Annotated in this window: 196 protein-coding genes and 7 pseudogenes (1 of these 203 running past the window's edge); 98 read left to right on the top strand and 105 right to left on the bottom strand. The window is 70.0% G+C overall.

Going from position 1 to position 229,999, the window contains the following annotated elements; translation table 11 throughout:
• The 6 genes from OG956_RS36255 to OG956_RS36230 form a co-directional block, all read right to left on the bottom strand.
• Positions 1-898, bottom strand: the 5' portion of a protein-coding gene (locus tag OG956_RS36255; RefSeq protein WP_330342269.1) for a PQQ-dependent sugar dehydrogenase. It extends 1,133 nt beyond the left edge of the window; only the first 898 of its 2,031 coding nucleotides appear in the window; the start codon lies at positions 896-898; the stop codon falls past the left edge of the window.
• 11 nt (positions 899-909) lie between these two features.
• Positions 910-3,159, bottom strand: a complete 2,250-nt coding sequence (locus OG956_RS36250) for an alpha-galactosidase (protein WP_330342268.1) — start codon at positions 3,157-3,159, stop codon at positions 910-912.
• Positions 3,156-6,422: a glycosyl hydrolase family 28 protein gene (locus OG956_RS36245; protein WP_330342267.1), complete on the bottom strand. Its 3,267-nt coding sequence runs from the start codon at positions 6,420-6,422 to the stop codon at positions 3,156-3,158. The genes OG956_RS36250 and OG956_RS36245 overlap by 4 nt, the downstream gene beginning before the upstream one ends.
• Positions 6,423-6,433: 11 nt before the next feature.
• Entirely contained in the window at positions 6,434-7,216 is a 783-nt protein-coding gene (locus OG956_RS36240; RefSeq protein ID WP_330342266.1) for a heparin lyase I family protein, read from the bottom strand.
• Positions 7,217-7,220: 4 nt separating this feature from the next.
• Complete coding sequence (locus OG956_RS36235; protein WP_330342265.1) at positions 7,221-8,411, bottom strand: glycoside hydrolase family 88/105 protein; 1,191 nt, start codon at positions 8,409-8,411, stop codon at positions 7,221-7,223.
• 192 nt (positions 8,412-8,603) lie between these two features.
• On the bottom strand, positions 8,604-8,813 hold the full coding sequence (locus OG956_RS36230) for a hypothetical protein (RefSeq protein WP_330342264.1): 210 nt from the start codon (positions 8,811-8,813) through the stop codon (positions 8,604-8,606).
• Between the two features lie 809 nt (positions 8,814-9,622).
• On the opposite strand from OG956_RS36230, the gene OG956_RS36225 reads away from it, so the two are divergent.
• The 11 genes and pseudogenes from OG956_RS36225 to OG956_RS36170 all read left to right on the top strand — a co-directional run bounded on the left by OG956_RS36225 (position 9,623) and on the right by OG956_RS36170 (position 20,152).
• The gene (locus tag OG956_RS36225) at positions 9,623-10,198 is read left to right on the top strand and encodes a GNAT family N-acetyltransferase (RefSeq protein ID WP_330342263.1); all 576 of its coding nucleotides are present in this window, start codon (positions 9,623-9,625) and stop codon (positions 10,196-10,198) included.
• 755 nt (positions 10,199-10,953) lie between these two features.
• Positions 10,954-11,517 carry a hypothetical protein gene (locus tag OG956_RS36215; protein ID WP_330342262.1) on the top strand — a complete coding sequence of 188 codons (564 nt, stop codon included), beginning with the start codon at positions 10,954-10,956 and terminating at the stop codon, positions 11,515-11,517.
• Positions 11,514-14,417, top strand: coding sequence for a M48 family metalloprotease (locus OG956_RS36210; protein ID WP_330342261.1), 2,904 nt, complete (start codon positions 11,514-11,516; stop codon positions 14,415-14,417). Before OG956_RS36215 ends, OG956_RS36210 begins: the two co-directional genes overlap by 4 nt.
• A gap of 512 nt (positions 14,418-14,929) precedes the next feature.
• A complete protein-coding gene (locus tag OG956_RS36205; protein ID WP_330342260.1) occupies positions 14,930-15,379 on the top strand; it encodes a tetratricopeptide repeat protein in 450 nt (149 codons plus the stop codon).
• Positions 15,376-16,548 carry a DUF2235 domain-containing protein gene (locus OG956_RS36200; RefSeq protein ID WP_330342259.1) on the top strand — a complete coding sequence of 391 codons (1,173 nt, stop codon included), beginning with the start codon at positions 15,376-15,378 and terminating at the stop codon, positions 16,546-16,548. The genes OG956_RS36205 and OG956_RS36200 overlap by 4 nt, the downstream gene beginning before the upstream one ends.
• 113 nt (positions 16,549-16,661) lie before the next feature.
• Positions 16,662-16,867: pseudogene (locus OG956_RS36195) on the top strand (transposase); the annotation flags it as partial.
• A 254-nt stretch (positions 16,868-17,121) separates the two neighbouring features.
• Positions 17,122-17,847, top strand: a complete 726-nt coding sequence (locus OG956_RS36190; RefSeq protein WP_330342258.1) for a dienelactone hydrolase family protein — start codon at positions 17,122-17,124, stop codon at positions 17,845-17,847.
• Positions 17,848-18,110: 263 nt separating this feature from the next.
• Positions 18,111-19,130: a sigma-70 family RNA polymerase sigma factor gene (locus tag OG956_RS36185; protein WP_330342257.1), complete on the top strand. Its 1,020-nt coding sequence runs from the start codon at positions 18,111-18,113 to the stop codon at positions 19,128-19,130.
• Between the two features lie 54 nt (positions 19,131-19,184).
• The gene (locus tag OG956_RS36180) at positions 19,185-19,751 is read left to right on the top strand and encodes a dihydrofolate reductase family protein (RefSeq protein ID WP_330342256.1); all 567 of its coding nucleotides are present in this window, start codon (positions 19,185-19,187) and stop codon (positions 19,749-19,751) included.
• Entirely contained in the window at positions 19,748-19,888 is a 141-nt protein-coding gene (locus OG956_RS36175; RefSeq protein ID WP_330342255.1) for a hypothetical protein, read from the top strand. Before OG956_RS36180 ends, OG956_RS36175 begins: the two co-directional genes overlap by 4 nt.
• 90 nt (positions 19,889-19,978) lie before the next feature.
• A complete protein-coding gene (locus OG956_RS36170; RefSeq protein ID WP_330342254.1) occupies positions 19,979-20,152 on the top strand; it encodes a hypothetical protein in 174 nt (57 codons plus the stop codon).
• A gap of 83 nt (positions 20,153-20,235) precedes the next feature.
• Here the strand turns inward: OG956_RS36170 and OG956_RS36165 are convergent, their stop codons facing one another.
• From OG956_RS36165 to OG956_RS36155, 3 genes are all read right to left on the bottom strand, one after another.
• Complete coding sequence (locus OG956_RS36165) at positions 20,236-20,508, bottom strand: hypothetical protein (protein ID WP_330342253.1); 273 nt, start codon at positions 20,506-20,508, stop codon at positions 20,236-20,238.
• Between the two features lie 193 nt (positions 20,509-20,701).
• Complete coding sequence (locus OG956_RS36160; RefSeq protein WP_330342252.1) at positions 20,702-21,214, bottom strand: DUF3291 domain-containing protein; 513 nt, start codon at positions 21,212-21,214, stop codon at positions 20,702-20,704.
• 32 nt (positions 21,215-21,246) lie between these two features.
• Positions 21,247-21,927, bottom strand: coding sequence for a helix-turn-helix transcriptional regulator (locus tag OG956_RS36155; protein WP_330342251.1), 681 nt, complete (start codon positions 21,925-21,927; stop codon positions 21,247-21,249).
• A gap of 224 nt (positions 21,928-22,151) precedes the next feature.
• Here OG956_RS36155 and OG956_RS36150 point away from each other — a divergent pair, with 224 nt between their 5' ends.
• The 7 genes and pseudogenes from OG956_RS36150 to OG956_RS36120 all read left to right on the top strand — a co-directional run bounded on the left by OG956_RS36150 (position 22,152) and on the right by OG956_RS36120 (position 31,997).
• Positions 22,152-22,598, top strand: coding sequence for a TrkA C-terminal domain-containing protein (locus tag OG956_RS36150; RefSeq protein ID WP_330342250.1), 447 nt, complete (start codon positions 22,152-22,154; stop codon positions 22,596-22,598).
• 84 nt (positions 22,599-22,682) lie between these two features.
• Positions 22,683-23,140 (top strand): annotated as a pseudogene (locus tag OG956_RS36145) (CBS domain-containing protein).
• A 1,507-nt stretch (positions 23,141-24,647) separates the two neighbouring features.
• The gene (locus tag OG956_RS36140) at positions 24,648-25,922 is read left to right on the top strand and encodes a glycoside hydrolase family 6 protein (protein ID WP_330342249.1); all 1,275 of its coding nucleotides are present in this window, start codon (positions 24,648-24,650) and stop codon (positions 25,920-25,922) included.
• Positions 25,923-26,725: 803 nt separating this feature from the next.
• Positions 26,726-27,418 (top strand): DUF7019 family protein, encoded by a 693-nt coding sequence (locus OG956_RS36135; RefSeq protein WP_330342248.1) that lies wholly within the window; start codon positions 26,726-26,728, stop codon positions 27,416-27,418.
• Between the two features lie 59 nt (positions 27,419-27,477).
• Positions 27,478-29,370 carry a HEAT repeat domain-containing protein gene (locus tag OG956_RS36130; protein WP_330342247.1) on the top strand — a complete coding sequence of 631 codons (1,893 nt, stop codon included), beginning with the start codon at positions 27,478-27,480 and terminating at the stop codon, positions 29,368-29,370.
• Positions 29,371-29,869: 499 nt separating this feature from the next.
• Complete coding sequence (locus tag OG956_RS36125; RefSeq protein ID WP_330342246.1) at positions 29,870-30,157, top strand: hypothetical protein; 288 nt, start codon at positions 29,870-29,872, stop codon at positions 30,155-30,157.
• A 1,165-nt stretch (positions 30,158-31,322) separates the two neighbouring features.
• Positions 31,323-31,997 (top strand): ester cyclase, encoded by a 675-nt coding sequence (locus tag OG956_RS36120; RefSeq protein ID WP_330342245.1) that lies wholly within the window; start codon positions 31,323-31,325, stop codon positions 31,995-31,997.
• 87 nt (positions 31,998-32,084) lie between these two features.
• Here the strand turns inward: OG956_RS36120 and OG956_RS36115 are convergent, their stop codons facing one another.
• From OG956_RS36115 to OG956_RS36095, 5 genes are all read right to left on the bottom strand, one after another.
• Entirely contained in the window at positions 32,085-32,663 is a 579-nt protein-coding gene (locus OG956_RS36115; protein WP_330342244.1) for an ATP-binding protein, read from the bottom strand.
• A 263-nt stretch (positions 32,664-32,926) separates the two neighbouring features.
• Entirely contained in the window at positions 32,927-33,829 is a 903-nt protein-coding gene (locus OG956_RS36110) for a bile acid:sodium symporter family protein (RefSeq protein ID WP_443065642.1), read from the bottom strand.
• 64 nt (positions 33,830-33,893) lie between these two features.
• Positions 33,894-35,228, bottom strand: coding sequence for a Dyp-type peroxidase (locus tag OG956_RS36105; RefSeq protein WP_330342242.1), 1,335 nt, complete (start codon positions 35,226-35,228; stop codon positions 33,894-33,896).
• A gap of 19 nt (positions 35,229-35,247) precedes the next feature.
• The gene (locus tag OG956_RS36100) at positions 35,248-36,261 is read right to left on the bottom strand and encodes a hypothetical protein (protein ID WP_330342241.1); all 1,014 of its coding nucleotides are present in this window, start codon (positions 36,259-36,261) and stop codon (positions 35,248-35,250) included.
• Between the two features lie 12 nt (positions 36,262-36,273).
• Positions 36,274-36,807 (bottom strand): hypothetical protein, encoded by a 534-nt coding sequence (locus tag OG956_RS36095; RefSeq protein ID WP_330342240.1) that lies wholly within the window; start codon positions 36,805-36,807, stop codon positions 36,274-36,276.
• Positions 36,808-37,140: 333 nt separating this feature from the next.
• Here OG956_RS36095 and OG956_RS36090 point away from each other — a divergent pair, with 333 nt between their 5' ends.
• Together OG956_RS36090 and OG956_RS36085 are read left to right on the top strand one after the other, a co-directional pair.
• Positions 37,141-38,094, top strand: a complete 954-nt coding sequence (locus OG956_RS36090; RefSeq protein WP_330342239.1) for a helix-turn-helix transcriptional regulator — start codon at positions 37,141-37,143, stop codon at positions 38,092-38,094.
• Positions 38,095-38,473: 379 nt separating this feature from the next.
• Complete coding sequence (locus tag OG956_RS36085) at positions 38,474-39,664, top strand: PP2C family protein-serine/threonine phosphatase (RefSeq protein WP_330342238.1); 1,191 nt, start codon at positions 38,474-38,476, stop codon at positions 39,662-39,664.
• 266 nt (positions 39,665-39,930) lie between these two features.
• Here OG956_RS36085 and OG956_RS36080 read toward each other — a convergent pair whose 3' ends face one another.
• The 3 genes from OG956_RS36080 to OG956_RS40325 all read right to left on the bottom strand — a co-directional run bounded on the left by OG956_RS36080 (position 39,931) and on the right by OG956_RS40325 (position 42,064).
• Complete coding sequence (locus tag OG956_RS36080) at positions 39,931-40,455, bottom strand: hypothetical protein (protein WP_330342237.1); 525 nt, start codon at positions 40,453-40,455, stop codon at positions 39,931-39,933.
• Positions 40,456-40,712: 257 nt separating this feature from the next.
• Complete coding sequence (locus OG956_RS36075) at positions 40,713-41,093, bottom strand: hypothetical protein (RefSeq protein ID WP_330342236.1); 381 nt, start codon at positions 41,091-41,093, stop codon at positions 40,713-40,715.
• Positions 41,094-41,146: 53 nt separating this feature from the next.
• Positions 41,147-42,064 (bottom strand): LysR substrate-binding domain-containing protein, encoded by a 918-nt coding sequence (locus OG956_RS40325; RefSeq protein WP_443065641.1) that lies wholly within the window; start codon positions 42,062-42,064, stop codon positions 41,147-41,149.
• A gap of 270 nt (positions 42,065-42,334) precedes the next feature.
• Here OG956_RS40325 and OG956_RS36070 point away from each other — a divergent pair, with 270 nt between their 5' ends.
• Positions 42,335-42,997, top strand: coding sequence for a response regulator transcription factor (locus OG956_RS36070; protein ID WP_330342235.1), 663 nt, complete (start codon positions 42,335-42,337; stop codon positions 42,995-42,997).
• Entirely contained in the window at positions 42,994-44,379 is a 1,386-nt protein-coding gene (locus tag OG956_RS36065; RefSeq protein WP_330342234.1) for a sensor histidine kinase, read from the top strand. The genes OG956_RS36070 and OG956_RS36065 overlap by 4 nt, the downstream gene beginning before the upstream one ends.
• A 102-nt stretch (positions 44,380-44,481) precedes the next feature.
• Here OG956_RS36065 and OG956_RS36060 read toward each other — a convergent pair whose 3' ends face one another.
• Complete coding sequence (locus tag OG956_RS36060; protein WP_330342233.1) at positions 44,482-45,687, bottom strand: COG4705 family protein; 1,206 nt, start codon at positions 45,685-45,687, stop codon at positions 44,482-44,484.
• 516 nt (positions 45,688-46,203) lie between these two features.
• On the opposite strand from OG956_RS36060, the gene OG956_RS36055 reads away from it, so the two are divergent.
• The gene (locus tag OG956_RS36055) at positions 46,204-46,629 is read left to right on the top strand and encodes a hypothetical protein (protein WP_330342232.1); all 426 of its coding nucleotides are present in this window, start codon (positions 46,204-46,206) and stop codon (positions 46,627-46,629) included.
• 375 nt (positions 46,630-47,004) lie between these two features.
• Here the strand turns inward: OG956_RS36055 and OG956_RS36050 are convergent, their stop codons facing one another.
• The 5 genes from OG956_RS36050 to OG956_RS36030 form a co-directional block, all read right to left on the bottom strand.
• Positions 47,005-47,682 carry an HdeD family acid-resistance protein gene (locus tag OG956_RS36050; RefSeq protein WP_330342231.1) on the bottom strand — a complete coding sequence of 226 codons (678 nt, stop codon included), beginning with the start codon at positions 47,680-47,682 and terminating at the stop codon, positions 47,005-47,007.
• 30 nt (positions 47,683-47,712) lie between these two features.
• Positions 47,713-48,777, bottom strand: a complete 1,065-nt coding sequence (locus tag OG956_RS36045) for an NAD(P)-dependent alcohol dehydrogenase (RefSeq protein WP_330342230.1) — start codon at positions 48,775-48,777, stop codon at positions 47,713-47,715.
• Between the two features lie 23 nt (positions 48,778-48,800).
• Complete coding sequence (locus OG956_RS36040; RefSeq protein ID WP_330342229.1) at positions 48,801-50,069, bottom strand: cytochrome P450; 1,269 nt, start codon at positions 50,067-50,069, stop codon at positions 48,801-48,803.
• A gap of 68 nt (positions 50,070-50,137) precedes the next feature.
• Entirely contained in the window at positions 50,138-51,541 is a 1,404-nt protein-coding gene (locus tag OG956_RS36035; RefSeq protein ID WP_330342228.1) for an NAD(P)/FAD-dependent oxidoreductase, read from the bottom strand.
• Positions 51,538-51,756, bottom strand: coding sequence for a ferredoxin (locus tag OG956_RS36030; RefSeq protein ID WP_330342227.1), 219 nt, complete (start codon positions 51,754-51,756; stop codon positions 51,538-51,540). The genes OG956_RS36035 and OG956_RS36030 overlap by 4 nt, the downstream gene beginning before the upstream one ends.
• 613 nt (positions 51,757-52,369) lie before the next feature.
• On the opposite strand from OG956_RS36030, the gene OG956_RS36025 reads away from it, so the two are divergent.
• The 3 genes from OG956_RS36025 to OG956_RS36015 all read left to right on the top strand — a co-directional run bounded on the left by OG956_RS36025 (position 52,370) and on the right by OG956_RS36015 (position 53,780).
• The gene (locus OG956_RS36025) at positions 52,370-52,765 is read left to right on the top strand and encodes a hypothetical protein (RefSeq protein WP_330342226.1); all 396 of its coding nucleotides are present in this window, start codon (positions 52,370-52,372) and stop codon (positions 52,763-52,765) included.
• A gap of 214 nt (positions 52,766-52,979) precedes the next feature.
• Positions 52,980-53,399 (top strand): SsgA family sporulation/cell division regulator, encoded by a 420-nt coding sequence (locus tag OG956_RS36020; RefSeq protein ID WP_330342225.1) that lies wholly within the window; start codon positions 52,980-52,982, stop codon positions 53,397-53,399.
• A 51-nt stretch (positions 53,400-53,450) separates the two neighbouring features.
• Positions 53,451-53,780, top strand: a complete 330-nt coding sequence (locus OG956_RS36015) for an NIPSNAP family protein (protein WP_330342224.1) — start codon at positions 53,451-53,453, stop codon at positions 53,778-53,780.
• Between the two features lie 104 nt (positions 53,781-53,884).
• On the opposite strand, the gene OG956_RS36010 is transcribed toward OG956_RS36015, so the two are convergent.
• The 3 genes from OG956_RS36010 to OG956_RS36000 all read right to left on the bottom strand — a co-directional run bounded on the left by OG956_RS36010 (position 53,885) and on the right by OG956_RS36000 (position 57,568).
• Positions 53,885-54,994 (bottom strand): PP2C family protein-serine/threonine phosphatase, encoded by a 1,110-nt coding sequence (locus OG956_RS36010; RefSeq protein ID WP_330342223.1) that lies wholly within the window; start codon positions 54,992-54,994, stop codon positions 53,885-53,887.
• A gap of 182 nt (positions 54,995-55,176) precedes the next feature.
• Positions 55,177-55,836: a TetR/AcrR family transcriptional regulator gene (locus OG956_RS36005; RefSeq protein ID WP_330342222.1), complete on the bottom strand. Its 660-nt coding sequence runs from the start codon at positions 55,834-55,836 to the stop codon at positions 55,177-55,179.
• Positions 55,837-56,830: 994 nt separating this feature from the next.
• Positions 56,831-57,568, bottom strand: a complete 738-nt coding sequence (locus OG956_RS36000) for a flavodoxin family protein (RefSeq protein ID WP_330342221.1) — start codon at positions 57,566-57,568, stop codon at positions 56,831-56,833.
• 1,240 nt (positions 57,569-58,808) lie between these two features.
• On the opposite strand from OG956_RS36000, the gene OG956_RS35990 reads away from it, so the two are divergent.
• The 5 genes from OG956_RS35990 (at position 58,809) to rbsD (ending at position 64,644) form a co-directional block, all read left to right on the top strand.
• Entirely contained in the window at positions 58,809-59,825 is a 1,017-nt protein-coding gene (locus OG956_RS35990) for a LacI family DNA-binding transcriptional regulator (RefSeq protein ID WP_330342219.1), read from the top strand.
• Positions 59,822-61,342, top strand: a complete 1,521-nt coding sequence (locus OG956_RS35985; protein ID WP_330342218.1) for a sugar ABC transporter ATP-binding protein — start codon at positions 59,822-59,824, stop codon at positions 61,340-61,342. The genes OG956_RS35990 and OG956_RS35985 overlap by 4 nt, the downstream gene beginning before the upstream one ends.
• Complete coding sequence (locus tag OG956_RS35980) at positions 61,332-63,278, top strand: ABC transporter permease/substrate-binding protein (RefSeq protein WP_330342217.1); 1,947 nt, start codon at positions 61,332-61,334, stop codon at positions 63,276-63,278. The genes OG956_RS35985 and OG956_RS35980 overlap by 11 nt, the downstream gene beginning before the upstream one ends.
• A gap of 77 nt (positions 63,279-63,355) precedes the next feature.
• Positions 63,356-64,258 carry a ribokinase gene (gene rbsK / locus OG956_RS35975; RefSeq protein WP_330342216.1) on the top strand — a complete coding sequence of 301 codons (903 nt, stop codon included), beginning with the start codon at positions 63,356-63,358 and terminating at the stop codon, positions 64,256-64,258.
• Complete coding sequence (gene rbsD / locus OG956_RS35970) at positions 64,255-64,644, top strand: D-ribose pyranase (protein WP_330342215.1); 390 nt, start codon at positions 64,255-64,257, stop codon at positions 64,642-64,644. Before rbsK ends, rbsD begins: the two co-directional genes overlap by 4 nt.
• Before the next feature lie 314 nt (positions 64,645-64,958).
• Here rbsD and OG956_RS35965 read toward each other — a convergent pair whose 3' ends face one another.
• Positions 64,959-66,380 (bottom strand): hypothetical protein, encoded by a 1,422-nt coding sequence (locus OG956_RS35965; protein ID WP_330342214.1) that lies wholly within the window; start codon positions 66,378-66,380, stop codon positions 64,959-64,961.
• A 327-nt stretch (positions 66,381-66,707) separates the two neighbouring features.
• Between OG956_RS35965 and OG956_RS35960 the strand changes: the two genes are divergently transcribed.
• The gene (locus tag OG956_RS35960; protein ID WP_330342213.1) at positions 66,708-67,136 is read left to right on the top strand and encodes a hypothetical protein; all 429 of its coding nucleotides are present in this window, start codon (positions 66,708-66,710) and stop codon (positions 67,134-67,136) included.
• Positions 67,137-67,894: 758 nt separating this feature from the next.
• A complete protein-coding gene (locus tag OG956_RS35955) occupies positions 67,895-68,272 on the top strand; it encodes an allene oxide cyclase barrel-like domain-containing protein (RefSeq protein WP_330342212.1) in 378 nt (125 codons plus the stop codon).
• Positions 68,273-68,616: 344 nt separating this feature from the next.
• Here the strand turns inward: OG956_RS35955 and OG956_RS35950 are convergent, their stop codons facing one another.
• The gene (locus tag OG956_RS35950) at positions 68,617-68,823 is read right to left on the bottom strand and encodes a DUF3224 domain-containing protein (RefSeq protein ID WP_443065640.1); all 207 of its coding nucleotides are present in this window, start codon (positions 68,821-68,823) and stop codon (positions 68,617-68,619) included.
• Positions 68,824-69,136: 313 nt separating this feature from the next.
• On the opposite strand from OG956_RS35950, the gene OG956_RS35945 reads away from it, so the two are divergent.
• Entirely contained in the window at positions 69,137-69,895 is a 759-nt protein-coding gene (locus OG956_RS35945) for an N-acyl homoserine lactonase family protein (protein ID WP_330342211.1), read from the top strand.
• A gap of 59 nt (positions 69,896-69,954) precedes the next feature.
• Here OG956_RS35945 and OG956_RS35940 read toward each other — a convergent pair whose 3' ends face one another.
• The 7 genes from OG956_RS35940 to OG956_RS35910 form a co-directional block, all read right to left on the bottom strand.
• Positions 69,955-70,458 carry a hypothetical protein gene (locus OG956_RS35940; protein ID WP_330342210.1) on the bottom strand — a complete coding sequence of 168 codons (504 nt, stop codon included), beginning with the start codon at positions 70,456-70,458 and terminating at the stop codon, positions 69,955-69,957.
• Positions 70,459-72,273, bottom strand: coding sequence for a sialidase family protein (locus tag OG956_RS35935; RefSeq protein WP_330342209.1), 1,815 nt, complete (start codon positions 72,271-72,273; stop codon positions 70,459-70,461).
• Positions 72,274-72,769: 496 nt separating this feature from the next.
• Positions 72,770-73,741 carry an antibiotic biosynthesis monooxygenase gene (locus tag OG956_RS35930; RefSeq protein WP_330342208.1) on the bottom strand — a complete coding sequence of 324 codons (972 nt, stop codon included), beginning with the start codon at positions 73,739-73,741 and terminating at the stop codon, positions 72,770-72,772.
• Positions 73,742-73,747: 6 nt separating this feature from the next.
• A complete protein-coding gene (locus tag OG956_RS35925; protein ID WP_330342207.1) occupies positions 73,748-76,465 on the bottom strand; it encodes a molybdopterin-dependent oxidoreductase in 2,718 nt (905 codons plus the stop codon).
• Entirely contained in the window at positions 76,462-77,289 is an 828-nt protein-coding gene (locus OG956_RS35920; protein WP_330342206.1) for an FAD binding domain-containing protein, read from the bottom strand. The genes OG956_RS35925 and OG956_RS35920 overlap by 4 nt, the downstream gene beginning before the upstream one ends.
• A 344-nt stretch (positions 77,290-77,633) precedes the next feature.
• Entirely contained in the window at positions 77,634-79,022 is a 1,389-nt protein-coding gene (locus OG956_RS35915; RefSeq protein WP_330342205.1) for an APC family permease, read from the bottom strand.
• Entirely contained in the window at positions 79,019-79,954 is a 936-nt protein-coding gene (locus OG956_RS35910; RefSeq protein ID WP_330342204.1) for a carbon-nitrogen hydrolase family protein, read from the bottom strand. Before OG956_RS35910 ends, OG956_RS35915 begins: the two co-directional genes overlap by 4 nt.
• 121 nt (positions 79,955-80,075) lie before the next feature.
• Here OG956_RS35910 and OG956_RS35905 point away from each other — a divergent pair, with 121 nt between their 5' ends.
• On the top strand, positions 80,076-80,687 hold the full coding sequence (locus OG956_RS35905) for a TetR/AcrR family transcriptional regulator (protein ID WP_330342203.1): 612 nt from the start codon (positions 80,076-80,078) through the stop codon (positions 80,685-80,687).
• 496 nt (positions 80,688-81,183) lie between these two features.
• Here OG956_RS35905 and OG956_RS35900 read toward each other — a convergent pair whose 3' ends face one another.
• From OG956_RS35900 to OG956_RS35890, 3 genes are all read right to left on the bottom strand, one after another.
• On the bottom strand, positions 81,184-82,098 hold the full coding sequence (locus OG956_RS35900; protein ID WP_330342202.1) for an NADP-dependent oxidoreductase: 915 nt from the start codon (positions 82,096-82,098) through the stop codon (positions 81,184-81,186).
• Positions 82,099-82,409: 311 nt separating this feature from the next.
• Positions 82,410-84,290: a Na+/H+ antiporter NhaA gene (gene nhaA / locus OG956_RS35895; protein WP_330342201.1), complete on the bottom strand. Its 1,881-nt coding sequence runs from the start codon at positions 84,288-84,290 to the stop codon at positions 82,410-82,412.
• Between the two features lie 417 nt (positions 84,291-84,707).
• The gene (locus OG956_RS35890; RefSeq protein ID WP_330342200.1) at positions 84,708-86,468 is read right to left on the bottom strand and encodes an MOSC and FAD-binding oxidoreductase domain-containing protein; all 1,761 of its coding nucleotides are present in this window, start codon (positions 86,466-86,468) and stop codon (positions 84,708-84,710) included.
• Positions 86,469-86,730: 262 nt separating this feature from the next.
• Between OG956_RS35890 and OG956_RS35885 the strand changes: the two genes are divergently transcribed.
• The 4 genes and pseudogenes from OG956_RS35885 to OG956_RS35870 all read left to right on the top strand — a co-directional run bounded on the left by OG956_RS35885 (position 86,731) and on the right by OG956_RS35870 (position 89,988).
• Positions 86,731-87,075 (top strand): hypothetical protein, encoded by a 345-nt coding sequence (locus OG956_RS35885; protein ID WP_330342199.1) that lies wholly within the window; start codon positions 86,731-86,733, stop codon positions 87,073-87,075.
• A 49-nt stretch (positions 87,076-87,124) separates the two neighbouring features.
• Complete coding sequence (locus tag OG956_RS35880) at positions 87,125-87,757, top strand: TMEM175 family protein (RefSeq protein WP_330342198.1); 633 nt, start codon at positions 87,125-87,127, stop codon at positions 87,755-87,757.
• Between the two features lie 185 nt (positions 87,758-87,942).
• A pseudogene (locus OG956_RS35875) lies at positions 87,943-88,814 on the top strand (alpha/beta fold hydrolase).
• Between the two features lie 313 nt (positions 88,815-89,127).
• Positions 89,128-89,988, top strand: a complete 861-nt coding sequence (locus OG956_RS35870) for a DUF427 domain-containing protein (RefSeq protein WP_330342197.1) — start codon at positions 89,128-89,130, stop codon at positions 89,986-89,988.
• 248 nt (positions 89,989-90,236) lie between these two features.
• Here OG956_RS35870 and OG956_RS35865 read toward each other — a convergent pair whose 3' ends face one another.
• Positions 90,237-91,385 (bottom strand): PP2C family protein-serine/threonine phosphatase, encoded by a 1,149-nt coding sequence (locus tag OG956_RS35865; protein ID WP_330342196.1) that lies wholly within the window; start codon positions 91,383-91,385, stop codon positions 90,237-90,239.
• Between the two features lie 392 nt (positions 91,386-91,777).
• On the opposite strand from OG956_RS35865, the gene OG956_RS35860 reads away from it, so the two are divergent.
• A complete protein-coding gene (locus tag OG956_RS35860; RefSeq protein ID WP_330342195.1) occupies positions 91,778-92,377 on the top strand; it encodes a TetR/AcrR family transcriptional regulator in 600 nt (199 codons plus the stop codon).
• A gap of 239 nt (positions 92,378-92,616) precedes the next feature.
• Here OG956_RS35860 and OG956_RS35855 read toward each other — a convergent pair whose 3' ends face one another.
• From OG956_RS35855 to OG956_RS35845, 3 genes are all read right to left on the bottom strand, one after another.
• A complete protein-coding gene (locus OG956_RS35855; protein ID WP_330342194.1) occupies positions 92,617-93,252 on the bottom strand; it encodes a TetR/AcrR family transcriptional regulator in 636 nt (211 codons plus the stop codon).
• Positions 93,253-93,327: 75 nt separating this feature from the next.
• Positions 93,328-94,278 (bottom strand): SDR family NAD(P)-dependent oxidoreductase, encoded by a 951-nt coding sequence (locus OG956_RS35850; protein ID WP_330342193.1) that lies wholly within the window; start codon positions 94,276-94,278, stop codon positions 93,328-93,330.
• Positions 94,279-94,363: 85 nt separating this feature from the next.
• The gene (locus OG956_RS35845) at positions 94,364-95,107 is read right to left on the bottom strand and encodes an SDR family oxidoreductase (RefSeq protein WP_330342192.1); all 744 of its coding nucleotides are present in this window, start codon (positions 95,105-95,107) and stop codon (positions 94,364-94,366) included.
• 373 nt (positions 95,108-95,480) lie between these two features.
• Here OG956_RS35845 and OG956_RS35840 point away from each other — a divergent pair, with 373 nt between their 5' ends.
• Positions 95,481-96,221: an SDR family oxidoreductase gene (locus OG956_RS35840; RefSeq protein WP_330342191.1), complete on the top strand. Its 741-nt coding sequence runs from the start codon at positions 95,481-95,483 to the stop codon at positions 96,219-96,221.
• A gap of 28 nt (positions 96,222-96,249) precedes the next feature.
• Here OG956_RS35840 and sigJ read toward each other — a convergent pair whose 3' ends face one another.
• Positions 96,250-97,164 (bottom strand): RNA polymerase sigma factor SigJ, encoded by a 915-nt coding sequence (sigJ, locus tag OG956_RS35835; RefSeq protein ID WP_330342190.1) that lies wholly within the window; start codon positions 97,162-97,164, stop codon positions 96,250-96,252.
• A gap of 265 nt (positions 97,165-97,429) precedes the next feature.
• Positions 97,430-97,771: an ANTAR domain-containing protein gene (locus OG956_RS35830; RefSeq protein ID WP_330342189.1), complete on the bottom strand. Its 342-nt coding sequence runs from the start codon at positions 97,769-97,771 to the stop codon at positions 97,430-97,432.
• A 132-nt stretch (positions 97,772-97,903) separates the two neighbouring features.
• Between OG956_RS35830 and OG956_RS35825 the strand changes: the two genes are divergently transcribed.
• The gene (locus OG956_RS35825; protein ID WP_330342188.1) at positions 97,904-98,857 is read left to right on the top strand and encodes a helix-turn-helix transcriptional regulator; all 954 of its coding nucleotides are present in this window, start codon (positions 97,904-97,906) and stop codon (positions 98,855-98,857) included.
• A 225-nt stretch (positions 98,858-99,082) separates the two neighbouring features.
• On the opposite strand, the gene OG956_RS35820 is transcribed toward OG956_RS35825, so the two are convergent.
• From OG956_RS35820 to OG956_RS35805, 4 genes are all read right to left on the bottom strand, one after another.
• A complete protein-coding gene (locus OG956_RS35820; RefSeq protein ID WP_330342187.1) occupies positions 99,083-99,487 on the bottom strand; it encodes a hypothetical protein in 405 nt (134 codons plus the stop codon).
• Positions 99,488-99,543: 56 nt separating this feature from the next.
• The gene (locus OG956_RS35815) at positions 99,544-100,182 is read right to left on the bottom strand and encodes a hypothetical protein (protein ID WP_330342186.1); all 639 of its coding nucleotides are present in this window, start codon (positions 100,180-100,182) and stop codon (positions 99,544-99,546) included.
• A gap of 42 nt (positions 100,183-100,224) precedes the next feature.
• Complete coding sequence (locus OG956_RS35810; protein ID WP_330342185.1) at positions 100,225-100,953, bottom strand: YqjF family protein; 729 nt, start codon at positions 100,951-100,953, stop codon at positions 100,225-100,227.
• A 258-nt stretch (positions 100,954-101,211) separates the two neighbouring features.
• On the bottom strand, positions 101,212-102,165 hold the full coding sequence (locus tag OG956_RS35805) for a hypothetical protein (protein WP_330342184.1): 954 nt from the start codon (positions 102,163-102,165) through the stop codon (positions 101,212-101,214).
• A gap of 96 nt (positions 102,166-102,261) precedes the next feature.
• Here OG956_RS35805 and OG956_RS40320 point away from each other — a divergent pair.
• Positions 102,262-102,559 (top strand): annotated as a pseudogene (locus OG956_RS40320) (hypothetical protein); the annotation flags it as partial.
• Positions 102,560-102,569: 10 nt separating this feature from the next.
• Here the strand turns inward: OG956_RS40320 and OG956_RS35800 are convergent.
• Positions 102,570-104,153 (bottom strand): MFS transporter, encoded by a 1,584-nt coding sequence (locus OG956_RS35800; protein WP_330342183.1) that lies wholly within the window; start codon positions 104,151-104,153, stop codon positions 102,570-102,572.
• A 12-nt stretch (positions 104,154-104,165) separates the two neighbouring features.
• Positions 104,166-104,864, bottom strand: coding sequence for an SDR family oxidoreductase (locus tag OG956_RS35795; protein ID WP_330342182.1), 699 nt, complete (start codon positions 104,862-104,864; stop codon positions 104,166-104,168).
• A 104-nt stretch (positions 104,865-104,968) separates the two neighbouring features.
• Here OG956_RS35795 and OG956_RS35790 point away from each other — a divergent pair, with 104 nt between their 5' ends.
• Positions 104,969-105,460 carry a winged helix-turn-helix transcriptional regulator gene (locus OG956_RS35790; RefSeq protein WP_330342181.1) on the top strand — a complete coding sequence of 164 codons (492 nt, stop codon included), beginning with the start codon at positions 104,969-104,971 and terminating at the stop codon, positions 105,458-105,460.
• Between the two features lie 114 nt (positions 105,461-105,574).
• On the top strand, positions 105,575-106,129 hold the full coding sequence (locus OG956_RS35785; RefSeq protein ID WP_330342180.1) for a PaaI family thioesterase: 555 nt from the start codon (positions 105,575-105,577) through the stop codon (positions 106,127-106,129).
• A 94-nt stretch (positions 106,130-106,223) separates the two neighbouring features.
• Here the strand turns inward: OG956_RS35785 and OG956_RS35780 are convergent, their stop codons facing one another.
• Both OG956_RS35780 and OG956_RS35775 read right to left on the bottom strand, forming a co-directional pair.
• Entirely contained in the window at positions 106,224-108,335 is a 2,112-nt protein-coding gene (locus OG956_RS35780) for a SpoIIE family protein phosphatase (RefSeq protein ID WP_330342179.1), read from the bottom strand.
• A 253-nt stretch (positions 108,336-108,588) separates the two neighbouring features.
• Entirely contained in the window at positions 108,589-108,759 is a 171-nt protein-coding gene (locus tag OG956_RS35775; protein ID WP_330342178.1) for a hypothetical protein, read from the bottom strand.
• Between the two features lie 170 nt (positions 108,760-108,929).
• On the opposite strand from OG956_RS35775, the gene OG956_RS35770 reads away from it, so the two are divergent.
• Positions 108,930-109,985 carry a zinc-dependent alcohol dehydrogenase family protein gene (locus OG956_RS35770; RefSeq protein ID WP_330342177.1) on the top strand — a complete coding sequence of 352 codons (1,056 nt, stop codon included), beginning with the start codon at positions 108,930-108,932 and terminating at the stop codon, positions 109,983-109,985.
• A 976-nt stretch (positions 109,986-110,961) separates the two neighbouring features.
• Here OG956_RS35770 and OG956_RS35765 read toward each other — a convergent pair.
• The 3 genes from OG956_RS35765 to OG956_RS35755 form a co-directional block, all read right to left on the bottom strand.
• On the bottom strand, positions 110,962-111,570 hold the full coding sequence (locus tag OG956_RS35765) for a DJ-1/PfpI family protein (RefSeq protein ID WP_330342176.1): 609 nt from the start codon (positions 111,568-111,570) through the stop codon (positions 110,962-110,964).
• A 112-nt stretch (positions 111,571-111,682) separates the two neighbouring features.
• The gene (locus OG956_RS35760; RefSeq protein ID WP_330342175.1) at positions 111,683-111,883 is read right to left on the bottom strand and encodes a tautomerase family protein; all 201 of its coding nucleotides are present in this window, start codon (positions 111,881-111,883) and stop codon (positions 111,683-111,685) included.
• The gene (locus OG956_RS35755) at positions 111,880-112,086 is read right to left on the bottom strand and encodes a tautomerase family protein (RefSeq protein WP_330342174.1); all 207 of its coding nucleotides are present in this window, start codon (positions 112,084-112,086) and stop codon (positions 111,880-111,882) included. The genes OG956_RS35760 and OG956_RS35755 overlap by 4 nt, the downstream gene beginning before the upstream one ends.
• Before the next feature lie 250 nt (positions 112,087-112,336).
• Here OG956_RS35755 and OG956_RS35750 point away from each other — a divergent pair, with 250 nt between their 5' ends.
• The 5 genes from OG956_RS35750 to OG956_RS35730 all read left to right on the top strand — a co-directional run bounded on the left by OG956_RS35750 (position 112,337) and on the right by OG956_RS35730 (position 117,956).
• Positions 112,337-112,804, top strand: coding sequence for a winged helix-turn-helix transcriptional regulator (locus OG956_RS35750; protein ID WP_330342173.1), 468 nt, complete (start codon positions 112,337-112,339; stop codon positions 112,802-112,804).
• A 98-nt stretch (positions 112,805-112,902) separates the two neighbouring features.
• Positions 112,903-113,688: an alpha/beta hydrolase gene (locus OG956_RS35745; RefSeq protein ID WP_330342172.1), complete on the top strand. Its 786-nt coding sequence runs from the start codon at positions 112,903-112,905 to the stop codon at positions 113,686-113,688.
• The gene (locus OG956_RS35740; protein WP_330342171.1) at positions 113,648-113,797 is read left to right on the top strand and encodes a hypothetical protein; all 150 of its coding nucleotides are present in this window, start codon (positions 113,648-113,650) and stop codon (positions 113,795-113,797) included. Before OG956_RS35745 ends, OG956_RS35740 begins: the two co-directional genes overlap by 41 nt.
• A gap of 1,009 nt (positions 113,798-114,806) precedes the next feature.
• Entirely contained in the window at positions 114,807-115,679 is an 873-nt protein-coding gene (locus OG956_RS35735; protein WP_330342170.1) for a DMT family transporter, read from the top strand.
• An 834-nt stretch (positions 115,680-116,513) separates the two neighbouring features.
• A complete protein-coding gene (locus OG956_RS35730) occupies positions 116,514-117,956 on the top strand; it encodes a serine/threonine-protein kinase (RefSeq protein WP_330342169.1) in 1,443 nt (480 codons plus the stop codon).
• Between the two features lie 341 nt (positions 117,957-118,297).
• Here OG956_RS35730 and OG956_RS35725 read toward each other — a convergent pair whose 3' ends face one another.
• Positions 118,298-119,044, bottom strand: coding sequence for a YoaK family protein (locus tag OG956_RS35725; RefSeq protein WP_330342168.1), 747 nt, complete (start codon positions 119,042-119,044; stop codon positions 118,298-118,300).
• A gap of 245 nt (positions 119,045-119,289) precedes the next feature.
• Complete coding sequence (locus OG956_RS35720) at positions 119,290-120,525, bottom strand: MFS transporter (protein WP_330342167.1); 1,236 nt, start codon at positions 120,523-120,525, stop codon at positions 119,290-119,292.
• A gap of 217 nt (positions 120,526-120,742) precedes the next feature.
• On the opposite strand from OG956_RS35720, the gene OG956_RS35715 reads away from it, so the two are divergent.
• Both OG956_RS35715 and OG956_RS35710 read left to right on the top strand, forming a co-directional pair.
• On the top strand, positions 120,743-121,603 hold the full coding sequence (locus OG956_RS35715; RefSeq protein ID WP_330342166.1) for an NAD-dependent epimerase/dehydratase family protein: 861 nt from the start codon (positions 120,743-120,745) through the stop codon (positions 121,601-121,603).
• Between the two features lie 289 nt (positions 121,604-121,892).
• A complete protein-coding gene (locus OG956_RS35710) occupies positions 121,893-122,777 on the top strand; it encodes a LysR family transcriptional regulator (protein WP_330342165.1) in 885 nt (294 codons plus the stop codon).
• Between the two features lie 288 nt (positions 122,778-123,065).
• Here the strand turns inward: OG956_RS35710 and OG956_RS35705 are convergent, their stop codons facing one another.
• The 3 genes from OG956_RS35705 to OG956_RS35695 form a co-directional block, all read right to left on the bottom strand.
• Complete coding sequence (locus OG956_RS35705) at positions 123,066-123,962, bottom strand: carbohydrate ABC transporter permease (protein ID WP_330342164.1); 897 nt, start codon at positions 123,960-123,962, stop codon at positions 123,066-123,068.
• The gene (locus tag OG956_RS35700; RefSeq protein ID WP_330342163.1) at positions 123,962-124,852 is read right to left on the bottom strand and encodes a carbohydrate ABC transporter permease; all 891 of its coding nucleotides are present in this window, start codon (positions 124,850-124,852) and stop codon (positions 123,962-123,964) included. The genes OG956_RS35705 and OG956_RS35700 overlap by 1 nt, the downstream gene beginning before the upstream one ends.
• A 140-nt stretch (positions 124,853-124,992) precedes the next feature.
• A complete protein-coding gene (locus tag OG956_RS35695; RefSeq protein ID WP_330342162.1) occupies positions 124,993-126,291 on the bottom strand; it encodes an extracellular solute-binding protein in 1,299 nt (432 codons plus the stop codon).
• Between the two features lie 671 nt (positions 126,292-126,962).
• On the opposite strand from OG956_RS35695, the gene OG956_RS35690 reads away from it, so the two are divergent.
• Positions 126,963-128,393, top strand: coding sequence for a non-reducing end alpha-L-arabinofuranosidase family hydrolase (locus tag OG956_RS35690; protein WP_330342161.1), 1,431 nt, complete (start codon positions 126,963-126,965; stop codon positions 128,391-128,393).
• A gap of 166 nt (positions 128,394-128,559) precedes the next feature.
• Positions 128,560-129,579 (top strand): annotated as a pseudogene (locus OG956_RS35685) (cation:dicarboxylate symporter family transporter); the annotation flags it as partial.
• A 271-nt stretch (positions 129,580-129,850) separates the two neighbouring features.
• Here the strand turns inward: OG956_RS35685 and OG956_RS35680 are convergent.
• Together OG956_RS35680 and OG956_RS35675 are read right to left on the bottom strand one after the other, a co-directional pair.
• A complete protein-coding gene (locus OG956_RS35680; RefSeq protein ID WP_330342160.1) occupies positions 129,851-130,198 on the bottom strand; it encodes a nuclear transport factor 2 family protein in 348 nt (115 codons plus the stop codon).
• A gap of 46 nt (positions 130,199-130,244) precedes the next feature.
• Positions 130,245-131,036, bottom strand: coding sequence for an SDR family oxidoreductase (locus OG956_RS35675; protein WP_330342159.1), 792 nt, complete (start codon positions 131,034-131,036; stop codon positions 130,245-130,247).
• A 79-nt stretch (positions 131,037-131,115) separates the two neighbouring features.
• On the opposite strand from OG956_RS35675, the gene OG956_RS35670 reads away from it, so the two are divergent.
• Positions 131,116-131,919 (top strand): MerR family transcriptional regulator, encoded by an 804-nt coding sequence (locus tag OG956_RS35670; protein WP_330342158.1) that lies wholly within the window; start codon positions 131,116-131,118, stop codon positions 131,917-131,919.
• 275 nt (positions 131,920-132,194) lie between these two features.
• Complete coding sequence (locus OG956_RS35665) at positions 132,195-132,767, top strand: CbrC family protein (RefSeq protein ID WP_330342157.1); 573 nt, start codon at positions 132,195-132,197, stop codon at positions 132,765-132,767.
• Between the two features lie 258 nt (positions 132,768-133,025).
• Here the strand turns inward: OG956_RS35665 and OG956_RS35660 are convergent, their stop codons facing one another.
• Positions 133,026-133,502, bottom strand: a complete 477-nt coding sequence (locus tag OG956_RS35660) for a phosphatase PAP2 family protein (RefSeq protein WP_443065639.1) — start codon at positions 133,500-133,502, stop codon at positions 133,026-133,028.
• A 418-nt stretch (positions 133,503-133,920) separates the two neighbouring features.
• The gene (locus OG956_RS35655; RefSeq protein WP_330342155.1) at positions 133,921-134,724 is read right to left on the bottom strand and encodes a relaxase domain-containing protein; all 804 of its coding nucleotides are present in this window, start codon (positions 134,722-134,724) and stop codon (positions 133,921-133,923) included.
• Positions 134,725-135,271: 547 nt separating this feature from the next.
• Between OG956_RS35655 and OG956_RS35650 the strand changes: the two genes are divergently transcribed.
• The 5 genes from OG956_RS35650 to OG956_RS35630 all read left to right on the top strand — a co-directional run bounded on the left by OG956_RS35650 (position 135,272) and on the right by OG956_RS35630 (position 143,285).
• Complete coding sequence (locus OG956_RS35650; protein ID WP_330342154.1) at positions 135,272-136,453, top strand: ROK family transcriptional regulator; 1,182 nt, start codon at positions 135,272-135,274, stop codon at positions 136,451-136,453.
• A gap of 414 nt (positions 136,454-136,867) precedes the next feature.
• Positions 136,868-138,742 (top strand): alpha-galactosidase D, encoded by a 1,875-nt coding sequence (locus tag OG956_RS35645; protein WP_330342153.1) that lies wholly within the window; start codon positions 136,868-136,870, stop codon positions 138,740-138,742.
• 230 nt (positions 138,743-138,972) lie between these two features.
• On the top strand, positions 138,973-141,399 hold the full coding sequence (locus OG956_RS35640) for a glycosyl hydrolase family 95 catalytic domain-containing protein (RefSeq protein ID WP_330342152.1): 2,427 nt from the start codon (positions 138,973-138,975) through the stop codon (positions 141,397-141,399).
• Positions 141,400-141,435: 36 nt separating this feature from the next.
• Entirely contained in the window at positions 141,436-142,719 is a 1,284-nt protein-coding gene (locus OG956_RS35635; protein WP_330342151.1) for an SGNH/GDSL hydrolase family protein, read from the top strand.
• Positions 142,720-142,985: 266 nt separating this feature from the next.
• Positions 142,986-143,285 carry a hypothetical protein gene (locus OG956_RS35630; protein WP_330342150.1) on the top strand — a complete coding sequence of 100 codons (300 nt, stop codon included), beginning with the start codon at positions 142,986-142,988 and terminating at the stop codon, positions 143,283-143,285.
• A 188-nt stretch (positions 143,286-143,473) separates the two neighbouring features.
• Here the strand turns inward: OG956_RS35630 and OG956_RS35625 are convergent, their stop codons facing one another.
• Both OG956_RS35625 and OG956_RS35620 read right to left on the bottom strand, forming a co-directional pair.
• Positions 143,474-145,465, bottom strand: coding sequence for a SpoIIE family protein phosphatase (locus OG956_RS35625; protein ID WP_330342149.1), 1,992 nt, complete (start codon positions 145,463-145,465; stop codon positions 143,474-143,476).
• A 398-nt stretch (positions 145,466-145,863) separates the two neighbouring features.
• Entirely contained in the window at positions 145,864-146,433 is a 570-nt protein-coding gene (locus OG956_RS35620; protein WP_330342148.1) for a TetR/AcrR family transcriptional regulator, read from the bottom strand.
• A 254-nt stretch (positions 146,434-146,687) separates the two neighbouring features.
• Between OG956_RS35620 and OG956_RS35615 the strand changes: the two genes are divergently transcribed.
• Together OG956_RS35615 and OG956_RS35610 are read left to right on the top strand one after the other, a co-directional pair.
• A complete protein-coding gene (locus tag OG956_RS35615) occupies positions 146,688-148,097 on the top strand; it encodes a carboxypeptidase regulatory-like domain-containing protein (protein WP_330342147.1) in 1,410 nt (469 codons plus the stop codon).
• Between the two features lie 288 nt (positions 148,098-148,385).
• Positions 148,386-148,901, top strand: coding sequence for a hypothetical protein (locus OG956_RS35610; protein ID WP_330342146.1), 516 nt, complete (start codon positions 148,386-148,388; stop codon positions 148,899-148,901).
• Between the two features lie 100 nt (positions 148,902-149,001).
• Here the strand turns inward: OG956_RS35610 and OG956_RS35605 are convergent.
• The 3 genes and pseudogenes from OG956_RS35605 to OG956_RS35595 all read right to left on the bottom strand — a co-directional run.
• Positions 149,002-149,436, bottom strand: a pseudogene (locus OG956_RS35605) (LysR family transcriptional regulator); the annotation flags it as partial.
• Between the two features lie 210 nt (positions 149,437-149,646).
• Entirely contained in the window at positions 149,647-149,874 is a 228-nt protein-coding gene (locus OG956_RS35600; RefSeq protein ID WP_330342145.1) for a DUF5133 domain-containing protein, read from the bottom strand.
• Between the two features lie 348 nt (positions 149,875-150,222).
• Positions 150,223-151,581, bottom strand: a complete 1,359-nt coding sequence (locus OG956_RS35595; RefSeq protein ID WP_330342144.1) for a beta-1,3-glucanase family protein — start codon at positions 151,579-151,581, stop codon at positions 150,223-150,225.
• Between the two features lie 371 nt (positions 151,582-151,952).
• On the opposite strand from OG956_RS35595, the gene OG956_RS35590 reads away from it, so the two are divergent.
• The 4 genes from OG956_RS35590 (at position 151,953) to OG956_RS35575 (ending at position 155,910) form a co-directional block, all read left to right on the top strand.
• On the top strand, positions 151,953-152,396 hold the full coding sequence (locus OG956_RS35590) for a septal ring lytic transglycosylase RlpA family protein (RefSeq protein WP_330342143.1): 444 nt from the start codon (positions 151,953-151,955) through the stop codon (positions 152,394-152,396).
• A 269-nt stretch (positions 152,397-152,665) separates the two neighbouring features.
• A complete protein-coding gene (locus OG956_RS35585; protein WP_330343038.1) occupies positions 152,666-153,769 on the top strand; it encodes a glycoside hydrolase family 19 protein in 1,104 nt (367 codons plus the stop codon).
• A 430-nt stretch (positions 153,770-154,199) separates the two neighbouring features.
• Positions 154,200-155,156, top strand: a complete 957-nt coding sequence (locus OG956_RS35580; protein ID WP_330343037.1) for a Vgb family protein — start codon at positions 154,200-154,202, stop codon at positions 155,154-155,156.
• Between the two features lie 190 nt (positions 155,157-155,346).
• Positions 155,347-155,910, top strand: a complete 564-nt coding sequence (locus OG956_RS35575) for a cysteine hydrolase family protein (protein WP_330342142.1) — start codon at positions 155,347-155,349, stop codon at positions 155,908-155,910.
• A gap of 79 nt (positions 155,911-155,989) precedes the next feature.
• Here the strand turns inward: OG956_RS35575 and OG956_RS35570 are convergent, their stop codons facing one another.
• Entirely contained in the window at positions 155,990-156,373 is a 384-nt protein-coding gene (locus OG956_RS35570; RefSeq protein WP_330342141.1) for a nuclear transport factor 2 family protein, read from the bottom strand.
• A 238-nt stretch (positions 156,374-156,611) separates the two neighbouring features.
• Between OG956_RS35570 and OG956_RS35565 the strand changes: the two genes are divergently transcribed.
• A complete protein-coding gene (locus OG956_RS35565) occupies positions 156,612-157,550 on the top strand; it encodes a YcxB family protein (protein ID WP_330342140.1) in 939 nt (312 codons plus the stop codon).
• A 514-nt stretch (positions 157,551-158,064) separates the two neighbouring features.
• Here the strand turns inward: OG956_RS35565 and OG956_RS35560 are convergent.
• The 4 genes from OG956_RS35560 to OG956_RS35545 form a co-directional block, all read right to left on the bottom strand.
• On the bottom strand, positions 158,065-158,484 hold the full coding sequence (locus tag OG956_RS35560) for a DUF2625 family protein (protein ID WP_330342139.1): 420 nt from the start codon (positions 158,482-158,484) through the stop codon (positions 158,065-158,067).
• Between the two features lie 222 nt (positions 158,485-158,706).
• A complete protein-coding gene (locus OG956_RS35555; protein ID WP_330342138.1) occupies positions 158,707-159,585 on the bottom strand; it encodes a potassium channel family protein in 879 nt (292 codons plus the stop codon).
• Between the two features lie 232 nt (positions 159,586-159,817).
• Positions 159,818-160,735, bottom strand: coding sequence for a DUF1918 domain-containing protein (locus OG956_RS35550; RefSeq protein WP_330342137.1), 918 nt, complete (start codon positions 160,733-160,735; stop codon positions 159,818-159,820).
• Between the two features lie 186 nt (positions 160,736-160,921).
• Entirely contained in the window at positions 160,922-161,221 is a 300-nt protein-coding gene (locus tag OG956_RS35545; RefSeq protein WP_330342136.1) for an SHOCT domain-containing protein, read from the bottom strand.
• Between the two features lie 315 nt (positions 161,222-161,536).
• On the opposite strand from OG956_RS35545, the gene OG956_RS35540 reads away from it, so the two are divergent.
• Positions 161,537-163,276 (top strand): sensor histidine kinase, encoded by a 1,740-nt coding sequence (locus OG956_RS35540; RefSeq protein WP_330342135.1) that lies wholly within the window; start codon positions 161,537-161,539, stop codon positions 163,274-163,276.
• 211 nt (positions 163,277-163,487) lie between these two features.
• Here OG956_RS35540 and OG956_RS35535 read toward each other — a convergent pair whose 3' ends face one another.
• Positions 163,488-164,702 (bottom strand): PP2C family protein-serine/threonine phosphatase, encoded by a 1,215-nt coding sequence (locus OG956_RS35535; protein WP_330342134.1) that lies wholly within the window; start codon positions 164,700-164,702, stop codon positions 163,488-163,490.
• Positions 164,703-164,952: 250 nt separating this feature from the next.
• Between OG956_RS35535 and OG956_RS35530 the strand changes: the two genes are divergently transcribed.
• A complete protein-coding gene (locus tag OG956_RS35530) occupies positions 164,953-165,360 on the top strand; it encodes an STAS domain-containing protein (RefSeq protein ID WP_330342133.1) in 408 nt (135 codons plus the stop codon).
• Between the two features lie 75 nt (positions 165,361-165,435).
• On the opposite strand, the gene OG956_RS35525 is transcribed toward OG956_RS35530, so the two are convergent.
• Positions 165,436-166,770 (bottom strand): PP2C family protein-serine/threonine phosphatase, encoded by a 1,335-nt coding sequence (locus OG956_RS35525; RefSeq protein WP_330342132.1) that lies wholly within the window; start codon positions 166,768-166,770, stop codon positions 165,436-165,438.
• 188 nt (positions 166,771-166,958) lie between these two features.
• On the opposite strand from OG956_RS35525, the gene OG956_RS35520 reads away from it, so the two are divergent.
• Complete coding sequence (locus tag OG956_RS35520) at positions 166,959-167,234, top strand: DUF5808 domain-containing protein (protein ID WP_330342131.1); 276 nt, start codon at positions 166,959-166,961, stop codon at positions 167,232-167,234.
• A 70-nt stretch (positions 167,235-167,304) separates the two neighbouring features.
• Here OG956_RS35520 and OG956_RS35515 read toward each other — a convergent pair whose 3' ends face one another.
• The 3 genes from OG956_RS35515 to OG956_RS35505 are packed head-to-tail and all read right to left on the bottom strand — an operon-like array spanning position 167,305 to position 170,140.
• The gene (locus OG956_RS35515) at positions 167,305-168,180 is read right to left on the bottom strand and encodes a universal stress protein (protein ID WP_330342130.1); all 876 of its coding nucleotides are present in this window, start codon (positions 168,178-168,180) and stop codon (positions 167,305-167,307) included.
• Positions 168,181-168,185: 5 nt separating this feature from the next.
• Entirely contained in the window at positions 168,186-169,208 is a 1,023-nt protein-coding gene (locus tag OG956_RS35510) for a zinc-dependent alcohol dehydrogenase (protein ID WP_330342129.1), read from the bottom strand.
• Positions 169,209-169,234: 26 nt separating this feature from the next.
• Positions 169,235-170,140, bottom strand: a complete 906-nt coding sequence (locus OG956_RS35505) for a universal stress protein (RefSeq protein WP_330342128.1) — start codon at positions 170,138-170,140, stop codon at positions 169,235-169,237.
• 884 nt (positions 170,141-171,024) lie between these two features.
• Between OG956_RS35505 and OG956_RS35500 the strand changes: the two genes are divergently transcribed.
• Positions 171,025-171,480 carry a Crp/Fnr family transcriptional regulator gene (locus OG956_RS35500; RefSeq protein WP_330342127.1) on the top strand — a complete coding sequence of 152 codons (456 nt, stop codon included), beginning with the start codon at positions 171,025-171,027 and terminating at the stop codon, positions 171,478-171,480.
• Positions 171,481-171,510: 30 nt separating this feature from the next.
• The gene (locus OG956_RS35495; RefSeq protein WP_330342126.1) at positions 171,511-172,251 is read left to right on the top strand and encodes a CBS domain-containing protein; all 741 of its coding nucleotides are present in this window, start codon (positions 171,511-171,513) and stop codon (positions 172,249-172,251) included.
• A gap of 142 nt (positions 172,252-172,393) precedes the next feature.
• Here the strand turns inward: OG956_RS35495 and OG956_RS35490 are convergent, their stop codons facing one another.
• The gene (locus OG956_RS35490) at positions 172,394-173,086 is read right to left on the bottom strand and encodes a response regulator transcription factor (RefSeq protein WP_330342125.1); all 693 of its coding nucleotides are present in this window, start codon (positions 173,084-173,086) and stop codon (positions 172,394-172,396) included.
• An 818-nt stretch (positions 173,087-173,904) separates the two neighbouring features.
• Here OG956_RS35490 and OG956_RS35485 point away from each other — a divergent pair.
• Positions 173,905-174,369 (top strand): pyridoxamine 5'-phosphate oxidase family protein, encoded by a 465-nt coding sequence (locus tag OG956_RS35485; RefSeq protein WP_330342124.1) that lies wholly within the window; start codon positions 173,905-173,907, stop codon positions 174,367-174,369.
• 497 nt (positions 174,370-174,866) lie between these two features.
• Here OG956_RS35485 and OG956_RS35480 read toward each other — a convergent pair whose 3' ends face one another.
• Together OG956_RS35480 and OG956_RS35475 are read right to left on the bottom strand one after the other, a co-directional pair.
• On the bottom strand, positions 174,867-175,127 hold the full coding sequence (locus OG956_RS35480) for a hypothetical protein (RefSeq protein WP_330342123.1): 261 nt from the start codon (positions 175,125-175,127) through the stop codon (positions 174,867-174,869).
• 500 nt (positions 175,128-175,627) lie between these two features.
• Positions 175,628-176,059: a MarR family winged helix-turn-helix transcriptional regulator gene (locus OG956_RS35475; RefSeq protein ID WP_330342122.1), complete on the bottom strand. Its 432-nt coding sequence runs from the start codon at positions 176,057-176,059 to the stop codon at positions 175,628-175,630.
• Positions 176,060-176,261: 202 nt separating this feature from the next.
• On the opposite strand from OG956_RS35475, the gene OG956_RS35470 reads away from it, so the two are divergent.
• A complete protein-coding gene (locus OG956_RS35470) occupies positions 176,262-177,662 on the top strand; it encodes a DHA2 family efflux MFS transporter permease subunit (protein WP_443065702.1) in 1,401 nt (466 codons plus the stop codon).
• A gap of 147 nt (positions 177,663-177,809) precedes the next feature.
• Here OG956_RS35470 and OG956_RS35465 read toward each other — a convergent pair whose 3' ends face one another.
• Complete coding sequence (locus tag OG956_RS35465) at positions 177,810-178,871, bottom strand: LacI family DNA-binding transcriptional regulator (RefSeq protein WP_443065638.1); 1,062 nt, start codon at positions 178,869-178,871, stop codon at positions 177,810-177,812.
• A 275-nt stretch (positions 178,872-179,146) separates the two neighbouring features.
• Here OG956_RS35465 and OG956_RS35460 point away from each other — a divergent pair, with 275 nt between their 5' ends.
• The 4 genes from OG956_RS35460 to OG956_RS35445 are packed head-to-tail and all read left to right on the top strand — an operon-like array spanning position 179,147 to position 183,983.
• Complete coding sequence (locus OG956_RS35460; protein ID WP_330342120.1) at positions 179,147-180,442, top strand: ABC transporter substrate-binding protein; 1,296 nt, start codon at positions 179,147-179,149, stop codon at positions 180,440-180,442.
• An 11-nt stretch (positions 180,443-180,453) separates the two neighbouring features.
• On the top strand, positions 180,454-181,488 hold the full coding sequence (locus OG956_RS35455; RefSeq protein ID WP_330342119.1) for a carbohydrate ABC transporter permease: 1,035 nt from the start codon (positions 180,454-180,456) through the stop codon (positions 181,486-181,488).
• Positions 181,485-182,318: a carbohydrate ABC transporter permease gene (locus OG956_RS35450; protein WP_330342118.1), complete on the top strand. Its 834-nt coding sequence runs from the start codon at positions 181,485-181,487 to the stop codon at positions 182,316-182,318. The genes OG956_RS35455 and OG956_RS35450 overlap by 4 nt, the downstream gene beginning before the upstream one ends.
• A 27-nt stretch (positions 182,319-182,345) precedes the next feature.
• Positions 182,346-183,983 carry a glycoside hydrolase family 13 protein gene (locus OG956_RS35445; RefSeq protein WP_330342117.1) on the top strand — a complete coding sequence of 546 codons (1,638 nt, stop codon included), beginning with the start codon at positions 182,346-182,348 and terminating at the stop codon, positions 183,981-183,983.
• Between the two features lie 324 nt (positions 183,984-184,307).
• Here OG956_RS35445 and OG956_RS35440 read toward each other — a convergent pair whose 3' ends face one another.
• From OG956_RS35440 to OG956_RS35430, 3 genes are all read right to left on the bottom strand, one after another.
• Entirely contained in the window at positions 184,308-185,342 is a 1,035-nt protein-coding gene (locus tag OG956_RS35440) for a DNA topoisomerase IB (protein WP_330342116.1), read from the bottom strand.
• Between the two features lie 377 nt (positions 185,343-185,719).
• Positions 185,720-185,854 (bottom strand): hypothetical protein, encoded by a 135-nt coding sequence (locus tag OG956_RS35435; RefSeq protein ID WP_330342115.1) that lies wholly within the window; start codon positions 185,852-185,854, stop codon positions 185,720-185,722.
• A gap of 59 nt (positions 185,855-185,913) precedes the next feature.
• A complete protein-coding gene (locus OG956_RS35430; RefSeq protein ID WP_330342114.1) occupies positions 185,914-186,579 on the bottom strand; it encodes a hemerythrin domain-containing protein in 666 nt (221 codons plus the stop codon).
• A 327-nt stretch (positions 186,580-186,906) separates the two neighbouring features.
• On the opposite strand from OG956_RS35430, the gene OG956_RS35425 reads away from it, so the two are divergent.
• Together OG956_RS35425 and OG956_RS35420 are read left to right on the top strand one after the other, a co-directional pair.
• Positions 186,907-187,296, top strand: a complete 390-nt coding sequence (locus OG956_RS35425) for a hypothetical protein (protein WP_330343035.1) — start codon at positions 186,907-186,909, stop codon at positions 187,294-187,296.
• On the top strand, positions 187,293-188,315 hold the full coding sequence (locus tag OG956_RS35420; protein ID WP_330342113.1) for a YihY/virulence factor BrkB family protein: 1,023 nt from the start codon (positions 187,293-187,295) through the stop codon (positions 188,313-188,315). Before OG956_RS35425 ends, OG956_RS35420 begins: the two co-directional genes overlap by 4 nt.
• Positions 188,316-188,419: 104 nt before the next feature.
• Here the strand turns inward: OG956_RS35420 and OG956_RS35415 are convergent, their stop codons facing one another.
• Positions 188,420-188,722: a hypothetical protein gene (locus OG956_RS35415; RefSeq protein WP_330342112.1), complete on the bottom strand. Its 303-nt coding sequence runs from the start codon at positions 188,720-188,722 to the stop codon at positions 188,420-188,422.
• A gap of 161 nt (positions 188,723-188,883) precedes the next feature.
• Here OG956_RS35415 and OG956_RS35410 point away from each other — a divergent pair, with 161 nt between their 5' ends.
• Positions 188,884-189,723 (top strand): MBL fold metallo-hydrolase, encoded by an 840-nt coding sequence (locus OG956_RS35410; RefSeq protein ID WP_330342111.1) that lies wholly within the window; start codon positions 188,884-188,886, stop codon positions 189,721-189,723.
• 745 nt (positions 189,724-190,468) lie between these two features.
• Here OG956_RS35410 and OG956_RS35405 read toward each other — a convergent pair.
• Positions 190,469-192,070 carry a purine-cytosine permease family protein gene (locus OG956_RS35405; RefSeq protein WP_330342110.1) on the bottom strand — a complete coding sequence of 534 codons (1,602 nt, stop codon included), beginning with the start codon at positions 192,068-192,070 and terminating at the stop codon, positions 190,469-190,471.
• A 561-nt stretch (positions 192,071-192,631) separates the two neighbouring features.
• A complete protein-coding gene (locus OG956_RS35400; protein WP_330342109.1) occupies positions 192,632-193,327 on the bottom strand; it encodes a TetR/AcrR family transcriptional regulator in 696 nt (231 codons plus the stop codon).
• Between the two features lie 96 nt (positions 193,328-193,423).
• On the opposite strand from OG956_RS35400, the gene OG956_RS35395 reads away from it, so the two are divergent.
• A complete protein-coding gene (locus tag OG956_RS35395; RefSeq protein ID WP_330342108.1) occupies positions 193,424-194,581 on the top strand; it encodes an FAD-dependent oxidoreductase in 1,158 nt (385 codons plus the stop codon).
• 64 nt (positions 194,582-194,645) lie between these two features.
• Here the strand turns inward: OG956_RS35395 and OG956_RS35390 are convergent, their stop codons facing one another.
• Complete coding sequence (locus OG956_RS35390; protein ID WP_330342107.1) at positions 194,646-195,710, bottom strand: aldo/keto reductase; 1,065 nt, start codon at positions 195,708-195,710, stop codon at positions 194,646-194,648.
• Between the two features lie 129 nt (positions 195,711-195,839).
• On the opposite strand from OG956_RS35390, the gene OG956_RS35385 reads away from it, so the two are divergent.
• Positions 195,840-196,673: a helix-turn-helix transcriptional regulator gene (locus OG956_RS35385; RefSeq protein ID WP_330342106.1), complete on the top strand. Its 834-nt coding sequence runs from the start codon at positions 195,840-195,842 to the stop codon at positions 196,671-196,673.
• 14 nt (positions 196,674-196,687) lie between these two features.
• Here the strand turns inward: OG956_RS35385 and OG956_RS35380 are convergent, their stop codons facing one another.
• The gene (locus tag OG956_RS35380) at positions 196,688-196,912 is read right to left on the bottom strand and encodes a hypothetical protein (RefSeq protein ID WP_330342105.1); all 225 of its coding nucleotides are present in this window, start codon (positions 196,910-196,912) and stop codon (positions 196,688-196,690) included.
• Between the two features lie 137 nt (positions 196,913-197,049).
• On the bottom strand, positions 197,050-198,504 hold the full coding sequence (locus tag OG956_RS35375; RefSeq protein ID WP_330342104.1) for an MFS transporter: 1,455 nt from the start codon (positions 198,502-198,504) through the stop codon (positions 197,050-197,052).
• Between the two features lie 248 nt (positions 198,505-198,752).
• Between OG956_RS35375 and OG956_RS35370 the strand changes: the two genes are divergently transcribed.
• Positions 198,753-199,652: a helix-turn-helix transcriptional regulator gene (locus OG956_RS35370; protein ID WP_330342103.1), complete on the top strand. Its 900-nt coding sequence runs from the start codon at positions 198,753-198,755 to the stop codon at positions 199,650-199,652.
• A gap of 311 nt (positions 199,653-199,963) precedes the next feature.
• Here the strand turns inward: OG956_RS35370 and OG956_RS35365 are convergent, their stop codons facing one another.
• Entirely contained in the window at positions 199,964-200,515 is a 552-nt protein-coding gene (locus tag OG956_RS35365; protein ID WP_330343034.1) for a GNAT family N-acetyltransferase, read from the bottom strand.
• Positions 200,516-200,564: 49 nt separating this feature from the next.
• Here OG956_RS35365 and OG956_RS35360 point away from each other — a divergent pair, with 49 nt between their 5' ends.
• The 3 genes from OG956_RS35360 (at position 200,565) to OG956_RS35350 (ending at position 204,621) form a co-directional block, all read left to right on the top strand.
• Positions 200,565-201,224, top strand: coding sequence for a TetR/AcrR family transcriptional regulator (locus OG956_RS35360; protein ID WP_330342102.1), 660 nt, complete (start codon positions 200,565-200,567; stop codon positions 201,222-201,224).
• Positions 201,225-201,622: 398 nt separating this feature from the next.
• Positions 201,623-203,239, top strand: a complete 1,617-nt coding sequence (locus tag OG956_RS35355) for an SDR family oxidoreductase (protein ID WP_330342101.1) — start codon at positions 201,623-201,625, stop codon at positions 203,237-203,239.
• Positions 203,240-203,244: 5 nt separating this feature from the next.
• Positions 203,245-204,621, top strand: coding sequence for a cryptochrome/photolyase family protein (locus OG956_RS35350; RefSeq protein WP_330342100.1), 1,377 nt, complete (start codon positions 203,245-203,247; stop codon positions 204,619-204,621).
• Positions 204,622-204,669: 48 nt separating this feature from the next.
• Here the strand turns inward: OG956_RS35350 and OG956_RS35345 are convergent, their stop codons facing one another.
• The gene (locus tag OG956_RS35345) at positions 204,670-205,701 is read right to left on the bottom strand and encodes a MerR family transcriptional regulator (RefSeq protein WP_330342099.1); all 1,032 of its coding nucleotides are present in this window, start codon (positions 205,699-205,701) and stop codon (positions 204,670-204,672) included.
• Between the two features lie 182 nt (positions 205,702-205,883).
• Between OG956_RS35345 and OG956_RS35340 the strand changes: the two genes are divergently transcribed.
• Positions 205,884-206,501, top strand: a complete 618-nt coding sequence (locus tag OG956_RS35340; protein WP_443065637.1) for an RNA polymerase sigma factor — start codon at positions 205,884-205,886, stop codon at positions 206,499-206,501.
• Positions 206,502-206,909: 408 nt separating this feature from the next.
• Here the strand turns inward: OG956_RS35340 and OG956_RS35335 are convergent, their stop codons facing one another.
• The 4 genes and pseudogenes from OG956_RS35335 to OG956_RS35320 all read right to left on the bottom strand — a co-directional run bounded on the left by OG956_RS35335 (position 206,910) and on the right by OG956_RS35320 (position 210,610).
• Positions 206,910-207,065, bottom strand: a complete 156-nt coding sequence (locus OG956_RS35335) for a DUF6131 family protein (protein ID WP_330342097.1) — start codon at positions 207,063-207,065, stop codon at positions 206,910-206,912.
• Between the two features lie 100 nt (positions 207,066-207,165).
• Positions 207,166-209,088 carry a lamin tail domain-containing protein gene (locus tag OG956_RS35330; protein WP_330342096.1) on the bottom strand — a complete coding sequence of 641 codons (1,923 nt, stop codon included), beginning with the start codon at positions 209,086-209,088 and terminating at the stop codon, positions 207,166-207,168.
• A gap of 197 nt (positions 209,089-209,285) precedes the next feature.
• Positions 209,286-209,557, bottom strand: a pseudogene (locus tag OG956_RS35325) (VOC family protein).
• Between the two features lie 78 nt (positions 209,558-209,635).
• On the bottom strand, positions 209,636-210,610 hold the full coding sequence (locus tag OG956_RS35320) for a GlxA family transcriptional regulator (RefSeq protein ID WP_330342095.1): 975 nt from the start codon (positions 210,608-210,610) through the stop codon (positions 209,636-209,638).
• Positions 210,611-210,747: 137 nt separating this feature from the next.
• On the opposite strand from OG956_RS35320, the gene OG956_RS35315 reads away from it, so the two are divergent.
• Entirely contained in the window at positions 210,748-211,386 is a 639-nt protein-coding gene (locus OG956_RS35315) for an HD domain-containing protein (protein ID WP_330342094.1), read from the top strand.
• A gap of 31 nt (positions 211,387-211,417) precedes the next feature.
• On the opposite strand, the gene OG956_RS35310 is transcribed toward OG956_RS35315, so the two are convergent.
• Positions 211,418-212,245 carry an alpha/beta fold hydrolase gene (locus OG956_RS35310; RefSeq protein WP_330342093.1) on the bottom strand — a complete coding sequence of 276 codons (828 nt, stop codon included), beginning with the start codon at positions 212,243-212,245 and terminating at the stop codon, positions 211,418-211,420.
• 294 nt (positions 212,246-212,539) lie between these two features.
• Here OG956_RS35310 and OG956_RS35305 point away from each other — a divergent pair, with 294 nt between their 5' ends.
• Positions 212,540-213,058 (top strand): NUDIX hydrolase, encoded by a 519-nt coding sequence (locus OG956_RS35305; protein WP_330342092.1) that lies wholly within the window; start codon positions 212,540-212,542, stop codon positions 213,056-213,058.
• A 9-nt stretch (positions 213,059-213,067) separates the two neighbouring features.
• Here the strand turns inward: OG956_RS35305 and OG956_RS35300 are convergent, their stop codons facing one another.
• Positions 213,068-213,688 (bottom strand): TetR/AcrR family transcriptional regulator, encoded by a 621-nt coding sequence (locus tag OG956_RS35300; protein WP_330342091.1) that lies wholly within the window; start codon positions 213,686-213,688, stop codon positions 213,068-213,070.
• A 129-nt stretch (positions 213,689-213,817) separates the two neighbouring features.
• On the opposite strand from OG956_RS35300, the gene OG956_RS35295 reads away from it, so the two are divergent.
• On the top strand, positions 213,818-214,387 hold the full coding sequence (locus OG956_RS35295; protein WP_330342090.1) for a dihydrofolate reductase family protein: 570 nt from the start codon (positions 213,818-213,820) through the stop codon (positions 214,385-214,387).
• Positions 214,388-214,450: 63 nt separating this feature from the next.
• Here OG956_RS35295 and OG956_RS35290 read toward each other — a convergent pair whose 3' ends face one another.
• Positions 214,451-215,608: an RNA polymerase sigma factor gene (locus tag OG956_RS35290; RefSeq protein WP_330342089.1), complete on the bottom strand. Its 1,158-nt coding sequence runs from the start codon at positions 215,606-215,608 to the stop codon at positions 214,451-214,453.
• Positions 215,601-216,023: a YciI family protein gene (locus OG956_RS35285; protein ID WP_330342088.1), complete on the bottom strand. Its 423-nt coding sequence runs from the start codon at positions 216,021-216,023 to the stop codon at positions 215,601-215,603. Before OG956_RS35285 ends, OG956_RS35290 begins: the two co-directional genes overlap by 8 nt.
• A gap of 328 nt (positions 216,024-216,351) precedes the next feature.
• Here OG956_RS35285 and OG956_RS35280 point away from each other — a divergent pair, with 328 nt between their 5' ends.
• The 3 genes from OG956_RS35280 (at position 216,352) to OG956_RS35270 (ending at position 221,938) form a co-directional block, all read left to right on the top strand.
• On the top strand, positions 216,352-217,263 hold the full coding sequence (locus OG956_RS35280; RefSeq protein WP_330342087.1) for a LysR family transcriptional regulator: 912 nt from the start codon (positions 216,352-216,354) through the stop codon (positions 217,261-217,263).
• Between the two features lie 118 nt (positions 217,264-217,381).
• Positions 217,382-220,450 (top strand): DUF3604 domain-containing protein, encoded by a 3,069-nt coding sequence (locus OG956_RS35275; protein ID WP_330342086.1) that lies wholly within the window; start codon positions 217,382-217,384, stop codon positions 220,448-220,450.
• Between the two features lie 84 nt (positions 220,451-220,534).
• Positions 220,535-221,938, top strand: coding sequence for an MFS transporter (locus tag OG956_RS35270; RefSeq protein ID WP_330342085.1), 1,404 nt, complete (start codon positions 220,535-220,537; stop codon positions 221,936-221,938).
• Between the two features lie 172 nt (positions 221,939-222,110).
• Here the strand turns inward: OG956_RS35270 and OG956_RS35265 are convergent, their stop codons facing one another.
• Positions 222,111-222,377: an IclR family transcriptional regulator domain-containing protein gene (locus OG956_RS35265; RefSeq protein WP_330342084.1), complete on the bottom strand. Its 267-nt coding sequence runs from the start codon at positions 222,375-222,377 to the stop codon at positions 222,111-222,113.
• Here OG956_RS35265 and OG956_RS35260 point away from each other — a divergent pair.
• A complete protein-coding gene (locus OG956_RS35260) occupies positions 222,358-222,801 on the top strand; it encodes an NAD(P)-dependent oxidoreductase (protein ID WP_443065636.1) in 444 nt (147 codons plus the stop codon). The two genes, OG956_RS35265 and OG956_RS35260, sit on opposite strands and share 20 nt — an antisense overlap.
• A 236-nt stretch (positions 222,802-223,037) precedes the next feature.
• Positions 223,038-223,880 (top strand): hypothetical protein, encoded by an 843-nt coding sequence (locus tag OG956_RS35255; RefSeq protein ID WP_330342083.1) that lies wholly within the window; start codon positions 223,038-223,040, stop codon positions 223,878-223,880.
• Positions 223,881-223,910: 30 nt separating this feature from the next.
• Here the strand turns inward: OG956_RS35255 and OG956_RS35250 are convergent, their stop codons facing one another.
• Positions 223,911-225,749 carry a glycoside hydrolase family 15 protein gene (locus tag OG956_RS35250; RefSeq protein ID WP_330342082.1) on the bottom strand — a complete coding sequence of 613 codons (1,839 nt, stop codon included), beginning with the start codon at positions 225,747-225,749 and terminating at the stop codon, positions 223,911-223,913.
• A gap of 155 nt (positions 225,750-225,904) precedes the next feature.
• Positions 225,905-229,519 carry an ATP-binding protein gene (locus OG956_RS35245; protein WP_330342081.1) on the bottom strand — a complete coding sequence of 1,205 codons (3,615 nt, stop codon included), beginning with the start codon at positions 229,517-229,519 and terminating at the stop codon, positions 225,905-225,907.
• Between the last annotated feature and the right edge of the window lie 480 nt (positions 229,520-229,999).

The following is a 229,999-nucleotide window of genomic DNA, read 5'->3' as shown; positions in this document are numbered from 1 at the left end:
CGTAGACAGTGGTGTCGCTGCGCACGTCGTAGGCGACCACCGCCTTGTCGTCACTCGAGGCGCCCCACTTCAGGTCGGCGCTGTTGGCGGTGACGTTGCTCGCGGACAGCGTGCCCGGCTTGCTCGGCGGGGTGGTGTCGGAGCTGGGCTTGGTGGTGCAGTCGACGACCGGGCTGGCGGGTGAGGTGTTGCCGGCCGCGTCGCGGGCGATCACCGTGAGGTTGTAGTCGGTGTTCGGTGTGAGCCCGGTCAGCGCCTTGGAGGTCGAACTCCCTGGCGCCTCGCTGATCTTGTTGCCGTGCTCGTAGATGTCGTACGCGCTCACGCCCACGTTGTCCGTGGACGCGCCCCAGGCCAGGGTGAGTCCGTTCTCACCGATGTCCGAGCAGCTGGGCTGTCCGGGACGGGTCGGGGCCTGGGTGTCGGCGGCCGCGTCGAGGCTGACGCGGTCGAGGTTGGGACCGCCGTTGGCCGTGGTGGCGGTGGCCCGGATCTTGTCGGTGCCCGCGGTCAGCGGGACGTTCACGGTCTTGGTGGCCCAGGTGTTCCAGTCGGCGGTGGCCGGGAAGGACACGCCGGAGGCGACGACCGTGCCGTTCACGGAGATGTCCATCGGCCGGTCGGTGGAGGTCCCGTTGGCGTACCGCAGGGTGAGGGCGGAGGTGCCGACGGAGGCCGCGCTCACCGTGAACTCCACGGAGGAGCCCTTGACGTTGGTGTAGTCGACGAAGCCGGTGCCGGTGTACCCGGTGTGGTTGGTGGCGACGGTGCCCTGCGAGATCAGGGCGTCCTCGGCCTGGTAGTCGGTGGCGGCCAGTGCGGTGCCCTGGCCGAGACCGGCGAGCGGCAGCGCCAGGGCCGCCGCGACGCCGTACGGCAGAACTCTTGCGATGTTCACGGATGTTCCCCTCAGCCCGTGTACTGGGTGAAGACCTTGAGGTAGTCGTACGGCTGCTGCGACACGCCGCTGCAGGCATCGCCGTCGGTGCCCGAACCGCAGGCCCGGTCGCGGTTGACCGCCCAGTAGGTGAGCCGTCCGATGTGGTGCTGCTGGGCGTAGGCGAGCATGGTCTTGAAGTCGGCGACGCGGACGCGCTCACCGGAGTCGTCGGTCTTGCCGTTCATCGACGACAGCCCGATGCGCGCGTAGGCGGTGGCGTCGCTGTAGCCGTACGCCGACTTCACCTGGGCCTTGAGACCTTCCATGGCCTTGGCGGTGAGGCTGCCCATGTTGGTGGTGCCGCCGCCGAAGTCGAACGGCATGATGCACCAGACGTCGTTCGCCAGATCGGAGTTCGCGGCCCGCTTGATCATGTCGACGCCGGTGGAGTCGGGGCCGCCGGCGGTGGTGCCGAAGGTGATGACGGTCTTCAGACCCGGGTTGTTCGCCTTGACCGTCTTCAGCGCGTCGACGACCCGCTGCCGCACGGTGGCATTGGACCACTCGGTGTTCTCGATGTCGATGTCGAGCGCCTTCAGCTTGTAGGCGTTGATCACCTTCTGGTAGGCGCCGGCGAGCGCGGAGGCGCTGGAGCACTTCTCGCCGAGCTTGTTCCCGCTCCAGCCGCCGACGGAGACGACGACGTCACCGCCCGCCGCTCTGATCTTGTTGATCGTGGACTGGTCGCTGCCTCCGGTCAGCGGGCGGGAGCCGTCCCACTTCGGGTTGCAGGTGCCGTCGGAGAGGATGAAGGCGAGGGTGAACCACTTGACGCCGGTCGCGGACATCACGGAGGTCGGGTTCTGGGGGCTGCCCCAGCCGAGGTACTCGTAGGGGGCCACGGCGAATCCGGGCGAAGCGGCCGCCGCTTTGAGGGAGTTGACGGGCTTGACCCGGATGAGCCTGGTCTCGCCGGGACGCAGGGTGGCGCTGTAGGAGTCGGCGATCACGCCCTTGTGGGATCCGGACCAGAGGTCGGTCACGTCTCCCGAGCCGCTGAAGCCGACCTGCGACCAGTTCACGCTGACCGTGGCGTTGCCCGAGGTCCCGGTGTTGAACAGGGCCACGACGTACTGGCCGTCGCTCTCCTTCTTGCTCCAGACCTGTTTGGCACCGCTGCTCACGATCCGCTTGGCCGCGACCCCGTCCTGGTCGACGCCGATCAGCCGGTCGTTGGTCAGCATCGCCTTGTCGACGGAGTCCAGTTGCGTGAGATCGGTTCCGAGCAGCAGCGGGGCCGCCGCCATCGACCACAGCGTGAAGTGCGAGCGGCGCTGGTCCGCCGTCAGGCCCACCCGGTCGCCGTTCCCGATCTCCAGCGAGTCCAGGTCGTTCCAGCCGCCGGGTCCGGCGTACGGCTGCCAGGAGGCGGCCGAGTCGAACCGCTTGGAGACGTGGGACCAGTCGGTCAGCGGATAGCCGCTGCCGTTGCTGCCCGGCCCGCAGTAGCACTCGACGTCGCCCTGGGTGCGCCAGCTGTTCGCCAGTTTCCGCCAGGTGGAGGCATCCGCGATCGGCAGGTTGTTGGACAGGGCGAAGTTGATGGGCCGTCCGCTGGACCGCAGCGCCTTGTCCCAGGCCTGGACGTCGGGGATGTCGGCGCTGCCGACCCCGTCGATCTTCAGGTAGTCGACACCCCAGGACGCGAACTGCTTGGCCCAGAAGTTGACGAACTCCTGCGCGCCCGGCTTGGAGTAGTCGATGTAGTACATGTTCTTGCAGTTGTAGTTCTTCTCGGTCCTGGACGTGTCCGCGATGTCCTTCGCGTGGTACGAGGTCCCCTCGATCGGCGTGTTCCTGGTGACGGCGTTCTTCGCGATGCCCGGGGTGACGTAGAAGCCGAACTTCAGGCCCTTGGAGTGGACGTAGTCGGCGAGCCCCTTGATGCCGTCCGGGAACTTGGCGGTGTCGACGGCCCAGCGGCCGTAGCTGTCGACGGTGAAGCCGTTGCTGTCACACTTCTGCCAGAAGTCGTCGAGGTTGACGTAGACGAAGCCGTGGTCCTTCAGACCGCTGGAGACCAGCGCGTCGGCCTGCGCCTTGATCTTCGCCTCGGTCGGCCAGCGGCGCACGAAGCTCCAGCTGGACCAGCCCATGGCGGGCCGGACGGACTGGCCGTTGTCGGAGGCGGCGGCCGGGTGGGCGGTGCCCACGAGCGGCACCGCCGCGGCGAGAAGCAGGCCCGCCGCCGCGGCAGTGAGCGATCTGGCACGGATCATGACTGTCCCCCGTTCGCGGGTGTGGCGTACGAGGTGCCGATCCACGCCTCGTCGACCCGCAGGCGCCTGTAGCGGGTGGTGTCACTGGAGGCGGCCCAGGTGGTGTCGACCTCGAGGCGGACGTAGCGGGCGTTGGCGGCGGTCAGGTCGATGCCCTGGATTCCGCGGCGGCTCGGCAGCTGGCCGGACTTGACCGCGCTCCCCCAGGTCGAGCCGTCGTTGCTCAGGAACACCTTGTAGTCCTTGATCCGCGCTGACTGCTCGGTGCTCGAACGGGCGTAGGCCACGGAGTCCTCGCGCTGGTTGAGCCCGATGTACTGCACCTTCTTGGCCGAGCCGAGGTCGAAGGTGAGGTTCACGGGCAGGGTCTTGTTGTTGTCCCAGTAGGTGAGGTAGTCGCCGTCACCGGCCGCCGACGCGCCGTGGCCGCTCGCGGAGGTGCTCGCACTGACCTTGACGCCGGTGAGGATGCCCTGGCGGCCGGCCGTGGTCACCTTGACGACGGTGTCGTACGGGTCCCAGTCGCCGAGCCCCGTCAGGGTCAGGACACCACCCGACTGCGACCACGAAACCGCCTTGCCCGTGCGGAGGTTGGTGACGGAGGCGATGCGGTAGCCGTTGTCCCGGACACGCAGGGTGCTGGTGCTGGGCGGGGTCAGGACGTGGATGTACTGCCGGTTCGGGTCGCCCTTGGCGATGGTCGTCACCCCGTACGCGCCGTCGTTCCAGGCGCCGGGCTTGAGGCCGCCGTACATGTAGCCGCCGCCCTCGGTGCCGTGCAGGGACTCCCAGATGGGGTCGAGGTAGGTGTTCGCGAAGGTGTTGAAGGACGCCTGGTTCGACGGGAACTTGCCGTTGACCTGGGCCGTCTCGGCCATCAGCGCCTTGACCGACGAGCCGGCGTTGGTGATGAGGCGGCCGAGGGTGAGCATCCGGTCGACGGAGGGGTTGGAGCCGTCGTACCACCAGGCTCCGGTCGAGGGCAGCTTGAAGTCGGCTTCGGTCAGGCGGGGTTGGGCGGTGTAGACGGCCTGGGGGTAGTCGTAGGCCGGGGTCATGCCCGTCTTCTGCTCATTGCTGATCATGTCCATGATCGGCGTGTCTTCGTTGTTGTTGCTGAGCGTGTAGTTCGGGCGCTTGTCGTAGATCTGCTGGTAGAGGTTGTGGCTCTCCCAGTACGGGTTGTCGTTGTCGATCCAGAAGCCGCCGAGGTCGGGATAGCGGTCCATGACCTCGAAGAAGTTGTCGTAACTGAACTGGCCGAAGCCGTCGTTGGTGGTCAGGTCGACGTTCTTGCCCTTGTAGGCGGAGTACGCGGCCGAGTCCAGCCACTCGTGGCCGCCCTCGTCGTGCCACTGGGGGTCGTTCGTCATGTAGAGGATGACCTTCATGCCCTTGGCCTTGGCGGCCGTGATCAGCTCGCCGAGGAAGTCCCGCTTGGTGGAGCAGGATCCGGGGATCTTGGACGGCCAGGGGCGGGCGTAGCCGAGTCGGCTGTGGAAGGTGGCGAGGACCAGGTACTGGGTGTGCAGCTTCTGCGCCTCGTTGACCCAGTAGTCGGGCGTCCAGCCGCCGTTCGTCACGTCGTTCTCCCAGGCGGTGCAGCTGGTGTGGGCGGGCGCGGTGCGCAGGCCCCAGTGCAGGAAGAGACCGCCGACGGAGTTGCGGAGGAAGTCCTGGCGGGGGTTCTCCAGGTCGAGCGGCTTGACCGCCGTGCTCGTGCAGTTCTGGCTGGAACCGCTCGCCGACACCCGCAGGGCACCACCGGAGGTGTTGTGGCTGTCCGTCAGGCAGTAGCCGCTGACGTCCTGGAGGCCCGCGTCGAACGGGGAGTTGCTGCCCTTCTGCGCGGTGAACCGGGTCAGACGGATGCCGCCGGCCGCGTTGGCGATGAACGCGGGCCGGCCGTCGTTCGAGGCGAACTTGACCGAGCTGTCGGTGAACTGGACGTTGTCGGCGTTGTGCAGGTACCAGCCGTAGGCGGGCCGGGTGCCGATGCTCTTGGGGTTGTAGTCGGTCGAGTCGTTGCTCGGTACGCCCGTCGACATGGTGCCGTTGCCGCCGGGGACCGTGATGTTGACGTTGGTGAAGGTCACGCCGTTGATGCGGTGGCCGGACTCGCCCCACAGGGTCGGGCTGAAGGACGGGCTGTTGCCGGTCGCCGTGATGTTGTCGTACGTGACGTTGCTGATCGACCCGACGCCGGGACTGTTGCCGCACCGCTTCCGTGTGCCGATCTTCTGCATGATCGGCGAGTGGACGTCGGTCATCGTGATGTCGCGGTAGTGGACGTCGGAGATCTTCGAGCCGTCCATCGAGACCATGCCGAGGCCGGACTTGTCCGCTCCGTCGATCCGGATGTTCTCGAACTGGTAGTCCGAGAAGTCGCCGCAGGTCTCCGAGCCGAACATCAGGGCGTTGCAGCACTTGGCGCCGAGGGTCGAATCGCTCACCCGGACATGGCCGTTGGACAGCTTGGCGCCGAGGGCGTAGTCGCTCTTGAAGACCAGGGCGTCGTCGTTGGCGTGAATGGTCGCGTTGGTGATGGTGACGTTGGTCGTGGAGATGACGTTCCAGCCGTCACGGTCGCTCGCGGTGTCGATCGTCAGGTGGTCGGAGGTCACGTTGGTGCAGCCGTTGATGAGGGCCGCGAAGTGACCGCCCCGGCGCAGGGTGAGACCGTCGCCGATCCTGAGCCCGTCGCAGCGGGTCAACGAGATGATCTTGTCGGCCTCGCCGGACTTCGGGTTGCCGGTGATCAGGTTGCCTGCGCCGTCGATGACGCCCTGGCCGACGAAGCCGATGTCGGTCAGCTTGTCGCCGTAGATCATCGCGTCGTGGAAGTGGCTGTGACCGTAGTCCTGGTAGTCGTCGTTCGGGTTGGACTCGGCCTTGTCGTAGGTGTCCGCGCTGGAGCCCTGGATGGTGGCGCCCTTGTCGACCTGGAGCGTCACATGGCTCTTCATGTGGATGGTGTTCTTCGACTTGTAGTTGCCGGCGGGGAAGCGGACCGTGCCGCCGCCCGCCGCGTTGGCCGCGGTGATCGCCTTGTCGATGGCAGGGCTGTCGTTGGTGGAGCCGTCGCCCTTGGCGCCGTAGTCGCGCACGTTGTACTCGGCGGCGGCGCGGGCGGCGGTGTGCTGGGCGGGCCGCGGGGCCGCGAGGGCCGCGAGGGCCGCGGGGTGGCTGAGGCCGAGGACGACGGCGACCACGAAGAGGATGACGGCCGCCGCTCGGCGGCGTGGATCGGTGGGGGGTTTCATGTGACCGTTCCTCACACGAGTTGGTAGCCACGGAGGTTGGTGAGCAGAAGGTAGGTGTCCTGCAGGGACCCGGAGGTGTCGCCGAGGGAGCGGTAGATGCCCCACTTCGGGCGCACCCGGTCGGCCAGGAAGGTGTCGACGCCGGTCTTCGACTTGTCGATGACCGTCGAGCCGCCGGACTTGAGGATCCAGCGGACGGAGCCCGCCGAGCCGTTGCCGACCTTGATCTGGAAGTCGACGTCGGTCCATTTGTCGTGCAGCGGGTCGAGGTCGGTGCGGCCGACGAGGGTGCCGGAGATGGGCAGGGTGAGCTCGATGGTCTGCTTGCCGCTCACCCGGCGCAGCGACTGCGTGACGATCGGGGAGGAACCGGCACCGGGCTGCTTCATCTGCATGATGTGGGTGAAGGTCGTGGTGGCCTTCAGCGAGCTCGGGATGTACATCGAGTAGGTGACCCGCCAGGTCTGCCCCTCGTTCCACTTGAGGTAGCTGCTGGAGCTCGTGCGCAGACCCGTGACCTCCTGGCGCTGACGGTCGGTCGAGGTGTCCCGGTCCACCATGTGCATGTTGAAGCGCCAGTTGTCGCCGGTGGCGAAGATGTGCGGATGCCCCGCGGGGTGCGAGTCGGCTCGGTCGTCCTCGATCGTCTCGAAGGCGCCGAGGCCGTCGCTGCTCGCGGAGGGTGCCCACTTCTGCTGCCAGGAGGCGGCGTGGGCGGTGGCGGGCAGGCCCAGTGTCGCCCCGGCCGCGCCCGCGACCGCCGCACCCAGCAGCGCCCTTCTGGACGTGCTCATGACACTAATCACCTCGCAGTTGTTCGTTCATGATCAGGAAAGCGCCCAGACCGTGGAAGTCGTTGGTGGCCCGGTCCCGTGCGATGTAGTACGCGTAGTCGCCGACGTTGGTGCCGATGGAGATGCCGGCGAGGTTGGTGCGGCCGTCCGGGCCGACCGAGAGCTTCGCCAGCACGCCGTGGTAGCCGCGGTGCGCCACAGCGGCGTAGTGCGGGTCGAGGTAGCCCTGCTGGGCCCCCCGGGAGAGGGCGTAGGTGAACATGCTGGAACAGGAGGTCTCGGTCCAGTTGTCGGACCGGTCCCCCTTGTCCATCACCTGGAGCCAGCGGCCGGTCGCCGGGTCCTGGTACTTCTCCAGAGCGGCGGCCAACTTCCGTAAGCTGGCCAGCAGTTGGGGACGTCTGGACTGGTTCGCCGGAATGGCGTCCAGGACGTTGACGATCGCCATGGAGTACCAGCCGACGGCCCGGCACCAGTGCTCGGGGGCGAGCCCGGTCTGCGGATCGGCCCAACTCGCGGTCCTGGACTCGTCGTAGGCGTGCCTGAGCAGGCCGTTCGCGACCTGCAGATGACTGCCGTAGACGTACAGCTGCCTGGCCGCCTCGTTGTCCGTGTACGCGCTGTCGCCGAACTCCTTTCCGTACTCGACGAGGAATGGGTTGACCATGTAGACGCCGTCCGCCCAGAGTTGGTGTGCGCGGCTGGAGGTGTCCGCGTGCCAGAAGCCTCCGTCGGAAGTGCGCGGGTAGGTGTCCAGGCGGTCGCGGATCTTTTTGGCGGCCTTGCGGTAGCGGTCCTGGCCGGTCTCGTGGTGCAGGATCACCAGCAGCCGGCCGGCTTGCATGCTGTCCAGGCTGTTGAAGGACTGGTCGATGGAGCCGTCGCTCTTCACGAACCGGTCGACATAGCTCTTGATGTAGGTGAGGTAGCGGGCGTCGTGGGTGCGTCGGTAGGTGAGGTACTGGCCGTAGAGGTAGAGGCCGACGGGGTAGGACCAGCCGCCGATGGTGCTCGGCGTGTAGCGGGCCATGGTGGAGTCGACGACGGCCGTGGACCAGTCGGTGGCTGCGGCCGGACGGGCCGCCGCGGGGCCGATGGAGGCCGGCGGCGCGGGTGCGGCCGCGGGCAGGGTGGTGAGGGCTGCGCTGGTGAGGACCAGCCCGGTCAGTGCCGTTCGAAGGCGACGGCGTCTCATGTTCCTCCCTCTCGATAGGACAGAAGCCCGGAAACATCGGAGGAATATCGACCCAACTGTTCACATTCATGGATGGAGTTCAGGCGCTCGTTCGCTGGCGCGATCCAGAGTTGCGGTCGAAGGTTCGACGGTCAATGGTCCGGACCGGAGACGTCGGATCATTTCCAGCCAATCTTGGCTTCTCGCACTGACTCATCGGTCAGTGCGGTCGGCTTCTCCGGTCAGGAGGGCAGCACGGCTCACGGAGGTTTGTGGGGCCCGGTCCGCCGGGAAGTTGGGAGGGATCGGCCGCTGCTGGCCGGATCGGGCGGCGGCCTGCTTCTGCTTGGAGGGCGTCGTCTTGTCGGTGTGCCGGTAGGCCAGGTGCGAGGCTGCGCTCCGCTGGATCTCGTCGACGGTCACTGACTTCAACACCACGAGCAGGCACAGCACATCGCCGCGCAGGGTGTTCGTCTACCCCGCCGGGTTCGTCTCCCGCTTCCCCGCCGTCAGCTCCGCCCCCTCGCCTGTCGCGCGCGGCCTCCGGCCGGGCGCCGGCGTCGGCCCCGCCCAGCCGCAGACACAGTCCTGAGCCGCAGCCTGCAACCCCGTGAGCTGGGAGAGGCCGGTGAACACGCCAAGGCCACCCGCCTGCTGACCGAGCCGCCCCGCGACCAAAGCCCGGTGCTGGGTGCCGCCCACCCGGACGTCCTCCTCACCCGCCAGGCACACGTCCGCCCGCTGGAGCACGCGCACCAGCCCGCCAAGGCAGCCCGGCCGCAGGCCGAGCTGACCCACGACAACGCCTCCCGGGTCCAGACCCGGACCCGGGCACGAGAGGCCTTCGGCGTTGCCAGTCCTACGACGGCTCAGTGGCCCCGGCGGGAAAAGCGCACCGCTCCCCAGACGGCGCCGGCCGCAAAGATCACGGCGATCACCGCTGACACGATCACGCCAGCGCTCATACTTCCGAACACGAACCCCTCCAAGTTGTCATGATCAACCGAAGGCTACTTCAGCCGCACCGGAACCCGGCCCCCTCCGACCGGATGCGCTCGAGCGCAGGATCAGGCCCCGCATCGCCGGGACCGACGCAAGCCCCCATACAGGGGCGTACAGCGATGCCAAGATGGAATGTGCCGGATGTGTCGATGGGGCCCCTCAGACCTGCATGCCAACGCGTGAGTGGAGATCCGGCAGGGCAGCAGGCCCAGCGGAGGAAGGTAGGCAGCATGAGCCGGCCCTCGCCGACACAGCCGGACGGCCCGGAGATGCGGCTGCACCGCTTGACCGAGACCGGGGCACACCAGATCGAGCACTGGTTCGATCACCCCGAAGTCCAAAGGCGCCTGGGCGGCCGGTCCTGGATCCGCCGTCAACTGCGGCTGATCAGCCAACAGCCCTGCACCGCCTTCCGCGGCGCGACGGTGCTGCGCTCCCACGGGTGGATAGGCGTGGACCAGGGCGGAACGCCGGTCGCGTTCGTCTGCGGCGACGTCTACGACCGCTGGGTCCGCTACCACGGCGAAGGTCCCGAGGGCCCCATCCTGTCCGACGCCGACCCCCGACTCGCCATGGGCCTGGCCTACCTGGTCGACCCCGACCGGTGGCGGCTCGGATACGGCCGCTCCGCCCTCCAAGCCGTCCTCACCCACACCGATGTCGGCGATGTCCAGACCTTCTTCTGCGGTATCGACGCCGACAACCACGCCAGTCGCACCTGCGCCGAATCCGCGGGCTTCATCCTCCCCGACCGCGAACCGGACCACGAAGGGATGCTCTACTACCTCCGCACCCGGCCAAGTTGATGCTCACTCGCCAGAGGGCCCCGGCACGGGCGAGGCCGGCCCCGGGACAGTCGTGGTGCTGATGCGGGGACGCCCGCGTGTCAGGCCATCCGCCCGCGCGTCAGGTGATCCGCCCGCGCTTCCGGGGCGGACGCCTGAACGCGGACCACACGTGCGTGGACTTCCCAGCCATCGGCGGTGGCGTACACGTCGGCCTTCTCCGTCGTCTCCGACTGGTTCTGTTCAACAGGCCTGCCCAGCACGGTCGCCCGCCGCGCGTCTCCGGATCGCCGCCTGTCCGAAGGCGTTCGCGTTCGATCCGGTCGGCGTCCGGGTGCCGGCCCCCCAGGAGCAGTTCGGCCTGTCTCCCGGTCACTACGTCCCCGGCGACCAGGCCGACCGCGGCCAGGCCCCCGCCCGTCCATAACCCGGCCGGGACACCGGTCTCGTCCTGAGCGGCGCGCAGCGGCGTGGCCTGCAGGGCGGAGGCCTGGCCAACCACCACGCCGCGGCAGGAGGTGCCGCCGCCGTGCGGTGCCCAAGCCCACCCGATGGCACAGGGACACAGTCGGCGGCCAGGGGCGCGCGGTGACGACCGGCGTGCGGGTGGGGAGCCGGGGACTTACGGGTTTGGCGGCTACGGTGGGCCGCTCGCGGTTTCGCGGTCGGGTTTTCGTGAAGGTGAGGGACACAACCCGGGGAATTCCGTGTGACGGATGATCCCTCCGCAGTACCTTGAAACGGCTTGGTGCAGCGACGCGGCTACAGGGGGTGCCATGAACGGGGAGCCGAAGACGGCTGCCGGGTTACTGGTCCGCGATGTCGTCCGAGAGATCGTCAGCGAGCTGGCCCCGCATGAGCTCCTTGTGCTCGACGGGCTCTTGGTCGTGGATGACGACACCGCGCTGCGGCGGCTGTCGAGCCGAGGAGAGCGCGAGCCGCTGGGATTCGGGGTGGGCGAGGCCACGGCCCTGGTGACCCCGGTGGTGTGGATGGCGCTGGACGAGGCGGCCCGTCAGGTCGTCTCCGCCACCGTGGCCGCGGCCGGCCGGCGTTCACGGGAGTGGCTGCGCAGGATCGGGCGCCGGCCGGCGGCGCCGCGTGTCCTGCCCCCGCTGGCGCCCGAGCAGCTCGAAGCCGTACGTCTGCGGGTGGCGCAGCTGGCCGTGGAGAGCGGACTGGACGCAGGAGCGGCCGAAGTGCTCGCCGAGCGTGTCGTGGCCCGGCTCGTGCTGTCCGCGGAGCAGCACCAGGACGGCGACGCGGGCCCGGACGGCGCCGCCCTGGCGGACACCCACCCCCAGGGCAGCGACGGACCGCAGGAGGAGGACCGGCGGTGAGTGCGGACGCCGCGCCGTTACACCGTTTCGGCCGTATCGACGAACGCCTGCTGTGGCCCGGCACCGGTCCACGGTTCATCCTGCTCATGGTGCTCTTCGTCACCAGCAGCGCCACGGTGGCATCGACCATCACTCACTCGCTCACCGATCCCCACAACATGTCCGGGGGCTGCGCCCTGGCCGCCGGGGCCGACCCGCAGGGCGACTTTCTGAGCGTGGGGGTGGCCACGATCCGGGCCGACAGCGCGTTCCGGGCCTGTCTCGACCGTTTCGTCCCGCACGCCTCCGGTTGGCTGGTGCCGTCCGCGGTGGCGCTCCTGGTGGTGACGGCCGGTGTCCTGTACTGGACGCTTCCGCTGTGGAAGCAACGCCGCCGCAGGCTGGTGCCGGTCGAAGCGATCGACCGGCACGGGGAGTTGCCGGCCGTCCTCGAGGAGCTCGCCGGAGTCGCCGGGCTCACCCGGCGGCCTCTCTTCGTCGTGGCCCCCGCCGCACGCACCGCGAGTGCCGTGGTCTTCGGGCGGTGGCGCCGCCACGTCGTCTGTCTGCACGGGGGGCTCGTGGCCGTCCGGCAGCGCGATCCACGCACGTTCAGCGCCGTGGTGCTGCACGAGCTGGCGCACATCCGCAACCGCGACGTCGACATCACCTATGCGACGGTGGCCCTGTGGCGTGTCTTCCTGGTCACCGTCCTTCCCGGCTACGTGGTCTCGGCGGTGCTGGCATTGCACGCGTCGCTGTCGTCGCCGGTGTTCGCCGCTCCCTCTGTCGTGGCCACCACGCGCGACCTGACGTCCATGGCGGTGATGATCGCCCTCGTCTTCCTGGTGCGCGCCGACATCCTGCGCACCCGCGAGCTGTACGCCGACGCCGGCGCCCTGAGGTGGGGCGCCGACCCCGCCGTCTGGCCCGGCGCCACCGACGAGGTGAACCGGGACCGCGGCAGGCTCGCGACGCTGCGCCGTGCCTTCTTCGGCGTGTGGCGCAGCCACCCCGGCTGGCAGCAGCGCCGCGAGGCGCTGGCGGATGCCGAGGAGTTGTTCCGGCCGTGGGCACTCACCCTGTTTCTCACGGGTGCGACGGCGTCTACCTGCGCCGCGCAGCTGTACACGTTCGGGTCCGGGTGGCTCGTCCGTCTGGCAGCGGACATGGTCGCCGCACTGGTCGCGACGACCGTCGGCGTCAGTCTGTGGCGCGCGGCAGCGTGGGCCGTGCTCAGGGGCGACCCAGCTCCCTCGGGGCTGCGCGCCGGGTGGTGGCTGGGTGTGGGGCTCATGCTCGGCGAGGTGTTGACCGGCAGCGTCTCCGGGTGGCGTGTGCTGCCCCGGCATCCGGAAGTGTTCGCACTGCTGGTCGTCATCAGCGTGGTGGTCACCTGCTGGACCTCGCAGTTCGCCGTCCTCGCCCTGCGCTGCTGGCGAGGAAACAGCCTGCGCCCGGTGTTCGCCGTGGGCCTGCTGGCCACTCTGGTCGTCTTCGCCCTGTCGTACGAGTGGTGGCAGACCAGCGGCAGGCTCTTCGCGGCGGGCTGGCCGTACTCCGAGTCCGCGATCCGCAGGGCGGTCGAGCAGGACCTGCCGGGTCCCGCCCTCGGCCACAGCACGCTCACCGCCATTGCCGTGGTGATGTCGGTGGTGCTGCCGTGGGTGGCGGACATGCCGCTGGTGTGGGCGGTGACAGCCCTGTGGGTGCTGCCGTTGCTGACGTGGGCGGCCGGGGTGAGGGGCAGCGCACCGGCGTGGGTGGTCCGTGCGCTGCCGCCCGCGCACAGCGCCGCGTGGCAGGCCGGGCGGCTGCCGTCGTTCCGGCGGCTCGCCCTGGCCGCGGTCCTGGGGGGCGGCGTGGCCTGCGCGGCCGTCGTCGTGGTGCTGGCCCGGCTGCACAGCGTGCGGCCGCCGGCCGGCGCGATGCTGGGCCAGCAGGTTCTGCTCCTCACGACATGGCTCGTCGTGGTACTCGTCGCGGTGGTCGTGGCCACGGCCGCGGCGACCGGCACGGCCGCATCCCGGTTCCCGGTTCCGGCCGCGGCCGTGGCCGCCGGGACGACGGGGGCAGCCGGCCTCACCGTCGCCTTCCTGCTGCTGTCGGCCGACGGCTGCCTCAGCAGCCTGGCCACGCTGCGCAGCAGCTGTGCCTGGACACCCGGGGGCGCCTGGCCGCTGATCGAGGTGGTGCTGCCGCTCGTGCTGGGTCTGGCCGTGTTCGTCTCCGCCTTCACGGCGGTGGCCGGCATGGCGGTCCGGCACCTGCTGCGAGCGCTGCGAGGCGACAGCGCCGGCCAGGCCCGGCGGTCGCCCCTGCGTCCGGCCCGGTCCTCAGGCCGGTTCCATCGGCTCTGCCGCACCGCCGCCGTGGCGCTCACCTGCCTGACCGCCCTCACGCTGACCACCGCAGCCAGCCTCCCCCTCGGCGCCGACGCAGGCTCCGGCGTCCGCAGCTCCCTGACCCGCCAGGACCTCGCCCCCGCACCGCACACCACCCCGTCCGCGCAGGTACTGGCACTCGAAACGGATGCCTGGCTCCGGCTCGGCGGACGGACACACCTGGCCGGCATGAGCGGCGAACTCCTGGCCATCCTCAACGCCCTTGACGACGACAGGGCCTTCACCGACCGCGGCTACGCGGCCCACGCCATACGCCCGCACTGCCTCCGTCTCGACACCACCGCGCAGCAGCTGAGCGCGTACTTCCCGTTGCCCGACCCTGCGCTGCAGCGGCAATGGCCGCACCTGCTGGCTCAGGCTCGATCCATCGGCGTGACCTGCCGGCAAGCCATCGACGAAGGCAAGCAGGACCTCTACATCAAGAGCATGAAGGACATCCTCGGACTCACCGAGCGTGTGAGCGCTGTCCTCCACGGCCTGACCCTGGACAGCGAAGACCACACACACGCGCACTGATCCTGCGGCGGCCACCCCACTCCCCCTTCAGGGGACGTCCTTTCCGATCGCCAAGCCTGCCGGGGAGGCCGGAAAAGCGACGCATGTCCGACGGCCGCAGAGCTTCCGGTCCTCGCGGCCGGCACGCCCTCGCCCGCACCATGGCGAAGCTTCCCATTCAACTTTTAGAGGTCCTCAAATACGCGAAACTCAGCCTGACCTACGGTCAGCACGAGGAAGGCCAAATCCAGTTGGGCTTGGTCAATCCTGCCCTGTTGTTTGACGGATCAACCTGGCTATAAGTGGACACCCCGACGCACCGGAGAGAGGATTGCACTAGGCGACCGAGACGGGCCAGCCTCTCGGTGATTTTCTTGGAAGCATTTACGACCAGCCAGTAACAAGCGGTCCGCATTTTCTGTTCCCTTCTGTTAACGCCTTGCCACACCATGCGGCCGAGAGGAAAAGCCGTCATGCCGATGCTGCTGATCAAAGGCGTGTACAAGATCGTCGGGGAGCCCTGACGGGGTGCGGTGTGCGAAGAATCCCACGGGTGGGTCGCCTACCGCGAGGGCCGCATCCGCGAAGCCGTAGAGCTGCTGGAGAGAGCGGTCGAGCACTCTGGCGGTCACGCTCGGGAAGGGGCGCATCTCGCCTGCGCACTGGAAGCCCGATCCCGTCACTTCTGGCGCCGGCGCAACGACATCGACCGCGCCCGCGACGTCTGGCAGCAAGTCCTCGACCGCTTCCCCCGCAGTCCCGCTGCCGCACAAGCCAGGCACCACATGGACCTGCTGCCCAAGCACCCCCACCCGCCAGGGCCGCTGGCCTGCCACGGTCTGTCGCGCCGTCGCCGGTACACCCTCATCGCGCGTCCGCTCGATCAGTGGCTGCCGGCCGGCGCACCCCGGGGTGTCACCCAGGGCGGCCCCTGGGCGAGAGACAACAACGCGGACCTCACATGCCAGGAGGGATGGTCATGACCAAGCGTCTGGTCGTCTGCTGCGACGGAACATGGAATTTCGCCGACCAGCCGTGCAAGACCAACGTCACCAAAGTGGCCTTGTCCGTACACCCGGGTCCCATTGCCGGGAAGGACCAGCGCGTCTACTACCACAGCGGCGTCGGCACCTCCCGGTGGGAGCGCCTGCGCGGCGGCGCGTTCGGTGTGGGCCTTTCCAGGAACGTGCTTGACGCCTACCGCTTCCTCGTCGAGACGTACGAACCCGACGACGAGCTTTTCCTGTTCGGCTTCAGCCGGGGGGCGTTCACCGCGCGCAGCCTGGCGGGTCTGGTGCGCAACTGCGGCATCGTGCGCCGGGAACACACCGACCGGCTCCAGGAGGCGTGGACCCTCTACCGCGACCGGCTCGAGAAGCCGAGCGGTGTGGCCTCCACGCTGTTCCGCCGCTCGTATGCGCACGAGACGGAAATCCGCTTCATCGGGGTGTGGGACACGGTAGGTGCCCTGGGTGTCCCGGTTCCGGACGCACGCTGGCTGCAGCCGGTCGTGAACCGGTTCAACCGCCGGTGGGGGTTCCATGACACCGAGCTGAGCAGCTGGGTCAAGGCAGCCTTCCAGGCGCTGGCCATCGACGAACAGCGCTCGGCGTTCACACCGACGCTGTGGCACCGGCAGCCGGGCGTCGACGAGCGGAGCCAGGAGCTGAAGCAGGTGTGGTTCTCCGGGGTGCATTGCGACGTCGGCGGCGGCTACAAGCAGACGGGGCTGTCGGACCTCGCCCTGCTGTGGATAGTGGAGCAGGCCGGCAGATGCGGTCTGGAGTTCGACATGGAGGTGCTCAGCGAGTCCGGGCCGCGTGAGATGAAGCCGGACGAGTGCATCGACTTCCGTGTGCGGCCGAACGCCCTGGGCACGCTGCACGACTCGCGCACCGCCCTGTGGCGACTGGCCAAACCGCTGCACCGGCCCATCGGATGCGCGGGGCGTGGCGCAAACGAGCGCGTGGCGATACCGGCCAAGACGCGTTACGACACCGACAGCAGCTACCGGCCACGTGAGCTGACGGGGTACTTCGCCGATCAGCAGCACGCCCAGCTGGAACCGGTGCCTTTGTCGGGCTCCGACCTGAGGCAGTGGGAAGAGGGCGGAAAGCGGTGGCCGGAACAGGAGACGGCGACCAGCCGCTGACACGCCTCGGGTTCTCTGCCCGCCGCCCCGCCCGGCATGAAGCTTGGCTGGCCGTGGGCGCCGCGGCCCCTCAGCGGGAACGGATGGGAGGGGTCCCGCGCACGAGCGGCTTCAACCTGACGATCAAGACCGTCAGCCGCCCGAAGGATGCCGTCGGGTTCGTCGTTCTGCCCCGGCGCTGGGTCGTCGAACGCTCACACGCCTGGGTCATGCACGCCCGCCGGCGCGCGCGACTACAAACGGCTCATCCAGCACTCGCAAGCGCTCATCACCTGGGCCGCGATCACCCTTGTGACCAGGCGCATCACTCGCTGAAGCTCCCGCAGACGCGGACAGCCGGCACCTCGCGAGGCTCAACGCTACTGATCGTCTCGGCACTGACGGTCAGCAGTCCCGCCAAGGGGGTGGCACCGGAATACTCCAGGAACCTGCCGCGAAGGTCAGTAGCCGCTGGCCGGCAGCACGGACACGGATTCGTGAACCATCGCCGCATTTCAGAAGTGCACCCGGGCTGTTCTGCCAGCGGCAGAACGCCCGCCCGGCCGGACTCGACGGTCACTACAGTCCACTCTCATGGTGACGATTACCACGCGTACGGTCGAGTACCCGGCCGACGGCCTCACGATGATCGGGCACCTCGCGCTCCCCGCCGGTGTCGACCGCCGGCCCGCGGTCCTGATCGGGCCCGAGGGGACGGGGCTCAGCGATGTCGAGCGCCGCCGGGCCGATGCGCTCGCCGAGCTGGGATACGTGGCGCTGGCCTTCGACCTCCACGGCGGGCGCTATCTGGGCGACCCCGAGGAGATGCTGGCCCGTTGCATGCCACTGCTCGCCGACCCCGACCGGATGCGCGGCATCGGCCATGCGGCGCTCGACGTGTTGCGCGCCGAACCGCGGGCCGACCCCGACCGGATCGCCGGCGTCGGCTACGGCACCGGCGGCGCAATCGTGCTGGAACTCGGGCGCCACGGCGTCAGCCTACGCGCGATCGGGACAGTCAACGCACTGACCACAGGCCGACCGGGCGAGGCGGCGCGCATTCGCTGCCCGGTGTGGGCCGGGGTCGGGTCGGAAGACCCGATCATGCCGCCCGCGCAACGCGACGCGTTCACCGCCGAGATGCAGGCCGCGGGCGTCGACTGGCGCCTCGTGGTCTACGGCGGAGCCCTGCACGCCTTCCACCACCCACCAGTCGACCACATCGTGCTGCCCGGCGTCGGTCACCACCCACGGCACGCACAGCGGGCCTGGCGCGACATTGTCGCCCTGCTCGCCGAGTGCTTGCCTGTGACGGAGTGACCGGTCCCATACCACCAAGAGGTCACGGGCACCTTTAACCGGCTTCATGTCGCACCACCACCACGGCTCCATCGGGCAATCCGCAAGAGCGAGGCCGGCCGTCAGCCGCCGACCCTCCGTTCTCACCGCTCAAACCCTGCCGTTCGAATTCTGAGCTATCCACTCTTGCCTCGGCCGGTCGGATTCAGTGCCGGCTCCACTGGGCGAAGCGCCGGTAGTCGGCGGGCCGGGCAGGACCGAAGACCGGCGGCAACTGTCGCCAGGTGCGGCCCGAGGCGGCCACGAAGAGGCGAACGCCCGCCCCGCTCCGGGGGGCGAAAAGTCCGGTGCAGCATGATGACCGCGTGGACTTCGAACCGTACCGGGGTGAGTTGGTCGCGTTCTGCTACCGGATGCTGGGTTCGGTGCACGAGGCCGACGATCTGGTCCAGGAGACGCTGCTGCGTGCCTGGAAGGCCCGTGACCGGTACGACCCGGCGCGCGCGTCGGTGCGGACCTGGCTGTACCGGATCGCCACCAATGTGTGCCTGACCGCGCTGGAGGGGCGCGGGCGGCGCCCGCTGCCGTCCGGGCTGGGGGTGGCGAGCGACGATCCCGAGGCGCCGCTGGTGCCGGCGCTCGATGTGCCCTGGCTGGAGCCGTTCCCCGACGCACGCTTCGATGTGGACGTCAGGGCCGATCTGCGGCTCGCGTGGGTGGCGGCGGTGCAGGTCCTGCCGGCGCGGCAGCGGGCGGTGCTGGTGCTGCGCGAGGTGCTGGCGTTCACCGCCGCCGAGGTCGCCGAGCAGTTGGGGACCACGGTCGCGGCAGTCAACAGCGCGTTGCAGCGCGCCCGTTCCGCCCTCGCCGGCGTGGGCGATGCCGGTGCGGTCAGCGAACCGGACGATCCCGAGGTACGGACGGTCGTCCAGCGGTACATGCAGGCGTTCGAGGCAGCGGATGTACCCGCGCTGGTGCGGCTGCTGGCCGAAGACGCGGTGCTGGAGATGCCCCCGGTGCCGCTGTGGTACCGAGGCAGCCGGGACTACGGCCGGTTCCTGCAGCGGGTGTTCCGGATGCGAGGCGCGGGCTGGAGCATGCGGGAGCTCACCGCGGGCGGTCAGCCCGCGCTTGCCGCGTACGCGCCGGAGCCCGGCGGCGGCTGCCGACTGCACACCCTGCAGGTGTTCACCGTCATCGACGGCCGCATCACGCACAACGTGGTGTTCGCCGACCCGCGCGTCTTCGACGCCTTCGAGCTGCCGGGCGAAATTCCCGCGGACGAGTTCCGCCGGGAGCGATGAGTCGGGGCGGTGCGGCCGGTAGGTACCGGTGAGCACCGAACCGAAGGGAATCCCATGAGCGTCATCGTCATCGAGTTCGTCACCCTGGACGGGATCGTGTCCGACCCGGACGGATCCGCCGGCACGCCGTGGGGCGGCTGGGCATTCCGGCACGGCCCGCAGGCGGTCGCCGGGGACAAGTTCCGGCTCGGCCGCACCCTGGACGAGGGCGTGCTGCTGCTCGGACGTGCCACCTGGCAGCTGTTCTCGCGGCTCTGGCCGGGCCGCGACGATTCGTTCGCCGCGCGGATGAACGCCGTCCCGAAGCTGGTGGCCTCCCGCACCCTGACCCTCGCCGAGATGTCGGTGTGGGCCAACTCCCAGTTGCTTGAGGGCGATCCGGTCGACGCCGTCAAGCGCGAGCGGCGGGACGTGGTCGTCACCGGGAGCCTGAGCGTCGTGGACCGGCTGATGGCCGCGGACCTGGTCGACGAGTACCGGCTGCTGACCTTCCCCACCATCCTCGGCACCGGCCGGCGGCTCTTCCCGGACGCCGGCCCCCACGCCGAGCTGGAGTGCCTGGCCGCCGAGCAGAGCGGTGCCGCCGTCCTCACCCGTTACCGGCGGAGGGCCGCCCGATGACCGCCCGTTTCGTCCTCCGGTACGAGACACCCGCCGTCCCCGCGGCATTCGACCGGCACTACCACGACATCCACATGAAGATCCGGCCGGTGGCCTCCATCACGCACCGGGAGAAGCGACTGAACGCCGCAGCGTAGGGCCACACCGGCCGGCTCGGCGGTGCCGAGCACGACCACCTCGTCAGCCTGGAGTCGGGCGGCGACCCCAACGATTCCGGCACCCTCTGGGTGGACGAACCCGACCCCGGCCATCGGACCCACGGCGGCGTCAACAACAAGAAAGACCCCGTCGAAGCACAACTGCACACCGCGGTCTGCACGGGCAAGCTCACACTCGCCGCAGCACAGAAGGCAATCGCCACCGACTGGACCACCGCCCTGCACAAGCGCGAGGAGAGCTGACAGCACCTCGCCCGGCCTGGCCCGGCTGCCCCCTGTTCGGCGCCCAGCTGCCAGCCGGTGTCCGACGTCATGCGCGCAGCCGGTCAGGGCGTGTCGCCGGTCCAGTCGAAATGGTCCGCATCACCGGTGCGCGGGTTATATATGGCCTTCCCGCCGGCACCGAACTGCCCCAGCTCGGTGGCCAGCACGACACCAGTGCCGGCCTCCTCCCGAGTGAGGCCGGTGATGTCGAGCAACAGGCCGTCCAGCGGGCCGCCGACCAGTTCGGTGTAGCGCCGGCCGGGCCGCGGGCCCGGGGCGTCGTGGTCGGCGCCGTAGACCCGGCCGCGCAACAGCTGCTCCTCTTCACGGTCCATCCGTTCAGCCTGACAGCCACCACTGACAACCGGGCCTTCGCCTCAGCCGGGCAAAGAGCGAGGAACAGCTGCCGGCCTTCCGTCCGGGCACGACCTGGTGCTGCTCCTGACGCTCATACTCACGCCGCCCCGACTGGTTGTCACTCAGAGGCCTCGCGGGGCCTCTGAGTGAGCAATCGTCAAGGCCTGTGGATCAGTTGATTGCTTCAGCCTGCGTCGGCGGCGCGGCCTGAAGGTGCTGGACGGCCTCGGCTGCGGTGTAGGAGGAGGTGAAGGTGAACGCGCGGGGGGACGGCCCGTGCGCCCGCAGGTACGCCAGCCGCTCCAGGGCCTCCTCGATGGTCGGGATGTGGCCGACGGGGACCCACCAGAGCACCAGGTGCGCCTCGACGTGCCGTTCGAACCATTCGCGGCGCCGCTGCATGGCCTCCAGGTGCCCGCTGCGGTAGGTGAAGTCCCACAGGGCTTCCTGGGTCTCCCACACCGACAGGGTCACGATGACGTCGTCGCCCGCCGGGCGCAGGCCGGTGGCATCGGCCGCCCCCTCCTCCACGAGCCGCCACACGAAACCGGGCGCGGCGTCGGCGGAGGCGTTGACCGGGTCGAGCATCTCGACGAACGGCGCCATGCGCGGGTCGTCAAGGGGGTATCGGAGCGTGGCGACGTTGAGGTGGGCGAGGTGGGCGGCATGCACGGATGTGGTCATGGCCTCATCCCAGCATGGCCCCCATTTCTATGTCAATCAATGTTGTTTTTAGAACTCTCGACCACCACGCAGCACTGCCCCGGCCGGGGGTCCATGCGGGCGCGGACGGGACCGTCCGTGCCGAACAGCCCCTCCAGCAGCGCGAGATTCATGCCGCAGACCAACGGCGGGAAGCGCTCCGCGACGGCATGGAAGGGGCAGTTCCGCATACGCACGACACTCGCGGCCGCCCCCGGCACCCCTTCGGCGGCTTCCAGGCGTGGTTCGTAGCCGCGGGCGGCCAGCATCTCCATGGCCTCTTCAAGACCGCCGCAGGGCGCCGCCGACCCACGCAGGACCTCACCCCGGCGGCGCGCCGCCGCACACAGCCCGGCATCCAGCCCGGCCTGCTCGGCCGCCTCGGCGAGCAGCTCGGCGGCAGTGCGGTAGTCGCGGGCGGGCAGCGACACCGACCGCTCCGCCCGAGCCCGCGTGTACACCTTGGCAGGGCGGCCCGCCCCCGGCCCCGAGCGGCCCGACAGACGGCGGCTGCCGCTCTCCAGCAGCCCGACCTCGGCCAGCCTGTCCAGATGGTGCGCAGCGAGCGTGCGCGTAACCCCGGCCGCCTCTGCGGCCTCGTTGCGCCCGACCTCGCGGCCCTGCGCCGCCACGTACTCGTACAGGCGACGTCGCACCGGATCCTGCAACGCCGCGATCGCGTCAATGTCCTCCACCCGGCCATTCTAGGAACAACACAGGTTGGAGATAGAACGGCAGACCCGACCCCGGTCGGTGTGATCGGCTCACGTGGCCTATCCGGGGTGCAGGTGCGTGCCGTGATCCTCATGCTGCTCGGCAGCGCCGGCACCGCCTCCGTCGTCACCCCCCGCTGCTGTCCTTCAGCGGCCTGCGCAGCCGTGGCGCCGAACCGGAGCGCGTCGCCGTCGTCGCCGGCGGCATGGCCGTGCTGCTCGCAATACTGAGCACCCCGGTCGCCGACCGGTGGCTCTCCTGTGTGCTGCAGCGCCTGCTGACCCGCGTCACCGGCCTCGAAGCCCGCGACTACGCCGGCCTGCTGCACCTGTCCGACCACTGGATGGTCGGCGAGATCCACATTCGTGAAGGCGACTGGATCGCCGACCGGGCCCTGCGCGAGATGGACCTGCCCGGCGAAGGCGTCCTCGTCCTCGGCATCCACCGCCGCACCGGCCACTGGATCGGCGCCCCCGGGCCGGCCACGTGCCTGCGCCCCGGGGACACCGCCGTGCTGTACGGGCCACGTGATGTTCTCGACGACGTCGACGACCGCCGCGGTGGCGGTGCCGGGGAAGCGTCCCGGGCCCAGGCCCGCGCCCGCTTCAGCCGCACGCTCGAAGAGCAAGCGTGTCGTGACTCACCGCAATAAGCACGATCGCCTCCGGCGGGTTTCGCCGTCTCGGCCTCGGGTTATCCGACGCATCGCAACAACCAACGCATCTCAGGGGCGTTCATGACCACGGCCCGGGGGATCATGACCGAGGGCGCGGAGTGCGTGGTCGCCACAGGACACCGTCCTGGACGCGGCCCGGAAGATGACCGAACTCGACGTCGGCGCGCTGCCCATCTGCGGCACCGACGACGGCCTCAGCGGGCGTGCTCACCGACCGGGGCATCGTCGTCAAGGTCCTCGGCACCGGTAAGGACCCGGCTCAGGTCAAGGCGGGAGACCTCGCTCAGGGCGAGGCCGTCACCGTCGGCGCGGACGACGACACCGAGGAGATCCTGCGCACCATGGCCTCCTCCAAGGTGCGCCGCCTGCCCGTCATCGACGGCCACCGCCTGGTCGGCAGCATGGCCCTGGCCGACGTCGCCCGCGCCCTGCCCGACCGCCCCGTCGGCGACCCACTGGAAGTCATCTCCAGCGACAAGCGCAAGTGGACCGGAGGTGGGGGCAACCCGCAGCACTGACCCCACCCCAGGTCCAGGCAGCATCCGTTCGCCGCTCGATCGGCACGCCCCGGCCGGGAACCCGGCTGCGGCGCCCCGCCGAGAACGAGCCGCAGATGAGGCCACCCACGCACCTGGCGAGGGACCGGGAATGGTTCGGACAGCCAGTCCTCCACTCGGTCCATGAGCCACGGCATCACACACCGCGACCGTCAGGGCGGCCGCTCCCGTCTGGCGGGTGGCCGGCACGCGTGCGGTCGGACGGGGGATGAAACCGGGCTGCCGGATGGGCCGTTCGACGGCCTCGCGTTCGGCGCGGTTGACCTGCGGGGCGTTGCCGACGAGGCGGGAGGCCACCGAGCGGGAGACGCCGACCCGTTCGGCCACCTCGGCGAGCGATCGACTGCCGGCGCGGCAGATCCTCTGCCTTGAACGAAAGCCTTTCCCTCCCGGCGCCGCTCACAGCGTCCATCCCGGCCCTGTTCAACTGGAAGCGCCACCAGTCCCCGAACGGCAGAGCCTTGTTTCCGCCCTCTGAAGTGCGGGTTGCGCAGCGGTACTTGACAGCCTCAACAGGTCGCCACACGATACCGGCCACACCCCGATAGTTCTCAGCGCCTGTAGATAACGCTTCGATTGGGAGCGCTCCCACCACGTACGTCGTACCACCGCTCTTCCTCAGTACGCCGCATGCTCGGGACCGAGAACGTGCGGTGCGTCCCTGCCAGGAAACCGAGGTACAGTCATCCGCCGCAGACTCCCCGCCGTCGTGGCAGCGCGCGCCGTCGCACCGCCCGCCCACGCCGCCGATCCGGCCGCCCCGGCCAACGGGTTCACCATCCACAACCGCGACCACTGCGGCGGACTCTCCGCCTGCGGAGCCGCCTCGCCGTCCACCTGCACCAACAGGATCACCACCTTCGCCGGCGCTATCGCCAACCGCCCGGCCGTCGCCCTCCTTGCACCGGACTCCCACGCGGACTGCGGCTGCACGGCCCGGGCTCAGAACGGCGAACGCGAGAGCACGATCACCGGCCCCCTCACGCAGTTCAACCGCCCCCAAGCAACTGGGTCTACCTCGACGCCGGCAACAGGGGCGGGGCGAGTACGGCGGCCATGGCCCAGCGGCTCCACGCGGCCGGGCTCCCTCAGGCCCACAGCTTCTCGCTCAGCATCCCCCACTACTGCACCACGGCCGAGGACATCGCCTGCGGCAACGCCGTCAACAGCGCGCTCAGCGCCCGCTACGGCTACACCAAGCCGTGCGTCCTGCGCACCAGCCGCCACGGCGACGGCTCCAACAGCTCCAGCATCGGAGCCGACTCCTCGGCCGGACAGTTCCTCACCGAGGACGCCTGCACGATGATCTACGGCTACCGGATCCGGGACCCCGCGGCCTGCCACCCCCTGTCCCGCCACCGGGCCACGGGCGCCGTCCGCCGCAGCCCGCCGGGACCACCCAGCGCCTTCCCGACAGCCCGCCCCAATGGCAGACGCTCCCCCATCCATCCACCACCCAGGAGCAGTCATGAACCCACGCACCGTCCGGCGTCGCGCGGCCGCCGTCATCACGGCGCTCACCGTCTGCGCCGTCCTCACCACGACGCAGGCGCAGGCCGCGCCCGCGCAAAACGTCATCACCCCGGCCACGAAGTTCTACGTGGATCCCTACAGCAAGGCGGCGAAACAGGCCCTCGTCGACTTCGGGCACGGCGACATCGAGAACGCCGCGAACATGGCCAGACTCGCGAGCTGGCCACAGGCCGAGTGGTTCACCGACGGCACGCCCGACGAGGTGCGTGCCAAGGCGAACAGGCTCGTCCGCCGGGCCCGGGTCGCCGACCGGACCCCCGTGCTGGTCGCCTACGACATACCCGGCCGGGACTGCTCGCAGTACTCCAGTGGCGGAGCCGCATCCTCCGCCGCCTACCGCCAGTGGATCGACGCATTCGCCGCCGGCATCGGGGACGACAAAGCGGTGGTCGCCGTCGAACCCGACGGCCTGGCCAACCTTCCCAAGGACTGCGGGCCCACCACCGATCCGACCGGCGAGCTCACGGCCTCCCGCATCGCCGACCTCGCCTACGCCGTGAAGACCCTGAAGGCCCGGCCCCGCACCGCGGTCTACCTGGACGCCGGCAACGTACAGTGGCGGGCCGTCGGCGACATCGCCCAGCGACTGCAGGACGCCGGAGTCCAGTACGGCGACGGCTTCGCCCTGAACGTGTCCAACAACCATCCCACCGAGCACAACGCCAGATACGGCACATGGATCGCCAAGTGCATCTGGTTCGCCACCGAGGGCCCCGAGGAGGCACGCGGCCACACCGACTGGTGCGCCAGTCAGTACTACTCGTCCGCCGCCCCCAACGACGGCGCTCCCGGCGACGCCGTCTCCCCCGCGGACCCCACCACCTGGCGGTGGACCGACGCCTGGTTCGACCAGCACGTGGGCACCCCGCCGGCCGGCGAGCTGCACCACTTCGTGATCGACACCAGCCGCAACGGCCGGGGCGCCTGGACCCCGCCGCCGGGCAAGTACAGCGGGGACCCGGAGGCCTGGTGCAATGCCCCCGGCCGTGGTCTCGGCCCCCGCCCCACCGCCGACACCGGTGTCCCGCTCGTCGATGCCTACCTGTGGGTAAAGACCCCCGGTGAATCCGACGGCAGTTGCACGCGCAACACAGGCGGCACGATCGACCCCGAGTACGGCATCGCCGACCCGCCCGCCAGCACCTGGTGGCCCGACCAGGCCCACGCACTCGCCAGGAACGCGGTACCGCGCCTGGCGTTCAACCGCTGACCGGTCGGACACCTCCGTAGGCACCCGGCCCGAGCCGTCTCCGTCTCAGGGAGCCCGAGCGACGATCTCATCGTCGCAGCGATGCTCGCATGCAGTCCGCCGACAGCGCGTCAGGTCAGGCGTTCCCCGGGGCCGGATGCCTGCGACCTTCGGCGTCAGGGCCAGTGCCCGGGCGGTGGTGCCGTCGGGGGTGTGCTCGGCAACACGGTGGCGTACGCAGGCGATGGCTGGCAGGGCGCGGGGGGACGACGGGCCGGGGATCGTCGGCGGCCGAGCGGTCGGCTTCTTGCCTAGCAGGCGTTGCACGGTGGCCGGGGAGACGGCGGCGAGCAGGCCGGCCGCGTGAAGCCTGCCTCGGCAGGGGCGCGAGCCAGTCGGCGGCCTGCCCGGGAGCTACGGCGAGGACGCCTCCGGGCAGGGGACCTGGCCGGAGGCGGCCGCGGCGACCGTGATCGTAGAGAGGATGCCGACCCGGAATTCGGTTGGCGGGAAACGGACACCGACCCCGCAGCATCTCGCCCACATGCGTCGCATCCCTGGCGTCGTAGCGCAGCGCTCTCTTCAGGTCCACCAGGGCGCCGATGACCTTCCCCAGGCAGGCAGTCCGTAGGGGGATGACGCAAGGTGCGCGAGGCACAGCGCCTGAGCGAGCCGAAAGTGCCCTTGTGGGGCTAATGTTGATGGGCACTCGAGCCGGTATCGACGAGGTACCGATCGAAGAAGTCGACTCACAGCCGAGAGTAAGCGTCCCGACTCCGGGAAGGGAGGCGAGCGTCGGCACGGGGGCAGGGGGGTTCTGCAGTATGCGTTATTACGTCTATGTCTCGGACGCCAAGCTCGACCTTCTCCTCGGGCAGATTCCCCCCAAGCGGCTGTCCCGGCTCGCGGCCGAGTTCAAGATCGACCTGAAGCTCGTCAGTATGACCGTCCAGACCGCAGCGCCGCCCGAAGCCACCAGGTATCAGCGGCTTGCCGTCGTCGAGCGCGCGATTGAACGGGACGAGGACGTATCGGGGTTGGAGGAACCCTCCATCTGGTTCCGCGGGGAACTCGGGCTCCGATCCATGATCTTCGGCGGCGGGTCGACAGGGCTGCTGTTATTCACCGGTGCCTGGCAGGGCACAGTGATCGCCCTGATCGGGTCGGCACACCACCTCGTCGGATCCGGGGTGGCTCCCGAGGCGGTCCCGATCGGCTACTCCGGCTCGATGCTTCCGACCCTCTTCGCCCTCCTCGAACGGGACCAGGCGGAATGGGACGACCGTCACCAGGTCCAGGAAGCCAACCCTCCCCTCACTCGGCGTGAGCGTCCTTCCGATCAGGACTCGCTGCGGCAGGTCATCGGCTGCGCCGACCAGATCACGGGGCCGAGCCAGGAATGTGAATTCCTCGCTCGGCGCCTCCTGGTGGGGACGACGCAGGATCCCAACGGTCGACCCGTCAGAGTCCTCATCGGCACTCCCCTCTATGTCGCGCTGTCAGGGGAGGACCGGTGAGCCCGAGCAGCAGGCCCACATCCCGTACGGTCTCCGGAACCGGCTGGCGGAGACTCATCGTGCTGCCCCAGGCCGAGGTCGCGCTGATGAGGCTCCACCAGGATATTGACGGCCTCTGCCGGACCCTCGAACGCGCCGACATACACACCGCGGAATACGCGGCGGAATTCCTTGCCGACATCGGCGGCCCGACAGCGGTGGACGCGTTGCTGAGGCGTCTGGAGGACCCGGCCGAGCATCCGCTGCTCGTCGACGCGGTCGCCCGGTGCCTGGGGCAGCTGGGTGAGCGCCGCGCCGTACCCGACCTGATCGCCGTCCTGCGCCGGGACGGCTCCTCCTGTGAGGCGGCGGCCCGGGCGCTCGGCGACATCGGTGATCCACGCGCAGTGCAGCCACTGCTCGACATGCTGGACCCCTACACACCCCACTGGCGGGCGGTGCTGGGTGCTCTCGCCGGCATCGGGGACGCCAACGCGGTCCCGGGCCTCCTCGCGGCGCTGTGGCATCTGCTGCCCAGGGCCGACGGTTCCCGGGACGCAGACCTGGGAACCGAGGCAGTGCGCACGCTCGGCCGGTTGGGCTCCCCGCGGGCGACGGCGGCGCTGGCCTTCCTGGTCGGTACGGGCACGATGCCGTCGGAGCTGCGTCGGGCCGCTGCCGAGGCCCTGCGACAGCTCGATGTCACCAGCGCGGCCGGCTACGGCCGCCTCACCTTTGCCAAAGCCGCCTTGGGCGACCCCGACCAGCGGATCTCCGAGGCGATCGCAGAGGTCTTCTCCAGCACCCCGGCCGGGCTCCAGCAACTGCGGTGGTCGGTCACGAACGACGATCCGGGTGTGCGCCGCAGCGTCTGCCTCGGCCTCGGCGCGAAGGGCGACCCGGAAGACGTGCCCGCCTTGCGCATCCGATTGAGCGAGGACCCGGTCCCCGCTGTGCGGCGCGCGGCGGCCCACGCGATCGCCCGGATCGGGGGCCACGAAGCCATGGCGGCGCTCATCGGGGCACTGACCGACGGCGAGATTCACGAGGACGTGGCACAGGCGCTGGCTACCGTGCAACCCTCGCCCGCAGCTCGGCTGTTGCCCCTGCTCACCGACGGAACGAACCAACAGCGGCGTGGCGCGGCCACAGCACTGGGCCTGCTCGGCGACCGGCGGGCGGCGCCAGAGCTCCTCGACCTGCTCACCAAAGCCACGACCCTGCCCGTGCAGACTGCTGCCGTGGAAGCCCTGGGCCGCCTTCGGCACCTGCCCGCCACAGCAGCTCTGATCGAACTGCTCACCGACCCAGAGACACCCGGGCGCCTCCGGGCCCGCGCCGCCTGGGCGCTGGGCCGGCTGGGCACCCCCGAATCCGAACCAGCACTGAGGAAAGCACTCGGCGAACCGATCGAGTCGATCCGGCTGCGCGCGGCCGAGGCTCTCGGCAAGCTGCCAGGCTCACCGCAAGCAGCCGAGTCGCTCACGCAAGCCGCCACCGACCGCAGCCCGGACGTCCAGGCAGCCGCACTGCAAGCCCTCGGAAACCTCGGAGCCACTGCCCGCCCTGCCCTGCGTATGCTGCTCGCCACCGCCGAGCGCCGGCTCCGCACCGACGTGGTGTCGCTGCTCGCGCGATGCGCGGACACAGCCGACCTCGACACCCTGACGGCCATCGCCGTCGAGGACGACACGCAGGCCGCTCTGCACGCGGTCGACGGCATTGCGCGACTGTGCGACCCGCGCACCGTCAACGCCCTGTGCCGGATAGTTGAGCGTCCGGATCCGGAGACACTGGATGACACGCTCACCAGGCGCGTTCGTGGAGCCGCTCTGCGCGGGCTCTCCCGCATCGACGACCCGGCGGCCGCCCGCGCCGTGCTGAAGTACTACATGTCCGACGTCGGCTACCTCTCGCACGACGCAGCTCGTGAAGCGGTCAACACCCTTGCGCGCCGAACAGGCACTCTGTGAAGGACACGCACACCACTGATTCCAAGGGTTGACAGTGCAGTGGTCCGGCGCCGGTGTGGAGCGGAACATCGTGGGGCGGCGCAGCCCGGATCGGCCCAGTGCTGGATGAGCCGGGGTGGCCGGGCGGCGCCGGAGCGTCGGCACACAAGTCGGTGGCACCGGGCATGGCTTGACCGCAAATGGTGCGGGGAAGGTCTGCTGATGAAGGTGAGCCCTTGAAGGGGAAGGAGTATGCCCACAGTGCCGGCAAGGGTCTTATGCACCGTCCTGGTCAGTGCAGTCGCGGGGGGCTTATGTGCCGGCTGCGCGCATCAACGTCCTCCGCACCAGAAGATCCCCAGTACCGGTGTCGTCTCCTCGGCATCCGGCGGTTCTGCCAGCCCGGCGCCGTCCGGGGGCCGCACGGTCGGCGGCACCGGAGCGGCGGGCGGCACATCATCGGCGGCGGGTCGCCGTCGTCGTGCTCCTGTTGTGGTCCGGCACATCAGCGGCCGCGCAGATGGGGGCAGACGACGCGCACGAGCTCGGCCGGCACGTCGTACGGCTCACCGGGGTGACCGTCTTCACCACCGAGCGGTACAGCATCGCCGGGCCAGGAATCGCCGTACAGGACCTCGGTCCGGCGGTGCACTTCCGCTACCGCTACACCGGGCTACGGCGCCTCATCGACCGGTCGGGGCGCTACTACCTGGTCCCGGTCGGCTGGACACATGACAATGCCGCGACGTACATCCTGCAGGACGGTGACAACCTGCGCGTCGAACTCACCCCCGGGGCACTGCCATAGAGCTGAACCCCGTCTGCGCACGAGCGGTCGACGAGGAAGCGGCGAGCACCTTCTTGCCACCGCGACACCAGGTCGACCTGCCCCCAGGAGCACGCTATGCCGGGGCGTGGGCTGTCGGCGGGTCTGGCGTGGGGTGATGGCCGTGCCCCAAGACCGATCAGTCCTGGTCGGCTTCGCTCACCCGGCAGGCCCACGCAGCTCCTGTTAGCTGCCCGCCGGAAGGCCGCCCAACAGCACCCGGGTTCCGCAGAGAGCCTCTTGCTCACGAGCGAAGTCCTCCGGCCGCATGCGGGGAGAAGACGTCGACTGGCTGCCACCGTTCCGGGGCGCCACGGATGCCAGATGCCGGGATGGGTCGAGCACGTCCAGCACCGTACTGGCTAGCCCGGCAACCCGTAGGCTGTGGCAGGACGAGTCCCACCAACTCCGCTACAACCGGACCTGGCGCGTATATCACGCACGGTGCGGAGGCGGTAGATAGGTGTCCGAAGCGGACTTTCTCCCTCAAGTGGCGGGGGCGAGACTGCACGCACGTTCAGGCCCGCCATCACCCTGGCCCGCCAAGGGGCAGGCGCCCTTTGGGTGCTGCTGCGTGGCGGGCGGGTCTTCACCTGCGCCCCGCCGGTCATGCAGGCGGCTTGACTTCGTCATCGAGCTCCGTGGATCCCAGCGCAGCGTGGGACGAGCGCGTCCGCATCAAGGAAGCGGCTTCGGAGAGTTCCACGGCCGCCATGGCCTCCTGCCATCCTGCGAGCTAGAACGCTCACGAGGGGTCGGTACGTGTCGGGGCAGTGTCGGCGCCCGTACGCCGCCCTGACGGCACATTCAAGACCTGTTCGGGCACGCCGACCAGACTCGGTCCCGGTTTTGGTCCGCCCTTCACGGCCCGTACGCGGGAGCCGTCGATCACCGCCGTGCACCAGTCATAAGCGCCGGCGGCCTACGGCTCGGCCGGCAGTGATTCCAGCCGTTCACGTTCAGGCGGTTGCGTCCTGGGCAGTTCGCGCTATGACAGCGACTGGTGCATGTGCTCGACGCGCCACCAGCCGTATGAATGCTGAGGTCGCTGCGCATTTTCCACACACTCTTCCCTTACTGCCATTTCGGCAGGACGCCAGGAAATCTGCAGGGAAACGCAGCGACCACAGGAATCGAGGAAATCACCATGGAGCGTCGTTCCATGCTTCAGGGCGGTGCCGCCGCCGCATTCGGCGCGCTCGCCATCACCGCCATCACGAGTAGCCGCAGCCTGGGGGAAGCCGCCCAAGCGTATCCGGGCCTGCTCCCGGCTCCGGACGCAACCCCGGTGCCGAACCCCGGGCGGCCCCACTGCGCCGTGACGCACGCCCCGCTCCCGGACCCGGCCACGACCCCGGTACCGAACCCGCCCTTCCCTTGCGATCTGACCCGTACCGAGCGGCAGCACCTGGAAACCTTTGACGAGTTGGACTTCGTCGTCTTCTCACACGCCGAGTGGGGCCGCTTGAGTGAAAGCCACGCGAAGAACATCCGCGTGCACTGGCCTGACGGGCACTACACCGACGGCCTGGACAAACACATCGAGGACCTCAAGGCGCTGTTCGCGTGGGCGCCTGACATCTCGATCGAGTCACACCCATTGCGGGTGGCCAAGAACGAGCTGACCGCGGTCACCGGAGTGGCTCATGGCACCTTCTCCCGTCCGATGCCGGACGGGAAGGGTGGCTTCATCCAGCCGACCGGCAAGAAGTTCTCGATCAACTTTTGCACCGTCGGAATCTGGAACCGGAAAGGCACCATGGACGAGGAGTTCCTCTTCTGGGACAACCTGACCTGGTATCAGCAGATCGGTCTTGCCTGACGTCTTCCGCCCGACACCGGACCTGAGATCTCAGGTCACCGCCGCCTCGTGATCACCTCGTCCCTGCTGTCATCCCCTGCGGTCGTGTCACCGTCTCCCACTGTCCCGTTCCGCCGCATTCCATGACCGCTCTCCGCGGTCCTCGGTGTGCAGCTCGAACCACATGGTCTTGCCCGTGGCCGTTCGGGTGCTGCCCCAGGCGTCCGCCAGCAGGTCGAGGAGTTCGATGCCCCGGCCACCTTCCGCGTCGGTATCGGCGACGGTGCGTGCAGGGCTGGAGGACTCGGTGTCCTCGACCTCGCACAGCAGGCGGGAGTCGCGCAGCCGCAGGTTGAGTCGGAGCGGGCCGCGTGTGTGACGCAGTGCGTTGGTGGCCAGTTCGCTGACCAGTAGTTCGGCGGTCTCGGCCACGTGGTCCACGGCCCAGTCGCTCAGCCGGGCGGTCACCAGCCGCCGCGCTCGGCGCACGGAGGTCGGGTCCCGCTGCAGCGGCCATGAGGCGTCCCAGGTGGTGGCTCGGCCGCGCGGTGCGTCCAGCGGGCGCAGTGGGCTGAGCATACGAGACCACAGGGCCCACTGTTTGGCGAGCCACGAGGGCGCACCAGCGTGCAGTGCCCGCTCTTCCCCGTGAACGGCGTTGCGGCAGTCGATCGCCTGGATCGCCATGGGGATCAGTCCCTTCTCCTGCGGCCGAACGGCCCGCTGGCGAACGTGTCCGGCCTGTAGCAGACCGGTGGATGTAGCAGTTGCTACACCTCAAATATAGACGTAGCTCCCGCTACAGTAAAGAGCATCCCAAAAGGGAACCGGGTTCGCGAATGGGCCCTCCGGCTCACCTCTGTCTTCCGCGACCTCGGCATGGCCCGCTGCTGCAGTACTGGATCTCGTCGGCGCGGACGATGTGCCCCTCCCGTCGATGGGCATGGGCGTCATCGGCGGCCATGCGTCGGCACTTCCGTCTCCGCTGCCGCAGGAGCCTTTCGCCGTCTGCTGAGGAAGGTGGCGATCGGCAGGGCTGCTGCCAGGCCGCTGAGCAGGACGGCGGCGAGTGCGCCGAGGATGGCGGGCTGGTCGCTGAAGGCGATGCCGATCGCGGCCAGCGCGGGACCTGCGTTGCGCACCGACGTGACACCGCCCATGGTGGTCCGCCGCACGGGCGGGCCCGTGGCCAGCAGCGTTCCTACGGCGAAGGCGATGGCCGAGAGCAGGAACCCGGCGAGGAGCGCGAGGGAACCGAGAAGTGCGACGACGCCCTTCCAGTTGCCGAGCAGCATGCCGGCCAGCACGATCAGGAACGTGATGTTGGAGACGGCCGCCGCCGGGGGGTGCCAGGACCGTGCGGTGGGTTCGGCGTAGCGGCGTATGAGCAGGCCGATACCGAACGGTACGAGCTGCAGCAGAGCCACAGTCTGCACCAGTGCTCCCACGTCCAGGGAGACGTTGCTGCCCAGCCCGGTGGCGGTCAGGAGGCCGCCCGCGGTGGGCGCGAAGGTGATGCTGCCGACGGAGGCGAGCAGCACCTGCATCGCGGCACCCTCGACGACATCACCGCTTTGCACCATGGCGAGTTTCGCTCCGAAGGGGCCGCCCGGGGAGGCGGCGACCAGGATCAGCGCGGTGAAGGAGGCGGAGGGGAGGCTGAACAGCGCGCCGATGCCCCAGCCCAGCAGCGGAACGGCGACCAGGTTGGCGATCAGCGCCAGCAGCAGGAGCGGGATGTTGGTGAAGACGCCGCGCAGCGCGGAGACGGTGGCCCCCAGGCCGGCGGCGAACATGGTGGCCGCGATGAAGATGACGGTGACGGCGTTGAGTGCCAGGTGCAGGGTCTCCATCGGCTTCCCCTCGGGCGGCGAAGCGCGTGGGGACGGCCCCGAAGCGTCCCTCGCCACGCTGCTGTCAGTCGTGCGGGTCGCCGAGCCAGCGCAGTGCGGTCAGGCTCGGCAGGAAGCAGTACTCGCCTCCCCTGGTGACGACGAAGCGCGGCAGTACGACGAGGCGCCGGCGCAGCGGCCGCCGGGGAATGATGAAGTCGGTGGAGCCGTCGCGGGATCCCGTCACAGGGTCCTGGGCGTTGTTCGCGCCGAAGAAGACGCCGTCGTTCATCCACTGCGACTGGACGAACTCGAACTGCCGCCCCAGGTGCGCGCCGATGAACGCGAACATCAGTCCCCGGTCGGCTCCGTCGTCCTCCAGCACTCCCTCGGGCAGCGGCGGACCGTAAACGGCGCCGCGGCGGATCATGCGGTGCAGTCGCACCTCGCCCGCCACCGCGGCGTCACGGGGGTTGGCACGACGGATGTGGCAGCCGCCGGGCGTCTTGAACCCGGACGGATCGTCGCTGTCGTACAGGAAGGTGTTACGGCGGTACGGGTCGGCGCCGAGCGCGGGATCGTCGTGGTCCGGGGTCAGCGCCAGGGGAGCGCCGCTGCGCCAGCGCCCCATGATCTTCGCGGCGATCAGTTCCTCGTCCTGGGGTCCGGTGGAGTTGTCCTTCAGGTAGCGGCGGAACCCGGCGACGTTCTGGTGGAGCTTGCGGAAGACCGCGTAGCTGCCGTTGCGCCCCAGCACGGCCGGCTGCGGGCTCTGGATGCCGCCGATCTCGTCCGGGTAGCCGAGGACGAACTCGCCGGCCTTCAGAGGCACTTCCAGTTGGTTGGACCCCGGTATGCCGCTGCCTTCGACGGCCGGATGGCTGACTCCGTCGCGATAGCCGAAGTGCTCGGTCTCGGTGGGCAGCGCGTAGCAGTCCTGCCGCCATATCGCCGTCACGCCGGAGAGCCGGTCGTAGGCGGGGCGGGCCCGGTCGACGGCCGCTTCCAGGTGCGCCGGGTCGGGCGCGACGGCAGTGAACACCACATGGACGTCAGGGCTGCCCAGCGGCGCTTCCCAGTGCTCCGGGCTGCTCTCGCCCACATCACCCAGCGCCTTCGCGCGGGCGGCCATCCCCTGCCGGAACTCCCACGCGAAGGTGTCCAGCGAGGCGCGCGGTACGCCCAGCGCCTCCAGGCCGCGGCAGGTGACGGCCACACTCACCCAGGTCTCCCCCAGAGGACTGACCGAGTCCGCCGCGGAGGTCACCGCCGTACTCGCGCGCCGCATCAACTCCCGCCCGTCACCTGGGTCGTCGATGCGGAAGAGCAGGTAGGTCGCCGCGTACGGCGTCGGCCGAGGACTGAGCACCCCGCGCTGGATGTCGTCGAGCTCCAACGAGACGTCCGTGTGCACACTCACCGTTGACCTCCCAGCGGCCCTACGTGGAGACGAGGTTGCGCCAGAAGTTGCGCAGGCTGTCGTCCCCGCCGAACAGGGAACTGAAGATCGTCGAGTCCGCCAGCAGCAGATCACCGGCGCGCTCACCGCCGGGAGGCATCCACAGGAACATGTTGAACTCCGTGTTGCCGGCCTCGGTGAACGGATGCGGCCTCGAGGTGTCGATCGGCTGCCTGGCCAGCACCCGGATGGCGTCGGGGTCGTCCGTCGTCACGTCGTAGTGGGGCAGGTGCATATGGAAGTTGAAGTTCGTCACCCCCTCCAGCCAGCCCTTCGGATCCAGGTCCCGGACCGTGGACAGCGGGGCGATCTGGTTGCCCTCGCGCGTCGCCGGCCGCAGCCCGTACCGGTTCATCACCGGCACGCCGAGGCCCCGCATCAGGTCGCGGACGTAGGTGGCGAACCGCTGCTGCCGGGGCACCAGGGGATCGCCGTGGTGGCGGTACTCCATCTCCCGGACCTTCAGGTCGTCCGAGGCGCCGACATCGTGGTGCGGGCCCAGGACGAGGCAGGAGTCCTCCCGGCCGAGGAACGCCCGCAGAGCATCGATCTCCCCGGGCTGGGCCTCCTGCTCGGTGACCGCGTGGTCCAGCCCGAACACGAACAGCACGTCCGTGTCGCCGAGCACCCGCTCGTCGAGCGGAGTGAAGAAGCCCGCCTGGTCGATGCGCTGGTACACGGGGACGGGATGGCCCGTGACCTCCTGGACGAAGTCCTGGAACGGCACCCAGGCCCAGAAGAACAGTTCCAGCGACCCGGCGATGCCCTGCTGGAACCGGTACGGGTCCGACCACTTCGGGTCCTCGTACGCCGGCCAGGCCACCCGCCTGACCTCGGTCATCGTGGAGAAGCGGTTGTCCAGCTCGGCCGCGTTGCGACCGGCCTCGGCCGGATAGCTCCACGAGACGTACACGCTCACCCGTCGACCGTCAGGGGTGTACTTCCGCGGAATGTGCCGCTGGTTGTACGTCCGCGCGGTCCTGACCTCGCTCATTTTCGTCCAGCCTCACTGCATCTGGTCGAGCATCTCCGACAGAGCGCTCTTGATCCGCAGAGCCTTCTTGATCTCGTCCGCCGTCACGTACGGATACTCGCCGTACTCGATGAAGCTCGGACAGTGGTGTTCCCGTACGAAGCGCACGAACGCTTCGGGGTTGGTCCGCCAGTCCTCGGGAAATCCTTCGAGGTTCTCGAAGGCGGTGCTCACACCAGCCTTGCTGAACAGCGCGACGGCGTCCTCGGTGTACTTGTCGAAGTCGGTGTCGAAGATCCCCTGGTACATGAAGCGCGTGTCGTCGTCGAACAGCACCCAGCGCAGATAGTGCAGCTTCAACGGCGCCAGCAGGTACGGATCCTGCTCCAGCGCCTTCGCCAGGGCGTGGCCGTACTCCCGCATCGCGTCGGCCCTGCCCGGCTTGACGTTCGCCACGATGGTGAACCCGTAGCAGGCCGGAGTCCTTGGAAAGACGGGGCCGTACTTGCCCTGTTCCAGGTGGTCGGTCTCCTTGGGGATGACGACCGCCTGCGGCTTGATCTCCATGTCCGCACCTCCGCACTCCACAGCCCCGAACCCATCTACAGCCTGGCACCGCACGCCAGGGCCCGCCCGCTGGAGCAGCGGGCGGCCGACGCCTCCGCTCCCCGCCAGCAGCCCGACCCGCCGGTGCCCGGCGCCCGCAGGCGAAGCCTTCTCGTCGACCGCGAGGCTGTACCCGATCGGAGCCGAGCCCCATCACCGACTCGTCGTGCGGGCCGCTTGGGATCCGAGCTCGTGGCAGAGGTCCCCGATGAGTTGATCAAGCCGCAAGGACGAATGACGAAAATTACCTGGTCAGCGCGACATGTTCGGGTGATTCGGGGGGAAGCGCGAGGCATGGACACGCTCACCTTCGACAGCGCGGATCTCGAAGTCACCGAGGACTTCCTCAGCCGCGCCTACGCCCGGATGCGCATCGGCAGCAGCACCCCCGACGCCGGCCGCGCCCAGATCCGGCGCACCGCCATCGCCCCGGTGAGCGTCGACGAACTCACCCTCGACTTCGAAATGAGCTACTCGGTCACACCGCTCGGCCGGATCTGCCTGTGCCTCGTGCACGAGGGAACCGTACAAGACCACCACTTCCAGGGCACCCAGGACACCTTCGGCCCCGGCGACGTCGTCCTGTTCGCCCCACCCGACCTGCCGTACTCCGGACGCATCTGCCACGCCCGCTACAACATCACCATGCTCGACCCCGCACTCCTGGCCCAGGTGGCCGCCGGCCCCGACGACGCACGGCCGGTACGGCTCACCGGACACCGCCCCCGCTCAGCCACCGCGGCCGCCCACCTGACCCGGACCATCGCCCACCTACGCGACTCCGTCCTGGCCGACCCCGCCACCGCCGACCAGCCGCTCATCGCCACCACCGCCGTGCAACACCTGGCCGCAAGCGTCCTCAACACCTTCCCCAACACAGCCCAGCCCGAACCCACCCCGGCCGACCGCCGCGACGCCCACCCCGCCATGCTGCGCCGCGCACTCGCCTACATCGACGACCACGCCGACCAGCCGATCACCATCGCAGACATCGCCACCGCCGCCCACGTCACCGCACGCGCCCTGCAATACGCCTTCCGCCGACACCTGAACACCACCCCCCTGGCCCACCTGCGCCGCGTCCGGCTCGCCCACGCCCACCAGGACCTGACGACCGCCACACCCGACAGCGGCGCCACCGTCACAGCCATCGCCGCCCGCTGGGGCTTCCACCACCCCGGACGCTTCGCCACCCTCTACCGCCACACCTACCAACGCACCCCACACACAACCCTGACCAACGGCTGACCACGAACACGCACCCCGAAACCGCGCCGAGCCATCAGCACCCCTTGGGGTCACCCACCCGAAGGCTCGCATCGTCGGTGCAACCCCGTCGGACTCGAACGTGCCCGCGGAACGTGCTGCTGTGGGCGCGGCGGCAAGCGGACGAAGCCGGTGCGGTGCCGGTACCGGCCTGCGTGCCGCCGCCTCTGCAGCGCATCCTGGCCGGGACTGGGGTGGACAGCCTGCTGAGCGTGTCCGGCACCGTCACCGAGGCTGAGAGCGCGATGACGGCCGGCGCGTCTGACGCCCGACACCGAGTTCCGGGCCGGCCGAAGACCACCACCTGACTACGACGTCCCGAGGACAGGGTGTGCGGCCGGAAAGTGCGCAAAAATGGCATATGGACCTGCGGAGCAAGTGGGGGAATCGGCTCCCGGAGCACCGGCGCGGACTGTTGGTGACCGCGCTGGCGCTGATCGTGGCCATCGCCGTCGTGGACATCGGCATCGGTACCAGTGTTCATCTGGGCCCGTTGCTGGTGATCGCGCCGACGTTGACCGCCTCCTTCGCCGGTCCGCGGCTGACCGCTCTGGTCGGGGCTCTGGCGGAGGCCGCCCTGGTGATCATCGCCATCTTCCACGGCGGACTGACCACGACCAACCATGTGGCACAGCTGATCGCCCTGGCCGTGCTGTCGGCTCTGGTGGTCTTCGTCTGTTATGTGCGGGAGCGGCATGCCCGGGAGCTGAGCCGGTTGCGGTCGGTGGCCGAGACGGCGCAGCGGGTTCTGCTGCGGCCGCCACCGCGCCGGATCGGGCCGTTGCGGGTGGCCTGGCTGTATCTGGCCGCCGAGGACGAGGCCCAGATCGGGGGTGACCTGTTGGCGGTCGCCCGCGCCGCTCATCCCTGCACCCGGATCCTCATCGGCGACGTTCGAGGCCATGGGCTGGCCTCCGTCGCCGAGGCGTCGGCGGCGATGAGTGCGTTCCGTGAGTGCGCCCACCGTTACGGCTCTCTGCCCGAGCTCGTCACCGCCGTCGAAGAGAGCGTCTGCCGGAACCTGGAGGAGGAGGCCGACACCGCGCACGACGCCGACGAGCGCTTCATCACCGCCGTCGTGATCGACATACCCGACCAGGAGCCACAGGCTGAGATGCTCAACTGCGGCCATCCGCCGCCCCTGCTCCTCCATGGCGGCCGGATCACATTCCTGCACTCCCGTCGCCCCGCGCCCCCACTGGGCCTGCGTGCCCTCTGCCTGACAAGCGACAGCACCGACCGGTTCACCTTCGAACCGGGCGACATGCTGCTGCTGTATACCGACGGCGTGGTCGAAGCCCGCTCACCGACCGGAGCCTTCTATCCGCTCGCCGAACGGGTCGCTTCCTTTCGCGCATCAAGCCCGGATGCCCTGGTGCATGAGATCCACCGCGACCTGCTCGCGCACACCGGCGAGCAGCTCACCGACGACGCCGCATTCCTGATCATCGAACGCACCCCCTCGCGCCATCCGCACCGGCCCCACCTTGTATCCCATACCGACGGATCACCCCCGCCCAATCCAGCCGACCGTCGCAGTACGGCCCGCTGAGCACGCTCCGCGCATTGCGTCACCCCGTCGCCGCACCTCGCCCACGCCGTGAGCAAGGCGCCCCTCGTAAGCCGGGACGGAGTCGACGGCCACCCCAGCTCCCGTCGGGCGAGGAACCACACGCCCTCAGCCCCGCTCCACGCCATGCAGCACGGCAGCACGCCTCGCAGGGGTGCCCGGCTTCCCCCACCGACCCCAGTCGCTCCTGACCGATCTGTCGGCCCAGGGGACCGCCGCCAGGTGCCGCTTCCTCTTCCGGCCGAGTCTCACTCGGCAGAACGACGCCGACGAAGCCAGGCCAACGCCAGTGTTCCCAGAATCAGCAGCAGACCGCCGGCGGCGAAAATGATCTGCTTCCCGCTGAGCAGGCGGGCGCTCCAGCCGGCTGCCCTGGCGTCACGCGGATCAGAGGGACTGGCGCTCCCCGCCGGGGAGCCGGACGAGTCCCCGCCATCCGCACTGGCGCCACCGTGAGGACGAGCACCATCATTGCCGCCACCACGGTCGTCCTCGTCGATGCAGTGGGTGGCGGGGAACGGGAAGACTCGCTTGTGGTGGGCGAAGGCCTTCACAACGAGCAGCGGGTGCACCCTGAAGAAGTCACGGATTTCAAACTGGTACCTGTCAGAGGTTTTGGTGGGGTACATGACGCTCAAGTACCCGGCGACGGTGAAGCTGCTCCACGGCGCCTCCGGTGACGAGACATCCGCGGGCCCGTGCAGGAGGATGGCCTCGGGCCCGCGTTGAGCGTTGATCAGTACCATCCTCAGGTTCTTGTCGATGAGCACCACCCCGCGCGGGCTGTGGCAGTTACGCCAGGGATTGCGGGGACCACCGGCATCATCGCCCCCGTCGTAAACCCGCAGGGAACCGGACGTGTGCCGCGTCGACGCCTGCGCAGTGGCGCTGGCCGTCGGAGACACCAGGACGACGGCCGCAACCGCCAACGGCGCTGCAACCCAGGGACGAAGACCCACTCGACAACCTCCATAGGCGACGGATGTGGCAAACGCACTGCAGCGCGGCATCTTGGAGAGCCGACAAGAATCTAAGGAAACCGACTCGCCACATCGTGAATGCTCGCGGGCCCGTATTCGTTGTCACTCAACCGCAGCAGTCTCATAGACCAACTGCGCGTCTTCGCCGCCGGCGCCGTCGTCCCCGCGAAGTGTGCCGGAGGAGAAGCCCTCGTGCCATCCGCCCGTGAGGCCGGCTTGTGGCCCAGTGACCGGTGCTCGTTCGCCGCGAAGACCCAGCCCGCCAGGACGGACAGTGCGATGACGACCCTCCGGTGAGGGATCGGGCCGTGCGCCACCAGTTCAGCGAGCGCAACAGCGCCTGCCTCGACACCCTTGCCCAGCCATGCCGGACCGGCGTAGTGGACCAGCCGGTCCCCGGCGATGCGCAGGTCGCCCTTGGCTGCGATCACGACCGGCTCCGGGCCGAGCCAGTTCATCCGCCACTGCCACTCGGCAAGGCCACTCAGAGCGGCCGAACCACCCGTAAGCCAGGGTGGTTTCGAAGAAGTCGGCGCCCTGCGGCCTCGTGTACGCGGTCGCCTGGGGCGCGGCGCGCCCCAGGCGAGGTCGGGAGGCAGAACGGCGGGAGGTGCCGGCGCCGGTTGCCGGCACCGGGCCCGATGCCGGCCTGCGTGGCCGCCAAGGGTGATCGCGGCGGGTGATGTGAGCGATCAGGTCCCGTGCCACGCCGCTCGGCGGGGTGGAGGGGACGTCCCAGATGACGCGCAGAGTCCTGCGCAGGTCGAGTTCCGGTGTCCGCACCTTCACGGGCCGGCCTGTGGCCAGATCGTCCTCGACGGCCAGTTCGCTGAGGACGGCCAGTTCGCTGAGGACGGCTGGTGCGGTGCCGGCCAGTGCGGCCGCGCGCACCGCCGCCGTGGTGGGCAGCGCCAGGGCCGGGACGACCCGGGGGGGGCGTCAGGCCCGAGCACCGCGGCCAGAGCGGCGGTGAGGGTGTCGAGGTGCCGGAACCGCTCTCGCGGCTGACGAGCGGTGTGGCGGCCAACTCAGCGGCGCCGACCGGTCGGCGGCGATGGGCCCAGAGGTGGCCCGAAGTGACGACGACGGCGAGCCTGTCGTGGCCGACGACCCTGTCGTGGAGCCCGGCCGGTCGCTGAGGGCCTTCGGTGAAGCCGATGTTCGCGGTGCCCTCGATGACGTGGGCGATCACGGGGGTGGTGTCGATCGCGCTCAAAAGGATCTCGGGCTCTGTGCCTCCCGGCCGCTGTACCGCACGGAAGGACGACAGCCGGCCCGGCAGGAGCTGCTCGGCGATGGTCAGGCCGGCGCTGACCCTCAGCCTCTCACGGCGGTCGGCGCGCAGGGCGGCGATCCGGCGTCCATCTCCGCGGCGACACCCAGCAGGCGGGCGGCGCCGCACGGCATCATGTCGACGCCACCCACGACACCCGCGCGGGCCAGCGCGGGCCAGCGCGGGCCAGGGCTTCGTTCCCCGGCCGCCATTCGTCTACAGTTCCGTAGACTGTCTACTTCGGTGTAGTCGATCGTTTTCGGGTGTTCATGCAGTCTTTCCGGGTCCACAGGACCCTCATCCACCCGCGAGTAGCGGGTGTGTCACGGGGAGACAGCCCTGTGGCTCCCCGAGCAGTTCGTCTCAGGCACGACCCCGGCCGGAGGGCCCACGGAGATCATGCGCCCCAGAATCCTGATTGTTGAAGACGATCACGCCCTGCGGGACGTGCTGCGCCGGGGCCTCCATGACGAGGACTTCGAACCCGTTACCGCCGCTGACGGCGCCACCGCCCTGCGGCTGGCCACCATGGACATCGCGGCGGCCGTCCTGGACGTCGGCCTGCCCGACTCCGACGGGCGGGACGTGTGCCAGGCAATGCGAGCCAACGGCTTCCTCGCCCCGGTGATCTTCCTCACCGCCAGGCAGCAGCTCACCGATCGCCTGTCCGGCTTCTCCGCCGGAGGTGACGACTACCTGCCCAAGCCGTTCCACCTCGCCGAACTCGCCGCCAGGCTGAGAGCCGTCATCAGACGGGCCGCCCCCACGGCGGTGGCTTCGGCCGGTGACCTGGTTCTGGACGCGGTGGACCACAGCGTCACCACGCGCGGCACTCGCACCGCCCTGTCCCCCACCGAGTTCCGGCTACTCGCCACCCTGGTCGCCGCGGACGGCACTCTCGTGCGCCGCCGCGACCTGGTGCGGGCAGGCTGGCCCGAGGGCGCGCAGGTGAGCGACAACACGCTGGACCAGTACCTCAGCCGGCTGCGCCGCAAGCTCCGGGCGGCAGGCAGCAGTGTCACGATCAGTACCGCACGCGGAATCGGACACCGCCTGTCATGAACCGTGCCGCTCGTGTCTTCCGCCGACTGGCCCCGCGCACCCTGCGCGGCCGGCTCTCCCTCGTGGCACTGACGACCGCCGCCCTGCTGATGACGGTCCTGACCGTGGTGTTCAACGCCGTCATGGACCAGCACCTGCAGCACCAGGCCGACGACGAACTTAGCAACCGGGCGGCAGCGGTCGCCACGACCGTCGACACCAGCGGCCGCCGGGTGCGCGTCCTGGAAACCGCCAACGACCGTCTCCTCGACACAAACGTATGGATCTACGCCGGAACCCACCTGCTGGAGAAGCCGCCGTCCGCCTCGGACCGCAGCGCCTTGACACAGGCCGCCGTCCGGCTGGCCGCACAGTCCGAGCACGCCTGCACGACCGCCCAGGCCCACGGTCGCTCACCCGTCAGGTTGTGTTCCCACCGCCTCCGCGGCCGCCATACCTCCGCCACCGTCGTCGCGGCCCTGAACCTGGCACCGTACCGCAGCTCGGCCGACACCCTGCTGCTGGCATCGCTGATGCTCGACGCCGTGATGCTCGGCTGTACCTACGTGCTCACCCGCCTGTCCGTCGGCCGGGCCCTGCGCCCGGTGCGGACGATGACGGACCAGGCCACCCAATGGAGCGCGACAGGCTCCGACGAGCGTTTCGGCACCGAGGACCATCCAGTCGAACTCGCCCGGCTGGGAGCTTCGTTGGACCAGCTCCTGGATCGCATCGGCACCGTTCTGCGCCACGAACAACAGCTGACGGCGGAGCTGTCCCACGAACTGCGCACGCCGCTGACCCGGATCATCATGGAACTCGACTGGTGGCGCACCCGCCCCCGTACCGACGCCGAGACCCGCGCGGCCCACGAGGCGATCGCGGAGGCCGCACAGTCCATGCGCACCATCTGCGACACCCTGCTCAACGAGGCCCGCGAGAGCGCGCTGAATCCGTCGACGCCCCCGGGAGCAACCGATGTCGTGCCCGTCCTGGACCGCCTGCTCGAAAACCTTCAAGCCCCGGACGCGGTGAAGACCTCGGTGGAGACCGAAGCGCCGGTTCTGGAGGCAGGGGTAGCCCCCGCTCTGCTCGAGCGCATCGTCAGCCCCCTGCTCGCCAACGCCGCCCGCTACGCCCGCTCCCGCGTGACCGTGTCCGCCCAGCGGGTCTCCGGCGCCGTGCGGATCGAGATCGTCGACGACGGCCCCGGCGTGCCGGAGGCGTTCGTGGCAGATCTGTTCCAGCCCGGCCGGCGCGCCGACTACGGCGACGGGCACGACGGAGCGGGCCTGGGCCTCCCGCTCGCGCGACGCCTGGCCCGCGCCGTCAGCGGCGAGGTGTCCTACGACCCCAGGCACGCGCCGGGGGCCAAGTTCACGGTCAGCCTGCCCGCCGGATGACCGGGTGCTGCTCCTCCTTCGCCCATCGGGCAGCGACCTGGCCGCACATGGTGACTGCCCCGACGCAGGGAACGCGTCGGGGCAGTTCGTCGTCCCGGTCGGTCAGCCGAGGGAGGTGAGGAGGGTCTTGAGTGCTTTGACCTCGGTGGCCTTGTCGGGGTTCGGGGCGCGTAGTGCCTTCAGGACCTGGTCGATCTCGCTGTCGAGGAAGTGCCACGCCTTCTCGCTCCTGGGCTCCAGGGTGGACTGGTCGTCGTCCCAAGCGGTCTCCAGGTCGGTCACCCGGGTGGTCGCGGCTCGCTGATGGCCCGCGTTCAGCTTGGCCAGGGTGTCGGCTGTGATCGTGCGGAACTTCGCGATCTCGGCCGGAGGGAACGGTGACGTCGCCTGCTGAGGGGTGAGATGGGTGGTCACCGGCGCCGGGGAGTCCTCCTCGCCCGCCGCGGCCGCGTGGGGCTGGTTGTGTGCCCACACGAGAAGGGCCGTCGTTGCGACCGCTACGGCGGCGTAGTAGCCGAGCATGATCCGCTCACGCGCGGGGTTCAGCGCGCGTGGGGCTTCGGCCGGTTCCTGGGCTTCGATGACGTCGCTCCGGCTGAGCGTGAGGTACACGACCGTGGCGAGGATGGCCCCCAGGAAGATGACGCTGGTCACCGCGGTGCCGAGGCCCAGGCCGCCGTCGCCGCTGGGCGAGCCCAGCCAGTCACCGAGGTTGGCGCCGAGCGGGCGGGTGAGGATGTAGGCCAGCCAGAAGGAGAGCACGGTGTTGGCGCCGAGACGCCAGCCGAGGACGATCGCAACGATCAGCCCGAGCGGCAGGAGCACGGAGACGCCCGGGGTCCAGCCGGTCAGGTCCAGGGTCCAGTCGCCGGTGGCGGTGCCCAGGGCGAAGGTCACCAGGATCGCAAGCCAGTAGAAGAGTTCCCGGGGCCGGGTGGTGATGCTGTGGACCGACAGCGTCCGCTCGCGCGCGTACCAGACTCCGAAGACAACGGCGAGGACGACGGCGAACACGCTGCTGCTCAGAGCGAGGGGGACGCCCTGGCTGTCGGTGAGGATGTCGGTGTAGAGAGTGCCGGTCACACTCACCACCACGACAGTGAGCCAGTACACGAACGGGACGTAGCGTTTGGTGCCGAGCTGCCAGACCATGACGCCCGCCAGAACGACGGTGAAGATCAATGCGGTGTTGATCAGACCGACACCGAGGTTCATGTTGATCCAGTCGGCGAAGCTCTCGCCAACCGTGGTGCACAAGATCTTGATGATCCAGAACCAGATCGTGACCTCGGGGACCTTGTTCAGCATGTGCCCGGCAGGCGCCCGAAGACTCCCGGAGGAGCGGCGGTGAGAGCCGGTCCCAGTCGACTGCTCGCCGGCTCGCTGCCGGTCCCGGTCCTGGGCGTCTGCCCCCGCAGCCACCTGACTCTCAGAGGTTTCATAGGTCATGCTGCCCGACTGTGCCATCGGGTACCTGAACGCATCCTGACTACCACCGTCACTGGCCCGGGTCGTGCCGCGGCGCTCTCCAGCGCTGCCGCGCTCCGATGGGCGAAGCCAGCCGGCCGTATGCCATGCGCAGCGTCGCGTCCGCGGCGTGCCCGTCCATGCCGGCCACCGGCGCAGCCGCGAGAGGTGTGACGCAACGCCGTCAAGGCGCGGAACCCCGGCACCACGGTGCTGCCACCCGCCGACAGCGAAATGATCCGAGCCGGGCAGTAAAAGTCACTGCCGGATACGAAGCGCTTGCCTGCCATGTGCTCGTGCCATGTTGACCTCCCTACTTCTTCTCCGGAGGCACGCGTGCCCGGCTCTCCCGCTCCCATGGACTCGACACCGGCCTACCCCCGGTGGTCGGACCGCCCGATACGCCAGCTCGACACCTTCGCGGCCAGGAGGTCCGGGGCCGAGAGAGTGCCCGCTCTGGTGCTCGGCAGTCAGAACGGGGGTGATCCCCGATGGGCCGCCTACGTCATCCGGGAATACGAGCACCGACTGGCGCGAGGGCACGGCAACGCACACGGCCAGGTTCCGCACGCGGTCGTCGACGACGCGGAACTGACCGGCGGCTTCCTCGCAGCGGTCGACCGAGTGGCACTGCGGTTCCAGCTCACCATGCCTTCAGGACACCTGCGGCTGCGAGCCTTCCGCACATGCCGGTCCGTGCTGGAATCGGAGCGCGGCACACCCGCCGGGGTGCCGGATGCTGGCACCCCGGTGGCGATGTCGGCCATCCCGAGAAGGACGTAGTCACCCGGTTCGAAACTCGTCTCGCAGACCTGCCGGCCACGGCGGGAACGCTCGCCGAGGCGGCCGCCGGGCTGCGCATCTGGCCGCTACATGGTCTGTCCCGTCTCGCGACATCCGACGACATCGTCATCCACGCCGGCGCCCCGGTCGCCCCCCGTCGCACGGGACGGCGAAGCCGTCCCCCTGCCGACGGCCGTGCGATGTCGGATCAGTCTCCGGACGCTTCGGGTATGGGTTGCCCGTCATCGACCGGGCGCCGCCCGCCGGATGGCGGACGCCGGGATGGGCCGCCGTCCAGCGGGCCGCCTCACTTGCCGGACGGTCTCATGGCCGCCACACCGACTGATCCGACCGCCGCTCACCGCTTCCAGCCGATCAGTGCTGGGGGTGCGGACGCGCGTGGAACAGGGGGCGCCGCTGGCGGGCCGTGCCCGAGGCGAGCTGGCCGATCTCGACGCGCGTCCTGATGGCGCGGACCACCTCGGTCAGGCCCAGAATGATGGCCATGACGCCCACCACAAGGGTGAGGGTCGCGATCGAGGCGAACGGCATGATGATCATCACGATGCCGGCCAGAGCGCCGATGATCCCGAAGGCGACGTGCCAGCCGCGCCCCGGCATGGCCGGGGCGGAGGCCGCCGCGGCCGTCTCCGTGGTACCGCGCAGCAGCCAGCTGAAGCCGATCCACAAGGCGAGCAGCAGGATCGACTCAAGGGTGCCCCGGAAGCAGATCAGTCCCAGCAGGATGGAGGCCGCGCCGGTGATGAAGTGCAGGACACGAAGGTGCCGTGGGACGTGGGTGCCGAAGGCGGCAGCGAGCTGGAAGACGCCTGTGACCAGTAGGTAGACGCCGAAAAGAATGCCGACGACGCGCAGCGTCGCGCCTGGCCAGACCAGGGCGATGACGCCCAGGGCGATGGTGGCGAGGCCCATCGTGAGCAGGATCTGCCAGCCCATGTTCGCCAGGGCGGCCATGCCTTCGGCCAGGGGCCTCTCTTCTGGTTCGGTGCCGCGTGGGGGAACGGGGCCCGGGGAATCGGTGGGATATGTCATGGCACCTGCCTCCTCCTTGGAGCAGCTTTGTCACGTCAGTGCATGTCCGTCGTCGTGGGGGGTGATGACGGCGCGTCCTTGGATCTTGCCGTCGTGCAGCAGCTGGTACGCCTGGTCAGCGCGTTCCAGAGGGAAGTGCTCGACCAGCATCCTGATCTTTTCCTGCTGTGCCAGGGTGATCACTTCCATCAGTTCGGTGAGGGTGCCCCAGTAGGGCGAGGAGACCGAGCACTCGTGCGGCGGGCTGGTGAAGTTGACGGGCAGGGCTCCGCCGCCGAGGCCGACGATGGTCAGGTGGCCGAGCACCCTGGCTGCCTGAGCAGCCATCCGCAGAGTCGGGTCTGTGCCGACCATGTCCAACACGAGCTCAGCGCCCTGCCGCCCCGTCAGGTCCTTGATGCGCGCGATCGCCTCGTCACCCGAGAGAAGTGCTTCGTCGGCTCCCATGTGCTGGGCGGTCTCCAGCTTTCCGGCGTCGGTGTCCACGGCGACGACGGTGGTCGCCGTGGTGAGAGCCCGCAGGATCTGGATGGTCATCTGGCCGAGACCGCCGGCCCCGATCACCACCGCGGTCGACCCCGGCCCCAGCAGGTGCAGCGACCGTTTGACGGCGTGATAGCTGGTCAGTCCGGCGTCGCTGAGCGGGGCGGCCTCGCGGGCGTCGAGGGTGCCCAGCGGAATCAGGTACCGCGGCGCGGGGACGAGCAGGTACTCGGCCATGCCGCCGTCGTGGCCACCGCCCAGGCCCGGGCCCTGACCACCGAGGGCCTGGCAGTAGTTCTCCTGGCCCTGACGGCAGTTGGCGCAGATGCCACAGCCCCAGGAGCCGTAGACGATCACAGGGTCTCCGGGTGTGAACCCGGTGACGCCCGGTCCCAGGCTCTCCACCCATCCCGCGTTCTCGTGGCCGAGCGTGAAGGGCAGTTCCGTGGCGAGCCCGGGTGGTGGCCCGGGAGCCTCCATGATGTCCAGGTCGGAGTGGCACGCACCGGCGCCTGCGACCTTCACCAGGACCTGCCCCGGTCCGGGCTCGGGCGCCGGCACCTCGCGCAGCTCGGGCGGTTGCCTCCACCCGACGAGTTGAAAAGCCCGCATAGCGATCCCTCACGCACCCCAGCTCAGTCGCGGATCCCGTCGATGTCGACCAGGACGTGCCGCGGCCCGCGGAAAATCTGGTTGTGCCGGTACGGCGGCGGGTCCTCGACGAGCCGCGGGTTCTCCACCCGGCGGGCGAACTCACCGACCGCGACCTGGACCTCGAGCCGGGCGAGCGGGGCGCCGAAGCAGAAGTGGATGCCCTGGCTGAATCCGAGGTGCTGGTTGTCGCGGCGTTCGAGGTCGAGTGCGTCGGGGTCGGTGAACCGTTCCGGGTCGCGGTTCGCCGAGCCGTACGCCAGGAAGATCGGCGCCCCCTTCGGGATGGTGGTGCCCGCGATGTCGATGTCTTCCAGAGCGGAGCGGGTGTGCCAGAACTGCACCGACGACTCGAAGCGCAGCAGCTCCTCCACTCCCGGCACGATCAGCTCGGGCCGGCGGCGCAGCTTCTCCAGCGCGTCGGGGTGCCGCAGCAGGGTGAGCACGCTGTGGGCGATGAGGTTGACCGTGGTCTCATGCCCCGCGAAGATCAGGAGCAGGGCGTTGCTCGCGAGTACGCCCTTGGACATCCGTCCTTCCGGGCCGTCCTCGTTCACCAAGGCTGACAGCATGCCCGGGCCGGGCTGGTCGGCGTACCGGTCGAGCAGATCGGCTGCGAACTGCCCGAACTCCCGCACGGCCTGCCGCGCCCCGGCCTGGCGGCGCCGGATCTCTTCGGAGGCGGCCTCGGGGCCGAAGTCCAAAGCGTCCAGGGCCGTCTCGATCCAGTGGTGGAAGCGCGGCTCGTCCTCCAGCGGCACGCCCAGCACCTTGCAGATCACCCTCACCGGCAAGGGGTAGGCGAAGTCGTCGACGGCGTCGATCCGGGTCTTGCCCTTCATCTCGTCCAGGAGGCCGTCGACGATGCGGCGGATGTCGGGTTCCAGGTCGGAGATCAGATGAGGCTCATGCGGTGGGCCGGCGAAGTGCGGCATCATCATCCGGCGGTCCCGGTCGTGCTCGGGCGGATCGCAGGTGATGATGTTCGGCTCGGTCAGCACCTCCCTGATCGGCTCGGCCACCGGCTCCCCCGGCCCCTCTGCCCGGGCCACGGCCGGGACGGGACACTTGCGTGGATCGGAACTGACCCGGGGGTCGTGCAGCAGCGCGACGATCTCCCGATAGGTGCTGACGACATAGGTGCCGTCCGGCTGCCGCGCCACCGGTGTCTTGCGCAGTTCCTCGTAGAACGGGTACGGGTTGGCGCGGTTGGCGTAACGCAGGGCCTGCTGCCAGGGGGTTTCCTCGACCACGAGGCTCCCCTCCTTCTTCCTGTCGGTGCTGTCCGCTTGCACGCGTGACCCGGCGGGCTGCGGGCGCGTCAGTGACGGCGCGGCCGGAACTCGGCCGTCCGCTCGCTCGGGGCATGGCCGGTCAGGACGACGTCGGGGATCGCCGTCGGGACTCTCGGGTCCGGAAACTCCGCCGGCATCGGCTTCATGTCGGGCGGCTGGTCCCAGCCCGGCGGCGGAGGCGGGAACGGACCGGACTGCTCGATCAACTTCCCGTAGTACTCCAGCCACTTGCCGTGATCGAAGGTGACGGCGGCGACGATGCGGCCCCGACGACCGTAGGCGGCGGCGAAGCGGCGCTCCGCGACGGATCCCTGCGTGAAAGCGATCTCGTCACCGAAAGGCGGCACCCCGACGGACTTGATGTTCACGCCGAACTGACCGGACCAGAAGCCGGGCAGCAGCAGATGCGGACGATAGTGGGGCTCGAGGTTCACCATGTTGTGGGCCGCGGTCTCGGCGCCGAGTACGGCGTTGTCCCAGTGCTCCATCGCGAGAAACTGGTATTCGTACAGCACGTGCGGAGCGCGCGCCACGTCCCCTGCCACGTAGACGCTGTCGGTGACCACGCCGTTGATGTCGAAGGCCCGGCCACCGGCGTCGCACCCGACGCCCCAGAAGCCGGCCGCCAGCCCGGAGCCCTCCAGCCATTCCACGTTGCGGATCGACCCCAGCGAAGCCACCACCACATCGGCGTCGACAGCGGATCCGTCCGACAGATGCGCACGCCGCACGTGCCCACCAGGGTCGCCCTCCAGCGACGACACGCCCAGCCCGCAGCGCAGGTCCACACCGTGATCGCGCTGCAGCTGCGCGGCGATCTCCCCGATCACCCCGCCGAGCGCACCGACCAGCGGCGCCGCGCCCCGCTCGACGACGGTCACCGGGATGCCGAGCTCCCGGCACACGGACGCCACTTCCGAGCCGATGAACCCGGCTCCGATGACCAGGACCCGCGACGGCGGCTCGGCCAGCTCCTTCTGCAGCTGCGCGGCATCGTCACGCGAGCGGATCGTGTGCACCCCGTGCAGTGCGGCCTCGGCCGGGTTGGGCCACTGTCGTGCGCGGGTGCCCGTGGCGATCAGCAACCGGTCGTACGGGATCAGCTCGCCATTCGCCAGGCGCACCTGCTTGGTGGCCCGGTCCAGCCCGGTGGCAGCCACCCCGAGCCGCCAGTCCGCATCCACTTCCCGCATGCGGGGCAGCTTCGTGTGGTCGGCCGGCACCCAGCCCTTGAGCACCTGCTTGGACAGCGGCGGACGGTCATACGGCTCGTACGGCTCGTCCCCGATGATGGTCAGGGAACCGGTGAAGCCCTCGTCGCGCAGAGTCTCCGCGGCCCGCAGCCCGGCCAGTGAAGCGCCCACGATGACGATCCGGCCGCTGGCCCGGAACTCGCGCACCAGCTCCGCGACCGTGGCCCGCAAGGTCATGACGTCTCGCCTCGCTCCGCTCCGTCCACGCGGTCGATCACGATCGCCTGCACCGGGCACGCCACAGCAGCTCGCTCGACCTGCAGGCGCCGCTCGTCATCGGGGTTCGGCTCATAGGTGAGCGCCTCCTGACCGTTCAACCTGAAGACCTCGTGCGCCAGATACACGCACTGTGCGTATCCCTGACAGCGATTAAGGTCCACGACGATCCGCATGGGCAGAATCCTTCCGCTCTGCCGCTCGCCCCGCGGCGGCGACCTCCGGCACGGTCATTCAGCTATGGGGGCTCAGTTCCCCTGCCAGGTGAGCCGACCGCGGGTGTCCTCCCCGTCACCCCAGGACACCGGCTGAGCGGGCCCGGTCTTGTGCGCTGCGTCGCCCCGGTCACGGTGACGTCCATGGGAGTGTCGCAGCGCGAAGAGCATGTCTCTCCGCCGACGGCGCCGGCATTCAAGCTTGGCCCGGCCGTTGCGCCCTAGAAAAATGCTCGCGCCGCCTTCCGACAATCGCAAACCGCCGTTGTGGGCCCAGGACGTCTCCGGGTCGGGGCGGTTCTTGGTCATTCACGGATTCATGCAGGTCGGGCTCGGGCCCCCGGCCGAAGCCGTTGATCACACCTGGCGTGGCCCGATCATCACCCTCGATCACGCACTACAGCCTGTGGTGCGTGTCACCGTCGCCACCTCCACATTTCCATACGACGTATGGTTACTCTGCAGACGCAATTCCATACGACGTATGGAAATCTCGATCGGACAACGCCAGGCGCTACACATCGCCTGCCCAAGCAGCCGTTGGCGCGGATCGCGCCAACCGGAAGGAAAGATCATGAAGAAGCTCACGAAGCGGATCGCTGTCGCTGCCTCCTCCGTGGCGGTCGCGGGCGTCGCCGTCATCGGTGCCGGGGGCACCGCTTCGGCCGCGACTCCCGCACCGGTGCACGTCCACCGGCCGGCCGCCGGGGTCGACGCCGCCGACTACCGTTGGGACCACGGCATCGGCTACCTGATCGAGCAGGGCTACTGCTGGGACGAGAACCGAGGCTGGCACCACGACGACCGTGTCACCGGCTCGTCCTGGCACAGCCCCGACGGTCGCTGCTACCGCTGGGACGACGAGGGACGCGGATGGAAGTCCGGCAGGTCGCACCGGGACACCCGGAACCGCTACGAGCACGACGGCCGGGGCTGGGACCACTTCGACCGGAACCACGCTGACCGGTGAGGCAGGTACTGCTTGTGTCTCGACCCCTGCCTGCACCCACCCACCTCGTGCCGCAGGCACGCGTCGCCCATCTGCCGCGACGCACCAATCGCGCGGTCCGCCGATGCCGTCCCGGCGCCCGAGCCGTGCCGCAACGTCCCTTCCGCCCCTACGTCTTCACCGCCGCGAGCGGCGAGGCGCAGCCGGAGCAGAGGGCGTCTTGGAGTGAATGCCGATGGAGTCTTCGAGGACCGTGGTCCAGGGGGTGACCGCTCGGCTCGTCGTCTCGCGGGCCTGCTTCCTGCCCCTGTGCATGCGTCTGCGGTACGAGCCCGCTGATCCCTATGTCGTCCGTGCGGCCTTCTTCCTCCACAGTGACGAGCCCGCCGCATGGGTCCTGGGACGTGATCTTCTGGCCGACGGCCTGGAGGGCTGCGCAGGTCATGGGGACGTCCGGATCTGGTCGGCCGTCGGTCGTGGCGACCAGGCGATGTACCTCGCTCTCCGGTCTCGCGCGGGCACCGCCCTGCTCGAGGTTCCCGTGCAGGACGTCAAGGCGTTCCTGGAGCGCACGGAGGCTCTGGTGCCACGGGACACCGAGTCCGGACGCATCGACTGGGACACCGAACTGGCGTACCTGCTCTCGCGGAGCTGACCGTCGACCATCGATGCCCAGACAGACCAGCCAGAAAAGGAACGAGTGTTCATGTCCCAGTACCAGCTTCGTGTCTACACCCTGTCCAGCCCGGAGGCCCTCGCCGCCTACGAGAACATCTGGTCCCAGCACATCCCCGGAATGGCGAAGCACCGGATCACCACGCACGGCGTCTGGACGGTGCCCCCGACTTCGGGAAGCGAGACACCGCGGCTGTACGCCCTCGTCTCCTACAGGGACGCCGACGACGTACAGGAGCGACTGCAGGCGTACCTGGCCGGCCCCGCATTCCGCGCCGACATGGAGGGGTTCGACATCAGCCAGATCGTCGGCGTCACCGAGACCGTACTGACGCCCACCGCCGACTCGCCCCTGCGCTGACTCAGCGGCTCGGCGCGACCCGGCAGGCGCCCGCCATGGCGGGCATGGGCGGCGGGCTCCGTGGTGTGCACCAGTGCGGCACCTGGCGAGGAGGTCAGTGACGGTCAACCGGTCGTGAATGGCGGAGATCCGCCGGCATGGGTCATGAGGTGCGGCCGGTGCAGGTGAGCGGGGGCCCGTTCGATGATCAGGAAGGCGGCGTCGTCGGTGAGCTGCTCACCGGTGTGCGCGAGCAGGTCGCGGTGAATGCGGTGCAGCAGGGCGTCGGGGCCTGAGCTGGGGAAGGCGGCGACCCGCTCGGCGAGCGGGTAGAAGGCTCCGGTCGGTGAGCGGGCTTCGATCACGCCGTCGGTGTAGAGCAGCAGCATGTCGCCCGGTTCCAAGGTGAACGGGTCGGTGCGGTCGTTCCGTGTGCAGAGGGCGCACAGGCCCAACGGGGGTGCGGGTCGGCGGGAGTTGAGGACGGTCACCTGGTCGCCACGGATCAGCAGGGGTGGCGGATGGCCGCAGTTGAGCATCTCGGCCCGCGGGCCCTGATCGTGGATGTCGATCATTACGGCGGTGATGAAGTGTTCGCCGACGTCGTGCACGGTGGCGGCGACCTCGTCCAGGTTCCGGCAGACGCTCTCCTCGACGGCGCTGACGAGTTCGGGCAGGGAGGCGTACCGGTGAGCGCCCTCACGGAACGCGCCCATCACCACCGATGCCTCGCCGATGGAGGCCAGTCCATGGCCTCGTACGTCGCCGATGAGGATCCGGGTGCAGGGATGAGCGGCGCGGGCGACCGCCAACAGGTCACCCCCGATCTGGGCCTCGTCCTCGGCGGCCAGATACAGCCAGGCCACCCGCAAGGGTCCGATCCGGCGGGGTGGCGGCCGCAGCAGAATGCGCTGTGCCGTCTCGGCCACCGACCGCACCCGGCTCAGCTCCCGAGCACGCCGTTCCCGCATATAGGTGATGAGGACGACCAGAGCCGACAGCACGGCCAGGGCGATGAGCTGCGCCACGTGATTCGTCGTGGTCAGCCCGCCGTGGAGGACGGAGATGATCACCAGGGCGGCCTGAGCCAGAGCCCCGACCAGAGCGGTCAGCCGCGGACCGGCGAAGGAGGCGGTCAGAGTCGGCGCGATGACCAGCAACGGGCCCAGATGAACGGTGGTGCCGATGCCGATGTCCGTCACGGTGATGGCCACGATCAGTGCGAGCGCGATCACCAGCAAACCGCGCCCCGCCTGCTGTGACAAGAAGCGGTCTTCCGATCTTCCGCGTGCACCCATAACCCATTTTTACGCCGTGTCGGGCTGGGCACGCTCCGCGCGTCGCTCCCTGTCGAGGCCGGTACGGCGCGCGGACCGGTTCGAGGCGGTGCTGCTCTCCGCGCCTCACAGCCGCTGACTCAGCGACGGCCGGCGTCCTGGCCGTCGCGACCTGCGGTGAGCCGGCTTTCCAGGCCTGTGATCAGCATGTCCATCACGAGACGGAACATATGATCCCGATCAGGGCCCGCAGTACCTGCACCCGTCGAGCCAGGCGATGCATCCGTGGGCCCGTCTTCGCCGTCGGCATCAGGGCCGGGGGGCTTGAGGTTCGCCCACTGGTGGAGAGCGCCGTTCAGTTCGGCGGCGAGGACACCGACGACGACGGCGACGATCAGCGCGGCGATCTCAGGGACCTCTGGCAACGGCACGCCGGCAGCGGCCACGATCGCGGTGAGGGCCGTCCAGAACGGGTCGTCGGCCTGGATGAAGTCGGGCTGGTGGCTGAACGAGTAGGCCATCAGCTCGGGGTGCCGGCGCGCCAGCGTCCGGAAGTCCGTGGCGAGCAGACGCAGGCGCTCCTGCCAGGGCGCGTCCTCAAGCGTCACGGTGCGGAACTGGGCGCCGACCATTCTCGTCACGCCACGCAGCACGGCTTCCTTGTTCGGCACGTGGTGGTACAGCGACATCGGGTTCGCGTCGAGCACGGTGGCGAGTTTGCGCATGGTGAGCGCCTCGACCCCGTCCTCGTCAATGAGCCGCAGGGCGGCGGCGTAGATCCCGGCCTCGGTCAGAGGCACGTCCCTCTTCCTCGTTCCCCGCGGGGGACGCCTCACCTTCTTTTCCATACCTCGTACGGTATCAGCCCCCATACGGCGTAAGGGAAAATAACTCCGGTCACGGCACCCGTTCCCCCGGCCGGGTGTTGCATCGAGCTCCGCCAGGCGCTGCTCACCCTGCCCGCCCAGGAGGCGCATGTCCCGGCCGCCCGGCACCTCGCGGCTGAGCTGCTGGAGACGTGGAGCGTTCCCGTCGGCCAGCGGGACTCCGAGGTTCTCATCGTCGATGAACTCACCGCCAACGCAGCCCGGTACGGGCACGAGTGCATGACCCTGCTGCTCGTCCTCGAGCAGGGAACGCCACGGCGCCGCCCATGGAGCCGGCCGCGGCGGAACGCGCCTGGCTCCTGCGTCGAGCCGCTCTCATGGACCACATGGCGCTCAAGGATTCCAGCCCCGGTCCGGCCAGGGCAGCCGCCCAAGCCGCCGAACAGCTGGTACTGCACGACTGCCGACACCCCCACCTCGCCGCAGCCCCCCCACCGTCTCGAGGCCGTACAGCCGGCCCGCGATCACCGCCTGTACGTGCGCCGGCCGGACAGCAAGCACCTCTGCGACAGAAGCAGCGGGTGCCGACGGCCGGACACAGCGGCGCCGCGGCCAGCGGCAGGGCTCCACTGCCGGCACCGCGGGGCCACTGCTTCGCTCGCGTACCCCGCGGTGCGTCCGCCAGCGGCCCTTGCGGCTGCACCGTCGGAACGGACGACGCCGACACGGGGCCGGCCGCACCCTGCCTGGCCAGGTAGACACCAGGCAACCGCGGCGCCTCAGCCTCGCTCAGTGGCATCCAGTCCGGCCAACCAGCCGTGGTCAGTAGCTCCCCAGCTCAGTGGGTGTGCGGCAGTGGTGTCCCGGTGGGTGTGTGTACGGGGGGCGTGCGGGCCCGTGCGCACGTCACGGCGGTGTGCACCGCTGGTCACTGGTCGGCGGTCCACCACTTGCCATCGGTATCTCCCTACCGGTGCTCGGGGTTCTCGTAGTCGCGTCGGCAGCCGGCGTCCCAGGCGGTGCGCTGGTTGCCGTAGGCGGGGATGCCGCCGAGGTCCTTCAGCGCCCGGGCCAGGTGCAGCAGGTTCCAGGTCATGAAGGTGGTGTTGCGGTTGGTGAAGTCGTTCTCCGGGCCGCCCGAGCCGGGGTCGAGGTAGGAGGGGCCGGGGCCCGCCTCGCCGATCCACCCGGCGTCCGCCTGGGGCGGGATGGTGTAGCCCAGGTGCTGGAGGCTGTAGAGGACGTTCATGGCGCAGTGCTTGACGCCGTCCTCGTTGCCGGTGATCAGGCAGCCTCCCACACGGCCGTAATAGGCGTACTGGCCGTACTCGTTGAGCAGGCTGGAGCAGGCGTAGAGGCGCTCGATCACCTGCTTCATCACGGAGCTGTTGTCGCCCAGCCAGATGGGGCCGGCCAGCACCAGGATGTCGGCCGCCATGACCTGCTCGTACAGGTCCGGCCAGGCGTCCGTCTCCCAGCCGTGCTCTCTCATGTCGGGCCACACGCCGGTGGCGATGTCGTGGTCCACCGCCCGTACGACGTCGACGTGCACGCCCTGCGCCTCCATGAGGTTGGTACTGCGGTGGATCAGCCCCTGGGTGTTGCTTGTCTCCGGGGAGCGTTTGAGGGTGCAGTTGATCACCAGGGCCCGCAGGTCGTCGTACCTCGCGGGCGGTGTGTCGTTGCCGGGCGGCGAAGCGGCCACGCGATCCTCCCAGAGCCTTGTCTGCCACGGTCAGCGGCGAAGCGTTCACATCCGGCTCCAGCCTGCGGGACGTCCATGGAAGGCGCTATTGAAAAGCCTCCGAATGGCCCCGGCGGCGATTCGACCCAGGCGCGGTCAGTCGGCCTGTCTCCCTTGCCGGATTCCGGGGTCGAAGGAGGGGTCGCGCCAGGAAGTCGACCAGTGCGTCCCGGACGTCGTCGAGGCGATGCTCGGCGAGCTGAGAGGTGAGAACGGAGCGGACCTACTCGATCCCGGTGCCGGGGCGAGGTCGCCGAGCGAAGCCTTCGCCCGTCTTCCGCCGGACGACTCCCCCACCCCCGCCCGGCTACTGCGCCGACTCCCGCTGTCCGACACCGATGCCGGAAGACGGCTGCTTTTCCAGCGGCTGTACGACCTGAGGAGGGTGACGCTGGACGGCCTGGCCGCAGCCGGACTGGCCGCTCCGGGCGGGACCCGGCGGTGCGCGACGCCCTGCTCCTCACCAACGACCTGGCCCTCTTCCTACTGCGCGACCGCCTCGCCGAAGTCCTCGGCCCGGACCGCTGCCGGCCGACGGCATGACCCGCTGGGCCCCGGAGATGCTCAGCATCCACGCGGCCGGGCTGAACGCGGAACCACCCCTACCGCAACGAGACAACCTGTAGGAAGGCCGAGCACGGCGCCCGGCTCAACACCCATACCCGCACCCGCACCCGCACCCGCACCCATCCTCCAGGCCCTCGGCATCCACGAGTCCCACGGCAAGCAGTCCGCCCCGCGCGGGGCCGAGTTGACGGTCGCCTCTGGTCAACTCGTCGGCGTCGTCGGTGAGAACGGTGCCGGAAAGCCGACCCTGCTCAAGATCCGGGCCGGCGCCCTCGGATGCTGACCGCAGGACCCGGTCCTGAACGGGGCACTCACCGTGGCCCGGCATCCGCGCTGCTTCACCGCCGGGCGCCGTCTGTCCGATGTGGACCGCGGCCATGAACGCGTCCGCCTCCTCGGCTTCAGGCGGTACGAGCATTCGACTGCCGGAGAGCCGTCCGGCGGCGCCTCGGGTCCCTCTCAAGGCGGGCCGGTGCGGGTGTTGACCGGCAGCGTTCGTTCCCGCCCGGAGTCCTGCGTCACGTGACGGACGTCACTGCCGGCACATCTTGTTCCGGCTCGTGTAATCGATTCCAATCCTTCCTGCGCAATCGAGTAATCGATTACACGACGTCCACGAGGAGGTGGAGCGGCGATGGCGAGCATTAAGGACGTGGCCGCCGCGGCGGACGTGTCCGTCGCCACGGTCTCGCGTGTGCTGAACGACCATCCGTCGGTCAGTGCGCGCGCACGGGAGCGGGTGCTGGCCGCTGTCGAAAAGCTGGGCTACCGCCCGAACGCCGTCGCCCGCTCGCTGCGCACCGACCAGACCCGCACTCTCGGCCTGGTCATCAGCGACGTGCTGAATCCCTACTTCACCGAGCTGGCCCGGTCCGTCGAGGTGGAGGCCCGTCTGCTGGGCTACAGCGTCATCATCGGCAACGCCGACGAGCGGCCCGACCTCCAGGACCATCACGTACGGACCCTGCTGGACCGCCGGATCGACGGGCTGCTGGTCTCGCCGACCGACGGCTGCTCCCCGCTGATGGCGGACGCGGCACGCGCGGGGACGCCGATGGTCTTCGTGGACCGCTGGATCGCGGACACGGACGTGCCGGTGGTGCGCTCCGACGGACGAGGCGCCGTACGGGACCTCGTCGCGCATCTGTACGGGCTCGGGCACCGCAGGCTGGCCATCATCGCGGGCCCTGCGGCGACCACCACCGGACGGGAGCGGATCGAGGCCTTCCGGGAGGGGCTGGCCGCGCACGGGCTGGATCTGCCCGACGTCTACATCGGACAGGGCGACTTCCAGGCCGACAGCGGCCGGCGGGTCACCGAGGCGTTCCTGGACCTGCCCGAGCCGCCCGAGGTCGTGTTCGCCGCCGACAACCTGATGGCGCTGGGCGCGCTGGACGCCATACGGGCGCGCGGGCTGCGCGTTCCGGACGACATCGCACTGGTCGCGTTCGACGACATCCCGTGGTTCGTGCACACCGATCCGCCGATCACCGCGATCGCCCAGCCCACGGGCGAACTGGGCCGCGAAGCCGTGCGCGCGCTGGTCGACCGCATCGAGGGGCGCACCCCTGAGTCCGTCACCCTGCCCGCCCGTCTCGTCGTACGCCGCTCGTGCGGCGAGCCCCCCGCAACGAACAGGAGTCAGTCGTGAGCAATCCGGAGGAGTTGCTGCGCATCGAGGGCATACGCAAGTCCTTCCCCGGGGTCGTCGCGCTCGACGGCGTCGACTTCGACCTGCGCCGGGGCGAGGTGCATGTCCTGCTCGGTGAGAACGGTGCCGGCAAGAGCACGCTCATCAAGATGCTGTCGGGTGCGTACACACCCGACGCCGGACGCATCGTCGTCGGCGGCGAAGAGGTCCGTATCCACGGTGCGCAGGACGCCGAGCGTCTCGGAATAGCCACGATCTACCAGGAGTTCAACCTCGTTCCCGATCTGACGGTCGCGGAGAACATCTTCCTGGGCCGTCAGCCGCGCCGCTTCGGGATGATCGACCGCCGGACGATGGAGGCGGAGGCTGCCGTCCTGCTCGAGCGCGTCGGCGTGACGGTGTCGCCCCGCGCTCGGGTGCGTGATCTGGGCATCGCGCGCCTGCAGATGGTGGAGATCGCGAAGGCCCTCAGTCTGAACGCGCGTGTGCTCATCATGGACGAGCCGACCGCCGTGCTCACCTCCGAGGAGGTCGACAAGCTCTTCGCGATCGTGCGCACGCTGCGCGAGGACGGCGTGGGCATCGTGTTCATCACCCATCACCTCGACGAGATCGCCGCGTTGGGCGACCGCGTCACCGTGATCCGTGACGGCCGGAGCGTCGGGCAGGTTCCGGCGAGCACGTCGCAGGAGGAGCTCGTGCGGCTCATGGTGGGCCGCTCCATCGAGCAGCAGTACCCACGTGAGCGGGCCGCTGCCGGCCCGGCCCTGCTGACGGTGGAGGGCCTGGCGCGCGACGGGGTCTTCCACGACATCAGCTTCGAGGTGCACGCGGGCGAGGTCGTCGGCATCGCCGGTCTGGTCGGTGCGGGCCGTACCGAGGTGGTGCGTGCCGTGTTCGGCGCGGACCCCTACGACGCGGGAACCGTGAAGGTCTCCGGCAGTGTGCTGCGCCGGCACGACGTCAACGCGGCGATGGCGGCCGGGATCGGGCTCGTGCCCGAGGACCGCAAGGGGCAGGGGCTGGTGCTGGACGCGACGGTGGAGGAGAACCTCGGCCTGGTGACCATGCGGAAGGCGACCCGTGCGGGGCTGGTCGACCGCAAGAGCCAGCACGCGGCCGCCGAGCGGATCGCCGGGCAACTGGGCGTGCGCATGGCAGGACTCGACCAGCACGTGCGCACACTCTCCGGAGGCAACCAGCAGAAGGTCGTCATCGGCAAGTGGCTGCTCGCCGACACGAAGGTGCTCATCCTCGACGAGCCGACGCGCGGGATCGACGTCGGCGCCAAGGTCGAGATTTACCAGCTCATCAACGAACTGACGGCCGCGGGCGCCGCCGTCCTGATGATCTCCAGCGACCTGCCCGAGGTGCTCGGCATGAGCGACCGGGTGCTGGTGATGGCCCAGGGCCGCATCGCGGGCGAACTCGACGCCGGGGAGGCCACCCAGGACGCCGTGATGGCGCTCGCCGTCAGCCATCCCACTACCGGAACGGAGGCCAGCCGTGGCCACTGACACGCTCAAGAGCAAGGCGGGCGCCGGTGGCGCCACGAGCGGCCTGCGCCGCGTCCTGCTCGACAACGGCGCGCTGACCGCGCTGATCGTCCTCTTCATCGCCCTGTCGGCGCTGTCCGGCGACTTCCTCACGACCGACAACCTCCTCAACGTGGGTGTCCAGGCGGCCGTGACGGCGATCCTCGCCTTCGGCGTCACCTTCGTGATCGTCGCGGCCGGCATCGACCTGTCGGTCGGATCGGTGGCCGCGCTGTCGTCGACCGTGCTCGCCTGGAGCGCCACATCGCACGGCGTACCCGTCGTCCTGGCCCTGCTGCTCGCGGTCGCCACCGGCATCGTGGCCGGCCTGGTCAACGGCTTCCTCATCGCCTACGGCAAGCTGCCGCCCTTCATCGCGACGCTCGCCATGCTGTCGGTGGCCCGAGGCCTGTCGCTGGTGATCTCCGGAGGCGTGCCCATCCCCTTCCCGTCCTCCGTCTCCCACCTCGGTGACACCGTCGGCAACTGGCTGCCCGTCCCGGTGCTGGTCATGGTCGTGATGGGGCTGATCGCCGCCTTCGTCCTCGGCCGCACCTACATCGGCCGCTCGATGTACGCGATCGGCGGCAACGAGGAGGCCGCGCGTCTGTCGGGCCTGCGGGTGAACCGGCAGAAGCTCGCCATCTACGCGCTGTCCGGCCTGTTCGCCGCGGCCGCGGGCATCGTGCTGGCCTCCCGGCTGTCCTCCGCCCAGCCCCAGGCGGCCAACGGCTACGAACTCGACGCGATCGCGGCGGTCGTCATCGGCGGCGCCTCCCTCGCCGGCGGCACCGGCAAGGCGTCCGGCACCCTGATCGGCGCGCTGATCCTGGCCGTGCTGCGCAACGGCCTCAACCTCCTGTCGGTGTCCGCCTTCTGGCAGCAGGTCGTCATCGGTGTCGTCATCGCGCTCGCGGTGCTCCTGGACACGCTGCGCCGCAAGGCCGGGGCGACACCCGTCGCGGCCGGCACGGGCGGCAGCAAGGGCCGGCAGGCGGGCACGTACGCCCTGGCGGCGGCGGTCACCGTCGCACTGGTGGGCGCCACCTCCTTCCTGCACGACGGCTCCGCCGGCAGCACCCCGAAGATGGGTCTGTCGCTGTCCACGCTCAACAACCCCTTCTTCGTGCAGATCCGGTCCGGCGCGCAGGCCGAGGCGAAGAAGCTGGGCGTGGACCTGACCGTCACGGACGCGCAGAACGACGCCTCGCAGCAGGCCAACCAGCTGCAGAACTTCACCAGTTCCGGCTACGGCGCGATCATCGTCAACCCCGTGGACTCCGACGCGGCGAGCAACTCGGTGAAGGCCGCCGACAAGGCGAGGATCCCGGTGATCGCCGTCGACCGCGGCGTCAACAAGGCGTCCGTCGACACCCTCGTCGCCTCCGACAACATCGCCGGCGGTGAACTCTCCGCCAGGACGCTCGCCGAGAAGCTCGGCGGACACGGCAAGATCGTCATCCTGCAGGGCCAGGCCGGCACCTCCGCCGCCCGCGAACGCGCGGAAGGCTTCGCCAAGGGGCTGAAGGCCTACCCGGGCATCCAGGTCGTCGCCCAGCAGCCGGCCGACTTCGACCGCACCAAGGGCCTCGACGTCATGTCCAACCTGCTGCAGGCCCACCCCGACGTCCAGGGCGTCATCGCCGCCAACGACGAGATGGCGCTCGGCGCCATCAAGGCACTCGGCTCCAAGGCCGGCAAGTTGGTCCAGGTCATGGGCTTCGACGGCACCCCGGACGGACTGAAGGCGGTCCAGAACGGCACCCTGTACGCCTCGGTGGCACAGCAGCCCACCCAGCTCGGCCGGATCGCCGTCGACAACGCGCTCAAGGCCGTGCAGGGCAAGAAGGTCCAGGACACGGTGAAGGTCCCGGTGAAGGTGGTCACGCAGCAGAACGTGGCCGGTTTCCACGGCTGACAGCGGCGCTCCAACCGGGGGCGGGGTGCCGGCACGGTGGCGCCCCGCCCCCGGCCACCTATCGGGAAGGTCCCCTCATGTACGACTACGACCTGCTGGTCGTGGGATCCGCCAACGCCGACCTGGTCGTCGGCGTCGAGCGGCGTCCAGGGCCCGGGGAGACGGTGCTCGGCTCCGACCTGGCCGTCCATCCGGGCGGCAAGGGCGCCAACCAGGCGGTCGCGGCCGCCCGGCTCGGCGCCCGCACCGCCCTGCTGGCCCGCGTCGGCGACGACGCCCACGGCCGGATGCTCCTCGACTCGCTGCGAGCCGCCGGCGTCGACACGGCCGGCGTGCTGACGGGCGGGGCGCCGACCGGCGTCGCGCTGATCACGGTGGATCCGTCGGGCGACAACAGCATCGTGGTCTCCCCGGGCGCCAACGCACGTCTCACACCCCAGGACGTACAGGCCGCGGCCGGTCTGCTGCGCTCCTCCCGGGTGGTGTCCGCGCAGTTGGAGATCCCGCTGGAGACGGTGGTGGAGGTGGTGCGCGGCCTGGCACCGGGAAGCCGTTTCGTGCTCAACCCCTCGCCCCCGCGTCCCCTGCCCGACGAGGTCGTCGCCGCGTGCGACCCGCTGATCGTGAACGAACACGAGGCGAAGGTCATCCTCGGCGACACCGCCACGGGCGAGACCCCCGAGGACTGGGCCCGGGCCCTGCTCGCCCGCGGCCCACGCTCCGTCGTCGTCACCCTGGGCGGCGAGGGCGCCCTGGTGGCGACCCGGGACACCACCACCCGCATCCCGCCGGTAACAGTCGACGCCGTGGACACGACCGGCGCCGGCGACGCCTTCACCGCGGCGCTGGCCTTCGGCCTCGGCGCCGGGGCGGGGCTGGAGGCAGCCGCCGCCTATGCGGCACGCGTCGGCGCCCTGGCCGTCACCCGCCGCGGGGCCCAGGACTCCTACCCCACCGCCGAGGAGGCCGACGCACTGTGAAGAAGGCCGGAATCCTCAACCGCCATCTGGCGGGCGAACTGGCCGCGTTGGGCCACACCGACCAGGTACTGGTGTGCGACGCGGGCATGCCCATACCCAAGCGTCCGCGCGTGGTCGACCTGGCCTTCCGAGCCGGGGTGCCGTCCTTCGCCGAGGTGCTGGACGGCCTGCTCGCCGAACTGGTCGTCGAAGGCGCCACGGCGGCCGAGGAGATCCGGACCGCCAATCCCGCGGCGGCCGCGCTGTTGGACGGGCACTTTCCCGACCTGGCACTCGTCCCGCACGAGCACCTCAAGGAGCGGTCGTCCGGAGCACAGTTGATCGTACGGACGGGCGAGGCCCGTCCGTACGCGAACGTGCTGCTGCGATGCGGAGTGTTCTTCTGACTGATCGTTTCAGAACGAGTGTGCCCCAGGGGCTTGGCGGTTGGGGTGATGGACGACAGAGAGGTCCCCGACGGACTGAGGAAAGACTCAGTCGGCGGCATGCGAAGTACCCAGAGAACGGGCGAAGTCGGCAAGCGACTGGAAGTCATCCTCGCGCAGGCCGATCCTCGGGTTGACGTGGTGCAGAAGGCCACGCGCGCGGTGGTGTGCGGTTACGCAGGGTCACCTCCAACTGGGCCCCTCGGACATCCCATCCCGTTCACGCACGACAGCCACGGAGGCCGGTGCTGGTATGCCTGAGTGCCCAGGCAGACTCAGCGGTCCGCCCCGGCCTCCCGCTTGCGTCGGCGCAGGCCGTGGTCGCTGAAGAGGTGTCGGCTCCGCTCGAGCAGTTCCCGCACCTCCGGGTCGCCGCGCCGCACGTACGCCGACGGATGCCAGCGCTGCACGCTCTGCGCGGCCCAGGTACGCAGCTTCACGTCCGGGTCCTCCAGCAGGCCGACCGCCGCCCGTAGCGCCACGATGCCGCCGCGCGCGTCGAGCAGCCGGAACGCGGCGACGCGGACGTGCCGCGGCCGCTCGGAACCGGTGCGCTCCAGTAGCCAGTCGGCGGGCAGTTCCTTTGCCGAGGGCAGCAGGGCGATGGCTGTCTCTCGGACGACGCCGGCGCCAGGGTCGTCGAGGAGCGGCCGCAACTGCTCGGCATCCACGCAGTCCAGTGTCCGCAGCCCTGCCACCGCCCGCGCCCGCACACCGGCCGCGGCGTGCGCGAGCAGCGGCCACAGCAGTGCGGCGTCCGCGCGGTTGCCGCACTCGGCCAGCCCGATGACCGCACCCGGCGGCAACTCGAGGCCGTCCGATGCCGTGCACCGCTCCCGGTACCAGGCCACCGGATCACCCCCCTGTTGTCGTACGACATACCGGGCGCAAGCACGCACGAGCGCGGACCGGTCGCTGAGAAACGACTCCGCCCGCCGTGACCACCCCGCCCGCCGCAGTCCGGTGACGCCGGCTGAACGAGCACGCGGGTTACGCGCCGACAGCAGAGGAGGCAGCACCTCCTCGTACGCCTCCTCATCTCCCAGCGCCGCAAGCGCCGCTGTGGCGCACAGGTCCTGGATCACGTTGTCCTCGTCCTGGGCGGCCGCGTGGGCCAGCTCACCGGGACGGAGCAGCCCGCCCTCGACGGCCTGCCGGTATACGAACCGCCGGACCATGCGGTCGCGGTCGCCGAAGAGAGCAACGAGCTGTCCGCGGGATGCCCGGCGCAAAACCTGACCCAGCTCATCGACGCCGAAGTCACCTCTGTCGCGGCGGCCGACGCGGAGGATGAGCGGCGCGAGGGTGAGGGCGGACTCGACGTTCAGGGCCTCGCGCAGCAACTGCCGAGCGCACTCGCGCACCGGGCCGGCCCAATCGGCGCAGCGGATGACGACCAACGGCATCAGACCGGGGTATTGCGCCGACCGGCGCACCGCCTCCTCACGGATCCGCCCGTCACGGTGGCAGAGGGCGAGCGCCAGCCGAGACTCGCCGAGCTGGGTCAGGTCGGCGGGCAGCGGGGCGGCGTACTCCCACTCCGGCAGCAACCGCGGCCGGTACCAGGCCACCTCACGCACTTGCGCGTCCAGCGCGAGCCAGTCACTCGGGTCCGCGACATCAAGCGTGCTCCCAAGCGGCGCACCCGCCGCGAGCCGCATCACTGCCGCTGTCCCGTCCTCGCTGACCTCAGGCATTCCCACCCCCTCCAACAGCCGTACCAGGTGATCGTACGGGGCGAGGTCCGCGCACAAGCAGCGAAATACCACCCGTGATCACCGAAGGCTGAGCACAGCACCCCGCCCACCAGAAGCCGAACGCGCCACACCACTGGCCAACCGTCCACGCTCACTTCGAGCGCTGCAGTTTCTGTGATCCGACGGGCATGAGGAGCTTGACGAACTGGTCGCAGCCATCAACGAGTGGCCGTGACCAGTGCTTTCACAACAACGTCTAGGCCTGTGAAGCGGCGTTGTACGAAATCCGGAGGCGGGCAGGGGCCGGCGCTGAATAGGCTTGAGCACATGGCCAGCGGATCCTTTCCCTACGATCGGTTCCTCGGCGAATTCAAGGAGTTGGCACACGGTCGCCCTGACGGAGCCGCCCTGCGCGACTCGGTCCGCGTCCAGGGTGACCCGGACGAGGAGAAGCTGGCGCGCTACCTGCGTTCAGGATCGGTCCTCGCCGTCTCCGGATCCGCGGTCCATGACGCGCTGAGCGGTGAGTTCATCGCAGGGTTGGAGCTGCGCACCGACGGCGAGTGGTTCTGGTACTCGGACCTCGCTCACTACCTCGAGCGCTACCACGTCCCGTTGGAGAAGGCCTTCATCGACCACGCACGCGCACACCGCTGGACTCCAGCTCCACTCTCCGACGAAGACCTCATCCGCATCGGAGACACACTGGACGCGCTCGAAGCCGAAGACGACGAGGACGATGGGGCAAACCTCTGAGGTGTCCGGGCAACACCCACCCGGCTGGAAGCTCGGATGCGTCGCAGGATGATACGGCAGGCTCCCTGCCGCGTGTCAGGGAGCCTGCCGGAGAGCTGATTGCTCGGCCCCGCCCGAAACGTCTCACCAGGCCACATTCCTCAGGAATGGTCTTCGTTCCCCACTCGGTTGAGTGATCAACGAAGCGCCGGGTCGGCCGGCTTGTCGAGCATCCGGTCCGAGTCGAGGAGTCAAGGGCGCCTTCGGAGTCGCTGGGCGATGAGGTGCGCTGACGACCCTGGACGGCTCACCCCGCCCCTGCTCCTGGTTATCGGGCGGCCCCTCCCGAGTAGCGCCCGTCCGCAGGTCGGCACGCCGGCTGTGCTGGTGAGACCTGACAACGGCGGTCCGTCAGCGGCGCCAGCACCTCGTGTTGCCGCGAGTCAGGAGCCGATGTGCTGCACCAGCGTCCTCCCGCGCGCGACTCGCCCGGTCGGGCGTGCCGTCTCTCGTCCCGGGTTGGTCCGATTGGTCGGATATACCGGTGAGTCACGCCGGGACGTTCCGGGCGGCGGCAGAGCCGAGGTTATGAATGCGTCACCTGATCATCCGTGAGCATCAACCTCAGGAGCCACACGATGCGCCCCCTCACAGCAGGCTGTCTCGGCACGGCCACTGCGCTGGTCGCCCTTCTCGCCTCCGCCCCTGCCGAGGCTGCCGCGACGGACACCGGTCCCGCCCGCGCCAAGAGCGCAGGCCGGGTCATCACACTCATCGGCGTGCTCGCCGAGCAAACGCGCTTCCCCGTCAACCCAGGCGGCATGCCCGCCGCCCAAGGCGATCGCACCGTCTTCCGCTCGGACCTCCTCGACGGCAACCGCAAGAAGATCGGCGAGACAGGCGGCGTCTGCACCACCACCCGGACCGTCGACGGCGGAGCGGAAGAGTGCGTCGTGACCTACACCCTCCCCGGCGGCCAGCTCTCCGTGCAGGGGATGGTCTTCGGCATCCTCACCCAGGGCCGCCCGACGACCCCTCCCCCTCCGTTCGACAACGCGATCACCGGCGGCACCGGGAAATACGACCGGGCTCGTGGCCAGGTCCACGCCGAAACGATCGCTCCGAATACGAGGCGCTTCACGATCGACCTCGACTGACTCACCCTGCCCCGCCCGGCGAGGAAGGCTGGCGGGGCTCCCTCGCGTGACGCAGCTTTCAGCAGCCCAATCCCAGACGTCGCCGCGTACGGCATGGCCAGCCCTCGCCTCGCCCCGCATCACACCGGGCCCTCCCACGACGGGCGCCGGACCGCGGACCGGACCAAGCCGGGCACTCGCCCGCAGGCAAAGCCCAGACGAACGACCTTGACCCGAGCAGAAGGCCGACCGTCAGCACGGCACCGAGGAAGGGCCAACCCGCTTCCCCGAGTGGTGCCAGTACTCATCCACATTTTCCGACGATACGGCTCTGACTCAGGGCGTGACCTGCCGAGTTGCTGGGCCTACTGACCGAGGTCGTAGTCGAACCAGATCCGGTGGTGGGTGCCGTCCTGGTCGACCGCGATGCCTCCGGCTCCAATGATCCCGGCCAGCTCACCCGTTCCGCTACCCGGGACGATGACGAAGAACTCGCTCTGCCTGTCCTCGCCCAAGGTCGTTGCGGAGTGCGCGAAGTTGAAGGAGTCGGACGAGTTGCTCGACCCCCACATGCACCGCTTCACTCAGAAGCTGCAGGACGCCCGGGCAAGAAGGCATTGCGGACAACCTCCGCCGGTCGTCCGCGGTGGTGCATGACGTGCAACGGCTGTCCCAGCGCCGTGGGCCTTGCGGTGCGAACACAGTCCGGCGGCCGCGCGGTCATGCCGATGACCGCAGTGACACAGACCCGCGCCGCTGCCCAGGGTTCCGCCCGCGGCTGCACCATGCGCGTGAAGGACACGCCGTACGGCCGCTGACGTCGCTGGTGGTTCTGCTCTGGGCAGACCGGCCGACCGGAACACCAGAATCTGCCAGGCTGGCGGCATGGGGAAGAACATGGCGGTGCGTCGGCTCGATCTCGGATACTTCGTCCGGCCTGCGTCGGAGACCGGCGGCCCGCAGCCGCGGGTCGAACCTGTGCTTGCCTACCTGGTACGACACGACCACGGCCTGATCCTCTTCGACACCGGCATCGGCAAGGCGGAGCCAGAGACGGAAGCCCACTACCGGCCCCGGCGCCGGGATGTGCAGGAGGCTCTGTGCGCGGCCGGAGTTGCTCTTGACGACATCTCCCTCGTCGCGAACTGTCACCTCCACTTCGACCACTGCGGCGGAAACCCTCTCCTTGGCGGCAGGCCCATCCTGGTCCAGGACGTCGAGATGACCACTGCCCGAAACGGCGGCTACACGATCGACGAGCTGATCGATTTCCCCGCCGCAGCCTATGAGGAACTCGCCGGTGAAGCCGAGGTGTGGCCGGGAGTCTGGGTCATCCCGACACCGGGGCACACCCAAGGCCATCAGTCCCTGGTCCTCCGGCAAGCCGACGGCACGGTGGTCCTCGCCGGCCAGGCGCACGACTCCGCCTCCCATTTCGCATCCGACCAGCTGGCCCGCCAAGCAGCGCTTCACGGCGTGGAACAGCCTCTTCCCACCTACCAGCGCTGGCTGGACAGACTCGCCGACTTCGACCCACGACGTGTGCTCTTCGCCCACGACTGCTCGGTCTGGGAACCGCCACAGAGCACGTTCCAGGGCGGGATCCAACAGTGCCACGAGCCGGCGCAGGGCACTCGTCGATAGCGAGGGTGAAGTTGAGCTGTGGGGTGTCTCCGCCAGGAGGGCCAGCCGCTCGAGGCGGTTCAGGAGACGGCAGCCGTCAGGTACGTCAGGTACACCCCTCCCTTGCAGCCGGGCATCTTCCGCAGGGTCCAGCGGCCCCGGACGGTCGTGCTGAGGAAGTCCGACTCGGCGTCGTCCTCCTCCACCTCGCCCTCCTCGGGGATGTAGCCGGCCTTGGGGAGCTGCGTGTGCAGGAACGCCAGGGTGGTGTCGAAGCCGCCCCGTACGACGGTAGCGACGACGAGCCGGCCGCCGGTGCGGTGCTCCACGGAGGTCACGACCGCGCCGTCGGGCACCGGCAGGTTCGCCGGGAAGTCCTCGGGGAGTGGCAGTGAGGCGGCAGTGGGACAGCCGTCGGGCACGGCGCCGGCCGCGTTCTTGGCCGGCGGATCGGTTGCCCGCTGCGCTGCGTACGGCGTCGGCCCCGGGTGCTCGGCGTGCTTGCTCGCCGCCGAGCATCCGGTGACCGCGGCCAGGCCGAGGACGGCTGCTGCCAGTACGGCAGCGGAGGACGACGGCCTCATCTAGTGGCTTCCTCCGGGCTTCTTGTGCTTGCCGCTGACCACGGCGTCGTACGCGCCGTACAGCGTCTTGCCGGAGGACTGGCGGGCGATGGAGGCCAGCGCGTCGTAGTTCTGCGCGCCTCCGGTCGCGCACGTGCCGGTGCAGCCGTCGGCGTAGGCGGCGAGCACGCGGCCCTGGGCGTCAGTGGTGACGTCGATGAAGTCCAGGAGATTGCGGTCGTTGCCACAGGTGGTGCCGCCCGTGCAGATCGAGCCCTTCTGCACGGGGTCGGTGGGGGTGGCGTCGGCGGTGACCCAGGACCGGCCTCCGTCGTAGGTGGTGGCCACGTACAGGTGCCACACGCCCTGGAAGGCAGGGTCCTGGTAGTTGCCGCCCGTGGTGGTGCCGAGGAAGGCGAAGGCGGCCCTGTTGTCGTCGCCCGCGGTCACGGCCGGGAAGACGACGTTCTTGATGCCGAGGGCCGCGCCGACGTTCTGGTCGTACAGCCAGGTCTTGCCCTTGTCATGGCTGACGGCGATACGCGGCGTGCCGTCGCTGTTCTGGTAGCCCATGTAGACGGTCCCGCCGGCCCCGGTCCCCACGCTCGGGTCCGAGTCACCGGGAGTGCTGGACGGGTTCTTGCGGACGGTCCACGTCAGCCCGTTGTCCTCGGAGACGGCCACAGCCTGGTTGCCGCCGCAGCCCTTGTTGGGCACGTAGACCGTGCCGTCCGGGGCGACTTTCACATGCCCGTGCAGGCCGCCGCAGTCGAGCAGCGAGTACATCGGAACGGCGGGCCCGTACGTCAGACCGCCGTCCCGGCTGACCGCGCAGGAGGCGTCGGCGATGTCCTGCGAGCAGTAGTAGACGGCGTTCGGGTACGACGTGAGGGCGCCTGGTCCGCCGCCCGGGGCGAAGGGACCGCCGCCGATGGTCTGGTGGTCCACACCGGAGTTGATGCCCGAGCCGCCCGTCGGCGTCCATGTTTCACCGTCGTCGTCGGTGTAGCAGGTCAGCGCGGTCTTACCGGCGAGCTGCGACTCGAAGGTGCGGTGGGTGACCGGGTCGGTGAACAGGATCGGGTCGAGGCTGGTGGTGCTGCCCTGGGGGCAGCCGTCGGCCGCACTCGCGCTTTTGTCCTGCCAGGTGGCGGCACCGGCACTGTCGTAGGTGACCTTGAGCGTCGACGTGTACGCCTGGAACATCGCTGCGCCGCTCGCACGGTCGACACCGATCGAGGGTTCACCGGCGTTGTGCGCGTTCGCGATGCCCTCGGGCGCCCGGGAGTTCGCGTACGTCGGCGGTGTGGCCGTACTCGGCGGTGGATCGACCGGAGCGGTGATCAGGCTCGCCGTGCCGGTGAAGCTGTCGCCGAGGGGCGCGTACGGCACCACGCGCACGGTGTACGACGCCGGCACCGCCGGGAGCAGCACGGTCTCGGGGTCGCTGGATGAGGCCGAGGCGGCCACCTCCCGGCCGTCCGCACCGAGGACGTACAGGTCGAAGTCGGCCGCGGAGTCCGGCCATCTGATGTCGATGCGCAGGCTGTGACCGGCGTCGTACCCCGCGGGCACCGACACCTTCAAGGCGTAGTCGTCGCAGGGCTGGGCAGTGCCGCAGCTCACCGTCCCGGCGGTGCCGGAGACGTTCGGGACGGCGAAGGGACCGGCGCTCCACGTGGTCGCGGGCGCGGTGTCGCTGACCGATCCGGAGGCCGGGGTGGCGGCGTCGGCAGCCGCACTCGGCAGGGTTCCGGCGACGAGCGCCAGCAACCCGACGGCGAGACGCCCCCGCGATCGCGCGTGGTGAAGACGGAGTGCGGAGAGGAGAGTCACAAGCACCTCGTGGGTTCGCGAGTCGGACGAAGGGTGGTGACGTGGGGCGGTAGGGGTGATGCCTTCGTCTGCTCTACGGGGAGGCAGGCGGCGTCCGTCGCGAGGGACCGAACTCTTTTCGCAACAGGCCGAACGGCGCGCGTGGGCCCGCCCTGCCATGTGACAGCACGACCGGCGCCGCCTTCTGCGCGGCCCCGAGGGTCTCACCGCCGGCGTGCTCCGCCTGCCGTCCCTGCCGGTACTGCCGTCCGGGGACGGCGGTCACGATCGGGGCCGTCACGAGGACGACGCCCAGCACCGCGGTGAGCAAGCCCGGCCGCCCCGCCTTGCGGGGCGGCCGCAGTCATGGTGCGCCGGGCCGGGGAGCCGGTGCCGCGGGTGGGCGGGAGGTCGGGTTCGCCTTCTGGCGATCACACCCTGGTGTACCCCTCGTCGGGCGATTGCGGACCGGACCGGTGCATGGCGCCCGGACGGCGACCGTCCTGGCGGCTGCCGGTCAAGGCAGTGTCCAGAACCGGACCGTGACGAGGTAGAAGGCGACAGCCCACAAGGCTATCGCCCCCACCACGACGCCGAGCCCACGGAGGTTGGCCCTTGCCGGTTCGTCCGGCGATGGCCGCAGCCACCGCCCGAGCAACGGGTTCACGTAGAAGGGCATGGTGAGGAAGGTCATGAGGAAGCTCGACAGCAGGTTTCCCACAAGCAGGCCGATCCAGAGCGGCAGGTGCAGCGGGGACAGAGCAAGCGTCAGCAGCACGACCGTCGGGTACAGGCCGACCCAGACCGCGAGGGAGGTCCTGATCTCGGAGGGCGGCGGCGGTGCCTCCTTGCCGTCGCCTTCGAAGGCGAACCAACTGCCGAACGAGTTGTCGATCTTATGCAGTGTGAAGTCGCTGAACTTCTCGCCCTCGGCCAGGACCCTCTGCCGTTCGGGAGATGTCAGCCATGCGTCGAGGTGTTCGGCGCTGTCGTAGCGGTACAGCGTGGTCCACTCCTCCTGTAGCCCCTCGATGGGGCGGAAGAGCTCGGTGCCGCGAAACCCCTCGAACTTGCTCTCCTCCTGGACCATGTGGTGCTGCCAGGCGAGGAAGTCGTCGACATGGTTCGGATGGACGCGGTGGGTGACCACCACGGTGACGAGCGGATCCAGTGCCTGTGTGCCGCTGCTGACCACCTGCTGGGTCGCCGGACCGTCGAAGTACTTGGCGCCGACGTCGAGATACGTCTGCCTCGTCTCGCTGTTGATCCACGTCTGCAGATGCGCCACCGAGTCGAACCGGTACACGACGACCCAGTCGGGTTGCAGCGGCGTCGGCGGTGAGATCTCCGCTCCGAGGAAACCGGGGTAGTAGGCGGCGGCGCTGTTGAGGCTCTGCTGCCACGACTCGAACTCCCGCTCCATCCCGGGCCGGACCTTCTGCCCGATGATCGCCGTCGCCGCGGCGGCTGTGTTCTTTCCGGTGTTCATGGTGGCTCAACCTGTCGAAACCGACTGCGCGGCGGGGAGCCGGCTGTAGATGCGTTCCGGAGTCAGTGGCAGCGCACGGTAGCGGACGCCCGTGGCGTCATGCACCGCGTTCGCGAGCGCGGGCGCGACCGGGTTGATGCAGCACTCGGCCATCCCCTTGGCCCGCATGGGCCCCACAGAATCCGCCGAGCCCACCAGGAGCACCTCGGTACGCGGGATGTCGGCGTAGGCGGGGATGCGGTAGTTCCGGAGGTTGGGGTTCACCATGACGCCGTTGTCGTCCATGTGGTGGTTCTCGGTCAGCACGAAGCCGATTCCCTGGGCGACACCGCCCTCCACCTGTCCCCGGACCTGCGCCGGATTGATGATCACTCCCGCGTCCGCCGCGTGCACGCTGTACAGGATCCGGATCTCACCGGTCACGCGGTGCACGGCGACCCGGAACCCCTGCGTGTTGGAGGTGACGCTCCGGGGCGAGCCGTAGGCCTTGCGTGCGGCGGTGAAACGGATTCCACGCGTCCGGGCCACGGCGACGAGTTCGGCCAGCGACACCCGCCGGTCCCCGCAGACGACGCCGTCGTCGTCCATCGTGCACATCACGACATGGACGCCCGTGTGCGCGGCGGCGAAGTCCAGGATGCGGTCGCGCACGGCATTGGCCGCCCGCAGGACCGCGTTGCCCGCCACGAAGAGGCCCGCGCTCGCGAAGGCGCCCGTGTCGAATCCCGTGCGGTCGGTGTCGGACTGCACCAGACGGATCCGTGAGGGCGTCGTGCCCAGCTGGTTGGCTGCGATCTGGACATGGGCCGTGGAGGTGCCCTCCCCGAACTCGGGGGTTCCGACGGCGACTTCGTATATGAGATCGTCACCCAGGGTGACCCAGGCCTCGGAGAGGTGTTCCGTCGGGGGCGCGGTCTCGTGCAGGGAACTCGCCACACCCGTTCCGACGAGCCACTCGGGGCCGGGAGGGGGCTGGTCGGCCGTGCGGGCCAGGGCATCGCCCACCAGGTCGATGCATGTGGCGAGTCCGTCCTCGGTGAAGACCACGTCGTCGGGGCCGTCGTCCATGGCCACCAGCGGCTCACCCGGCCGCACGATGTTGCGTCGGCGCAGTTCCAGCGGGTCGATGTGAAGGACGCGGGCCAGTTCGTCCATCGCCGACTCAACGGCGAACGCCGGCTGCGTCATTCCGTATCCGCGCAGCGCACCGCTCGGCACGGTGTTCGTGTAGACGGAGTACGCGTCGTACTTCTTGTTGGGGCAGCGGTAGATCATGACGGCGGCTCCGCCCGCGTACAGCGTTTCGCCGCCGTGGTTGCCGTAGGCGCCGGTGTTCGACACGTTGCGTACCTGGAAGGCGGTGAGCGTTCCGTCCGCCTTGGCACCCAGCTTGACCGTCAGCGTCATCGGGTGCCGCGGCGAGGCCGTGGTGAACTCCTCCTCACGGGTGTACTCGAGACAGGTGGGCCGTCCGGTGTCCAGGGTGGCAAGGGCGACCAGGTCCTCCGCGATCACCTCCTGCTTGCCGCCGAATCCGCCGCCGACGCGCTTGCAGAACACCCGCAGCTGGTCGGGGCGCAGGGCGAACAGGTACTCCAGTTTGACCTTCGCGATCGACGGTGACTGCGAACTGGTGCGGACGTTCAGCCGGCCGTCCTCCATCCAGGCGATCGAGCCGTGGGTCTCCAGATGCGCGTGCTGCACCCGGGGTGAGGAGTATGTGCCTTCGTGGATCACGTCGGCCGCGGCGAATCCCGCGTCGACGTCGCCGATGTGCGAGTGGATCTCGAGCAGGACGTTGTGGGCGGGGTCGCGGACGAAGGGATCGTGGGAGCCGTGCAGCTGGGGTGCGCCGTCGGCCATCGCCGCCTCCGGATCGAACACCGCCGGCAGCACCTCGTACTCGACCGCGAGACGCCGGCAGCCCTCCTCGGCCGCCCCGACCGTGTCGGCCAGTACTGCGGCGACGCGCTGGCCGGCGAAGCGCACCGTGTCGTCGAGGATGTAGGTGTCGTCCGGGTCGACCAGGTGGTCGGTGTGGATCGCCGTGGTGAAGCGTCTGCGGGGTACGTCCTCCCAGGTGTAGACCCGGTGCACGCCGGGCACCGCGAGGGCGGCGCTCTTGTCGATCGAGCGGATCCGGGCGTGCGCGTGGGGTGAGTGCAGCACCTTGAGGTGCAGCATGCCGTCGATGTGCGTGTCCATGGTGAACTCGGCGTGCCCCGTCACCACGTCGTGGCCCGCGGGGGCGCCGACGCTCGTCCCGACGGCCTTGCCCGGTGCTGCCGTCTCCACCGCACTGACGCCCTTGACGGCGTCCTCGATCGCCCGGTATCCGGTGCAGCGGCAGAGGTTGCCCTTCAACGCCCGTGGCAGATCCGCTTTCTGGTCCTCGGTGAAGGTCGCCGACGTCATGATCATCCCTGCGGTGCAGAAGCCGCACTGGAACCCCGGGGCGTCCTCGAACTGCCGCTGCACGGGATGCAGGGCGCCGGGCCGTCCAAGGCCCTCGATCGTGGTCACCTCGTGGCCGTCTGCGCGGAAGGCGGGGGTGATGCAGCTGTGCACCGGTACGCCGTCCAGCCACACCGTGCAGGCTCCGCAGTCGCCCGCGTCGCAGCCTTTCTTGACGCCGAAGTGGCCGAGTTCGCGCAGGAAGGTACGCAGGCACTGGCCGGGGGCTGGTTCGCGGTCGAAGTTCTTGCCGTTGACGAGGTAGCTCATGCCAGGTCCCCAGCGGTGAGTTCGCGGCAGATCTCTTCGGCGAAGTGCCGGGTGAGATGCCGACGATGATCAGGGGTCCCATTGGGATCGGCGAACCAGACGTCGGCCGGGATGGCGTCGATGCTCTGCCGCAGCGTTGGGACATCGGGCAGGGAGTCGAAGGCGACGCGGACCGGCCGCGTGGTCCCGGCAGTGACGGTGAGCAGCAGGTCGCTCGCTCCCAGCCGTTGCGTGCCGACGAGGAACACCGTCGAACGGCCGAGCCGGGTCAGCGTGAAGCGACGGTGGGCGGTGCGTTTGCGCAGCGCGTGCTCCGGAATGGTGATACGCCGCAGGATCTCTCCCGGGGCGAGAACGTTGCGGTGGTCGCCCGTGACGAAATCGAGGGCGTCGACACATCGCACGGTACCGTCGCGCGCCCATAGTTCGTACTGCGCCTCCAGCGCGACGGTCAGCGTGATCATCGGGCCGGCGGGCAAGGACATGCAGATGTTTCCGCCGACAGTCGCCGCGTTCCAGACCTTGAACGAGGACAGGAATGCCTCACAGCTTTTCCGGAAGAGGATTCCGGCGGTCCAGCCTTGCGGCCACGGAAAGGCGTACAGGTCGCGAATGGTGCACGTGGCGCTGATCTCCAGGCCCTCGTCCGTCGGCACGAGAGGCTCCCACCCCAACGCCGTCAGGTCGATCAGCCGTCGCAGGTCCGGCTGCTCCGTGGAATAGAGCCATGTTCCGCCTGCGAGCCAGGCGTCGCCCTCGTGCCAGTCCACACCGGGCCGCTCGGACGGTCGCCGGATTACTTCGGTGATGGTGTTCAGGTCCATGAAAGCCGACCTACAGGAGTACGGACCTACGGGAAGGCAACTGCTTCCGGCCTGTTGGGTTTCCCGCTGACCGATCAGATGTCGTCCACCGATGCAGCGCCGTCCGGGGTGGCCGAGCCGCGAAGGAGCGGCAGGCACAGACATTTCGGCTTCAGCCTATCGCAGCATGCGGACGACGGCGCAGCGGAGGATGACTGGTTGCATTCAGATAACTCCACACTGTAATCATGGCTACGAGTGCAGGTACGAAGCCGTGGGACACCGTGATGTGTCGGGGTGCACGCTGCTCAGCGCTGGACCCGGGGCTCCGATCCGGCTGTGCGATCGGGAGCCCCGGGCGTAGGTCACGATGTCGGAAGCAGGGGTCCGGATGCTTCCGGCTCGCTGGTGCCGCCGCCCTGCGCGTCTGACGGGAGTCGCAGTTCGGGGGCTGGGCGACGGAAACCCTTGGTGATCACTGCGAGCCAGGCGATGCCGATGATCAGCCAGCCGAGGCCGAGCCTGACGGCGGTGCCACCGAGCTGGGTGATCAGGTAGACGTCGACAGCGGCGCCCGCAGCGGGCAGGAGCAGGTAGCGCACGGCCGAGTGACGGGTCCCTGAGCGCCGCTGTCGTACGGCGTAGGCGATCACGCACACATTGACGAGTGTGAAGCCGAGGAACGCCCCGAAGTTGATGAAAGAGGTGGCGTCGGCGAGAGAGAAGTTCATGGCCAGCAGCCCGACCGCGCCGATCACGAGCACGTTGGTGACGGGGGTGAGCAGCTTGCGGTGCAGGCGTCCGAAGATCCGCCGCGGAAGGGCGCCGTCACGGCCCATGACGAACATCAGGCGGCTGGTGCTGGCCTGGATGGCGACGCAGGAGGCGAACCCGCCGAGCATGCTGACGATGTTGGCCACGTCGGCGAAGGTCTTGCCGCCGACAGTGGTGGACAGGAGGTACCCGGCGGAGTTCTCGTCGGGGAAGGAGCCGCCCGGGTGGGCCCACTGCATCAGGAAGGAGATCGAGATGAAGATGCCGCCGCCGGTGAGCACGGTCAGGATGATGCTGCGCGGGATGGTGCGCTGCGGATCCCGCACCTCTTCACTGAGGGTGCTCACCGCGTCGAAACCGAGGAAGGCGTAGGCGGCCACGGCGGCGGCAGCGGTGACGGCGGAGAAGCCGGTGGCGCCGTTCCAGAAGGAGTGAGCAGCCGCCATGGTGCCACCGTGGCCGAGACCGTAGTGCACGCAGAGTGCGGCGAGCACGACGAGGACGGCCGTCACGCCGAGCAGCAGCACTCGGTTGATCCGGTCGGCGACCTTGAGGCCGAGGACGTTGATGGCGGTGGCGAGGGCCACGTTGATGATCAGCCAGGTCCACTCCGGGACGGCCGGGAACTGGGCGTGGAGGTAGATGGCCTGGAGCAGCCAGGCGACCATCGGGAGGAAGAGGTAGTCGAGCAGGAGCGCCCATCCGGCGAGAAAGCCGACGCGGGAGTCGAGTTCCTTGCGGGCGTAGGTGTAGACGGAGCCTGAACTGGGGTGGACCGTGGCCATCTTGGCGTAGCTGAGGCCGGTCAGCAGCATGGCGCCGGTCGCGATCACGTAGGCCGTGGGCGCGGCGCCCCTGCTGGTGGCGGCGATGACGCCGAAGATCGAGGTGACGACGGCGGGGGCCATGTAGGCGACGCCGAACGCGACCACGGAGAGAAGTCCGAGGTCTCCGCGCAGGCGGGTGGGCTGTTCTGTCACGGGACTCTCACTTCTCCGAGTGCGGGACGCAGCTCGCTCGGTGGCCGGGAAAGGGTGGTCGGAGCGGTGGCGCCGGCCCAGGTGGCGGGGTCTATCCGGCCCTGGTAGAGCGGCAGTGCGAGGGCCTGGTCGTCGGGATGGAACTGCTGCCACGGCCGGTTGAGCGCGGCCGTGCCGATTCGGCGGACGTTGGTGACTTCGTCCAGGTCGATCACGTCGGTGAGGGTGGTGTCGCTGTCGCCCGCGGCTTCGGAGCGAACGTTGCCCTGCGGGTCCACGAGCAAGCTGCGGCCGGTGCCGAGGGGAGCGGCACAGTTGACGCTGGCGACGAAAAGCTGGTTGACGATGGCATTGGCGCGAGCCAGCACCAGTTCCTGGGCGCGGTCGCTGCCGGAGGTCAGTACGAAGTTCAGGACCAGTTCGGCTCCCATCCAGGCGAGGTGGCGGGTGGTCTCGGGGAACCATGCGTCGTAGCAGATCGACAGTCCCACCCGGCCGACCCCGTCGAGATCGAAGACGGTGAACTCGGCGCCGGGGGCCACGGTCTCGTAGGGCCGCCAGGGGAAGATCTTCCGGTAGGACACGACGCGCTCGCCGCGCGGGGAGTACACCGGGGCGGTGTTGTAGACGCGTCCGTCGGCGCCGCGCTCGTAGAGGCTGCCCGGGGCGAGCCAGACGCCGAGATCGCCGGCGAGTTCCGCGAGGGCGCGGCCCCGTGGCCCGTCGAGGGGCTCGGCGAGGGCTTCCGGCACCTCGGCGGGTTCGAGTGCGGTGCCGCCGAGCGGGCTGCCCAGGTGCAGCTCGGGATAGACGATCAGGGGTGCGGCGGGCAGTCCCGCCGTGCGCTTTCGCACGTCGGCAGCCAGGCCGTCCAGATCGTCGGCGGCGCGCTGGGCCGCCTGGGCCAGGACGAGAGGGAGGGGACGGGACATGGGTCACCAGGTCTGACTCGGGGATTCGTTAAATGAAATTTAGTTAACGAATGATGTGGGGTCAATGGGTTCCGGCAGGCGAGACCAGGGGGCCGTTCGGCGGTGTGCGAGCATGTCATCCATGGCCCGACCAAAAAACCAGGCGGAACGCCGCGCCCAGCTGATCGACGCGACCGCCAGGACCGTGGTGGACCTCGGAGCCACAGCCACCAAGCTGCGGGACGTCGCCAGGGCCGCCGGCGTCACCCCCGCCTCGGTGCTCTACTACTACGCAGACATCCAGGAACTGTTCGCCGCCGTGTTCGAGCGCAGCGCCGCGACGTACTTCGTCAGCCGAGAGAAGGCCATCGCGGCCGCGGAGGGCCCGGTGGCGAGGCTGCGTGCATGCATCCACACCGGCGTGCCCTGGCCCGGCGAGGGCGAAGAGAGCACTCGGCTGCTCTTCGAGCTTTTTCCAGTGGCACTGCGCAACGAGGGTGCCGCCGACCGGCAGCGCCTCTTCGTCGAGCAGCAGAGCGAGCTCTACCGTCAGGTGCTCGAACTCGGCGAGGAGAGCGGGGATTTCACACTGGCCGGCGACGCCTGGGCCCTGGGCCGCTCCTTCGTGGCCCTTGAGGACGGCTATGCCATGGACCTTCTGGTCGGCAGCGCGACCGCCCAAGACATCGAGGACCGCCTCCTCGACCACGCCCGCATCGTCACGGGCAACGAGGCCTTCGGCAAACGCGGATGACTGTCCGTCAGCAGGCTGCTGCTGACGCCATGCCCGCCATGCGCAATGTGCAGGCGGCCGCCCGGCGCGGGGTGTACTGGTCGTGCGGGCCGCACGACCTGGCCGACGTGCACGCCCCGGCCACCGGCAAGGACGTCCCCCGCACGCCCGCTCTGCGGATGCTCTCCGGCCCGTCCGCGCTGCTCGAACCAGATCATGAAATCGCACTGGCCACGAACAACACCAGCAACACCGGCGAACCCAAAGATCCCATGCCGCTGCACGTACCCGACGAACCAGGGTGGAACCAGCAGGCCCGCCTTGCTTCTCCCCCACGTTCCCGCGGTCAACTCATGGCTCAACGCTCTCCCGCGCACCGTGAACGCGCCACTGATGCCCTGAGCCGGGCGTGCGGGTGCGGGATGGCCGGCGCGCCTGCTGAGGAGACCTGCGCGAGACCGATGGCGCCTGGCGGGCGCAGGGGCCAAGGTTCGGGATCGGGTGGGGCCCGGTCGGATCACGCTCGGGTGAGCACGATCTTCTTACCGCCGGCCCGTCCGGTAACCACCCGGGCGAACGCAGCCGGTCCCTCGCTCAGCGGCAGGGGTTCCGGTGCGAGTCTCAACGCTCCCGCGGCCGCCTGCTCCGCCAGCTGGGCTAGCTGCGCGGCGTTGGGCTCGAGGTAGAGGTCCCAACTCGTGATCCCTCGCTCCTCCGCAGGCGCGTCCGAGGTCAGGGAGCACAGTCGGCCGCCGTCCCGGACCAAGGGCAGGGCGGCGTCCGCCGTGCCGGTGGCGATGGTGAGGGCGGCGTCGAACCCGCCGCGTACCTTGGCCGGCCAGTTCGGGTCGTGGTAGTCGACGACCTCCATCGCTCCCAGACCGAGCAGGCGCTCTGTGGCGCCGGCAGACGCGGTCGCGGTCACCTCGATGCCCCGGGCCGCGGCGAGCTGGACGGCAAGGGCTCCGGTGGCCCCGCCACCGTTGGTGATCAGCAGCCGCTGTCCCCGGCTGAGATCCAGCTTCTCCAGGGCCTGCAACGCGGTGAGTCCGTTGACCGGCAGCGCCGCCGCGTGCACGGCGTCCAGCCCGGGTGGGCAGGCTGCCGTGTGATCCGCGTTGATCAGAACGCGTTCGGCCCAGAAGCCGCTTCCCCCGGGCAGCGGGGCCTCGTGCGCGAGCACCCGGTCGCCGACGGCGAACCCGGTGATGTCCGCGCCGACGGCCAGCACCTTGCCCGCGCCCTCCACTCCCAGCGCCGCCGGAGGGCGCAGCCCCACGTCCCAACCAGCGCCGTTGAGCAGTTCGTCCCACGGGCCGACACCGGCCGCCTCAACCGCCACCAGGATCTGGCCGGGCCCGGGAGATGGCGGTTCGGGCAACTCCAGCAGGGCGGCTTCCTTCTCGGCCCCCGATACTCCGCACGCTTTCACAGCAGATCTTTGTCCTCTCACTCAGTCCGGCCGGCCAGGAGGTAGGGGGCCGGAACCAAAGGCAGGCAACAGTGTGAGCCTCGGGGTCCCCTGCAGAGGTCGCCTGTGGTCTCAGCCGTGCTGGTGTCGAGCCTATGCAGCCAGTGGCCCGGTCATGTGGTCCATTGGAAGAGTGTCCAGCTGGGCCAATCGTGCGTTGGTTCCTTCGAGGATCCGCACTCATGACGGACCCAGCGCTCACGTCGCGGGGCGGGCCCCGGGGCGAGCCACATGACCGATGGCGTACGGCGCATCCCCTCTGCCTTGGTCCCTCACGCGGTGACGGCGGCGCGTTCGCGGGCTGCGCGGACGGCGGCGGTGAGGCTTGGGAGGTCGTAGGCGCCGTGGTGTCTGCGGCCGTTGATGAAGAAGGTGGGGGTGCCGGCCACGCTGCTGAGGTCGGCTGACTCGACGTGCTCGGCGATGCGGGCTGCGCCGACGTGGGCACGCATGTCTCGTTCGAAGCGCTCGACGTCCAGGCCGACGGCAGCCGCGTGGGCGCGCAGGTCTTCGACACGGAGGGCTTGTTGACGGCTGAGCAGCAGGTCGTGCATGTCCCAGAAGCGGCCCTGGCGTGCGGCCGCTTCGGAGGCTTCGGCGGCGAGCTGGGCGTGGATGTGCACGTCGGTGAGGGGCAGGTGGCGCCATACGTAGCGCAGGTCGCCGAAGTCGGCGAGGAGTTCACGGACGACGGGCTCGGCCTGCCCGCAGTAGGGGCATTCGTAGTCGCCGTACTCCACGACGGTGACAGCGGCGTGGTGCGGCCCTCGGATGTGATCGTGGTCGGGGTCCACGGGCACGGCCAGGTCGACGATCGTCTCCGCCTTCCCGAGCAGGGCCCTGAGCCGCAGCGCCGGCGGCAGAAGTCCGATCGCCGCGGTGACGAGCCGGGCTGCCAGGAAGGAGCAGACGAGTGTGGCGAGGATGCCGAGCTTGGCCTCGTCGAGGCGTGCACCGTGGAAGGCGAGGGTCGCGATGAGCAGGGAAACGGTGAACCCGACCCCGCACAGCGCGCCGCCTGCGGTTGCCGCGCCCCAGCCGACCGGGAGGCGCAGCCGCCCGCGGGAGGCGAGCGTGGTCAGCGCACAGGCCCCGACGATGCCCAGCGGCTTGCCCAGGACGTAGGCGATGAGGATGCCCAGGGTGACGGGCGAGGTGAAGGCTCGTGCCAGTTGGCCGCCGCTGATCTCGATGCCGGCATTGGCGAGGGCGAACAGCGGGACCACCGCGTAGCTGGTCCATGGGTGGTAGATCCGTTGCAGGCGGTCGTTGGGGGAGATCGCCGAGGCGATGCCGACGCGGACGGACCGCTCCAGTTCCGGGGTGGGCTGCTCGCGGAACAGCCGGAACAGGCCGCTCGCGTGTTCCAGATCGGCGCGCGAGGCGGGGTAGGCGTAGGTGAGCAGCCCCAGGGCGAGACCGATCACCACCGGGTCCACACCCGACTCGAGCAGGGCGACCCAGGCGACGACGCCCAGCAGCGCGTACACGCTGCCGTGGCGTACACCGAGTCGCAGGCCGAGCAGGACGAGTGCGAGGGCGCCGATGGCCACGACGAGTGCGGGTACGGCGATGCGGTCGCTGTAGGCGAAGGCGATGACGCCGAGGGCGAGGAAGTCGTCGACCACGCTCAGCAGGAGAATGAAGACCCGCAGTCCGGGCGGCATGCCGCGGCCCGCGACGGCCAGCACGCCCAGGGCGAACGCGGTGTCGGTGGACATCGCCGCACCCCAGCCCTGCTCGCTGCCGTGGCCGGCGTTGACGGCGAGGTAGAGGGCGATGGGTACGAGCATGCCGCTGAGTCCCGCGACGAGCGGCAGCGTGAGCCGCTTGCGCTCGCGCAGTTCGCCCATGTCGAACTCGCGGCGTGCCTCCAGACCGACGACGAAGAAGAAGAACGTCATCAGGCCGCTGTTGACCCAGTCCCGCAGGCCGAGCGAGATCCCGTGCGTGCCGAAGCGGACAGACAGGCGGGTGTGCCAGAACGACGTGTATGCCGAGGGTGCCGCGTTGGCCCAGACGAGTGCGGCGAGCGCGGCGGCGACCAGGACGGCGGCACCGCCGGTCTCGGTGCGCAAGAAGGCACGGAGCGGGGAACGCGATCCGCTGCCGCACAGCGTCTGGCCTGTGTAGGCGTCTGATTCACGGGACATGGGGCAGATTCTCGTTCGAGGCGTGGCTACCGTCTTGCCGACGGGCAGCCGGTGTGTCGGCTGTGGGGCGTTTCACGGGCAGGAGGGCTCGTGGGTCATGGCAGCGGTACCGGCCAGGTTCGCGGACCGCGGCTTCCCCGGACGGCCGGCCGGTCAGGTCACCGACTTCTGAAGAACACGGCCTGGTTGCCCCGCGTCCGTCGGCAGGGGTGTCCCGGCGCCGTACGTGGCCAGGCTTCTCCGGGCGGATCGCCGGACGCGTGAGCCGGCTGCGGGTGAACTTGAGCTGCTCGGTGAGGGAGGAGATCCCCAGCGTGCGGTCCGGGGGTCGCCATCGGGCGGTGACGGCGGCCAGGGTGCGCGTGGCTTCGGTGACGCCGGTCGGAGCGGCCGGCAGTCCGTGCGGTTGCTGGTCGGCTACAGGTCGAGGACGACTTCGGTAGTGGGCTGGCTGCAGCAGACGAGGACGGTGCCTTCTTCGGGGAGTTCGAGAGGCGGAGTGGTGTAGGTGATGTCGCCTGCCACGAGGTGGGTGATGCAGGTGTGGCAGACGCCGGTGCGACAGGACCAGCGCGTGGGGACGTCGCAGGCTTCGGCGAGATCGAGGAGTGAGGCGTGCGCGGGTGACCAGGGGGTGGTGATGCCGCTGCGTGCGAAGGTGATGAGCGGTCCGGTGCCCGTGGGACCGGTTGGTTGGTGCGGCCGCACGGCGGCCGCGGGGGTGACGCCGGGGTTGATGGCTGGGAGGGCGCTGAATTGCTCCGTGTGGATCCGCTCCGGGCTCAGGCCGTGATCGCGGAGGTAGCCGCCGACGTCGTCCATGAAGGCGAGTGGCCCGCAGAGGTAGGCGTCGGCTTCGCTGGGGATGCCCATGGCCACGAGTGAGGAGGCGGTCGGGCGCCCCTGCGTGACGTAGGGCTCGTCGCGGCGTGGCGCTTCGGCGGTGAAATAGATGTGCTCGTGGGCCTGAGGGAGTTGGCCAAGGAGCGCGTGGGCCTCGTCCGCGAAGGCGTGGTGGGCGCGGTCGTGGGCGACGTGGATCCACCAGACGGGGCGGGGGTCTCGTGTGGCGGCGAGGTGGTGGAGCATGGCCAGTACGGGGGTGGCACCGATCCCTGCGGAGATGAGGACGATCGGCCGGGTGCCCGCTTCGAGCACGAACGCTCCGCGGGGCGCGGCGATGTCCACGAGGCTTCCGGGGTGGAGGGTGGCATGGATGTAGCTGCTGACCTTCCCGTGGGGCTCGTGCTTGACGCTGATGCGGTACGTGTCGGCCGCGGGCGCGGAGGACAGGGAGTAGCTGCGCACTGCGGGGGCGGCATCGCCGACTGCGAGGCGGATGGAGAGGTACTGTCCCGGGCGAGCCTCGGGCAGCGGTGTGCCGTCGGTCGTGCTGAGGTAGATCGACGCGACGGTGGGGGTCTCGGGGACGATGCGGGTGACCTGCATGGCTTTGAAGCCCGGCCATCCCGATGCCTCCCTGGGCTGCTGGGAGCCGGCGCGTTCCCCCGGCCAACCCGGTTCCTGTGTGGGCTGCTGGGCCGAGGCGAGATCGTTGAAGGACTGCCGCCATCCGGGGCTGAGCGCGGGGATGTTCAGTGCCTTGCGCAGCTTCGCGGGATCGCGGTCGGGTAGATACAGCAGTGCGTCGGTGTCGGCGACACTGAGTTCTTCGGGGCCCTTGCGGGTCAGGATGATCTCGTCGCCGGCCTGCACATGTCCCTCGGTGATCACCCGCAGGTAGAAGCCTGGCCGGTGGTGGGCGACCAGCAGGGAGGCCATGGTGGGTTCGCCCAGGCGCATGCCGACGCGGTAACAGGTGACGCGCGGCTGGGTGACCTCGAATTCGGCTTCGCCGATGCGGTATCGGTCACCGATGCAGACTTCGTCGTCGGGCAGGCCGTCGACGGTGAAGTTCTCCCCGAAGATCCCGAAGGTGAGGTCGTCGCGGCCAAGCTGCTTTTCCCAGTACTGGTAGGACTGCAGCTGGTAGACGAGCACGGCCCGGATTTCGCCGCCGTGCCCGGCCAGGTCTCCCTGGCCGTCTCCGTCGACGTTCAGCCGCCGCACCATCCGGGCGCCCTGGACAGGGGATTTCCAGGCCCCGGTGTGGACGGTTCTTCCCTGCCATGGGACGTCCTTGGGTGCTCCTACGTTGACGGACAGCAGCGTCGCCATTGCGGACCTCCTGCGGATGGCCGGCCGGACATCCCCTCATGACGCTGTGAACTGTGCGCTGGGTCCGATCCTAGTTCCTGCGCCGGTGCCGCCGCGATTCCGTGATCACGAATTCTGGAGCGTTCGCCGGGATTCTTCCTGCCAGCGAAAGAAGGTATGGCCGCCATGTCCATGTGCGTTTTCTGGCGGATCAATCTTGAACCGCAGGCTCATGAAGTGGTGACGCCGCCCCGTACGCACGAAACTGATCACTGTGGAGTGCATGCTCGAGGTCGTCCTCCTGCCTGTGAGCGACGTCGACCGGTCCTTGGCCTGCAACACCGAGCGTCTGGAATGCCACCTGAAGGTGCAGGGCCGGTACCTGGTGGTTCCTGATCTTGAGGCTGCGTGTGCCGAGCTGGTGGAGCGCGGGGGCGACGTCGGGCAGATGATGCACAAGGCACCACCTCGACCGGGACGGCGGCAGCGTGAGCGGCAGATGCGATCGACGGCTCCGAGCCCACGGCGCCTGCTGAAGATCCCCGGCCCCTGCATCGCTGGGGAGACGGTCCACGGATGTCGTGCGCAGGCGGAAGCGTCCGGTGCCGGAGGTCGGGGCGATGAGTGAGCCTCTTGATGGACCAGACGGACCAGGAGGAGGAGCGACGTCGTTCGGCGTGGAACGCGACCCTTCCCGGGTGGTCGCGTTCAGCGACGGCGTCACCGCCATCGCCATCACGCTGCTCGTCCTGGAGATCCGCGCGCCGCACAACACCCGCCACCTGATGCATGGCCTGGCCGCGCTCTGGCCGTCCTACCTGGCCTACGTCCTTACGTTCATGCTGATCGGCCAGGTGTGGGTCAACCACCACATCATGTTCGACCACATCCGCAGCGTCGACCGCGTGGTGCTCTTCCTCAACACCGTGCTGCTGATGGACGTGGCGTTCCTGCCGTTCGCCGCTTCGGTGCTGGCTCAGGCGTTCCGTGACGGGCACGGGCAGCGCATCGCCGTCCTCCTCCACGGTGCCGCCTTCGAACTCCTCGCCATTTTGTTCAACGTCATCTGGGGCTACGTCCGCCGTGACCGCCGGCTGCTCACCGCCACCATCGGTTCGGCCGGCGTGGCAGCCATCAGCCGGCGCTTCCGGCTCGCCCTCATCTGGCTCGCTGCCGGAACGCTGCTCGGGACCCTGCTTCCCCTGCTCGGCGTGGCCGTGATCGCCGCCTTCATCCTCTACTACTGGCTTCCCATCGCGGGCGAGATCACCGAGGCCAGGCGTCGGCACCACCGTGGCCACAGGACCTGACGGCCGATGGCCACACCCCTCGCCGCCTCCTGGTGCCGGTGTACCGGGTTGTTCACCGGCACCAGGAGCGCACGGCCATGCACCGATCACCACTGAATCTAACCACACAATTCCACTTGACAGGTTAGATCGGATGCGCTCGACTGGATATGTAACCGCTAAAATTATCTAGAGAGGTTAGATACATGGCTTCCGCAGTCCACCACCGCACCGCGACCGTCGACGGTCTCGAGGTCTTCTACCGGGAGGCCGGCGACCCGACGGCACCCGTGGTCGTGCTGCTCCACGGCTTCCCGACCAGCTCGCACATGTTCCGCCACCTGATCCCGGCGCTCGCCGACCGCTACCGTGTGATCGCCCCCGACCACATCGGCTTCGGCCAGTCCGCGATGCCCGCACTGCAGGACTTCCCCTACACGTTCGACGCCCTCACCGAGGTCACCTCCGGCCTGCTCCAGCAACTGGACACCGACCGGTTCGCGATGTACGTGCAGGACTACGGCGCCCCCATCGGCTGGCGTCTCGCCCTCCAGGCCCCGGACCGCATCACCGCGATCATCACCCAGAACGGCAACGCCTACGAAGAGGGCTTCGTCAAGCCCTTCTGGGACGGCGTGTTCGCCTACGCCAAGGCCCCGGGACCGGACACCGAAGCCCCCATGCGCAGCGCCCTGACGCCGGAGATCACTCGCTGGCAGTACGTCAACGGCGTCGCCGACCCCAGCCTGGTCAGCCCCGACAACTGGGTCCACGACCAGGCGCTGCTGGACCGGCCCGGAAACGACGAGATCCAGCTCAAGCTCTTCCGCGACTATCCCACCAACGTGGACCTCTCTACCCGCAGGTCCACCAGTACTTCCGCGACTCCCAGGTCCCGCTGCTGGCGGTCTGGGGAGCCAACGACGAAATCTTCGGGCCCGCGGGCGCGGAAGCGTTCCGCCAGGACCTGCCCGATGCCGAGATCCATCTGCTCGAGTCCGGGCACTTCGCCCTGGAAAGCCACCTTGAGACCATCACCGAGCACATCCGCGACTTCCTCGCCCGCGTCCTCGCCTGACGCCCAGGACGTCGGGCGGCTGCGGACCAACTCCCCCTCCCCCGCCGCCGGCAAAGGATCCGCCACGTGACCTCTCACCCAACAGGCCTTCAGCGCCACCCCCAGACCGTGCGCGCCGCCCGCGACTTCGCTGTGGAGTCCGCGTCCTCACCCGTAGGCCGTCCGGGCCTGCTTCCGCCGGACCGAGGCTCACGCCTCCCGCTGCTCCTGCACGCCCTGACCCTCGACAACGAACCAGACAACGAACCACCCGCCCGGGGTGCGGACCCCCACTCGCCCCACACCCCGCATCCCGCACCCGGAAGGACCCGCCATGGGACTGTCCTGGCAGCAAGGCCCCCTCTCCGCAGGCGCCATCGGACACTTCCTCACGCCCGACCCCCTGCCCGAACGCCTCCTGTACGCTGAGCGGCTGCGCCGTCGTATGCGAGTGAAGTTCAACGGCACCTGGATCGCCGACAGTGAGAACGTGATCCTTCTCCACGAACCGGGCCGCTACCCCGTCGCCTACTTCCCCCGCGAGGACGTCGACGCACATGCCTTGGTCGCCGGCGAGAAGGTCACCCACCACAAGGATCTGGGCGACACCGCCTGGTACGCGGTCCGCGCGGGCGACCGCACCACCGAACGCGCCGCCTGGGAGTTCACCGCGCTGCCCGGGTACGCCGCTGACCTCCAGGGTCGCATCGCCTTCGCCTGGCGAGCCATGGACGCCTTCTACGAGGAGGACGACCGCATCCTCGGACATGCCGCGGACCCCTACCACCGCATCGACATCCGGAACACCTCCCGCACCCTGGAAGTCCGACTCGGCGACGAGGGGATCGCCCGCTCGGAGCACCCTCTCGTGCTCTTCGAGTCCGGGTTCGCCCCGCGCTGGTACGTCCCGCGCGCCGACATCGACGAGTCCCGGCTCCGCCCGGTCGCAGGCCAGACCTTCTGCCCCTACAAGGGCCTGTGCGACTACTACGACATCGGTGAGGCGCACCGCGCCGCCTGGTCGTACCGCAACGCCTACCGGGAAGTCGACAAGATCAACGACCTGGTCTCCTTCGAAGCGGACAAGGTCGAGGTGTCTCTCGACGGCGAGCGGCTGCACCCCGAGCCCGGGCAGAACGTCATCTCACACGGTGTCGACCGCGGCCTGGACATCGACGAGGTCACAGCACGCTGACGCGTGCCGGAACCGTCCACACCCCCGGGGAGGCGTCGCCGGACCAGAACCCAACGCGCTCCTTCGGTCTCATCCCGCACCCCAAGGCCGCCCGCTTGATCACCCTCGCCGAGGACTGCACACCCACCCTCCGTCGAAGGCCGCTCCGGTGTACGGCTCTGGGCCGGGTGCGCGCTCGCCCGACCCTGGAGTCCCCTGGACGTCCACACCAGCGCGCGGAACGCCCTCGGCGAGCCGGTCGTCGGCGGTCAGTTCCTCATCTGACCCCTCACACCCCTGTGCGCGACAGGTGCCGGTGCGTTGCGGCTGGACACTTCAAAAGGGCCGGCACCATGTTCGCCTTCTTCGTTGAGCCGTTCAACGAGGAGCATCGCGGCGTCATCGGCCAGGTAGCCGTGCGTGTGACGGATCAATTCCTGGTGCAACTGTTCCAGGAACTCCGACGGGGTACAGGGGTGCACCGACTCTGTGGTCTCGGATAGCGCGAAGAAGTCGCCGTCGGGGCTGCGGGCTTCGATCACGCCGTCCGTGTGCAGCAGGAGACGGTCACCGGGTGCGAAGGGGTAGCTCTCCGCTTTGGCAGGCGGGTCGGTGATGAATTCTTCGAGGCCCAGGGGCGGCAGCGAGCGGTCGGAGGTGAGGGCCTGCGCCTTGCCCTGGCGGAGCACCAGCGGCGGCGGGTGGCCCCGATTGACCACATGGACGACGGACGTGTCCGATACCTGAGCCACGAGAGCGGTCACGAAATCCTCGGTGTGATGGCATTCCTCGTCGTGCCCCACAGCGCTGATCGCCGCCCGCTCGCGTTCCAGCGCTGCCGCGCAGTGATTGACCACCTCCACCAGATCCTCGTCATAGTGCGCAGCCTCCCGGAACGCGCCCAGCACGGCTGCGGCCAGGCGCACGGCGGGCAGCCCCTTACCGCGGACGTCGCCCACGATCATCCGGACCCCGTACCGGGTGTGCACCGCCTCGTACAGATCACCGCCGATCTGCGCGCCCGTCTCCGCCGCGACGTACATACTGGCCATCCGCACGGGCCCCAGCCGTGGCGGCACAGGCCGCAGCAGAACACGTTGTGCCGCCTCGGCGACCCGGCGAACCTGGTTGAGCTCACTCTCTCTGCGCGTACGTACGGCATTACTCATCGTGACGCTTGCTGCCGACACCAGGAACAGGGAGATGAGATTGCTGGAGGCCTGGCCACCCCAGCTGTCGTGGATGGTTGCCGTGATGACGGTGACGGTCAACGCTCCAGCAGCTGCTGAAAGGGTGCCTTTGGGACCCCACGTCAAGGAAGCCAACGCCGGCATGGCGGCTAGAAGAGGGCCCGTGATCAACGCATGCGCAGGGGAAAGCTCGATCCCCAGCGCCAGCAGCACGATCACAAACGGCACGCACCGCGCGAGTCTGAAGAGAACCGGGCTACGACTACCCGCCGCTGGTGGGCCAGATGGGCGGATGAGCGACCGCATGGCTACAGCCTGCCTCGCCGACGTCGGGTGTTCCACCCGGCGCCCGGCGAACTGCCGGAGCAGGTCCCTGACACGGTTCACGACCGAGAACGGTCCCCATGAACCCCCTGCTCAGGCGACGCGAGATCGCCCACCACATACGTAGCGCAGGGCAGGTGTCACCACCACGCCGGCCAGCAGTTCAGCGGCGTCGGCAAGGTCCCCCACGGCCCAGTCAGTCGCCCAGTCGTTCGGTCACCAGGCGCAGGGCTCGCCGTAGAGTTCAAAGGTTACTAAACGGTCACCCCTAGCGCCCCCGCCCTCAGGAGCCCCGCATGCCTCGCCCGCCCGACCCGGCCAAACGACGCGCTCTTCTTGGCCGTGTCCGCGCCTACGTGCTGCGCAACGGCCTCTCAGACCTCTCGCTACGCCCGCTGGCTCAGGCCCTGGGCACCAGCGACCGCATGCTGCTCTACTACTTCGGCACCAAGGAACGCATGATCGCCGAAGCCCTCGCCCTCTACGAACGTCGGCCCCTCCTCCGCGTCCGCGACTTGCTGAAGAACGGGGGCTCTCCCACGGACGTCGCGGGGCTGCGCCGCTTCATGGAGAAGCTGTGGCGGCAGTTCAACGAACCCGACGTACGCGCCGCGCTCCCTCTCTACCTGGAGATCATGAGTGCCAGCCTGCTTCACCCGGACCGCTACGGACCGGTCATGCGCGACATCGTCACCGAGTGGTCGGACCTGCTCACCTCGGTCTTCCGCGACCTGGGTATGCACCAGGACCGAGCCCGGGTACAGGCCACCCTCCTCACCGACGCCTGCCTCGGCTTCCTGATGGCCCCGCTCGCCGACGGCCACTGGGACCGAGCCGACGCGGCCTTCCACGCCCTCCTCGACACGCTCGAACCAGGGTGGCACGTCACAGCATGACGCCCACGGGGCTCGAGCGCGGTCAACCACTGCCCCACCGCGACCCCGTGACATCATCAACGGCCGACGCCGCCCCCATGGGCCGCGATTGGTGACCAACCCTGCCGGACACCGGCTGCAGATCGGTCTGGCTCTTCGCGGGTGCTCGACAGGGAGGCTGAGCTGCGGTAACCGGCCGGGAAGCCCGCGCGGAGCCGGTGCCCTCGGCGCTTGCCGCGGTCGCCGCCGGCCGGGCGGCCTCAGCGGCCCGGCGGCCTCGCGCTCGACGGCGTGATCCCGTCGATCAGGTTGGAGACCAGCGCGGTGATGAACGCGTCGGTCACGGGCTCGTCCGGGATGAGCAGCCGGTGGTACACGGCACCCCACAGCTGGTCGACGATGACCTGGACGTCGACGTCCTCCCGGATCTGGCCCTGCTCCTGGGCGCGCATCAGACGCTCGCCGGCGAGGCGGCGCCGTTCGCTCGAGTACAGGGAACGGAAGGCCACGGCCAGGTCCTCGTCGGTCTGGGACTGGCCGATCAGTTCGGTCACCACCCGCCCGGCCGGGGTCGCCGTCATGACGCGTGCGAACGCGCGCAGCTGACTCAGCAGATCGGCGCGGATGTCCCCGGTGTCCTCGAACGCCAGGGTCTGCTCGACGGCGTGGAAGTAGCCGTCCAGGGCCAGGGCGCCCTTGGACGGCCACCACTTGTAGAGCGTGGTCTTGCTGACACCGGACAGGCGGGCCACCCGCTCGAAGGTGAGATCGGCGATCCCCTCCCCCAGGAGGATCTCCCCGACCACGCGGAAGACGTCCGCGCGGACCTCGTCGGCGGGCCGGCGGCCGCGCCCGCGGGCCGGGCGCCCGGCCACGCCCTCGGCCTGCTTCGTCACGATGCCTCTCCTTCGCTCGTCCGAACCGGATCAGTGTAGGGAGCCACGCGGACCTCGCGCCTTCCCCACAGCCGGTCAACCGGTCCTCGCGTCGGCAGGCCGGGATGCCGGTGCGGCCGGGCCGGGCTCAGGACCGGTCTCCTTGATCCGGAGGAGTTCGCCGAAGCCGAGACGGGTGACGAAGTCTTCCTGGGCGCGGCGCAGCACTTCGTTGACTTCCTCGACACCGGCCTGACTGAAGTCGACGACGGTACGGAAGGGCCGGGTGCCGTGCGGGAGGGCCAGTACACGGGTGATCTCCTCGGCCACGGCCCGGGGGTGGGCGTCGGCGCCGGGCGGGAACAGTCCTTCCGTGGCCTGCTCGTTGCGCGCCACCATCGGATCCAGCTCGGCGTACGCGCGCGTGCGCTCGCCGTCGCCCGCGCGGCCGGCGTTGGGAAAGTGCTCGGTGCCCTGGGTGAAGGGGCCCGGCATCACGATGGTGGTCTCGATGCCGAACTGGCCGACCTCGTAGGCGGTGACCTGGGCCAGCGCGTCGGCGGCGAACTTCGATGCCACATAGGGGCCCAGGAAGGGCGGCACCACGACCGAGGTGGTGCTGCCGACGTAGACCAGGGTGCCGGAGCGACGCGACCGCATGTGCGGGAGGGCGGCCCGGTTGACGCGCTGGATGCCGACCGCGTTGATGTCGAGGAGGCGGTGGATGTCCTCCGGGGTGAACGCCTCGACGTAACCGACGTAGAGGTGTCCGGCGTTGTGGACGACCGTGTCGAGCCGTCCGGCCTCGTCGAGGACGGTGGCGACGGCCGCGTCGGCCGAGGCGTCGGACTGCACGTCGAGTTCGACGACGCGGATGTCCTGTCCCTGGCTGCGCCCGAGTTCGAGGAGTTCCTCGGCGCGGCCGGAGTTACGGCCGTGGATGTCGCGCATGCTGGCGTAGACGGTGTGGCCGGCGGCGGCGAGAGCGCGGGCGGTGAGGTTGCCGATGCCGGTGGCGGCGCCGGTGACGAGAACGACCGATGTCATGGCTTTTCTTCCTGTCCGGAGGTCGGTTTCGGGCCAGCGCTCGGCGCTGTCGGTGCTTCGGCGGCGGTGCTTTCGCCGGCCCGCGTCAGGCGAGGCCGCCGTTGGAGAAGAGGACCTGTCCGTTGACCCAGCGGGCGGGGCCGGCGAGGAAGGCGACGGACTCGGCGATGTCCCGCGGCTCGCCCAGGCGCTCCAGCGGGGCGGCCTTGGCGAAGCGGGCGATCGCCTCCTCGTCCTTGCCCTCCAGGAACAGCGGGGTGGCGACCGGGCCGGGGGCGACCGTGTTGACGGTGATGTCCCGGCCGCGCAGCTCCCGGGCAAGGATCAGGGTGATGCTCTCGACGGCCGCCTTGCTCGCCACGTAGGCGCCGTACGTCGGGAGCTGGGTGCGGGTGACGGACGTGGACACGTTGATGATCGCGCCGCCCCGGCGGACCCGGCGGGCGGCCTGCTGGGAGACGACGAAGGTGCCGCGGATGTTCGTGCGGTGCATGCGGTCGAGGTCGTCCAGGTTCAGCTCGGCGATCGGCGCGAGCACCATGATCCCGGCGGTGTTGACCACCACGTCGATGCCGCCGAACGCCGTCTCGACGGCGTCGAACGCGGCCTGCATCTGCTGCTCGTCGGCGACGTCACCGCCGACCGCGAGGGCCTGACCGCCGGCCGAGGCGATCTTCCCGAGGAGGGCTTCGGCCTTGGCCTTGTTCCCGGCGTAGTGCACGGCGACGGCGAAGCCGTCCGCGGCGAGCCGCTCGACGACGGCCTGGCCGATGCCGCCGGTGCCGCCGGTCACGAGTGCGACGCGCGGGGTGGTGACAGAGGTGCTCATGGTCTTCCTCCACTGGATGTGAACGCTTAGTCCATATAAACACAATATGAACGCGCCGTCCACATCCCTGCGGCGGTTTCACGGTGGCAGCGATCAGGCATGGCATGCCGGGCTCGGTGGCCGGGTACACGGCGGCCCTGCCGTCCGGTCCGGAGAAGTGGCCGGTTCCGTGGGCGAACGACGCGCTCAGGCCGGAGGACGCGCTCAGGTCGAAGGCCGGTACCAGGACCGACCGGCCCGCCCATGTCCGGGCGTCGACGCTGTCACAGACGCAGCTGCTGCCCTGTCTTGTTGATGTGCGCTTGAACGCACCGGGTCCGGCGCGGTGTCGCCGGAATCCGTCGGGAAGCCGAATCAACGAACGGAGACAGTGATGAAGATCGTGGTCGTCGGCGGTACGGGGCTCATCGGCTCACAGGTGGTCGCGCTGCTGCGCGAACGCGGTCACGAGGCCGTGGCCGCCGCTCCCTCCACAGGCGTCGACACCCTCACCGGTGAGGGCCTGGCACAGGCTCTCACGGGCGCGGACGTGGTCGTGGACGTGCCGAACTCCCCCTCCTTCGATCCAGAGCCGGCGCTGGACTTCTTCACCCGCTCGGAGCGGAACCTGACCGAGGCGGAGAAGGAGGCAGGTGTCCGCCACCACGTCGTGCTCTCCATCGTCGGCGTCGACCAGGTGCCGGACTACGGCTACTACCGGGCCAAGGTCGCCCAGGAGGAAGCCGTGCGCAACAGCGGCGTTCCCTACAGCATCGTGCGCGCCACCCAGTTCTTCGAGTTCATCGCCCCGGTGATGGACATGACCACGGAGGGCACGGAGGTGCACCTGCCGTCCCTGCGGCTGCGTCCGATGGCCTCCGCCGACGTCGCCGCCGCCGTCGCCGCGGCGGCGCTGGGCGAGCCGTCGTACGGCGTCCGCGACATCGCGGGACCCGAGGTCGTGCGGCTCGACCGGCTCGGTGAGATCACCCTGGCGGCGAAGCCGGACGGCCGCTCCGTCGTCACCGACGAAGCCGCGAGCCCGTTCGCGGGCATGCCCGACGGGGTTCTCATCGGCGACGACACGGCCCACCTCGCGTCCACCCGCTACGAGGACTGGCTGAAGCAGAGCTGACCGGTCCCCCCGACCGTCGTCGGAGCGACTACGGGTGTCCCGTGGGTCTGCGAGTCGACCGCTCGTAGGCCCTCAGCTTTTCGGGCGCCAGGACCCAGTACAGCCCGTCTATACCGTCCGGTCCCACGGTGACGCTCACGAGAGCGACCGTGACCCCGTCTTGGACGAGCAGCAGGCTGGGCCGGCCGTTCACCTCGGCCACGCCGTACTCGGCCCCGGGGAAGAACTTCTTCGCGAAGGCGCTGACCCTGGCCACGCGCTCGGCTCCCACGATCTCCACCCGTGCCACACCGCGCATGCCGTTCCCGTCCGCGTAGGCGACGACGTCCGCCGACAGCACGCTCTCGAGCGCGGCGACATCGCCGTGCTGCGCGGCGGCGACAAAGGCCTCGACCAGCCGTCGGTGCTGGGCCGCCTCGACGGGTTCCCGGCGCTCGGCGGACAGGCGCTTGCGGGCCCGGCTGAGGATCTGCCGCGTGTTGGCCTGGCTCAGCTGGAGCATGTCCGCGATCTCGGCGTACGCGTAACCGAACGCCTCCCGCAGCACGTAGGCCGCCCGTTCCACGGGGTTCAGCTTCTGAAGGACCAGTAGCACGGCCAGCTCCAGCGCCTCGCCGCGCTCCGCGCCGACCTGTGGATCCACAGTGGTGTCCACGGGCTCCGGCAGCCACGGCCCCACGTACGCCTCACGGCGAACCCGCGCCGACTGAGCCACGTTGATCGCCAGACGCGTGGTGATCTTCGCCAGGAACGCCCCGGGATCCCGCACCGCGCTCCGGTCGGCGCTCTGCCAGCGCGGCCACACGTCCTGCACCACGTCCTCGGCCTCGGACACGCTGCCCAGTACGCGGTAGGCGATACCGAACAGCTGCGGACGCACTCGCTCGAACACGTTCGCCGCTTCGTCGAGGGAGTCGTCGGTGAGCTGCTGTTGCTCGTCCATGGTGCCGATGCCTCCGCAGGTCAACCGCCGTACCCCCGGGTGAGCGTACCCCCGGCGCGAGGACGGCCCGCCCGCTGCGATCCTACGGCGGCCGCATCTCCCGCGTTCGCCGCGTCGGGCTGTCACAAAGGGGAGGCCGTCTTGTCCTTCACGTGGACGCCTGTGCCGCCTCCGCCGCCCAACGCGCATGCGGAGCGCGCCCCGTCCGCACGGGCCGCACCCCCTCGTTGCACTTGGCGCGCGGTCGAGCCCCGCCCCTCCCTCCTCAGCGCACCGGCCGGCCGCTCATGGCGTCGTTCTCTCCGGTGGCGGCGGAGTCCCGGGCACGGGCCACCGCCGCGGACAGGGCCCGCCGGACACCCGGGGGAAGCTGCCTGCTGGACGGCCAGTCCACCAGGCAACGGGCCACCTCGCGGAGTTTGATGTTCGTGTGCTGGGAGACCTCCCTGAGGACGTCCCAGCCCTGCTCGGGCCGGAGCCCGCCGACGGAGATGACCACGCCGATGGCCTGGTCGATCACGGCGTGCGAGGCCATGGCCGTGCGCAGCTGGGTCACCTCCTCCTGGAGCGCCGCCAGCTGGTCCGTCCTCTCGTCGCGTCCGATCATGCCGCTCACCCTCGACGCGACGCCGGGCCTGCGCCAGCCATCAAGCGAACGACTTCGCAAGCATCCGGACGAAAAACGAAAATTACCTGGTCAGCGCGACATGTTCGGGTGATTCGGGGGGAAGCGCGAGGCATGGACACGCTCACCTTCGACAGCGCGGATCTCGAAGTCACCGAGGACTTCCTCAGCCGCGCCTACGCCCGGATGCGCATCGGCAGCAGCACCCCCGACGCCGGCCGGGCCCAGATCCGGCGCACCGCCATCGCCCCGGTGAGCGTCGACGAACTCACCCTCGACTTCGAAATGAGCTACTCGGTCACACCGCTCGGCCGGATCTGCCTGTGCCTCGTGCACGAGGGAACCGTACAAGACCACCACTTCCAGGGCACCCAGGACACCTTCGGCCCCGGCGACGTCGTCCTGTTCGCCCCACCCGACCTGCCGTACTCCGGACGCATCTGCCACGCCCGCTACAACATCACCATGCTCGACCCCGCACTCCTCGCCCAGGTGGCCGCCGGCCCCGACGACACACGGCCGGTACGGCTCACCGGACACCGCCCCCGCTCAGCCACCGCGGCCGCCCACCTGACCCGGACCATCACCCACCTACGCGACTCCGTCCTGGCCGACCCCGCCACCGCCGACCAACCCCTCATCGCCACCACCGCCGTGCAACACCTGGCCGCAAGCGTCCTCAACACCTTCCCCAACACAGCCCAGCCCGAACCCACCCCGGCCGACCGCCGCGACGCCCACCCCGCCATGCTGCGCCGCGCACTCGCCTACATCGACGACCACGCCGACCAGCCGATCACCATCGCAGACATCGCCACCGCCGCCCACGTCACCGCACGCGCCCTGCAATACGCCTTCCGCCGACACCTGAACACCACCCCCCTGGCCCACCTGCGCCGCGTCCGGCTCGCCCACGCCCACCAGGACCTGACGACCGCCACACCCGACAGCGGCGCCACCGTCACAGCCATCGCCGCCCGCTGGGGCTTCCACCACCCCGGACGCTTCGCCACCCTCTACCGCCACACCTACCAACGCACCCCACACACAACCCTGACCAACGGCTGACCACGAACACGCACCCCGAAACCGCGCCGAGCACCGCTCCCGAACACGACACCGGTGACGAGGGAACCACGTCACCTTGGACGGGACGCTGCTCGTGCCGAAGCTGGGCGCGCCAAGTCACGGGCCGTAGCAGCCGGCTTCCGGTCGGCACCGCATGAGCGGCTCCCCGGCGGGTCTGGGTGGGCCGTACCCGGCTTCGCCGTGCGGCGTGCCGGGACATGCCGCTCATCGTCGCCGGCTCCTGGCCGCTCCCTCGTTCGTCGGCCAGGCGCTGCGCAGCCAGGCGGCGATCCAGCCGATCTGCATGGCAGCGTCGAGGAGGTACGTCGGCCGGATCCGTCCCTTGGGCACATAGACCAGGTCGACGGCCAGCAGGGTCATTGCGGTGCCCAGGCCGATACAGCGGGCGTGGGCTCGGCCCTGTGGGGCCGGCGCCGCCGTCAGCTGCGCGAGCCCCGCGGAGACCAGCAGTCCGCCCGACGTCATCTGCAGCCAGTCGTCGGTCTTCCGCCCGAAGACCCACTCGAAGCTCCGCAGATGAACCAGCGGCCACAGCCCGCCGACGACGTTGAAGGCGCCGTGCGCGACCGCGAGCCCATCCGCGGATTCCCGCGCTGTCGACCTGCGCAAGGCTTCTCCTTTCTACGGACGGCCCGCCGGGTACCCCACCCCAGGGGCGGCATCCGTCACTCGGGTCCGAGGTCGACGGTCGTCGTGACGCGGGTGAGCGCGGGTTTCCTCGGCACCGAACCGAAGCCGAAGCGCACGGGTGGTTCGACGGGGGCCGTCACCCCCAGACCGACGCCCTCGAAGATCCCCGACACGAGGCGGATCGGCCGTAGGTCCCGAGCGCCGTACCACTCCCGGCGGCCCGCACGGGCACTCCCCCGGGTCCGCACTCCGGGCAGCAGCAGCCGGGCCGGTACGTCCGTGAGCGCACTCCACGCCGGGGAGCGCGCGAGCGGGCCGGGCACGGCGCGCAGCAGCAGGCCCGGAAGCCCGCGCCGCCCGGGGAGGAAGCGCAACTCGAGCGAGCCCGCCGTCACGCTCCACGTATGGTCCATGACGCCGACCCGCACAGGCACGACGCGCACGGTGTCGAAGACGTACGTGGCGCCGATGAAGTCCGCCGTCTTCCGCGTGGGGGCCAGCAGGATCCGCTCCCCGTCGACCCGTTCCAGCATCACATCGCTGAACGCGCCGAACGGTGACTGTTGCCAGTGTCCGAGCACGACACGGGTTCCGGAGGAGGTGCCCAGGCCCGCGATCCAGCCCTCGAAGCGCAGCCTGCGCCGGCGCGCGGCCCGCCTGCGCACCCGGTTCATCGCCAGGGATCCGCCGGGGCAGACCCGCACGGGGGACCGTCGTCAGGAAGCCGCCGCTGCCGGTGGGCAGGGCAGTGAGGCTCCCATCCGCACATGCCTGACTCCTTCCGAGAAGTGCACCACCGGCTCACCGGAGGGGACCGGAAGGCCGACCGAGCTGGTGAGCGTCTCCTCCAGCACCTCCAGGCCGGCGCCGGCCAGCGGCCACGGTTCGTGCTCCACGAGCGTCTCCCAGAGCAGGCCGAGCCGGCGCGTGTACGCCCGCCAGCGCGAAGTCAGCCACACGTCCCGCTCCGTCGGCCGTTCGATGGGCGGGCCGGGGCGCACGGCGAGACGGTAAGAGGCTCCCCCCGCCCATCTCCGCCCGGAGTAGACGAGGGTCGTCTCCCGCCTGGTGACGTCGAGGGCGCCCAGGTGGTAGGGCGCGCCGATTCCTCGCGCCGCCAGCATCAGCGGGGAGGCGACCTCGAGGGACAGGAACCACAGCCCGTCCCGGCCGCTGGGGTGCCGCACGTAGGTCCTCAGGTTGGTCTCCGCGAACGTGGGCAGACCGGGCAGCCGGGCCGGTACGCCGGGCGGGCGTACGTCCGCCATCACGAACGGCGTCAGCCCGACCCATGCCGCACCCCCGTACTCGTCCACGACCAGAGGCTCGGGCACCAGCGCTTGCACTGCCTCCACCGGGTAGGACCAGTGGACGAACGTCTGCGTCAGCCAGCCCGCCCGCAGGGCCGGCAGCCGCACCCGCTGCTCCGCACCGTAGGCCACCACGCACCGCGAGTCCCCGCGCCCGGCCAGGGAAAACGCACGGTGGGCGCAGGCGGCCCGCAGGATCCGCAGTGCGGGTGGGTACGTATCCCAGTCGTTCGTACACTGCGCGTGCCCGGGAGTTGTCTTCCACAACGTGCCGACACCGGCCATGACCTGGTCCCCGGACCGCACTCGTGGCTCACCGGTCACCTCGAAGGGCCGACAGCGGGTCCGACGGCTGCTGTGTGTCGTGCCGCCGCGGACATGCCGTCGGCAGTGTCACGACACGGGCTGTTCACGGCGGGATCCGAAGGATACGGGGTGTCCATCGCGGTTCAGGATGTAGAGGTCCCAGTTGTCGGGGTCGCCGATGTAGACGTACAGCTTCGGGTGTTCGCGGGTCCCGTACACGTCCCAGGTGTCCATGGGGCACTCGTCGACAGACACGTCCACCTCCTGGGACCATGGTCCGGTGCCTGGCGTGTACTCCCAGGTACCAGTGCCGGTGCACTTGTGCACGACCGGCTCCAAGATGTCGTCGGAGTCGTCGAACGTCTCGACACCGATCGCCGTGGCCCTGCCATCCGCCGTGAGAATGAGGGTGCCGCCTCTTGCGTCGGACCACGTCCCGGCGACCTGCTCCCTGCTCAGCCGCGGAGGCTCGTATCCGATCCCGGCCCGCAGGCCGATGCCGGCGAGCGTGCCGGCGGCGACGACAGCGAGCGTCCCGTACAGCGCCACCCGCCGGAACATCGCACCGCCCGAGAGCCACGGGCGGTCCACCAGCAGCGGCCTTCGGGCGACCAAAGCTGTCGCAGTGAGCGCCGCAGTCACCACCAGCCACACCCCGAGGCCCGCCAGGAGACCGGTCCGCGCCAGCACCGCCGCGGCAAGGACGAAGGGAGCAGTTCCGGCGGCCGCCGGTGCCGGAACCCACCACCACGTTTCGCGCCCCGACAACCGGCGGCCGAGCCACCCGGCCGCACCCAGCAGCGGCATCACCACCCCGACCGACAGCAGGGCCCCGAACGCAGCGCCCGCAGCCGCCACGAACGGCGCGATCACGACCAGGAAGATGACCGACATCGCGTCGTAGCACAGACCTGGACGCTCCTGGGTCTGCGCCCACACCACGAACGCGATCGCACCGATCACAGCCTCGACGAACAACACCGACATCGAAGCCGCCAGCACCGCGCCGAACCTGTCCCCCACACCCGCCTGCCTCTGCACGGGCCACTTTTTTGAACGCATTCAAATCCCCTCCCGCCCCGGATCCTCCACCATGCGAGCAGGCCTCTGCAACCGGGGTCCCCGTGGCAACCATCGCTCTTCGACAGGGGCGTGCACGGCGTGGGAGGCGATCACCGCATCGTGGTCTCACAGCGCTTCACCGGCCGCAGCCCGGCCACCCGCGAGCACGTCATGGCCCTCGCGGGCCGCCCACTCGTCCGCCCCAGCCCGGTGCGCCTCCTGTCGCGGCCGTTCATCGCGGGCCGTTCACCGCGACTGGCACACCCGTCAGGGGTTCCGTGCACGTCACGCCCTGCCACGGCCGCCTGACACCGTCCCAGCCCCGTCGGCATCACCCCGCAGGAGAGTCCACGGTTCTCGGCGTTGCTCCTGAATGTCGCGCGTCACTTCCTCGTGACAGTGGTGTGGTGCGGTCGGTTGTGTACCAGCAGGGCCGAGGCGAGCGCCGCGCACAGGAACACGGCGGCGATGACGGTCAAACCGACGTGGACGCCGGAGGTGAAGGCGTCCCCGATCGCGGCGGTGACGTTCGGCGGTGCCGCTCGGTGGCCGCTGCTGCCCGTGGAGACGGCGTGCTGGACGGCGGGCCAGGCTGCTCGGGGGACGTGGTGGGCGTCGAGCCGCGCCGGCAGTTGGGACTGGAGCCGGCCGGCGAGGAGTGCGCCGAGGAGGGAGGAGCCGGTGACGGATCCGATCTGGCGGAAGGCGTTGACGGCTCCGGAGGCCATGCCGGCGCGTTCGTGGGAGACGCTGACCAGGGCGGCCGCGGTGCTCGGCGCGGCCACCATCCCGCTTGCGGCCCCGAAGAGCGCGAACAGCCACCACACCCGGGCGTACGGGGTGGTCGGATCCAGCATGGTGAGTGCGGCCGTGGCGGCGGCTCCGATGAGGAAGCCGACGGTCAGCGGGAGCTTGAAGCCGGTGCGGCGGATCACGCGTCCGGTCGCGTAGCTGACGATGACGTAGACGCCGAAGAAGGCCAGCAGCCGCCATCCCACGTCCAGGGCGGACAGGTGCTGGACGCGCTCGTAGAAGAGCACCGACAGGATGGCCAGTCCGGTGAAGCCGAACAGGGAGACGGCCGCGACGAACATGACCGCGCTGAAGGACGCCGACCGGAACAGGGTGATGTCCAGCATGGGTGTGCGGCCGGCGCGCTCGACGAGGACGAAGCCGGTCAGGGCCGCGGCCGCGACGATCCAGGCGATGAGGATCCGGGGGCCGGTGTAGCCGTCGTGTCCGCCTTCGATGAGGGCGTAGACGAGAGCGGCGACACCCAGGACGGCCAGGACCTGCCCGGGGACGTCCAGCCTGCCCTCGGGGCCCCGCGATTCGGCGACGAAGACGGCGGCGGCCAGGGTGACCACGGCGAGGACGGCGGTCGACAGGAAGACCGTGTTCCAGTGGAAGTGATCCAGCAGTGTGCCCGCGATCAGGGGGCCGACGGCGAGCCCGATACCGGAGGAGGCGGCCCAGACGGTGACGACTTCGGTGCGCCGGTGGGGGTCGGGGAAGGTGGCTCCCAGAATGGCCAGGCTGTTGGGCAGGATGAGAGCGCCGCCGAGGCCGGACACGAGCTGGCCGGCGATGACGCCTCCCGCCGAACCCGCCGCGTAGACGATGAGCGAGCCGATGATCATGATGGCGGCGCCGGTGGCGAAGGTGCGCTTGCGGCCGTAGAGGTTTCCGATGGTGCCCGCGGACATCACCAGACTGGCCACGAGCAGGGTGTACGCGGAGGGGATCCAGACAAGGCCGGTCGGGGAGACGTGCAGGTCGTCCTGGATGGCCGACAGGGCCGATACCGATGCGGTGATCAGCAGAAAGGTCGTCATGGCGCCCAGGCACATCGCGATGAGCGTGACGGCGGCGGCGAGCCGGGAGGGCTGGTTCGGGGAGGGCCGGACACCGGTTCGCCGGCCGGTCGGCCTGAGCCGGCCCGGGGCGGGGGAAGGAGCGGAAGTCATGGTGTCCTCGTCTCAGCCGAGCTGCGGGTAAAGGGCGGTGACGCCGCCGGAGAGGTCGGCCCGCACCTGGCGGCTGCGGTCGTCGACGACGATCTCGGCAGCCCCGGAGGCAATGCCGTCGACGGCCGCGCGGGCGACGTCCGCCGGGTCGGACTTGGGTCCGTCGACATGGCGGGCCATGTCGGTGTCCATGTAGCCGACGTGGAGTCCGGACACGGTGATGCCTCGGGGTGCGAGCTGCTGGCGCACCGTGTTGGTCAGGCTCCACTCCGCGGACTTGGCGGCGGCGTACGCGCCGACGGCGGGAAAGCTGATCCACGACAGCACGGACAGGATGTTGAGGACGGCACCTCCGCCCTGGGACTCGATCACGGGGGCGAAGGCCCGGATCATGCCGAGGGTGCCCAGGTAGTGGGTCTCCATCTCCAGGCGGACGGCGTCCCAGCTGCCGGTCAGCAGATCGGCGCCCGTGGAACTGCCCGCGTTGTTGATCAGCACCGTGATGTCACGGGCCTCTTCGGCGGCCGCGGCGACCGAGGCGGGGTCGGTCACGTCGAGCCGTATCGCTTTCACGCCGGGCAGATCGATCTGGTCCGGCCGACGGGCCGCTCCGTACACCGTGGCGCCACGCGCGAGCAGTTCCTGGGCCAGTGCCCGGCCGAGGCCGCGATTGGCCCCGGTGACCAGGACGGTTGCGCTGCTGATGTCCATGATTCCTCCCTCGGGATGTACCCCAGCTGACTTACGATTGAAGAAGTCAGCTACGACGGTATAGGCTGACTTTGCATGAGGCAAGCCAGGTGGAAGGTGGAGAGATGACGGACTTGCTGGAGGAACGGGACGCCTGGTCCATGGCCAACTGCTCCATCGCCCGGACTCTGGAGATCGTCGGCAACAGGACAGCGCTGCTGATCATGCGCGAGGCGTTCTTCGGCACACGCCGGTTCGACGACTTCGCCAAGCGTGTGGGCATCGGCGAACCCGCCGCCGCGGCGCGTCTGAAAGAACTGACCGCCGCCGGTCTGCTGGAGCGCGTCCCCTATCAGGAGCCCGGCCAGCGGACCCGGTACGCCTACCAGCTCACCCAGAAGGGCCGGGACTTCCGCGCCGTCATCGTGGCGCTGCGGCAGTGGGGCGACAGGTGGGCCGCCGACGAACAAGGCCCCCCCGTGGTCGTACGCCACAAGGACTGCGGCGCCCCGGTGCACGCGGTGCTCCGCTGCGACGACGGCCACGACGTTCCGATCGGAGACTCGTTCGTCGACGCCGGCCCGGGTCTCATCCGCGTCAGCCCGGACAGTCCCTGAGCGCAGCGCGACCGCAACACCCGGCAGGACGGCCCCGCCGCAAAAGCGGGGTCGCCTGTGCCATCGCCGACCGGCACGCCACACCGGCAACACACGCCTACGAGGAGCCGCCGCATGTCCGAAACATCGAAGAAGTCACTGAGCACCGACACGGCCGACCCCGCGGAAGCGGCAACGCACAGATCACGTGTGGTCGGCTGGGAAGACCCCGCCCTTTCCGCCGACGCCGTCCCCCACCACAGCGGTCTCGGCTTCCTCCGCGAGATCCTCGCCGGGCGCCTGCCCGCCCCGCCGATCGCCGCCACCCTGGGCTTCACCCTGGAGGAGGCCGAGCACGGCCGGGCGGTCTTCGTGCTGGTGCCGGGCGAGGAGCACTACAACCCGATAGGCAGCGTTCACGGCGGTGTCTACGCCACGCTCCTCGACTCGGCGGCCGGCTGTGCGGTGCAGTCCACGCTGCCCCAGGGCATGGCCTACACGTCGATCGATCTGACCTTGAAGTTCCTGCGCCCCATCACCGTCGACACCGGCAAGGTCCGCGCCATCGGCACCGTCATCAACAGCGGCCGCCGCACCGCCCTCGCCCAGGCAGAGCTCCGCGACTCCAACGACCGGCTCCTGGCCCACGCCACCAGCAGCTGCATGCTCTTCCCGGTCCCGGCCCACTGACCATCATGCCCGGCGGCGAAAAGTGCTCACATGGGGGGCCCACCCGGAACTTGCCGACTGTACGTGCTGCATCCGCCAGGCCTTCTCTTTGCTGTCAGCGCCCGTGGCCCGCGCCGTCGCCGAGGACGGATGCGTCGTCCTGAGCTGTAGCCGGGAGAGTCTGCTCGGTCCAGACGGTCTTGCCGTCGAGGGAGTACCGGACACCCCAGTTCTGTGCGAGTTGGGCGGTGATGAACAAGCCGCGCCCACCCTCGTCGGTGATCTTGGCGTGGCGCAGCCGCGGCGCGAGGGCATTGCCGTCGTGGACTTCACAGGTGAGCGTGCGGTCCTTGATGAGCCGCAGCTGCACGGGCGGTGTGCCGTAGCGGATGGCGTTGGTGACCAGTTCGCTGACGATCATTTCGGTGTTGTAGGCGGTTTCCTCGTCCACGCCCCACTGGGTGAGCTGTTCCTCGGTGTGGCTGCGCGCCACGGCGGCGGCTTTGGGATGGTGGTCGAGATGCCATGCGGCGACCTGATCAGCGGGGAATGTGTGGGTGCGGGCGAGGAGGAGGATGACGTCGCCGTGGCGGGTGTCGTTCCCCAGCCGGTAGAGCACGTCGTCGCACAGATCCTGCAGCGGCCGGTCAGCGTGGGCCAGCACCCGCCGAAGGGTGTCCGGGGACTGGGAGGTGTCCAGGAGAGAGGGGGTGTAGAAGGCGAGGACGCTGCCGTCGGTGACAGAGACCGTGGTGGCAGCGAAGGGAGGTCCTTCGGTACTGCCCAGGGCAGGTCCGCTCGGCAGGTGAGGGATCTCGGTACTCCCGTCGGGATGGGCGATCACGGGTGGGGGGTGGCCGGCCAGGGCGATGGTGCAGGTCTGGGCGAGCGGGTCGTAGACCGCGAACACGCAGCTTCCCTTGAGCGGCATGGGGTCGCCAGGCGGCAGAACCGCGCGTTCCTGGGCCAGGCGTACGGCGGTGTCGTTGAGGCGGGCGAGGAGTTCGTCGGGCTCCAGGTCAAGCGCGGCGAGGGAGTGCGTGGCGGTCCCTATCTGTCCCAGGGTGGTGGCCGCGTGGATGCCTTGGCCGCCTACTTCACCGACCACCAGTGCGGTGCGGGCACCGGACAGGGCGAACGTGTCGAACCCGGCGCCTCCGCCCGTTTCGGAGGGCACCAGCAAGTGGGCGGTTTCAACGGTCCTCTGCGTCGCAGCCCGGTGGAGCAGCAGGTGGCGCTGAATGGTCAGGGCGATGGTGTGTTCGCGGGTGTAGCGGCGGGCGTTTTCGATGCACAGTGCGGCGTGAGCGGCCACTGCGACGGCGAGGGTGACGTCCCCCTGCTCGTAGGCGTCGCCCCGGTCGGTGCGGTACAGGCTCATCAGTCCCAGCACGGTTCCCCGCAGAGTCAGGGGTGTGGTGATGAGGCTGTGGGCACCGGAGGCGCGGATAGCCTCGGCGCGCCGCGGGACGGCGGCCAGCCAGGGCGTTTCGGGGCCCAGGGCGACCAGGCGGGGCTTGAGGTCGGTCAGCGTCTGCGCGTACGGCGTCGGGAACGGCAGAGCGCGCACGTCACCCACCGGATGCGCCTGAACCTGCTCCTCCCCGCCACTGCGACAGAAGGCGGCTCGGCGCAGCGGCACCTGTCGTCCGAGAGGACTCGGCGGAGGGTCCTCCCCGCGCACCACCGCCTCCACCACTTCCACCACGGCGATGTCGGCGAGGTCCGGCACCACGGACTGCACCAGTTCCTCGCAGGTGGCCACCACGTCGAGGGTCCACCCCACGCGCTCGCGCACCGAACCGAGGACGCGCAAACGAGCGCGTACCTTTTCGCGTTCGGTGACATCGAGTATCTCCGTCAACACCCCCAAGACCTTCCCCTGGGCCTGCTCGAGGCGGGACACCGAGACGGAGAGCAGATACTCGGGCCCCGGCGCACCCTTCGGACGCACCCCCACCAGGCGCCCCCGTGCGGGCTCGCCGCTCTCCAGCACGCCGCGCAGGATCGCCTCCACCTGACCGGGCGCGGAAAAGTCGTACACATCGGTGAGATGCCGGCCCACGACGTGCTCAGGGGGCACTCCGCGAGAGACCGGTGTGTCGACGTTGATTCGCAGGATGCGCAGTTCCGTGTCCAGGACCATCAGGCCGGTCGGGGACTGGTGGAACAGCGCTTCCAGTACTGCGGCACCCTCGAGGGGCGAAAAGGCTTCGTTGTGCGCCACGGCAACCCACCTCCCCTATCCAGCCTGCTCCTGGCTCCTGCGCGCCGCTCCCCCGCGTTCCGAGACGTGTCGGAGCTGCCGCCGGTGTGGCCTCAACAGAGGAGCCTCCCCCCTCAGCACCCATAGGGCCTCCCCCTCCAATGACGAGTCGTGTACGAAGGCACCCGGGTTCGCCCGCGCCTGCCTCACGGCCGGCGGAGGCTCGGCGCGGTGTGGGTGGCGGCGCCGGCGCGTCTTCAGCGACCGGCAGCGATCAGCGCAGGGCGTCGAAGGGAGCAGAGGACTTGTCGGCGCGCGCCGCGATCAGCGTGCCCTCCCAACGGTAGGCCGCGTCCGCGCCCAGGTTTCCCACCAGGCATCCGCGGGCGAAGCCGCCGACGACCGTGTCCGATTGTCCCGTCGCGAGCCTCGCGTCAGGAGGCATGGCTGGTTACGACATGACAGCGCTCGTGAGGGAGCGCAGGCTGGGAGGAGTGCAGGGGTGACGCCTGGCGATCGCCCAGGCGATCAGGCGAGACGAGCCGTACATGTGGCGTCGAGGCCCGCCGCAGGTCGCGTCGTTCCTGAGACGAGAGGTCGCTCATGCGGCAATCCATGCGCGCGCTCGTGGCCGGAGAGGTCGGCGAGCCGAACGATGTTCTGCGTCTGGAATCCCGGCCGGTTCCCACGCCAGGTGTCGGCCAGGCGTTGATCCGTGTGCAGGCGACTCCGATTCACGCCAGCGATCTGCACGTAGTGCGTGGTCGCTACGGCTTCTCTCCCGAGTTTCCCACTGTCGGGGGGCACATGGAGTGCGTGGGCCGTATTGAGGCCCTGGGCCCGGGGACCGAGGGACTGAAGATCGGCGAGCGCGTGGTGGTCGCCGCCGTCCCGGCCGTACCCGAACCCGATGTGACCGGCACCTGGCAGGAATACCTTGTTGCCGATACGCACCGGCTTCTGACGGTCCCCGACCGTCTGAGCGACTCCAGCGCCTGTCAACTCGCTGTCAACCCGCTGACCGCGCTGCTCCTGGTGGCGCGCGAACTCGACGTACAGCCGGGGGAATGGCTGTTGCAGACGGCGGCGGGCTCCACCGTCGGCCGGCTCGTCATTCAGCTGGCCCGGCATCTGGGAATTCGCACGATCAATGTGGTGCGGCGGCGCGACGCCGTCGACGAGATCAATGCGCTCGGCGGCGACGAGGTCGTCTGCACCGAGGACGAGGACCTGCTGCAGCGTGTGACCGAGATCGCCGGACCGGCCGGCGTGCACAAGGCCATCGACTGTGTCGCGGGTCCAGTAGGGGCCCAGGTGTCCCAGGCCCTGGCTCCGGGAGGAGAGGTCGTGGTCTACGGCGCGCTCTCCACCCATCGGCAGAACGACCCCGCTGCGCTGACGATCCCACTGCCCGCGCGCTCGCTCGTCTACGAGGCGAAAGTGGTCCGTGGCTTCTGGCTGAACCGCTGGTTCGGCACCGCCTCACCTGCGGATGTGCAGGACGCCCTGTCCGAGGTTCGTACTCTCGTCACCGATGGAGTGCTGTGCATCCCCGAGGGCCGGCCGTTCCCGCTGGAACGCTTCACCGAAGCCATCTCGTTCGCCGAAGCGCCCGCTCACGGCGCCAAACCGCTCTTCGTCTTCGACGACAAGGCCGAAGACGGCGAGTAGGCGGCGGTTTCCGTAAAGCGGCTTCCCGCGGCGAGTGCAGGGGGGCATCTGATCCGTAGTGCGACAGAGCTTCGTTGCTGCACCGCCACCGGCGGCGCCTTGCTGTCTGCTGAAGTGGATGTCGCTGAGGCCGATCGAGACCATGACCTGCTCGAGGATGGGGTAGCCATCGGCGTCGCGGCGGTAGGCCCGGCGCTTGGTGGGCAGCACGATGCCGTCCGCTTCCACGCAGTCGTGGACGTACTGCGCGGCGGCGAACCCACCTGCCACGTCGACGTGGTAGTCGTGTCGGCGCAGCAGCCGGTCGGGGCCGAAGTAGAAGTCCTGGTGGGTGCTGTGGCTGACGATCTCTGGCGGGAACGTGGCGCGCAGCCCACGCCAGAGTTCGTCTCCTTCCCGCCACGGCTCGATCTCGGTGACCGTGAATCCGGGCATGGCGAGCAGGAACGGCGTGGTGAGGTAGGTCCACAGGGCGTAGCCGTTGAAGTAGGCGCGGTCCAGTGCGTCCCAGGGGGTCTCCAGAGTGTGGCCGCTGAACGACGACCGTGGGTCCTCGCGTTCGGCCACCACTCGCCCGTCGATCTTGTCGATACTGACGCGTCCGGGTGTGAAGTCGGTCTTCTGGTCGGGGGCGCCGAAGGGTCTGACCGAGGCGTGCTCCTCGTGGAGGAGAACGGTCATCTCGCGGGGCGAGGGATCCTGCGGCAAGCCTTTCACGGCGAACAGATGCCCACCGCTGACGAGGGTGGCTCGCGCCTGAGTCAGCCGGCGCCGGCGCGTGTTCCCGCCGTGGGCTTCGATCGCCTCGGTGAGTAGTTCGTTCATGTGGGTCTCCTGAGCCGCGGCGCCCTCGCAACGCCCGCCCACTCGAAGTGAAGATGAGGCGGTCGATACAGACGGTTCGCAATGCGTTGGCCCATGACCAGGCGGCTTCACGAGGATGGATGTTCGTTGGACCGAGACTGGTCACGAGACGTCAGCGCGGTGCGACCGCGCCCGTGTGAACGGCGCGCATGGCGCGCTCGATTGTCTCCAGGTTTTCACCGACCGGAGCAACGTAGTCGATGACGTCGCGCGCGGCGTCCTCCCCGAGCATGCGGGTGATCACCCAGGTGGCGAGGTACTGGGACGCCAGACAGCCTCCTGCCGTGGCGATGTTCCCCTCGGCGTGGAACGGCTCGTCCAGCACGGTGACGTCACAGGCTTCCACGAAGGACCGGGTCTTCATGTCCGTGCAGGCGGGCATGCCGTCCAGCAGTCCGAGCCGGGCGAGCACCAGCGCGCCCGAGCATTGCGCGCCGACGAGCTGCCGTGAAGGGTCGAGCGGCAGCCGGGAGATCAGCCGGTCGTCGGCGACCACGTCTCGGGTCTTCACGCCACTGCCGATCAGCACGACCTCGGCGTCGGTCACGAACTCCATGGGGCGCTGCCCCGTCACCTCGACGCCGTTCATCGACGTGACCACCGGCGTGGGCGTGGTGATGAATGCTTCCAGACCGTCCCTACGACATCGGTTGATCAGCGCCGATGCGATGAAGCTGTCGAGTTCGTTGAACCCGTCGAAGGTGACCACCGCTACCTGCATCTCATCTCCTTCATGCACAGCATTGGATCAGCACTCTTCCCTGGCGCGCCGTTCCGGGCGGTAGCCAGGTCGCGGCCGGCTCGGATGCGGCAACCCGCCGCGCGGCCGTGGTTCACCAGCGTGGGGCGCCGTCGGCGAGTTGGAGTTCGCCCCGGCCGAAGGAGAAGTTCTCGTTCGGGACAGGGATCAACGCGATGAAGACGTCGTCGGGCGAGACGCCGAGTGCCTCGACCACCAGTTTGTTGATGGCTGCCGCCACTGCCCGCTTGTCCTCCACAGGGCGGTGGGCCCCGAGCTGCAGCGTGATGATCACGGCATCGCCGCTGCGCTGCATTCCCACATGAACGTCGGATCCAGGAAGAGCTCGTTCTCGCCATGCTCACTGATCATGATGAACCGGTCACCCTCGGGTATCCCGAGGGCCTCAACGAGTGACCGGTTCAGCGCATCGGCGAGAAGGCGCTTCTTTTCCGGGGAGAAGCGGTGGGCGGGGATGTGGGCGTTGAAGACGGGCATGGGCTGCTCCTCGGGAGTTGCGGTGCCGGCTTGTGCGGTCCGGGGCGATCGATCGGCTCCGGACACGGTGAGGACGGGACGACGCGGGGGCTGCTCGCGCTCCCTGCACAGCCGAAGGGAGCTGATCAGGCTTCTGGCCACCGGTCGAAGGAGATCCGTGGGTCAGTGCCGACCAGCTAAGGCTCCATCTGGAACCCAGGCGGCGTCAAGGCTGAGTTCCAAAACGGAACTCAAGGCGTACGCTGTCGTCATGGAGTGGCGAGAACTTGATTTGGGCAACTGCAGCGTCGCCGCGACACTCAGCCTGGTCGGCGAGCGATGGACCCTGCTCATCCTTCGCGAGGTCTTCGCGGGGCTGCATCGATTCGACGAGATAGCCGAGCACCTCGGGATCTCCCGCAGGGCCCTCACCGAGCGCCTTCGGCAACTGGTCGACGCCGGCCTGCTGGAACGCCGGAGCTACCAGGAGGCCGGGCAGCGCTCACGCCAGGAGTATCACCTCACTGCGCGCGCCCACGATCTGCAATGGGTCCTCGCCGCGCTGCTCCGGTACGGCGACACGCACCTCGGTGACCCTGCGACCGCGCCGGTGGTACTGCGCCATTCCGGCTGCGGCGGCCGTGTCCACGTCGAACTGCGCTGCTCGTGCGGCCACGAGGTCGCCGGTTCCGACGTGGAGCCGACCCTCGGCCCCGGCGCTGTCCGGCTGTCCACCTGACGCGGTCAATCCGAACTCGGCCTTCCGCGGCAGAGCGCGGCGTCATGGGCACTGATCGTTTCACCCCAGCTGAATGCTGTTCCACCTGAGAGGTTTCCATGATCGAGCGCGAGGATGTCGAGTTCCCAGCAGACGGCGCGGTGACGCTTCGCGGATGGCTGTTCCTGCCGGACGGGCCGGGCCCGCATCCGGCGATCACCATGGCCCATGGCTATGCGGGGGTGAAGGAACACGGTCTGGAGCCTTTCGCGCGAGCCTTCGCCGAGGACGGGTTCGTCGTCCTGGTGCACGGCCACCGCACCTTCGGGTCCAGCGACGGCGAGCCCCGGCAGGACGTCGACCCCTGGCAGCAGATCGCCGACTGGCGGCGGGCCATCTCATACCTGGAGAGCCGGCCGGAGGTCGACGCCGACCGGATCGGCCTGTGGGGCAGCAGCTATGCCGACGGGCACGCGATCGTACTGGGTGCCACCGACCGCCGGCTGCGCGCCGTGGTCTCCCAGGTGCCGACCGTCAGCGGGTACGAGCAGGGCCTGCGCCGCGTCGCACCCGACGCCGTGCCGGGCCTCGAGGAGTCCTTCGCAGAGGACGAGCGGGCCCGATTCCGCGGAGAGGCTCCACACACGGTGGCCATCGTCAGCAACGATCCGTCGGTGCCCGCCTCCTACCGATCGCAGGAGGCCATCGACTTCTACGTGCAGCCCACGCCCGGCGGCGCGTGGGAGAACAAGGTCACGGTCCGTTCGACCCGCCCGGCGCGCATGTACGATGCCCGGGACCTGGATCACGCGAGTCTCGCCCACACCACTGCTCATGGTGGTCGCCCTGGACGACAAGGTCACCGTGACCGACCTGGCGCTCGCCGCCTACGAACGCGCCCTTGAGCCCAAGCGGCTGCAGTTGGTCCCGGGCGGTCACTTCGGTCCGTACACCAGCCAGTTCACCCAGGCGAGCGGTGCCGCCCGCGCCTGGTTCCGTGAGCACCTCGCCTGACAGGCGAACACACCCTCCCCTCGGTGTGCCTCAAGCGGTCCGAGGAACGGCCATCCCCATCTGCGCTGTATCAGCGACGACACAGGCCCCAGCCGCTCATCCAAGATCCCCACCCTGAACGTGTGCTCGGCAACCGGGTTGCCCAAGTGCTCGATGCACCAGTCGCTCACTGCTCGATCGTCGGAGTGTTCAAGCATGGCTGTCCTTTCCATGGATCGCTTGGTCGTCCCGTTCGCGGCAGGGATGGCCTGGGGCCGTTGGAACCAGATCGGTGCTCTCGTGCCGCAGCGCGCTGATCGACTCGGTGAACTGCCTCGGGCTCAGCCCAGCGAGACGGAACCGTCCAGGGCGGTCCGATGCCGTCACAGCAGGGCAGAGTTCAGGGAGTGGCGCTGTGTGCCTCTCGCCGTCGCATGAGGTCAAGGTCATCGCCCCATGCGTCCAGCACCGCGCCGTGTCCGGCTGCCTGCTGGGGCACCCCTGTTATGAGGCACCCTGCACCGTCTGCGGCTGTACGTAGCTGCCGCCCGGAAGATCAACGCACCTTTCGACTCTATCTGCCCGACCGGCCGTGATGCAGTGCATCCAGGCGATGCCCGGAAGTCGGCAATGCGCTCGGACAGCCGTGGGCTTCGACGGACGGCCTCCGACAGCATGAACTACTGGGGCCGCGGTCTGCGGTGTTGCACTCCGATGCGGGCGACTCCTGTTTCGTAGCGAGGACAGGATGTGAATCTGCGACCCCTGGGTTGTGAGCCCAGCGAACCGGCCGAGGGAGCAGCGGCGACGTACGCCCCTGCCTCGACCCCGGCGATGTCATCATGCTCATGAGCGTGGCCGGGGCCATTCGGCCTGGTGTTCCGGTCCGTTCTCGCCGGGTACTCACGGCGTGCGGCACAGGTGCGCCCGCGGCGCCCAGACGTCCGAGGAGTGATCCATCGTGCCCCGTCCGACCGGCGGCCGACAGGCGTCCGCTTCCCGGAAGAAGGGGCGGGCGGATGGTTCGCCCTTGACCCGGTATCCGGCGTGGACCATGGCGATCGGGGCACTGTCCGTGTCGGGATCGGCCATCCTTCTCGATCTGGCGCACACCTCACCGGGCACGGCCTCCTTCTACCGGTGTGCCCTGGCTCTGCCGGTGCTGCTCGTGCTCGCTGCCGCGGAACGCCGTCGCGCGGGCGCGTTCCCGCGGCCACGGTACGGCCTTGCCCTGTTCGCGGGGGCGCTGTTCGCCGGTGACATGCTGCTGTGGACTCAGGCGATCGGCGAGATCGGGGCGGGGCTGTCCACCGTGCTGGTCAACGTGCAGGTGGTGCTGGTACCGCTGCTGGCCTGGGTGGTCGACCGGGAACCGGTGCCCCGCCGCTTCTTGTGGTGGCTGCCGGTGCTGCTTGTCGGAGTGGTGCTTACCGGCGGAGTGTTCGGGCCAGGTGGATCTGTCGGTTCCGATCCACCGCGGGGTACCGTCCACGCGGTGCTCGCGGCCGTGTGCTACTCGGGGTTTCTTTATCTCCTGCGCCACGGGGGCCATGCCGGGCCGGTACGGCAGACGTACACGGCGGTCGTCGCCTCAGCGGCGGTGGTCTCACTGGCCATGGGCCTGCTCTGGTACGGGTTCGACCCGACGCCTGGGTGGCGAGCTCTCGGCTGGCTGCTGGCCGTGGCCGCCTGTAGTCAAGTCGTGGGGTGGCTGCTGGTCGCAGCCGCTTCGCCCAGACTGGCCAGCCACGTCGGTGCGGTCCTGCTGCTCCTCACCCCCGTCGGCGCGGTGGCCCTGGGAGCGGTCGTGCTGGGCGAGCGTCCCACTCCGCTCCAACTGGCCGGCTGTCTGCTCATCCTGATCAGCGCGTACGTCACCACGGCCCGAGACGGCAGGCGGTAGCCGTGAGGGGTACTCCCGCCCTCGCCGCCGACCGGTGTGGGGACAGTGCGCGGGCCAAGTCGTTCCTCGCCGCTCGAAGGACGAGTTCAGGCAGTACTCGCCGCCCGACCATCACGCCAACGGTGTCTGTCACAGCGGAACAAGCAGACGTTGGCGGCTACGTCGTTTCCTCCATATGGCGGAACCGCGGTTACGGAGAGCGTGGTGGGACGTTGAACGTGTATGAGCAGAAGTCATAGGCGTAAGCGATCGAGGTCGCAGGCCTTCGATCAGCTGCAGGTGCAGTTGACCCGTGCGGCCGCCGCGATGGCCGTGGGGAAGAAGCCGCCGCAACAGGGAGCGGAAAAAACGGTTCACCCGGTGGTTGAGAAGCCAGACAGTGCCTCTGATGAGGCGTCACCGGGCATGACGGATCCGGTTGCTGCCGGCGACCCTCAACCATGAACGTCGACGCAGCCCAGCGAACGACCCCGGACGCAAGACCGTCATCGCTGCCGCCGGAAGGCGGTCTCACTGCAGGGCGGCGGTGATGACGAAGTCGCGGCCGCCTCGCCGGCTTTGGTGACGCAGCAGCAGGAGAAGCCCGACGAATTCCTGCGACGAATTCCGGCGACGACGCGCCCTCGTCACGGTCATCTCCCGATCGCCTCACGCCCGTACCCGCACCCGGATGTCGCCCCTGGCAGCACCCCGTGCCACTGCGACCGCCACGGCGGCGCCCGTGCGGTCCGAGGCGCTGTCTTCGTCCGTATAGCCGAAACGCCTCGGGGTACCCGCCGCTGAGCACAGCCACTGGCCGCGTCCGGTACGCCGTGACAGCAACGGGAGAATCCGATGAAGGTCCGCCGATCAGCAGCCCTGCCGGCTCCCCCGCCGGTCCCACCCGGTGGGCAGTCCGCTCATGTCCTGTCCGGCCGTTACCGGCTGGGTCGGAGGATCGGATCGGGAGGCATGGCGGACGTGTACGAAGGCGTCGACACCCGCCTTCGGCGACCAGTGGCCGTCAAGGTCTTCCGGCCGGGCTCCGATCCGCAGGCCGAGGACCGTCTCGCCGCGGAGGCCGTCCTCCTCGCCCGCCTGCAGCATCCCGGACTGGTCACCGTCTACGACGCCGGCCGCCATGACGACCGCGCCTACCTCGTCATGGAACTGGTCGACGGCATCACACTGCGCGGACTCCTGGAGCGCGGAGCGCTGCCTGAGCGGCGTGTGGCCGCTCTGGGCACCGCTCTCGCGCGGGCGCTCGCCCACGTCCACCGGGCCGGCATCGTGCATCGCGACGTCAAACCGTCGAACGTCCTGCTGGACAGGGCCGGTGATCCGCATCTCGCCGATTTCGGCATCGCACGCCTGGCGAACGCCACACGCCATACCGCACCGGACGTGCTGACCGGCACCGCCGCCTACCTCTCGCCCGAACAGGTTCAAGGAAGGCAGGTCGGACCGGCTACCGACATCTACGCTCTCGGCCTGGTCCTGCTGGAATGCCTGAAAGGCGAACTGGAGTACCCGGGCAATCCGCTGGAGTCTGCGATCGCCCGCCTCCATCGACCGCCCACGCTGCCCACCTGGCTCTGCCCGGACCTGGGCACCCTCCTACAGGCCATGACCGCACAGGACGCCGAAGCGCGCCCTGACGCCGAGCACTGCGCGAAGGTCCTCTCCTCCCTCAGCTCCGGGAGCGATCCATATCCGGTGCCGCTCTCGCCCCCCTCGGTGAGCCACCTCCTCCCAGTACCCGACAGCCCCCGGCCCGACGCCGAACAGCCCACACGGAGGCAGGCGGTGGCGATCACCTCGGGCCGCCTTCCTGGCGACCCACGGCACAACCGTCGCATGGCGGTGGGAACCGCGCTGGCCGCGCTCTCCGTCGCCCTGGGCACCACTCTCGCCGTCGCTCCGGGCACCAACGGCACCGGCGACGACCGCGCCGACACGCATCACACCGCCCCGTACCCGCACCCCAGCCCGGCGACACCGGACAGCAGGCCAACTGCGGATCCGTCGGCCGAAGCTCCTCAGGCCCGGTCGCCCTACGGGACGTTCGACGACTCCGGTTCAGCGACCGGATCTCATTCCGAGCCGGTCTCCAGGAGCCAGGGTTCCTCCAGCCAGGCGATCCCGATAGGTCCGGCCACGGCCCCTAAGCGGACTGCGCAGCCACACCGCTCCGAGCACACGGACGGTCCCATCGGCAACACTGCACACCGGGCTCCGCAGCCACCCGACAAGACCGGCAAGCCCCCGCACCACTCGACACCCAAGAAGCAAGACTGAGGCGCAGTGGGTCAAGTCCTCACCAAGCGCAGCCGAGCCGGTTGGCTCGAGGAGCAGGGTCCGCCCGCACCCGGAGCCCTACCGCGTCGTAGGGTCCCGCTGCACCAGGCAGTGGACGTAACGACTCCAACTTCTCTGGGGAACCGGAGAACACACGCATCGAGGAGCGGCCATTCCCAAGGCCACGTCGTCGCGGCGGTGCATGATGACGCGGCAACGTCCGTCCTCGGCCGGTGAAAACACCGGTGAAAACGTCCCCAATGCGCCGAGGGCCATGGCGTGTGCACGTGCGCGCGTCGTTCAGGAGCACTGAGATCTGGCCCGGGGACCCCGGGGCCGGGTCACGCCGACCGGTTTCGGCCGACCGGGTCACGACGGCGCGCCCGGATCGGCTCGCAGGCGATCGCGATCGCGCCCAGCATCAACACGACGGGCGGAAGGGCGGCCCAGGGCCGTGCCTCCGCGAGCAGCGCGGCGGAGATGGCCGCGCCCACCATGAGCCCGGCGAGCCGCAGCGGTACCCAGACGCCCGGGTGCCCGGTGCCGACGCCCTTGACGATGTAGGTGGCCAGGGTGCCGGTCAGGTAGGTGGTGGGCGCGGCGGCCTGCCCGGCAGCCACCATGGCGGCGGACTGGGCTCCCATGGCGAGTGCTGCTCCGCACTGCATGACGTCCCGGATCGCCGCGTTGGGCCTGCCACCGGTGAGCCCCCAGACGAGCGCTCCCGCGGCCAGGAGAACCGCCTCGGCACCGAGCACCATCAAGATGCGCGGCGGCCAGTGGGTCGTAGCTGCGGCGCAGCCGCGGGTGTGCAGGGCGACGATCAGCGCTCCCGCCCCGAAGCCCGCCAGCGCAAGCACCGCCGCCGTCACGCCGACCGTCTCCCCGCGGCCGACGGCCATGCCGAGGAAGGCGAGGTTGCTGGTCATGACTCCTGCGAAGACCCGGTCCAGCCCGAGGAACGACACGGATTCCAACGCGCCGGAGGCCGCCACCAACAGAACGACGGCGATGCGCAGCGATCGTCCGGAGCCGGCCTTCGGCCGCACTGCTCCTTCACCGCTTCCCGGGCCAGAGATGTCACTCATTGTCAGGCATCGTAACCCTTCGTGTAGAGGGGTGGTCGGTCATGGGCGTGGAAGTCTCCTGGGCGACCTCCGCCAGCCGCTTCCGCAGCGCGGTGACGATGTGGCGGTGCCCGTTGCTTCCGAGCACCACTCGCAGCGGTGCCGGTCCGTGCCCGTGGAACAGCGTCGGACGCCCGGCGTGCAGCGTTTCCAGCGCGCGGGGGACCGCGGCCGCCGACGGCCTCTGTCACGAGGGGCCAGGCCGGTCAGCGGACAGGTGCCCCGGCCTGGCCTGCGCGGTAGGAGGTACAGATCCACAGCAGGGACGCGAGGGCGGTGATGCCGAGTCCGGTCAGGCAGACACCGGGCCAGCCGGCCTGCGCCCACATCAGGGACGCCACGGCTGAACCGAGCGCTCCGCCCACGAAGTCGAACGTCATGTAGATGCTGTTGACCCGGTTGCGGGCCTCCGCGTCGACGTCGTAGATGACGCGCTGGTTGAGCACGTGCAGCCCCTGCACGCCGATGTCCAGGATCAGCACGCCCGCGATCATGCCGCCCAGCGTGTCCCCGGCCGGCAGCAGCACGGCGAAGGCGACGGCGATGAGAGCGACGGCGAAAGCGGTGGGCAGGGGGTGGGTGTGCCGCCTGACGCGGCCGGTCAGGTTGGCGGCGATCGCGCCGGCGGCGCCCAGAAGGCCGAACAGGCCGATGACAGCGGGCGGGTAGTCGAACGGAGTCCGGCTGAGCCGGAGAGCGGCGGTCGACCAGAAGACGCTGAAGGCACCGAAGCCGAGGGCGCCGTAGGCAGCGCGGACGCGGACCGCTGCATGGGTCCGGTAGATACGGACGGTGGAGCGCAGTACCTCGCCGTAACCGAGGCGTCGCCCGGGGAGGGCGTCCATGCCGTGCAGGGCGCGGCGCAGGACCATGGCGAGGGTGACCATCAGTGCCGCTGCACCAAGGAACAGTGGGCGCCAGCCGACGAGTTCGGTCGCGATACCGGCAACGGTCCGAGCCAGCAGCATGCCGGTGAGCAGACCGCTGATGACGGTCGCCACGGTGCGCCCGCGATGGGCGTCGTCGGCGAGGTGTGCGGCTGCGGGCACCAGCACCTGAGCTGCGACGTTCGCGAGGCCGAGCGCGGCGAAGGCGACCAGGGCGACGGTCGGACACGGGGCGGCGCCGACCGCGGCGAGGGCGGCGGCGTCGAGCATCAGCAGCACGGTCAGCAGCGACCGGCGCCTGACGATGTCCGCCAGCGGAAGCACGAACACCAGGCCCAGGGCGAAGCCGAGTTGGGTGACGGTGACGAGGACACCGGCGGCGCCCGCTGAGATGCCCACGGAGCGCGCGATCACGTCGAGGAGTGGCTGTGCGTAGTACATGTTGGCGGCGATCGCGCCGGTTGCCGTCGCCAGCAGCACGGTCATGCCGCGCGAGATACCGGGGCGCGCGGAAGCCGCTGCTGGGGCGGACCGGGCTGGGGCGGTCTGGGACATGGAGGATCTCCTCGTCGGACGGAGGGACTCCAACGTGCTGGGCCGCGGGGGCAGCTGTCCAAGACCTGTTCTGTCGTCGCTGATACCCGCTGGGCATGGGCCCGGCTGATGTCCAGCGGGTATCACAGACGCCGAAAGAGGTCTTGGACGGAGGTCCGTCGGCGGGCGCAGGCTCGTCAGCAACAGTCACCGGCCCACATGGACAGGAGCCACCCCCATGAAGATCTTCCTCACCGGCGGATCCGGATACGTCGGCAAGGCCACGATCAGCGCGCTGGTCCGGCACGGGCACGGCGTCGAGGCCCTGGCCCGCAACGACCGTGCCGCCGAGACGGTCCGCGCCGCCGGAGCGAAGCCCGTGCGCGGGGGTCTGGGAGACCTCGGCGTGCTCAACGCCGCGGCGGCCCACGCCGAGGCGGTCATCCACCTGGCGCAGGCCGAGACCGGCGACGAGGACCTGGCGGCCGCCACCGCGATGCAGGACGGCATCGGCTCCGGCACCTATGTGCACACCGGCGGCACCTGGGTCTACGGCGACACCGACGGCGTCGTGGACGAAACCGCCCCCTGGAATCCGCCGGCCCTGGTCGCCTGGCGCAAGCCCGTCGAGGACGCCGTCCTGCAGCGTGCGCAGCAGGGTGGCCGTCCCGTGGTGGTACAGCCCGGCCTGCTGTACGGCGGCGAGAACCGCCTGATCGACATCTTCTACACCACCCCGGGCAAGGCGGCGGGCGCCATCCCCTGCATCGGCGACGGCGCGAACCGCTGGGCGCTGGTGCACATCGACGACATCGCGGAGCTGTATGTCGCTGCGCTCAGGGCGAAGCCCGGTTCGGTGTACGCCGGCGTGGGCGGGGTGAACCCCACCGCCAGGGACTGCGCGCTGGCCGTCGCCCGGTCCGTCGGACTCGACGGCAAGGTCGCCTCCATCTCGCTGGAGCAGGCCCGCGAGCAGATGGGCCCGATCGCGGACGCCTTCGCCCTCGACCAGCAGCTCACCCCCGCACGCGCAGAGGCGGAGCTGGGGTGGACCCCGGTGCGGACCGACCCGCTGGCCGTGCTCGCCGCCGGCGAGTGAACCAGGCCCGGAAGGAGCGGGCACCGTCTGCGACGGACCACCGCACCGGAGCAGCACAGACGCTCAACCGCACCGGAGCAGCACAGACGCTCAACCGCACCGGAGCAGCACAGACGCTCAACCGCACCGGGGCAGTACAGACGGTCAACCGCACCAGGGCAGTACATTCGAGGTCACATGCCTCGGTCGTCCCCCGAGGCCGATCGATGCAGTGGCATCCGGGACAGCCCAGTGACCAGGCGGGTCGTCCCAAGGAGAAAGTGAGCGGTGAGCCCGGGTGGATCTCGACATGCGCAAGCTCCGGTATTTCGTGGCGGTGGCCGAGGAACTCCACTTCGGACGCGCGGCCGAGCGGCTGCACATCGCCCAGCCCGTGCTGTCCCGGCAGATCCGCAGCCTGGAGGACGACCTGGGCGTCGAGGTCTTCGACCGCGACCGGCGCGGCACGCTGCTCACGCCGGCCGGGCGGCAGCTGCTGGAGGACGCCGTGCCACTGCTCGCCTCCGCCCAGGCACTGATCCGGCGGGTGAAAGCGGCGGCGCAGGACACTCCCACGCTGACCATCGGCTTCATGCCCGGCATCACGGTCACCCCCGCCACGTCGGCCTTCACCGCACGTCACCCCGGCGTCAACGTGCGTCTGCTGCGTACCAGTTGGGAGGACCAGGTCGAGGTGCTCCTCGACGGCCGGGCGGACATCGGCGTCGTACGGCTGCCCATCGACCAGCGCGGCCTTCAGGTGCGGCCGCTCTTCCAGGAGCCACGGGTGGTCATGCTGCCGGCGGGGCACCGCCTGGCGGACAGGGCGGCGGTGACCGTGCGGGACCTCGCCTCCGAGCATCTGCTCCAGGACCCGGACGCCGTTCCGGAGTGGCGTGACGTGGCGCTGGAGTTGCGCGGCAAACGGCGCCCGGAAGTCCCGGCGATCCACCAGGTGGAGGAGAAACTCGAGCTGGTGGCCTCCGGAGCCGGCATCTGTGTGCTGCCGCTTTCCACCGCCACGTTCTACACCCGCCCGGACGTCGTTCCGCTGCCCGTGGAGGGCCTCGGCCCCAACGAGGTGGCACTGGCATGGGTGGCGACCCGCCGCTCCTCCCTCATCCGCGACTTCGCCGAGGCCGCGGCGGAAACGCTGGGCCGGCCCCGGACCGACGAGCAGCTGCCGGCACACTGACCCGGATATTCCGGTTTCCGAGGCAAGGTCCTGTGCGGACATGGCCCCCCACGGTGGCGGCGGAACCGTTCCGGAACCCCTGCTCCGCTGTGTCGGGGCCGTCGCCGTGGCAGGACCGGCGGTCAGTCCGGCTCCGGATCCGTGGTGCCGGGCCCTGCCGGTCCGCAAGGCGGCGCAGTGACGGGCGGCTCAGAGCGATGCCGCCGATCGGCAGCCTGCCCCTGTCCGAGGCACGGTATGGGGCAGGGGTGGAAGTGTGCGGTGCTCACGTGGTGCTCGGGCTGCGTCTCAGCCCTTCACGGCGCCGGTGAGACCGCCGACGATCCGCTTCTCGAAGATCGAGAAGAAGACCAGCGCGGGCAGCATGGCGAGTGAGGTGAACGCGAGGACCTTCGCGGTGTCCGAGGAGTACTGGGAGGAGAACGCCTGGACGCCGAGCGGCAGTGTGAAGTTCGCGTCCGAGTTGAGGATGTACAGGGGCAGGACGTAGTTGTTCCAGCTGCCGATGAAGGCGAGGACGCCGACCGTCACGACACCTGGCAGGGACAGCGGGATCACCATGCGGAAGAAGAATCCGAGTCGGCTCGCACCGTCGATCGCGGCGGCCTCCTCGATCTCATGGGGAATGGCTCTGAGGAACGGCACCAGGATGATGACGGTCGTCGGCAGGCCGAAGGCGATCTGCGGGACGATCACACCGAACAGGTTGTCGACCAGGCCGATGTTCTTGATGACGATGTACAGCGGGGTGATCGCGATGACCATCGGGAACATCAGGCCGGCGGCGAACAGGGAGTACATCGCGCCCTTGAGCCTGAAGTCGTAGCGGGCGATCACGAAGCTCACCATGAGGCCGAGAACGACGATACCGACGGTGCTCAGCAGCGCGACGACAACGGAGTTGGCGAATTCGCCCCAGAACCTTCTCGACGTCAGGACGTCGGAGTAATTACCGAGGACCCAGGGACGCGGAAGGGCTGCCGGGCTCGTGGTGAACTGCGCGTTGGTGCGGAATCCGCCGAGCACGATGTAGAGCACCGGTGCGATGCAGACCCCGATGAAGAGGAGCGCGATGAAGTAGGTGAGGGGACTCCCCCACTTCTGCGGCCTGTCCCGATGGCGGTTGACGGGGGTGTCCGGCTCCGCACCGGAGGAGAACCAGGAGTCGGCGGTCGTCGCGCTCATCAGGCGGCTCCTTCGGTGACGGCGCCCCGGAGGTCGCGGCGCAGAACGAAGCGCTGGTAGATCAGCGCGACGACGAGCGAGATCAGGAACATCACGACCGCGATGGCGCTGCCGTAGCCGTAGTTGCCCGCGTTGCGGCCCTGGGCGACCATGTAGATCGCCATCGTCGAGGTGCCGGCGGTACCCGCGACGTAGGGACCCCAGATGATGAAGACGAGGTCGAACAGCTGCAGCGAGCCGATGATCGACAGGAACGCCCAGATGCGGATCGTCGGCCCCAGCAGCGGCATCGTGATGCGGCGCTGGATCTGCCAGAAGGAAGCGCCGTCGATCTGAGCGGCCTCGAAGAGCTCCTCGGGGATCGACTGCAGGCCGGCGAGCATCAGGATCACCGCGAAGCCGATGTATTTCCACGAGATGATGCCCATCAGTGTCCAGATGGCCAGCTTCGGGTCGGAGAGCCATTCCGCCTGCAGGAAGCCCAGGCCGATGTGGCGCAGGAGATCGTTGACGGCGCCGTTCGTCTGGAGCATCAGACTCCAGCCGGTGCCGACGATGACCTCGGAGATGACGTAGGGGACGAAGATCAGGACGCGGATGGCCGAGCGGCCACGAATCCTCTGGTTGAGCATGAGCGCGAGGACAATGGCCAGCGGGCCCTGGATGACCAGGGAGAGCACCAGGACCAGGAAGCTGTGCCACAGAGCCTGCTGGAACGCGGGGTCGGTGAGGATCAGCTTGTAGTTGTTCAGGCCGACCCAGTCGGTGGGCGCACCGTAGCCCTTCCACCGGTAGAAACCGTAGAAAGCCGCGAGTGCCACCGGGAAGACCACGAACGTGAGGAACATGATGATCGCGGGCCCGGACAGGACCGCGATCTCGAGTCGCATCTCGGCACGGCGGCGGCGCGCGGCCGCTCGCGGAGGAGCCGGGGACGCGGAGTTGGCCGCGCCCCCGACTCCGGGTGTGCCCTGCGACTGGCGGCCGGTGGCCGTGTCAGTACCCAGGGTGTTGCTCATCGTCTGCTTACTCAGCCCTTCGCGGCGGCGGCGTTGGTGTCCTTGACGATGTCGGCGGCGGTACCCTTGCCGGCCATCAGGTTCACCACGGCGGTGTTCATGGCGTTGCCGACGTTCTGGCCGTACTCGGTGTCGAGGAACTGCACGGAGTAGGCGGCCTTGTTGAACGCCTGCAGTGCCGAGACGTTGTAGGAGTCGGTGACGACCTCCTGGGCGTCCTTGTTCACCGGGATCGTGTAGAAGGCCTTCGCGTAGGCCTTCTGCTGGTCCTTGGTCACGAGGAACTCGAGGAAGCCGAGGGCCTCCTTCGGCGCGTTCTTGGACAGCGAGAATCCGTCGAGGCCACCCATGATGGCGGTCGGGTCGCCCTGGCCGCCGTCCACGACGGGGAAGGGGAACCAGCCCAGGTCAGGGAGCGGCTTCTTGTCCGGGGTCAAGCCGGCGATCACACCGGGGTCCCAGTTGCCCATGAGCTCCATGGCCGCCTTGTGGTTCGCGAGCATGCCCGCCGACGAACCGGCGCCCTGCTGCGACGAGTTCGTGAGGAAACCCTTCTGGAAAGGGTCGACCTTCAGGAAAGAGGCCAGGTCGTCGCCGGCCTTCGTCCAGCACCGGTCGGTGAACTGCAGCGACTTGGCGGCCTTCGCCATGGTGTCCTGACTGCACTCGCGCAGGGCGAAGTTGTAGTACCAGTGCGCAGCCGGCCAGGCGTCCTTGGCGCCGACCGCTATCGGCGCCACGTCGATCGCTTTCAGTTTCGCGACATCGGCCTCGAGCTCGTCCATCGTCGTCGGCGGCGAGGAGATACCGGCCTCTTTGAACAGGTCCTTGCTGTAGTAGATGCCCTCGGGCTGCGTGTCCACCGGCATCGCGTAGACCTTGCCGTCGATCGAGTAGCCTGCGACCGCTGCCGCGCCCGCGTTCGCCTTGTCGGTTCCCGTGAGGTCCAGCGGTTGAACCTGACCGGCGTCGACCATGGCCCGCATCTTGCCGCCACCGCGCTGCAGGAAGATGTCCGGTGCGGAGTTGGAGTTGAGGGCCGTCTGCAGCTTGCCGTCGAGGTCCTCGTTCTGGATCATCTGGATCTTGACCGTGACGTTCGGGTGCAGCGAGTGGTACGTCTTCGCAGCGGTCTTCCAGTACTCCGCACCGGGCCCCGGCTGCGCGTTCTCCCAGAGGGTCACCGTGACCTTGCCATCGGACGAGCCGCCGCCACTGTCCGCGTCGCTGCCGCCGGCGCAGCCGGTGACAGCGAGCGCGATAGCCAGGCACATCGCGACAGTCGTCGCGCTGCGAGCTTTCCTCGTCATCGTGGAAACTCCCTGATTGCTCGTCAAGTAATAAAGAAAAAAAGCGGGCGTTCTGCGCGCGAAGCAATGAACTTGCTGGCTGACAAAGGCCGTTGAGCGCGCTGACTACGTGTGCACGCGGCACGTCTGCCGCGGTGTCAGTGAGGGTTCGGTCACGTGCGCGGATTCGCGACGATCACCGCAACCCGTGCCTCCCGCCGCCGGGCATGCGTGTGTAGACGTGCCAAGTGGACGGGTGTGACCGTGCGGAGTCGTCTCCGTTACGGGAAGGCTTCGATCGCTCGAGAGTATGCGCTCGACACAGAGCGCCAGTCAACGATTCGTTTACGAAAACTCTTCGAAACTTACGAGTGAGCACTGCCACTTGGTGCCGAAACTTTTCGAGGCTCGACTCGTCACCCAGGACACCATGGACTCACAACGCCGCTCGTCGCCCCGACGACTCTTTCGAGTCAGTTAGCGAATCATGCGAGAAGGGTTGACGCCGTTCACTCGTTCCCTATCATCCGAGTGCTCGATGTTTCGACCCTTGTCCGATATCTCGAACTATCTCGAACGATCCGCCGACGTCCAGTTGCGGGAGTACACCACCATGTGCGTGTGTCATGGGCACATCACCACCGCAGGGGCAGACCGGCCGGAACCGCTTGCTCAAGGATGACGAGGTGCCCATGCGCAGAGGAAGTTTCAGCCGGAGACGCCTTTCCGTGGTGCTTGCCGCCGCTATCGCGGTCCTGGTCACATTGGCGGCGTCGCTCGTCGCCGGCCCGGCTCAGGCGGCCACCAGTGGCGCCTTGCGCGGTGTCGGCTCCGGCCGGTGTCTCGATGTGCCGAACGCCGGCCAGACCGACGGGACGTACCTGCAGATCTGGGACTGCTCGGGCGGCACGAACCAGCAGTGGACCTTGACGGACGGCAACCAGCTGACCGTGTACGGCAACAAGTGCCTGGATGTCCCGGGCCACGCCACCACGGCCGGTACCCGGGTGCAGATCTGGACCTGCAGCGGCGCCGCGAACCAGCAGTGGCGGCTGAACTCCGACGGCACGATCATGGGCGTGGAGTCCGGGCTGTGCCTGGACGTCACGGGCTCCGGTACGGCCAACGGCACCGCGGTGGAGATCTGGACGTGCAACGGCGGCAGCAACCAGAAGTGGACCGGCCTGTCCGGAACTTCGACGCCGCCGTCGGGCGGTACGTGCGCTCTTCCGTCGGCGTACCGGTGGACGTCGACGGGTGCCCTGGCGCAGCCGGCGAACGGGTGGGTCTCCCTGAAGGACTTCACCGACGTGGTGTACAACGGCAAGCACCTGGTCTACGCGTCGAACGTCTCGGGGTCGTCGTACGGCTCGATGATGTTCAGTCCCTTCACGAACTGGTCGGACATGGCATCGGCCGGCCAGACCGGGATGAGCCAGGCAGCGGTGGCACCCACACTGTTCTACTTCGCGCCCAAGAACATCTGGGTGCTGGCATACCAGTGGGGTGCGTGGCCCTTCGTCTACCGCACGTCGAGCGACCCCACCAACCCCAACGGCTGGTCCGCGCCGCAGCCGCTGTTCACCGGCAGCATCTCCAACTCCGGCACCGGCCCGATCGACCAGACCCTGATCGCCGACGGCCAGAACATGTACCTGTTCTTCGCAGGTGACAACGGCCGAATCTACCGAGCGAGCATGCCGATAGGGAACTTCCCGGGCAGCTTCGGCTCGTCGTACACAACGGTCATGACCGACTCGACGAACAACCTGTTCGAAGCGCCACAGGTCTACAAGGTCCAGGGCCAGAACCAGTACCTCATGATCGTCGAGGCGATCGGGGCGAACGGGCGCTACTTCCGCTCGTTCACGGCCTCCAGCCTGAGCGGTTCGTGGACCCCGCAGGCCGGCAGCGAGAGCAGCCCCTTCGCCGGCAAGGCCAACAGCGGCGCGACCTGGACCAACGACATCAGTCACGGTGACCTGGTCCGCAACAACCCCGACCAGACCATGACCATCGACCCGTGCAACCTGCAGTTCCTCTACCAGGGCAAGTCCCCCACCGCCACCGGCAGCTACGACCAACTGCCTTGGCGGCCCGGTCTCCTGACCCTGCAGCACTGACCCGCCCGGCCCACGGTGACCGCGATTCGCCGCGGTCTGCCGACGGGTACACGAGCGGTTTACGGCCTGGGCGGCGGCAACTCCGTCTCCGGCCGCTGCTCACCGCATCGAGGAAGCCCTAGCCGTGCGTCGGCTGGGCTTCCTCCCGTTGTGGGCGACCGGACCGACTCTGTCCACCAAAGGCCTGCCGCCGGAGGCGACCACAGCCCACGAGGGCTTCGCCGAGTTCCTCCTCGCCATCATCCCGGCCACCCTGGTCAGCGCCCTGACCGGCAACGAGATCCTGCCGGTGCTGCTGGTGTCGGTGCTGTTCGGATTCGGCCTGCACGCCGGCGGGGAGGCCGGCCTGGGCATCGCCCGCGGCGTCGAGAGGTTCTCCGCGGTCCTGTTCACGCTCATCCGCTGGATCATGCGGCTGGCTCCGATCGGCGCGTTCGGCTCGATGGCCTTCACCATCGGCCACTACGGCGTGGGCGCCCTGCGCCACCCGGGGCTGCTCGTCGGATCGTTCTGGCTGACCGCCCTCCTCTTCGTCCTGGTCGTCCTCGGGACCGTGATGCGTCTGAACGGACTGCGGCTGCTGCCGTTCCTGCGCTACATCAAAGAAGAACTGCTGATCGTCCTGGGCACCTCCTCCACCGAGCCCGTCCTGCCGCGCATGATGGCCAAGCTCCAGCACGCGGGCGCCTCGAAACCGGTCGTCGGCATCACGCTGCCCGCCGGATACTCCTTCAACCTCGACGGCACCGCCATCTACCTGACCATGGGCTCGGTCTTCCTCGCCCAGGCCCTCGGCATCGACCTCAGCCTCACGCAGCAGCTGGCCATGCTCGCCGTCATGCTGCTCACATCCAAGGGCGCCGCCGGCGTCACCGGCTCCGGCTTCATCGCCCTGGCCGCCACTCTCAGCGCCGTCCCGCACGTCCCGGCCGCCGCCCTCGCCCTGATCTTCGGCGTCGACCGGTTCACGTCCGAAGCCCGCGCCCTGACCAGCCTGGTCGGCAACGGCGTCGCCACCCTGGCCGTCGCCCGCTGGGAGGGCGAGCTCGACGAGCACCGCGCCAAGGCCGTCCTGCGCGGAGAGATCCCCTATGCCGCCACCCCCGCTCGCTCCGCGGTGACTGCCGAGCTCGATCCGAAGGAGACACCCGCACCGACCCACGACGCCGTCCCCGCCGCACGCTGACATCACCTGGGCGGCTCGGCCCGGAGCAGACGCTCCGGGCCGAGCCGCCCAGGTCTCCACATGAACGTCGTACTCACCATCCGGCCTGATCAGGAAGGTCTGGCGCGCCCGGAGGTGCCCAATGAACTCGAACGGCCATCACCGCCGGCTGCACGATCCGGTGAACTCCTCGGCGCTGACGTGACCGGAGACCGGCGCAACCTCACGCGGGGTGGATCCGTCGTCGTTCACCTTGCGCGCGATGGCAGCGGCCGGCGCCGACCCGGAGCTGCTAGACCGGATTGATGACGAGTTCGGTGATGCCCGCGTCGTCGAGGGTGAAGGCATAGTCGAGGTCGACGACACCGCCGGGGAAGCCGCCCTCCACGCGCTGGGTCACGTTCCAGTGGGTGCCGTCACGCCGGACGGCGGCCGTGGGGGTGGACGTATAGGTGTACTCGGTCGACGAGCGGCCGATCCAGCGGGAGATCGCCTCCCGGCCGCGGTAGGTGCTGCCGTCGTCCACGACGACCGCGGACTCGGTGAAGCACTCGGCTGCCGCTCGCCTGTCGTCCCGGGTGCACGCGTCGAGGTACGCCCGGACGACGCCCGGCGGGTGGTCAAGGGAGGTCAGGGACATGATCAGGGTTCTCCGAGAAGTGGGGACTCGTTCCGGGTCGGTACGCCTAGAGGGTGGGAACAGTGCCGCCGTCGATCGTGTGTTCGGCGCCGGTGATGGCACTGGCCCGGTCGGAGACGAGGAAGGCGACGAGTTCGGCGACTTCTTCCGGGCGGGCGGGGCGGCCCAGGGGGATGCCGCCGAGAGACGCCAGGATCTGCTCCCAGGCCGCGGCGTGCTCGATGCCCTGCGACCGGGCGATGCGGGTGGCGAGGGCCTTGGCCGCCTCCGTCTCGATCGCTCCCGGGGAGACCACATTGACCCGCACTCCGTGCGGGGCCAGCTCACGGGACAGGCCCTTGCTGTAGACGGTCAGTGCGGCCTTGGCGGCGGCGTAGCCGAGCGTGGCGTCGAACAGCGGCAGCCGGCGCTGGATGGACGACACGTGGACGACGGCACCACGGCCCGCCTCGCGCATCGCCGGCAGCAGCGCGCGGTCGAGCCTGACCGCGGCCAGCAGATTCAAGGCGATCTCGTCCTGCCAGTGCTCCTCGGTGAGGGCGGCGAACCCACCGGGGGGCGAGTGAGACCCACCGAGGGTGTGGACGAGGATCTCGAGGGTGCCGAGCCGCTCGTGCACAGCCGAGACGACGGTGTCGATGCCCTCGGGCGACGTGAGATCGGCGGTGACGAAGAAATGCTCGTCGGCAGTCGGGGGCGCTGTACGCGCCGTGGCGAGCACGGTGGCCCCCGCCGCGCGAAGGCGTGCCGCGATCGCGGCACCGGTGCCTCTGCCGGCGCCGGTCACGAGGACGGGCCGCCCCTGAAGATCGAGGGAAGGATGTGTCGTGCTGGTCATGCATGTGACCCTGCGGCCTCCCCCGACATCAGGGTCAAGCCCTGAACCCCCCCCAGGGGGAGCATGCACAGTAGGAGGCATGCTGACCATCGGCGAGTTCTCCCAGATGACCCACTTGACCATCCGGACGCTGCGTCGCTACCACGAATCGGGGCTGCTGGAGCCGGCCCGCGTGGACCCGTCGAGCGGCTACCGGTACTACGACGCCGGCCAGATCCCCACCGCTCAGGTGATCTCCAGGCTGCGGGAACTCGACGTGCCGCTCGCAGACGTCCGGCGGATGCTGCTGGCACAGGACCCGGCCACGCGTGCGGGACTCGTGGCCGAGCACCTGCAGCGGCTGGAGGAACAGTTGTCACGCACCCAGGCGGCCGTCGCGTCTCTGCACCGTCTGCTGCACCCCGAGCCGGCCGGCATCGAGGTCGAACTGCGCCACGTGCCCGCACAGCTCGTGGCCGCGGTGGAGGCCACCGTCGCGCACGCCGACGTGCACGACTGGTACGCAGGTGCGATGGCCGAACTCGAAGCGGTCGTCCGTCGGCCGTCAGGACCCCCGGGCGGGCTCTACGACAACGCGCTGTTCAGCGAAGGGAGCGGGCACCTCCTCGTGTACGTGCCCGTCGACGCGCACGTACCGGCCGTAGGACGGGTGCGGACCGTGGAACTGCCGGGCGCGGAACTCGCCGTTACCGTCTATTCAGGCGCCCACGACACGATCGACGTGACCTACGGTGAGCTCGGCAGATGGGTGGCGGACCATTCCCTGGCCGTAGCGGGACCGGTGCGCGAAACCTACCTCACCGGCCCACGCGACACCCCCGCTGTCGCCCAGTGGCGCACGGAGATCGGCTGGCCGGTATTCCATGTCGCCGGTACGGTTTGATCAGTGCCCGCAGTGGCAGTGTCCGGGTGAAGCCCTGCGGGAGGGAGCTCGATGGGACATGCAGCGCCTTACGATCGAGCGCGACTCCATCCACTGCTACCGCTCACAGCCCTGCCGGGCACGCACCGGGATGCCCATGCGCCCGCTTTCTCACCTCTGATGCGGCTGGGCAAGGAAGGGTACGACGCCGCGCTTGATCAGGACCTGCTCGAGGACAGACAGCTCTCCATGCGATCAGCAGGCACGGCCACCGTGGTCGGGAGCGGTACCCGGCGATGAGTGGCAACCTGCCCTACTTTCGCTATCACCCAGACCCCGTCGCCAGTGGGTCCATCCGCGCGTCCGTCGAGACGTGCGCCTGCTGCAGGCGCAACACGGGCTGGATCTACACGGCCACCTTCTCCACCGCGCACGAGGCCAACGGACGTTTCTGCCCGTGGTGTATCGCAGACGGGAGCGCGGCTGAACGCTTCGCGGGCGAATTCAGCGACTCCTACGGGCTTCACGGTGTCAGCGAGGACGTCGTGCATGAGGTCACCCGCCGCACCCCTGGCTTCCACGCCTGGCAGGATCCGCACTGGCTCGTCCACTGCCATGACGCGGCCGCCTTCTTGGGCGAAGTCGGATACACCGAGCCGGCGGCGCATCCTGAAGCCCTCGACCAGTTGCGGGTCGACATGCGCATCGGCGGCCGGCACGACGACAACCAGCTCGAGCACTTCCTGACCCACCTGGGCGAGGGTGCGACCGCCATGCTCTTCCGCTGCACTGTCTGCGGCGCCCATCTCGCCTACGCGGACGCGTCCTGGAAGTCGGTCTGTTCGGGCGGGCCTGCGGTAACAGCGTAGGCCCGCCGCTGCCACAGGGACGCTCGAGGACGTCGTCCGCGTCCTGCCCCGCCCGCTCCTCCGGGCCGGGCACTGCCTGCGCGGCGCGGCCGGGGGCGGCGAGCACGCCATGTCACTGCCCGTCCGGCCGCACCGCGCAGACCACGGCGAAGTTCTGGTCGCTCTTCTGCCCAGCACGGGGTGACTTCCATGACAGGATCGCCATCGCAGTCGAGGCCTTCACATGATCAGGCTCAAGCGCGCTCCTCGGCCGGCGGGCTACGACAGCCACCACCGCAGCGCCCAGCGGGGGCTGTGGCGGGCAAGCCGGGCGGCGGCCAGGCCGATCACGGCGCCGGCGGCGACGTCGCTGGGGTAGTGCGCGCCGCTCTGCACACGCTCGATCGCCACCATGGCGGCCGGAACCGCACACGCCATGCCGGCCACGGGCCATGTGGGCCAGACGGCCGCGGTGAACGCTGCGGCGGCTGCGGTGTGCCCGGACGGGAACGACGAGGAGGCGGGGCGGTCCTCGACCTCGTCGTGCGGGATCCACTCCTTGGGTGGCCGGGGCCGGTCGGCCAGATGCTTGCACAGCCCGTTGGAGACCAGTTGCGCCAGCGTCAGCGCCGCAAGGCCGGCCGCCGCCGCGCGCCGCCCGCGCCCGCCGCCGGCCCAGGCCATCACCGCTGCCGCACCGCACCACAGCTTGGTGCTCTCCGCGCACTCCTCCACCGCCGACAGCGTCCGGTGCACGCCCGGCGCCGTGCAGGCGGCGAGCCTCTGGGTCAGACGCCGATCCGTTCCACGCAATCTCGTCAGCAGCCTCATGAACTGCAAGTGTCCCGAAGATCGCCCCACCATGCCGCTGCGATCACGCGGGAAGAACCGGCAGGTGCCGGTCGCATGCGCATCGAGCCCGGCGGCGCAGGGCGGTCCTGTTCCTGCCGCGGCTGTGGGCCATGGCCGTCAGATGCCGACCGGTCGGCACACGGCTTCCTCGTCCCGCCGGGTCGGTGCAGGGAGCGCTGTCATCGAGTCCGACGAACCCCGATGTACCGTCCTTCTCGTCCCCGGGCAGGGGGCAGCACGGCCTGCCGGGCCACCGGCGACACGAGCCCCCGCGATGACAGGGTCCTCGTGTGCCGGTACGGCCGACTGCTCAGTGCGAGGGTCAGAAGACCTCGCGGACCTCCCATGGGTCCTGGTCGGTCTCGCGGCCCAGTCCTGCGCATCCCTTGTCCGCCGACCGTCCCATGGCCAGCAGGCCTTCGGGCACGCCCGCGATTTCGAAGGAGCGGCCGCCGGGGCCCGTGCGCGCGTTGATCTCGAACCCGAGGTCGCGCAGGTGCTGAGCGAGGCGCGCTCGTCCGAGAGCGCCGCACTCGCGGGTCATGCTCTGCTCCTGCAGTGCTTGGCGGTCCGGGCCGCGCAGGATTCCTGACTCGTCGAGTACGCCGACGAGGTAGCCGTGCACGTGCAGCAACGGCAGCGGCGCTTGCGACCAGGGTGGGCGCTGCCCGACTGCGTGCAGGGCCAGTGCGGCGGCGAGACCTTGGGCGGGTGCGATGTTGCCGATCACCGGCCTGGTCCGGGTCAGGTGCTGGAGGCTGGCGTAGGCGGCTTGCATGACCACCTGTTCCAGTTCCTCGCGCAAGTCGGCATCCCCCTGGGCCCAGACCCAGGACACGGAGGTCGGCGCCACGAACGTCAGGTCGAACGCCTCGCCGTCCGTCCTGGCCGACGCGCCGCTGACAACGTGTTGCCCCGCCACTGCGGCGGCGAGTTCTTTGACGGTCGCCTTGTTGCCCGACTGCACTCCCAGGAGTGCCAGAGCCTCCGCCGAGCCGACCCACATCGTGTGCGGCCGCAGGCCCAGCGGGTCCTCCGATCCGGGGAACGCCGTTGGCGACACTAAGGGTTCCGCCGCCAACTCGGCCTCATCAGCCGCCTTCCTCAACGCACGAACCGTCAACACGTCATCTCCTTCGGTCGCAGTCCCGATGGAGAGGTATCACGAAGAAGGACTGCGCAACATGAAGTCGGCGGGTTTCAGGCCTGATGCGGGGGCGGGGGACGCCCAGGCCGGCCGCCGGCCGGTGTCCATGGTGAAGTTCGTCCGGCTTGCCCGTGGAAGCCATGGCCAGGTTCCGCTGCACCGGCTGCCGCGCCCTTCCTGCGATCCGTGACCGGCCGGTGGGCCAGGAGAGGGCCGGGATGCAGGAGTCTGGGCGTCCCCGTAAGGGTCGTACGGCGGCAGCCCGCGCCTTCGGGGCAGGAAGGCCCCGGGGGACCGGGGAGGGTGAACGGCTGTCCCTGGCCCGCCGGTGCCCTGGCGGCGACCGGTGAACCGGGCGCACCCCAGCTTCGCCGTCCCGACGGGCAACCCACCACACCTTTGAACACTCGTCAATTGACGTACACTTCCTTACTTTCCAAGGTTCGACAGCCAACTGCCGAATCCCTCTGACCAAGAGTGGTTTTTTCATTGACAGCGGAAAAGAGTCACCCCTAGGTTTCCGGCCATGCCCAACGCATCCCCGGGCGAGTCAGTCGTCACGATGACTCCGGCCACGTCCCTGGTGTTCACCACCCTGCTCTCGCACGGTCCGCTCACCCGGGCCGAGGTGGGGCGGCGGACCCGGCTCTCTCCGGCCGCCGTCACCAAGGCGGTCCGCCCGCTCATGGAACTCGGCTACCTGGCCGAGGGCGTGGACGAAGAGGCACGGCCCTCGGTGGGACGCCCGGCCAACCTGGTGTGGGTGGACGGCGGCAGAGCGCTGTTCATCGGGATCAAGGTGACAGGCGACGAGATCATCGCCGTGCTGGCCGACCTGTGCTGCCGTGTCCGGGTGTCCCGGCACGTGCGGCTCACGGGCCGCGAGCCGGAGGCCGTGTTCCCCGTTATTACCACAGTGGTACAGGAGTTGCTCACCGAGGCCGACGGATTCGGCGTCCGCGTACGGGGGTTGGGCATCGCCATCTCGGGGGACGTGGACCGCGCGGACGGTGTGGTCCGGTACTCGCCCTTCCTGGAGTGGCGGGACGTATCCCTCGCCGAGATCGTCGGGACCGCGACCGGACTGCCGGTCACGGTCGACAACGATGTCCGGGCTCTCACGGTCGCCGAGCACTGGTTCGGCGCCGGAGTCGGGCTGTCCGACTTCGCCCTGGTCACCGTGGGCGCCGGAATCGGATGCGGCCTGGTGGTCCATGGGCGAGTCGTGTCCGGGGCGCACGGCGTGGCCGGCGAAATCGGGCACCTGGCACTGGACCCGCTCGGCCCGCTCTGCCACTGCGGCAACCGCGGGTGCGTGGAGGCGATCGCGGCGGACCCGGCGATACTCCGCGCAGTGCGTGCGGCCACCGGCAAGCAGGTGACCGATGCAGCCGAAGCCCTGGCCCTGGCCCACGGCGGAGATCCCTGTGCCCGAGCCGTCTACGCACGGGCCGGCGAGGCCATCGGCAAGGCCATCGGCTTCTTGGTGAACATCTTCGGTCCCGGGCGGGTGGTTATTTCCGGCGAGGGCCTGGCCGCCTACGACCTTTTCGCCGAGGGCATCCGGGACGCGTTCGCCGCGTCCGCCTTCGGCACCGCTTCCCAGTGCGACGTGGTGACACGTCCCCTTCCCTTCGAGGAGTGGGCGCGGGGGGCCGCGGCCACCGCGATCCAGTCCTTCATGAGGTCGGACACATACGAGGAGTAGCCATGACGCCGCAGAGCCACAGCCCCTAGCCGTCGCGGGAATCGGCCGCGCACGGTCGGTCCGGGCGCCGTTCGGTGGCAGGGCCGCCGCTTCGGCCCTTGCCCGCTCTCGCCGCCTGCGGAGCAGGCCGGTCCCGTTCGGAGACGGTGACTCCGGCCCGTCCGATCGCGGACGGTGCTCGGTGACCGCGATCCCCTGCCCCTGGTGTACTTCGCGGCGGCGACGGCTCATCACCTGGCTCACCATCGCCTCGGAGAAGGGCTGAGCCACCGACCCGGCGCCTTGCGGAACCACCACTCGGACGCTTCGCCGGCGTCCTGCCGGCACCCGGCATGCCCCCCGGCCCGGGCCACGCCCCTCCACCGGCCGGGTGCCACCGAACGATTCCGTTCACCTCACCTCAGGAAGCGACCCATGCGGTCATCCCCGTACAGAGCCCTGCGCGGAGCCCTCCCCGGCTTCCCGCGCCGTACCCTCCGAGCGATACTCGTCCTGGCCGTCACGGCGGGAGTCGCCGCAACGGTCCCTGCCGCAGGCCAGGCCGTGGCCGTCGGCTCCAAATCCACGACCTCAGCCGGTACTTCCGCCATCGGCACAGCGGATGTCGCCTCCGGCCTCGCTGCCAAGCCGTACATGGGCTGGTCCAGCTGGAGCATGCAGTCGTCCCAGTACCCGGGCCTCAACCCGGACGGCAACTACAGCTACCTCACCGAGGCGAACGTCCTGAAGCAGACGGACGCCCTCGCCGCCACGCTGAAGCCGTACGGGTACGACTATGTCAACATCGACGCCGGCTGGTGGATGGACAAGAACTGGACGTCCGAGTTCGACCGGTACGGACGCCAGTCACCCGACCCGGTCCGGTTCCCCCACGGCATGAAGCCGGTCGCCGACCACATCCATTCCAAGGGCCTCAAGGCCGGCATCTACCTGCCCGTCGGCCTGGAGAAGGGCGCGTACGGCGACGGCAAGCTGCCGATCTGGAACGCCCCCGGGTGCACCACGGCGGACATCGTCTACCCGGATCTGCGCACCACCAACGGCTGGGACAGCGCCTACAAGCTGGACTTCGACAACCCGTGCGCGCAGAAGTACATCGACTCGCAGGCACAGATGCTCGCGGACTGGGGCTACGACTTCCTCAAACTGGACGGCGTGGGCCCGGGCTCGTTCAAGTCCGGTGACAACTACAACAACGTCGCGGACGTGGCCGCCTGGCACAAGGCCATATCCGCCACCGGCCGCCCGATCCACCTCGAACTCTCCTGGTCCCTCGACATCGGCCACGCCGCCGACTGGAAGAAGTACTCCAACGGCTGGCGCATCGACACCGATGTCGAGTGCTACTGCCACACCCTGGTCACCTGGGAGAACTCCGTCAATGACCGCTGGAACGACGCCCCCGCCTGGAGCCACGAGGCCGGCCCGGGCGGCTGGAACGACCTCGACGCGATCGACGTCGGAAACGGGGCCATGGACGGTCTCACCCAGGCCGAGCGGCAGAGCTACATGACCCTGTGGGCCATCAACAAGTCGCCCCTGTTCACCGGCGACGACCTCACCAAGCTGGACAGCTACGGCCTCTCCCTGCTGACCAACCAGGAGGTCATCGGCGTCGACCAGAACGACTCGCCCGTCGCCCGACCCGTCACGCCGATGGGCGACCAGCAGGTCTGGGGAACCAGGAACGCCGACGGCACGTACACCGTCGCCCTGTTCAATCTCGGCAGTTCGCCGGCCTCCGTCACCGCCGACTGGGCGTCCTTCGGCTTCACCGGTGCGGCCTCCGTACGCGACCTGTGGAACCACCGCAACCTCGGCACGTACAAGAACAGGATCACCGCAACGCTGCCCGAGCACGGCTCGCGGCTGTTCACCGTCAAACCCGGCGGCACCCCGCTGTCGACCACCCGCTACGAGGCCGAGTCCCCGAACAACACCCTCACCGGCAGCGCCTCCGTCGCCACCTGCGACTCCTGCTCCGGAGGAAAGAAGGTCGGCAACCTCTATCTCGACAGCAAGCTGCAGTTCAACGACATCACGGTGAAGAAGGCCGGCATCTACACCGTCAACGTCTCCTACGTCAGCGGTGACCCCCGATCGGTCACCGTCTACTCCAACAGCGGCAACGGCACCAGCCTGAAGTTCCCCTCCACGGGCGACTGGTCCACGGTCGACACCGTCAGCGTGCGGCTGGCCCTGAAGGCAGGCTCCAACACCATCACGTTCGACAGCGGCTGGGACTACTCCCCCGACATCGACAGGATCGACGTCCCCAAGTCCGCCTGACCCCTCTCGCGGGTTCCGGGAGACACGGCCCGGGGCCCGCGCCCGGGGACCACCCCACCCCCACATGGTGCCGGGCCCGTCCCGTCTTCACACGGTCACCGGGGCCCGTCCCGCTCCCGCACGGTCCCGCACCCGCGGCGTGGCCACGCCCGGTCCTGGCCTCGTGCAACGCCCGACGGCCCGGATCCGTCACCCCGCATGCGCCGTTCCCCTGACATGGAGTGCACAACGTGGATACCGAGCACACCGCGCACACCGCATCACGCGACAACCACCCGAGCCGCAGGGGCTTTCTCACTCTCGCCGCCACCGCCGGCGCGGCCGCCGCCCTCGGTGGTCTGCCCTCCTTCACCGCGTCGGCGGCGCCCGCCCGCCCCACCTCCTCGCCCCTGCTGCCCGCGGCCGCCGCCGCGAGGAACCAGCTGTGGTGGCAGGCTCCGGGCTCCGCCGACTCGATGATCCAGCAGGGCCTGCCGGTGGGAAACGGCCGCCTCGGCGCGCTCGCGAGCAATGATCCCGCCGGCGAGCTGCTGACGATCAGCGACGCCACCCTGTGGACCGGCGGCCGCAACGACACGCTGCAGAGCGACGGCCAGTTCCCGTACGGCCGGGACGACTTCGGGTCCCTGACCCTGCTGGCCAAGCTCACCGTCGACATCCCCGCGCACGACCTGGGCTCGGTCGACAACTACCGCCGTTCCCTCGACCTGGCACAAGGGTTCGTCGGCGTCTCCTACGACCTGTCCGGTGTCACCTACCGGCGGCAGATCTTCGCCAGCCGCCCCGACGACGTCATCGTCCTGTACTTCTCCCAGCAGGGCGGCGGCTCCTATACCGGTACCGTGACCCTCGCCGGCACCCACGGCGAGACCACCCGGGCCGACGACGCCGGGCACTACGCCTCGTTCGGCGCCTCCTTCTCCAACGGGCTGAAGTACGGCGCCGCCGTCACGGCCCGCAGCAGCAGCGGCACGATCGCCGTCGACGGCACGGCGATCTCCTTCAGCGGCTGCAAGGACCTCACCGTCGTGGTCAGCGGCGGCACCAACTACGTGCCCGACGCGGCCGCCGGATTCCGTGACCCGTCCCTGGACCCGGAGCGCCTGGCGCGGACCAAGGTCCGCAACGCCGCCGCCCACTCCGCGAGCACCCTGCTGCACACGCACGTCGCCGACTTCCGCCCGGTGTTCGAGCAGTTGGACATCGACCTCGGCACGTCGTCCGCCGCGCAGCGCAGCCTGGACACCTGGCAACGGGTGCAGGCCCGCTACCGGGACGACGTGCCCGACCCCGAACTCGAAGCCGCCTACCTGCAGTTCGGCCGCTATCTGATGATCTCCGGGTCGCGTGGCAGCCTCCCCATGGGCCTGCAGGGTCCGTGGCTGGACGGCAACGACCCGGACTGGATGGGCGACTACCACACCGACATCAACGTCCAGATGAACTACTGGATGGCCGACCGTGCCGGTCTGTCCGGCTGCTTCGACGCCTTCGCGGACTACTGCCTCGCGCAGCTGCCCTCCTGGACCGACGTCACCCGGCGGCTGTTCAACAGCCCGTCCAACAGATATCGCAACTCCAGCGGCAGGCTGGCCGGTTGGACCGTGGCCATCTCCACCAACCCCTACGGCGGTGGCGGCTGGTGGTGGCATCCGGCCGGCAACGCCTGGCTCTGCCAGAGCCTGTTCGAGCACTACGAGTACACCCAGGACCGCGCCTACCTCCAGAAGATCTACCCCCTCCTCAAGGGCGCCGTTCAGTTCTGGGAGGCCCGTCTCATCACCACGACGGTCACCGACGCCTCCGGTGCCTCGCGCGAGGTCCTCGTCGCCGACAGCGACTGGTCGCCCGAGCAGGGTCCGCTGGACGCCAAGGGCATCACCTACGCCCAGGAACTGGTGTGGAACCTCTTCGGCAACTACCGCACCGCGACCCAGGTGCTCGGCAGGGACACCTCCTACGGCGCGACCGTCGACGGTCTGCGCGGGCGCCTGTACCTGCCCGTGGTCAGCCCCAAGACCGGCTGGCTGGAGGAGTGGATGTCACCCGACAACCTCGGCGAGACCACACACCGGCACCTCTCACCGCTCATCGGTCTCTTCCCCGGCGACCGGATCCGCCCGGACGACTCCACGCCGAAGGACATCCTCGCCGGCGCGACCGCTCTGCTGACCGCCCGCGGTGTGAACAGCTACGGATGGTCCAACGCCTGGCGCAGCCTGTGCTGGTCACGGCTGAAGAACGCGGAGAAGGCCTATCAGCTGGTCGTCAACAACCTGAAGCCGTCGGTGAACGGCAGCAACGGCACCGCGCCGAACCTCTTCGACATCATGGACATGGGACAAGGCCGCGGCATCTTCCAGATCGACGCCAACTTCGGCACCCCCTCCGCGATCATCGAGATGCTCGTCTACTCACGTCCGGGCCACGTCGAACTGCTGCCCGCGCTGCCCGCCGCCTGGGCGGCATCCGGCTCGGTGTCCGGCGTCGGAGTCCGCGGCGGCTTCGTCGCCGCCCTGAAGTGGAAGAACGGCAAGGTCACGCAGCTGACGCTGCAGAGCGTCGGCGGCCGGGACATGACCGTTCTTTCGGGCGGCACCTCGCGGAGGGTCAGCCTCAAGCCCGGTGAGTCCGTCACCCTGCGCGATTTCGGCTGAGGAATGCGGACTTCGAGAAGAGTGGAGAGATCGCCGATGTCCCCGCAAGAGAGAAGCACGACGACGGGCCGCCGGCCGCGTCGCAGCGCCCTGCTGTCCGTGTTCGGCGCGCTGACCGGCTTGGTCCTGACGGCGGTTCCGCTGAGCACCGCGCATGCGGCAAGCGCCGCCACGCCCTCGTCACAGAGCAAGGGCACCCGGGTCAGTGCCTGGTCGCCCAGCATGACGACCGGCGGCCCGTCCTTCACCGACCAGACCATCCGCATGGTGGCGCACAGCAGCGTCTCGGGTTCGGGCGCCCGCATCACCCTGTCCAACCGGTACAGCACCACCCCGCTCGAGGTCAGCGCCGTGGACGTGGCCGTCCAGGCGAGCGGCGGAGAGGCCACGCGCGGCACCACACGCAACATCACCTTCGGCGGACTCCGCCACCTCACGATCCCCGCCGGCGAGGAGGCGGTCAGCGACGTCGTCCCGATCACCGTCAGCGCCGGGGAGAACCTGCTCGTCAGCCTCTACGTGCCGGGTACGACGGGAACGTCGACCTGGCACTCCGACGCGTTCGACACCACCTACATCGCCTCCGGGAACCACGCCGGTGACGACAGTGCCGCCGCCTTCGGCACCACCACGACCTCCTGGTACTACCTGGCAGGGCTGGACGTCGCGTCGCCGACGGCGCGGGGCACCGTCGTGGCCTTCGGTGACTCCATCACCGACGGGTACCACTCCTCGACCGGCACCTACAGCCGGTGGCCCGACTTCCTCGGCCGCCGGCTCGGCGCCGGACCGGGGCCGCAGCGGCTCAGCGTCGTCGACGCCGGCATCGGCGGCAACCGGGTCCTCACCGACGTACCGAACCTGTGGCAGGGCGTCAGCGCCCTCAAGCGGTTCGGGCACGACGCCCTCGGCCAGCCAGGCGTCAAGAACGTGATCCTCTTCGAAGGCATCAACGACATCGGCAACAACGCCGGCCCCGACGGCGGCCCGCTGACCGCCCAGGACCTCGTCGACGGCTACCGCACCCTGATCGACGAGGCGCATGCCGCGCACGTCCACGTCATCGGCGCCACCCTGATGCCCGACCAGGGCAACGGGTACTACACGCCGGCCGCGGAGGCGATCCGCCAGGGCGTCAACCAGTGGATCCGCACCAGCGGTGCCTTCGACGGCGTCATCGACTTCGACCGGACCATGCGTGACCCGGCGAACCCGGCCGCCCTCAACCCGGCCTACGACTCGGGCGACCACATCCACCCCGACGACCAGGGCATGAAGGCCATGGCCGACGCGATCGACCTACGGCTCCTGCGCAGCTGACGCCACCCGGCGGGACCGACGCACGGCTGTCCGTCGGTCCTGACCGGGCCAGGGGCGACGCCGACGCGCACGCTGATGCGGTCACACACTCGCCGAGCGGGAACAGACGACGCCCGATGGCCCCGCCCCACTCCGAGCACCGGTCCTCCTCGCCCAGGCCGGCTTCGGTGAACCGCCCGTGCGTGATCGGCCCCTCCAGGCGCCCGGCTCGGCCGGCGTCGATCCGATGCGGCACATGAGGCTCCTTGCGTGGCAGGATCGGTGTTATGAACACCACCACGGACTGGGTGTACCGGGTGTTCGAACCGCACGGCTCCGAAGGCTGGCGCCCCTACGGCAGTGACCCGGACCGGTGGCACGGTGCGATCACCGCGCCCGACACCGCCGAGGGCGCAAAGCACGCCATCGGCCGCATCGTCGCCGACCTGATGACCGAGTGGGAGATGACCGGCCTCCACCACGCGATGCACGTGCGGGTCTTCCTCTGGCATGACGAAGAGGGCGACATGACGGATGCGGACTTCATCGTGGAGGTCAGGCCCCGGTCGGACTTCGACGCAGTGTGACGGATCCGGGCCGGTTGCGCGTCAGGTATACCGGCGGGGCGTGGATGGGAGACCGGAAAATGTGCGCGATCCCAGCTCAGATCGTATGCGGGCAGTAGTGGTCCGGTAGCTGTGCGCAGGACGGGTGTGCCTGCCCGTATGCCCCGTGATCTCGAGCCCGTGATCCAGGCAGGGACGCCCCGAGCTCGTCATTCTGGAACGGTCAGCTGTGCCGCGGCCGGGCGGGTGCGGGCAAGGAGCAGGGTGATGTCGTCGTCGACCGGTCTGTCAGGGGCCAGGGTGTCGACGACCGATGCGCAGAGGTCGTCCAGACTGGCAGCGGGGGTGCCGAGAGCGGTGCGGAGCTCTTGCAGCCCGCGGTCGACGTCGCGGTCCATCTCGATCAGCCCGTCGCTGTACAGCGCCATCACGCTGTCGTCCGCGACCTCCACCTCGGCCGATTCGAAGGACCCCAGTCCCACCCCGATGGGCGCGCCCGGAGGTACCTCGGCGAAGTCGGCCGATCCGGCCGGGGAGACGATGAGGGGCGGTGGGTGGCCGGCACTGGAAAAGGTGCATCGCCGGGTTCCGGGGTCGTACACACCGTAGAGGCAGGTGGCCCCGATGACCGGTTCTGCGGAAGCGCCTTCGCCTTCGTCGGAACAGTCACGGGCGATGTCCATGGCGAGTTCATCCATGAGCCGCAGAAGTTCGTCGGGCGGTACTTCCAGTTTGCTGAGCGCACGGACTGTGGCGCGCAGGCGTCCCATGGTCAGGGCTGCGTTGACACCGTGCCCGACGACGTCTCCGACGACCAGGGCGACGCGGGAACGGGACAGTTGGATGACGTCGAACCAGTCGCCGCCGACGCACCTGTCCGTGTCCGCCGGCACATAGCGGGTGGCCACCTCGACTGTGTCGCCGCCTGACAAGTGGTGAGGCATCAGGTCGCGTTGTATCGCCAGCGCGGCCGTCCGCTCCCGTGTGTACCGCAGGGCGTTGTCGATGATCAGCGCGGCCCGGGCCGAGAGCTCCTCGGCAAGAGTGAGGTCCGTCCTGCTGAACGGGACCGGGTTCCGGCTGCGCACGAAGACGGCGATGCCGAGCACCGCACCGCGCGCCTGGAGGGGCACGATCATGAGGGAATGCATCCCGGTCTGACGTATGACCCGGGCCCGGTCCGGATCGCCGGCGAGCCAGCTACCGGGCGAGGTGTCGAGAACGGGTTCGAAGTGGGATCTACGACTTGTGAGTACGGCGGTGAAAGGGGATGCCTGCGGGACGTAGACCGGCGTTCCGCGCGCCCACAGGGACTCGCGGAGATCCTCGTGGATGGAAGCGGCACCGGCACGGTAGAAGCCGGGGATGCTGGTGTCGGTGGGCTTGAGGCGTCTCAACGGCTCCTTGTCCGGTGAGGCCGCTTCGACGAGGTCGATGGTGACGTAGTCGGCGAGATTCGGTACCGCCGTCTCCGCCAGCCTCTGGCTGGTGACCAACGGGTCCAGATCCGTCCCGATGCGGCTTCTCGCTTCGTTGAGCAAGCCGAGTCGTCCGCACTTCTGGCCCATGCCGGCCTGTACGGCCATGGAACACACGCCGAGGGGCCGGCCGTCCGGTCCATCGAGACGGATCAGGGCGACACTGTAGGGACCGTCGTTCGCCCGCGCCTCGGTCGGCCGCAGTTCATGCCCGAGGACCGGCACACCGGTGGACAGCACGATCTCCATGGCGTATTGGAGAAACTCCGGTTGACGGCTGCGGACCACGTCGGTGACATGGCCGCCCAACTCCGGCTCGGAGCCGTAGAGGTCCTGATTGTGAACGCTGTCGTTGAACCAGACGCATCGCAACTCCCGGTCCCAGATGGCCAGACCGATCGGCGAGCGGTGGAACAGCGGCTCCACAGCCGCCGGCTCCAGGCCCGGCCGGCCGAAGGTGTTCGGCCCCCACAGGAGCCAACTCCCACCGGCGTCCGGGTCCAGAGGAGTAAGCCGCAGATCCGCGGTTGCCTCGCGGCCGTCACGGCGGCGGATCCGCACCCGCCCTGACCAAGGGCCGTCGGCAGAGACAAGGGGAGTATCCGGGCTTCCGGAAACCAGCAGCCCCTCGACAGGACGGTGGAGTACTTCGTCAGCCGAATAACCCCATAGGCGTTCTGCGGCCCCGGCCCACACCGACACCGCCATGTCGGCACTGAGCACTGCCAGGACGTCACCCGAGGGCACAGCCCGGTCTTCGGCTGACGATCTCGCGGGACCATCAGTGGACATACTGCAACTATGCCGCGCATGCACCGGCCCCTCCACGTCAGCAGGCCATACTGCAGACGCGGAGATCACCGACGGCGCCCGGCGGCACCGGCGCCCGGCACAGTGGCGGGCCCGGCACGCTCGCAGATGCGCACTCCAGTGTTGTGGCGTGCGCACTCGTGATTCACCTGCTGCCGAGCTTCGCCGCAGTAGCCGCGGCCTGATCGCCGCCCTCCCTCATGTACGGTCGCCCGTCTGCTACGGCAGCCCGGCGGCCGGCGACCGGCTGGGCATGGCCCACGCGAGAGCGGGCCACCGCTCGGCCGAGCTCGTGAGCCGGCTCGGCCCCGTCAGTCGGCCGCCGCGACCGCATCCCTGATGAGTCGGCCGGCGGCCGCATCGGTGCGGGCGACGTCATGGGTCACCAAGCGGTCCTGGCACAGACCGCGCAGGCCGGAGACGAGGAGCGTGGCCCCTGCCCGCGCCTGCTCTGGCGAGTGACCCAGGCGTACGTAGGCGGCGGCGATGGGGGCGATCATGACCTCGACGGTCTCGGCCGCGATGTCGCCGTACTGCTCGGGATCGGTGGCGGCCAGGCTGAGCAGCTGCAGCAGCATGCGGATCGGTCCGGACTGCTCCCCGACGGTCATCGCCTCCCACAGGGTTTCGGCCGCCTTGCGCAGTCCCGCGACGTCGCGGACATCGTCGAACATCGCGTGGGCGTCGGGACGGCAGGCGGCCAGCGCCTGGGCCAGCAGGTTCTCGCGGCTGCCGAAGTAGTACAGAAGCATGCGCTTGGTGGTGCCGATCGACTCGGCGAGCGGACTCAGCGACATCTGCGCCACGCCGTGGTGCTGGAGGTGGTGCACCACCTGCTTCAGCAGTTCGGCGCGCTTTTCGGCATTGACGGGGCGAGGCACCCTTTGACTGTACCGACCGGTACGCGTATGGTCCACCAGACGTAGATGTGCCGATCGGTACATTAATTGAGTGGCGCCATGGCGAGGGCCGGGCGCGGCACAGCCGAGAGGGGCGCCGTGAAACTGGTTGGACCGCGAGCAGGGCAGAACTGGCGGCCCAGGAGAGGCGGCCCGGGCAGCGGGGAGCACCCGGTCCGCTGCGTGCCCCACGGGCTCTTCGACGTGGCTCGCCTCGGCCTGCGAGGGATGGTCCTGTGAAACACCGCATCGAGCGTCCCCGAGGCACCTCCCGGGCCAGAGTCCTGGCGGAGACCCTCACGATCCCGGCGGTGCTCTTCCTCGGCCTCCTGTTCTCCTTCCCCATGGCCTTTCACCAGCCTCAGCCCCACCACGCGAAGCTCGTGGTGGCCGATCTCGCAGTGGAACGGAAGGTCGACAGCGCACTCCAGCGGCAGCATCCTGGCGGATTCGACGTCACCGCCGTGGCAGACGCCCGAGCGGCCCGCCGGGCGGTGCTGGACCGGGACGCCGTGGCAGGTTTCGCCGCCCAGGGCAGACATGCCGTGCTGTACGTGGCCAAGGCCGACGGAGCGTCCCTCGAGCAGGCGTTGACCCGGGGCTTCACCCAGCTTGCGGCGCACAGTCACCAGCGGCTCACGGTCACGGATGTGGCGCCCACGGTGAGCAAGGACGGGCTCGGCACGACACCGGTGTACTTCGGGATCGCCTGGAACGTTCCGGGCTACATACTCGCGACGACCTTGCTGCGGGCGGTGACCTTCGACCGGCGCAGGAAAGTGATGACGATCGCCGGCGTGGCCGCCCTGTTCAGCGTCGTGGGTTTCTACGTCGGCGTGGGACTGGGCTTCTTCCCCGACTCCCCCGCGGCCTTGGCGATCGCCTTCCTGCTCACCACGGCGGTAGCCACGTTCTCCCTCGGTATGGCGCCCTTCGTCAAGCACTTCTTCCCGCTGGTGGGTCTGGGTCTGTACGTCGTACTGAGCGTTCCCTCCAGCGGCCTGGTCCCCGTCCAGTTGCTGCCGCGGTTCTTCCAGGACCTGCACGCCGTCATGCCGCTGGGCAACGCGGTCGACGGCCTGAGGGGAGTCCTGTACTTCAATGGTGCGGGGGTGCTGAAGCCGGTCCTCGTGCTGTGCGCGTGGATCATGGCGGGCACGGCGCTGCTGGGCCTGGACGCGTGGCGGCACCACCGCACGGCCGTGCGCCGGGGAGCCGAGCACGAGCAGGAGGACGTTCCGGAACCGCCGGTGGAGGACCCCTCGGTGGAGGCGCCCGCACCCACCGCCCTGCCGGTCCACCCGCACCACTTCGGCGAGTTGTTGCCGATGCTGGAGGGCACCGTCAGGGACGGCGAGCAGCAGCCCGTCCATCGGGCCGCAGTGACCGTCATGGACACCGGCGGCCGGCAGCTGGTGCGGACCGCGACGAACGCGCGGGGCGAGTACGCCGTGACCGGTCTGCCCGAGGGATACATCAGCGTGGTGGTCTCATACCCGGGCCGGCAGCCCCTGGTCCACCAGAAGCTGTTGCAGTCCGGGGTGGCCGTCCGGGCCGACTTCACACTGCACGACCCGCGCGCCGGGGCGTCAACTCCCGTGACGGCTCAGCGCCTTGGTCTCGGGCAGGCCAGAAACGGATCTTGAGGCCACCCACGTGACGAAGACGGACCCTCGCCGGTGAGAACGACGCCGGGGCACCGCGGACACGTCCGGGACGGTCACCCGCACGACCGGACCGCTTCTACCCGTGGATCGCGGAGCAGCTGAAGACGTTCGGACCACCACCATAGCGGGGCAAAACCGGCATCGCTCGGCTTCCGAGACGTTCGGTGGCACGTGGCGGGAATATCGGGAACACCGTCCGTGGCTGTGACCACGTGGAACCCGGGAAACCCGCCGGTGACGGAGGAAGTGCGCGAGGACGGATCGCAAATGACCAAGGAACACGCCGGCCGCCGAGGCCTCCCGCCGGACCGCCGCAGGAAGCGCATCGCCGAGCTCCTCGCCGCCTGCGCCGCGTGTCTCATACCGTGGACCGTGATGCTGGGTCTGACCCTGCCGTCGTCCCACCACGTGCACGAATGGCGCCTGGCCTGGGTCGGATTCGACGTGCTGCTCATCATCGCACTGGCGTCCACGGCGTGGCTGGCCTGGCGCCGCAGCCGTGCGGTCATCCTGTACGCGCACGCCACCGCGGTGCTGCTGATCTGCGACACCTGGTTCGACATCTCGCTCGACGCCGGCACCCAGGACGTCTGGATGGCGGGAGGCCTGGCCCTGGCCACCGAACTGCCGCTCGCCGCCTTCCTCATCCATCGGGCACACTCCCTGATCGCCCTGCTGCCGTGGCCGCCCGCGTACACCGCCGCCGGCGACACCGCCGGGAGCCGGGCGGAACCGGTCCCCGACGGGGAGACCCTCCCACCGGGCCTGCGGGCGCATGGATGACCGGAGGCAGACTTCGGTGGCAGGTCCCTGCACCCGGCCGCCGCGTCCGGTGTTTCGCCGGCATGTGTGACGTCCGGGATCGGACGGCCCTGGCAAGGGGTCAGGAGAGCCAGTCGGTGTAGTGCGTGGGGGCGAGGTGGGCGTTCCTGTCGGTGAGGACGTCGCCCTTGACCGCCGCGAACATACCCGCGGTGGGGTCGGTGACGACGGTACGACTGTCGCCCTTCCGGGCCAGCGTGAGCCGGCCGAGCTCGTCCAGGGTGAAGACGTCGGGGCCACCGATGTTGCGGACGCCGTTCAGCGGGGCTCCGACGGCGACGGCCGCCACCTCCGCCGTCACGTCCTTGGCGGCGATCGGCTGAATCGGCGTGGCGGGCAGCCGGACGGTGTCGCCGTCGGAGGTCCAGGACATGGCGGCGTCCATGAACTCCATGAACTGCGTCGCGCGGACGATCGAGTAGGGCACGGACGACTCGGCCAGGATCTGCTCCTGGAGCACCTCGGCCCGGTAGTAGTCGAGTTCGGGGACCTGATCCCGCGAAGGCGGGAAGTGAGCAGAAACGGGGCGGCTGCTGATCGGGCAGCCGCCCCGTGATCTCTTCTTCGCTCGCCCCGTCCGGACAGGGCCGTCTTCACGATGTGCTGCGTCGGGGTCGAGGGCCGCACATCCTCGACGCGTCGCAGATGACGGTAGTGGGAACGGCAGCCGCATACATGAGGCCGGCAGGTGGGACGCCAGGAAGGATCAGGCGGTGAGAAGGGAATCGTCCTGCGGGCGGGCGCCGGGCAACCGGTGGCGGGCGGCGATGAGCGCTGCATCAATGTCCCGGGTGCCGGTCGACACGCACAGTGTGTAGGCGATGTCGTCCATGCGCTGGCGCACCTCGGGGCTGCCGTTCTCGGCATGCAGGATCCGCAGGGTCTCGTACTGCTCGATGAGGTTCGTCAGTACCGCGGGGTGTGCCATGAGCATCGCAAGTCTCCCTGGTCCCGTAATCAACATGACCTGTACACGGACCCGTGTGCCCCGCGCCTTGGCCGTCATTCCCCCGGCTTCCCAGGAAGGCGGCCAGGACCGACAGGCCGGCCCGGCCGGTGGACGGAGATGGCTCCGGCGGCCTGTTGCGGCCACGGAGCGCAACGCGCTGATATCAGCGCTCTCGAACGCACGGGCCGTCGTCCAAGCCGCACTGCTTCTCGTCCAGCTGCCGCGCCACCGCACCCGCGCCGGCCACGGTGAGAGGCCGGTGATCGCGTTCGATCGTCACCCGGCCCCTCAGCCGCGGTCAGCCGCGCTCAACGACTCTTCACGCGTGGGTGGTTACCAGCCGACGGCGACCAGCAGCCACTGCGGATTGCTGTGGGAGATGAAGGAGGACTGCCCCGCCACGTCGTCGTAGGGGAAGCCGTAGGCGAGGTTGTTGATGGCGTTGTCGTGCCAGAACTTGGCGTAGTAGTTCGCCGGGGCGGCTTTGTAGTACTGACTCGGGTCGGCCTGCTGAGAGGCCGGCAGCGTGGCCACGTGACGGTTGAGGGCCGCACACATGTCCGGGTTACCGGCCAGGGAGGCGGCGCAGCCGAAGATGTCGGAGGTGGCCGCGTTCACGCCGACGGACTGGGCATAGGAGGTGAAGTAGTTGGCGTTGGCCCCGCCCGCGCGGAAGCTCGGGTCGCTGCCGGGGGCGATGATGCGGTACGGGGCCTGGGTCTGGGCCAGTACCTTGAACGGGGTCGGGACCGCGTCGATGAAGCGCTGGAAGGTGGTGGCGCGGTCCTCGGCGAAGGTCTGCCGGTTCTCGCCGACCTCGACGTCGTAGCCGTCCTTGGTGTGCAGCCGCATCGCGAGTTTGAGACCGAAGGCGTCGACGCGTGTGGTGTTGCCGTTGAAGACGTTGTTGCCGACCGTGAACTCGATGAAGTCGTAGTAAGGGCTGTTGGGCGAGCCCAGGTAGAAGTACATGCGGCCTGCGGAGTTCGCCGGCATGTCGAGGTAGGGCTGTTCGGCGATGGAGTGCGTCTGGCCGTTGAAGCTCCAGTAGACCTGGCTGTCGGGGTACTTGCCGTTGGTGCGGTTGAGGATCTTCACCTCTACGGCGTTCTGCGCGGGCGGGATGTCGCTGGTGCTGCCCCAGAAGTCGTCGGGCGGAGTGGTACCGCCGCCGGGACCGTAGATCTGGAACTCCCAGAGGGAATAGCCGTATTGAGTGGCCCGGGCGGTCCCGTAGAGGCGCACGTATCGGCCACTGCCGGTGACGGTCGGATTCTGGGTGCCGCCCGTGGCGTTGGTGGTGGAGTAGACGGTCGTCCAGTTGGCCCCGTCGGTGGAGGTCTGTATCTGGTAGGCCTTGGCGTAGGCGGCCTCCCAGGTGAGGGTGACCCGGGTGATCTGCTGGACGGAGCCCAGGTCCACCTGCAGCCATTGGGGATCGGCGAAGGCCGAGGACCAGCGGGTGCCGGGGTTGCCGTCAACCGCTGCGGCGGCGGGGAAGGACGCGTTCTCGGTGGAGGACGCGGTGGCGGGCCGCCCCTGGGAGAGCAGTTGGTCGGCCGCCCGTGCGGGCGAGGGCGCCAAGGCGAGGAAGCAGGCTGCGAGCACGGCGATCACCAGGGCTAGAGCCGTGCGGGAGCGGGCCACATCGGTGGCTGGTCTGCGGGAGAGCGCACTTGCGGAGGTCTGCATAGGAGTCTCCGGATGCCGGGTGGGCGTGCGGGGGGTTGGAGGAACAGCAGGTGTGAGAGCGCTCTCGGGGTTTGTACTCCCGCCTCTGCATGGCGTCAACAACTGAACGCGAAACCAGTGGAGTTCACCGGCACAAAACGGTGCACCTGCGTCTTGGACGACGGAGCCGCGTCCAGAACCGCCCGGCCTCTTCGGGAGCCGTTCAGTTGGCCGATCCCAAGCCCTCCTCATCGTTCATCACTTGACCTGTCTGGTACAGACCTTCTAGGTTCCGGCCGACGGGTTTCACGAACGCAACCAGCCCTAAAGCCAGTTGGGCTCGTGCGTCGTCCTTGTGCCTCCTTGTTTCCGAAAGGCTGTGATCGTCCCCCATGGCCGGACACTCCCCCATACCTCACACCGCGTTACGGCGCAGCCTCGTCGTGGCCGCGCTCGCGCTCTCGGCCTGTCTTCCGCCGGCCTCCACCGCACTGGCCGCCCCTCAGAAGGCAGCCGATCAGTGCTGGGCCACGCACTACGGCCCCCAGCCACCGGGCGCCCTCACCGCCGACGGGGAACTCTTCGACAACAACGCGGACACCGCCGCGACTTCTCTCAGCCGCCAGCCGCAGCTGCCGTTCGGCACCCGTGTCCAGGTCACCAACGTCGCGAACGGCAGGTCGCTGACCGTACGCATCAACGACCGGGGCACCTTTGTCCAGACGCCTCAGGAACCCAAGTGCCTCGACCTGACCGACGGAGCCTTCGCCCGGCTCGGCGGAAGCCTTGACCCTGACGCCGGTCACATCGTCGTCACCCAGCAAGTCCTGGGCTGAGGACGCCGTTCACGACACGTCGCCAAGGCAGTCGCGCTCGATCTCGTGCGTCCACGCCATACGACCGTCAGCCCTCACCGGCACGCGTCGCCCATCACCCCTCTAGCCCGTCCCCCCCGTCACCCGTCACCCGTCACCCGTCACCCGTCACCCGTCACCCGTCACCCGTCACCCGTCACCCGTCACCCGTCACCCGTCACCCAGACGACACGACCAGGAGCGATCTTCGTATGTCCACCCCCCACGTCATACGGCACTTCCCCAGACGCATGGGCTTCGGCCGAGTCGCGGCCGGGGCCGCCGTCGCCGCCGTGCTCGCCGCACTCTTCACCCCCGCGCCGGCCCACGCTGCCGACGGCCAGATCACCGGACTCGCCGGGAAGTGCATCGACGTGGCCGGCGCCGGCAGCGCGAACGGCACAGCGGTGCAGCTCTACGACTGCAACGGCACCGCTGCCCAGCAGTGGTCCAACCCTGGTGACGGAACTCTTCGGGCCCTCGGCAAGTGTCTGGACGTCGTCGACCGCGGCACGGCCGACGGCGCGGCCGTCCAGCTGTGGGACTGTTCGGGAGGGCCCAACCAGCAGTGGGTGGTCACATCGGCTCATGACATCGTCAACCCGGCCGCGAACAAGTGCCTCGACGTGCGGGACAACAGCAGCGCCAACGGCACACGTCTGCAGATCTGGAGCTGCACCGGCGCAGCGAACCAGAAGTGGAACGCTCCGGCGAGCAGCGGCAGCAGCACCTCGTCCGGATTCGTCGTCTCCGAGGCCCAGTTCAACCAGATGTTCCCGAACCGGAACAGCTTCTACACCTACAGCGGCCTCGTCCAGGCCCTCGGTGCCTATCCGGCCTTCGCCAACACCGGAAGCGACACCGTGAAGAAGCAGGAGGCCGCTGCCTTCCTCGCCAATGTCAGCCACGAGACAGGCGGGTTGGTGTACGTGGTCGAGCAGAACACCGCCAACTACCCCACATACTGCGACTGGAGCCAGTCGTACGGCTGCCCGGCCGGCCAAGCCGCGTACTACGGCCGTGGCCCCCTCCAGCTCAGCTGGAACTTCAACTACAAGGCCGCCGGCGACGCCCTGGGAATCGACCTCCTCGACAACCCCTGGCTGGTGCAGAACGACGCCTCCGTCGCCTGGAAGACCGGCCTGTGGTACTGGAACACCCAGTCCGGCCCCGGCAGCATGACCCCGCACAACGCCATGGTGAACCAGGCCGGCTTCGGGCAGACCATCCGCTCCATCAACGGTTCCCTGGAGTGTGACGGCAAGAACCCCGCCCAGGTGCAGAGCCGCGTGGACGCCTATCAGCGGTTCGCGTCGATTCTCGGCGTCAGCCCCGGCGGCAACCTTTACTGCTGACCGGACCCCTCTCCGGCGGCGGGACGCGGGACATCCGGGTCAGGTGGGCCAGATACACCACGCCGAGGCGAGGATGGGCGTGTCCATGCTCCCGTTCAGCATGTTCGGCAGCCGCTGTGCCGAGGAAACCCGGGACATCTTCTCCTCCATGCTCAGCGGCGGTGACACGGTCATCGGCAATGACGTCTCATTGGTTCGCGAGGTGGCGGTCGTGCCCGGCATCCGCGCCGAAGCAGGCGCCGGCGCCCTCACCGCGGCCGGCGCCGTGGTCACCGCCGATGTCCCGCCGTACGATCGTCGGCGGGAACCAGGTCAGCCCGATTCGGCACGCTGCGACGACGTCGGCATCGAGCGACTGCAGCACGCCGTGTGGTGGGACCGGCCCGTCGGCCTCGCCACCGAACACGATTTGGGAGCCGTTTTGACCCAGGTGTCCATCGAGGAGCACACGGTGTCCGACAGCGCAGCCGGACCCTACGCCCTCGCGACGGGATCGGACGGCGCGCTGTGGTTCACCCTCGTCCACAGCGGCCGGATCGGTCGGCTCGTGCCCGGCGAGGAGCCGACGAGCCACCTGCTCGACCCCACTTGCGGACCGAGCGTCATCACTCCCGGCCCCGACGGCGCCCTGTGGTTCACCGAGTACCGGGCCGACCGGATCGGGCGGATCACCACCCACGGCGTCATCGACGAGTTCCGCGTGCCCACCCCCGGCTGCGGACCGTTCGGCATCGCGTCGGGTCCCGACGGCGCGCTGTGGTTCACCGAGACCGCGGCGGACCGCATTGGCCGCATCACGGTCGATGGCCGCATCACCGAGTTCCCGCTCCCGGTCACCGGCGCGTTCCCCTCAGCGATCACCGCCGGTGACGACGGCGGGATGTGGTTCACCCTCAACCAGGCGAACGCCATCGGCAGGATCGGCATGGACGGAGCGGTCACCCTGCATCATCTGCCGACGCAGGCGGCGGGGCCGGTCGGGATCGCCGCAGGGCCCGACAACGCGGTGTGGTTCGTCGAGATCGCCGCCGGCCAGATCGGACGGATCACTCCTGACGGACGGATCACCGAGTTCCCGCTGCCGGACCGCACCGCACGGCCGCACGCCGTCACCGTCGACGGACACGGGACCCCCTGGTTCACCGAATGGGCCGGCAACCGTGTCGGCACGGTCACCCCCGACGGCTCCTTCACCGCCCACGACCTGCCCACCCCCCACTGCGAACCTCACGGCATCGCCCTCGGCCCCGACGGCGCCCTGTGGACCGCGTTGGAGATCGGCGCACTCGCCCGCGTAGCCCCCCGCGGCCAGCGCCACATGACCGGACTCCCCCGGCACACACCATCACGGGTCACGGTGTCGGACCCCGACCGGCTTCGTAACTGACGGGCGACACCGCTTGTCACCGGGTTTGGACAGCACTTGGTGATCACGGGGCGAGACAGGGCCGACGAGAAACGACAGCGGTCGTAGGGGCACTCCGGCGTGACGCTGCGAAGATCGCCGAAACCTCCACGGCAACACGGTAGAGCCACCAGACTTGCTCCTGTTTCCCCACGGAGAAGGGACGGCGAGCATGGCGAACAGCGCACTTCTGGTGATGGACGTCCAACGGGACGTCGTGGCCATCGCCGATGACGGTTCCGGATATCTGCAGCGCTTGCGCAGGGCGATCGACGGTGCCCGGGCTGCAGGTATCACCGTGATCTACGTGGTGCTCGAGCTACGGCCGGGCGACCCAGAAGTCAGCCCCCGCAACAAGGTGATGACAAACGCCGTGCGGGCCGGCCTGTTCACCGAGGGGGCTCCTGGCACCGCGATCCATGACGACGTCGCTCCCCAGCAGGGCGACGTCGTGGTCACGAAGAGGCGGGGGAGCGCGTTCTCGGGCAGCGACCTCGACCTGGTGCTCAGGGCTCGCGGTATCGACAGCCTTGTTCTCACCGGCATCGCCACCAGCGCTGTAGTGCTGTCCACCCTGTGGCACGCCATCGACCTGGACTTCGGCCTCACCGTCCTGGCGGATGCCTGCCTCGACACCGACCCGGAGGTGCACCGGATGCTCACCGAAAAGCTGTTCCCGCAGTGGGCAGACGTGGTCGCCGTCGAGGACTGGATCAAAGCCATCGCACCGCAATAACGGGCGGACGTCCCGAGCGAGAAGACATTCAGGAACTCAGCACCACTTCCCGTACGTGAGGGCTTCGCCGGTAGAAAAGTCACACTGGGTCCGGCAGGTCCATGAGCGCGAGTTCGGCCGGGTCGACCACGGCGGTGATCTCGGTGATGTGACCCTCGGCGACGGTGAAGACGAGGAGGGAAAGCGGGGTGCCGTCTGCGCTCCAGGAGATGACGCCGGGGCGGCCGTTGACGAACGCAGCATGTCCTCGTGCGGCGCTGCCGGCCACTCGGGCGCGGGTGGCGACTTCGGTGGCCCCAAGCGTGACGAAGCTACCGTTCGCGGCGTGAACGGTGAACTTCACTTCGGGGTGGAGAACCTGCAGCAACTGATCGAACCGGCCGTCGCGGGCCGCAGCCAGGAAGGCTTGCACCACCTCGCGTCGCGCGCTGACCAACTTCTTCAACCGGATCAACCGCACCATCAAGGAACGGGCCGGCAAGGCCTGGGGCTGAGCCCGGCGTTGCTCTTACCCACCGGGGCTTCGCCAGTGGGTAAGAGCCACGAGGCCGGGCAGGCGCACGAAGCCCTTAGAAGTGCTCTGCCAACATGTCGCCCGCTCGCATCAGAGGCTTCACGTGGGTCACGTGCTGCCGCGCCAGGTCGCCGAAGTGGCTGAGAAGGGCCTACGATCCGGTTGATCATCGAACCGGGGAGGGGACATGGCCGAGGGCCGGGAAACGGACGCGGTCGCCGAGAGACCGGTGGAGCTGGCCTACCGGCCGACCGTCGGCGAACTGGCGTCCGCGCTGCGAGCACGCACCAGGAGCACCGGCGCGGGACGCTTTCAGCGCGTGATGCTGGTCTGGACGGTGGGCGTCACGATCGTCGGCGCCCTGTTGTCGGCAGCCGGCTCAGGCCGCCCACACACACAGTGGCCGCTGTATGCGGGACTGGTGTTCTTCGTCGCCTTCATGGCTACGGCGCCGTGGTTGCAGGCGCGCCGCCTCCACCGGCTCGCCGAACGACAGGGAGACGTCTGCGGGACGGTCGACGACACCGGGGTCCGGCTCACCACCGCGCACAGTTCGGTCAGCCTCGACTGGCATCTCTACTCGCGCTATGTCGAGACGCCAGAGTTGTTCGTGCTGCTCAGCGCCGACAAGTCCGCCGTCGGCTTCGTCGTCCTGCCCAAGCGGGCCGTGGCCGACCCGGAGGGTGTGGCCCGGCTGCGGGCGGTCCTCGACCGGCGGCTCGTGCGCGCGAATACCGCCGACGCGCCCGGAAGTCCGCGGAGCCGGGGCCGGGCCGTCGGCCGCGGGGTCGGCTCCGCCGGGCTGTTGCTGCTGGGGCTGCTGTTGTTCTTCTTCGCCTTCGCCGCCGTCCACCGCGCCACACACCCGGACCGCTTTCCCGGGATCCAGAACAACACCGCCCCGGTATCAGCCGTCATGCTGGGGCTGGGCGCGCTTGCGGTCGCCGGGGCCTGGTGGCTCGTGCGGCGGATGACCGTCATGCGGATCGTGACCGCCGTGCTCGCCATCCTTGCCCTGCTGGCCGGTGGCGCCGTCCTGTACCGCGTCGGGCCGATGCTCCACTGCTGGGGCTCGGAACGGATCGCCCGCCAGCCCGAGGGCACCTACGTCTGCTACGACTTCTGAGCAGGCCGCGGTCTCCGCGCGCCCCGGAGATCATCTCTCGGCGGCGGGCAGCAGAGACCGCGCAGTCAGCAGGGAGGCAGGAACCGTGTCGCCGACCGCAAAGGCAGGCGGCCAGGCCCCTCCAATGCCCGCTGACATGCCCGCCGACCTGCGCGTCCAATGCCCGCCCCGACCTGCACGCCGACCCGGCTATGGCCCGCGAGGCGTTGGAAGAACTTCGCACGGAGATCAGCTTCGGGGCGCAACACGGCAGCAGCCCGGACATCGGCTCGGCCAGACCAGCAACAAGAAACCGGCCGGGTTCATTCGCGTGCCACCGCATCACATGAATTCGGTTGCGGCGGGACCGGCGTCCCCGGTGAGGTAACACCATGGACGGAGGCATGCATTGTGGGATCCGCGCCTTCGAGGCATGCGATTTCAGGCTTGCCCAAGTCAGGCAGCAGCTTGATCGCCTCGACGTACCGGTCGGTGACCTGGCTTCTGTTTCCGTCGGCTGGACCGGGTGCCCCGTTCACACGGCCCCGAGAAAGCCCGGGTCAACCCCGTCGAACTGCCGGCATGAGTCTCGGGCGACACCGAGCAACTCCGCCATGGGCACGGCGCGACGACTGGTTGCGGAGATGTCCTGACGCGCCTCGGCGGACCACAACGGCGGAAAGATCGACAGACCCTGATCGCTGTTCAACGCCCGGACCTCGTCCTGCCAGCCAGGCCAGCGCAGATCCGCGTAGAAGTCATCGAGCGCTCCGGACGCCAGCCAGGCCAGCCAGGCCAGCCACGCCGAGTGTCCGGCCCCCAGCGCCTCCCAGCGAAGTGAATCCGGCGCGAAGTAGACCATCTCACCGGGTGCTCCGGGACGGCCGACGCCGGCAGGGGCTGCCCCGTTGAGAGCGAAGACGCCGCCCAGGACGTCATGCGCCACATCACGCATGCCCGCATCGTTGCACCCCCGCCTCCCGGCCGAACCAGCAGGGCACTTCGATGGACCGCCCCGCGTATCGAGGTGACCTCCAAAAGTCGGTTCCGGTCCGCGGCGTCCGCTTCGGGCAGGGCCTGAGGGTCTCGGCACCCGAGAGAAGCAGGGAAGAGCGCGAGTCAGCCATGGCGGGATCGGATCCTTGCTTGATGCGGCGCACGCCCGAGCCAGGCAGCCTCAGGGTTGAGTGACGCTGCGGCCGTGGTCGGCGGCGTAGGCGGCGAAGACCGCCGACGACGATCCGCCCGTATGGAGAAAGCGCTGGTCAAGGATGCCGGCGAGGTCTTCGAGTGCTTTGGCGAGCAGGTCTCCGGTCAGTCGGACGTCCGGCCGCCGCGCGGCCTGCCCGCGCTGGGCGAGGACAGAGGCGAACCCGAGGATGGCCGCCAGGGAGGAGTGGTCCTCCCCGTCGTGGAAGTAGTAGGCCTCGGCGTATTGAGTGAAGTCGATACGGACGCGCACGACCTCGGTGGCCAGGCTCTCCAGCAGCAGCGCCCCGGCAACGCTGTCGAGCTGCTCGGCCGTCGGAGCAGACTCGCGCAGGAGCGCCAACCGGATGGCCAGCACCCTCCTGCGTGTCAGTGCGGGGTAGACCTCGAGCACCCAGGAGACGGTGGCGGTCAGGAGCGCGAAGCCGACGAGTGCTTCCAGCGGCGAGACCAGGCGGAGCCACCCTGCGGCGGGTGCGATGTCGCCCAGCCCGAGGGTGGCGACGGTGACGAGCGAGAGGTAGACGGAGTCGAGGAGTGCCGGTTGCTGCGCAGCTCTGGAACCGGGCGTGAGTGTGAAAGCCCCTGGCATGTGGGGCCAGTAGATGATCGCCCAGCCCAGGATGATGACGGCGGCCCAGAGACCGACCACCGTCACCATGGCGAGAGGGCCGACGAGGCCGACCACACGTCTGCGGGCGCGCAGGCGCCGGGCCAGTCTCCACATCCCCGTCATGACGAGGCGGCTCAAGCCGGCGTGGCGGGTGGGGTGCCAGAGGGTGTGGAACAGGTCGCGCAGGGCGGCCATGACCAGCCCGACCCCTGCCAGCGAAACCAACCACTCCATGCTCGTCTCCCACGGGCCGGTGTCGTGCAGCGACCTCGGCAACCCACAGCGATGGGGCCCATCTCATCTGCCGTCCGATTTCGCCCTGGATTCGGAGCGTAGGACACGTGCACGCCGCCGCCGTGGACCGGACCGCTTCGCGCCGCGTGCCGCCCCGACGGTGTGCAGCGATGACGGGTCTACGGCCGCGAGAACGAGGCGATCGGTGTTGGGTGTGTGGACGGGCGGCCTGTCACCGATCGGATGGCCCGATGCGGCGGCCCGTGAGCTGCTTGGGCTGGATCGACACCCACATCTCGCGCTTGCCGCCCGCCCACGGTTCGGTATGGGCTTGCTCAGCCAGCCGACGCACGACGTCGGGCTCTGTGACGACCCGTGCGGGACCGACGAGGAGAACGCTCCAGCCCTGGCTCATGGCCTCGTCCACACGGTCGACCTCGAAGGCGGCCTCCGCTCCCACAGCCGCCGCGGGCGCCGCGTCGGGCATCGTCCGGTAGGCGATCGCGTCGTCGATGACCTCGTAGTTCACCGGGACGACCACCGGACCGCCGGGGGTCGACACCGCTACGCGTCCCACCCCGTGAGTGGAGAGCAGAGCGCGGCATTCATCGGGGCTGAGGTCCCGAAGCCGGGGGTGCAGCAGGGCGTGTCCCCGGCCCGGCGGCAGATCGATACCGCCCCCGCGCAAGGACGCGACGCTGGTACCGAGCGCTGCGGCGAGCCGGATGAGAGTCGCCAGGCCCGGATCGGCCGGGTGTTCCTCCAGGTACGCGAGGTAGTCCGGCGCCATCGCGGCACGGCGGGCGGTCTCTTCCCTGCTCAGGCCCTGTCGTCCACGCTCGGCAGCCACACGCCGGCCGATGTCGCCAGGATTCGGTCCCGTCTCCCGTGGAGTGCTGTGGGACACGCCTCCCACCTCCGCAGTGCTTCCCCCGGAAGGCCCGGCGGTACTGCCCGGCCCATGCTCGAGGTGACGGACGTGTGCGTCGGGCCCGGGGAAAACCAGCGTCACCTCGTCCGTGTCCGACCAGCGCACGTCGTACGGCGGTGTTCCATCCGCATGGTGCAGTCCGACGATCTCGCCGTCGCGCCGGGTGGTGCCCGCCGTCGGACTGTCGATGACGAGTTGATCGCCGAGTTGAGCTCGCATGACCGTCACCGTCTCCTCAAGGGTCTTCTGTGGTCCAACGTGCCAGAGCGGTGTGCCGCCGCATGTGCCCCGGCGCTCGGGGGCCGAGTGGGCTGGTATCGGGGCCGCTGCTGCGTAGAGGACGGCGGGGCTTGCTGCTTCTGTGGGTCCGAGTCGGCTTCTGGGGGGCCGGCCCGCGGCGGTCGGCTATCGGGCCGAGGGTTTGGCCGCGTCCGTGGGTGATTCACGGAGGGTGGCCAGGCGACGGCGGTATTCCTCGTCGTCGATCTCGCCGCGCGCGTACCGCTCGGCGAGGATCTGCTCAGGGCCGCTTCCCGGAGGCGTCTTCCGCCAGGAGCCGTGGGCTTCGCCGGGAGGCGCGGGGCGGGCCAGAGCCCGGAAGAGCAGGACGCCGACTGTGATGACCAGTGCCCAGAACAGCAGTGTGCCGAGCGACATAACGAACCAGCCCAAGCCGCTCATGCCGTGGCCATACCAGAACATCATTTTCCGCCTCACCTTCCCAGGGGGGTCCGGCCTACGAGGCCCGCGGCGGCAGATCTCTCGGTATCCATCGTCCCTCGCCGCCGGGCGTAGGCGCGACGGGCCGGACGGCCCTTGTCAGAGAGGCGTGGACCGGCAGTCACGGCCGAGAGCCGCCGGTGTATCGGCTGCCTCATGGATGTTCGCGGCTGTCCCCGGTACGACGGTGCCCGGGACGACCCCAAGACGCACCCGCGCTGTTCGCCGGGTGCCGTCGAACGGATTCGGCTCGTCGGGCATGCTTGGGGAGGGTGCCGCGAGACGGCGAGGGGAGCTGTGGTGGACGAACGCGCGCGGGGTTCGCGTGAGGCGGAGACGTCCGGGAAGTCCCCGCAGCTGCGGCTGGACGTGCTACTGGACGACCTGCAGCAGCAGGTCGCGCAGGTCCGGGCGGCCCGGGACAGGGTCCACACGCTGCTCGACGCGGTGCTGGCGGTTGGCTCCGACCTCGATCTGGAGGTGGTGCTGCGCCGCATCGTGGAGTCGGCGGTCACCCTGGTCGACGCCCAGTACGGTGCGCTCGGCGTGCTGGGCGAGGAAGGCACGATCAAGCAGTTCGTCACCGTCGGCATGGATGAGGAGGCCATCGCGCGCATCGGGCACTATCCGCGCGGCGAGGGAATCCTCGGGTTGCTCATCCGGCACCCGCAGCCGCTGCGCCTGGCGGACCTGGCGGAACATCCGGCGTCCGTCGGCTTCCCGGACGGGCACCCGCCGATGAGCAGCTTCCTCGGCGCCCCCGTCCGCGTGCGGGACCAGATCTTCGGCAATCTGTACCTGACGAACAAGAAGAGCGGCGCGGAGTTCGACAGCGACGACGAGGCGGTGCTGCGCACCCTGGCCGCGGCGGCCGGTGTGGCGATCGACAACGCCCGCCTGTACGAGGACGCCCACCGCCGACAGCGGTGGCTGTCGGCCAGCAACGAACTGACCCGCAGCCTCCTGTCCGGCGCGGAGCCCGCCGCCGTGCTGGCCTCCTTCACCGCCACCGTGCGGGAGATCGCCGGCGCGGACCTGGTCACCCTGGCCGTGCCGGTCGGCGACAACGGCGAACTCGTCATCGAGGCCGCCTCGGGCGCTCCGGCCGAGGAAGTCCGCGGGCTGCTGCTGCCCGCCTCGACCCTGGCCGCCGAGGTCTACACGTACGGCGAGACGATCACCAGCGAGGCCCTCAGTGCCGACCCGCGCGCCGCGGGCGGCAGCGCCTCGGTGGTGGAGCTCGGGCCGGCCTTCTTCGTCCCCCTCGGCACCCGCGAGCACGTCCGCGGCGTGCTGCAGGTCGCGAACGTACCCGGCGGCCCCCTTTTCACCGACGCCGTCATCGACATGGTCACCGGGTTCGGCAACCAGGCCGCGCTGGCCCTGGACGTCGCCGAGCATCGACGCGACGCCGAACGCATGGTCGTGCTCAACGACCGTGACCGGATCGCCCGGGACCTGCACGACCTGGTCATCCAGCGGCTGTTCGCCGGCGCGCTGTCACTTCAGTCCACGCTGGGGCGGGTCTCCGACCGCCCGCCGGTGAGCGAACGGATCCAGCGGGTCGTGGACGACCTGGACGACACCATCAAGATCATCCGCTCGACCGTCTACGCCCTGCGTGAGCACGACCAGTCCCGGCGCGGGAGCGGGCTGCGCGCCCAGTTGGTCGCGGCCACCGAACGGGCCACCGAGTCGCTCGGCTTCACCCCCGCGTTGCGCATGACCGGGCTGCTGGACACGGCCGTGTCCGCCGACCAGGCCGAGCAACTGCTGGCCGTGCTCGGTGAGGCCCTGTCCAACGCCGCCCGGCACGCGCACGCCGGCACGGTCGACGTCACCGTCGAGGTCACCGACAGCGAGCTGAAGCTGCGGGTGGCGGACAACGGCCGCGGCATCGACCCGGCGGTCGAGCGCCGCAGTGGCTTGGCCAACCTGAGCAAGCGCGCGGAGGAGTTGGGCGGCAGCTTCAGCGTCTCCGCGAACCGACCGAGCGGCACCGTCGTCGAATGGATCGTTCCGCTCTCCTCGGCAGGCTGACGCTTCCTGCCGGTCACGGGCTTCGTCCAGCGACCCGCGGGCAGGGAAGACCGTGATCATGTGGATGGCCCGAGGTCGGCTCGTAGTGGTCTCGCGTTCCAGCTCCTGCTCACCGTCATGCTGCTCTGACCATGCCTGCCGCCGCATCCAGCAGCTCAGCGGTCACCTGACCGTCGCCTCGGCCGAGGCTGCGCCTGGGCGCAGTGCGGCGTCACTGGTACTGCGGGCACCATTCGAACAGCAGGATGGTCGCGTCGTCCCCTAGCTGGTTGCGCTGGTAGTCGAGGATGGCGTGGATGAGCAGCCGCAGCACCTCGGCCGGCCGCTGGCCGGCGGCGTTGGAGCGGATGATGAAGTCGGTGAACCGGTCGAGTCCGAACTCCGCGCCGTCCGCGTCACGGGCCTCCACGACACCGTCGGTGTAGAGCAGGACGCAGTCCCCGGGTTCCAATGTCGTCTCGTGGGCCTTCCGGGCTCCCGGGGCGAGTGGGCCGGCCAGGCCGATCGGCGGTTGTGGGGGGCTGTCCAGTGCCCCGGCGAGCACCCGCTCGGCACGGATCAGCAGCGGTGGGGGGTGACCGCAGTTGACCCAGCGCAGCACCCCGGTCTCCGCATCGAGCCGGCACAGCACGCCGGTGCAGAACTGGTCGGACAGCCACTGGGCGAGTGCCTGGTCGACGGCGCCGACGACGTCGACCAGGTCGTGCCCGCCACGGCGGGCGTTGCGCGCCGCCGCCATGGCGACCGACGTGGTCAGGCCGGCGGTCAGGTCGTGGCCCATGGCGTCGAGGATCATGGTGTGCAGCACGTTCTTGACCACCGAGTGGTCGAAGGCGTCCCCTGCGATGTCGTACGCCGGTTCCAGAACCGCGGTGGAGACACACCTGCTGCTGCCGATGGTGCGCGGCGGCAGGAAGGCCCGCAGCATCTCGGCGGGCAACCCCATGGTCGCGGTGCGGGTCCGGGCGGCGAGCCAGTCGCTGTAGGCGCGCTTGGAGGTGATCAGCATCGCGAACAGATGGGCCAGCATCCGGCTGCAGCGCATCCGCACCCCGTCGAGCGAGCCGGTCCGCACCGCCAGCACGCCCAGCCGTTCCGCACCGTCGATCAGAGGCATCCAGACGATCAAGCCGTCGTCGACATCGGCGACCCGCGGGGACAGTGTGCGGTACGCCCAGCCGGCCGACGAGCCCTCCACCGGCAGCGGCTGCAAGGCCTCATCGAGGGGCATCAGCAGCCGTTGCTGCAGGTCGGCGAGGTAGATCAGCACGGTGTCCAGGCCGAGGGCCGAGGCGCACCGGTTCGCCAGGGCGGGCAGTTCGACGGGCAGGGCCGCCTGCGCCGCGATGACCAGCTCTTCCAGCCAGTCCTCGTCGACGGCGGTGTCGGGACCGGCGGACGCGTGCGGTGGGTCGGACACGGGCATCACCCCGTGCCCAGTCTCACACCGCTCCCGTGCTCTCTCATGTCGGGCAAGATCGCAGGTGGGCGAGGACGGCAGCCGGCGTGGTCGTCTCGGGCTGCTGTGGATTCGGCTCTCGATAAAATGAATGAGCCATCGACGTCCGCTACGCCTACCGCAGGGTCTCCGAGGAAACCTCGTCGCAGGACCGCCGGGCGCCGCGAGGCAGCCGGGCAGCTGCCTGACCTGGCCGGAGACGCGAAGAGGGATGGCCATGCGAACGAACATCATCCGGCACGAGACCATGATGGCCAGCTACGACGTGGTGAACGGCTGGACCGTTGTCGAGGTCGACGGTGATCTGGACGCCCATACCTCCCCCATGATCCGTGAGGCGGTGATCAGGCTCCTCGATGGGGGCCATCGCCACTTCGTCCTCGACCTGGGCTTCGTCCCCTTCATGGATTCGATGGGGCTGGGCGTGATCGTGGCGGTCACGAAACGCGTCCGTGAACAGGATGGCTCGCTGCGTCTCGCGTCCGTCTCGGGCCGGATGCTCAAGATCTTCGACCTCACCGGCATGCGCGAGAGCTACGAGATCTACCAGTCGTCGGAGGAGGCGACGCGCTCGGCGCCCTCGCCCGGCAGCCTGGTGCACTGGCCGCACGCGTCGTCCAGCTGAGCACCGCTTCCCGGATCCGGCGGCCGTCGGTTCCCTGCGCGTCCCGCCGCTAGGGGGGCGGAGAGGGCGGCCGATTCACGACGCTGAATCGGCCGGGGTCCGCAGGGCGAGGACGGTGACATCGTCGTCGAACACCTGCCCGCTTTGCGTGATCAGGGCGTCGCACAGTTCCTCCAGCGGGGCTCCGGCCAGGCGGGCAGCGTGCTCGGCCAGGCTGTCGAGGCCCGTGTCGATGTCCTGGCCGCGGCGCTCGACCAGCCCGTCGGTGAACAGCAACAGGGTGGCTCCCGGCGGAAGCGGGTGCGCGTGACTGAACCGTGGGACGGACGCGTCGATGCCCACCGGGATGCCGTGCCGGGCGGGAGCCAGGTAACAGGTGACGCCGTCCGGCCCGATCAGCAGCGGAGGCGGGTGCCCGGCATTGCTCCAGCCGAAGACGTATCCCTCAGGGGTCCGTTCGAGGCGGCCGAACACCAGGGTCGCGGTCGGCGGGTCCGCGAACATCGTCAGGGTGCGGTCCAGGCGCGACACCACCAGGCCGGGCGGACCGCACCGGTCGAAGGCGAGAGCCCGCAGCATGTTGCGGATCTGGCCCATCAGCGGGGCGGCCTCGACGTCATGGCCGGTCACGTCGCCCACCACCACACACGTCACACCGTCGGGCAGGACCATGGCGTCGTACCAGTCCCCGCCGAGCCTGGGCAGCTCGGACGCGGGCTCATAGCGGGCTGCTGCCTGCAACGGCGCCAGGTCCGGAAGGATGGGCAACATGCGGCGCTGGAATTGCTCGGTGGCGCGTCTGAGGCGCTCGTACAGGCGGGCGTTCTCGATGCAGACGCCCGCGGCGCTGGCCAGCGCGGTCAGCAGGTGCTCGTCATCATCGTCGAAGGGCGTGCCGTCCGTCTTGTCGGCGAGGTAGAGATCGCCGTAGACGGTGCCGCGCACCATCAGCGGAACGCCCAGCAAGGTCCGCATGACCGGATGCCCGGCAGGAAAGCCTGCGGCGCGAGGATGCGCGGCCACATCCGCCACCCGCAACGGCTGCCGGTCGCCCACCATGGCGTGCAGCAGCCCATGGCCCTGCGGCAGGCCCAGGGCAGCGCACAGGTGCGGGTCGTCGATGCCGACGGTGATCAGGTCGGTTATCGTGCCGCGCGCCGAGAGCACGCCCAAGGCCCCGTAGCGAGCGCCGACGAGATGGGCGGCCGCTTCCACGATGCGGTGCAGCACGGTGCGGGCGTCCATGTCGCCGCTCAGCGCCACAACCGTCCCGAGCAACTGCCGCAGCCGTTGTGGGTCGAGAACGAGCTGCGACGCCTGTGCGGTTGCTCCGTCCCGGGCCGCTTGCCACGCCTCGTCGGCCGGGAAGGCCCCGGACCGCGGGCTGTCATGGGACGGGTCGTGCACCATGGTGAGATTCCTCCCGGCGCCGCCCGACGCCGTCGTCACCGCACCTTCACTGTCACCCTACGCGCTCACCCGACCCTGGGAAGGCCTCCGCGGCACGTCGTGAGACGCGGCGCCAGCGTGTCGGCAGGTACGGTGCTCGCCGGGCCATGGCCCTGGCCGCGTGCCCGGGCGCCGCGTAGCGTCTGACCATGAACAGGCCACTGCAGAAGAACGTGGTGCTCTTTGCCGCCGGCGCGGTCGTCGCTGCAGCCGTGGCGAAGGAACTGCGCAAACCCCCGGACGCGCGCACCTGGACAGGGCGCGTCGTCGGGCTTCCGTACGACTTCCGGCGGCCCACACTGCAGAAGATCGCCCGCGAGTACTGGGACCCCGGCAACGACGCCTTCTTCACTCCGCACGCCTTCGGCGTCGGATACGGAGTGAACCTGGCCCGGATCGCCCGGGAGCTACGCCGTTCTCGTTGACGGGGTTCCAGCGGCTACCTACGGCTGCCGGCTGGTTGTCGCTCAGGGCTCCATAAGCCCGTCATCGCGCTCACTCCCGGTGCGGTACGACGGCGACGGGGCAGACGGCGTGGTGCAGCACCGCGTGGGCGACGCGACCCAGTTGCAGGCCGTAGTGGCCCTCGCGGCGCCGGGCCCCGACGACAAGCAGGCCGGCGTCGGCCGAGGCGCCGAGCAGGACCTGGCGGGCGTGGCCCTCGGCGGTACGGCGGTGTGCCTCGACGCCGGCCGCCGGGACGTCCCGCAGAGCCGCTCCCAGCACCTCCGCGGCCTTCTCCTCGTGCAGCCGGGCCGGTTCGCCCGCCGGCAGGGGGTGGCCGGCCGTCTCGTGCGCTGGGCAGCGCCAGGCCCGTACGGCCTCCAGGGGCACGCCTCGGAGCCGTGCCTCCTCGACGGCGAAACGCACCGCCGCCGCGTCCGCCGGCTCGTCGCCGACACCCACGACGATACGGCCGTGCCTGCCGGGTATGGCCCGGTTGTCGTGGCTGCCGCGCAACACGATCACCGGGCAGTGCGCGTGGCCGGCCACCGTGACGCTGACGGAGCCGAGCAGCGCCTCGGCCAGGCTGCTCCGGCCCCGAGAGCCCAGCACCACGGCAGCGGCACCGCGGCTCTCCCGGACCAGTGCGTACTCGGGTTCCTCGGGCAGCACGTCGGTGGTGACCTTCACGTCGGGCCGTCGGGTGCGGACCCGGCGTGCGGCGGTCTCGACGATGTCCTCAGCCATCAGTTGGTCCGAGGGCTTGACGGGATCGTCCGCGAGTGCGGTGCCTTCGTACCGTTCCCACAGCGAGGCGTACACGAGGCGCAGCGGCAGATCGCGCAGGGCGGCCTCGTCGGCCGCCCAGTCGACGGCGCGCAGGCTGGGCTCGGAGCCATCGACGCCGACGACCAGGGGCACTTCCATCGTGCTCACCTTTCCGCGTCGAGGTCGAAGACGATGCGGGCCTTGACGTCGCCGCGCAGCACGGCGTCGATGGACTCGTTCACGGAGGCGAGCGGGCGGGTCTCGTAGACGACCTTGGTGCGGCCGGCGGCGTGGAGCTGGAAGACCTCGCCGAGATCCTGCCGCGTGCCGACGATCGAGCCGATCACCGAAGTGCCGTTCAGAACGGTGTCGAAGATCGGGACCTGGATCGTGCCGCGCGCGGGCAGGGCGACCATGACGAGCTTGCCGCCGCGCCGGAGGCCGGAGTTGACGGCCTCGAAGGCGGCAGGGCTGACCGCGAGGGCGATCGCGGCATGGGCGCCGCCGTGCTTCTTCAGTTCCTTGCCGACGTCCTGCTTGCGGGCGTCGATGACGAGGTCGGCGCCGAGTTCCGCGGCGAGTTCGAGCTTGTCGTCGGTGACGTCGATGGCCGCGACGGTGGCCCCGGCGATCTTGGCGTACTGCAGGGCGAGGTGGCCGAGGCCGCCGACGCCGGAGATCGCGACGAGCTGGGCGGGCCGGACGCCGGCGACCTTGAGGGCCTTGTACGTGGTGACGCCGGCGCAGGTCAGGGGGGCCGCGTCGAACGGGGTGACGCCCTCGGGGACCGGCTGGGCGAAGCCGGCCCAGGCCAGCATCTTCTCGGCGTGTCCGCCGTCGCAGCCGTACCCGGTGTTGATCTGCTGCTCGCACAGCGTCTCCCAGCCGGACAGGCAGTGCTCGCACCGCCCGCACGCCCTGCCGAGCCATGGCACGGCGACCCGCTGGCCGACGGACAGGTGGGTGACGCCGGCGCCGAGCTTCTCCACGAGGCCCACTCCCTCGTGGCCGGGTACGAACGGTGGGGTCGGCTTGACGGGCCAGTCGCCCTGGGCGGCGTGGATGTCGGTGTGGCACAGCCCGGACGCCTCGACGCGGACGCGGACCTGGCCGGGGCCGGGTTCGGGGTCGGGGCGCTCCTCGATGACCAGGGGCTCGCCGAGCGCTCGTACGACCGCTGCCTTCATGATCTGCTCTCTCCTCTGCCGTGAGCTCAGTCGTGGGCGACGACGGCGACGGGCGCGGTGGAGTGGTGCAGGACGGCGTGGGTGACGGTGCCGATGTGCGCGCCGGCGGAGGAGCGGCGGATGCGGCGGCCGACGACGACCAGGGAGGCCTCGTGGGAGGCGTCGACCAGGACGAGCGAGGGGCTGCCGTAGCGCGACTGCTCGACGACCTCGACGTCGGGGTACTTCTGCCGCCAGGGGCGCAGCACCTCGCTCAGGACTACGGCGTCGCCCTTCGCCATCTCCCGCTCGACCGCGGGCTCCAGAGCCATGCCGTAGGCGTAGTAGGGCGGCGGGTTCCAGGCGTGCACGACCCGCAGCGGCACCGAGCGGCGCGCCGCGGCCTCGAAGGCGAACCCGATCAGCGCCTCGTCGGGGCCGGCGACGTCGAGTCCGAGGACGACGGGACGGAAGGCTGTGGCCGCGGACGGGATGCCTGCCGGATCCATCTCGTGCTCGTCCGCAGCCAGCTCGCCGGCGCGGACCAGGACGACGGGCCGCCGGGTGTGCGCCACGACCGCGAGGCCGACCGAGCCGACCAGGAAGCCGCCGATCCCGCCCAGACCGCGTGAGCCGAGGACGAGCATGTCGGCGTCCTCCGCCGCGTCGACCAGGGCTTCGGCGGGGCGTCCGGTGAGCTGCTCGGTGGTCACCACGATTCCGGGGTGGCGCAGTCGCAGGCCCTCGCCGGACTCGCGGGGAATCCTCTCGGTCCAGTGCTGGTGCGTCTCGGCACCGAGGAGCGGGGCCCGGGCGATGGGCTCCGGGACGGGCTCCCAGACCTGGACGAGCTTCACCGGCAGTCCGCGCAGTTCCGCCTCGCGGGCCGCCCATTCCGCGGCGGCGCGGCTCTCGGGTGAGCCGTCGAGGCCGACGGTGATGGTGCGGGGCATGTTCTCCACCTCCTGATCGGGGTCCGGCGGGGACCCGATTCCAGCGTCGTGTTCCGGGGTTCTGCACAGCAGGGGCCGCTGGTCCTCACAGCGGGGACGATGGGCCCCGCACACGGCGGGACGGCGGCGGCGCGAGGTCCGCCGTCCCGCCGTGTGCGGGGTCAGTGCAGCCAGGTGTGGTCGCGGACGACGTTCCGCCGCTGCCGGGCCGGAGCCGGGCCGGTGCCGGCGGAACGTGGCCGGCAGGTGGAAGTCCGGGTCGCGGTGAGAGTGCTCGTGCACGGCGATGAGGGTGATCACTTCGGGGATGTGCGCATCGTCGTCTCCTTGACGCGTCTCACCCTCGCCCGATCTGCGACGCCGGCCGGATGCCGAAGGTCTGCATCCGTTGGGCTGAACGTCCCTGCGTCCGCGGTCGGTTGGGCCGGAGGCGGCGAACCGGGCAGGTGGAGGACAGGCCGAGTGTCGCGCATGACCGTGCGGCCCGCGGCATCGGCCGGCACCCGGCCTCGACGCCCTGCCCCGTTACGGGCGTTCGTGACCGAGGGGCGGCTGCCGGGCGGCGTGAGGGCTGGGGCCCCGGCTGTGACCGGTGGGCCCCGAGTCGCCGCGGGACCTGCTGGCCTGCCGCCAGGACTCACCCTTCCCAGCGGCTCGTTCGAGGGGGCGGTTCTCCGCAGCCCCCAGGAGCCGCGAGGGCTTCCGCGCGAGCCCCGTGGTAGGGAGGCACGATGCTCATGCCGACGCGGGGGCGGCGGCCCTCCGGTGCCGTCTGCCTCGGGGCCGGATGGCCCTGCTCCGGGCCCCAATGGCCCCTCGCCCGGTCCGGGTCGGCGCCACAGGCTGGAGGTGTCAGCCCGTACACCCTGACCGGGAGGCCGGCCATGAACACCCCGAGCATGCTGCGCGCTCTCCCCGTCCAGCACCGGCAACGGCTCATGTCTCTCGCCCGGGAGGTGTCCTTCCCCCAGGGGACGCGCCTCTTCAACGAAGGGGCGCGCGCGGACCGGTTCTGGATCATCCGCACCGGCTCCATCGACCTCGACACACACGTCCCCGGCCGGCGCCGCGCCGTCGTCGAGACCCTCGGCCACAACGAACTCCTCGGACTCTCCTGGCTGTTCGCGCCGCACGTGTGGCATCTGGGCGCCACGGCGGCGACACCGGTGCGCGCCTACGAGTTCGACGCCACGGCCGTGCGCTCCCTGTTCCGGGACGATCCGGCACTCGGCCATGCCGTCACCCAGTGGGCCGGCGACGTACTGGCCCACCGCCTCCGCGCCACCAGGACCCGGCTGCTGGACCTCTATGCCCCCTACGGCGCGGGAAGCGCCGTGTGAGCGAGCCGCCCGACACCTTACGGAGTCACCGTGTACAGCACCCCGCACATCGTCAGCGACGTCATGTCCCACACGGTCGCGGCCGTCGGCCGACGGGCCGCCTTCAAAGAGATCGTGCAGCTCATGCAGGACTGGAAGGTCAGCGCCCTGCCCGTCCTGGAGGGCGACGGCCGTGTGGTCGGCGTCGTCTCCGAGGCCGATCTGCTGCCGAAGGAGGAGTTCCGCGACAGCGACCCCGACCGGCTCACCCAGCTGCGCCGTCTCGGCGATCTGGCCAAGGCCGGCGGCCTCACCGCCGAGGACCTCATGACCTCTCCGGCCCTCACCGTCCACGCGAACGCGACACTCGCCCAGGCCGCACTGACCATGGCGCACGCCAAGGTCAAGCGCCTTCCCGTCGTCGACGACGTGGGCATGCTGCAGGGCATCGTCAGCCGCGCGGACCTGCTCAAGGTGTTCCTGCGGGACGATGCGGAGATCGCCGAAGAGGTCCGTCAAGAGGTCGTGGCGTGTCTCTTCCGTGCGCCGGCGTCAGCCGTGCGGGTGGAGGTGCGGAACGGCGTCGTGAAGCTCGTCGGCCACGCCCGCGACACCTCGCTGGTCCCGGTGGCCGCGCGTCTGGTCCGGGCCGTGGAGGGCGTGGTCGACGTGGAGTTCCAGCTGACGCGCTCCGAAGGCGCCGCAGAGTCAACCGCCGCTCCCTCGGGCGGCGCGAAAACCTGTCGCCGGCCTGCCCCGCACCTGCCCTTCCCTGGTCCAGCGATCTCATGATCGGGGGTCTGAGGCCCGCCGCACAGGTCTGGGGCAGCGGGACCGACCGGTCGACACGATCCAGCCGGATCGCCTGGGCCCGCCGCCGCACCGTGATCGAGTCGCCCGGCGATCCGTGCTCGTCCGCGCCGGTCGCGCGGTTTCAGTGCCCTTCCTGCCGCTGCCGGTCCCGGACCTGGGTGGCGATGACGGCGGCCTGGATGCGGCGCTCGACGCCGAGCTTGGCCAGCAGACGGGAGATGTGGTTCTTCACCGTCTTCTCGGCCAGGTAGAGCCGCTGGCCGATCTGGCGGTTGGTCAGGCCCTCGCCGACCAGAGCCAGGATCTCCCGCTCCCGCTCGGTCAGGCCCTGCAGTCCGTCGGGCTGCTGCGCCTCCTGCCGGTCGCCGCGCAGCCGGGCCATGAGCTTGGTGGTGGCACTGGCGTCGAGCAGGGACTGGCCTCCGGCCACGGTGCGCACGGCGGACACCAGGTCCGAGCCCTGGATCTGCTTCAGGACGTATCCGGAGGCGCCCGCCATGATCGAGTCGAGCAGCGCCTCCTCGTCGTCGAAGGAGGTCAGCATCAGGCACGCCAGCTCCGGCATGCGGGAGCGCAGCTCCCGGCACACGGTCACGCCGTCACCGTCCGGCAGACGGACATCGAGCACGGCCACCTGCGGGCGCAACGCGGGGACACGCACCAGTGCCTGCTCCACGGTGCCTGCCTCGCCGATCACCTCGATGTCCGGCTCGTCGTTCAGCAGGTCGCGCACCCCCCGCCGCACCACCTCGTGGTCGTCCAGCAGAAAGACCCGGATCGGGTTGCCGGCGCCGGGCTGCTCGCTGTCCGCCATCAAACTGCTCCCTGGTTCCGCGTTCCGCGCCGAAGTCCGCCCGTGAACAGAATCGGCCCTCCGTGCAGAAATCCTTGCCCCTCCCCGGGCCGTAGGACCAGGGCCGGTCGGCCCTGTTGTCCGCACATGGTTCTCCACACCTGGTGTCCCGCGGCCATGAGACACCTCTGCCGCCAGGTACGAAACGGACCCCTTCGGCCCCGGGCAGAACCCGGGAGTAGAGCCTTCATGGTCCTGCGCTGCGAGGCGGTGGCTCTGCCCCGCGCATGCCTGATTCCTGCCTCGGCGGGGGACCGCCCGGCCGGGTCACCCGGCCAGGCCGGAAGAGTGCCGACCGGGCCTGGGAAGGGTCCATCGGCACCTGGGAGCGGGAGTCAGGCAGGACGAGGGTGAAGTCGGGAGCGCCCCCGGTCCTCCGCGGGGCCGCCCCCGGCCGCACACCACCGACGGCGCTCGTCATCGAAGCCGAGGCCCTGGGCATCGATGAGCGCACATTCTTGGACGCACTGACGCAGCGGCTCCGAATCGCCCGCGGTCGTGTGCCCGGCCTTCTCCGGGCGCCCAGGGCCGACCGCACGCGCACAAGGGCCGAACGGCCCTGGCGTGAAACGCTTCGCTGCCGTTCCAATGGCCTGATCGGCCTGACCACGGCTCCGAACCGGCTGCCGCGGGCAGGCAGCCGGCCACGTAGTGAAGGGACGACGCACATGTCGTACCGGGCGCACCGGCCGCGACCACGACGCAAGGCCGTGCAGCCGCCTCGCCGCCCCCGTCGAAGAAACGCAGAAGTGAGCGACAAGACCGTACGGAAGCCCCCCATGACCACCGACACCGCTCAGGAGATCCCTGCCGGGCCGCGCCGGAGCATCGAGCTGGACAGCGACGAAGCCCTGCGGCTGTTGGGCAGCGTGTCCTTCGGACGGATCGTCTTCACCCGTCAGGCGCTGCCCACCGTTCGCCCGGTCAATCACATCCTGGACAACGGCGACATCGTCATCCGCACCCACGAGGGCGCGGCCCTGACCGCGCGCGCTGGACAGGCCGGCGGTCAAGGCGTCGTGGTGGCCTACGAGGCCGATGCCATCGACCCCGACACACACCTCGGCTGGAGCGTGGTGGTCACCGGCTACGCCCACCTGGTGACCGACACTGAGGAACTGGCCCGCTACCAGGCACTGCTCAGCCCCTGGGTGCACCGGACCATGGACTATGCGGTGCGTATCCGCACGGACCTGGTAACCGGCGTCCGGCTCGTCGCCGGCGACGAGTCCGACGGCGCCTGACCGCGGTCCGGCAGCACGGTCATGCGGCAGAAGAACCCTCCTGGTTCCCGCGCCGCGTTCAGCCGAAGCCGCCCTGCCGCCGGGTCGCTCGTCCGTCGCGCGGGACCACTGCGGACGGTGCGCCGGCGTGGTGCAGCACCGCGTGGGCGGTGGCTCGGTCCGGCCGGGACCAGGACGTAACGGACCTATCTGCAGCGGGCTGACGGGACCGTAGGCGAGCGGTCCGCGCACCGCACGGGCCGGCCGAGTGGCCGCGGCCCAGGACCACGGCCACTCGGGCGGTCCGGCCGTTGAGCCTCATCCGACCTGGTCCGGTACACGTCGCGGACTGGCCGGCCCCTCCGAGCCGCACGCACACCGTGCGCGGTCGCCACCGACAGGAGCTGTTCCAACGCCCGTCCGACGGTCATCAGTTGCTGCGACGGTCGTGGCACCGCCCATCAGCCGACCCCGGCAGGCTAACCTCCGCCTGGCTGAGCCCTCGGCCCCGATGAGCGTCACCTGCCGGCGCTGAGCCAGTGGTGCAGGGCCTCGTGCACGCTGTCGGGCAGCGCGCTGAGCATCTCGATCGCTTCCCGGTCTCCCGGCCAGGGAGCGATGCCGGCCGCGGTCAGCACCGCGTACAGGTTCAGGCGCCGCAGGTCGCGGGGATCGACGCGGCAGGTGATGCGGTCCGCCGGGTTCGGCGGCGCCAGCAGGACGTCATCCGCCGGGGCATGGTCCCACGGCCGATCGGTTGATGCGGTGGTGGTCTGCATGGCATGGCTCCGTTCTGCGTGTGCTCTGTTCGCACCCCTCGCGCCCGCGGGCTGAGGGCGCCGTGTGCCCGGTCCGGTGCCGGTCCTCGCCTTCCGGCTCGGCGGACGGATCGGTCAGCCGGCTGCCGACGGCCGCCTCTTCGGCCCGTCGCGGTGACCGGCACCGGGTCCCGGTGGCCGGCGCCCGTCAGCACAGCCCGCGGCCGCGGGCGTGAGCAGGGCTTACGCGAAGGTGGTGCGCGACCGGACGGCCGCGCACCACACCCTCCCCGACGCCACGGCGCGTACCCGCACTACACGAGCGGCGTTACACATCGCCCACAAATCTGCGACTCTCGCCTGCATGCTTCATCCATGTGCGGAATCCGCCGTTTGACGGCCGATCAGCTGCGCGACCATCACGAACGCTGCCCGCGTCCCCGTCCCGCCGCCCGACCGGCACCCGGAAGTGAGTAACAGCCCCGCGCCGACGGTGGTGAGGGGGCAGCGCCGGTATCGCGTCAGACGGTGTGCGCGCGGATGCGTGCCAGCAGGGTGCGCAGGTGTTCGCGGTCGTCCTCGTCCAGGGCCGCGGTCGCCTCGGCGAGGGCGAGGCGGTCGATCTCCTCGGCCTCGCGGTGGCAGCGCAGTCCCTCCTCGGTGAGCCTGACCAGCAGCGCCCGCCGGTCCTTCGGGTGGGGTATCCGCTCCACCAGGCCGTCGCGTTCCAGGCTGTCCACGATCGTGGTGGCGGTACGGGCCGCGATGCCCGCCATCTCGCTCAGTTCCCGCATCCGCAGCGGCTCCCGGGCCCGGGCCAGCATGCGCAGGGCGCGCAGCCGGGCCACGGAGGCGCCCTTCTCCCGCAGCCGGGCTTCCACGAACTGCCGGAGCCGGTGTGTCGTCTCGTACAGCTCGTCGATGAGGACGTCGCTGCTGCCTTGCACTGCCATGGTGCCCAGTCTCCCGTGTCCCGCGCCGCCCTCGCACCCGGCCCGTGTCGGCGGGGGCCGCTGCCGCACCGTGTAAAAGCGATGTCCTGAGCAAGCACATAGTGAGTATGCTCAGCATATGCGACGCCGTCCTCCCGTGTCCTCCGCCGCCTGGTCGTTCCGGATCAGCCAGCGTCTGGTCGTCCCCGTCGTGTGCGTCAGCGTGACCTTCGTGGCGATCGTCGACGGAGCGATCACCACCGTGGCACTGCCCTCGATCGCCCGTCAGTTCCGGCTGACCACCGCCGCCCTGGACGGCGTGGTCGTCGTCTACCCGGTCTGCCTGGCCATGGCCATCCCGGCCTCGGCGTGGCTGGCCGAGCGGTTCGGCGGCAAACGCGTCCTGTTGACCGCCCTGGCCGGTTTCCTCGGCTCGTCGCTGCTGTGCGGGGCGGCGCTCGGGGTCGGTCAGCTCGTCGCCTACCGGGCGGTGCAGGGGCTGTCGGCCGGCGTCCTCTTCCCGGCCTCCACCGCGCTGCTGTTCGGCACCTTCACCTCGGCCGAGCAGATACGCCTCTCCCGCTACATGATCATTCCGCAGCAGATCGCCCCGGCCGCCGCCCCTGTCCTGGGCGGGCTGCTCGTGGACCATCTGTCCTGGCGGTGGGTCTTCTACGTCAATCTGCCGGTGGGCCTGCCCGCGCTGCTGTTCGGCGCGCTGTTCCTGGCCGGGGGCCGCGGCAGCCGGCCGGGCCGCTTCGACCTGCCCGGTCTGCTGCTGAGCGCGGGCGGCCTGGGCACCGTGATGTTCGGCCTGTGCGAGGGACCCAACCGCGGCTGGTCCTCCCCCGCCGTCCTCGCCTCCCTCGTGTCCGGTGCGGCCCTGCTGGTCTCCGCTGTCGCCGTGGAACTGCGCACGGCCCAGCCCCTGCTGCGGCTGCGCCTGTTCGCCGACCGGCTGTTCCGGGACACCAACCTGATCAACCTGGTCGGTCTGATCCCCATCATGGGCGCCCTGTACCTGGGTCCGCTCTTTCTCCAGCAGGCCCAGGGCCGCACCGCACTGGAGTCGGGACTGACCACCTTCCCCGAGGCGTTCGGCGTGCTGCTGACCGTCCAGCTCACCGGTGCCCTGTACGCCAGGGTCGGTCCGCGGGTGATCGTCGGCTGCGGCCTGACCGGCACCGGCGCGGTGCTGCTGCTCTTCGCCGCCTGCGACACCGGCACCGGACTGTGGACCTTCCGCGGCCTGATGTTCCTCTTCGGCGCCACGATCGGCTGCTTCTTCATCCCCACCACGGTCGCCTCGCTGGCCACCGTCGAGCGGACGGATCTGCCCCAGGCCACGATGCTGAACACCGTCGTACGCCAGACCGGCGGCGCACTCGCGCCGGCGGCGGTGACCACGGCACTCGTGCTCGGCACACCGCCGGGCCTCGCCGCCCAACCGCCGCTGCCCGCCTACCAGCACGCCTATCTCGCCCTGGCCGCGATCGCGGTGGCGACGGCCGTGTTCGCCTTCACCCTCCCCGACGGCCCCGCCCGCGCCGCAGCCCGTGGCCCCGCGGGTGTGTCCGGCCGACCCGCCTTCCTGCGCCAGCGCCGGGACCGGGTCGGCTCCTGAACCCCACCGGCGATCCAGCGCCGGCCGGCCAACGGCACCACGAGCAGACGCTGGACCGGGACGATCGAGAGGCCCCTGGAGCGGCTGATCAAGGGTCACGCCGGCCGGTGTCCCGCTCCACCGGGGCAGGTCGTCAGCCAGGAGGCGTCAGGCGCGCGGGAGTTCCCCGGCGTCGGCGCGCCCCGCCGGAAGGAGGGGCGCGGTGGTGGCGCGTGGGATCAGGTGGGTGGGCAGGACGATGTGCTGCTGATGGTCGGCGTCGGGATCGTCGATGAGCTGCAGGGCCAGCCGGCCGGCCTCGCGGCCGATGTCCGAGGGTGACTGCGCGATGGTGGACAGGTCGAACCAGTCGGCCACCGGCTGGTCGTCGAAGCCGAGGACGGAGATGTGCTCCGGCACCTCGATCCGCGTCGCGCGCAGGGTCCGTATGACGGTGGCCGCGACCTCGTCCTGCTCGGCGAAGACGGCGGTGGGCGGCTCGCGCAGGCTCAGCAGGTGCCCGAGCGCTTCGGCCATGGCGCGCCGGTCGCCGACCGGTGTGGCGACCACCAGGTCGTCGTCGTGCGGGAGGCCCGCTTCGGTGAGTGCCTGCCGGTAGCCGACCAGCCGCTCGTTGGAGCTGAAGGAGAAGCCGCTGGCACCCACCGTCTTGATGAACGCGATGCGGCGGTGGCCGAGGTTGAGCAGATGCCGGGTGCCGTGCAGGGCGCCGGCCACGTCGTCGACGTACACGCTGGGACGGCCGTCGACGTGCTGGCTGACGTGGACGACCGGCATGCCCAGGGTGTCCAGCCGGTCCGTCTCCTTCTCGGTGAGGTCGAAGGAGAAGACCAGCAGCGCGTCGGCGTTCCGCCGGGCGGGCAGCCGGTCGAAGAACGCGGCCCGCTCGGCGAGGTCGGGGATCACATAGACGGTCAGCTCCATGTCCGCCTCCCGCAGCACCGGGGCCAGGCTGGACAGGGCCGAGCCCATGAACCACGCGTTGAGGGTGGGGACCAGCACTGCCACGGTCCCGGTCCTGCCCGTGACCAGGCTCGCGGCCTGCCGGGAGACGGCGAAGTTCAGCTCGCGGGCGGCCTGTTCGACCCGGGCGCGGACCTCCGGGGAGACGGTGGTCAGGCCGCGCAGGGTCCGCGAGACGGTGGAGGTCGAGACCCCGGCCCGTTCGGCGACGTCAGCCATCGTCGGGTGTCGCTGAGCTGGTGGCATGTCACGGACGGTAGCACAGCCGGGCCGGCCTCGACCCCCCGCCATGACAGCGCTTTCACCGCTCCGCACCCGCCGCACACTGTCGTTACCGATAAGTAACGCATTGACTTCCGCCTACCCCACTCCTAGCGTGCAAGCGTTGTCTCAGCCGGGGCAAAGACATTCCCCGAGCGCTCACCATATCGGCTTTGACCTGCTTGTTTGATCAAGACATTGGTGTGACAACGCAGTCTTGGCAATCAGAGTCGCCAGGTTCCGCACGACCAGGAGAGACAGTGAAGACCACAACCGCCAGAGCCCTTCGGTGCTCGGCCGCGCTCGCCGCCGCCGCGCTCCTCCTCACCGCGTGCGGCTCGTCCGACGACGGCTCCACGGCGCAGTCCGGGACCACGTCGTTCACCGGCCGCGGCCCCATCACCTTCGTCGCCGGAAAGGACACCACCGGCGCCGTCCAGCCCGTCCTGGACCAGTGGAACAAGCTGCACCCGAAGGAGAAGGTCACCTTCATCCAGCTGCCCACGGACGCGGACGCGCAGCGCCAGCAGATGATCCAGAACGCGGAGACGAAGTCCGACGCCTACACGGTGCTCTCCCTGGACGTCGTGTGGACCTCGGAGTTCGCCGCCCACCAGTGGATCGACCGGCTGCCCGCGCAGAGCTTCCCGCTGGACCGGATGCTGAAGCCGGTGGTGGAGACGGCCAAGTACCGCGGCGGTCTCTACGCGGCCCCGTCCAGCTCGGACGGCGGACTGCTGTACTACCGCAGCGACCTGCTCAAGCAGGCCGGAATCACCAAGGCCCCCACCACGTGGGCCGAGTTGAAGGCCGACTGCGCCAAGGTGAAGAAGCTGCCCGCGGCCAAGGGCATGTCCTGCTACGCCGGGCAGTTCCAGAAGTACGAGGGCCTGACGGTCAACTTCTCCGAGGCCGTCGACTCCGCGGGCGGCGTCGTCACCGACGCCAACGGCAGGCCCGACGTCGACACCCCGCAGGCGAGGAAGGGACTGGACTTCCTCGCCGGCTCCTTCCGGGACGGGACGATCCCCAAGGAGGCCATCACCTACCAGGAGGAGGACGGCCGCCAGGCCTTCCAGGCCGGCAAGCTGGTCTTCCTGCGCAACTGGCCGTACATGTACGCCCTCGCCGGCAAGAGCAAGGTGGCCGGCAAGTACGCCGTCGCCCCGCTGCCCGGCCTGACCGGGCCCGGATCCTCCAGCCTGGGCGGCCACAACCTGGCCCTGTCGTCCTTCGCCAGGAACAAGGCCACCGCGCTGGACTTCATGAAGTTCTACAGCAGTGAGACCACCGCGAAGACGTTCCTGGAGAAGGCCTCGCTCGCCCCGCCGTACGCGGCCCTGTACGACGACCCCGCACTGGCCAGGCAGTATCCGTACCTCCCGGTCCTCAAGCAGTCGATCCTGCGGGCCGTGCCGCGCCCGCGGGTCGTGGGATACGGCGATGTCACCTCGGCCGTCCAGCAGGAGGCGTACGCCGCGCTGACCGGCACCAAGACCAGCGCCCAGGCGCTGAAGGACCTGCAGAGCAGGCTGCAGAAGTCCACGGCGCAGTGAGGACCGGGCCCATGACCGACATAGAGATCCCGCCCGGCTCCGCCGTGCCCGAGTCCCCCCGCGCGCTCCCCACCGCGGTGCAGGCCCGGCGTCCCCGGGCGCGCGCCACCTCCGGCACCGGACGGATGGCGGCCCTGCTGGTGTCCCCGACGCTGCTGGTGCTGGCGGTCGTCGTGCTCTACCCGACCGTCATGGCGCTCAGGGAGTCGCTGTACGGTCCGAAGGGCCTGGATCCCAAGACCGGGTTCATCCGCAGCACCGAGCCGTTCGTCGGACTGAAGAACTACGCCGACATCCTCGGCGCCACCGGGGACCGGTTCTGGAACGCCTTCTGGAACACCACCCTCTTCACGGTCGTCACCGTTGGTCTGGAGACGGTGACCGGCGTGGTCATGGCACTGATCATGCACCGGGCGTTCAGCGGCCGGGCCCTGGTCCGGGCGAGCATCCTCGTGCCCTGGGCGGTGCCCACGGCCATCTCCGGCCTGCTGTGGCGGTGGATCTTCAACAGCGACGGCATCGCCAACGCCCTGCTCGGCCGTCAGATCCTGTGGACCACCGAGGGCTTCCACGCCAAGGTCGCGGTCATCGTCGCCGAGGTGTGGAAGACCGCCCCGTTCATCGGCCTGCTGGTGCTGGCCGGCCTGCAGGTGATCCCGAAGGAGGTCTACGAGGCCTCCCGGATCGACGGAGCGAGCGCGCTGCGCCGGTTCTGGCACATCACCCTGCCGCTGGTGAAGCCCGCCCTGCTGGTGGCGATGCTGTTCCGCTGCATGGACGCCCTGCGGATGTTCGACCTGCCGTACATCCTGATCGGCGCGCAGAAGAACTCGGTGGAGACCCTGTCCATGCTGGCGCAGAACGAGGCGTCCAACGTCCGCTTCGGCCCCGCCTCCGCCTACGCGGTCCTGCTCTTCCTCTACGTCTTCCTCATCGCGCTCGCCTTCGTCCGGCTGCTGGGCGCCGATCTCGTCGGCGACAACGCCGGCGGCCACCGCACGCGGACCAGGCTCGGCTTCGCGCGTCGCAGGGAGGTGACGGCATGACGACCGCGGTGAAGTGGCGCGGCCGGCTGCTGTACGTGGGCGTCGCCGCGGTGGTGGCCTACTGCCTGGCGCCGTTCTACTGGATGCTGGTCTCCAGCCTGCGCCGCACCTCCGACATCTTCGACACCTCGCTCGTGCCGTCCCCGGTGTCGTTCGAGAACTACCGCTCCCTGTTCGGCGCCTCCCAGGGCTTCACCCGGGCGCTGCTCAACAGCCTCGTGGTGGCCGGGATCACGACCGTGCTGGCGCTGCTGCTGGCCACGTTCACCGCGTACGCCATGGCCAGGCTGGAGTTCCGCTTCAAGCGGCTGATCCTCACGCTGATCATCGCCACCTCGATGTTCCCGGTGGTGTCGATCGTGGTGCCGCTGCTGAAGCTGTTCACGGACATCGGCTGGATCAACACCTACCAGGCCATGATCGTGCCCAGCATGTCCTTCGCGCTGCCGCTCGCGGTGTGGAACCTGACCACGTTCTTCCGGCAGATGCCGGACGAGCTGGAGCACGCCGCCATGGTCGACGGCTGTACCCGCGGCCAGGCCTTCCGCAAGATCATCATCCCGCTCGCCGCGCCCGGCATCTTCACCACCGCGATCATCACGTTCATCGCCGCGTGGAACGAGTTCCTCATCGCCCTGTCGATGACCAACCGGCCGGACATGCAGACCGCCCCGGTCGCCATCTCCAAGTTCACCGGCGCCACGACGTACGAGACCCCGTTCGGCAGCCAGATGGCCGCCGGCGTCCTCGTCACGATCCCGCTGGTGGTCATGGTGCTGCTCTTCCAGCGCCGCATCGTCGCCGGTCTGACGGCCGGTGCCGCGAAGTAAGCCCCCTTCTCTCCGACAAGGAACAGCATGCCCGGTACCGCACCCTGGTGGCGCAGCGCCGTCATCTACCAGATCTACATCCGCAGTTTCGCCGACGGCAACGGTGACGGCGTCGGCGACATCGCCGGCATCCGCTCCCGTCTGCCGTACCTGAAGTCGCTCGGCGTGGACGCCGTGTGGATCAACCCCTGGTACAAGTCGCCGCAGGCGGACCACGGTTACGACGTCGCCGACTACCGCGCGATCGACCCGCTGTTCGGCACCCTCGAGGAGGCGGAGCAGCTGATCGAGGAGGCCCACCGGCTCGGGATCCGCGTCATCCCCGACATGGTGCCCAACCACACCTCCGACCAGCACGCCTGGTTCCAGGCCGCGCTGGCGGCCGGACCGGGCAGCCCGGAGCGCGACCGTTACGTCTTCCGTCCCGGCCGCGGCCCCGACGGCGCCGAACCCCCCAACGACTGGGTCTCCTCGTTCGGCGGCCCGGCCTGGACCCGGCTGCCGGACGGCGACTGGTACCTGCACCTGTTCGCCCCGCAGCAGCCCGATCTGAACTGGCAACACCCCGAGGTGCGCGCCGAGTTCGAGTCCATTCTGCGGTTCTGGTTCGCCCGGGGCGTGGACGGCTTCCGCATCGACGTCGCCCACGGCCTGATCAAGCACCCCGAACTGCCCGACCTGCCGCCGCCTCCGGCCGGCACCGGCCGGCGCCACCACCATCTCGACCACCCGCACTGGGACCGCGACGAGGTCCACGACATCTACCGGGCCTGGCGGAAGGTGGCCGACGAGTTCCCCGGCGACCGGTGCTTCGTCGCCGAGGCCTGGGCCGACACCCCCGAGCGGCTGGCGGCCTACGTCCGCCCGGACGGCCTGCACACCGCGTTCAACTTCGACTTCCTGATGGCCAGCTGGGACCCCAAGGACCTGCGCACGGTCATCGACGACTCCCTCGCCATGCTCGGCGCGGTCGGCGCGCCCGCCACCTGGGTGCTCTCCAACCACGACGTCATGCGCCATGCCAGCCGGTACGGCCGCCGGGCGGCCAGGCGCTGGGTGGCCAACGAGCGTTACGAGCCGCAGGGCCCCCTCGACCTCGAACTCGGCACCCGCCGTGCGCGCGCCGCCGCCCTGCTGATGCTCGCCCTGCCCGGCGGCGCCTACATCTACCAGGGTGAGGAACTCGGCCTGCCCGAGGTCGAGGACCTCCCGGACGCCGTCCTCCAGGACCCCGTCTGGGAACGCTCCGGGCACACCGACCGCGGCCGCGACGGCTGCCGTGTGCCCCTTCCCTGGTCCGGTCAGGCCGCCCCGTACGGCTTCAGCCCCGAGGGCTCCCCGGCCGCCCCCTGGCTGCCGCAGCCCGCCGACTGGGCGCCGCTCACCGCCGAGGCCCAGACCGGCGACGGCACTTCCATGCTGGAGCTGTACCGCACCGCGCTGCGCCGTCGCCGCGAGCACCCCGCCCTCGGCGACGGCACCCTCACCTGGCTGGACACCCCCGCCGACGTCCTGGCCTTCCGCCGCGACCCCGGCTTCCTGTGCGTGGTCAACCTCTCCGGCGAGCCGTACGAACTGCCCGCCCACAGCGCGGTCCTGCTGACCAGCGGACCCGTCGAGAACGGCCGGCTGGCCCCGGACCAGGCGGCCTGGCTGGCGGGGTAGGAGCCGGTGGCGCAGACGCCCTGACGCACGTCGGCGAATCCGGGCGGCGAAGGGGCCCGCCGAACTCTCGGCCGGGCCCCTTCGAACGGGTGGGCTCCCTGGGGCCGCTGGAAGGTGTTCAGGGCGCCGGGGCCGGCCGTCACGCGGCCACCTCCGCGTTCTTCTTCGACTCGGGCTCACATGCTCCCGGAGCGGAGACGGCGGCGCCCCCCGGTACCGGATCAGGGGCCCGGTCGGAGCGCACCCGCCGTGAACCGAGCGTTCCCTGGGCTCCGGAGCCCGCCGGCACAGGGCGCGGTGTGCGCGCAGGGTTTTCCCTTGCCGTCACTCGGCGTTCGGCGGGCGGCCGGTCCTGAGCATGTGCAGTACGGCCCGTTCGGCAGGTCCTTGTGTGGCGGGAATCCCGTACGGACCTTCGCGGCCGAGCTGGGGCAGCGCGGCGGCGACCGTCACGCCTTCCTCGTACAGTTCGATCACCCGCGGGTTGATGTAGGAGGCGCGGCACACCGCGGGGGTGTTCCCGAGGTACCCGGCCACCTCACGGGCCGCCCGGGCGATGGCCCGGCGCCGGGCGGTCTCGCTGCGCGCCACGGATTGCGAGACGGCCAGGGCCACGGCGGCCATGACGGTGGCGTGCCAGGTGCGGAAGTCCTTGGCGGTGATGTCCAGGCCGGCCAGTTCCCTGAGGTATGCGTTGATGTCGTCGCCGCTCAGCTCGCGCCAGGTGTGCCGCTGCCGGTAGGCCAGAAGCCGGTCGCCCCCGCCCCGGCGCCGTCGCAGCGCGATCAGGGTGCGGCAGGTGGCGGGGTCCGCGACCGTCTTCACGATCTCCTTGCCGTGCTTGCCGGTGAAGCTGAACAGCACGGCGCCGTCCTTGCAGCGGGAGTGCTCGCGCAACAGCGTGGTCAGGCCGTAGCTGTTGTTGAGTTCGGTGTAGCGGTCGCTGCCTGTGCGGAAGAAGCCGAGGTCGAGCAGGCGTACCGCCGTGGCCAGGACCCGCTGCCGGGTCAGCCCCCGATCGCTCAGATGCCCCTCGACTGCCTCCCTCACCGCGGGCAAGGCCTCGGCGACGTCCAGCACGTGCTCGTGCTTGGCCTGCTCCTGCTCGGCACGGAACTGGGGATGGTACAGGTACTGGCGGCGGCCGGCAGCGTCGGTACCCACAGCCTGAAGGTGCCCGTTGGCCCGGGTGCAGATCCACACATCGCGCCAGGCCGGCGGTATCACCAGCCCCTTGACCCTGGACAGCTCCGCCGGATCGCGCAGCGGCTCACCACGGGTGTCGAGATAGCGGAAACCGCGCCCATGCCGTAGGCGGCGGTACCCGGGATCAGTGGGACGACTGTGATAGAGACGCATCCAACCTCCTGGGACTCGCCGGAAGACCGGTCTCCCGCCTCGTCGCCGCACCGCATGCCGGTCATCTGGTTCATCCTTCGACTACCCCCATCGCTGACCCGCATCAGTGGTTTCCTCCGGCAACAAGCAGTGGCCCCATGCCGGGCCCGTCCGGCATACGGGTGGTCCGGGCCGCGCTGCTCGCGAGAAGGGGCTGGTTGTCAGCGAGTTCTGACCGCCACACACATATTCCCGGGCCTTGCCTGCCGCCTGCGCAGGCAAGACCCGGGACGCTTCGATGTCACGGTCCGGGACAGCGGCCCGGGATCACACGCTCAGCCCGCACGCTGTCGCAGCGTCGGCCGGGCCCGGAGACGGAGGCGCCGGCGCCCGCGGCGTCACATGCCGGCGAGCCTGTCACGGGCGCGGTCGAGCATCGCCGCGAACGGACCCGTCAGCCGTTGCAGCCTCGGCGAGCCTGCCGCCATGGGATGCGGGTGGGTGGGAGCGGCCTCCGTGTGTACCCTGCTCATCGGCCGTTCCCCCCTCTGCGCACGAGCCGGCCGCCGCCGACCGGGCCGGGGGCGACGAGTCACGTGGTGACGCGACGGTGAACGGCGTCGAGCATCCGGTCCAGGGGGCCGAGGACCGGTGCAGCGAGCTTGTTCGCGGCTTCGTTGTTGATCAGACGGTGGGGCCGGGTCGGTGCGTAGGCCTGGGTGAGCTTGACCTCGGCGCCCAGCATGCGCAGCCGGGGCAGGCTGACGGCCTTGCGGAGCGCCTGGAACTCCTCGCGCTCCTCACGCGCGGCGTGCTGCGTGACCGCGCGCCTGACCTCGTTCAGACGCCGCAGATAGCCGGCGCCGTCGGGTCCTGTGCGCCACAGGGCGATGAGCAGCTCCTTGGCCTGCTTCTCCTCGTCGCGGCGACGCGCGGCCAGCTGGCGGCCGTGCTGGAGCGCCTTGCGGGCGACAGGGTGGACGTGCGCCTCTTCGGCGGCCTCGTGCACGGCGAGCAGGCGCATCAGCCGGTCGAAGTTCCGGCGGCGCCACGGGCCGGGCAGCGCGGCCTGCAGGAAGCCGAGCCTGATCTGCCGGTGCTGGCGGGTGAGCACGTCCACGACGTTTTCGCCGCCCAGAGCCCGCATCGCCCGCAGAGACCAAGCAGGAGCGGTCGTGGCCGCCTTGGCCGTCGCCTTTCCGGCGAGCAACGGCTTGGTCGCCGTCTTCAGCGCTGCCTGTTTCGTCAGGGTTCCCATGGTCCGTTCCTCCTCACTCCCGCTCAGCGGTCCTGGGTACCCCTGCCTGCACGGCTCACTCTCGTCACCCCGGGCAACCGCCCATGCCCGGAGCGGCCACACAGTCGGCCGCTGCGGCGAAGTCGTCGGCCGGTCGTCCGTCAGGAGACGGCGGGTGAGTTCCTTGGAGTGACGATCCGGCTTGTCCGTTTTCGATGCGGGCCGAAGGGAGAACCCGGGCACTGTACAGAGTGTGCGCTCGGCGGTCGGTGCACTGCCCGGGAAGCATGTGGCGACGGCACCTCCACGCGGCGCGTTTCCCGGCACAGGTGGCGAGGGTCGATGAAAATGTGGAAGAGGAAGAGCGGAAAGACGGAGCAGTCCCGTCTGGAGCTGTGCGACCTGTGCGGGGCCACCTTCGACGAGGGTGAGGCGGTGCGCGCCTACGTGCCCGACTCGTCGTCCGTGGGCTGCGACAACGACTGGTTCGACGGCCTCCGGCTGATCACCGCGTGCAGCGATCCGCACTTCGCGGTCGTGCGGGACGTCTACCGGCACCGCCCGTTCACGGACGAGGAACTGTGGGCGGCGAAGATCAGCCGGGCGCTGACCACCGGCCCGCCCGTCCTCACGTTCGAGGAGCTGGGACGCCGGACCGGGCTGCACGAACCGGAGATCAGACGCGCCATCGCCTGGCACAACGCACGCCTCGGGCCTCGGGACAGGCGCGAGCCATGAGACTCCACGAGCGTCTGGACCGCTACCAAAGAGAGCACCGCTGGGTGGGTCTGCCGCTCGCCGTGCTCTACAAGTTCTACGACGATCAGGGGCTGTACCTCGCCGCCCTCCTGACCTACTACGGTTTCCTCTCCCTCTTCCCGCTCCTGCTCATCCTGGTCGCCGTCCTGAGCACCTTCCTCAGCAACGATCCCGCCCTGCGGGAGCGGATCCTCGACTCGGCCCTGAGCAAGTTCCCCGTCATCGGTGACCAGATCGCCCGCAACATCCACTCCTTCCACGGCAGTGGAGCCGCACTCGCGGTGGGCATCGCGGGCAGCCTGTACGGCTCACTCGGTGTCGCCCAGGCGGCCCAGTACGCCCTCAACAAGATCTGGGCCGTGCCCCGGCACGCCCGGCCGGACCCGATCCGCTCGCGGCTGAAGGGAGTGCTGTTCCTGCTGATACTGGGGCTCGGCCTGTGTGCGTTCACCCTGCTGTCCGTGGCGGCCTCGCAGACGTACCTGTTCGGGGCGCGGCTGCGGGGCGGGGCCTGGATCGCTGCCACCGTGGCGTCCGTGTGCCTCAACACCGGCTTGCTCCTTCTGAGTTACCGCTTGCTGACGCACCGGACGCTGCCGCTGCGCGGGCTCGTCGTCGTCGCGCTCGGCGCCGCCTGCGCCTGGCAGGGGCTGCAGTGGGTGGGGACCTATTACGTCAGCCACGTGCTGCGCGGGGCCACGTCCACCTACGGCATGTTCGGCATCGTCCTGGGGCTGCTCGCCTGGCTCTACGTGGGGGCGGTCATCTTCCTCACGGCCGCCGAGGTCGGAGCCGTACGGCTGCTGCGGCTGTGGCCGCGCAGCCTGCTGACGCCGTTCACGGACCGCGTCGACCTCACCACGGCCGACCGGCGCGCCTACCGGTCCTACGCCGCCACCGAGGCGTTCAAGGGGTTCCAGAAGATCGACGTGCACTTCGGGCCGCCTCCGAATCCTCGGCGCGAGCAACCTCCTGACGGCGATGTCCCGGGCCGGTGACCCGGATGGCCGGATCCCGGCTCGCCTCACGGACGGCTCCCACCGGAGTGGAGACGCGCCGGCCACCGGCCGGCCGCGGTGGGCGCGGTTGCCCGCGGCGCCCGTCAAGGCCGGGGATCGGTCCGCCGCCACCTGCGGCCGGCGTCCTGATGCCGGCGCCCCGCGGCGGAGGCGCAGCGAGGGCACACCCGCCGGACCGCGTCGGCCGCGCCGCCTGATTCCGGGAGGATGTCGGTCCATACGAACGCCGGGAACCGTGCCAGCCGGGACCGGTGCAGTGAGAGGCCGCACGCGGTCTCGTTCCTGCCCTGCTCCCAGGCGTGCACCTCCCCGCCGGGCAGCCAGCGCCGGTCCTCGTCGTCCCACCAACGGCTGGAGGCGGCCACCGCATAACGCGTCCCGGGCATGCGCCACGAGTGCCCATCGCACGCACCCGCATGCCGGCGGCAGAGGTCCCGCGACCTGCGAGCGGTGCCGGGCAGGCGTACGCACCGCCGCGCGGGGTACTCCCCGGTGGTGTCCCTTCCCCGTCGACAGACGGGCCGCGGCCCGTCGGGCAAGGACCGCCATGGCTGCCTCCGACGACACCCTGGATCTGCAGTTCATCGGCACCGCGACAGTCCTGCTGCGGTACGGCGACCTGACCCTGCTGACCGACCCCAACTTCCTGCATCGCGGCGAACGCGCCCACCTCGGGTACGGGCTGACGAGCCCGCGCAGCACCGAACCCGCGCTGGACGTCACGGACCTGCCGCCGCTGGACGCCGTGGTGCTCTCCCACCTCCACGGGGACCACTGGGACCGCGCGGCCAGGCGGCACCTCGACCGTTCCGTGCCGGTCGTGACCACCCCGCACGCCGCCCGCCGTCTGAGCACCTGGCAGGGTTTCCACCGCGCCGGTGGGCTGCGGACCTGGGAGAGCTGCACGTTCCAGCAGGGCGGCTCACAGGTCCGGATCACCGCACTGCCCGGCCGGCACTCCCTGCATCCCGTGCTGCGCCGGCTACTGCCGCCCGTCATGGGCAGCCTGCTGGAGTTCGGCCCCCGCAGCGGGACGGTCGGCACACGGCTGTACGTGTCCGGCGACACGCTCCTCTACGACGGGCTCGACGAGATCGCCCGCCGCTTCCCCGGCACCGACCTGGCCGTCCTCCACCTGGGCGGCACCCGGCTGCCGGGCGGCTTCGTCGTCACCATGGACGGCGCGCAGGGCGCCGAACTGGCCCGCCGCCTCGGCTTTCCCCGGATCCTGCCGGTCCACTACGACGACTATCCCGTCTTCCGCTCACCTCTCGCCGACTTCCGCACCGCCGCCGAACGACTGGGGCTCGGCGACCGGCTGGTCCAGTGCGCCCGCGGACAGCACGCGCTCGTCACGCCGCACGGCGGTCGGCCCGCGGTGCGGTGAAGCCGGGCCCACTGCAGCGGTGCTCCTCGGGTGCCGGATCACGCCCTCCCACGACCGCGCCCGTGGCGAGGTGCCCAAACTCCACATGAAGATCCCCCGGAAGTTGCACCGGAGGTGGGTGGCGCGGTGAGCGTCTGCCGTGCTGGTCCGGTACGCGGTCGCCACCGTCGCGGTGTGGCTCTGGAGCCGGGACTCCGACCGGCGCGGGGAGCGAGTGCTGCACACCGCGCTGCCCATGGCCGTCGCCGGCGTCTTCCTGGTGGTCTCCGCGTTCACCCTGTCCGTCAGCCCGGTCGTCGCGCTGCTCGCGATGTGCGTGGTGGCCGCCGGGGTGTACTCGACCATCTCGCCGTTCTGGGAGCTGCCGGCCGGCACGTTCGCCGGCGCGGCCGCCGCGTCGGGCCTGGCCGCGGGCAACTCCCGTAGCAGCCTGGCCGGTTCCGCCGCCCCGTACGCGGTCGGCGCGCTCAACGACAGCACCGGCGACTCGTGCAGCGGCCTGGTGATGCTCGCGCTCGTCCTGCTGGTGGGCGCCGGTTTCTGGTCCTGTGTACGGGCGGCGGAGTCTCTCCCGCCGGGTGCGCGGAGCGCCGGTGACGTCCCGGAAGACCGCGTCGGCGTGATCGGGCGCGCGGTCCCCGGGAGTGCGTACCAGGCCCCGACAGCCGTATCGCAAGCGGCGGTTGGGGCCTGGTGTGCGAACTCGCCGTGGTGCACCAGCAGCAGCTCGCGCCGCGCTCGGCCGTCAGGGCCCCGCGGTCTCCTCGGCCGGCACCGCCACGGGGACGGCCGTCGCGCCGGGCCCGGTGACGGGCGGCACCGGCACGTCGACGGTGCGGGCCAGCCGGGCGCCCTCGGGGCCGTACGCGGCGCGGGGTTCGGGGAACAGCCGCAGCAGCGCCAGGAAGAGCCCCGCGGCCACCGCCAGGGACAGCGGAAGGCTGATGTCGACACCGCCCGCCAGATCGCCCAGCGGGCCGACGAACTGCCCGGGGATGTCCGTGAACAGCACCCCGATCAGCGCCGACACCCACCAGGCGGTCATGCCGCGCCAGTTCCAGCCGTGCGTGAACCAGTAACGGCCGCCGCGCTGACGGCGGTTGAAGACCTGCAGGGCGTCCGGGTCGTACCAGCCGCGCCGGGTGTAGAAGCCCAGCATCATCACGACCATCCACGGCGTGGTGCAGGTGATGATCATCGTGGCGAACGTGGAGATCGACTGCACGAGGTCCAGGCCGAACCGGCCGATGAAGATGAACGCGATGGACAGGACTCCGACCAGGATCGTCGCCTGCACCCGGGACAGCCGGGGGAAGACGGAGGAGAAGTCCAGTCCCGTGCCGTACAGGGAGGTCGTGCCCGTCGACATGCCGCCGATCAGCGCCAGCAGGCACACCGGCAGGAAGAACCAGCTCGGGGAGATCGCGAGCAGCCCGCCGACGAAGTCCGGTGCGGACGGGTCGACGTACTTCGGGGCCTTGGCTGCGATGATGCTCGCGGTGGCCAGGCCGAAGACGAACGGCAGCAGCGTGGCGATCTGCGACAGGAACGCGGCGCCGACCACCTTGCGGCGTGGGGTCCCGGCCGGGATGTAGCGCGACCAGTCGCCGAGGAACGCGCCGAACGACACCGGGTTGGACAGCACGATCAGGGCCGCGCCGATGAACGAGGGCCAGAACATCGACCGCGTGGCCGCGTCCGCGGAGGCGGTGAACACACCGGCGTACGACGGGTCGAAGTCGCCGGCGAAGGCGACGACACCGAGCAGGAAGAGCACGCTGGCCGACGTCACCGCGATCTTGTTGACGAAGAGCATGAACCGGAAGCCGTACACGCACACGGCGAGGACGAGCCCGGCGAACAGCGCGTAGGCGACGGCGTACGACGCGGTGCTGCGCTCCAGCCCGAACAGCCGGTGCGCGCCGCCGACGAGCGCGTCGCCCGAGCTCCACACGGAGATCGAGAAGAACGCGACCGCCGTCAGCAGGGACAGGAACGAGCCGACGACCCGGCCGTGGACGCCGAGGTGTGCCGAGGAGGAGACGGCGTTGTTGGTGCCGTTGACCGGGCCGAACACGGCCATCGGGCACAGGATCAGCGCGCCCGCGACGACGCCCAGGACGGTGGCGGCCAGGCCCTGCCAGAAGGACAGGCCGAACAGGATCGGGAAGGCGCCGAGGACACAGGTGGAGAAGGTGTTCGCGCCGCCGAAGGCGACCCGGAAGAGGTCCAGCGGCGTCGCGCTGCGGTCGGCGTCGGGAATCCGCTCGACGCCGTAGGGCTCGACCTCGGTCAGCGCGGGCGTTGCCGCGGCGGTCGGCGGGGACTGCGGGGACGGGGAGGACAAGGCGGGCTCCAGCGGAGGTCGGCGGTGGAGCGCGGGGTTGCGCGGCCGGGGGGGGGACGGCTGCTCCCGGCCGCGGGGGTGTGCGGCGGGGAGACCGAAGCCGTCCCGGGGTTGTCCGCCGACGGTACGGCGGCCGCAGGGCCCGGACCAGAGGATGTTCCGTCCATATCCCCGCCCATGGATGGACAGTTCATCCACCCGGCTCCCTAGGGCACGGGACTCGGCGGGAGTTGTGCGGGGCTGACCGGTTCGCCCAGGACGTCGGCCATGAGGTCCCCGCCAACGTCACCACCATCGTGGTCGTAGCCACCTCCCAGCCCGGCTCCGTCAAGGCGCCCGCACAGGCAGTCCCCTCCGCTACCGCCATGTACTGTCTTCCGGCGGGCAGGTACAGATTCAGCGCGGCGGTGTGATGCCGTCCGACGCGCGGCGATGAGGGCAGGGGGACGGCCGGGGCGCACGCCTGCCGGCCGGCCCGTGTCTCCTTTCCCGCGCCGCCCCGCGATCGTGCGCGGCCGCCGCTGACAGTGGCAGCGGTCCGGGCGGCCTCACAGCATGACCTCACGCGTGGCGGGCGCCGGGCGGCGGGGCCGCCTCGATGCCGGCCAGGATGAGGTCGATGCCGGCGAGGAACTGCTCCCGGTCGTCGTGTTCGGGCAGGTGGGCCGCCAGCCGGTGCACGAACGGGTACCGGGCCGGGTCGAGCCTGGCCCACTGCTCGGCGATGCCGCCCAGGAAGGCCGTGCGATCGGTGCCGGGCGCGTGGGCGCGGGCGTTCGCGGCGTTCTGGCCGGCGACGCCGAGGATGTAGTTCAGCAGCGCCGACGCGGAGTGGAACCACGCCTCCTCGGGGACGCCGAGCGCCTGGAGCCGGCCGCCGATGCCCTCCAGGATCTGCGGCATCGCCGGGAGCCACGGCGCGCGGGACAGCTGGGCGCCCACCCAGGGGTGGGCGTCGATCGCGTCGAAGAGTCCGAGGGCGAGGGCGCGGATCGCCTCCCTCGGCTCCCCGCCGCTCGCCACGTCCGTCACGACGCGGCCGATGACGTCGTCGGTGGCCGCGGCCAGCAGGTCGTCCTTGTCGGCGATGTGCCAGTAGATCGCGCCGCTGCCGGTCGCCAGGCGCTTGGCGAGCGCGCGGAACGTCAGAGCGCTCTCGCCCCCGGTGTCGAGGATCTCGATCGCCGCCTCGACGATCCGCTCCTTGGAGAGCGCGTCGGAGCGTCGTTCGGGCCGCTGCGGTCTGGTCGTCGCCATGCACACAAGTTTGACACGGCTGGAACAGCGTTCCAGATTCTGACTTCTGGAACGGCGTTCCAGTCTTCTGGCGATCACCACCCGACGGAGCACCTCATGACGACATCGGCCTCCACGACCGCACCGGCCCCGGTCAGCATCATCGGCGCCGGTCTCGGCGGTCTCACCCTCGCCCGCGTCCTGCACGTGCACGGCATTGCCTCGACCGTCTACGAGGCGGACCCGTCGCCCGAGGCCAGAAGGCAGGGCGGGCAGCTCGACATCCATGAGAACGACGGCCGGCGCGCCCTCGCGGCTGCCGGCCTCACGGAGGAGTTCCGCGCGATCATCCACGAGGGCGCCGAGGCGATGCGAGTCCTCGACCAGGACGGCGCGCTGCTGCTCGACCTGCCCGACGACGGAACCGCCAAGCGCCCCGAGGTGCTCCGGGGCGACCTGCGCCGCATCCTGCTCGACTCCCTGCCCGAGGGGACCGTCCAGTGGGGGCGCAAACTCACTACCGTACGACCGCTCGGCGGCGGCCGGCACGAGCTGACGTTCGCCGACGGGGCGACCGTCACCAGCGGCCTCCTCGTCGGTGCGGACGGCGCCTGGTCCAGGGTCAGGCCGCTGGTTTCCCCTGCCACGCCGACGTACACCGGCATCACGTTCGTCGAGACCTACCTGTACGACGTCGACCGCCGGCACCCCGCGGCGGCCGAGGCGGTCGGCCGGGGCGCCATGTGCGCCCTCTCGCCGGGGAAGGCGATCGCGGCCCACCGCGAGGCGGGGGGCGTCATCCACACGTACGCCCAGCTGAACCGCCCCGCCGAGTGGGCCGACGCCCTCCGCCGCACCGATCCGGCCACCGCGCGCGCCCGGGTCGCGGCCGAGTTCGAGGGATGGGCCCCGCAGCTCACCGCGCTGATCACCGACGGCGAGACCGATCCGGTCGCCCGCATGATCCACACGCTGCCGGACGGCCACCGCTGGGACCGCGTCCCCGGAGTGACCCTCCTCGGCGACGCGGCGCACCTGATGCCGCCGTCCGGCGACGGCGCCAACCTGGCCATGTTCGACGGCGCCGAACTCGGCCGGGCCGTCGCCGAGCATCCCGGTGACGTCGAGGCCGCGCTCACCACGTACGAGAAGGCACTGTTCGACCGCACCGAGCCCTTCTACGCCGACGCACGCGAGATCCTGGACCTGTGCCTCGGCGACCGGGCGCCGCACGGCTTCGTCGAGTTCTTCACCGGCGTTCGTCAGGAGCGGTAGGGACCCCGGCCGGGCCATGCCGGGGCCGCCCGAGGGCCGCGGTTCCGCCGGCCTCGACCGGGTGTCAGCGGCGGGTCTCGATCTTCAGGTCACCAGCCGTCACCCTGCGGATGTGGTCGCCGGCGAGCAGGGTGTGCGGGTAGCCGAGGTCGATGGCGCCGGCCTCCTCGAGGCGGGCCAGTTGGGCGGGGGTGAAATCGACGTCCAGGGCGCCCAGGTTGTCCTCCAGTTGTGCGGGGGTGCGGGCGCCGATGATCGGTGCCGTCACGGCCGGGTTCTGCAGGACCCAGGCCAGTCCGACCTGGGCGGGTGTGCGGCCCAGCTCCGCGGCGACCTCCTTCACGACGTCGGCGATGGCGAGGCCGCGTTCGGTGACCATGCCGAGGGCGACGTTGAAGCTCTTGCGGGTGCGGTCGCCGAAAGCGCCGTTCTGCGCGGTCAGGTCCTCGCGGCTGTACGTGCCGGTGAGCACTCCGCCGGCCAGCGGGGAGAACGGGACGACGCCCAGTCCCATCTCACGCGCCATGGGGATGAGGTCGCGTTCCCCGCCGCGCTCGATCAGGTTGTATTCGATCTGCAGCGCGACCAGTGGCGACCAGCCCCGCAGGTCGGCGATGGTCTGCATCCGCGACACCTGCCAGGCCGGGGCGGTGGAGACGGCCACGTACAGAACCTTGCCCTGGCGGACCAAGTCGTCCATGCCGCGCAGGATTTCCTCGACCGGCGTCCTGTCGTCCCACACGTGCAGGTACAGCAGATCGATGTAGTCCGTATCGAGCTGTCGCAGACTGGCTTCCACCGACGCGAAGAGGCTCTTGCGGTGGGCGCCGCCGGAATTCGGGTCGCCGGAGCGGCGCAGCGTCGTGTATTTCGTCGCCAGCACCAGGCTTTCCCGGTTCGCGCGGGTGAACTCGCCCAGCAGACGCTCGGAGCTGCCATCGGTGTAGGTGCTGGCGGTGTCGATGAAGTTGCCGCCGCGCTCGACGTAGATGTCGAACAGTTTGCGCGCCTCGTCCCGCTCGGCTCCCCATCCCCACTCGGTGCCGAAGGTCGCCGCCCCGAGCGCCAGCGGCGAGACGCGCAGCCCGGAGCGGCCCAGCAGCCGATAGGTGTCGAGGGTGAGCGACATCGTGTCCTCCTGTGCCGGTGATCCGATGGGGTGATCCGTGCCGGGGACCAGCCTGTGACCGCCGCGAACCGGGGAGAAGGGAAGGATCTTCCTGGGAACACCGGTCCCAGGAAGGCTGTTGGACCGGCCATGACGACCCGCACCGTGGATACGACACAGGAGCTGGCCGCGTTCCTGCGGACCCGGCGCGAGCGCCTGCACCCGCGTGATGTCGGCCTGCCGTCGCGCCGGCAGGCCCGGCGCACCCCGGGACTGCGCCGCGAAGAGGTCGCCGAGCTGGCCGGGGTCAGCACCGATTACATCGTGCGGCTGGAACAGGCCCGCGGGCTGCGGCCCTCGGCCGACGTGGTGGAGGCACTGGCCCGGGCGCTGCGCCTGGCTCCCGACGAACGCGCCTACCTCTTCGACCTGGCCCGGCAGCGCCCGCGCACTGCCGACAGGCCCGCCACCCAGGCAGCGCCTCCGCTGGCCCGGCTGGTCACCGACCTGTCGCCACTGCCGGCCATGCTGATGAACCACCGCTACGACATCCTGGCCTGGAACGGCGAAATGGCCCGGCTGCTGCTGGACTTCGACACCCTGCTGCCGTCGCGGCGCAACGCGATGTGGCTGTGCCTGATGCATCCGGAGATGCGTGAGCTCTACGTCGACCGCGAACGTGTGGTGCGGGACGGCGTCGCCCACCTGCGCGCCGCGTGGGCGGCCCATCCGGAGGATCAGGCGCTGTCCGGCCTCATCACCGAATTCACCACGCGGGACGCGGAGTTCTCCCGCGTGTGGGCCGAGCGGAACGTCAAGGTCAACGGCCGCGGACGCAAGGAGATGCGGCATCCTGACGTCGGTGCGCTCGCCGTGCATTTCGAAGTGCTGATGCCGATCCAGGACACGGACCAGCGGTTGATGATCTGCCGCGCCGCGGACGACGAGAGCCAGGCGGCACTGGACCGGTTGCGCACGCGGTGAGCCGGGCCGTCCCTTCACCCTGCACGCCCTGAGCCGCGAACCTGCAGGGTCGGCGGCTCGTCCAGGTCACGACGGGCCAGGGCCGGGCAGACGGCAGGCGTCCCGCCCGTGCCCTCCCCGCCCGACCGCCGGCGCCGGCCCTGCGCCCGCTCCTCGGACCGGGCGAGCGCGGTCGGCAGGTCGTCGAGCAGGGCGGGTGCCGGTGGCGGGGAGGCGAGGCGGTCACCGATGCCGCCCACGGCGCCTCCGACACCCGCGTAAGGTCCACGACCGGCTGGTGCAGTGCCCAGCGGCCCGCCGACCACGCTCGTCCGGGCGGGCCGCGACGGCCACGCGGCGGCCCGCCCGGTCCTTCTGCGGCGCCTACCGCCGGGCGTCACCGCGCTCGTGAGTCGGCGCCGCGCAGGAAGACGGCGCTGGTGAGCGTGCCCAGGAGCACGAGGGCGGCGTTCACCGCGATCGCGGCCTTCAGGCCGCCGAGGACGGCCGCAGCTCCGGTGCCGGTCATCGTGGCGGTGGCGATGGCGCTCATGACCGGCGTGCCCATGGTGATGCCGATCTGCTGCGTCATGGTGGCGAGCCCGGTGGCCAGGCCCTGTTCACGGTCGGCGAGCCCGGAGGTGGCGGTGACCATGAAACCGACGATGACGAGCATGTTCCCGACGCCGCCGGCGAAGGTGGCGACCAGCAGCAGCCCCATCCACCCGCGGTCGTCGCCGAGGCCGAGCAGGGCGGCCGTGAACACCGTCTGCAGCAGGCCGCCGGTGATCAGCGTGCTCTTGCTGCCGATCTTCCCGATGACCTTCGGGGCGACGGATCCGCCGACGACCGTGCCGATGCCCAGCACGCCGAAGGACAGTCCCGCGGCCAGCGCCGAGAAGCCCAGCACCTTCTGGAGGTAGAGGGTGAGCAGGAAGACCAGGGAGGTCTCGGTGAGGAAGGCGATCAGACCAGCGAGGTTGCCCCAGGCCACCGACCGCTTGCCGAGCACGCCGAGCGGCACCAGGGGCGCCGCCACCTTGCGCTCGACGGCGTAGAAGACCAGGAGCAGCACGACACCGGCAGCCAGGGGCAGCAGTGCCGAGGACGAGCCCCAGCCGTGTTCGCCGGCCTGGGTGAGGCCGAGGACGATGGCGAGCAGGCCGAGCGTGACGCTGACGGCGCCGGGCACGTCCAGCTTCGGGCGCTCGTCCGGCCGGGACTCCTTGATGACGGCCGGTGCGACGAGGAGGACGGCGAGGGCGACGGGCACGTTGATGAAGAACGCCCATCGCCATGACAGCAGGTCGGTGAGCAGGCCGCCGAGGATGGCGCCGGTGGTGAACCCGGCGGACATCAGCGCGCCGTTCAGGCCGAGGGCCTTCTCCCGCAGCGGGCCCTCGGGGAACGAGGTGGTCAGCAGGGACAGGCCGGCCGGGGTCACCGCGGCGGTGGCCAGGCCCTGGAAGACGCGTGCCGTGATCAGCACCTCGGGGTTCTGCGCCAGGCCGCCCGCCAGTGAGGCCACGCCCAGTACGGCGAGGCCGCCGAGGAACAGCCGCCGGCGCCCGAACAGGTCGGCTACGCGTCCGAACAGCAGGGTGAAGCCGGCCGCGCACAGGGCGAACGCGGTCCCGATCCACTGCAGGTGTGCCAAAGAAAAGCCGAGGCCCTCGCCGATCACGGGTAGGGCGACGTTCAGGATGGAGAAGTCCACGGCCAGCATGAACTGGGCCGCGAGCAGCAGCACCAGCACCAGCCGCAGCCGGGGGGTGAGGACGGCCGGGGCCGTACCACCGGCCGCAGCCCGGGCGTCGGCAGTACCGGCGGTTTCCGCATCGGTGATGGACATGACGGCGATATCCCTTTCTCTCGGGCGCGGGCGTCGTGGGCGCCGCTCGGGAAGGAGACTCGTCCGCGCCGGGAAGGCCGGCCAGAACCCTGTCTCGCCCAGCCTGCGCAAGGGTGGTCATCGCATGACCACCCTGACCGCACCCGACCGCCGTGATCCACGGGCATCATGGACGCAGAGCCGCTCACGAGCGCAGGCACCGTCCCGCGGCGGCGGCGCGGCGGGCACGTACGACACGGGAGGCATCGATGGACGCCCTGTCCGAACTGGGGCACTTCCTCAGGTCCCGCCGTGCCGCGCTCCGGCCCGAGGACGTCGGCATCACACCGCATCCCACCCGCCGCCGCGTCACCGGGCTGCGCAGGGAAGAGCTCGCCATGCTCGCGGGCGTCAGCATCACCCACTACACCCGTCTCGAACAGGGCCGTGCCACCGGCGCGTCGGACTCCGTGCTGGACGCGATCGCCCGCACGCTGCGGCTCACCGCCGACGAGACCGCGCACCTCAAGGACCTGGCCCGCGCCTCCGCGGGGTCCGCGTCCCGCCCGGCACCGCCGCGGGCGGAGCACGCCGGCGCCTCCGCACGCCAGTTGCTGGCCGCGATGACGGAGGTGCCGGCGCTGGTCCTGGACCGCCGCAACGACGTCCTCGCCTGGAACGCGCTGGGTCACGCCCTGCTCGCCGGACACCTGCCGGCCGACAGCCCCGGCACTCCGGGCAACCGCCCCAATCTGACCCGGATGCTCTTCCTGGACGAGCAGTACCGCGAGCTGTACCCCGACTGGAAGGAGGAGGCGCAGCTCGCCGTCGCCTCCCTGCGCCTGGTGGCCGGCCGCCACCCCGACGACCGTCGGCTGGCCGAACTCGTCGGCCAACTCACCGTGCAGTGCGACGAGTTCGCCTCCCTCTGGGCCCGTCATCCGGTGCGCACGTGCACCTCGGGCGTGAAGCGGCTGCACCATCCGCTCGTCGGCGCGATGGACCTGAGCTTCGAGAACCTCCTCCTTCCCGGCACGTCCGGACAGCGGCTGATCGCCTACACCGCCGAGCCCGGCTCGCCCTCCGAGGCGGCGCTGCGCCTGCTGGGCAGCGTGGCCGCCTCCGAGGCGTCGACGGGGGACGACGTCTCGGCGACCGCCCGTCGCTGACGGCGCCCGCCTGCGGTCGCTACCGGCCGGGCGGGCAGCACGCGGTTCCGGCGGCTCTCCGGACAGGGCCGGTGCGCGCGCATCGGCGTCGGTCCGGTCCGGGCCATGGTCCGCACGGGGTTGCCGCGGGTCAGCCCGTCGAGCAGTTCCCGCCGGCCGCCGAGCGGGCGATCCGGGCGCTCGCATGACCGGTGGAGCGGGCCCGGCACCACGTCCGGCCACGGGCCGGCGTCGTGGTGCGAGCGGTGCGGGAGGGCGGCGCCGACGGCACACGAGTTACGGGCGGCGGGCCGCCGGCGAGCACGACCGGTTCACCGGTTCAGGGCGTGCCATTCGGGAGCGAGGACCGCCCAGACCTGCTTGTCGTAGCGGACGCCGTCGTAAGGCCATGCCTCGCGGAGCACGCCCTCCAGTCGCATGCCGAGTCGCTCGGCCACCGCGGCGCTGCGCGCGTTGTCGGCCCGGCAGTGCCACTCCGCCCGGTGCAGGCCCCGGGAGGTGAACGCCCAGTCCAGCAAGGCGCGGGACGCCTGGGTGACCAGCCCCAGCCCCTCGGCGGAGGGTTCCAGCCAGCAACCGAGCTCGCACACGCCGAGAGCGGCGTCGAAGTCGGTGAACATCACGCCGCCGACCAGCACTCCGTCCCGCCGAATGCCGTACAGGCGGCCGCCGTCGTGGGCCTGCCGTTCCGCATACCGGCGCAGCGTCGCCCGTGCCCCGTCCACATCTCCGGTGACGAACCCGGCCCCGACCCATGGACGGATGTGCTCGCGAGCCCGGTCCAGATGGCCGGCGAACTCCTCGGCGTGCCAGACCTCCAGAGGAGCGAGATGAGCACCGTGGCGCAAGGACAGCGAGAACATGACAGCCCCCATTCACATAACGTTTGTTATGGCAATGTAGCGTGGTGCCATGCCACGCACCAAGGGGGATCACGAGGGCCGCCGGCGCGACGTCTCCGAGGCGGTGTGGCGGGTCATGGCCACACGCGGCTTCGCCGGTCTGACCCTGCGCGCCGTCGCCGCCGAACTCGGCGCGACCACCGGCCTGCTCACCCACTACTTCCCCACCAAGCGCGCCCTGCTGGAGCACGCCCTCGACCTGCTCGAGCAGCGCACCATGGCCCGCCCGCGCCGGCAGACGGGCACGGGCCTGACCGCCTTCCGGGACGCGCTGCTCGACATCCTGCCGCTGACCCCCGAGGCCACCGACAGCAACCGCATCTGGGTCTCCTCCTGGGACGCCGCCCTCTCCGATCCCGCCCTGAGCGCCGACTACGCCCGCAAGTACGCCCAGAGCCGCGACAGGCTGAGCCGGTGCGCGGCCGCAGCCCAGGAGCTCGGCGAACTGCCCCCCGGCGACACCGCCCCCCTCGCAGCCGCCGCACAGGCCTTCGTCCTCGGTCTGGCGGTGCAGGCACTGCTCGACCCGGCGGCGTTCCCGCCGCAGCGGCAGATCGAGCTGCTGGACGACTACCTGGCCACACTCACCGCGCGCGCTGATCCCACCACGACCACGCGACACGGCCACGACGGGCCCTCCGAGCCGTGCGGCCCGGGTTCAGGAGTCTGAAGCCGCGAACGCGGCATGGCGACGGCAAGCTGGGCCGGCACAGGACGGCTCCCCGCCCCCGAGGGCGGTGCTGCGGCCGGCTCGGGGACAGGCCGCAGCACCTCCTCAGCCGGGCGACCACCTGGAGGACGAGATGGACCCGGCACCCTCCCGGTTGCCGGATCGGCGCGCCGCATGCTCCGCCGGACGAGTGATCCTCGCCGACGGCAGGCGAACCAGGGTCTCAGCCCCACTCCCGTCGGCGGGGGTGCGCGAACAAGGGGCTCTCGCACGACGCCGCCCGTCACCCGGTCGGCCCGCACCGGGGCGCATCCGGGAGCGAGGTCGGCACCGTAGAGACGAGTGCCGGGTGCCGTGACAGCAGCCGGCGACGTGCCGAGGTTACGGCGGGAGCCACCATGAGCGACGACACCGCACCGATGCGTGGCGGCCCGGCGGGCGATGGTCTGACGTGCCTGGTGACCGGGGCCACGGGCTACATCGGCGGCCGGCTGGTGCCGGAGCTGCTCGACGCCGGGCACCGGGTGCGCTGCCTGGCCCGCACCCCGGGCAGGCTGCGCGACCATCCGTGGGCCGGGCGGGTGGAGATCGTCCGGGGCGACGTCACCGATCCCGGGTCGGTGGCACGGGCGATGGACGGCGTGGACGTGGCCTACTACCTGGTGCACGCCCTCGGCACCGGCCGCGGTTTCGAGGACACCGACCGCGAGGCGGCCCGGGTCTTCGGCGAGCAGGCCCGCCGGGCCGGCGTCGGCCGGCTCGTCTACCTGGGCGGCCTGACGCCTCGGTCGGTCCCCGAGCGGGAGCTGTCGCCCCACCTGCGCTCGCGCGCCGAGGTCGGCCGCATCCTGCTCGCCTCGGGCGTGCCGACGGCCGTGCTCCGCGCCGCCGTGATCATCGGCTCCGGCTCGGCGAGCTTCGAGATGCTGCGTTACCTGACCGAGCGGCTGCCGGTGATGGTCACGCCGCGCTGGGTGCACACCCGGATCCAGCCCATCGCCGTACGGGACGTGCTCCGCCTCCTGACCGGATGCGCACGCCTGCCCCGCGAGGTGAACCGCGCCTTCGACATCGGTGGCCCGGAGGTGCTGACGTACCTCGACATGATGCGCCGCTACGCCTCCGCAGCCGGCCTGCCCCGGCGGCTGATCCTGCCCGTTCCCGTCCTCACGCCCGGCCTGTCCAGTCACTGGGTGGGCCTGGTGACCCCGGTCCCCGCCGCCATCGCCCGCCCCCTGACCGAGTCGCTGCGGCACGAGGTGGTGTGCCGGGAGAACGACATCGAACGGTATGTGCCGAGCCCCCCGGGACATCCGGTCGGCTTCGACCGCGCGGTCCGGCTGGCTCTGCAGCGCATCCGCGACGCCCAGGTGGCCACGCGCTGGTCGTCGGCCTCCGTACCCGGCGCGCCCAGCGACCCGCTGCCCACCGACCCGGACTGGGCGGGCGGCAGCCTCTACACCGATGTGCGGGAACGCGACGCCCATGTCCCACGGGAGGCGTTGTGGGAGGTCGTCGAGGGCATCGGCGGAGAGAACGGCTGGTACTCCTTCCCCCTGGCATGGGCGGTGCGCGGCCGGCTGGACCGGCTCGTCGGCGGCGTGGGCCTGCGCAGGGGCCGCCGGGACGCGAGCCGGCTGAGGGCCGGCGACTCCCTGGACTTCTGGCGGGTGGAGGAGATCGAACGCGGCCGGCTGCTGCGGCTGCGCGCCGAGATGCGGCTGCCCGGCCTGGCCTGGCTGGAGATGAGGGTGGACGGCGGCGACGGCGGACCCGTCCGGTACCGGCAGCGGGCGCTGTTCCATCCGCACGGACTGCTCGGTCACCTGTACTGGTGGAGCGTCTCGCCCTTCCACGCGGTCGTCTTCGGCGGCATGGCCCGCACCATCGTCCGTACCGCGGAGCGCGCGGCGCCGCGTCGGCGGTGGCGCGGCGGGGGCGCGTCCGCCGGCGGGACAGCGGCCGAAGAGCCGGGTGAACGCGCTGTTCCCCGACGCTCACCCGGAAGAGGCTGACACCCATGCACGTCTCGGTCGTCCTGTTCACCGCCGACCTGCGCCTGCACGACCACCCGCCGCTGCGCGCGGCCCTGGAGGCGGCCGACGCCGTCGTGCCGTTGTTCGTGCGGGACCGCGCCGTCGAGGCCGCGGGGTTCGCCGCGCCCAACCGCCGCGCCTTCCTCGACGACTGTCTGGCGGACCTGGACGCCTCGCTGCGCCAGCGGGGCGGCCGGCTGGTGGTGCGTTCCGGCGATCTGGTGGCGGAGGTGTGCCGGGTGGTGACCGAGGCGGACGCCGACGAGGTGCACATGTCGGCCGGGTACAGCGGTTTCGCCGCCCGCCGGGAGGAACGGCTGCGGTCCGCCCTCGAACCGGCCGGCCGCAGGCTGTTCGTGCACGACGCCGTCACCGTGGCCGTACCGGCCGGCACGGTGACCCCCGCCTCCTCCGACCACTTCGCCGTCTTCACCCCCTACTACCGGCAGTGGGCGCAGGTGCCGCTGCGGCCGGCCACGGGTGCGCCGCGCCGGGTGCCCGTCCCCGACGAGGTGGGCGGCGAGCAGCTCCCGGCACAGGGCCGGACCGGCGGGACGTCCCCGGCCCTGCCGCCCGGCGGGGAGAGCCGGGCCCGCACGCAGGTGGCCGCCTACTGGCGCCGCGGGCTGGAGGACTACGACAGCACCCGCGACGACCTGGCCGCGGACGCCACCTCCCGGCTCTCGGCCCACCTGCACTTCGGCACCCTGTCCCCGGGGGAGCTCGTGCACCGGGCCCGCCGGCACGACGGAGCCGGCGCCGAGGCGTTCGTACGGCAGCTCGCCTGGCGCGACTTCAACCGCCAGCTCCTCGCCGCGCGGCCGGAGAGCGCGCACCGCGACTACCGCACCAAGCACGACCGGTGGCGCACCGAGCGCACCGCCGCCGGCGACATCGACGCCTGGCGGGAGGGCCGTACCGGTTACCCGGTCGTCGACGCGGCGATGCGGCAACTGCGGGCCGAGGGGTGGATGCACAACCGCGCCCGGCTGCTCGCCGCCGGCTTCCTGACCAAGACCCTCTACGTCGACTGGCGGATCGGCGCCGCCCACTTCCTGCACTGGCTGGTCGACGGCGACCTGGCCAACAACCAGCTCAACTGGCAGTGGATGGCCGGTACCGGCACCGACACCCGCCCCAACCGGGTCCTCAACCCCGTCGCCCAGGGCAGGAAGTACGACCCGGAAGGCGTCTACGTCCGCCGCTGGCTCCCCGAACTCGCCGGTGTCGAGGGACCGTTGGTGCACGAGCCGTGGAAGCTCCCAGGCCGGGAGCGGGCCGCCCTGGACTATCCCGATCCGATCATCACCCTCGCCGAGGGGCTGGACCGCTTCCGCCGGGCGCGCGGCAGACAGCCGTGAGCCGAAGACCTGGCGGGGGCCGCCCGGTGCGCTGCGGCATCCCCGCGTTCAGCCGTCGGCCGACGGGCCGGGGACGGAGCCGTCCGCACCGGACAGGCCGCCGAGCGTCCGGACCGCTTCCCGGAGGCTCGCGCACCGCGGGAAGGGGGCGGCCGTCCGGCGGTCCCAGCCCGGGCCCGCCGGCAGCACGACAGGCCGCAGCCGGGCGCCCGCCGGCCCCCACTGCAGGGCCGCGACGTGCCGGGCCAGCGGCGCCGACGCCGTCGAGCGGGTCTGCGACCACAGCACCACCGCGGCCGGGCCGGTGCGCCGGACACAGGCCAGCAGCGCCTCCACCGGCACGGCCGCACCCAGCATGCGGGTGGGCACCCCGCGTTCCTCCAGCGCCGCTTCCAGTGCCTCCAGCGGCAGCGAGTGCAGCTCACCGGGCACGCAGGCCAGCACCACCGGCGCGCCGCCCACGGCATCCTCGCCGCGCGGCAGCACCAGCGCGGCGCGGCGCAAGGCGGTGGAGATCTCCCAGGACAGCAGGTGCTCCACCTCCACGTACCGGTCGCCGGAGGACTGCCACTTGCGGCCCGCCGCGCGCAGCGTCGGCACCATCACCTCCTCCCAGGCGGTGACCAGCCCGTGCTGCCCGAGAGCGTCGAGCAGCCGGCTGCGCAGTTCCGGAGCGTCCAGCCGTACGGCCGCCCGCGCCAGCCCCCGGCACTCCTGGCGCGCGTCACCGAGCGGCAGCCCCCCGCCGGCACCGCCGCGGCGGACTTCCTGCGCGGACACCGGCGCCTGCGGCTCATGGGGCGGTGCGCCGGACGGGCCGTGCGCCGGCGGTGCCTGCCCGCCGTGGGTGAGGCGGGCCACGCGGGCCGCCTCGGCCGGAGGGACGCCTGCCGCCGCGAGCCGGCACATCTCCTCGACCAGGGCGACGTCCCGTGGACCCCACCGCCGGTGACGGCCCTCGGACCGCAGGGCGGGGCCGAGACCGTAGCGGCGGTCCCAGGAGCGCAGGGTGGCCGGGGACACCCCCAGCCGTCGGGCCACCGCGCCCGTCGTCAACCCGGCGGCGTCCGTCACGGCCATGCTCCTCACGCCAATCGATGCGCTTTCGATGCGGGTTGTCGCCGGTACCGTCCGCTGCCCAGGCTGGCCGTACCGGGCAACGGCACATCCAGTGTGATGCGACCGCACCTGTGAGCGCACGCGCGCATCCAGGCGCGCCGCGCCGTTCCGGCGGGCCGCACCCGGTTCAGGCGAGGAGGGACATGGCCATGGACCACATCACCGCCGTACCGGACTCCGCCGGTCCTGTCGACTCCGGGCGCAGCGGTCCACCCACCGAGCCCCCGGACAGCTCCGTGCTGTCCGCTGACGCCGCCGACTGGTGCGGGCTGCACCGGCGGTGGGGCGGACTGGTGCACGGGCTGGCCCAGCGGGCGCTCGGGGACGCGCGGGATGCCGAGGACGTCACCCAGCAGGTGTTCGCCGACGCCTGGCGCGGCCGGCACGGTTATGCGCCGGACCGCGGGACCCCGGCCGCCTGGCTGGCCGGGATCACCCGGCGCAAGGTGGCCGACGCCCTCGCAGCCCGTGCGCGTCAGGCCCGGCTCGTCGCCGCGTTCGGCGGACTGACCTCCGTGCACGGTCCGCAGAGCACCGCAGAGCCCGAGGCGACGCTGGACCGGCTCGTCGTCGGCCGTGCCCTGCGGCGGCTCAGCACCGCCCAACGCCAGGTGCTGCACCTCGCCTACTACGAGGACCTCACGCAAGCGCAGATCGCCCGGGTCACCGGCTGGCCTCTCGGCACGGTCAAGAGCCACACCCGGCGCGGTCTCGACCGCCTCCGCCGCTGCCTGGAGGAAGAGGGCGTCTCCGCCGCCTGAGACCACCCGGCGCGGGAACCGGCCCCCTTCTTCGGCCTCGAGGGCGCACGGCTTGTGCACGGCCCGGCGGCCGGACTTGCCGCTGCGCACCTGACCTCGGCTCCTTTTCCCCATCCTTCTGGGAGGCACCGCGGCTCGCCGCGTGAGCGGCTTCGGCGCCGGCGCGGAGGAGCCGGTGGGAACGAGGCAGCCCTCGGCCTCCAGACGTGACAGAGCCGAACAGGCTGCGCGGAGCGCGGCTGGGGAGGGGCGCGACACTGCCGGCGTGGGCGTCCGTGCCGGCTGCGGCGGAGCCGCGAACGGGTGGCACCGCCGCCGGCCGGGCGCGCAGCTTCGCTTCGCGCCGGAGCCGGCAACGGTGCGTGCTCGCCTCACCGGTCCGAGCGGCTCGGGGTCTCCTTCGAGCGGTCACCAATAGTGCCGACGGCCGGCGACCGCGTGGCCGACCGAGCCCAGGATCCACAGCACGATGCCGATCACGGCGAGGATGATGCCGATGGTCCACAGGATGGATATGCCGGTGACGAAACCGATGACGAGCAAGATGATGCCGAGGACGATCACGGCTGCCTCCCGCTGCAGGTAGTACTACGTTCCATGTGCCCCTTAAGTGGGGGTTTATCCCCTTGCGGAGGTCTGGAACCGTTTACCGCGGTCGGCGTGGTCAGCAGGGGAAGGTGCCGCTGTAGAGGGCATGTCCGTAGGAGGAGCTTCCGGAGCCGAAGCCGTAGATGCCGTCGTCGCTCCAGACCGCCTCGCGGAAGCCGTCGACGCAGGTCGAGGTCGGCGCGATCGCGAAGCCCTCGAGGTTGTCGGCCGGCATGACGGCCGGGTTGGTGTAGGTCGTGTCCGGAACGATCGCGCCGCCGGCGTTGATCCTCATGAAGGTGTGCGTCTCGCCGCAGGTGTTGTCGCAGGTGGCGATGACGCGCTGGGTTCCGGCGTCGAACGCCACGTCCATCACGGAGTTCTCGCCGGTCGCGATCGTGCCGAACGTGGTGAACGTGCCGTCGGAGTTCAGGCCGTAGACGTGCAGCGTGCCGTCCCACTCCAGACCTGCGAAGAACAGGCCCGAACCGTGCAGCGGGTAGTTCGCCGGGTTGTAGCGGGCGCCGGTGAGCGGGTCGACCCAGCCGTTCGCGGTCAGCCAGCTGTCCGGTACGTAGCCGACGCCCTCGAAGCCCAGGTTGGCGTCGTCCTTGCTTCCGGTGTCGAGCTGCGGGAACTGCGAGGTCATGTCCCACTGGTGGATCGGCGTCAGCGTCGGTCCGGTCGCGGCCGGGTCGAACTCCATGATCGTGTCCTTGGGGACCGTGTTGTCGGCGTTGTCGCGTTCGGAGGTCACGTAGACATGGCCGTTGCCGCCGACGGTCAGCCCCTCGGAGTCCGGCTCGCCGGAGCCGCCGGCGAAGCGAAGCTGCTTGCCGGTCGCGCTCCACGCCGGGTCCGGGATCCACTTGCCGTTGCTCTTGACCAGCTTGAACAGCCAGTTCTTGTTCTTGGCGGCCCACAGCACCGAAGGGTTCGCCGGGTCGAAGGCCAGGCCGCTCAGGTCACGGCCCTCGGGACCGGTGGACGTGGTGAACGCGCAGACGTTGTCGGCGATGGTGACATCCGGTCCCCCGGGCCACGCCAGGGTGCCCGCCGGCGCGGAGCCGGTCCCGGTGGGCACCTCGGGGGTGCAGCCGCTGGTGAGCGAGCCGCCACCACCCAGCAGCCGGCCCGTCTGCCCACTGCCGCCACCGCTGCCGCCGCCCGGGCAGGAGTTCGCGGTGCCGAGCGTCGCGCTCGTGGCGGTCTGGAACCAGCCGGTGCCGTTGCCGCAGCGCTGGTCCGACGGCTTGGCGCCATCGGTGGCCCAGGTCACCGAGTCGACGGTGTTGCCGTTGCCGTCGAGGACGAAGACCGAGTCGTTGTCGCCAAGGCCGAGGGCGGAGTTGAACGTGACATAGCCGCCCGCGGGGATGCTGGTGGCGCTCGGCGAGGACGATGAGAGGGAAACCGGGGAGTGACCGGTGTCGTTGTCGACGTACTTCCACGACCCGATGCCGACCGCGCTCGTTCCGCCGTTGTACAGCTCCACGGTGTCTGCGCCGTTCGAGGTGATCTCGTTGATCCGTACCCGGTTCGCCGCCGGTACCGACGACGGGCAGCCCGAGGCGTTGGAGGCGCCGAACGTGGCCGCGGCGGTCGTGGTCACCCACGCCCCGGTGCCGTCGCCGCCGCAACGCGCCATCGCCGGCTTCGCCTCGTCGGTGGCCCACTCGACGCGGTCGACCACCGTGCCGTCGGAGGTGTAGATCACCAGCTTGTCCGCATCGCCCAGCCCCTTGGGCGAGTTGAAGGTGACGAAGCCCCCGGCCGGGATGGTGCCGGCGGACGGGCTGAACGTCTGCGGCGAGAAGCCGTCGTCGGACATCTTCCAGCCGCTGATGCTCACTGCGGCCGAGCCGGCGTTGTACAGCTCCACCGTGTCGTTGCCCGACGACGTGACCTCGTTGATCCGGACGTTCTGGTAACCGGCCGGAGCCGTGGCAGCCGCAGGCTGCGCGGCCAGGACCTCTGTGACGACAAGCCCTGAGCACATCACAGCCGCGGCACATGCGGAGGCGACACCGGTACGCAAGCGTGAGACAGGCACGACATCGAACTCTGATCACACGATCTGGAAACAGCGTGTCCACCGCCTGAACGCCACCCGCCGCCCGTCGAAACGGCAGAAGCGCACCGGCACGGTGCGGTGCGACGGCATCGGGAAGACGAGAGTGAGCGTTCCGCCGGAGATCAGCGTGTGCTGATGCAGAAGGGATGCCCCACGGGGTCGGTGAGGACCCGCGCCGTGTCGCCGGAACGTTTTGGCCGGGCCAGCTGGGAGCCCGGTAGTCGTCGACTCGCTGGAAGCCGATGAAGAGTCCGTGTTCGCCGACGAGGCCGGCGAACTCGGCGTCCGACCCCGGGTGCGGTTCAAGGCCGGTGGCCTGCTGATAGAACGACGCCAGAGCCGGCGGATCCGGGCAATCGAGCGTGATCGCAACCAACTTCATCTGCAGGGGCATGGAACCTCCGGGCCGGTCGGTGGACTTCCGCGCTCCACACCCCAGGGGTGGCCGGCGGATGCCGGCGGGCGTGAGCGTCTACCCACCGTCATCGCGGTGTGCCGTGGCGAAGCGGCGCTGGTAGGCCGCGGGGCTGATCGACAGCTCCCTGGCGAACACTCTTCGCAGACTTTCGTAGCTGGGGAAACCGGCGAGGGCGGCCGCCTGCGTGGCGGTGTACCCCTGGTCGAGGAGGGCTTTCGCCATGTCGAAGCGGATCGATTCCACGTAGCGGGCCGGGGTGGTGGACAGCTCGTCGCGGAAGAGCCGGGTGAGGTGGCGAGGGCTCACGTTGAGGTGCCTGGCGAGCTCGCCGAGTGAGTGGTTCCCCGAGGGATCCGCGGTGACCAGGTCGGTGATCTTGCGCAGTGCCGGCGTGCGGGGCGTTGATCCTTGCAGCGGGGCGGAGAACTGCGACTGGCCGCCCGACCGCTGCAGGTAGACCACCAGGGCGCGGGCCACGTCGCGAGTCAGGTCGGGGCCGTGGTCCTCCTCCACCAGGGCCAGTGCCAGGTCGATGCCGGCGGTGACGCCCGCCGAGGTGTAGACGGCGCCGTCTCGTACATAGATCGCGTCGGGTTCCACGCGGGTGCCCGGGCAGCGCGCGGCGAGCTGATCGGTGACCTTCCAGTGAGTGGTCGCACGCTTGCCGTCCAGCAGACCGGCGGCGCCGAGGATGAAGGCTCCCGTGCAGATCGAGGCGGTCCTCGTCGCTTGCCCGGACAGGTTTCGGGCGGCCCGGGCCAGATCACGGGCGACGGGGGTACTCGGGTAGACGTCCGCGCCGGCCACAAGGAACGTGTGAGCGGCGGCCCCGGATTCGGCATCGCCGTCGACCGAGATCCGGATCCCGTTCGATGCGACGACGTCGGCACCGCCCGGTGACACCAGCAGGACGCGGTAGTGGGCCCCGAACCGATTCGCCTCGGTGAACACCTCGGCGGGACCGGCGACGTCCAGCAGTTTGACCCCGTCGTAGACCAGGATCACGACCCGATGGGTGTGGGAGCTCATCGTCACCTTTCTCGCCTGTCTGGATTCGGGTGGTTCACGGCCGGACCGAGGCGGCGCGGAAGGCCCGGTGGTCGGCACCGTGGAGGAGCGCATCCGTCCAGTGCAGTACGAAAAAGATACCGGAAGGATTCGGCCTCATGACCGAAATGATCGCAGGCGTCGAGGTTCCCGACACCCCGGCGGCCGCCGAAGCCACCCGGCACATCCGGGAGACAACAAGTCCCCTTCTGTTCCACCACTCCCGGCGCGTCTACTTTTTCGGCGTGCTCCAGGCTCGCGCACTCGGTCTGGAACCCGATCCCGAGCTGCTCTACGTGTCGGCGCTTTTCCACGATTCCGGCCTCTTGACGCCGTTTTCCGACAAGGAGCAGCGGTTCGAGATCGACGGCGCCGACCACGCGCGGAAGTTCCTGCTCAGCCATGGTCTGTCGACGGCGGCCGCCGACACGGTGTGGATGGCGATTGCGCTGCACACGACGCCGGAGATTCCGGGCCGGCTGGGGCCGGAGATCGCGGCCACGAACCACGGGGTACTGACCGATGTGATCGGCGTGGGCCTGGACAGGCTGGATCCCGGAGAGGTCGAGAAGATCACTGCCGTCCATCCGCGGGGCGACTTCAAGAACGAGTTTTTGCAGGCTTTCGTCGAAGGACTCAAAAACCGTCCCGACACCACCTACGGCACTGTGAACCAGGACGTCCTGGAGCACTTCGTTCCAGGTTTCCGGCGCACGAGCATGGTCGAGCGCGTCATGGATTCACCCTGGTCCGAGTGACGGGCACACCGTCCTGCGCCGGCGTGACCGGTCAGCCGCGTGCGAATTCGAGAAGGTCGGCGTCGAACCTCTCCGCGAACTCGGGAACCATCGACAACCCGTGCGGTGCACCCGGATAGACCTTGAAGGTCACGTCCTTGACGAGCTTGGACGACTTGTTCGCGGATGCCACGATGGGAACGATCTGGTCGTCGTCGCCGTGAATGATAAGCGTCGGGATGTCGAATTTCTTGAGGTCCTCGGTGAGGTCCGTCTCGGAGAATGCCTTGACGCAGTCGTAGGCGCCTTTGATACCCACCGACATACTCCAGAGCCAGAACTCGTCGCGGGTCCCCTGGGAAACGTTCGATCCCTCGCGGTTGGCGCCGTAGAAGGAGGCGCTGAGTTCCTTGTAGAACTGGGAACGGTCCGTCAGGACGCCTTTTCTGATCTCGTCGAAGGCCTCGATCGGCTGCCCCTCCGGGTTCGCTTCCGTCTTCAGCATCAGCGGGGGGATGGCGCCGAGCAGGACCGCCTTGGCGACGCGGCCCGAGCCGTGCCGGCCGATATAGCGTGTGACCTCTCCCCCACCGGTCGAGTGACCGACCAGGATGACGTCGCTGAGGTCGAGAGCCTCGATGACAGAGGCCAGGTCCTCGGCGTACGTGTCGAGGTCGTTCCCTTGCCACGGCTGGTCCGAGCGTCCGCCCCCGCGCCGGTCGTGGGCCACGGCCCTGAAGCCGTTGTCCGCCATGAGTTTCAGCTGCGGATCCCAGGCGTCCGCGGTCAGAGGCCAGCCGTGGGAGAAGACGACCGCCGGGCCGGATCCCCAGTCCTTGAAATAAATGTGAGTGCCGTCCTTGGCAGTGGCAAAGGGCATGATTGTCTCTCTCGCACTTGTTGCGAAATTCGCGCCGCATGGAGTTCAGTGCCCGAGCCGTGGGCGGAACGGCACCCCACGGCCGGCAGCGGACGCGCATCGGGGGCCGCGGAGAGGCCCGCACCGGAAGGCGGCCGAGCAGCACGTCGTGTCTCCTACGCTACTCGGAACGACACCCTTGAGCGCGTCGGGCCGGCAGCAGGCCTGCTCAAGGGGTCCTGGGTGTTGTGATCACACGAGCCATGCACCGCATGGCTGGGGCTATTGCCGGAGCCGGGCGGGCATCATGTCAGGGTGGTTGCTCCCCACTCCCCACCGCTGGCCGCCGACGACCACGGCAACGCCCTGGTCTCCTTCGTCCCGGGACCGGAGGACAGGCCGCCCACGGACGCACCCTTGCCCCTTGCCCTGGTGGCCCTGTGGCACGGCGATCGGGTCTTGATGGCCTTCAACCGGTTCCGGCAGGCCTGGGAACTGCCGGGCGGGCTGATCGACCCCGGCGAAACCCCTCGCCAGGCAGCCGCGCGCGAGCTGCTGGAGGAAACCGACCACGTGCCCGACGGGCAGCTCCGCTTCGTCGGCTTCGCCGGCTTCACTCTGGCACCCGGCCAACGGGCCGAATACGGCGCCCTGTTCGCCGGCCAGGCCGCCGGCGTCTCGCCCTCGTTCCGCCCGAATGACGAGATCGCGGCCATCCGGTGGTGGGACCCCCGAGAACCGCTGCCGGGGCGACTCCAGCCGCTGGACGCCCGCCTCGCAGAACTCAGCCGCGACACGCCAGCAAGTACCCGCCACGGCGCAGCCGAAGGTTGAAGAACGCGCTCAGGGCCTGTTCGTGAACTTCTCAGCGTTTCGGCCGTCTGAGCGCGCTTCCGCGGGGAGAAGGCGCGTCACCATGGTGTCGACCAGGGCGTCGAGCTGGTGCGGCCGGAGGACTTCCGGGACGGTCAGGTCGTCGACGATCAGTCCCAGCATGGCCAGATAGAGCACGACCACGCCGGTGCGATCCCCGGGCAGACCGTGGCCCAGGTGGAAGTCGATGTTGGCGTCGAGCTCGGCGGTGAAGAAACGCGCCAGCTCCGCATGCAGTTCGGGCCGCCGGGTGGCTTCCAGGCGCAGCTCGAGCATGGCCAGGTGACTGCTGCGGTCACGGCGCATGCGGTCGACCAGCTGCAGCATCAGAGTTCTGACCACCTCATGTGACGGCTCGGCGTTCAGCGTGCCGGCCACTTCGGCCGGGTCCGGAGTCAGACGCTCGCGGGTGCGCCTCATGACCTGGGCCAGCAGGTCGGTGCGGTTGGTGAAGTAGTTGGACGCCGTCCCGGTGGGCACGGCCGCCTCCTTGTCGACGGCGCGCAGCGTCAGGCCCCGAGAACCCTCGCGGGCGAGAACCTCGATGGCGGCATCGAGCAAAGCGGTGCGGCGGGCCGGGTTCTGACGCATCGGCAGCTCCTCGGAGAACTCATTGACATCACTTCAGTTGAAGTACTACGGTCAAACCACTTCAAACAGAGTACATCAAATGATGCGGGCAGGACGCCCGCCGTGCAGTCCACAGGAAAAGAGACCTGGATGCGCAAGCTCACCTACTACGTCGCTGCCAGCCTCGACGGCTGCATCGCCGGTCCGGACGGCAGTTACGACTTCCTTCCCTTCGAGGGGGAGGTACGGGAGGCGATCCTCGCCGAGTATCCCGAGACGATGCCGGTGCACGTCCGCGGGCCGCTCGGCCTGACCGCCACCTCGCCCCGGCACTTCGACACCGTGATCATGGGTCGCGGGACCTACGAGCCGGCCCTCAGCGCAGGCATCACCAGCCCCTACGCCCACCTCGAGCAGTACGTCGTCTCCCGCACCCTGCACGCCACCGACCCCGCGGTGGAGATCATCGCCGACGACCCCGCGGCGCTGGTCCGCGAGCTGAAGCAGCAGGACGGGCTGGGCATCTGGCTCGCCGGCGGCGGCAAGCTGGCCGCCGCGCTCCGCACCGAGATCGACGAACTGATCATCAAGCGCAACCCGGTCGTCGTCGGCTCCGGCATCCCGCTGTTCGACGGCCCGTTCGCTCCCACCGGGTTTCTGCCCGTCGCGCGCCGCGACTTCGACTCCGGCGTCAGCATCGTCACCTACACGAGGAAATGACAGGGCGGGCCGTCACCACTCCTCGGGCACGCATGCCGGCGCCGCCCCTGCGTCTCCCGTGTGTCAGGGGCGTCGGCGAGCGTTGAGGCGGGCGTTGAGACGGGCGGCCTGGCGGGTCAGGTGGTCGCGTTCGGCGAGGTTCGGAGCCGCGTGGGCCGCCTCGGCGTACAGCCGTGCCGCCGTGGTCAGGTCGCCGTCGCGCTCGTGGAGGTAGGCGGCCACCGCGGTGTGGCGAGGCAGGGAGGTGTCCACCTCGGCGAGCGCGGCCAGGCCGGCGCGCGGTCCGTCCGCCTCGCCGACGGCGACCGCGCGGTTGAGCCGGACGACGGGGCTGTCGGTCAGGCGGGCGAGTTCGTCGTACCACTCGACGATCTGCACCCAGTCGGTCTCCTCGGCGGTCGGCGCGTCGGCGTGGAGGGCGGCGATGGCGGCCTGCGCCTGGAACTCGCCCAGCCGGTCGCGGGCCAGGGCCGCCTGAAGGATCTCGATGCCTTCGGCGATCAGGCGCGTGTCCCACCGACGGCGGTTCTGTTCGGCGAGGGGGACCAGGCTGCCGTCGGCTGCGGTACGGGCGGCGCGCCGGGCGTGGTGCAGCAGCATGAGGGCGAGCAGCCCGGCCACCTCGGGGTGGTCGACCCTGGCCGCGAGCTGCCGGGTGAGCCGGATGGCCTCCGCGGCGAGGTCGACGTCACCGGAGTAACCCTCGTTGAAGACCAGGTAGAGGACGCGCAGCACGGTGGCGACGTCGCCGGGCTGGTCGAACCGCACGCCGGCCACGGTCCGCTTGGCCCGGCTGATGCGCTGGGCCATGGTCGCCTCGGGCACCAGGTAAGCCTGGGCGATCTGCCGGGTGGTGAGTCCGCCGACCGCGCGCAGGGTGAGGGCCACGGCGGAGGACGGGGTGAGGGAGGGGTGGGCGCACAGGAAGTAGAGCTGGAGCGTGTCGTCCACAGCGGGCGCGGGCCCGGGAGCCGGTTCCTCCTCGACGCGGTCCTCGCGGCGGCGGCGTGCGGTGTCCGCGCGGGTCTGGTCGAGGAACTTCCGCCAGGCCACGGTCACCAGCCAGCCCTTCGCGTCCCGTGGCGGATCGGCCGGCCAGACCCGGAGGGCCTCCACCAGCGCGTCCTGTACGGCGTCCTCGGCCGCCGCGAAGTCGGCCCCGCGGCGGACGAGGACGGTGAGCACGCTCGGGGTGAGCCTTCTGAGGAGTGCCTCATCCACCGGGGTGGCACTCCGTGACGGTGGGCGGCGCGGCGAGGAACGGGCGCAGCTCCAGCCATTCGTGGATCGGCTTCCCGCCGGCCCCGGGCGCGGCCGACAGCTCCCCCGCCAGCTCGACGGCCCGCTCGTGGCTGTCGACGTCGATCACCATCCACCCGGCGATGAGGTCCTTGGTCTCGGCGAACGGCCCGTCGGTCACGGGCGGGCGCCCCTCGCCGTCGTACCGCACCCAGGTCCCCTCGGGAGCCAGCGCCTGCCCGTCGACGTACTCCCCGGTCTGCACCAGCCGGTCCGCGAAGTCCCGCATGTACTGCACGTGCGCCGAGATCTCCTCAGGCGTCCACTGCTCCATCGGCACGTCGTTGACCGCTGCCGGGGCGCCTCGGTAGTGCTTGAGAAGCAGGTACTTCGCCATTGTGACTCTCCTCGTACTGGTGCGACCCATTGTGGTCGCGTTCACCTCGGGGACGGAGCCGATTACGGGTTCTCGACATCGCCGTCCGAAATTTTTTCGGGCCCCGGCGTCGTCCGGCCGGAGCCTCGCTGCGGATGAGGTACTGCTCGCCCTCCCCGGCCAGGACGGTCGGCACCGGTCCGGTGCCGGGTTGACCGGCCTCGTCGCGAGGGCGGCCGGGGCAGGCTGCGGGCCGTGGTCGGCCCCTGAGCCGAACTGAGCACGTCAAGGCGGTCGTGCGGTGCGCATCTCCTGGTCTGCTACGCCGTTAGGGCGATAGAAACCCTCTATGGAACGCCGTCAGCTCGAGTACTTCCTCGCGGTGGCCTCGCACCGCAGCTTCACCAGTGCCGCCCGTACCCTGCTCGTGGCGCAGCCGTCGCTGTCGCACTCGATACGGCTGCTGGAGCGGGAGCTGGGCACGCCGCTGTTCCACCGCCTCGGCCGCGGGGTCGCGCTGACCCCGGCGGGCGAGGCGTTCGTCGCTCCCGCCCGGCAGATCATGCGGGACATGGAGACCGCGCGGTCGGTGGTGCACACCATCGCCGGTCTCGCGGGCGGCCGACTGGACATCGTCGCGCCGACGACGCTGGCGGTCGATCCGCTGGCGGGGCTCGTCGGCGTGTTCCGGCGGCGTCATCCCGCGATCGACATCGTCATCGTGGAACCACCGGACGTACCCGCGACCGCCGAGATGGTGCGCACCGGTGAGTGCGAACTGGGGCTGGCGGACAAGAAGTGGGGCGGCACGGCCGTGGAGGCCCTCCGGGTGTGCCGTCAGGAGATCCTGGTGGTGGTACCGCGCCGCGAGCCCTTCCCGCAGGCGGGGCCGGTGGCGCTCGCGGAGGTGGCCCGGCTCGACCTGGTGGCGACCGCGCCGGGCACCGCCACCCGCGCGCTGATGGACCAGGCCCTGGGTGCCAAGGGCAGGAGTCCGCGGATCGCCGTGGAGACCGTGCACCAGGCCGCGGTCGTCCCGCTGGTCCTGGCCGGTGCCGGTGCGACACTCCTGCCCCGCTCACTGGCCGAGGACGCGGCCCGGCGCGGCGCGGTGGCCCTGACGACCCGCCCCCGGCTGACCCGGCCGGTCTGGCTGATGTGGCGGCGCGGACAACTGTCGCCCGGCGCCCAGGCTTTCGTCGACGTGACCCGTCAGGCCGCCGGAGCATCGGTGTGCGAACAGCGTGATACCGGAGTTTGACAAGCGATAGATCCTTTCTATCGCTTCCGGTGACAGGTTCTTCGCGTACGGGTCGCCGACGCCGTTGCCCGCCCCTGGTCGCTCCGCGAGCGTGGTGCCCTGAGCGGAAGGAGCGCCCATGGGCCACTCACACCACCACCATCACCACCACTGCGGCGTGGACCACCACCGAGGTGAGTACACCGAGCAGCAACGGGCCGACCTGGAACTCGTCCTGGCCTTCAACCGCAGGCTGTCGCACGCCATCGACGACTGCCGTGACGTGTCGGCGGTGGAGGCGCTCCTCGACCCCGACCCCATGCGCTACATGTGGGTGGACGAGGGCGCGGGCAGGCTCCCGGAGTTCATACGCACCGCGGATGCCGCTCTGCGGGAGGCGCCCCGGCTGCCCGGGCACCGCCGGGCCGAGAGCCACGCCGTCGGCGGTTGCGGAGCCGCGGCCCGCCCGGCAGTGGCGGTCGCGGCGGACGGGCGGGTGCTGCACACGTGGGTGGAGTGGGAGAAGGACGCCGGCGAGCGGGTGTTCGCCACTGTGACGGACGGTCCCACCGGCAAGGCCGATGCGGTGGCGCTGACCGGTGAGCCCGCGGACTGTTTCCGGCCGACGGCGCTGTTCGACGCCGCGGGCCGCCCCTGGGTCTGCTTCGCGCGGGCCGACGACGGGGCCGTGAGCGTGTGGGCGCGCCGGTACGAGGGCGGGCGATGGCTGCCCGAGGAGCTGGTGAGCACCACCGAGCACCCTTCGTTCAACCAGGAGGCGGTCGCACACGCCGACGGCAGCGTCGAGGTGTGCTGGCAGGGGCGGACCGGCGGCCGGTTCGGCATCCACGCGCGCCGCTGGAAGGACGGGGTCTGGTCCGCGACCCGGCTGGTCAGCGACGGCTCGGCGGCGAACGTGTGGGATCCGTCGACGGCCGCCCTGCCCGGCGGAGGCACGGTCTACGCCTGGACCGAGTACCACAACGGCTCGTACCGGATCGTCGTACGGCGCACGCACGCCGACGGCACGCTCTCGGATATCCGCCCGATCAGCTCCGGCAGCGACTACGCCCTGCACCCGTCGGTGGCGGTCACGGCCGACGGCGCCGTGTGGTGCGCCTTCGACGTCATCACCGTGCACGGCCACGGCGGTTCGGGGCCGACCCGGCTGCGGGCCACGGCCGAACTGTCCCAGCCGTACAAGCCGGAGGGCATGCGGGAGAGCGGCGACTCGGTCCCGCCCGAGCTGCTGCCCGAGATCGCCGCGTCGCTCCGCGTCGTGCGCGTCGAGGAGGACGGCGTGGCCGAGGCCGAGGGCGAACTCGCCGCTGCGCTGGACGTGGTCCCCGGCGGCCTGCCGCGGCTGGCCGCGGACGCCCGGGGCGGGCTCACCGTCGCCTACCGCATCCACCGCCGCCTGCCCCTGATGACGTACTACTGGGAGGTCGCCACCCAGACCCTGGGGCCGGACGGCTGGTCGGCGCCGACGACGTACGCGGAAAGCGACGGCACCCTGGAGGAGGTCGCCCTCGCCCCGCTGCCCGACGGCGCGCTGGTCTCCTGGCAGACGGACGGCCGCAAGGAACGCGGCCTGACCTGGACCGAGGGCTTCGGCGGACGCGAGTGCCCCTTCCTCCTCGAGCACCACGGTGATGTCATCTGGCACAGCATGCACGGCAGCGGCGCCGTCCGCAGCGCCGTGGTGCCGGGCAGCGGCGGCCCGGCGCGGGCGCCGCACCGGCTTCCCGTCGTGCACAGCGCCCGGCGACGCGAGGCGCGCACCTGGGTCGCCGCCGAGCGCGACCGTTACCACACGACCGTCGGCGACCGGCAACTCTCCCTGTACTGGGGTGACTTGCACCGCCACTCGCTGATCAGCCGCTGCACCTCCGGCGACGAACCCTCGCTGGAGGACTTCTACCGCTACTCCTGGGACATCTGCGAGTACGACTTCTGGGCGGTCACCGACCATTCCGAGAACAGCAGCGACTACCAGTGGTGGAACATCCAGAAGATCGCCGACCTGTTCCGCATCGACGACCGCTTCATCCCGCTGTACGGCTTCGAGTGGACGGGCATGACCGGGCACCAGAACGTCATCTTCGGCTCGGTCCGACGCGGGGCGCCCATCTACTCCTCGTACGCCGAAGGCTCCGCCACGCCCTCAGAACTGTGGAGCAGGCTGCGCGAACACCCGGACTTCCCGGCCATCACGATCCCCCACCACCCCGGCTCGGCGATGGTCCCCTTCGACTGGGACTACCACGACCCCGAAGCCATGCGCCTGGTCGAGGTGTTCCAGGCGTGCCGGGGCAACTACGAGGCCGACGGCTGCTTCCGCCAGTACTCCGACGGGACCCTGCCCGGCACCTTCGTCGCGGACGGCCTGCGCCGCGGCTACCGCTACGGCCTGATCGCCTCCTCCGACCACGGACACGGCGCCAGTTACGTGGGCGCCTTCGCGGAACGCCTCGACCGCCGGTCGGTCTTCGAGGCCCTGCACGCACGCCGGGTGTTCGCCGCCACCACCCGCGACATCCTCGTCGACTTCCGCATCGGCGGCACCTTCATGGGCGGCGAGCTGAGCACGGACGGGCCCGTCGAGCTGGAGGCGTACGTCCGCGGATACGGAGAGATCGCCCGCGTCGACGTCGTACGCGAGGGTGAGACGGTGCACGTCGTCACGCCGGACCTGGGACTGCCGGACGGGTGGAACGCCGTGCCTCTGCGGCTGGAGTGGGGCCGCGGGCACGCCACCACCGACTGGAGCGGCAGCCTCGCCGTCGAGGGCGGCCGGGTGCTGCAAACCCCCTACTGGAGCCCGGAGATCACCGAGGCGGGCGAGCAGTGGGTCAGCTGGTCGGCGCAGACCAAGAGCTTCGGCGAACCCTATGGCGCGCAGCGCGGTGGCATCGAGATCACCCTGACGGGACCGGACGACGCCGTCGTACGCGTGAAGACCGCGCACGGCGAATCGGCCACCACGCTCGGCGAGTTGCGTGACGGGGTGGTCGAGGTGCCGGTCGAGGTGGACGGCCGCTTCCACCTGCAGCCGGGCGTGGGCGGACTGACCGGCCTGGGCGGCAGCGAGCACCGGCTGCGCTGGACGGACCGCCCCGAAGGCCCCACCTGGTACTACGTCCGCGTCTACCAGACGGACGGCGAGATGGCCTGGTCGTCGCCGATCTGGGTCGCCCCGCTGTCCTGACGGCTCTTCAAGCGGGCGCCCCTGACCAGGCGCCACGGCCCCGTTTCTTCCCCCTCCCCCGCCCTCCGTCCCCAGGGAACAGCCATGCACCTCACCGCCATCGACGAAGCACCCATGAGCCGCTTCCACCGCAAACTCGCCGTGGCCTGCAGCGGAGGCCCCCTCCTCGACGGCTACCTCCTGTCGATCATCGGCATCGCCCTCTCCGGCATCGGCGCCGACCTCGGACTCGGCAGCACCGAGACCGCGATGATCGGCGTGGCCGCACTGGTCGGCATGTTCTTCGGCGGGCTGATCATCGGCCCGGTGACCGACCGGGTGGGGCGCCGGGTCATGTACGTCATCGACCTGGCCGTGCTGCTCACCGCCTCCGCGGCCTGCGCCTTCGTCACCTCGGCGTGGCAGCTCATCGCCCTGAGACTGATCGTCGGATTCGCGATCGGCGCCGACTATCCCATCGCCACCTCCCTGCTCACCGAGTGGGTGCCCAAACAGCAGCGGGCACGGATGATGGGCGTCCTGATCATCGCCTGGTACGCGGGCGCCGCGGGCGCGTACTTCGTCGGCTACGCGCTCGCCCAGACCGCCGGCCACGGCGCCTGGCGATGGATGCTCGCCAGCGCGGCCCTCGTGTCCGCGGCCGTCATCGCCCTGCGCCACGGCACCCCGGAGTCCCCGCGCTGGCTGGTCGCCAAGGGACGCCCGGAAGAGGCCAGCGCCCTCATCGCCCGGGTGCTGGATGTCCGGGTCTCCCCCGAGGACCTGGTGGCCGCCCACTCCTCCACCGCTCGCCGGGGCAGCGTCGCGGAGCTGTTCCGCGGCGTCTACATGCGCCGTACGGCGTTCTGCGCCCTCTTCTACACCTGCGCGGTGATCCCCTTGTGGGCGCTGTACATCTTCGGGCCCACCATCCTGGGCGCCTTCGGCCTCGGCAGCGGCAACCTCAGCAACCTCGGCTCCGCCCTGATCACCCTTCTCTTCCTGGTCGGCACCCTGCCTGCCATGCGCGCGCTGGAAACCGTCGGCCGCCGCCGGATGATCACCTGGTCCTTCGCGGCGATGGTGCCCCCGCTGCTGATCCTGGGGCTCTGGCCGGCGGCACCGGTGGCCGTCGTCATCCTCTGCTTCTGCCTGTACGGCCTCTTCTCCGGTGCGCCGAACATCCTCGAATGGGCCTATCCCAACGAGCTGTTCCCCACCTCCATCCGCGCCTCCGCCGTGGGCATGGCCGTCGCACTCAGCCGCTTCGGAGCCGCGGCGGGAACCTATCTGGTCCCGGTTTCCCTGACCCACCTCGGCACCGCGACGACCATGTGGATCGGCGCCGCGATCACCGCCGCGGGATGGCTGGTGTGCCTGGCCTGGGCCGAGGAGACGAGCAACCGCCCGCTGGAGGAGGCCGGAGGCGCCGTCGCCGGGGGAACGGCCGCCGCCCCGCGCCCCGGGAAGGCGGCGGTGCCCGGTGACCCCGCCCCACTCGCCGAATAGACCGGTGGGTCGCCTGGCCGGATCCCTCAGCGGGTCCGGCCAGGCTCCGTGCTGCTGCGACCGTCTCCCGTGCCACCGGGTCCGCCGGCTACCGCGGTCGGGCGGGCCTTCGCACACGCGCCGCGGCCCCGCCGCTCATTTCGGCAGGCAGGCCCCGGGAACGGAATGCGTCTCAGGCGGACACCCTGGCCGCGATCTCCGCTACGCAGTCCCTCAACTCAGAGGCCAGTGCGCGGAGTTGTCCGGCGCCGGTGAGGATGACGGTGGCCGCCAGGGAGACGGCCAGAGAGCGGCCGCGGTCGGGAGCGTCGGGGAGCGCGGCCGCGATCGAGCGGACGCCGATCTCGTTCTCCTCCTCGACCTCCGCCCAGCCTCGCTCCCGGACCTGCGCCAGTTCGGCGCGGAGCCGGTCGGGATCCGTGACGGTGCGGGGCGTCACCGCCGGGAGCGGACCGGACAGCAGGCGCTCGCGCGCCGACCTGCCCGATCTGCTCCCCCGGACGGACATCGTCGTGCTCGTACTGCCGGAGAACCCCGGCACGGTTGGCCTCTTCGGTGCCGGGGAACTCGCCGCACTGCCCGACGGGGCACTGGTCGTCAACATCGGGCGGGGCCGCACGCTGGACACCGAAGCCCTGCTCGCCGAGACGGCCGGCAAACGGCTCCGGGCCGCCCTCGACGTCGTCGACCCCGAACCGCTGCCCGCCGGCCACCCCCTGCGCCACACGCCCGGAGTCCTCGTGACGCCGCACGTCGGGGGCGGCTCCACGGCGTTCCGTCCGCGCGCCGAGCGCCTGATCGTCGAGCAGGTCCACCGCTTCGCCAGCGGACGTCCCCTGCTGAACCCGGTCAGCCGTGACTGAGCGGTCCTCCTTCCCCGCGCTCGCCGCGCGTGCCCGGCTGTCCGTGCCGCGCGTGAGGCCGCCGGCGACGCGCTGACGACGGCCTCGCCCGGCCTCCCTCCGCGGCCCCGTCGCGGAGGGAGGAGCCGGCCGGACGCGGCGGCGGTGACATGGTGTCCGGTGCCCGGCATGTGCGCACGGACCGCCGGAAGGGCCGCCGCCCACCGCGTGCGCGCCACCCGCTAGCATCCCTGGCCATGGCACGACGGGGGTGGCGGCTGGGTGCCGCGGCGGCGGTGACAGTGGTGGCGGCGTTCTGCGCCTCCGCCCCGGAAAATCCGGGGGTCGTGCGCACGGCCTCGGACCTCGGCCCCCTGCCGGCCGACCGCTACGCGTACACGCCGCAGGACTACCAGCGGTCCCAGCGAGCATCGGCCCTGCTGGTCCGGCGGTGCATGGCGGACCGCGGCCACCCGGACTTCCCGCTCGACCCCCGTTACCCCAGCGACCCCTTCGTCGCCGTCGCGGTCGGCACCGACTACGGCGTCCTCGATCTCGACGCGGCCCGCCGCTGGGGTTACGGCTGGGACCCCGCACGGCACATGGTCCCCCGGCCCGCCGGCCGCCGCATGACCGAGGCCGAGTACGCGGACTGGCCCGCCTGCAACGCCACGGCGGAGCGGCAGTTGATGCACGGCATAGACGTCAAGCGCGACTGGCTGTACGCGAGCCGGCGGGCCATCGAGGTCGACAAGGCGGTCAAGCGCGACCCGCGCCTGCGCGCGGCCTGGAACCAGTGGTCCCGCTGTGTGGCAGCACAGGGATTCCCCCGCTACCCGGACCCCGTCGCCGCGTACACGGACCACGCCTGGCGGCGGGACGACAGCGGCAACACCCGGCACACACAGCGGGAGCGGGCCACCGCCGTCGCGGACGTCACCTGCAAGCGCCGCCACCGCACGGCCGAGATCTGGCACGCCGTACAGGCCCGGGAGCAGGCGGCGGACATCGCCCGCCACCGCGGCCGTTACACCGCCGGGCTCCGGGCACTGCGGACGTATCGGGCCAACGTCGCGGAAGTGCTGCGGAAGCTCGGCTAGTTGCCGCGACGGCGCCCAGCCCGCTCCGTGTCACCGGCCGTCCAGCACCTTGTCGAGGGTGAGCGTCGCGTCGATGAGGGCGAGATGCGTGAACGCCTGCGGGAAGTTGCCCAGCTGGCGTCCAGTCAGGTCGATCTCTTCCGAGTACAGGCCCAGATGGTTGGCGTACCCCAGCATCTTCTCGAACACCAGCCGGGCCTTGTCCGTCCGTCCCGCGCGGGCGAGGGCGTCCACGTACAGGAACGTGCACAGGGAGAAGGTGCCCTCCGAGCCACGCAGTCCGTCGGGCGAGGCCTCCGGGTTGTAGCGGTAGACGAGGCTGTCGCTGACCAGTTCCCGCTCGATGGCGTCCAGGGTCGATGACCATATCGGGTCCTCGGGGCTGAGGAACCCGACCGTCGCCATGCGCAGCAGCGAGGAGTCCAGTACGTCACTGCCGTAGTGCTGGACGAAGGCCTCCCGTTTCTCGCTCCAGCCCTTTTCCATGACCTGTTCGTAGACGGCGTCCCGCTCGGTCTGCCACCGTCCTGCCGCCGACGGCCAGCCCTTCGCCTCGGCGAGGCGCAGAGCCCGGTCGAAGGCCACCCAGGACATCACCCGGCCGTAAGTGAAGTCCTGGGGCCCGCCCCGCGTCTCCCAGATGCCTTCCTCCGCCTGGTCCCAGTGGTCGGCGAGCCAGTCCAGGTTCGCCCGCATCGCGGTCCACCCCCGGTACCCGACCTGGAATCCGTGCTGTTGCGCGAAGAACATGCTGTCCAGCGCCTCGCCGTAGATGTCCAGTTGGAGCTGTGTCGCGGCTCCGTTGCCGATGCGTACCGGCGCGGAGCCCGCATAGCCCTGCCAGTGGCCGAGGATCTGCTCGTCCAGTTCCGACGAGCCGTCCACTCTGTACATGATGTTGAGCGGTCCTGTGCTCCCGCTGCTGCCGGCCTGCTCCTTGACCCGGTCGGTCAGCCAGACGATGAACGCCCCTGCCTCCTGGGTGAAGCCCAGTCCCAGCAGGGCGTACACCGAGAAGGAGGCGTCACGGATCCAGGTGAAGCGGTAGTCCCAGTTGCGTTCGCCGCCCAGTTGCTCCGGGAGAGCCGTCGTCGGAGCGGCCACCACGGCGCCGCTGGGCGCGAAGGTCATGAGCTTCAGTGTGATCGCGGAACGCTCCACCATCTCGCGCCAGCGTCCGGTGTAGCGCGACTGCGCCAGCCAGGATCTCCAGAACGTCACGGTTTCGTCGAAGAGCCGATGGTACGTGTCCTGGCGGACCTCGTCGGGTGGCCCCTCGGCGCCCATCTCCAGGATCAGCCCGCGCTGCTGACCGGCGTGCAGCGTCAGCGACAGGTTCAGGTCGGCGCCCTGGTCCGTGAGAACGTCGAGGAGCCGCTGGTCCTCCGGTTCACAGATGGGGTGCACGGTGAGCTCCGTGCCGTCGTCCGCGGCGAAGACCGCTCCGTTCTGGGTGAGGTGCAAGTCGTGCTTCCTCCGGCCGTAGTCGAACCGCGGAGCGATCTCCACCTGGAACGCCATGGTGCCGCGCACACACCGGATCAGACGCACCAGCCGGTGGCAGGTGGTGACGTTCGTACCGGTCACGGGCATGAAGTCGACGACTTCGCCGGCACCCGCCTCGGTCATGAACCGGGTCACCAGCACCGCCGTGTCGGGCAGGTACAACTGCTTGGTCGCATAGCTCTGTTGCCCCGGCCGTACCGTGCAGTGCCCGCCGTTGTCCTTGTCCAGCAGCGCCCCGAAGACACTCGGCGAGTCGAAGCGCGGGGAGCAGAACCAGTCGACCACGCCGTCGGTGCTGACGAGCGCCGCGGTCTGCAGGTCGCCGATGAGACCGTGGTTTTCGATGAGTGGGTAGCCGTTCATCGCGGCCCCCGTCGGTGTGAGATTCACCCGAATACCCCTTGATCAGCCTGATCTGTAGGTTGCGCTGCCGCTCGTCGGCCCCGTGCCCGCGCTGTGCGCCGGCAGCCGGCAGATCACGCCGGGCGGCCGAGAGCCGGCCCACCGCACCGGTCACCTCAGAGGAGGTGGTCGTCCTCGTCGGTGGTCTTGCGGTTCCGGTTGGCCATCTCTTCCCAGAAGGCGTCCAACTCCTTGACGGGGATGCTCACCCAAGGCGCGGTGCGACGGCTGACGGCCGGCAGATGCCAGCGGAAGCGGCTGTGCAGAAGCGCCTGTTGCTGCCGGCAGAACAGCTCCGCCATCTCCGTCTGCGCCTTTCCGGCCTGCGGAGGGTAGGGACACAGACGGAACTCGCACGGGGACACGCACGTGGTGCGGGCGCCATCCCTCTCGGCCCGGCCGACACTGCGTTCCGGGTGAAGCCGGCTGCGGTCGTGGGTGAGACAGTACGGGAGGTCGTTCCTGTTCGCGCGTTTCAGACGTTCCTCGATGTCGTCCGGGGTTTCGTCGCCCTCGGTGAGATTGAGCATCACCAGTACGTCGGCGAGAAGGCGTTGTGCCCACGGGTGCAGGATGCTCCAGCCGACGGACGGGGCGATCCACAGGTTGTGCTTGCGGTAGCGCTCCGGGTCAGCCGGGGTGGAACCGACGTTGTCCGTGGTCTCGTTCTCGTCGATCCAGATGAACCGCTCGGGGTGTCCCGTCTCGAGGGCCAGGGTCATCAGGTCGCCGGCCTCGGCGACGAACGGGTGGAGGACCCTTTGGGCATGACGTTCCTGCGGGTCGCCGACGGGGGGTTCGGTCTCGTGCGCACTGCCCGCCATCGCGAGCCAACGGGAGACCGACCTCATCGGCTCCATGGGGCCGTCGGACGCCATGTCGCCGTCCGCCGTGACGCTCGTGGGCGGTGGTGCGGGCCGGTGGCCCTGCCCGTTCGCCGCGCCCACTCCGCCGTTGTGTCCAAGCGTGTCGGGGAGCTCCCACAGGCACAGTGCCTGCATCAGACTCAGCTGCGCGTACCAGTAGCGACTGCGGGTGAGCATCTTCTCCGCCTGCTGCACCAGATACGCCCGGGTCTCCTGGTAGGCGTCCGGGTGCCGTCTTCTGCGGTTCGCCGCGTTCTTGAAGCCCTGCGCCAAGGCGTTCTCCAGAGAGAACGGCATGGGCGGGGTCCGCCGGCCGGCCTGCACGGTCAGGTTGTCCAACCACAGGCTCAGCCGCTCCTTGGCCTCGTCACGGTACTTCTCGGAGACCGACCCGACGATCATGGGAACGAGCCAGGCCCGCAGGGCGAAGTGGCGCCACCATGTGATGCGGCTCCGCTCGTATTCCTCCACGATCCGGTCGTGCTTCCGCTGTCTCCTTTCCTCCGCCTCCAGGTCGGCAGCAGGGTTCGCATCCACTTCTTTGAGCCAAGCAGTGTATTCGCGGTCGAGCTCCTCCTTCGCTTCGCGAATTTTTTCCAGGTACTGCAATATCGGGTCGGTGCCGAGCGGGAATTCCGTGCGCAGGACCTGGAAGGCCGCATCGCCACCGGCGGCTATTTGGTGTGCGATCGCGATCCGCACCGGACGCGAAGACTCATGCGCACCGATGTCGAAGAGGCGCTTGTAGGGCAGCGCATGGTTGCCCTTGCCGCGGCGGTTCCGCTCACGCAGTGCGGCTCCGAAGCGCCGGACCAACCGCAGTTTCGCGTCCTCAATGGTCCGCTGATCGCCTCTGATGTCGAGGCTCGGCCACTGCTCTTCCAGATCACGGGCCAGCTTGTCCTGTATGGGATCCGGATCGACACAGTCGATCTCCAGGGCAGCGGCGTACAGGTCGAAGTACTTCGCGTCGTGCCGGCCCTCTGCGGCGTCGCTCAGCAGCTCGGAGAGTCTCGGCGTTCCGTGGCTGTTCCGGGTGCGGGCGGCGGTGGCCGGCCGGGTGGCGCGGGGATCCGCCTGCTGACGTGAGAGGAGCACCAGGGCGATGAGCAGTTCCCGGGACGGCCCCGGGCTGTTCAGAGCCGGTTTGACGACCGCGGCGATCTCGTCGTCCTTCATCTCCCTCAGCAGGCGATATCCCAGATAGGCCTGGAGGATGCTGTGCGGGAACCGAACCTTGTTCTTGCAGCCGTAGACCAGTCCGAGGAGCTGCCCATTGGCGGTGTATCTCGCCAATTCGGTACGACACTCGACGGGGTAGTTCAGGGTGTCGAGCCACGGCAGTGAACCGATTTTTCGGTGCAACACGCCCCATATCGCGTCACGCTGCTTCGGGGAAATGGTGAGGTGCACTCCGTGTCGCTGAGGATCCAGAGGCGACTCCTCCTCCATTTCCTGAGATTCCCTGCGCTCGCAAAGATCATACAAGTGCGCGCTGATGAATTCATCGAACGTCACCTCGATACTGTCCTGCAACAGTCCGAGGCAGGCCAGGGCCGACACGACCCACATCGTTTCCTGGCGTTCATTGCGGTCCATCACCAGACGGTCGAATATGCGTCCGTCTTCGATGGCCTGTCGATAGGTGTTCAGAAGCTCGAGTCTGAGAGTGGAGCAGTCGTTGCTGCGTGTGTCCAGGCAACCATCTTCCTCGCGCAGGGTCAGGTGCTCCAGGAGACCGCATTGCTGCAGCAGACGGGCGATGCGCAGGTAGATCGGCGAGTCCGTGACCTGGGCGGTCTCCACCACCCAGTCCAGTCGGCGCTCGTCCGAGTCACCGGGTTCGCGTATCAGGTACTCCAGGGCCGCTTCCTCGCTCAACGGTTCGAGGTTGGCGATCGCGGCCCGGGTGCCCTCGAGCGGCGCGTGCGGGCGCGAGGCGATGACCAGGGGGAGCTTTTGCCGATCCGCGCGCTCTATCGCCCGGCGGATGATGTTGTCGCGGTCCTCCTGGTACTTCTCGTCCAGAAGCGCCTCCTCGAGACCGTCGGCGATGACGACGGCCTTGTCGTCGAGCCTCAACTGCCGCCACGTCTTGTCGATGTTGCTGCCGGCGAGTACCCCTTGATCTGCCTCTTCCTCGAAACGACGCCGTGCTATCTCCTCGAAGTCGAGTTCGCCGTCGCCTTTCACATGGCGCAGACTGATGGGCACCGGAACGGCGGACTGTTGTGCCAGCATGCGGGTGAGTTCGACCAGAACCGCCGTCTTGCCGACACCCACACCGCCGACGAGCAGATAAGGCTTCCGTGTTTTCCGGCTGCGGAGGGTCTGCGCCATCACCTGCGACAGTTCCCGGCGCCCCACGATCCTGTTGACGAGGGTGCCGGCCGTGGGGACCAGTTCATGAGGACGCGTGCGCGCCTTGTCGACGAGCGGCTTCTTGGTCTTGTGATACCAGTAGAGAAGGAAAAAGGCCAGTAGCAGGGAGCCCGTCAGAACAGGGCCTACGACGTGGTTGACGGCGTCGAACCAGAGGGAGTCGAGGTACTTGTGCAGCTTGGTATCATTATCCGGCCCATACCTGTAGAAATCATAAAGGGCCAGTCCTATCCAAGCGAAAAGCAGAACAGTCCCCAGGAAAGCGTACATGTAAAGCCAGGGACCCATTGAAAAGTTCCAGGAGCGCCAATTCCGGTTGGGGACGATGCTCCTGCGCGCCTCCCTTTCAGTCCTGATCTTGCGCCATTTTCTGCCCACCGCCCGTGAGGTCCGGGACGACCACCGTCTCGGGTACAGCGTGTACCAGGGGGCACTGTGTGGCCGTGCCTTGCCTTCCGGATGACGGATGACCTTGGTGGACATGAGGTCCGTTCCCTCCGCGCGGCCCATTGCTGACGGGACGTCCGGCGGACGTCGAGTGGTGGCGCGCATAGAGATCAGCGGATTGTGCTCGTGGTGCCGCGCATCGCATGTGCGCCCCGGCTCCACGCTGCAACTAGGCGATATCCCCGCCCCGCGTCGATGGCATCGGCCTCGCGAACACCAGCTTGCACGTATGCCTTCATGTCCATCAAAGCACTCGTGGAGTGGAGCGCAACACGGCCGCCCGGCCTGGCCGGAGGTCGGTTCCCGCGCAGCCCGGGCGCGGGTGCGGAGACCCACTGCAGGCCGGTAGTTGAGCTGTGGACTTCCGGGCGGGCTCTCATCGTCCACGGGCCTCCGCGCGTCGGTTCGTACCGGCCTCCGGGGTACGGTGGCCTGCCCGCGGCGCTTCGACATCACCAGAGCCCACAGAGCCCGCGGAAGTCCGGTCACCCATGCCGCGCTGATCAGGTGGGTGCT

Source organism: Streptomyces sp. NBC_00557 (assembly GCF_036345995.1).
Taxonomy (GTDB): Bacteria; Actinomycetota; Actinomycetes; order Streptomycetales; family Streptomycetaceae; genus Streptomyces.
Note: the sequence above shows the minus strand (reverse complement) of the source record. Positions and strands in the feature narration are given on the sequence as shown.

Excerpts from the sequence above, each read along its gene's own strand:
- OG956_RS36250 (WP_330342268.1), bottom strand. The coding sequence starts at position 3,159 with ATGATCCGTGCCAGATCGCTCACTGCCGCGGCGGCGGGCCTGCTTCTC.
- OG956_RS36245 (WP_330342267.1), bottom strand. The coding sequence starts at position 6,422 with ATGAAACCCCCCACCGATCCACGCCGCCGAGCGGCGGCCGTCATCCTC.
- OG956_RS36240 (WP_330342266.1), bottom strand. The coding sequence starts at position 7,216 with ATGAGCACGTCCAGAAGGGCGCTGCTGGGTGCGGCGGTCGCGGGCGCG.
- OG956_RS36235 (WP_330342265.1), bottom strand. The coding sequence starts at position 8,411 with ATGAGACGCCGTCGCCTTCGAACGGCACTGACCGGGCTGGTCCTCACC.
- OG956_RS36225 (WP_330342263.1), top strand. The coding sequence starts at position 9,623 with ATGAGCCGGCCCTCGCCGACACAGCCGGACGGCCCGGAGATGCGGCTG.
- OG956_RS36215 (WP_330342262.1), top strand. The coding sequence starts at position 10,954 with ATGAACGGGGAGCCGAAGACGGCTGCCGGGTTACTGGTCCGCGATGTC.
- OG956_RS36200 (WP_330342259.1), top strand. The coding sequence starts at position 15,376 with ATGACCAAGCGTCTGGTCGTCTGCTGCGACGGAACATGGAATTTCGCC.
- OG956_RS36190 (WP_330342258.1), top strand. The coding sequence starts at position 17,122 with ATGGTGACGATTACCACGCGTACGGTCGAGTACCCGGCCGACGGCCTC.
- OG956_RS36180 (WP_330342256.1), top strand. The coding sequence starts at position 19,185 with ATGAGCGTCATCGTCATCGAGTTCGTCACCCTGGACGGGATCGTGTCC.
- OG956_RS36175 (WP_330342255.1), top strand. The coding sequence starts at position 19,748 with ATGACCGCCCGTTTCGTCCTCCGGTACGAGACACCCGCCGTCCCCGCG.
- OG956_RS36165 (WP_330342253.1), bottom strand. The coding sequence starts at position 20,508 with ATGGACCGTGAAGAGGAGCAGCTGTTGCGCGGCCGGGTCTACGGCGCC.
- OG956_RS36160 (WP_330342252.1), bottom strand. The coding sequence starts at position 21,214 with ATGACCACATCCGTGCATGCCGCCCACCTCGCCCACCTCAACGTCGCC.
- OG956_RS36150 (WP_330342250.1), top strand. The coding sequence starts at position 22,152 with ATGGCCGTGCTGCTCGCAATACTGAGCACCCCGGTCGCCGACCGGTGG.
- OG956_RS36140 (WP_330342249.1), top strand. The coding sequence starts at position 24,648 with ATGAACCCACGCACCGTCCGGCGTCGCGCGGCCGCCGTCATCACGGCG.
- OG956_RS36135 (WP_330342248.1), top strand. The coding sequence starts at position 26,726 with ATGCGTTATTACGTCTATGTCTCGGACGCCAAGCTCGACCTTCTCCTC.
- OG956_RS36125 (WP_330342246.1), top strand. The coding sequence starts at position 29,870 with ATGGGGGCAGACGACGCGCACGAGCTCGGCCGGCACGTCGTACGGCTC.
- OG956_RS36120 (WP_330342245.1), top strand. The coding sequence starts at position 31,323 with ATGGAGCGTCGTTCCATGCTTCAGGGCGGTGCCGCCGCCGCATTCGGC.
- OG956_RS36115 (WP_330342244.1), bottom strand. The coding sequence starts at position 32,663 with ATGGCGATCCAGGCGATCGACTGCCGCAACGCCGTTCACGGGGAAGAG.
- OG956_RS36110 (WP_443065642.1), bottom strand. The coding sequence starts at position 33,829 with ATGGAGACCCTGCACCTGGCACTCAACGCCGTCACCGTCATCTTCATC.
- OG956_RS36100 (WP_330342241.1), bottom strand. The coding sequence starts at position 36,261 with ATGAGCGAGGTCAGGACCGCGCGGACGTACAACCAGCGGCACATTCCG.
- OG956_RS36095 (WP_330342240.1), bottom strand. The coding sequence starts at position 36,807 with ATGGAGATCAAGCCGCAGGCGGTCGTCATCCCCAAGGAGACCGACCAC.
- OG956_RS36090 (WP_330342239.1), top strand. The coding sequence starts at position 37,141 with ATGGACACGCTCACCTTCGACAGCGCGGATCTCGAAGTCACCGAGGAC.
- OG956_RS36085 (WP_330342238.1), top strand. The coding sequence starts at position 38,474 with ATGGACCTGCGGAGCAAGTGGGGGAATCGGCTCCCGGAGCACCGGCGC.
- OG956_RS36070 (WP_330342235.1), top strand. The coding sequence starts at position 42,335 with ATGCGCCCCAGAATCCTGATTGTTGAAGACGATCACGCCCTGCGGGAC.
- OG956_RS36065 (WP_330342234.1), top strand. The coding sequence starts at position 42,994 with ATGAACCGTGCCGCTCGTGTCTTCCGCCGACTGGCCCCGCGCACCCTG.
- OG956_RS36060 (WP_330342233.1), bottom strand. The coding sequence starts at position 45,687 with ATGCTGAACAAGGTCCCCGAGGTCACGATCTGGTTCTGGATCATCAAG.
- OG956_RS36055 (WP_330342232.1), top strand. The coding sequence starts at position 46,204 with ATGGACTCGACACCGGCCTACCCCCGGTGGTCGGACCGCCCGATACGC.
- OG956_RS36050 (WP_330342231.1), bottom strand. The coding sequence starts at position 47,682 with ATGACATATCCCACCGATTCCCCGGGCCCCGTTCCCCCACGCGGCACC.
- OG956_RS36045 (WP_330342230.1), bottom strand. The coding sequence starts at position 48,777 with ATGCGGGCTTTTCAACTCGTCGGGTGGAGGCAACCGCCCGAGCTGCGC.
- OG956_RS36035 (WP_330342228.1), bottom strand. The coding sequence starts at position 51,541 with ATGACCTTGCGGGCCACGGTCGCGGAGCTGGTGCGCGAGTTCCGGGCC.
- OG956_RS36030 (WP_330342227.1), bottom strand. The coding sequence starts at position 51,756 with ATGCGGATCGTCGTGGACCTTAATCGCTGTCAGGGATACGCACAGTGC.
- OG956_RS36025 (WP_330342226.1), top strand. The coding sequence starts at position 52,370 with ATGAAGAAGCTCACGAAGCGGATCGCTGTCGCTGCCTCCTCCGTGGCG.
- OG956_RS36020 (WP_330342225.1), top strand. The coding sequence starts at position 52,980 with ATGGAGTCTTCGAGGACCGTGGTCCAGGGGGTGACCGCTCGGCTCGTC.
- OG956_RS36015 (WP_330342224.1), top strand. The coding sequence starts at position 53,451 with ATGTCCCAGTACCAGCTTCGTGTCTACACCCTGTCCAGCCCGGAGGCC.
- OG956_RS35990 (WP_330342219.1), top strand. The coding sequence starts at position 58,809 with ATGGCGAGCATTAAGGACGTGGCCGCCGCGGCGGACGTGTCCGTCGCC.
- rbsK (WP_330342216.1), top strand. The coding sequence starts at position 63,356 with ATGTACGACTACGACCTGCTGGTCGTGGGATCCGCCAACGCCGACCTG.
- OG956_RS35965 (WP_330342214.1), bottom strand. The coding sequence starts at position 66,380 with ATGCCTGAGGTCAGCGAGGACGGGACAGCGGCAGTGATGCGGCTCGCG.
- OG956_RS35960 (WP_330342213.1), top strand. The coding sequence starts at position 66,708 with ATGGCCAGCGGATCCTTTCCCTACGATCGGTTCCTCGGCGAATTCAAG.
- OG956_RS35950 (WP_443065640.1), bottom strand. The coding sequence starts at position 68,823 with ATGTGGGGGTCGAGCAACTCGTCCGACTCCTTCAACTTCGCGCACTCC.
- OG956_RS35945 (WP_330342211.1), top strand. The coding sequence starts at position 69,137 with ATGGGGAAGAACATGGCGGTGCGTCGGCTCGATCTCGGATACTTCGTC.
- OG956_RS35940 (WP_330342210.1), bottom strand. The coding sequence starts at position 70,458 with ATGAGGCCGTCGTCCTCCGCTGCCGTACTGGCAGCAGCCGTCCTCGGC.
- OG956_RS35930 (WP_330342208.1), bottom strand. The coding sequence starts at position 73,741 with ATGAACACCGGAAAGAACACAGCCGCCGCGGCGACGGCGATCATCGGG.
- OG956_RS35925 (WP_330342207.1), bottom strand. The coding sequence starts at position 76,465 with ATGAGCTACCTCGTCAACGGCAAGAACTTCGACCGCGAACCAGCCCCC.
- OG956_RS35920 (WP_330342206.1), bottom strand. The coding sequence starts at position 77,289 with ATGGACCTGAACACCATCACCGAAGTAATCCGGCGACCGTCCGAGCGG.
- OG956_RS35910 (WP_330342204.1), bottom strand. The coding sequence starts at position 79,954 with ATGTCCCGTCCCCTCCCTCTCGTCCTGGCCCAGGCGGCCCAGCGCGCC.
- OG956_RS35905 (WP_330342203.1), top strand. The coding sequence starts at position 80,076 with ATGGCCCGACCAAAAAACCAGGCGGAACGCCGCGCCCAGCTGATCGAC.
- nhaA (WP_330342201.1), bottom strand. The coding sequence starts at position 84,290 with ATGTCCCGTGAATCAGACGCCTACACAGGCCAGACGCTGTGCGGCAGC.
- OG956_RS35890 (WP_330342200.1), bottom strand. The coding sequence starts at position 86,468 with ATGGCGACGCTGCTGTCCGTCAACGTAGGAGCACCCAAGGACGTCCCA.
- OG956_RS35885 (WP_330342199.1), top strand. The coding sequence starts at position 86,731 with ATGCTCGAGGTCGTCCTCCTGCCTGTGAGCGACGTCGACCGGTCCTTG.
- OG956_RS35870 (WP_330342197.1), top strand. The coding sequence starts at position 89,128 with ATGGGACTGTCCTGGCAGCAAGGCCCCCTCTCCGCAGGCGCCATCGGA.
- OG956_RS35860 (WP_330342195.1), top strand. The coding sequence starts at position 91,778 with ATGCCTCGCCCGCCCGACCCGGCCAAACGACGCGCTCTTCTTGGCCGT.
- OG956_RS35850 (WP_330342193.1), bottom strand. The coding sequence starts at position 94,278 with ATGACATCGGTCGTTCTCGTCACCGGCGCCGCCACCGGCATCGGCAAC.
- OG956_RS35845 (WP_330342192.1), bottom strand. The coding sequence starts at position 95,107 with ATGAGCACCTCTGTCACCACCCCGCGCGTCGCACTCGTGACCGGCGGC.
- OG956_RS35840 (WP_330342191.1), top strand. The coding sequence starts at position 95,481 with ATGAAGATCGTGGTCGTCGGCGGTACGGGGCTCATCGGCTCACAGGTG.
- sigJ (WP_330342190.1), bottom strand. The coding sequence starts at position 97,164 with ATGGACGAGCAACAGCAGCTCACCGACGACTCCCTCGACGAAGCGGCG.
- OG956_RS35830 (WP_330342189.1), bottom strand. The coding sequence starts at position 97,771 with ATGATCGGACGCGACGAGAGGACGGACCAGCTGGCGGCGCTCCAGGAG.
- OG956_RS35825 (WP_330342188.1), top strand. The coding sequence starts at position 97,904 with ATGGACACGCTCACCTTCGACAGCGCGGATCTCGAAGTCACCGAGGAC.
- OG956_RS35815 (WP_330342186.1), bottom strand. The coding sequence starts at position 100,182 with ATGAACCGGGTGCGCAGGCGGGCCGCGCGCCGGCGCAGGCTGCGCTTC.
- OG956_RS35800 (WP_330342183.1), bottom strand. The coding sequence starts at position 104,153 with ATGACTTCCGCTCCTTCCCCCGCCCCGGGCCGGCTCAGGCCGACCGGC.
- OG956_RS35795 (WP_330342182.1), bottom strand. The coding sequence starts at position 104,864 with ATGGACATCAGCAGCGCAACCGTCCTGGTCACCGGGGCCAATCGCGGC.
- OG956_RS35790 (WP_330342181.1), top strand. The coding sequence starts at position 104,969 with ATGACGGACTTGCTGGAGGAACGGGACGCCTGGTCCATGGCCAACTGC.
- OG956_RS35785 (WP_330342180.1), top strand. The coding sequence starts at position 105,575 with ATGTCCGAAACATCGAAGAAGTCACTGAGCACCGACACGGCCGACCCC.
- OG956_RS35775 (WP_330342178.1), bottom strand. The coding sequence starts at position 108,759 with ATGCCTCCTGACGCGAGGCTCGCGACGGGACAATCGGACACGGTCGTC.
- OG956_RS35770 (WP_330342177.1), top strand. The coding sequence starts at position 108,930 with ATGCGCGCGCTCGTGGCCGGAGAGGTCGGCGAGCCGAACGATGTTCTG.
- OG956_RS35765 (WP_330342176.1), bottom strand. The coding sequence starts at position 111,570 with ATGCAGGTAGCGGTGGTCACCTTCGACGGGTTCAACGAACTCGACAGC.
- OG956_RS35755 (WP_330342174.1), bottom strand. The coding sequence starts at position 112,086 with ATGCCCGTCTTCAACGCCCACATCCCCGCCCACCGCTTCTCCCCGGAA.
- OG956_RS35750 (WP_330342173.1), top strand. The coding sequence starts at position 112,337 with ATGGAGTGGCGAGAACTTGATTTGGGCAACTGCAGCGTCGCCGCGACA.
- OG956_RS35745 (WP_330342172.1), top strand. The coding sequence starts at position 112,903 with ATGATCGAGCGCGAGGATGTCGAGTTCCCAGCAGACGGCGCGGTGACG.
- OG956_RS35730 (WP_330342169.1), top strand. The coding sequence starts at position 116,514 with ATGAAGGTCCGCCGATCAGCAGCCCTGCCGGCTCCCCCGCCGGTCCCA.
- OG956_RS35725 (WP_330342168.1), bottom strand. The coding sequence starts at position 119,044 with ATGAGTGACATCTCTGGCCCGGGAAGCGGTGAAGGAGCAGTGCGGCCG.
- OG956_RS35720 (WP_330342167.1), bottom strand. The coding sequence starts at position 120,525 with ATGTCCCAGACCGCCCCAGCCCGGTCCGCCCCAGCAGCGGCTTCCGCG.
- OG956_RS35715 (WP_330342166.1), top strand. The coding sequence starts at position 120,743 with ATGAAGATCTTCCTCACCGGCGGATCCGGATACGTCGGCAAGGCCACG.
- OG956_RS35710 (WP_330342165.1), top strand. The coding sequence starts at position 121,893 with ATGCGCAAGCTCCGGTATTTCGTGGCGGTGGCCGAGGAACTCCACTTC.
- OG956_RS35705 (WP_330342164.1), bottom strand. The coding sequence starts at position 123,962 with ATGAGCGCGACGACCGCCGACTCCTGGTTCTCCTCCGGTGCGGAGCCG.
- OG956_RS35700 (WP_330342163.1), bottom strand. The coding sequence starts at position 124,852 with ATGCGACTCGAGATCGCGGTCCTGTCCGGGCCCGCGATCATCATGTTC.
- OG956_RS35695 (WP_330342162.1), bottom strand. The coding sequence starts at position 126,291 with ATGACGAGGAAAGCTCGCAGCGCGACGACTGTCGCGATGTGCCTGGCT.
- OG956_RS35690 (WP_330342161.1), top strand. The coding sequence starts at position 126,963 with ATGCGCAGAGGAAGTTTCAGCCGGAGACGCCTTTCCGTGGTGCTTGCC.
- OG956_RS35680 (WP_330342160.1), bottom strand. The coding sequence starts at position 130,198 with ATGTCCCTGACCTCCCTTGACCACCCGCCGGGCGTCGTCCGGGCGTAC.
- OG956_RS35675 (WP_330342159.1), bottom strand. The coding sequence starts at position 131,036 with ATGACCAGCACGACACATCCTTCCCTCGATCTTCAGGGGCGGCCCGTC.
- OG956_RS35670 (WP_330342158.1), top strand. The coding sequence starts at position 131,116 with ATGCTGACCATCGGCGAGTTCTCCCAGATGACCCACTTGACCATCCGG.
- OG956_RS35665 (WP_330342157.1), top strand. The coding sequence starts at position 132,195 with ATGAGTGGCAACCTGCCCTACTTTCGCTATCACCCAGACCCCGTCGCC.
- OG956_RS35650 (WP_330342154.1), top strand. The coding sequence starts at position 135,272 with ATGCCCAACGCATCCCCGGGCGAGTCAGTCGTCACGATGACTCCGGCC.
- OG956_RS35645 (WP_330342153.1), top strand. The coding sequence starts at position 136,868 with ATGCGGTCATCCCCGTACAGAGCCCTGCGCGGAGCCCTCCCCGGCTTC.
- OG956_RS35635 (WP_330342151.1), top strand. The coding sequence starts at position 141,436 with ATGTCCCCGCAAGAGAGAAGCACGACGACGGGCCGCCGGCCGCGTCGC.
- OG956_RS35630 (WP_330342150.1), top strand. The coding sequence starts at position 142,986 with ATGAACACCACCACGGACTGGGTGTACCGGGTGTTCGAACCGCACGGC.
- OG956_RS35610 (WP_330342146.1), top strand. The coding sequence starts at position 148,386 with ATGACCAAGGAACACGCCGGCCGCCGAGGCCTCCCGCCGGACCGCCGC.
- OG956_RS35600 (WP_330342145.1), bottom strand. The coding sequence starts at position 149,874 with ATGCTCATGGCACACCCCGCGGTACTGACGAACCTCATCGAGCAGTAC.
- OG956_RS35595 (WP_330342144.1), bottom strand. The coding sequence starts at position 151,581 with ATGCAGACCTCCGCAAGTGCGCTCTCCCGCAGACCAGCCACCGATGTG.
- OG956_RS35590 (WP_330342143.1), top strand. The coding sequence starts at position 151,953 with ATGGCCGGACACTCCCCCATACCTCACACCGCGTTACGGCGCAGCCTC.
- OG956_RS35585 (WP_330343038.1), top strand. The coding sequence starts at position 152,666 with ATGGGCTTCGGCCGAGTCGCGGCCGGGGCCGCCGTCGCCGCCGTGCTC.
- OG956_RS35575 (WP_330342142.1), top strand. The coding sequence starts at position 155,347 with ATGGCGAACAGCGCACTTCTGGTGATGGACGTCCAACGGGACGTCGTG.
- OG956_RS35570 (WP_330342141.1), bottom strand. The coding sequence starts at position 156,373 with ATGGTGCGGTTGATCCGGTTGAAGAAGTTGGTCAGCGCGCGACGCGAG.
- OG956_RS35565 (WP_330342140.1), top strand. The coding sequence starts at position 156,612 with ATGGCCGAGGGCCGGGAAACGGACGCGGTCGCCGAGAGACCGGTGGAG.
- OG956_RS35560 (WP_330342139.1), bottom strand. The coding sequence starts at position 158,484 with ATGCGTGATGTGGCGCATGACGTCCTGGGCGGCGTCTTCGCTCTCAAC.
- OG956_RS35555 (WP_330342138.1), bottom strand. The coding sequence starts at position 159,585 with ATGGAGTGGTTGGTTTCGCTGGCAGGGGTCGGGCTGGTCATGGCCGCC.
- OG956_RS35550 (WP_330342137.1), bottom strand. The coding sequence starts at position 160,735 with ATGCGAGCTCAACTCGGCGATCAACTCGTCATCGACAGTCCGACGGCG.
- OG956_RS35545 (WP_330342136.1), bottom strand. The coding sequence starts at position 161,221 with ATGATGTTCTGGTATGGCCACGGCATGAGCGGCTTGGGCTGGTTCGTT.
- OG956_RS35535 (WP_330342134.1), bottom strand. The coding sequence starts at position 164,702 with ATGCCCGTGTCCGACCCACCGCACGCGTCCGCCGGTCCCGACACCGCC.
- OG956_RS35530 (WP_330342133.1), top strand. The coding sequence starts at position 164,953 with ATGCGAACGAACATCATCCGGCACGAGACCATGATGGCCAGCTACGAC.
- OG956_RS35525 (WP_330342132.1), bottom strand. The coding sequence starts at position 166,770 with ATGGTGCACGACCCGTCCCATGACAGCCCGCGGTCCGGGGCCTTCCCG.
- OG956_RS35520 (WP_330342131.1), top strand. The coding sequence starts at position 166,959 with ATGAACAGGCCACTGCAGAAGAACGTGGTGCTCTTTGCCGCCGGCGCG.
- OG956_RS35515 (WP_330342130.1), bottom strand. The coding sequence starts at position 168,180 with ATGGAAGTGCCCCTGGTCGTCGGCGTCGATGGCTCCGAGCCCAGCCTG.
- OG956_RS35510 (WP_330342129.1), bottom strand. The coding sequence starts at position 169,208 with ATGAAGGCAGCGGTCGTACGAGCGCTCGGCGAGCCCCTGGTCATCGAG.
- OG956_RS35505 (WP_330342128.1), bottom strand. The coding sequence starts at position 170,140 with ATGCCCCGCACCATCACCGTCGGCCTCGACGGCTCACCCGAGAGCCGC.
- OG956_RS35500 (WP_330342127.1), top strand. The coding sequence starts at position 171,025 with ATGAACACCCCGAGCATGCTGCGCGCTCTCCCCGTCCAGCACCGGCAA.
- OG956_RS35490 (WP_330342125.1), bottom strand. The coding sequence starts at position 173,086 with ATGGCGGACAGCGAGCAGCCCGGCGCCGGCAACCCGATCCGGGTCTTT.
- OG956_RS35485 (WP_330342124.1), top strand. The coding sequence starts at position 173,905 with ATGACCACCGACACCGCTCAGGAGATCCCTGCCGGGCCGCGCCGGAGC.
- OG956_RS35480 (WP_330342123.1), bottom strand. The coding sequence starts at position 175,127 with ATGCAGACCACCACCGCATCAACCGATCGGCCGTGGGACCATGCCCCG.
- OG956_RS35475 (WP_330342122.1), bottom strand. The coding sequence starts at position 176,059 with ATGGCAGTGCAAGGCAGCAGCGACGTCCTCATCGACGAGCTGTACGAG.
- OG956_RS35465 (WP_443065638.1), bottom strand. The coding sequence starts at position 178,871 with ATGCCACCAGCTCAGCGACACCCGACGATGGCTGACGTCGCCGAACGG.
- OG956_RS35455 (WP_330342119.1), top strand. The coding sequence starts at position 180,454 with ATGACCGACATAGAGATCCCGCCCGGCTCCGCCGTGCCCGAGTCCCCC.
- OG956_RS35450 (WP_330342118.1), top strand. The coding sequence starts at position 181,485 with ATGACGACCGCGGTGAAGTGGCGCGGCCGGCTGCTGTACGTGGGCGTC.
- OG956_RS35445 (WP_330342117.1), top strand. The coding sequence starts at position 182,346 with ATGCCCGGTACCGCACCCTGGTGGCGCAGCGCCGTCATCTACCAGATC.
- OG956_RS35440 (WP_330342116.1), bottom strand. The coding sequence starts at position 185,342 with ATGCGTCTCTATCACAGTCGTCCCACTGATCCCGGGTACCGCCGCCTA.
- OG956_RS35435 (WP_330342115.1), bottom strand. The coding sequence starts at position 185,854 with ATGAGCAGGGTACACACGGAGGCCGCTCCCACCCACCCGCATCCCATG.
- OG956_RS35430 (WP_330342114.1), bottom strand. The coding sequence starts at position 186,579 with ATGGGAACCCTGACGAAACAGGCAGCGCTGAAGACGGCGACCAAGCCG.
- OG956_RS35425 (WP_330343035.1), top strand. The coding sequence starts at position 186,907 with ATGTGGAAGAGGAAGAGCGGAAAGACGGAGCAGTCCCGTCTGGAGCTG.
- OG956_RS35420 (WP_330342113.1), top strand. The coding sequence starts at position 187,293 with ATGAGACTCCACGAGCGTCTGGACCGCTACCAAAGAGAGCACCGCTGG.
- OG956_RS35415 (WP_330342112.1), bottom strand. The coding sequence starts at position 188,722 with ATGCCCGGGACGCGTTATGCGGTGGCCGCCTCCAGCCGTTGGTGGGAC.
- OG956_RS35410 (WP_330342111.1), top strand. The coding sequence starts at position 188,884 with ATGGCTGCCTCCGACGACACCCTGGATCTGCAGTTCATCGGCACCGCG.
- OG956_RS35400 (WP_330342109.1), bottom strand. The coding sequence starts at position 193,327 with ATGGCGACGACCAGACCGCAGCGGCCCGAACGACGCTCCGACGCGCTC.
- OG956_RS35395 (WP_330342108.1), top strand. The coding sequence starts at position 193,424 with ATGACGACATCGGCCTCCACGACCGCACCGGCCCCGGTCAGCATCATC.
- OG956_RS35390 (WP_330342107.1), bottom strand. The coding sequence starts at position 195,710 with ATGTCGCTCACCCTCGACACCTATCGGCTGCTGGGCCGCTCCGGGCTG.
- OG956_RS35385 (WP_330342106.1), top strand. The coding sequence starts at position 195,840 with ATGACGACCCGCACCGTGGATACGACACAGGAGCTGGCCGCGTTCCTG.
- OG956_RS35375 (WP_330342104.1), bottom strand. The coding sequence starts at position 198,504 with ATGTCCATCACCGATGCGGAAACCGCCGGTACTGCCGACGCCCGGGCT.
- OG956_RS35370 (WP_330342103.1), top strand. The coding sequence starts at position 198,753 with ATGGACGCCCTGTCCGAACTGGGGCACTTCCTCAGGTCCCGCCGTGCC.
- OG956_RS35365 (WP_330343034.1), bottom strand. The coding sequence starts at position 200,515 with ATGTTCTCGCTGTCCTTGCGCCACGGTGCTCATCTCGCTCCTCTGGAG.
- OG956_RS35360 (WP_330342102.1), top strand. The coding sequence starts at position 200,565 with ATGCCACGCACCAAGGGGGATCACGAGGGCCGCCGGCGCGACGTCTCC.
- OG956_RS35355 (WP_330342101.1), top strand. The coding sequence starts at position 201,623 with ATGAGCGACGACACCGCACCGATGCGTGGCGGCCCGGCGGGCGATGGT.
- OG956_RS35350 (WP_330342100.1), top strand. The coding sequence starts at position 203,245 with ATGCACGTCTCGGTCGTCCTGTTCACCGCCGACCTGCGCCTGCACGAC.
- OG956_RS35345 (WP_330342099.1), bottom strand. The coding sequence starts at position 205,701 with ATGGCCGTGACGGACGCCGCCGGGTTGACGACGGGCGCGGTGGCCCGA.
- OG956_RS35340 (WP_443065637.1), top strand. The coding sequence starts at position 205,884 with ATGGCCATGGACCACATCACCGCCGTACCGGACTCCGCCGGTCCTGTC.
- OG956_RS35330 (WP_330342096.1), bottom strand. The coding sequence starts at position 209,088 with ATGTGCTCAGGGCTTGTCGTCACAGAGGTCCTGGCCGCGCAGCCTGCG.
- OG956_RS35320 (WP_330342095.1), bottom strand. The coding sequence starts at position 210,610 with ATGAGCTCCCACACCCATCGGGTCGTGATCCTGGTCTACGACGGGGTC.
- OG956_RS35315 (WP_330342094.1), top strand. The coding sequence starts at position 210,748 with ATGACCGAAATGATCGCAGGCGTCGAGGTTCCCGACACCCCGGCGGCC.
- OG956_RS35310 (WP_330342093.1), bottom strand. The coding sequence starts at position 212,245 with ATGCCCTTTGCCACTGCCAAGGACGGCACTCACATTTATTTCAAGGAC.
- OG956_RS35300 (WP_330342091.1), bottom strand. The coding sequence starts at position 213,688 with ATGCGTCAGAACCCGGCCCGCCGCACCGCTTTGCTCGATGCCGCCATC.
- OG956_RS35295 (WP_330342090.1), top strand. The coding sequence starts at position 213,818 with ATGCGCAAGCTCACCTACTACGTCGCTGCCAGCCTCGACGGCTGCATC.
- OG956_RS35285 (WP_330342088.1), bottom strand. The coding sequence starts at position 216,023 with ATGGCGAAGTACCTGCTTCTCAAGCACTACCGAGGCGCCCCGGCAGCG.
- OG956_RS35280 (WP_330342087.1), top strand. The coding sequence starts at position 216,352 with ATGGAACGCCGTCAGCTCGAGTACTTCCTCGCGGTGGCCTCGCACCGC.
- OG956_RS35275 (WP_330342086.1), top strand. The coding sequence starts at position 217,382 with ATGGGCCACTCACACCACCACCATCACCACCACTGCGGCGTGGACCAC.
- OG956_RS35270 (WP_330342085.1), top strand. The coding sequence starts at position 220,535 with ATGCACCTCACCGCCATCGACGAAGCACCCATGAGCCGCTTCCACCGC.
- OG956_RS35255 (WP_330342083.1), top strand. The coding sequence starts at position 223,038 with ATGGCACGACGGGGGTGGCGGCTGGGTGCCGCGGCGGCGGTGACAGTG.
- OG956_RS35250 (WP_330342082.1), bottom strand. The coding sequence starts at position 225,749 with ATGAACGGCTACCCACTCATCGAAAACCACGGTCTCATCGGCGACCTG.
- OG956_RS35245 (WP_330342081.1), bottom strand. The coding sequence starts at position 229,519 with ATGTCCACCAAGGTCATCCGTCATCCGGAAGGCAAGGCACGGCCACAC.